207 protein-coding genes and 3 tRNA genes (2 of these 210 cut by a window edge) are annotated in these 224,018 nt (G+C 65.1%); 118 read left to right on the top strand and 92 right to left on the bottom strand.

The window, feature by feature from the left end; genetic code table 11:
- Window positions 1–2,357: the final stretch of a reprolysin-like metallopeptidase gene (locus DLM85_RS14940; RefSeq protein WP_111478909.1), read on the top strand. Its footprint begins 3,322 nt before the window's first position; the window shows 2,357 of its 5,679 coding nt (coding positions 3,323–5,679); its start codon lies off the left edge, out of view; it ends in the stop codon at window positions 2,355–2,357.
- Between the two features lie 314 nt (window positions 2,358–2,671).
- On the opposite strand, the gene DLM85_RS14935 is transcribed toward DLM85_RS14940, so the two are convergent.
- Window positions 2,672–3,865, bottom strand: coding sequence for an endonuclease/exonuclease/phosphatase family protein (locus DLM85_RS14935; RefSeq protein WP_111478908.1), 1,194 nt, complete (start codon window positions 3,863–3,865; stop codon window positions 2,672–2,674).
- A gap of 129 nt (window positions 3,866–3,994) precedes the next feature.
- Window positions 3,995–4,540, bottom strand: a complete 546-nt coding sequence (purE, locus tag DLM85_RS14930) for a 5-(carboxyamino)imidazole ribonucleotide mutase (RefSeq protein ID WP_111478907.1) — start codon at window positions 4,538–4,540, stop codon at window positions 3,995–3,997.
- Window positions 4,541–4,678: 138 nt separating this feature from the next.
- On the opposite strand from purE, the gene DLM85_RS14925 reads away from it, so the two are divergent.
- Both DLM85_RS14925 and hemE read left to right on the top strand, forming a co-directional pair.
- Window positions 4,679–5,296 carry a MarC family protein gene (locus DLM85_RS14925; protein ID WP_111479118.1) on the top strand — a complete coding sequence of 206 codons (618 nt, stop codon included), beginning with the start codon at window positions 4,679–4,681 and terminating at the stop codon, window positions 5,294–5,296.
- A 626-nt stretch (window positions 5,297–5,922) separates the two neighbouring features.
- Entirely contained in the window at window positions 5,923–6,972 is a 1,050-nt protein-coding gene (gene hemE, locus DLM85_RS14915) for a uroporphyrinogen decarboxylase (protein ID WP_111479117.1), read from the top strand.
- A 264-nt stretch (window positions 6,973–7,236) separates the two neighbouring features.
- Here the strand turns inward: hemE and DLM85_RS14910 are convergent, their stop codons facing one another.
- A complete protein-coding gene (locus DLM85_RS14910) occupies window positions 7,237–8,238 on the bottom strand; it encodes a bifunctional heptose 7-phosphate kinase/heptose 1-phosphate adenyltransferase (RefSeq protein ID WP_111478905.1) in 1,002 nt (333 codons plus the stop codon).
- Window positions 8,239–8,505: 267 nt separating this feature from the next.
- On the opposite strand from DLM85_RS14910, the gene DLM85_RS14905 reads away from it, so the two are divergent.
- Window positions 8,506–8,775 carry a hypothetical protein gene (locus DLM85_RS14905; protein WP_111478904.1) on the top strand — a complete coding sequence of 90 codons (270 nt, stop codon included), beginning with the start codon at window positions 8,506–8,508 and terminating at the stop codon, window positions 8,773–8,775.
- A gap of 90 nt (window positions 8,776–8,865) precedes the next feature.
- Here DLM85_RS14905 and DLM85_RS14900 read toward each other — a convergent pair whose 3' ends face one another.
- From DLM85_RS14900 to DLM85_RS14875, 6 genes are all read right to left on the bottom strand, one after another.
- Window positions 8,866–9,420, bottom strand: coding sequence for a YfiT family bacillithiol transferase (locus DLM85_RS14900; RefSeq protein ID WP_111478903.1), 555 nt, complete (start codon window positions 9,418–9,420; stop codon window positions 8,866–8,868).
- Between the two features lie 87 nt (window positions 9,421–9,507).
- Window positions 9,508–10,731 carry a pyridoxal phosphate-dependent aminotransferase gene (locus DLM85_RS14895; RefSeq protein ID WP_111478902.1) on the bottom strand — a complete coding sequence of 408 codons (1,224 nt, stop codon included), beginning with the start codon at window positions 10,729–10,731 and terminating at the stop codon, window positions 9,508–9,510.
- Between the two features lie 190 nt (window positions 10,732–10,921).
- On the bottom strand, window positions 10,922–12,028 hold the full coding sequence (locus DLM85_RS14890; RefSeq protein ID WP_111478901.1) for a lipase family protein: 1,107 nt from the start codon (window positions 12,026–12,028) through the stop codon (window positions 10,922–10,924).
- Window positions 12,029–12,120: 92 nt separating this feature from the next.
- On the bottom strand, window positions 12,121–12,591 hold the full coding sequence (locus DLM85_RS25785; RefSeq protein WP_133257075.1) for a hypothetical protein: 471 nt from the start codon (window positions 12,589–12,591) through the stop codon (window positions 12,121–12,123).
- Between the two features lie 73 nt (window positions 12,592–12,664).
- On the bottom strand, window positions 12,665–14,656 hold the full coding sequence (locus DLM85_RS14880; RefSeq protein ID WP_207891032.1) for a glycosyltransferase family 2 protein: 1,992 nt from the start codon (window positions 14,654–14,656) through the stop codon (window positions 12,665–12,667).
- A gap of 309 nt (window positions 14,657–14,965) precedes the next feature.
- Complete coding sequence (locus DLM85_RS14875) at window positions 14,966–16,165, bottom strand: acetate/propionate family kinase (protein ID WP_111478898.1); 1,200 nt, start codon at window positions 16,163–16,165, stop codon at window positions 14,966–14,968.
- 271 nt (window positions 16,166–16,436) lie between these two features.
- On the opposite strand from DLM85_RS14875, the gene DLM85_RS14870 reads away from it, so the two are divergent.
- Both DLM85_RS14870 and DLM85_RS25085 read left to right on the top strand, forming a co-directional pair.
- On the top strand, window positions 16,437–17,006 hold the full coding sequence (locus DLM85_RS14870; protein ID WP_111478897.1) for a DUF4256 domain-containing protein: 570 nt from the start codon (window positions 16,437–16,439) through the stop codon (window positions 17,004–17,006).
- Between the two features lie 236 nt (window positions 17,007–17,242).
- Window positions 17,243–18,331, top strand: coding sequence for a hypothetical protein (locus DLM85_RS25085; protein ID WP_133257074.1), 1,089 nt, complete (start codon window positions 17,243–17,245; stop codon window positions 18,329–18,331).
- Window positions 18,332–18,557: 226 nt separating this feature from the next.
- Here DLM85_RS25085 and DLM85_RS14865 read toward each other — a convergent pair whose 3' ends face one another.
- Together DLM85_RS14865 and pta are read right to left on the bottom strand one after the other, a co-directional pair.
- Entirely contained in the window at window positions 18,558–19,496 is a 939-nt protein-coding gene (locus tag DLM85_RS14865; RefSeq protein ID WP_111478896.1) for a DUF808 domain-containing protein, read from the bottom strand.
- Window positions 19,497–19,705: 209 nt separating this feature from the next.
- A complete protein-coding gene (gene pta / locus DLM85_RS14860) occupies window positions 19,706–21,799 on the bottom strand; it encodes a phosphate acetyltransferase (RefSeq protein ID WP_111478895.1) in 2,094 nt (697 codons plus the stop codon).
- Between the two features lie 151 nt (window positions 21,800–21,950).
- Here pta and DLM85_RS14855 point away from each other — a divergent pair, with 151 nt between their 5' ends.
- Window positions 21,951–22,298: a hypothetical protein gene (locus DLM85_RS14855; protein WP_133257073.1), complete on the top strand. Its 348-nt coding sequence runs from the start codon at window positions 21,951–21,953 to the stop codon at window positions 22,296–22,298.
- A gap of 175 nt (window positions 22,299–22,473) precedes the next feature.
- Here DLM85_RS14855 and recR read toward each other — a convergent pair whose 3' ends face one another.
- Both recR and DLM85_RS14845 read right to left on the bottom strand, forming a co-directional pair.
- On the bottom strand, window positions 22,474–23,088 hold the full coding sequence (gene recR / locus DLM85_RS14850; protein WP_111478893.1) for a recombination mediator RecR: 615 nt from the start codon (window positions 23,086–23,088) through the stop codon (window positions 22,474–22,476).
- A gap of 137 nt (window positions 23,089–23,225) precedes the next feature.
- Entirely contained in the window at window positions 23,226–23,507 is a 282-nt protein-coding gene (locus tag DLM85_RS14845) for an ATP-dependent Clp protease adaptor ClpS (protein ID WP_111478892.1), read from the bottom strand.
- A gap of 187 nt (window positions 23,508–23,694) precedes the next feature.
- Here DLM85_RS14845 and DLM85_RS14840 point away from each other — a divergent pair, with 187 nt between their 5' ends.
- The 3 genes from DLM85_RS14840 (at window position 23,695) to DLM85_RS14830 (ending at window position 27,499) form a co-directional block, all read left to right on the top strand.
- Entirely contained in the window at window positions 23,695–25,920 is a 2,226-nt protein-coding gene (locus tag DLM85_RS14840; protein WP_111478891.1) for a S9 family peptidase, read from the top strand.
- 198 nt (window positions 25,921–26,118) lie between these two features.
- The gene (locus tag DLM85_RS14835; protein WP_111478890.1) at window positions 26,119–26,670 is read left to right on the top strand and encodes a hypothetical protein; all 552 of its coding nucleotides are present in this window, start codon (window positions 26,119–26,121) and stop codon (window positions 26,668–26,670) included.
- 112 nt (window positions 26,671–26,782) lie between these two features.
- The gene (locus DLM85_RS14830) at window positions 26,783–27,499 is read left to right on the top strand and encodes a hypothetical protein (protein ID WP_133257072.1); all 717 of its coding nucleotides are present in this window, start codon (window positions 26,783–26,785) and stop codon (window positions 27,497–27,499) included.
- Window positions 27,500–27,598: 99 nt separating this feature from the next.
- Here DLM85_RS14830 and DLM85_RS14825 read toward each other — a convergent pair whose 3' ends face one another.
- Both DLM85_RS14825 and DLM85_RS14820 read right to left on the bottom strand, forming a co-directional pair.
- Entirely contained in the window at window positions 27,599–28,264 is a 666-nt protein-coding gene (locus tag DLM85_RS14825; RefSeq protein WP_111479116.1) for a YceI family protein, read from the bottom strand.
- A 51-nt stretch (window positions 28,265–28,315) separates the two neighbouring features.
- Complete coding sequence (locus tag DLM85_RS14820; protein ID WP_111478888.1) at window positions 28,316–28,765, bottom strand: MarR family winged helix-turn-helix transcriptional regulator; 450 nt, start codon at window positions 28,763–28,765, stop codon at window positions 28,316–28,318.
- Window positions 28,766–28,931: 166 nt separating this feature from the next.
- On the opposite strand from DLM85_RS14820, the gene DLM85_RS14815 reads away from it, so the two are divergent.
- On the top strand, window positions 28,932–29,516 hold the full coding sequence (locus tag DLM85_RS14815) for a DUF6799 domain-containing protein (RefSeq protein WP_111478887.1): 585 nt from the start codon (window positions 28,932–28,934) through the stop codon (window positions 29,514–29,516).
- Window positions 29,517–29,749: 233 nt separating this feature from the next.
- Here the strand turns inward: DLM85_RS14815 and DLM85_RS14810 are convergent, their stop codons facing one another.
- Window positions 29,750–30,778: a dipeptide epimerase gene (locus DLM85_RS14810; RefSeq protein ID WP_111478886.1), complete on the bottom strand. Its 1,029-nt coding sequence runs from the start codon at window positions 30,776–30,778 to the stop codon at window positions 29,750–29,752.
- A 159-nt stretch (window positions 30,779–30,937) separates the two neighbouring features.
- Between DLM85_RS14810 and DLM85_RS25780 the strand changes: the two genes are divergently transcribed.
- From DLM85_RS25780 to DLM85_RS14780, 6 genes are all read left to right on the top strand, one after another.
- Entirely contained in the window at window positions 30,938–32,176 is a 1,239-nt protein-coding gene (locus DLM85_RS25780; RefSeq protein ID WP_207891031.1) for a DUF6799 domain-containing protein, read from the top strand.
- 100 nt (window positions 32,177–32,276) lie between these two features.
- Window positions 32,277–33,710 (top strand): dicarboxylate/amino acid:cation symporter, encoded by a 1,434-nt coding sequence (locus tag DLM85_RS14800; RefSeq protein ID WP_111478885.1) that lies wholly within the window; start codon window positions 32,277–32,279, stop codon window positions 33,708–33,710.
- Between the two features lie 243 nt (window positions 33,711–33,953).
- The gene (locus tag DLM85_RS14795; protein WP_111478884.1) at window positions 33,954–34,640 is read left to right on the top strand and encodes a hypothetical protein; all 687 of its coding nucleotides are present in this window, start codon (window positions 33,954–33,956) and stop codon (window positions 34,638–34,640) included.
- 382 nt (window positions 34,641–35,022) lie between these two features.
- Window positions 35,023–35,973 (top strand): T9SS type A sorting domain-containing protein, encoded by a 951-nt coding sequence (locus DLM85_RS14790; protein ID WP_111478883.1) that lies wholly within the window; start codon window positions 35,023–35,025, stop codon window positions 35,971–35,973.
- A 230-nt stretch (window positions 35,974–36,203) separates the two neighbouring features.
- Window positions 36,204–36,824: a hypothetical protein gene (locus DLM85_RS14785; RefSeq protein WP_111478882.1), complete on the top strand. Its 621-nt coding sequence runs from the start codon at window positions 36,204–36,206 to the stop codon at window positions 36,822–36,824.
- 165 nt (window positions 36,825–36,989) lie between these two features.
- On the top strand, window positions 36,990–39,329 hold the full coding sequence (locus tag DLM85_RS14780; RefSeq protein ID WP_111478881.1) for a GAF domain-containing protein: 2,340 nt from the start codon (window positions 36,990–36,992) through the stop codon (window positions 39,327–39,329).
- Between the two features lie 116 nt (window positions 39,330–39,445).
- On the opposite strand, the gene DLM85_RS14775 is transcribed toward DLM85_RS14780, so the two are convergent.
- From DLM85_RS14775 to DLM85_RS14765, 3 genes are all read right to left on the bottom strand, one after another.
- On the bottom strand, window positions 39,446–40,126 hold the full coding sequence (locus tag DLM85_RS14775) for a phosphatase PAP2 family protein (protein ID WP_165822148.1): 681 nt from the start codon (window positions 40,124–40,126) through the stop codon (window positions 39,446–39,448).
- Between the two features lie 232 nt (window positions 40,127–40,358).
- Window positions 40,359–40,440 (bottom strand) — tRNA-Leu (locus DLM85_RS14770).
- 173 nt (window positions 40,441–40,613) lie between these two features.
- Window positions 40,614–41,330, bottom strand: a complete 717-nt coding sequence (locus DLM85_RS14765) for a phosphatase PAP2 family protein (RefSeq protein WP_111478879.1) — start codon at window positions 41,328–41,330, stop codon at window positions 40,614–40,616.
- A gap of 102 nt (window positions 41,331–41,432) precedes the next feature.
- On the opposite strand from DLM85_RS14765, the gene DLM85_RS14760 reads away from it, so the two are divergent.
- The 3 genes from DLM85_RS14760 to DLM85_RS14750 all read left to right on the top strand — a co-directional run bounded on the left by DLM85_RS14760 (window position 41,433) and on the right by DLM85_RS14750 (window position 46,020).
- Window positions 41,433–42,083: a class I SAM-dependent methyltransferase gene (locus DLM85_RS14760; RefSeq protein WP_111478878.1), complete on the top strand. Its 651-nt coding sequence runs from the start codon at window positions 41,433–41,435 to the stop codon at window positions 42,081–42,083.
- 340 nt (window positions 42,084–42,423) lie between these two features.
- A complete protein-coding gene (locus tag DLM85_RS14755; protein WP_111478877.1) occupies window positions 42,424–44,310 on the top strand; it encodes a M61 family metallopeptidase in 1,887 nt (628 codons plus the stop codon).
- A 459-nt stretch (window positions 44,311–44,769) separates the two neighbouring features.
- The gene (locus DLM85_RS14750; protein ID WP_111478876.1) at window positions 44,770–46,020 is read left to right on the top strand and encodes an MFS transporter; all 1,251 of its coding nucleotides are present in this window, start codon (window positions 44,770–44,772) and stop codon (window positions 46,018–46,020) included.
- On the opposite strand, the gene DLM85_RS14745 is transcribed toward DLM85_RS14750, so the two are convergent.
- Together DLM85_RS14745 and DLM85_RS14740 are read right to left on the bottom strand one after the other, a co-directional pair.
- Window positions 45,971–46,630, bottom strand: a complete 660-nt coding sequence (locus tag DLM85_RS14745; protein ID WP_111478875.1) for a hypothetical protein — start codon at window positions 46,628–46,630, stop codon at window positions 45,971–45,973. The two genes, DLM85_RS14750 and DLM85_RS14745, sit on opposite strands and share 50 nt — an antisense overlap.
- Window positions 46,631–46,714: 84 nt before the next feature.
- On the bottom strand, window positions 46,715–47,452 hold the full coding sequence (locus DLM85_RS14740; protein ID WP_111478874.1) for a Bax inhibitor-1/YccA family protein: 738 nt from the start codon (window positions 47,450–47,452) through the stop codon (window positions 46,715–46,717).
- A 126-nt stretch (window positions 47,453–47,578) separates the two neighbouring features.
- Here DLM85_RS14740 and DLM85_RS14735 point away from each other — a divergent pair, with 126 nt between their 5' ends.
- On the top strand, window positions 47,579–48,607 hold the full coding sequence (locus DLM85_RS14735) for an MBL fold metallo-hydrolase (protein ID WP_111478873.1): 1,029 nt from the start codon (window positions 47,579–47,581) through the stop codon (window positions 48,605–48,607).
- 99 nt (window positions 48,608–48,706) lie between these two features.
- Window positions 48,707–49,204 (top strand): YciE/YciF ferroxidase family protein, encoded by a 498-nt coding sequence (locus tag DLM85_RS14730; RefSeq protein ID WP_111478872.1) that lies wholly within the window; start codon window positions 48,707–48,709, stop codon window positions 49,202–49,204.
- Window positions 49,205–49,472: 268 nt separating this feature from the next.
- On the opposite strand, the gene DLM85_RS14725 is transcribed toward DLM85_RS14730, so the two are convergent.
- Window positions 49,473–49,727 (bottom strand): hypothetical protein, encoded by a 255-nt coding sequence (locus tag DLM85_RS14725; RefSeq protein ID WP_111478871.1) that lies wholly within the window; start codon window positions 49,725–49,727, stop codon window positions 49,473–49,475.
- A 163-nt stretch (window positions 49,728–49,890) separates the two neighbouring features.
- Between DLM85_RS14725 and DLM85_RS14715 the strand changes: the two genes are divergently transcribed.
- The 4 genes from DLM85_RS14715 (at window position 49,891) to DLM85_RS14700 (ending at window position 55,027) form a co-directional block, all read left to right on the top strand.
- A complete protein-coding gene (locus DLM85_RS14715; RefSeq protein WP_111478869.1) occupies window positions 49,891–50,952 on the top strand; it encodes an NAD(P)H-dependent flavin oxidoreductase in 1,062 nt (353 codons plus the stop codon).
- Between the two features lie 70 nt (window positions 50,953–51,022).
- A complete protein-coding gene (locus DLM85_RS14710) occupies window positions 51,023–52,525 on the top strand; it encodes a sodium:solute symporter (protein WP_111478868.1) in 1,503 nt (500 codons plus the stop codon).
- 44 nt (window positions 52,526–52,569) lie between these two features.
- Window positions 52,570–53,052, top strand: a complete 483-nt coding sequence (locus DLM85_RS14705; protein WP_133257071.1) for an energy transducer TonB — start codon at window positions 52,570–52,572, stop codon at window positions 53,050–53,052.
- Window positions 53,053–53,194: 142 nt separating this feature from the next.
- Complete coding sequence (locus DLM85_RS14700) at window positions 53,195–55,027, top strand: ABC transporter ATP-binding protein (RefSeq protein WP_111478866.1); 1,833 nt, start codon at window positions 53,195–53,197, stop codon at window positions 55,025–55,027.
- A gap of 91 nt (window positions 55,028–55,118) precedes the next feature.
- On the opposite strand, the gene DLM85_RS14695 is transcribed toward DLM85_RS14700, so the two are convergent.
- Entirely contained in the window at window positions 55,119–56,114 is a 996-nt protein-coding gene (locus tag DLM85_RS14695; protein ID WP_111478865.1) for a T9SS type A sorting domain-containing protein, read from the bottom strand.
- Between the two features lie 398 nt (window positions 56,115–56,512).
- Between DLM85_RS14695 and DLM85_RS14690 the strand changes: the two genes are divergently transcribed.
- Both DLM85_RS14690 and DLM85_RS14685 read left to right on the top strand, forming a co-directional pair.
- Window positions 56,513–56,761 (top strand): hypothetical protein, encoded by a 249-nt coding sequence (locus DLM85_RS14690; protein WP_111478864.1) that lies wholly within the window; start codon window positions 56,513–56,515, stop codon window positions 56,759–56,761.
- Between the two features lie 106 nt (window positions 56,762–56,867).
- The gene (locus DLM85_RS14685; RefSeq protein ID WP_207891030.1) at window positions 56,868–57,938 is read left to right on the top strand and encodes a DUF2911 domain-containing protein; all 1,071 of its coding nucleotides are present in this window, start codon (window positions 56,868–56,870) and stop codon (window positions 57,936–57,938) included.
- Window positions 57,939–58,072: 134 nt separating this feature from the next.
- Here the strand turns inward: DLM85_RS14685 and DLM85_RS14680 are convergent, their stop codons facing one another.
- The 3 genes from DLM85_RS14680 to DLM85_RS14670 all read right to left on the bottom strand — a co-directional run bounded on the left by DLM85_RS14680 (window position 58,073) and on the right by DLM85_RS14670 (window position 63,275).
- Window positions 58,073–59,788, bottom strand: a complete 1,716-nt coding sequence (locus DLM85_RS14680) for a sodium:solute symporter family protein (protein ID WP_111478863.1) — start codon at window positions 59,786–59,788, stop codon at window positions 58,073–58,075.
- Window positions 59,785–59,937, bottom strand: coding sequence for a hypothetical protein (locus DLM85_RS25505; protein ID WP_165822147.1), 153 nt, complete (start codon window positions 59,935–59,937; stop codon window positions 59,785–59,787). Before DLM85_RS25505 ends, DLM85_RS14680 begins: the two co-directional genes overlap by 4 nt.
- A gap of 683 nt (window positions 59,938–60,620) precedes the next feature.
- Entirely contained in the window at window positions 60,621–63,275 is a 2,655-nt protein-coding gene (locus tag DLM85_RS14670; RefSeq protein WP_111478861.1) for a PIG-L family deacetylase, read from the bottom strand.
- 1,043 nt (window positions 63,276–64,318) lie between these two features.
- Between DLM85_RS14670 and DLM85_RS14665 the strand changes: the two genes are divergently transcribed.
- Both DLM85_RS14665 and DLM85_RS14660 read left to right on the top strand, forming a co-directional pair.
- The gene (locus DLM85_RS14665; protein ID WP_111478860.1) at window positions 64,319–65,974 is read left to right on the top strand and encodes a S8 family serine peptidase; all 1,656 of its coding nucleotides are present in this window, start codon (window positions 64,319–64,321) and stop codon (window positions 65,972–65,974) included.
- A 222-nt stretch (window positions 65,975–66,196) separates the two neighbouring features.
- Window positions 66,197–69,154 (top strand): sensor histidine kinase, encoded by a 2,958-nt coding sequence (locus tag DLM85_RS14660; protein ID WP_133257070.1) that lies wholly within the window; start codon window positions 66,197–66,199, stop codon window positions 69,152–69,154.
- 12 nt (window positions 69,155–69,166) lie between these two features.
- Here DLM85_RS14660 and DLM85_RS14655 read toward each other — a convergent pair whose 3' ends face one another.
- Window positions 69,167–69,814, bottom strand: a complete 648-nt coding sequence (locus DLM85_RS14655; protein WP_111478858.1) for a LuxR C-terminal-related transcriptional regulator — start codon at window positions 69,812–69,814, stop codon at window positions 69,167–69,169.
- A 328-nt stretch (window positions 69,815–70,142) separates the two neighbouring features.
- On the opposite strand from DLM85_RS14655, the gene DLM85_RS14650 reads away from it, so the two are divergent.
- From DLM85_RS14650 to DLM85_RS14625, 6 genes are all read left to right on the top strand, one after another.
- Window positions 70,143–70,679, top strand: coding sequence for a hypothetical protein (locus DLM85_RS14650; RefSeq protein ID WP_133257069.1), 537 nt, complete (start codon window positions 70,143–70,145; stop codon window positions 70,677–70,679).
- Between the two features lie 31 nt (window positions 70,680–70,710).
- Complete coding sequence (locus tag DLM85_RS14645) at window positions 70,711–71,289, top strand: hypothetical protein (RefSeq protein ID WP_111478856.1); 579 nt, start codon at window positions 70,711–70,713, stop codon at window positions 71,287–71,289.
- A 196-nt stretch (window positions 71,290–71,485) separates the two neighbouring features.
- On the top strand, window positions 71,486–72,178 hold the full coding sequence (locus tag DLM85_RS14640) for a hypothetical protein (protein WP_111478855.1): 693 nt from the start codon (window positions 71,486–71,488) through the stop codon (window positions 72,176–72,178).
- 45 nt (window positions 72,179–72,223) lie between these two features.
- Entirely contained in the window at window positions 72,224–72,862 is a 639-nt protein-coding gene (locus tag DLM85_RS14635; RefSeq protein ID WP_111478854.1) for a glycoside hydrolase family 25 protein, read from the top strand.
- A 169-nt stretch (window positions 72,863–73,031) separates the two neighbouring features.
- The gene (locus tag DLM85_RS14630) at window positions 73,032–74,885 is read left to right on the top strand and encodes a hypothetical protein (protein ID WP_111478853.1); all 1,854 of its coding nucleotides are present in this window, start codon (window positions 73,032–73,034) and stop codon (window positions 74,883–74,885) included.
- Between the two features lie 147 nt (window positions 74,886–75,032).
- Window positions 75,033–75,992: a YitT family protein gene (locus DLM85_RS14625; RefSeq protein WP_111478852.1), complete on the top strand. Its 960-nt coding sequence runs from the start codon at window positions 75,033–75,035 to the stop codon at window positions 75,990–75,992.
- Between the two features lie 76 nt (window positions 75,993–76,068).
- On the opposite strand, the gene DLM85_RS14620 is transcribed toward DLM85_RS14625, so the two are convergent.
- Window positions 76,069–76,899 (bottom strand): DUF3667 domain-containing protein, encoded by an 831-nt coding sequence (locus tag DLM85_RS14620; protein ID WP_165822146.1) that lies wholly within the window; start codon window positions 76,897–76,899, stop codon window positions 76,069–76,071.
- A gap of 79 nt (window positions 76,900–76,978) precedes the next feature.
- Between DLM85_RS14620 and DLM85_RS14615 the strand changes: the two genes are divergently transcribed.
- The 5 genes from DLM85_RS14615 to DLM85_RS25500 all read left to right on the top strand — a co-directional run bounded on the left by DLM85_RS14615 (window position 76,979) and on the right by DLM85_RS25500 (window position 81,236).
- Window positions 76,979–77,809: an MOSC domain-containing protein gene (locus tag DLM85_RS14615; RefSeq protein WP_111478850.1), complete on the top strand. Its 831-nt coding sequence runs from the start codon at window positions 76,979–76,981 to the stop codon at window positions 77,807–77,809.
- A gap of 75 nt (window positions 77,810–77,884) precedes the next feature.
- A complete protein-coding gene (locus DLM85_RS14610; protein ID WP_111478849.1) occupies window positions 77,885–78,961 on the top strand; it encodes a hypothetical protein in 1,077 nt (358 codons plus the stop codon).
- 4 nt (window positions 78,962–78,965) lie between these two features.
- The gene (locus tag DLM85_RS14605; protein WP_111478848.1) at window positions 78,966–79,433 is read left to right on the top strand and encodes a hypothetical protein; all 468 of its coding nucleotides are present in this window, start codon (window positions 78,966–78,968) and stop codon (window positions 79,431–79,433) included.
- Window positions 79,434–79,608: 175 nt separating this feature from the next.
- Window positions 79,609–80,412 carry a DUF547 domain-containing protein gene (locus DLM85_RS14600; protein ID WP_111478847.1) on the top strand — a complete coding sequence of 268 codons (804 nt, stop codon included), beginning with the start codon at window positions 79,609–79,611 and terminating at the stop codon, window positions 80,410–80,412.
- A 149-nt stretch (window positions 80,413–80,561) separates the two neighbouring features.
- Window positions 80,562–81,236, top strand: coding sequence for a DUF2461 domain-containing protein (locus tag DLM85_RS25500; protein ID WP_165822145.1), 675 nt, complete (start codon window positions 80,562–80,564; stop codon window positions 81,234–81,236).
- Between the two features lie 157 nt (window positions 81,237–81,393).
- On the opposite strand, the gene DLM85_RS14590 is transcribed toward DLM85_RS25500, so the two are convergent.
- Complete coding sequence (locus DLM85_RS14590) at window positions 81,394–82,017, bottom strand: deoxynucleoside kinase (RefSeq protein WP_111478845.1); 624 nt, start codon at window positions 82,015–82,017, stop codon at window positions 81,394–81,396.
- Window positions 82,018–82,129: 112 nt separating this feature from the next.
- On the opposite strand from DLM85_RS14590, the gene DLM85_RS14585 reads away from it, so the two are divergent.
- Window positions 82,130–82,615 (top strand): STAS/SEC14 domain-containing protein, encoded by a 486-nt coding sequence (locus DLM85_RS14585; protein ID WP_111478844.1) that lies wholly within the window; start codon window positions 82,130–82,132, stop codon window positions 82,613–82,615.
- Between the two features lie 153 nt (window positions 82,616–82,768).
- On the opposite strand, the gene DLM85_RS14580 is transcribed toward DLM85_RS14585, so the two are convergent.
- The gene (locus tag DLM85_RS14580) at window positions 82,769–83,470 is read right to left on the bottom strand and encodes a hypothetical protein (RefSeq protein ID WP_165822144.1); all 702 of its coding nucleotides are present in this window, start codon (window positions 83,468–83,470) and stop codon (window positions 82,769–82,771) included.
- Window positions 83,471–83,625: 155 nt separating this feature from the next.
- On the opposite strand from DLM85_RS14580, the gene DLM85_RS14570 reads away from it, so the two are divergent.
- Together DLM85_RS14570 and DLM85_RS14565 are read left to right on the top strand one after the other, a co-directional pair.
- Window positions 83,626–84,147, top strand: coding sequence for a GNAT family N-acetyltransferase (locus tag DLM85_RS14570; RefSeq protein WP_111478841.1), 522 nt, complete (start codon window positions 83,626–83,628; stop codon window positions 84,145–84,147).
- A 110-nt stretch (window positions 84,148–84,257) separates the two neighbouring features.
- Window positions 84,258–84,482 carry a CDGSH iron-sulfur domain-containing protein gene (locus DLM85_RS14565; protein ID WP_111478840.1) on the top strand — a complete coding sequence of 75 codons (225 nt, stop codon included), beginning with the start codon at window positions 84,258–84,260 and terminating at the stop codon, window positions 84,480–84,482.
- Window positions 84,483–84,749: 267 nt separating this feature from the next.
- Here DLM85_RS14565 and DLM85_RS14560 read toward each other — a convergent pair whose 3' ends face one another.
- The 3 genes from DLM85_RS14560 to DLM85_RS14550 all read right to left on the bottom strand — a co-directional run bounded on the left by DLM85_RS14560 (window position 84,750) and on the right by DLM85_RS14550 (window position 89,176).
- On the bottom strand, window positions 84,750–85,010 hold the full coding sequence (locus DLM85_RS14560) for an acyl-CoA-binding protein (protein ID WP_111478839.1): 261 nt from the start codon (window positions 85,008–85,010) through the stop codon (window positions 84,750–84,752).
- A gap of 132 nt (window positions 85,011–85,142) precedes the next feature.
- A complete protein-coding gene (locus DLM85_RS14555; protein WP_111478838.1) occupies window positions 85,143–85,703 on the bottom strand; it encodes a sugar O-acetyltransferase in 561 nt (186 codons plus the stop codon).
- Between the two features lie 119 nt (window positions 85,704–85,822).
- Complete coding sequence (locus tag DLM85_RS14550) at window positions 85,823–89,176, bottom strand: FG-GAP-like repeat-containing protein (RefSeq protein ID WP_111478837.1); 3,354 nt, start codon at window positions 89,174–89,176, stop codon at window positions 85,823–85,825.
- Between the two features lie 277 nt (window positions 89,177–89,453).
- Between DLM85_RS14550 and DLM85_RS14545 the strand changes: the two genes are divergently transcribed.
- Window positions 89,454–89,969: a CinA family protein gene (locus DLM85_RS14545; RefSeq protein WP_111478836.1), complete on the top strand. Its 516-nt coding sequence runs from the start codon at window positions 89,454–89,456 to the stop codon at window positions 89,967–89,969.
- 202 nt (window positions 89,970–90,171) lie between these two features.
- A complete protein-coding gene (locus DLM85_RS14540; RefSeq protein ID WP_133257067.1) occupies window positions 90,172–90,858 on the top strand; it encodes a hypothetical protein in 687 nt (228 codons plus the stop codon).
- A gap of 70 nt (window positions 90,859–90,928) precedes the next feature.
- On the opposite strand, the gene DLM85_RS14535 is transcribed toward DLM85_RS14540, so the two are convergent.
- Window positions 90,929–91,966: a hypothetical protein gene (locus DLM85_RS14535; protein ID WP_111478834.1), complete on the bottom strand. Its 1,038-nt coding sequence runs from the start codon at window positions 91,964–91,966 to the stop codon at window positions 90,929–90,931.
- 240 nt (window positions 91,967–92,206) lie between these two features.
- Between DLM85_RS14535 and DLM85_RS14530 the strand changes: the two genes are divergently transcribed.
- From DLM85_RS14530 to DLM85_RS14520, 3 genes are all read left to right on the top strand, one after another.
- A complete protein-coding gene (locus DLM85_RS14530) occupies window positions 92,207–93,415 on the top strand; it encodes a zinc dependent phospholipase C family protein (protein ID WP_111478833.1) in 1,209 nt (402 codons plus the stop codon).
- A gap of 158 nt (window positions 93,416–93,573) precedes the next feature.
- On the top strand, window positions 93,574–94,476 hold the full coding sequence (locus DLM85_RS14525; protein WP_111478832.1) for a manganese catalase family protein: 903 nt from the start codon (window positions 93,574–93,576) through the stop codon (window positions 94,474–94,476).
- A 108-nt stretch (window positions 94,477–94,584) separates the two neighbouring features.
- A complete protein-coding gene (locus tag DLM85_RS14520; RefSeq protein ID WP_111478831.1) occupies window positions 94,585–95,331 on the top strand; it encodes a peptidylprolyl isomerase in 747 nt (248 codons plus the stop codon).
- Between the two features lie 90 nt (window positions 95,332–95,421).
- On the opposite strand, the gene DLM85_RS14515 is transcribed toward DLM85_RS14520, so the two are convergent.
- Both DLM85_RS14515 and DLM85_RS14510 read right to left on the bottom strand, forming a co-directional pair.
- Entirely contained in the window at window positions 95,422–95,874 is a 453-nt protein-coding gene (locus DLM85_RS14515) for a hypothetical protein (RefSeq protein WP_111478830.1), read from the bottom strand.
- Between the two features lie 144 nt (window positions 95,875–96,018).
- A complete protein-coding gene (locus DLM85_RS14510) occupies window positions 96,019–98,145 on the bottom strand; it encodes a M13 family metallopeptidase (RefSeq protein ID WP_111478829.1) in 2,127 nt (708 codons plus the stop codon).
- Window positions 98,146–98,299: 154 nt separating this feature from the next.
- Here DLM85_RS14510 and DLM85_RS14505 point away from each other — a divergent pair, with 154 nt between their 5' ends.
- Entirely contained in the window at window positions 98,300–98,656 is a 357-nt protein-coding gene (locus DLM85_RS14505) for an MGMT family protein (protein WP_111478828.1), read from the top strand.
- 99 nt (window positions 98,657–98,755) lie between these two features.
- Here the strand turns inward: DLM85_RS14505 and DLM85_RS14500 are convergent, their stop codons facing one another.
- The 6 genes from DLM85_RS14500 to xseA all read right to left on the bottom strand — a co-directional run bounded on the left by DLM85_RS14500 (window position 98,756) and on the right by xseA (window position 103,375).
- Window positions 98,756–99,160 (bottom strand): response regulator, encoded by a 405-nt coding sequence (locus tag DLM85_RS14500; RefSeq protein WP_111478827.1) that lies wholly within the window; start codon window positions 99,158–99,160, stop codon window positions 98,756–98,758.
- A complete protein-coding gene (locus DLM85_RS14495; protein ID WP_111478826.1) occupies window positions 99,157–99,990 on the bottom strand; it encodes a sensor histidine kinase in 834 nt (277 codons plus the stop codon). The genes DLM85_RS14500 and DLM85_RS14495 overlap by 4 nt, the downstream gene beginning before the upstream one ends.
- A 282-nt stretch (window positions 99,991–100,272) precedes the next feature.
- The gene (locus tag DLM85_RS14490; protein ID WP_111478825.1) at window positions 100,273–100,926 is read right to left on the bottom strand and encodes a hypothetical protein; all 654 of its coding nucleotides are present in this window, start codon (window positions 100,924–100,926) and stop codon (window positions 100,273–100,275) included.
- A 68-nt stretch (window positions 100,927–100,994) separates the two neighbouring features.
- Window positions 100,995–101,312, bottom strand: a complete 318-nt coding sequence (locus tag DLM85_RS14485; RefSeq protein WP_111478824.1) for a hypothetical protein — start codon at window positions 101,310–101,312, stop codon at window positions 100,995–100,997.
- 315 nt (window positions 101,313–101,627) lie between these two features.
- Window positions 101,628–101,870 (bottom strand): exodeoxyribonuclease VII small subunit, encoded by a 243-nt coding sequence (xseB, locus tag DLM85_RS14480; RefSeq protein WP_111478823.1) that lies wholly within the window; start codon window positions 101,868–101,870, stop codon window positions 101,628–101,630.
- Window positions 101,871–101,938: 68 nt separating this feature from the next.
- Complete coding sequence (gene xseA, locus DLM85_RS14475) at window positions 101,939–103,375, bottom strand: exodeoxyribonuclease VII large subunit (protein WP_165822143.1); 1,437 nt, start codon at window positions 103,373–103,375, stop codon at window positions 101,939–101,941.
- Between the two features lie 311 nt (window positions 103,376–103,686).
- Here xseA and DLM85_RS14470 point away from each other — a divergent pair, with 311 nt between their 5' ends.
- From DLM85_RS14470 to DLM85_RS14450, 5 genes are all read left to right on the top strand, one after another.
- Window positions 103,687–104,190, top strand: a complete 504-nt coding sequence (locus DLM85_RS14470; RefSeq protein WP_111478821.1) for a YciE/YciF ferroxidase family protein — start codon at window positions 103,687–103,689, stop codon at window positions 104,188–104,190.
- A gap of 204 nt (window positions 104,191–104,394) precedes the next feature.
- On the top strand, window positions 104,395–105,576 hold the full coding sequence (locus tag DLM85_RS14465) for an efflux RND transporter periplasmic adaptor subunit (RefSeq protein WP_111478820.1): 1,182 nt from the start codon (window positions 104,395–104,397) through the stop codon (window positions 105,574–105,576).
- Window positions 105,577–105,620: 44 nt separating this feature from the next.
- A complete protein-coding gene (locus DLM85_RS14460; protein WP_111478819.1) occupies window positions 105,621–106,076 on the top strand; it encodes a GNAT family N-acetyltransferase in 456 nt (151 codons plus the stop codon).
- Between the two features lie 80 nt (window positions 106,077–106,156).
- Window positions 106,157–109,270 carry an efflux RND transporter permease subunit gene (locus DLM85_RS14455; RefSeq protein WP_111478818.1) on the top strand — a complete coding sequence of 1,038 codons (3,114 nt, stop codon included), beginning with the start codon at window positions 106,157–106,159 and terminating at the stop codon, window positions 109,268–109,270.
- A 243-nt stretch (window positions 109,271–109,513) separates the two neighbouring features.
- Window positions 109,514–110,977: a TolC family protein gene (locus tag DLM85_RS14450; protein ID WP_133257066.1), complete on the top strand. Its 1,464-nt coding sequence runs from the start codon at window positions 109,514–109,516 to the stop codon at window positions 110,975–110,977.
- A 92-nt stretch (window positions 110,978–111,069) separates the two neighbouring features.
- Here DLM85_RS14450 and DLM85_RS14445 read toward each other — a convergent pair whose 3' ends face one another.
- The 4 genes from DLM85_RS14445 to DLM85_RS14430 form a co-directional block, all read right to left on the bottom strand.
- Window positions 111,070–111,279 (bottom strand): hypothetical protein, encoded by a 210-nt coding sequence (locus DLM85_RS14445; protein ID WP_111478816.1) that lies wholly within the window; start codon window positions 111,277–111,279, stop codon window positions 111,070–111,072.
- A 402-nt stretch (window positions 111,280–111,681) separates the two neighbouring features.
- Window positions 111,682–111,960, bottom strand: coding sequence for a hypothetical protein (locus DLM85_RS14440; RefSeq protein WP_111478815.1), 279 nt, complete (start codon window positions 111,958–111,960; stop codon window positions 111,682–111,684).
- A gap of 58 nt (window positions 111,961–112,018) precedes the next feature.
- On the bottom strand, window positions 112,019–112,342 hold the full coding sequence (locus DLM85_RS14435) for a hypothetical protein (protein WP_111478814.1): 324 nt from the start codon (window positions 112,340–112,342) through the stop codon (window positions 112,019–112,021).
- Window positions 112,343–112,608: 266 nt separating this feature from the next.
- Complete coding sequence (locus tag DLM85_RS14430; RefSeq protein WP_111478813.1) at window positions 112,609–114,243, bottom strand: hypothetical protein; 1,635 nt, start codon at window positions 114,241–114,243, stop codon at window positions 112,609–112,611.
- 170 nt (window positions 114,244–114,413) lie between these two features.
- Between DLM85_RS14430 and DLM85_RS14425 the strand changes: the two genes are divergently transcribed.
- From DLM85_RS14425 to DLM85_RS14415, 3 genes are all read left to right on the top strand, one after another.
- Complete coding sequence (locus tag DLM85_RS14425) at window positions 114,414–114,821, top strand: hypothetical protein (protein WP_111478812.1); 408 nt, start codon at window positions 114,414–114,416, stop codon at window positions 114,819–114,821.
- A gap of 63 nt (window positions 114,822–114,884) precedes the next feature.
- On the top strand, window positions 114,885–115,319 hold the full coding sequence (locus DLM85_RS14420; RefSeq protein ID WP_133257065.1) for a hypothetical protein: 435 nt from the start codon (window positions 114,885–114,887) through the stop codon (window positions 115,317–115,319).
- A 419-nt stretch (window positions 115,320–115,738) separates the two neighbouring features.
- Window positions 115,739–117,442 carry a T9SS type A sorting domain-containing protein gene (locus DLM85_RS14415; protein ID WP_111478810.1) on the top strand — a complete coding sequence of 568 codons (1,704 nt, stop codon included), beginning with the start codon at window positions 115,739–115,741 and terminating at the stop codon, window positions 117,440–117,442.
- Between the two features lie 214 nt (window positions 117,443–117,656).
- On the opposite strand, the gene DLM85_RS14410 is transcribed toward DLM85_RS14415, so the two are convergent.
- Window positions 117,657–118,922, bottom strand: coding sequence for a zinc dependent phospholipase C family protein (locus DLM85_RS14410; protein ID WP_111478809.1), 1,266 nt, complete (start codon window positions 118,920–118,922; stop codon window positions 117,657–117,659).
- A 98-nt stretch (window positions 118,923–119,020) separates the two neighbouring features.
- Here DLM85_RS14410 and DLM85_RS14405 point away from each other — a divergent pair, with 98 nt between their 5' ends.
- Window positions 119,021–119,743, top strand: coding sequence for a TVP38/TMEM64 family protein (locus DLM85_RS14405; protein WP_111478808.1), 723 nt, complete (start codon window positions 119,021–119,023; stop codon window positions 119,741–119,743).
- A 256-nt stretch (window positions 119,744–119,999) separates the two neighbouring features.
- Here DLM85_RS14405 and DLM85_RS14400 read toward each other — a convergent pair whose 3' ends face one another.
- Complete coding sequence (locus tag DLM85_RS14400) at window positions 120,000–120,209, bottom strand: heavy-metal-associated domain-containing protein (protein ID WP_111478807.1); 210 nt, start codon at window positions 120,207–120,209, stop codon at window positions 120,000–120,002.
- Between the two features lie 233 nt (window positions 120,210–120,442).
- Between DLM85_RS14400 and DLM85_RS14390 the strand changes: the two genes are divergently transcribed.
- Window positions 120,443–121,861 carry a hypothetical protein gene (locus tag DLM85_RS14390; RefSeq protein WP_165822142.1) on the top strand — a complete coding sequence of 473 codons (1,419 nt, stop codon included), beginning with the start codon at window positions 120,443–120,445 and terminating at the stop codon, window positions 121,859–121,861.
- 238 nt (window positions 121,862–122,099) lie between these two features.
- Here the strand turns inward: DLM85_RS14390 and DLM85_RS14385 are convergent, their stop codons facing one another.
- A complete protein-coding gene (locus DLM85_RS14385) occupies window positions 122,100–122,390 on the bottom strand; it encodes a heavy metal-binding domain-containing protein (RefSeq protein ID WP_111478805.1) in 291 nt (96 codons plus the stop codon).
- A 267-nt stretch (window positions 122,391–122,657) separates the two neighbouring features.
- On the opposite strand from DLM85_RS14385, the gene DLM85_RS14380 reads away from it, so the two are divergent.
- Both DLM85_RS14380 and DLM85_RS14375 read left to right on the top strand, forming a co-directional pair.
- Window positions 122,658–124,952, top strand: a complete 2,295-nt coding sequence (locus DLM85_RS14380) for a heavy metal translocating P-type ATPase (RefSeq protein WP_111478804.1) — start codon at window positions 122,658–122,660, stop codon at window positions 124,950–124,952.
- 57 nt (window positions 124,953–125,009) lie between these two features.
- On the top strand, window positions 125,010–125,390 hold the full coding sequence (locus DLM85_RS14375) for a cupredoxin domain-containing protein (RefSeq protein ID WP_111478803.1): 381 nt from the start codon (window positions 125,010–125,012) through the stop codon (window positions 125,388–125,390).
- Between the two features lie 77 nt (window positions 125,391–125,467).
- Here DLM85_RS14375 and DLM85_RS14370 read toward each other — a convergent pair whose 3' ends face one another.
- From DLM85_RS14370 to DLM85_RS14355, 4 genes are all read right to left on the bottom strand, one after another.
- Window positions 125,468–126,100: a thioredoxin family protein gene (locus tag DLM85_RS14370; protein WP_111478802.1), complete on the bottom strand. Its 633-nt coding sequence runs from the start codon at window positions 126,098–126,100 to the stop codon at window positions 125,468–125,470.
- A gap of 31 nt (window positions 126,101–126,131) precedes the next feature.
- On the bottom strand, window positions 126,132–126,626 hold the full coding sequence (locus DLM85_RS14365; RefSeq protein WP_111478801.1) for a TlpA disulfide reductase family protein: 495 nt from the start codon (window positions 126,624–126,626) through the stop codon (window positions 126,132–126,134).
- A 545-nt stretch (window positions 126,627–127,171) separates the two neighbouring features.
- Entirely contained in the window at window positions 127,172–128,812 is a 1,641-nt protein-coding gene (locus DLM85_RS14360) for a PAS domain-containing protein (RefSeq protein WP_111478800.1), read from the bottom strand.
- A 26-nt stretch (window positions 128,813–128,838) separates the two neighbouring features.
- Window positions 128,839–129,201: a hypothetical protein gene (locus tag DLM85_RS14355; RefSeq protein WP_111478799.1), complete on the bottom strand. Its 363-nt coding sequence runs from the start codon at window positions 129,199–129,201 to the stop codon at window positions 128,839–128,841.
- A 201-nt stretch (window positions 129,202–129,402) separates the two neighbouring features.
- Between DLM85_RS14355 and DLM85_RS14350 the strand changes: the two genes are divergently transcribed.
- Window positions 129,403–130,251: a DNA/RNA non-specific endonuclease gene (locus tag DLM85_RS14350; RefSeq protein ID WP_111478798.1), complete on the top strand. Its 849-nt coding sequence runs from the start codon at window positions 129,403–129,405 to the stop codon at window positions 130,249–130,251.
- Here DLM85_RS14350 and DLM85_RS14345 read toward each other — a convergent pair.
- From DLM85_RS14345 to mltG, 6 genes are all read right to left on the bottom strand, one after another.
- Entirely contained in the window at window positions 130,248–130,583 is a 336-nt protein-coding gene (locus DLM85_RS14345; protein ID WP_111478797.1) for a hypothetical protein, read from the bottom strand. The genes DLM85_RS14350 and DLM85_RS14345 overlap by 4 nt on opposite strands.
- A gap of 316 nt (window positions 130,584–130,899) precedes the next feature.
- Window positions 130,900–130,984, bottom strand: a tRNA-Ser gene (locus DLM85_RS14340).
- Between the two features lie 55 nt (window positions 130,985–131,039).
- A tRNA-Ser gene (locus DLM85_RS14335) sits at window positions 131,040–131,126 on the bottom strand.
- A 134-nt stretch (window positions 131,127–131,260) separates the two neighbouring features.
- Window positions 131,261–132,226: a YihY/virulence factor BrkB family protein gene (locus DLM85_RS14330; protein WP_111478796.1), complete on the bottom strand. Its 966-nt coding sequence runs from the start codon at window positions 132,224–132,226 to the stop codon at window positions 131,261–131,263.
- A 95-nt stretch (window positions 132,227–132,321) separates the two neighbouring features.
- Window positions 132,322–132,732: an acyl-CoA thioesterase gene (locus tag DLM85_RS14325; RefSeq protein WP_111478795.1), complete on the bottom strand. Its 411-nt coding sequence runs from the start codon at window positions 132,730–132,732 to the stop codon at window positions 132,322–132,324.
- Between the two features lie 94 nt (window positions 132,733–132,826).
- A complete protein-coding gene (gene mltG, locus DLM85_RS14320) occupies window positions 132,827–133,900 on the bottom strand; it encodes an endolytic transglycosylase MltG (protein ID WP_111478794.1) in 1,074 nt (357 codons plus the stop codon).
- Window positions 133,901–134,143: 243 nt separating this feature from the next.
- Here mltG and DLM85_RS14315 point away from each other — a divergent pair, with 243 nt between their 5' ends.
- A complete protein-coding gene (locus tag DLM85_RS14315) occupies window positions 134,144–134,773 on the top strand; it encodes an L-threonylcarbamoyladenylate synthase (protein ID WP_111478793.1) in 630 nt (209 codons plus the stop codon).
- Between the two features lie 78 nt (window positions 134,774–134,851).
- Here the strand turns inward: DLM85_RS14315 and DLM85_RS14310 are convergent, their stop codons facing one another.
- Window positions 134,852–135,703 carry a lysophospholipid acyltransferase family protein gene (locus tag DLM85_RS14310; RefSeq protein ID WP_243635967.1) on the bottom strand — a complete coding sequence of 284 codons (852 nt, stop codon included), beginning with the start codon at window positions 135,701–135,703 and terminating at the stop codon, window positions 134,852–134,854.
- Between the two features lie 50 nt (window positions 135,704–135,753).
- On the bottom strand, window positions 135,754–136,650 hold the full coding sequence (locus DLM85_RS14305) for a hypothetical protein (RefSeq protein ID WP_133257064.1): 897 nt from the start codon (window positions 136,648–136,650) through the stop codon (window positions 135,754–135,756).
- A 274-nt stretch (window positions 136,651–136,924) separates the two neighbouring features.
- On the opposite strand from DLM85_RS14305, the gene DLM85_RS14300 reads away from it, so the two are divergent.
- From DLM85_RS14300 to DLM85_RS14290, 3 genes are all read left to right on the top strand, one after another.
- On the top strand, window positions 136,925–137,602 hold the full coding sequence (locus DLM85_RS14300; RefSeq protein ID WP_111478791.1) for a WbqC family protein: 678 nt from the start codon (window positions 136,925–136,927) through the stop codon (window positions 137,600–137,602).
- Between the two features lie 52 nt (window positions 137,603–137,654).
- Entirely contained in the window at window positions 137,655–140,255 is a 2,601-nt protein-coding gene (locus DLM85_RS14295; protein WP_111478790.1) for an ATP-dependent Clp protease ATP-binding subunit, read from the top strand.
- Between the two features lie 87 nt (window positions 140,256–140,342).
- On the top strand, window positions 140,343–140,957 hold the full coding sequence (locus DLM85_RS14290; protein WP_111478789.1) for a Uma2 family endonuclease: 615 nt from the start codon (window positions 140,343–140,345) through the stop codon (window positions 140,955–140,957).
- Window positions 140,958–141,072: 115 nt separating this feature from the next.
- On the opposite strand, the gene DLM85_RS14285 is transcribed toward DLM85_RS14290, so the two are convergent.
- Window positions 141,073–141,561 (bottom strand): DUF2004 domain-containing protein, encoded by a 489-nt coding sequence (locus DLM85_RS14285; RefSeq protein ID WP_207891029.1) that lies wholly within the window; start codon window positions 141,559–141,561, stop codon window positions 141,073–141,075.
- A 164-nt stretch (window positions 141,562–141,725) separates the two neighbouring features.
- On the opposite strand from DLM85_RS14285, the gene DLM85_RS14280 reads away from it, so the two are divergent.
- The 7 genes from DLM85_RS14280 (at window position 141,726) to DLM85_RS14250 (ending at window position 147,966) form a co-directional block, all read left to right on the top strand.
- Window positions 141,726–143,294: an acyl-CoA carboxylase subunit beta gene (locus DLM85_RS14280; protein WP_111478787.1), complete on the top strand. Its 1,569-nt coding sequence runs from the start codon at window positions 141,726–141,728 to the stop codon at window positions 143,292–143,294.
- A 21-nt stretch (window positions 143,295–143,315) separates the two neighbouring features.
- On the top strand, window positions 143,316–143,612 hold the full coding sequence (locus DLM85_RS14275) for a hypothetical protein (protein WP_133257063.1): 297 nt from the start codon (window positions 143,316–143,318) through the stop codon (window positions 143,610–143,612).
- Window positions 143,613–143,699: 87 nt separating this feature from the next.
- Window positions 143,700–143,972 (top strand): hypothetical protein, encoded by a 273-nt coding sequence (locus DLM85_RS14270; RefSeq protein WP_111478785.1) that lies wholly within the window; start codon window positions 143,700–143,702, stop codon window positions 143,970–143,972.
- A gap of 23 nt (window positions 143,973–143,995) precedes the next feature.
- The gene (locus DLM85_RS14265) at window positions 143,996–145,066 is read left to right on the top strand and encodes a M42 family metallopeptidase (protein ID WP_111478784.1); all 1,071 of its coding nucleotides are present in this window, start codon (window positions 143,996–143,998) and stop codon (window positions 145,064–145,066) included.
- A 266-nt stretch (window positions 145,067–145,332) separates the two neighbouring features.
- Window positions 145,333–146,205 carry a glycosyltransferase family protein gene (locus DLM85_RS14260; protein ID WP_111478783.1) on the top strand — a complete coding sequence of 291 codons (873 nt, stop codon included), beginning with the start codon at window positions 145,333–145,335 and terminating at the stop codon, window positions 146,203–146,205.
- 220 nt (window positions 146,206–146,425) lie between these two features.
- Window positions 146,426–146,977: a hypothetical protein gene (locus DLM85_RS25495; protein WP_165822141.1), complete on the top strand. Its 552-nt coding sequence runs from the start codon at window positions 146,426–146,428 to the stop codon at window positions 146,975–146,977.
- Between the two features lie 182 nt (window positions 146,978–147,159).
- Entirely contained in the window at window positions 147,160–147,966 is an 807-nt protein-coding gene (locus DLM85_RS14250; protein WP_243635966.1) for an ABC transporter substrate-binding protein, read from the top strand.
- 98 nt (window positions 147,967–148,064) lie between these two features.
- On the opposite strand, the gene DLM85_RS14245 is transcribed toward DLM85_RS14250, so the two are convergent.
- A complete protein-coding gene (locus DLM85_RS14245) occupies window positions 148,065–149,309 on the bottom strand; it encodes a 3-phosphoshikimate 1-carboxyvinyltransferase (RefSeq protein ID WP_243635965.1) in 1,245 nt (414 codons plus the stop codon).
- 59 nt (window positions 149,310–149,368) lie between these two features.
- Window positions 149,369–150,406: a 3-dehydroquinate synthase gene (gene aroB / locus DLM85_RS14240; RefSeq protein ID WP_111478782.1), complete on the bottom strand. Its 1,038-nt coding sequence runs from the start codon at window positions 150,404–150,406 to the stop codon at window positions 149,369–149,371.
- 151 nt (window positions 150,407–150,557) lie between these two features.
- Here aroB and DLM85_RS14235 point away from each other — a divergent pair, with 151 nt between their 5' ends.
- Complete coding sequence (locus DLM85_RS14235) at window positions 150,558–151,004, top strand: hypothetical protein (RefSeq protein WP_133257062.1); 447 nt, start codon at window positions 150,558–150,560, stop codon at window positions 151,002–151,004.
- Window positions 151,005–151,042: 38 nt separating this feature from the next.
- Window positions 151,043–151,447 carry a hypothetical protein gene (locus tag DLM85_RS14230; RefSeq protein WP_133257061.1) on the top strand — a complete coding sequence of 135 codons (405 nt, stop codon included), beginning with the start codon at window positions 151,043–151,045 and terminating at the stop codon, window positions 151,445–151,447.
- 3 nt (window positions 151,448–151,450) lie between these two features.
- Here DLM85_RS14230 and DLM85_RS14225 read toward each other — a convergent pair whose 3' ends face one another.
- Window positions 151,451–152,533 (bottom strand): bifunctional 3-deoxy-7-phosphoheptulonate synthase/chorismate mutase type II, encoded by a 1,083-nt coding sequence (locus tag DLM85_RS14225; RefSeq protein ID WP_111478779.1) that lies wholly within the window; start codon window positions 152,531–152,533, stop codon window positions 151,451–151,453.
- A 158-nt stretch (window positions 152,534–152,691) separates the two neighbouring features.
- Between DLM85_RS14225 and DLM85_RS14220 the strand changes: the two genes are divergently transcribed.
- The 6 genes from DLM85_RS14220 to lysS all read left to right on the top strand — a co-directional run bounded on the left by DLM85_RS14220 (window position 152,692) and on the right by lysS (window position 161,089).
- Window positions 152,692–153,891, top strand: coding sequence for a proline dehydrogenase family protein (locus tag DLM85_RS14220; protein WP_111478778.1), 1,200 nt, complete (start codon window positions 152,692–152,694; stop codon window positions 153,889–153,891).
- 105 nt (window positions 153,892–153,996) lie between these two features.
- Window positions 153,997–154,380, top strand: coding sequence for a hypothetical protein (locus DLM85_RS14215; protein ID WP_111478777.1), 384 nt, complete (start codon window positions 153,997–153,999; stop codon window positions 154,378–154,380).
- 251 nt (window positions 154,381–154,631) lie between these two features.
- Window positions 154,632–155,474 (top strand): hypothetical protein, encoded by an 843-nt coding sequence (locus DLM85_RS26300; RefSeq protein ID WP_341537768.1) that lies wholly within the window; start codon window positions 154,632–154,634, stop codon window positions 155,472–155,474.
- A 221-nt stretch (window positions 155,475–155,695) separates the two neighbouring features.
- Window positions 155,696–157,834, top strand: coding sequence for a carboxy terminal-processing peptidase (locus DLM85_RS14205; RefSeq protein WP_111478776.1), 2,139 nt, complete (start codon window positions 155,696–155,698; stop codon window positions 157,832–157,834).
- 259 nt (window positions 157,835–158,093) lie between these two features.
- Window positions 158,094–159,143 (top strand): hypothetical protein, encoded by a 1,050-nt coding sequence (locus DLM85_RS14200; RefSeq protein WP_243635963.1) that lies wholly within the window; start codon window positions 158,094–158,096, stop codon window positions 159,141–159,143.
- Between the two features lie 383 nt (window positions 159,144–159,526).
- Window positions 159,527–161,089, top strand: a complete 1,563-nt coding sequence (gene lysS, locus DLM85_RS14195) for a lysine--tRNA ligase (protein WP_111478775.1) — start codon at window positions 159,527–159,529, stop codon at window positions 161,087–161,089.
- Between the two features lie 617 nt (window positions 161,090–161,706).
- On the opposite strand, the gene DLM85_RS25775 is transcribed toward lysS, so the two are convergent.
- Complete coding sequence (locus DLM85_RS25775; protein WP_111478774.1) at window positions 161,707–162,150, bottom strand: YtxH domain-containing protein; 444 nt, start codon at window positions 162,148–162,150, stop codon at window positions 161,707–161,709.
- A gap of 151 nt (window positions 162,151–162,301) precedes the next feature.
- Window positions 162,302–162,736: a YtxH domain-containing protein gene (locus DLM85_RS26295; protein WP_111478773.1), complete on the bottom strand. Its 435-nt coding sequence runs from the start codon at window positions 162,734–162,736 to the stop codon at window positions 162,302–162,304.
- Window positions 162,737–163,003: 267 nt separating this feature from the next.
- On the opposite strand from DLM85_RS26295, the gene DLM85_RS14180 reads away from it, so the two are divergent.
- The 4 genes from DLM85_RS14180 (at window position 163,004) to DLM85_RS14165 (ending at window position 164,893) form a co-directional block, all read left to right on the top strand.
- Entirely contained in the window at window positions 163,004–163,258 is a 255-nt protein-coding gene (locus DLM85_RS14180; protein WP_111478772.1) for a Kazal-type serine protease inhibitor domain-containing protein, read from the top strand.
- A gap of 9 nt (window positions 163,259–163,267) precedes the next feature.
- Window positions 163,268–163,639 (top strand): cupin domain-containing protein, encoded by a 372-nt coding sequence (locus tag DLM85_RS14175; protein ID WP_111478771.1) that lies wholly within the window; start codon window positions 163,268–163,270, stop codon window positions 163,637–163,639.
- A 74-nt stretch (window positions 163,640–163,713) separates the two neighbouring features.
- Window positions 163,714–164,571 (top strand): dienelactone hydrolase family protein, encoded by an 858-nt coding sequence (locus DLM85_RS14170; RefSeq protein WP_111478770.1) that lies wholly within the window; start codon window positions 163,714–163,716, stop codon window positions 164,569–164,571.
- A gap of 40 nt (window positions 164,572–164,611) precedes the next feature.
- Window positions 164,612–164,893 carry a hypothetical protein gene (locus DLM85_RS14165; RefSeq protein ID WP_111478769.1) on the top strand — a complete coding sequence of 94 codons (282 nt, stop codon included), beginning with the start codon at window positions 164,612–164,614 and terminating at the stop codon, window positions 164,891–164,893.
- Window positions 164,894–164,927: 34 nt separating this feature from the next.
- Here the strand turns inward: DLM85_RS14165 and DLM85_RS14160 are convergent, their stop codons facing one another.
- Window positions 164,928–166,490, bottom strand: a complete 1,563-nt coding sequence (locus DLM85_RS14160) for a M28 family metallopeptidase (RefSeq protein ID WP_111478768.1) — start codon at window positions 166,488–166,490, stop codon at window positions 164,928–164,930.
- A 231-nt stretch (window positions 166,491–166,721) separates the two neighbouring features.
- Here DLM85_RS14160 and DLM85_RS14155 point away from each other — a divergent pair, with 231 nt between their 5' ends.
- The 14 genes from DLM85_RS14155 (at window position 166,722) to DLM85_RS14095 (ending at window position 178,487) form a co-directional block, all read left to right on the top strand.
- Entirely contained in the window at window positions 166,722–167,516 is a 795-nt protein-coding gene (locus DLM85_RS14155; protein WP_111478767.1) for an alpha/beta fold hydrolase, read from the top strand.
- A gap of 84 nt (window positions 167,517–167,600) precedes the next feature.
- Window positions 167,601–168,575, top strand: coding sequence for a proline iminopeptidase-family hydrolase (locus DLM85_RS14150; RefSeq protein ID WP_111478766.1), 975 nt, complete (start codon window positions 167,601–167,603; stop codon window positions 168,573–168,575).
- A gap of 29 nt (window positions 168,576–168,604) precedes the next feature.
- Entirely contained in the window at window positions 168,605–168,895 is a 291-nt protein-coding gene (locus DLM85_RS14145) for a putative quinol monooxygenase (protein ID WP_111478765.1), read from the top strand.
- A 17-nt stretch (window positions 168,896–168,912) separates the two neighbouring features.
- Entirely contained in the window at window positions 168,913–169,299 is a 387-nt protein-coding gene (locus tag DLM85_RS14140) for a DUF4274 domain-containing protein (protein WP_111478764.1), read from the top strand.
- 201 nt (window positions 169,300–169,500) lie between these two features.
- The gene (locus tag DLM85_RS14135; RefSeq protein WP_111478763.1) at window positions 169,501–169,995 is read left to right on the top strand and encodes a hypothetical protein; all 495 of its coding nucleotides are present in this window, start codon (window positions 169,501–169,503) and stop codon (window positions 169,993–169,995) included.
- 58 nt (window positions 169,996–170,053) lie between these two features.
- Window positions 170,054–171,865 (top strand): ABC transporter ATP-binding protein, encoded by a 1,812-nt coding sequence (locus tag DLM85_RS14130; protein WP_111478762.1) that lies wholly within the window; start codon window positions 170,054–170,056, stop codon window positions 171,863–171,865.
- 37 nt (window positions 171,866–171,902) lie between these two features.
- On the top strand, window positions 171,903–172,517 hold the full coding sequence (locus DLM85_RS25080; RefSeq protein ID WP_133257059.1) for a hypothetical protein: 615 nt from the start codon (window positions 171,903–171,905) through the stop codon (window positions 172,515–172,517).
- A 36-nt stretch (window positions 172,518–172,553) separates the two neighbouring features.
- Window positions 172,554–172,817: a barstar family protein gene (locus DLM85_RS14125; RefSeq protein ID WP_111478761.1), complete on the top strand. Its 264-nt coding sequence runs from the start codon at window positions 172,554–172,556 to the stop codon at window positions 172,815–172,817.
- Between the two features lie 160 nt (window positions 172,818–172,977).
- Window positions 172,978–174,054 carry an SDR family oxidoreductase gene (locus DLM85_RS14120; protein ID WP_111478760.1) on the top strand — a complete coding sequence of 359 codons (1,077 nt, stop codon included), beginning with the start codon at window positions 172,978–172,980 and terminating at the stop codon, window positions 174,052–174,054.
- A 300-nt stretch (window positions 174,055–174,354) separates the two neighbouring features.
- Window positions 174,355–175,371, top strand: a complete 1,017-nt coding sequence (locus DLM85_RS14115) for a hypothetical protein (RefSeq protein WP_111478759.1) — start codon at window positions 174,355–174,357, stop codon at window positions 175,369–175,371.
- Window positions 175,372–175,460: 89 nt separating this feature from the next.
- On the top strand, window positions 175,461–176,270 hold the full coding sequence (locus DLM85_RS14110) for an SDR family NAD(P)-dependent oxidoreductase (RefSeq protein ID WP_111478758.1): 810 nt from the start codon (window positions 175,461–175,463) through the stop codon (window positions 176,268–176,270).
- A gap of 161 nt (window positions 176,271–176,431) precedes the next feature.
- A complete protein-coding gene (locus DLM85_RS14105; RefSeq protein WP_111478757.1) occupies window positions 176,432–177,163 on the top strand; it encodes a hypothetical protein in 732 nt (243 codons plus the stop codon).
- Between the two features lie 144 nt (window positions 177,164–177,307).
- Complete coding sequence (gene yiaA, locus DLM85_RS14100) at window positions 177,308–177,751, top strand: inner membrane protein YiaA (RefSeq protein WP_111478756.1); 444 nt, start codon at window positions 177,308–177,310, stop codon at window positions 177,749–177,751.
- 58 nt (window positions 177,752–177,809) lie between these two features.
- A complete protein-coding gene (locus DLM85_RS14095) occupies window positions 177,810–178,487 on the top strand; it encodes a hypothetical protein (RefSeq protein WP_111478755.1) in 678 nt (225 codons plus the stop codon).
- A gap of 73 nt (window positions 178,488–178,560) precedes the next feature.
- Here the strand turns inward: DLM85_RS14095 and DLM85_RS14090 are convergent, their stop codons facing one another.
- A complete protein-coding gene (locus DLM85_RS14090; RefSeq protein WP_111478754.1) occupies window positions 178,561–180,705 on the bottom strand; it encodes a carboxy terminal-processing peptidase in 2,145 nt (714 codons plus the stop codon).
- 488 nt (window positions 180,706–181,193) lie between these two features.
- On the opposite strand from DLM85_RS14090, the gene DLM85_RS14085 reads away from it, so the two are divergent.
- The 6 genes from DLM85_RS14085 (at window position 181,194) to DLM85_RS14060 (ending at window position 186,558) form a co-directional block, all read left to right on the top strand.
- Window positions 181,194–181,874 carry a metallophosphoesterase gene (locus DLM85_RS14085; RefSeq protein WP_165822140.1) on the top strand — a complete coding sequence of 227 codons (681 nt, stop codon included), beginning with the start codon at window positions 181,194–181,196 and terminating at the stop codon, window positions 181,872–181,874.
- A gap of 41 nt (window positions 181,875–181,915) precedes the next feature.
- Entirely contained in the window at window positions 181,916–182,263 is a 348-nt protein-coding gene (locus DLM85_RS14080; RefSeq protein ID WP_111478752.1) for an MmcQ/YjbR family DNA-binding protein, read from the top strand.
- Window position 182,264: 1 nt separating this feature from the next.
- On the top strand, window positions 182,265–182,723 hold the full coding sequence (locus DLM85_RS14075; RefSeq protein ID WP_111478751.1) for a hypothetical protein: 459 nt from the start codon (window positions 182,265–182,267) through the stop codon (window positions 182,721–182,723).
- Between the two features lie 131 nt (window positions 182,724–182,854).
- Complete coding sequence (locus tag DLM85_RS14070; RefSeq protein ID WP_111478750.1) at window positions 182,855–183,550, top strand: hypothetical protein; 696 nt, start codon at window positions 182,855–182,857, stop codon at window positions 183,548–183,550.
- Between the two features lie 417 nt (window positions 183,551–183,967).
- Window positions 183,968–184,831 (top strand): carboxypeptidase-like regulatory domain-containing protein, encoded by an 864-nt coding sequence (locus DLM85_RS14065; RefSeq protein ID WP_111478749.1) that lies wholly within the window; start codon window positions 183,968–183,970, stop codon window positions 184,829–184,831.
- Between the two features lie 56 nt (window positions 184,832–184,887).
- Window positions 184,888–186,558: an FAD-binding dehydrogenase gene (locus DLM85_RS14060; protein WP_111478748.1), complete on the top strand. Its 1,671-nt coding sequence runs from the start codon at window positions 184,888–184,890 to the stop codon at window positions 186,556–186,558.
- A 40-nt stretch (window positions 186,559–186,598) separates the two neighbouring features.
- Here the strand turns inward: DLM85_RS14060 and DLM85_RS14055 are convergent, their stop codons facing one another.
- The gene (locus DLM85_RS14055; RefSeq protein WP_111478747.1) at window positions 186,599–188,698 is read right to left on the bottom strand and encodes a tetratricopeptide repeat-containing sensor histidine kinase; all 2,100 of its coding nucleotides are present in this window, start codon (window positions 188,696–188,698) and stop codon (window positions 186,599–186,601) included.
- Between the two features lie 179 nt (window positions 188,699–188,877).
- On the opposite strand from DLM85_RS14055, the gene DLM85_RS14050 reads away from it, so the two are divergent.
- The gene (locus DLM85_RS14050) at window positions 188,878–189,813 is read left to right on the top strand and encodes a D-2-hydroxyacid dehydrogenase (protein WP_111478746.1); all 936 of its coding nucleotides are present in this window, start codon (window positions 188,878–188,880) and stop codon (window positions 189,811–189,813) included.
- A 10-nt stretch (window positions 189,814–189,823) separates the two neighbouring features.
- Here the strand turns inward: DLM85_RS14050 and DLM85_RS14045 are convergent, their stop codons facing one another.
- Window positions 189,824–190,123, bottom strand: a complete 300-nt coding sequence (locus DLM85_RS14045) for an arylamine N-acetyltransferase (RefSeq protein ID WP_111478745.1) — start codon at window positions 190,121–190,123, stop codon at window positions 189,824–189,826.
- A gap of 183 nt (window positions 190,124–190,306) precedes the next feature.
- Here DLM85_RS14045 and DLM85_RS14040 point away from each other — a divergent pair, with 183 nt between their 5' ends.
- On the top strand, window positions 190,307–190,570 hold the full coding sequence (locus DLM85_RS14040) for a Kazal-type serine protease inhibitor family protein (protein ID WP_111478744.1): 264 nt from the start codon (window positions 190,307–190,309) through the stop codon (window positions 190,568–190,570).
- A 161-nt stretch (window positions 190,571–190,731) separates the two neighbouring features.
- Here the strand turns inward: DLM85_RS14040 and DLM85_RS14035 are convergent, their stop codons facing one another.
- From DLM85_RS14035 to DLM85_RS14000, 8 genes are all read right to left on the bottom strand, one after another.
- Entirely contained in the window at window positions 190,732–191,565 is an 834-nt protein-coding gene (locus DLM85_RS14035; RefSeq protein WP_111478743.1) for an enoyl-ACP reductase FabI, read from the bottom strand.
- Between the two features lie 184 nt (window positions 191,566–191,749).
- On the bottom strand, window positions 191,750–192,055 hold the full coding sequence (locus tag DLM85_RS14030; RefSeq protein ID WP_111478742.1) for a GIY-YIG nuclease family protein: 306 nt from the start codon (window positions 192,053–192,055) through the stop codon (window positions 191,750–191,752).
- A 128-nt stretch (window positions 192,056–192,183) separates the two neighbouring features.
- On the bottom strand, window positions 192,184–193,863 hold the full coding sequence (gene recN / locus DLM85_RS14025; RefSeq protein ID WP_111478741.1) for a DNA repair protein RecN: 1,680 nt from the start codon (window positions 193,861–193,863) through the stop codon (window positions 192,184–192,186).
- 344 nt (window positions 193,864–194,207) lie between these two features.
- A complete protein-coding gene (gene porD / locus DLM85_RS14020; protein ID WP_111478740.1) occupies window positions 194,208–195,146 on the bottom strand; it encodes a type IX secretion system protein PorD in 939 nt (312 codons plus the stop codon).
- Window positions 195,136–195,795 (bottom strand): phosphopantothenoylcysteine decarboxylase domain-containing protein, encoded by a 660-nt coding sequence (locus DLM85_RS14015; RefSeq protein ID WP_111478739.1) that lies wholly within the window; start codon window positions 195,793–195,795, stop codon window positions 195,136–195,138. Before DLM85_RS14015 ends, porD begins: the two co-directional genes overlap by 11 nt.
- Before the next feature lie 128 nt (window positions 195,796–195,923).
- Window positions 195,924–196,487, bottom strand: a complete 564-nt coding sequence (locus DLM85_RS14010) for a flavoprotein (RefSeq protein ID WP_111478738.1) — start codon at window positions 196,485–196,487, stop codon at window positions 195,924–195,926.
- A 22-nt stretch (window positions 196,488–196,509) separates the two neighbouring features.
- A complete protein-coding gene (locus DLM85_RS14005; RefSeq protein ID WP_111478737.1) occupies window positions 196,510–196,851 on the bottom strand; it encodes a DNA-directed RNA polymerase subunit omega in 342 nt (113 codons plus the stop codon).
- 110 nt (window positions 196,852–196,961) lie between these two features.
- Entirely contained in the window at window positions 196,962–197,807 is an 846-nt protein-coding gene (locus DLM85_RS14000) for an outer membrane protein assembly factor BamD (protein WP_111478736.1), read from the bottom strand.
- Between the two features lie 401 nt (window positions 197,808–198,208).
- Between DLM85_RS14000 and DLM85_RS13995 the strand changes: the two genes are divergently transcribed.
- On the top strand, window positions 198,209–199,129 hold the full coding sequence (locus tag DLM85_RS13995; RefSeq protein WP_243635962.1) for a DUF5694 domain-containing protein: 921 nt from the start codon (window positions 198,209–198,211) through the stop codon (window positions 199,127–199,129).
- Between the two features lie 70 nt (window positions 199,130–199,199).
- Here the strand turns inward: DLM85_RS13995 and DLM85_RS13990 are convergent, their stop codons facing one another.
- Window positions 199,200–200,921: an OstA-like protein gene (locus DLM85_RS13990; RefSeq protein ID WP_111478735.1), complete on the bottom strand. Its 1,722-nt coding sequence runs from the start codon at window positions 200,919–200,921 to the stop codon at window positions 199,200–199,202.
- Window positions 200,922–200,949: 28 nt separating this feature from the next.
- On the bottom strand, window positions 200,950–201,900 hold the full coding sequence (locus tag DLM85_RS13985) for a glycerophosphodiester phosphodiesterase (protein ID WP_111478734.1): 951 nt from the start codon (window positions 201,898–201,900) through the stop codon (window positions 200,950–200,952).
- Window positions 201,901–202,212: 312 nt separating this feature from the next.
- Here DLM85_RS13985 and tilS point away from each other — a divergent pair, with 312 nt between their 5' ends.
- The 5 genes from tilS (at window position 202,213) to DLM85_RS13960 (ending at window position 207,122) form a co-directional block, all read left to right on the top strand.
- On the top strand, window positions 202,213–203,562 hold the full coding sequence (gene tilS / locus DLM85_RS13980; protein WP_111478733.1) for a tRNA lysidine(34) synthetase TilS: 1,350 nt from the start codon (window positions 202,213–202,215) through the stop codon (window positions 203,560–203,562).
- Between the two features lie 265 nt (window positions 203,563–203,827).
- On the top strand, window positions 203,828–204,304 hold the full coding sequence (locus tag DLM85_RS13975) for a hypothetical protein (RefSeq protein ID WP_111478732.1): 477 nt from the start codon (window positions 203,828–203,830) through the stop codon (window positions 204,302–204,304).
- A 426-nt stretch (window positions 204,305–204,730) separates the two neighbouring features.
- Window positions 204,731–205,675, top strand: coding sequence for a malate dehydrogenase (mdh, locus tag DLM85_RS13970; protein ID WP_111478731.1), 945 nt, complete (start codon window positions 204,731–204,733; stop codon window positions 205,673–205,675).
- A gap of 107 nt (window positions 205,676–205,782) precedes the next feature.
- On the top strand, window positions 205,783–206,415 hold the full coding sequence (locus DLM85_RS13965; protein ID WP_111478730.1) for a macro domain-containing protein: 633 nt from the start codon (window positions 205,783–205,785) through the stop codon (window positions 206,413–206,415).
- A 2-nt stretch (window positions 206,416–206,417) separates the two neighbouring features.
- Window positions 206,418–207,122: a DNA alkylation repair protein gene (locus DLM85_RS13960; RefSeq protein ID WP_111478729.1), complete on the top strand. Its 705-nt coding sequence runs from the start codon at window positions 206,418–206,420 to the stop codon at window positions 207,120–207,122.
- Window positions 207,123–207,179: 57 nt separating this feature from the next.
- On the opposite strand, the gene DLM85_RS13955 is transcribed toward DLM85_RS13960, so the two are convergent.
- The 3 genes from DLM85_RS13955 to mutL all read right to left on the bottom strand — a co-directional run bounded on the left by DLM85_RS13955 (window position 207,180) and on the right by mutL (window position 211,198).
- Window positions 207,180–208,070, bottom strand: coding sequence for a rhomboid family intramembrane serine protease (locus DLM85_RS13955; protein ID WP_111478728.1), 891 nt, complete (start codon window positions 208,068–208,070; stop codon window positions 207,180–207,182).
- A gap of 14 nt (window positions 208,071–208,084) precedes the next feature.
- Window positions 208,085–208,873 (bottom strand): rhomboid family intramembrane serine protease, encoded by a 789-nt coding sequence (locus tag DLM85_RS13950; protein ID WP_111478727.1) that lies wholly within the window; start codon window positions 208,871–208,873, stop codon window positions 208,085–208,087.
- Between the two features lie 234 nt (window positions 208,874–209,107).
- Window positions 209,108–211,198 carry a DNA mismatch repair endonuclease MutL gene (gene mutL / locus DLM85_RS13945; RefSeq protein ID WP_111478726.1) on the bottom strand — a complete coding sequence of 697 codons (2,091 nt, stop codon included), beginning with the start codon at window positions 211,196–211,198 and terminating at the stop codon, window positions 209,108–209,110.
- A 575-nt stretch (window positions 211,199–211,773) separates the two neighbouring features.
- Here mutL and DLM85_RS13940 point away from each other — a divergent pair.
- Window positions 211,774–214,752, top strand: a complete 2,979-nt coding sequence (locus tag DLM85_RS13940) for a serine hydrolase domain-containing protein (protein WP_111478725.1) — start codon at window positions 211,774–211,776, stop codon at window positions 214,750–214,752.
- A gap of 410 nt (window positions 214,753–215,162) precedes the next feature.
- Window positions 215,163–216,302: an N-acetyl-alpha-D-glucosaminyl L-malate synthase BshA gene (bshA, locus tag DLM85_RS13935; protein WP_111478724.1), complete on the top strand. Its 1,140-nt coding sequence runs from the start codon at window positions 215,163–215,165 to the stop codon at window positions 216,300–216,302.
- A gap of 120 nt (window positions 216,303–216,422) precedes the next feature.
- Here bshA and DLM85_RS13930 read toward each other — a convergent pair whose 3' ends face one another.
- A complete protein-coding gene (locus tag DLM85_RS13930) occupies window positions 216,423–216,956 on the bottom strand; it encodes a DUF7935 family protein (RefSeq protein ID WP_111478723.1) in 534 nt (177 codons plus the stop codon).
- Window positions 216,957–217,183: 227 nt separating this feature from the next.
- Here DLM85_RS13930 and DLM85_RS13925 point away from each other — a divergent pair, with 227 nt between their 5' ends.
- Together DLM85_RS13925 and DLM85_RS13920 are read left to right on the top strand one after the other, a co-directional pair.
- On the top strand, window positions 217,184–217,540 hold the full coding sequence (locus tag DLM85_RS13925) for a HesB/IscA family protein (RefSeq protein WP_111478722.1): 357 nt from the start codon (window positions 217,184–217,186) through the stop codon (window positions 217,538–217,540).
- A gap of 208 nt (window positions 217,541–217,748) precedes the next feature.
- Window positions 217,749–218,639: a hypothetical protein gene (locus DLM85_RS13920; protein WP_111478721.1), complete on the top strand. Its 891-nt coding sequence runs from the start codon at window positions 217,749–217,751 to the stop codon at window positions 218,637–218,639.
- Between the two features lie 67 nt (window positions 218,640–218,706).
- Here DLM85_RS13920 and DLM85_RS13915 read toward each other — a convergent pair whose 3' ends face one another.
- From DLM85_RS13915 to DLM85_RS13885, 7 genes are all read right to left on the bottom strand, one after another.
- On the bottom strand, window positions 218,707–219,432 hold the full coding sequence (locus tag DLM85_RS13915; RefSeq protein ID WP_111478720.1) for a YqjF family protein: 726 nt from the start codon (window positions 219,430–219,432) through the stop codon (window positions 218,707–218,709).
- Between the two features lie 28 nt (window positions 219,433–219,460).
- Window positions 219,461–220,081 carry a hypothetical protein gene (locus tag DLM85_RS13910; protein ID WP_111478719.1) on the bottom strand — a complete coding sequence of 207 codons (621 nt, stop codon included), beginning with the start codon at window positions 220,079–220,081 and terminating at the stop codon, window positions 219,461–219,463.
- Between the two features lie 69 nt (window positions 220,082–220,150).
- Entirely contained in the window at window positions 220,151–220,798 is a 648-nt protein-coding gene (locus DLM85_RS13905; protein ID WP_111478718.1) for a hypothetical protein, read from the bottom strand.
- A gap of 5 nt (window positions 220,799–220,803) precedes the next feature.
- The gene (locus tag DLM85_RS13900) at window positions 220,804–221,409 is read right to left on the bottom strand and encodes a hypothetical protein (protein WP_111478717.1); all 606 of its coding nucleotides are present in this window, start codon (window positions 221,407–221,409) and stop codon (window positions 220,804–220,806) included.
- 8 nt (window positions 221,410–221,417) lie between these two features.
- The gene (locus DLM85_RS13895) at window positions 221,418–222,317 is read right to left on the bottom strand and encodes a ChaN family lipoprotein (RefSeq protein ID WP_111478716.1); all 900 of its coding nucleotides are present in this window, start codon (window positions 222,315–222,317) and stop codon (window positions 221,418–221,420) included.
- A 100-nt stretch (window positions 222,318–222,417) separates the two neighbouring features.
- Window positions 222,418–222,915, bottom strand: a complete 498-nt coding sequence (locus DLM85_RS13890; RefSeq protein ID WP_133257058.1) for a hypothetical protein — start codon at window positions 222,913–222,915, stop codon at window positions 222,418–222,420.
- Between the two features lie 96 nt (window positions 222,916–223,011).
- Window positions 223,012–224,018, bottom strand: partial view of an ABC transporter permease gene (locus tag DLM85_RS13885; protein ID WP_111478714.1) — the 3' portion only. 328 nt of this gene lie beyond the right edge of the window; the window shows 1,007 of its 1,335 coding nt (coding positions 329–1,335); its start codon lies beyond the right edge, outside the window; its stop codon occupies window positions 223,012–223,014.

Below are 224,018 nucleotides of genomic sequence, written 5' to 3'. Positions count from 1 at the left end.
TAGGCACTGCTACGGCCGTACCGGGTGGTACCTGGGGGCTGGCCCAGCCCACGGCCCTGGCCAACGGCAGCCACACGGTGAAAGCCCGCGCGGCTGATGCGGCCGGCAACAGCAGCGTCGACAGCAACACCAACACGTTCATCGTCGATACCACGGCGCCGACGGCCACGCTCAGCTCCGCGGCGGGCGCCTCGGGCGGCTCGACGACCACGACGCCCCTGCCCTTCGCGGTAACGTTCAGCGAATCGGTAACGGGCTTTGCGGCCAGCGGCATCTCGGTGACCAACGGCACCGTCACCAGCGGCCCGACCGGTAGCGGCAGCGGTCCGTACACCTTCGCGGTGACGCCCACCACGGCGGGCACGGCCACGACGGTGCAAATCGGGGCCAACGCGGCGCAGGATGCGGCCGGCAACGGCAACGCGGCTTCCGCCTCGTACTCCCTCACCTACCTGGCCCCGGCTACGGCCACCACCTGGACCGGCGCCGCAAACACCGACTGGTACACGGCCGGCAACTGGACGGCCGGCGTGCCCACCGCCTTGCTCGACGCGACCGTGCCCGCCAGCGCCCCGCGGATGCCGCTCATCGGCTCGGGCACGGCCACGGCGCGGGGCCTGAGCCTCAACAGCGGCGCGACGCTAAGCCAGACCGGGGGCACGCTGGACGTGCGCGGCAACCTGACCAACAACGGTACCTTCCAGCCCTCCGGCGGCACCGTGGTGCTGGGCACGACGACGACGGCCAACATCCTGGGCAGCAGCGGCACCCGTTTCTGGAACCTGACGGTGGGGGCCAACGGCGCACAGTCGAGCACCTCGGCCAGCACCGCCGTGCGGGGCCTGCTCACGCTGAACGGCAACTTCGTCACCCAGGGCAACCCGCTCACGCTGGTGTCCGACGCGACGGCCACGGCCATGGTGGTCAACACCGGCAGCAACGTGGTGACGGGCAACCTGACGGTGCAGCGCTACATCGTGCCGGCCCTCAACCCGAACCGCGGCTACCGCCACGTTTCCGCGCCCGTCGGCACGGCCACGGTGAGCAGCCTGACCACCGCCGGCTTCAGCCCGGTGGTGAACCCGGCGTACAACGCCTCGGCCACCCCGGCCACGGTTTCGCCCTTCCCCACCGTGTTCGGCTACGACCAGAGCCGCCTGGCCACGACCAGCAACAACCTGTCGACCTTCGACAAGGGCTGGTACTCGCCCAGCGCCGGGAACGACCCGCTGAGCGTGGGCCAGGGTTACACCGTGAACCTGGCCGCGGACCAGACGCTGAGCTTTACCGGCCCGCAGAACAACGGCACCGTGCCGTTGGCGCTGAGCCGCAACAGCGGCGCCACGGCCGCCAGCGCGGGGCTGCACCTGGTGGGCAACCCCTACCCCTCGCCCCTGGACTGGAGCCTGGTAACGGCGGCCGACCGCCCCAACGTCGACGGCGTCATCTACGTGTTTGCCAGCAACAACCCGGCAAACCCCTACACCGGCTCCTACGGCTTCTACCAAGGCGGCTTCGGCAACATCAGCCCCGTGCTGCCACTGGGCCAGGGCTTCTTCGTGCGGGTGGCGGCGGGCCAGACCGCAGGCACGCTCACCCTTAGGAACAGCCACCGCCCGACCAGCTACTCAAACCCGACCTACCAGCGCACCACCGAAACGCGGCCCGCGGCGCACCTCACGCTCCGGCCCGCCGGCAGCCCCACCGGCGACGACGTGTTCGTGTACTTCGAGCAGGGCGCCACGGATGGCTTCGACGCGCGCTACGACGCCGAGAAACTGCCCAACCCCTCGGGCCTGAACCTTTCCACCAGCCTCTCGGCCACCCAGCGCCTGTGCATCGACGGGCGCCCCCCGCTGGGCACCAGCCCGCTGGTGGTGCCGCTGGCTGTGGGCGTGCCGGCCGTGGGCAGCTACACGCTCAGCGCCGCCGAACTGCTGAACCTGGCCGCGGTGCCCACCTACCTGCGCGACCTGCAGACCGGGGCCCTCATCGACCTCGCCCAGCAGCCCAGCTACTCGTTCACGGTGAGCAACGCCGCGGCCCTGATTACCGGCCGCTTCGAGCTGGTCTTCTCGCCGCAGCGGCCCCTGGCTACGGCCGCCGCCCACACGCTGCAGCTGAGCGTGTGGCCCAACCCCGTGGCCGGCCAGGCGCAGCTGAACCTGACGCTGAGCAAGGCGGCACCCGCCGCCACCGCTACGCTGCGCGACGTGGTGGGCCGTACGGTAGCCACGCAGGCCTTCAGCGGCGCCGGCACCAGCCTGCCCACTGCGGGCCTGGCCAAAGGCACTTACCTGCTGAGCGTGACGGTGCCGGGCCAGGCCACCGTCACCCGCCGCGTGGTGGTGGAATAACCGTCCCGCTTATCCGTGAAAAAGCCCCGTCGGAACGTTCCGATGGGGCTTTTTTTGTAGTCAAAGGTCCCACAGCCATTACATGGTGCCGCGGTCAATCCTGCTTTACCGGCCGGCTACCCCGCAACATACAACGCAGCTCCTCCGTTGCGCCCAGCAGCTGGTATTTGGTGGTCGGCAGAACGAGCTTGGTGCTCGGCAGGTCAGGGTTGTCGCCCGGCAGCAAAGAATTATTGCCCGGCATCAGCGGTTTAGGGGTCGGCAGACGCGGTTTGTTGCGCCGCAACCCGGCTTTGTCAGGCGGCGCCAACGCCTCACAGCCACAACGAACGGTTGGGGCGCACGCGGGTTACGTTGCGCACCGGCTCGGCCTTGGTTTCCTCGCGTTCCTCGGTCACTTCTTCCTGAAAGCCGTCCTTGATTTTTTCCAGGGCCTCGATGTGGTCCGATTCGTCGGCTTCTTCCAGGTTGGCCTCCTGCTCGTGCTTGTCGTGGGGCTCGTAGCTGAGCTTGATGTAGATGGGAAAGTGGTCGGAGCCCACGTAGGGCAGGCGCTGCATGTCGTCGACTTTGAAGTGCGGCGACACGAACACGTGGTCCAGGGGCCAGCGCAGCAGGCGGTAATCGGCGTGGAAGGTGGGCAGCAGGCCGCGGCCCACGCGCGGGTCCATCAGCCCGCTGATGCGCCGGAACAGCTCGGACGTGTGCGACCAGGCCACGTCGTTCATATCGCCGAACACGATGGTGGGCTCGTCCTTGCGGTCGATTTCCTTGCCCACCAGCAGCAGCTCGGCGTCGCGCTTTGTGCTGGTTTTGGCTTCCTGGGGCGCGGGCGGCTTGGGGTGCAGCCCGTACACGCGCAGGCGGGTGCCGTCGGGCATCTGCACGCGGGTGTGGATGCTGGGCACGTCGTCGTCGAGCAAATACTTGATGCGGCAGCCGATCAGCGGCAGGCGCGAGAAGAACAGCAGGCCGTAGGTGTTGTCGAGGGGCTCGTGGCAGGTGTAGGGGTGCGTCTGCTGCAGCGGGCGCAGCTGGTCCAGCCACCACGGGTCGGTTTCGACGGCCATGATGATGTCCGGGTCGGCTTCGCGGATAACCTGCAGGGCCCGGTCCGCGTGCTTGTTGTACTGCAGCACGTTCATCATCAGCAGGCTCACGTGGCCGCGGCTGCCCGCGGTGGCACTGTCGCCCACCTGCTTGCGCACCAGGGGAGTGTAGGGCAGAATGCGCGCGAGCTGGTAGACGATGGCCGCGCCCAGGGCCAGCACGAGGCCGCGCCCCAGCCAGGGGTAGGTCTGCCAGTGCCAGAAGTCGAGCAGCAGGGCGCCGGGCAGCACCACGGCCATCACGCCCACAATCTGCAGGCGCGGGAAGTCAAAGACGCGAATCCACCAGGCCGTGGCCCGGATCAGGGGCAGCAGCGTGGCCAGCAGGCCCGCCACGCCCAGCCCGACCACCAGGCCGGTAAGCAGCTGCGCGAGGGAAACGAAAAGCAAGGTTTGCACGGGCGGGAGGACGGGAGAGAGAAGGAGAATGTGGTGTTGTACTACGTCCCGCCGAGTTGGTTGCACCACGCGGCTGGATTACGTTTTGGCGTCCCGCCGAATTGCACCCTGCTCAGAATCGCCTGCCGGTTATATATCATCCAGTCCCCCCTTGCGCAGCTCATCCACGGTGCGCATCACCTTGTCGCGCAGGGCGGCGCGGTATTTTTCCAGGGCATCGGCGAGGCGGGCGTTGCTCAGGGCCAGCATCTGCACGGCCAGCACGGCCGCATTCGAGGCGTTGTCGAGGGCCACGGTGGCCACGGGTACGCCGGTGGGCATCTGCAGCATGGAGAGGATGGAATCGAGCCCGCCGATGCTGGTGGCCACGTTGATGGGCACCCCAATGACGGGCAGCGTGGTGAAAGCGGCTATCATGCCCGGCAGGTGGGCCGCCCCGCCCCCGCCGGCAATGATGACGCGCAGCCCGCGCTTGCGGGCCGATTCGGCGTAGTCGACGAGGCGGTGCGGGGTGCGGTGCGGCGACACCAGGGTGAGTTCGTAGGGCACCTGGAACTGGCGCAGCATTTCGGCCGCGGCGTTCATCACGCGCAGATCGGACTGCCCGCCCACGAGGATGCCGACGATGGGCGTGGGCGTATCGGGGGTAGTGTCGGCGGGAGGATTGGTCGTCATCGAAGCAAAAACAAGAAACGGGGGAAGCGGCGGGGCGTAGCCCGGCCGGCGGCACCGGGGCCGAGGCTAAACTTACTCAACTTCGGGCCCGCTCGTATGCGCCAGCCGCCTACCTTTAACCGGATTTTTGCCCGCTGCATGGAAATACTGCTCGCCACCTTCACCACCCTGTTTTCCGTCGTGAATCCCTTCGGGGCCATGCCGGTGTTCTTGACGCTGACCGAGCACGAAACCGCCGGCGAGCGGGCCCGCACCGCCCTGCGCGCCTGCACCTACATGGTGGCGGTGCTGGCCGTGTCGTTCTTTGCCGGGCGCTACATCCTCGACTTTTTCGGCATCAGTATCAACCACCTGCGCATTGCGGGCGGCATCCTGCTCATGCGCTCCGCCTTCGATTTGCTCACCCCGGGCGGCAACCGCGCCAAGGTGTCGGAGGCCACGCTGGAGGAAAGCATGCACAAGGACGACATCAGCTTCACCCCGCTGGCCATGCCCATGCTCTCGGGCCCGGGCTCCATGGCCGTGTGCATCGGCCTGTTTACCGAGCGCCTGAGCTACGGCGACATGGGCCTGATCGTGGCCGGCTTCGGGCTGGTGGCCGTGGCCAGCTACATCATCCTGTTCTCCTCGCTGCGCCTCACCCGCTTCCTGGGCCGCCCGGGCATGGCCGCGCTGGCGCGCATCATGGGCTTTATCACCCTGGCCATCGGCGTAAACTTCATCATGACGGCCATCAAGGCGCTGTTTCAGGGGTAGTTTTTGATTCAGCCGGCTTCGTGCATAGCCGCGTCGCTGGTGAGGTAGTATACCCAGTAACCCAGCCACCCAATGTATAAGAGGGCAAAGCAGCCGTTGCTAATGTCGCGCAGCCCGCGCGGCGGAAACCCACTTGCTAGAACGCTTGGCAAGTGCAACATGAGGCCGCCAAACGACAAGATCAGCCCGAAAAAGATAGCATCGTCGTTGAAATAATAACGTCCTATTGCTCCGTAATAATCCTTGTAAGGCGACCTAAAGACCGTCAGCAAGAGCAGGATTGTAGTCGACAACAGGTACTTAAGTGTCCGAAGAACCTTCGTCATAGTATTTGTGCGTTTTATGCGGTGCTATTTCCCGCGCTTACGATGCTGTAATATGGTGCGTCTAGCCGTAACGTGCTTCGCAAGCTGACGCCGTTTTGGCCGAAGGTGGGTACCGGCTACTTCCTGGTAGTTCCATCGGGTGCTGGCCGCAGGCTGAAGGCCTGCTCCGCTTTCGGCACCGGTTACGCCGTCTTCATCGGCTAAACCGGCGCCAGCTCCTGCGTTGAGGAACGAATCAGTGTCGTCAGCGAAACATCACCGCCATCCGTGGTCTATCTTTGCGGCCCGAAACCCACTGCGCTGATGCTGAAGAACGACCTGATCCTGCGTGCCGCCCGCGGCGAACAAACCGAACGTACGCCCGTGTGGCTCATGCGCCAGGCCGGCCGCATCCTGCCCGAGTACCGCGCCCTGCGCGCCCTTCTGAGCGGCTTCAAGGAACTGGTGGAAACGCCCGAGCTGGCCGCCGAAGTCACCATTCAGCCCATCGACGCGCTGGACGTGGACGCGGCCATCATCTTCTCGGACATCCTGGTGGTGCCCGAGGCCATGGGCCTGACCTACGAAATGGTGGAAGCCCGCGGCCCGCTGTTTCCCGAGACGGTAAAGTCGGCCGCCGACGTGGCGCGCCTGCGCGTGGCCGACCCCGAGGAGCACCTGGGCTACGTGCTGGAAGCCCTGCGCGTGACCAAGCGCGCCCTGAACGGCCGCGTGCCGCTGATCGGCTTTGCCGGCGCGCCCTGGACCATCCTGGCCTACATGGTGGAAGGTCACGGTTCCAAGACGTTCAGCAAGGCCCGCCGGATGCTGTTTCAGGAGCCGGAGCTGGCCCACGCCCTGCTGCGCAAAATCACCGATACCACCATTGCCTACCTGCGCGCCCAGGTGGAAGCCGGGGCCAACATGCTGCAGGTGTTCGACTCCTGGGCCGGCATTCTGAATCCGCAGCACTACCACACGTTCTCGGCCAGCTACATCGCCGAAATCTGCGCCGCCATGCCCGCCGACGTGCCCGTGACGGTGTTTGCCAAGGGCGCCTACTTCGCCCACGAGGACTTCGCCCGGCTGCCCTGCCGCACCATCGGGCTCGACTGGAACGAGGACCCGCGCAAGGTGCGCCCCTTGGTCGGCGACAAGACGCTGCAGGGCAACCTGGACCCCTGCGCCCTGTACGGCTCGCCGGACCAGGTACGCGCCGCCACCATCGAGATGCTGGAGCGGTTCGGGCCGCAGCGCCACATTGCCAACCTCGGCCACGGCGTGTACCCCGACACCGACCCGGACCGCGTGCGCGTGTTCATCGACACGGTGAAGGAGCACAGCCTGCGCATGCGCCAGGACGTGGGATAAGTTCGACTGCCCCGGCAGCCCGTCATCCTGGCGCAGGAACCGCCGGCCGACGTAGGCAAGGCCCTCCCTCCCATCCTGCACCAACGCAGAAGCGCAGCCACCAACGCCCAATCGTCCGGGCCTGGTGGCTGCGCTTTTATTGTTCTGCCGAGCTAGCGGCGGCCCATTGGCGTCAGCGGCGGTGCGGAGTTTGCGAAAAGAATACGTCGACCGGCGGTTCCTGCGCCGGGATGACGGGCTTTTTTGCCGCTGCTTTTGCGGCTGCTACAGCACCCCAGCCGCTTCAGCTTCCTGCAGCAGCTGCGTCTTCTCGATGGGCACTACGCCGAGCTGCTCGCAGACCAGGCCGCCGCCGAGGTTGGCCAGGGCCGCCATGCTGGCCGGGGCCACGCCCAGGGCCACGCACAGCGCGGCAATGCTGATAACCGTGTCGCCGGCGCCGGATACGTCGGAAATGGCGCGCACGTGGGCGGGCAGGTAGACGGGGCCCTGCCCGGCGTCGCAGAACACGCCGCGCTCCGAGAGGGTCACCAGCACCATGTCGGGCTGCAGGTGGGCGCGCAGGGCCTGCACGGCGCGCTCCAGGCCGGCGGTGTCGGCGTCGGCGAAGTCGACTTTCAGGCCTTCGCGCAGCTCTTTCAGGTTGGGCTTGAACAGGGTGCAGCCGCGGTAGGCCAGGAAGTTGCGCTTCTTGGGGTCGACCACCGTGGGCACGCCCTGGGCCCGGGCCAGCTCGATGAAGCGGGCAATGCGCTCGGCGCCCAGCACACCCTTGTCGTAGTCCTCGAAGATGACCACGTCGGCGCGGCCCAGCAGCTGGGCGTAGGCCTCGGCGAGGGCCGCGTCCTCGGTGGCCGAGAGGTCGGTTTCCACTTCCGCGTCGATGCGCAGCAGCTGCTGGTCGTGGGCCAGGATGCGCTGCTTAACGGTGGTGGGGCGCTCGGCGCTGCGCACCAGGCCGTCGGCCGGGAGCTGCCGCTCGTGCAGCAGTTGCAGCAGCTGGTCGCCGCCCGCGTCGTCGCCGATGACGGCGCAGAGCAGCGGCCGGGCGCCCAGGGCCTGCACGTTCAGGGCCACGTTGGCGGCTCCGCCGAGGCGCTGCTCGGTGCGCGTCACGTTCACCACCGGCACCGGGGCCTCGGGCGAGAGGCGGGTGGCCCGGCCCCACACGTAGGCGTCCACCATCACGTCGCCCACGATGAGCACGGTCAGGTCGTTGAAGGCAGCAAAGAGGTCGGGGAGCGTGGCGGGCGAGGCAGCGGGCATCGGGGGCAATGGCAAATGAGGCCGCAAAGATAGACCGTGGACGGCAACGGATATGCCAACGAATGAAACCCGGCCGCCAGCCCGCACCCCCTCGCGTTTCGGAGCGGGCGCTACGCAGCGCCGGACCGCGGCGGCAGTAAAGACGCCGGCTGCTGGCATATCGACCGAAAGAACCGTACCTTCCCGGGCACGAATTTCCGTGCAGCCAAGTTGAGGGTAGAGAGGCACGCCACGACTTATCCTGACGCCTCCTTATCCGCTTTTTTCATGGACGAAGACCTCAAAACCAGCCTTGCCAACAACGCCAAGGCGTGGCTGGCCCTGTCACTCTCTATTTCCGACGCAGAAAAAGTGGCTTTCGACAAGATTCACGACGATTTTCTCTCCACTTACGGCCCGCAGTTCATGGTGAAAGTATACCGCAATATGGTGGACCGCATCCTGCGCCATAGCTCCAACGAAGAGCGGGAAAAGGTCATGGGCGCTTTCAAGGATGCCATGGACCAGGCCATCGACGGGCACCACGGCACGCACTAACCGCGCTGCCACTCGTAGAAAACGCCGTGCGCCGGCTCCCGAACGGGAGCCGGCGCACGGCGTTTCAGCCCATGCTGCACGGTCACTGACTTAGCGGGCCGCCAGCAGCTGCAGGTGGCCCAGGTGGTGGCGGCCGTGCCAGGCGTACTGCACCAGCGCCTGGTCGAGCGTGTAGACGCGCTCCAGCGTCGGGTGAAAGAAGGTGCGCTGCCAGTCGGCCGCGGTGAGGTGGTGCAGCAGCACCACCCAGCGGGCGTGCAGGTGCTCCAGCAGGCCCAATGACACGGTGACGGGCGTGGCGGCCACATCGGGCAGCGCTACCCAGGCCGTGGGGTTCCAGGCCGGAATGGTGGGATGGTCCTCGGTCAGGGCCAGGTGAAAGCGTAAGTAATTGTTCAGGTGCGCGTCGGCCAGGTGGTGCATGACCTGGCGGCCGTTCCAGCCGCCGGGGCGGTAGGGCTGTTCCAGGCGCACGCCGCCGGCGGCCTTGCCGGCTTCGCGCAGCTGGGCGGGCAGGTCGGCAATCTGCTGGATGTATTCATGGCGCTCAGCGGGCGTCAGCGGGCCCTCGGGCAGCTGCACGCGGCCGATGGGGTAACGCAGGTGCTCGTCGGCGGGGAGCGGAGCAACGGGAATCTGGCTCATGGGCGTAGTAAAAAATGCGCGGCAGTTTAAGCAAAAAGCCGCTTCCGACGGGTAGAAGCGGCTTTTATTGCCGATCAGCAGCCTGGCTTAGCGCAGCCGGGCCAGGCTTTCCTTCACCCGCCGAAAGGCTTCGGCCAGCTTCTCGTCGGCGGTGGCGGTGCTGAAGCGCAGGCACTGCGGCGCCCCGAACGCGGCCCCGTCGACGGCGGCCACGTGCGCGTCGTTGAGCAGGTACATGGCCAGGTCGTTGGCCGTGCCGATGGTGGCGCCGTCGGCAGTGGTCTTGCCGAAGTAGGCCGACACGTCGGGGAAGATGTAGAAGGCGCCGTCGGGCGTGGGCGTTTTGAAGCCGGGAATGTCCTTCACCAGGCCGAGCACCAGGTCGCGGCGGCGGCGGTAGGCGGCCACCATCTCATCGGCCGAACTGCGCCCGCCCTGCAGGGCGGCCAGGCCGGCGCGCTGGGTGATGGAGCAGGTGGCGGAGGTAATCTGGCTCTGCAGTTTCTCGCAGGCGGCGGCAATTTCGGGGCGCGCCGCCAGGTAGCCGATGCGCCAGCCCGTCATGGCGTAGCCCTTGGAAAAGCCGTTGACCGTCACCACCTGGTCTTTCACCGCGGCGAACTGCGCCAGGCTGGCGTGCTCGCCCACGAAGTTGATGTACTCATAAATCTCGTCGGCCACCACCAGCACCTGCGGGTGCCGGGCCAGCACTTCGGCAATGGCTCCCAGCTCCTCGCGCGACCACACGGCCCCGGTGGGGTTGCAGGGCGAGGAGTACATCACCAGCTTGGTGCGCGGCGTGATGGCGGCTTCCAACTGAGCGGCCGTGGCCTTGTAGTCGTTGTCGAGGGTGCCTTCCAGGCGGATGGTCACGCCCTCGGCCAGCTTCACCATTTCCTCGTAGCTCACCCAGAACGGCGAAAAGATGATGACTTCGTCGCCGGGATTCACCAGGGCCAGCACCGCGTTGGCCAGGGCCTGCTTGGCGCCGGTGCCCACCACGATGTTTTCGGGCTTGTAGTCGAGGTTGTTGTCGCGCTTGAGCTTGTCGCAGATGGCCTGGCGCAGCTCCGGAATGCCGGGCACCGGCGTGTAAAAGGTGAAGCCCTCGTCAATGGCCTGCTTGGCCGCGTCCTTGATGTACTGCGGCGTCTGAAAGTCCGGCTCGCCGAAGCTCAGGCTGATGACGTCGACGCCCTGGGCGGCCAGGGCCCGCGCCTTTTTGGCCATTTCAATAGTTTGCGGAGCTTCGAGGGCGTTGATGCGGTCGGAAATCAGCGCAAGGGCAGGCGTAGCGGCAGCGGTAGACATGGGACTGGGAAGGGTTGAGAGCGGGGTAAGCGGCAAAGGTACGCAGCGCCGGGGCCTCGCGTTAATTCCCAAGGCCGCCAGCCGGAGCCGGGGGCAGCACGCACCGGTTGCGCGCCGCCCGCAAAAAGGCCCGGCACGCGGGTGCCGGGCCTCCGGAGCTACTGTAAACCAATGCTTCGGGGCAGCAGGCTCAGGGCGCCGTCGGGGCTGCCGCGTACACGGCCTTGGCCTTGGTAATGCGGGGCGCCAGCGCGGCCACGATGGCGTCGGTGTTCTGCCAGAAAATGCTGGCGTAGTGCGAGGCCGTGTGCTGGTAGGAAGCCTGCGCAAACCAGTCGTCGAAGGTGTTATCCGTCCAGGCCGCGGCCAGCGGGTAGGGTGCGTAAGTTACCGCGGTGGCCACGTAGGGGTCGATGAGGTCGATGTCGGCGTCGGCTTTCAGCGTGTCGGCCACGCCCTGCAGCAGGTCGGCCAGCGTCACATCGAGGTGGGAAATGGCCGTGGCCAGCGGGCTGGGCTGGAACATATTCTCCAGCGACTCCACCGCGGCCACCACCGGGAAGCGCGGGATGATGTCGTTGTTCATCTCGTAGTGGTAAGCCTTGCCGGCCGGGTACTTGCTCTGCAGATCGGTCACGAAGTCCTGGTTGCCGGCTGCCGGCGCGGCAAAGCTGAACACATAAGCGTCGGCCGTGGGGCACTGCTGGGCGAAGTAGGAGGCGTATACGTTGGCCACGTTGCCGCCCAGGCTGTGCCCGGTGATGTACACCGGGTAATTGTTAGCCACGGCGTTGTCCTGCAGGTATTGCAGCGCCGATTGACCGGTGTTGCCGAAGTAGTTGGTGGCCGAGCTGATGTTGTTGAACGCGTCCATGGTGCCGCTGGCAATGTAGGCCTCGCCGCTGCTGACGTAGGGCCATTTGCTCTGCGTGTACACCCGGAAGTCCTCCAGCAGCCAGTTGGCAATGATGCCCCAGTCGATAACCGTGTGCCCGTCGACCACGAAGGGCAGGGAGCCGCGCACGGCCAGGAAGAACTGGTTGTCGGGCGACTGCACGATGTAGGCGTAGTTGTCGTCGTAGGTGTTGGTCGACGACCAGACCACCTTGCAGGTCGGGAAGATGCTCTGCACCGCGGCCTCGATGTTAAGCTGCCCGCTGGCGTTGGGCTCGTTCGGGTTGTCGACGTAGGCTATCATGCAGAAGATAGCCGCGGGCGGCAGCATGGGGTTGGGCGGGGTGATTTGCGGGGCCGCGCTGCTGAGGGCCGAAGCCGGAAAAGCGGGAGAAGTTGCCACGGAGCGAAGGGGTTAAAGCGTTGAGGATAGGCCAAATGTCCGCCTCCGCGCGCGTCCGCAACAGGGTAATTCTACGTGCTTTCGGGCAGCAGCTAAAGCTGGTCGCGCAGATACAGGAACTTGCCCCGCTTGTCTTGTAGGTCAAACCCCGTCCGCGTGTGGGTGCTCAAGTACCTACCATCCCCATAATTGCGGTAATTCGTATCGATGATAAGCACCAAGTCACTGCTATCGGGTGCGTAATCAGCGTACCACGCCCCGATAATGCGCAGCTTGCTAAGCGTGTCAATTGCCGTCAGCATACGCTTATAGCGCATCTCCCCCAGGTACTCGCTGGGGTTGCACTGTGCGGCGCTATCGTAGCGGCCGTCGAAGGCGCAATTCCGAAAGGCTAGGTAAGGAACTCGGAAATAGCCCAGCCTGATGTCCGGAGCCTTGGCATGGATAGTTGCGTCACAGGCCAGCAAGGTGTCGCGGGCCTGCCCAATGCTGGCGAGCTGGGTGTCGGTATATGGTATAGTGTCCGTTGGCCCGGCCGATCTAAGCCCGCAAGCGGTCAACACTGTGCAGATTACAATGGGTAGATACCTCATCCTAAAGAATTGTATAACGCAGGCATTACCGCCATCCTAGCCCCTACTCCCGCCCCAGCCCGCGCAGGTTTTGCAGCACCAGGCGCAGGTCGTCGGCGGGGGTGTAGTCGCGGGCGTAGAGCAGCTCCAGGCGGCGGCGGGTGGCCTCGGTGAGCGGCAGCGCGCCCTCGGGCTCGGCGTGGTCGGCGGGCGAGAGGACGGCGCGGGCCTGGCCCTTGCGCGGGGCGGAGTAGCGCAGGCCCACCCAGGTGCGGCGCCCGGCCAGCACGCGCAGCACGTTGCGCAGGTAGCCGCCGGCCTGGCGCTGCAGGCCTAGCAGCAGCGGGGCGCCCAGCAGCAGGCCCAGGCTGAGCAGCACGTCGACCAGGCGCTTGGCGCGGCGCTGCTGGGGCTTGTAGAGGTTCAGCTCGATGTCGAGGGCGTAGTAGTCGCCGGGCGAATCCTTCGAGGAGGAGCCGATGATGTACTGGCTGTCCTCGGGCAGAATCTTGAAAGCCACGTTCGGGTGCGTTTGCTGCAGCTGCACCATGCGGCCCATGATCTGGCCCGCCGAGAGGTCCTTGCCGCAGAAAATCAGCTCGTCCAGCGCGTAGATGCGCAGCACCTCGTCGAGCTGACGCAGGGAGCCGAGCAGGTCCTCGGGCGCGTCGGCGGCGGCCGCGTCGGCGGTGGGGCTCACGAAGCCGATGATGCGGGCCTGCACGCTGGCGGCTTCGAGCAGGTGGCGCACCCGGCGGCTTTCGGCCTCCGAACCCACAATGGCAATGTTTTTCTGCCGCCGCTCCGAAATGCGCAGGTCGCGGTACTGGATGAAGTGCTGCACCAGCCGCCGGCCCACCATGGCCGCCACCGCCCAGGTGCCGCCGAGCACGATGAGGGCCTTGGAGAAGCGCCAGGCGTCGAGGAAGTTGGAGGCGGCCGAAATAACGACGGTGCCAAAAAACACCCCGCGCACGATGCGCGAAGACTTGGTGGGCTCGTCGTAGGCCCCGCTGAGGTAGCTACTGCCCAGCCACAGCCCGATGTAGGCCGGCACGGCCACCAGCATGTACTGCGACGGGTAGGGCGTGGGCACGTACTTGTGGTTGTCTTCCCAGTACTCTTTCAGAAAGTACATGCCCACGAAGATGATCAGCGCGTCGAGCAGGATGGGCCAGGCCGAGTCCCAGAAGCGCCGCGCAATGGCCACCCCGGCGCGCAGCCAGATGGCCATGTTGATCAGCAGCGAAAACATGCCCGCCCGCTGCGGCGCGAAGTGCTTGCGGGCGAAAATGACCATGGCGCGGTAGAACACGAACACGTAGTTCACCGACGTGCGCTTGGTGCTTTCGCCCTTGTAGTGGATGATGCGGGTGCCGGGGTAGTAGTAGTTCTTCCAGCCGCCCCGCGTGAGCCGGTACGAGAGGTCGATGTCCTCGCCGTACATGAAATAATCCTCGTCGAGCAGCCCGACCTGGTCCAGCGCCTGCTTGCGCATCAGCATGAAGGCCCCGCTGAGCACTTCGATCTGGTGGGTCTGGTCCTTGTCGAGGAAGCCGAGGTGGTAGCGGCCGAAGCGCCGGGACTTCGGAAACACGGCCGCCAGTCCGAATACCTTGTAGAAGGCCACCCAGGGCGTGGGCAGGCCGCGCTTGCTCTCGGGCAGAAACTTGCCCTGCCCGTCGAGCATCTTCACGCCCAGGCCCCCGCAGTCGGGGTGCGCGTCCATAAACTCGCAGCAGCGCAGGAAGGTGTCTTCCTCCACCACCGTATCGGGGTTGAGCAGCAGCTGGTATTCGCCTTTGGCCACGCGCAGGGCCTGGTTGTTGGCCCTGGAGAAGCCCGGGTTGTCCTTGTTTTCGATGAGGATGACCTCAGGGAAGCGCTGCCGCACCATGCTCACCGAGCGGTCCACCGAGTTGTTGTCGACCACGAACACCTCCACCGGCTGCCCGAGCTTGTCCACCGCGCGCCGCACCGACAGCAGCGTCTGCTCCAGAAAGTAGCAGACGTTGTAGTTGACAATGACGACGGAAAGCTTGACGGGGGCGGGCACGGGCGGGTGAGGCGGGCAACGGGCCGCGAAAGTTACGCAGAGTTGCGGCTTGTCGGGTTCAGGCAGCCGGGAGTCAAGCAGCGGCTCACCGGCCGTCATTGCGAGCGAAGCGAAGCAATCCTTGTTCTCGCGGCACGACGGTTCAACTGGCAGCGCCCGAAACTGGCAACTGCAGGTTCGGGCGCCGCTGTTTTCAGGCGGTGCAGATTTCGGTTTGTATGTATTGGGGCGGCGGTGCTACTGGAGGAAGGATTGCTTCGCTTCGCTCGCAATGACGGCCGACAAACCGGCTTTTGACTTCCTACAACCCTACCCCAGCAGCGTGGCGCACTGCCGGGCTATTTCCAGTTCCTCGTTGGTCGGCACCACCAGCACCTTCACTGCCGCGCCCGCCGGACTGATTTCGCGCAGCTCCCGGCTGCGGACGGTGTTGCGCGCTTCGTCGACCTGCACGCCCAGGAATTCCAGCCCGGCGCAGGCCAGGCGGCGCACAGCGGCATCATTCTCCCCTACGCCAGCCGTGAAGACCACCGCGTCGAGGCCGCCGAGCACGGCGGCGTAGGCCCCGAGGTATTTCTTGATGCGGTAGGCGTATAGGGCCAGGGCCAGGGTGGCTTCCGGGTCGCCGGCGGCTACGGCGGCGCCCACGTCGCGCATGTCGCTGTGGCCGGTGAGGCCGAGCATGCCGCTCTGCTTGTTGAGCAGGGCGCTGACCTCGTCTACCGAGTAGCCGAGCTGGCCGGTGAGGTAGAAGATGACCGACGGGTCCAGGTCGCCGGAGCGGGTGCCCATCACCAGGCCGCTGAGCGGACCGAAGCCCATGCTGGTATCGAGGCAGCGGCCGGCATGCACGGCGGCCATGCTGCAGCCGTTGCCCAGGTGCACGGTGACGAGCCGGGCATCCGGCTTGTGCAGATACGCGGCGACCTGCCCGGCCACGTACTGGTGGCTGGTGCCGTGAAAGCCGTAGACGCGGATGCCCTGCTCGTGGTAGAGCGCGGCGGGCAGGGCGTAGCGGAAGGCGTACTCGGGCAGGGTCTGGTGGAAAGCGGTGTCGAACACAGCCACCTGCCGGGCCGCGGGAAACAGCTCTTCGCAGACTTCGATGCCGAGGTAGTTGGCCGGGTTGTGCAGCGGCGCCAGGGCAAACAGCGCCTTGATTTCGGCCTTCACCGCCGCATCAATGAGCGTGGTGGCCGCGAATTTCTCCCCGCCGTGCACCACCCGGTGCCCGATGACGCCAATATCGGCCGGTTCCTGAATGACGCCGGTTCCGGCCGCCGTCAGCAGGCCCACTACCTCGCGCAGGCCGGCGGCGTGGTCGGGCAGCGCCAGGGTGCGCTGCTGCCGCTGCGGCTCCGCGTCGGCCCCGAACACGGTGTGGGTGATGACGGAATCGGGCAGGCCGAGGCGCTCCACGAGGCCCGCGCAGACGGGCTGCTCGGCGGGCCAGCGGAAGAGCTGGTACTTGATGGACGAGCTGCCGGAGTTGACGACGAAGATGTTCATGAAATAGAGCTTGCGGCGCGGGGCCCGGCGGCGGGCAGGTGCGCGGGGAGGCAGTAGTTACGCGGCAAAGTACGCCAGGGTCGTCGGCTGGCCGCGCGGCCCCGGTTGCGGCCTGGTAGTATGGCCGCCTCTCCACTACCTTGCGCGACCTGCCGCCCGGGCATTGCCGGCCCGGGCAAGTATGGTAACATCCGGCCGGGCGACCGGGCCGCAATGGCGGCGGCAACGCCCATCGGCCGCCTACCCCCACCGCTGCAAACAGCTCTACACCATGGCCCAGGGCAACAAGAAAGAACTATCGGCGGCGCAGCGGGAGGAGCTGCTCCGCGTACTGCGGGCCCGTTTCGCGCAGAATCCGGCCCGCCACCCGGACCTGGCCTGGGGCCCCGTTCAGGCCCGGCTGGAAGCGAATCCCGCCAAGCTCTGGGCGCTGGATGAAATGGAAATAACCGGCGGCGAACCGGACGTAGTCGGCCAAGATGACGCGACGGGCGAGTACGTTTTCGTGGACTGCGCGGCCGAAAGCCCCAAAGGCCGCCGCAGCCTGTGCTACGACCTAGAAGGCTGGGAAGCAAGAAAGGAACACCGGCCCGCACACAACGCCGTCGACATGGCCGCGGCCATGGGCATCGAGTTGCTGACCGAGCAGCAGTACCGGGAGCTGCAGCAGCTCGGCACCTTCGACGCCAAAACGTCCAGCTGGCTGCAGACGCCCGCCGCCATCCGCCAGCTCGGCGGCGCGCTCTTCGCCGATTACCGCTACGGCACCGTCTTCGTGTACCACAACAGCGCCCCCTCCTACTACGCCGCCCGGGGTTTCCGCGGCGCGCTCCGGGTGTGAGGCGGGGCGGAACCGTGCTGTCGCAAGCGCTGAATTCCGTCGGATGGCTGGCGGGGCAACGCCGGAGACGAAGGCTGAACCGGAGTCTTGGATGGCAGCATAGCTAGTTAAACAGCAGTGGCTTATCGCGGGGCAGCCAGAGTCAGCCCCCGGCATATATCTTCGCTCTAAACATATTTTATTTAAGATTTTGCATGACTACTTTTACAAAGGATTCCCATCAACCCATAGCCCCCATGAAGAAGATACTGATTGTACTATTGGCAGTATGTTGTACATCTCTTCAATCATGTGATGATGATGACAACAAGCAGGTGGAAGTTGCTGATACTAATATTGAGGGGCTTTTCTTGGGCGTGGTAGGGTTCAATAATGACGTTTATGTAACTGGCATCAGCAACAATATAACGGCAACCAATACTGCCATAGACAAATTAGAAAACAATGTAGACCAAACTGCATTATGCTACGGAATTAGCAAAGGCATCGAGCAGTTGACGCAATTTAATTCCAGTCAAGCGCTGGACCAGGCATTTATCGTGGCATTTACTGATGGCTACGACAACTATTCCGGAAGATATTTTCCTTCCGTAGGCCAAGGAGCCGTTGTCACGCATACTCAAACGCTTTTGAGAAATGCTTCAATCTCCGGAAAGCCAATCAAAACTTATACGATTGGCCTCGCTGGAGCTGGCACACTTGTGGACAGCGACTTAAATTCTTTGGCTGTAAATGGCCAGTATTTAAGAGCTACTTCAAGCACATTACAAAATACTTTCCAGTCAATAGCCAAATCATTAATATCAACTGCCTCCAATATTTCCATTCTCACATCCAACACTGCCATCAACGCTAATGACCCTAAATACCTTCAAATAACTTTTAACACCTACGCAGATCCGGCCTTCAATGGCGCCATGACCCCTTACACTATATATGCGCAATTTATTAATCCGGGAGGTACTGCACCCGGATTCAGAGTTACCAGTCCAAAAGTAAACCATATAAGCTTTATTGGTGACACTGGAGCATTGATTACTGGTTCGATACAAGGGTCTAAGTACGTTGTACCGCTTGCAAATTTATCTATCAACTCACCGAGCAGCGGACAGAACCTGTTTATAAAGGATGTTGTTGTTGCCAATAAATTTGGAACGAGGCCCTACACCGTAGATGTGGAAGACTCTGAGGCCAAAAAGGCTATTGACAAAAATGTAGCCGTGGTGCTGGTTTTGGACTGCAGCACATCTTTAGGAACAGACTTCACACCCATGAAGAGATATTCAAAAGAATTCATACAAACGCTTGTTGACAGCAAAAAATAGCCCCGCTTATCAACAACGATATCAGTTATTGGCAGACTATCTTCACATAATATAACACAGTATTTGATTCAAATAAAATCAAAGCTGTGCTGCACTTATCACAAATTCTCTAACGGGTGCCATGCGCACTTCAGTTTGCGTCCGGCTAACCGATGCCGTTTGGGCGGACGCGGGCTGAAGCGCGCATGGCACCTACACTCGTGAGCCCGCTGGCCAGCCCGGGGTGTTACGCTGCCTGGGCCTTGCTTTTGCCCGGCCACAGCTTCTTCCCCAATCCCACGACTTTCTCGACCACAAAGCCCACCGCCAGCCCGAAAATGGCGCAGGCCAGGGCTTTGGCCAGCCAGGCCAGGACCGGCACGTCGGCCAGGGCGAGTTCCAGCTCGTGTAGCCAATGGGCGGTAAGAGGAATGCCGTGGGCGATGATTTCGGCCCCTACCCAGAGCATGGCGGCCGTGCCGACGTAGCTCAGAATCCGCAGAAAATGCGGCATGAACTTGACGATACCGCGGCCCACTTTCTGGGTAGCCGGGTTCTTGTTTTCCTGGGCCAGGTGCATGCCGATGTCGTCCATCTTCACAATCAGGCCCACGAAGCCGTACACCCCCACGGTAATGACCACCGCCACGGCCAGCATAACCATGATTTGGTTGACGATGGGCTGGCCGGTTACCTGGCTGTAGGCAATGGCCATGATTTCGGCCGACAGGATAATATCCGTGCGCACGGCCCCGGCCACCCGCTGCTGCTCCAGCTCCTCCGGCGTAATGGTTGCCAGCGCCTCGCTTTCGGCCGGTGCCTCGGGGTGCTTGCTGAACATCGAGTGGACTTTTTCATAGCCCTCGAAGCACAAATACGCCCCGCCCATCATCAGGATGGGCGTAATGGCCCAGGGGGCGAAGTAGCCGAGCAGCAGGGCCGCCGGACTCAGGATCAGCAGCTTGTTGATCAGGGACTTCTTGGCAATCTGGAAGATGATGGATAGCTCCCGGCTGGGGTCCAGGCCCACCACGTACTTGGGCGTCACGGCCGTATCGTCGATGACAATGCCGGACACCTTGCCGGTGGTTTTGGCCACCTGCGCGGGCACGTCGTCGAGGCTGGCGGCACTGACTTTCACCAGCGCTGAAATATCATCCAGTAAAGCAAAAAATCCGGAGGCCATAAGGGGTATTTAGGTGGAGCTTCAGCAAGAGGACCGGCGGCCGGCAGTTGTTCCGGGCGCCTGGCGGCGGGAAACACTGCGCGTACCGACTGCCACCGCAACACACGGCGCTGCGCCCTGCCTATACGGCGCCCGTAATCAAGCGGCCGGCCGCAGCCCCACGGCGAAGCTGCCGCGCCGCCCTCCCGCGCCCGCCCAACGCCCCGGCTCTACGCCTGCTGGCTCTGAATGGCGGTGATAACCACCGTGTTGAACACGTCGTCGACGGTGCAGCCGCGGCTCAGGTCGTTGACGGGTTTGTTCAGGCCCTGCAGCACCGGGCCGATGGCCAGGGCCCCGGTTTCGCGCTGCACGGCTTTATAGGTGTTGTTGCCGGTATTCAGATCGGGGAAGATGAGTACGCTGGCCTGCCCGGCCACGGCCGAATCGGGCAGCTTCTGCCGGCCCACGATGGGGTCGACGGCGGCGTCGTACTGAATGGGGCCTTCCACCGGCAAGTCGGGGCGGAGCTGGCGCACCAGCTCGGTGGCGCGGCGCACCTTGTCGACCTCGGCGCCCTCGCCCGACGTGCCCGAGGAGTACGAGAGCATGGCCACCCGCGGCGCCACCCCGAAGCGCTGGGCACTTTCGGCCGAGGAAATGGCAATTTCGGCCAGCTGCTCGGCCGTGGGGTTGGGATTCACGGCGCAGTCGCCGAACACGGCTACGCGGTCGGGCAGGCACATGAAGAACACCGACGACACCAGCGAGATGCCCGGCTTGGTTTTGATGAACTGCAGGGCCGGCCGGATGGTGTGCTGGGTGGTGTGCACCGCCCCCGACACCATGCCGTCGGCGTGGCCCTTCTGCACCATCATCGAGCCGAAGTACGACACGTCGCGCATCAGGTCGCGGGCCATGTCCTCGTTGACGCCCTTGCTTTTGCGCAGCTCGTAGAAGGTCTGCACGTAGTCCTCGTAGTACTCCGAATGCACCGGGTCGATGACGCGTAGATGGCCCAGCGGCAGGTTCAGGCCCAGGCGCTTGGCCGAAGCGGCCACTTCCGCGGGGTTGCCGAGGATGGTCAAATCCACCACGTCCTGCTGCAAGAGCTGGGCGGCGGCGCGCAGAATCCGGTCGTCGTTGCCCTCGGGCAGCACGATGTGGCGGCGCTGCTGCTTGGCCCACTGCAGCAGCCGATACTGAAACATGTGCGGCGTGATGCCCTCCGACTGGTAGGTGGCCAGCTGCCGGTCCAGGGCCGGCACGTCGACGTAGCGCTCAAATGTGCGGATGGCCAGCTGCACCTTCTTGGGGTTGTCGGCCGAGAGGCGCGACTTGACGGCCGCCAGCCGGGCGCTGGTTTCGAAGGTGCCCGTCTTGACGGCCAGAATGGGCATCACCCCTTGCAGGCCGCGCAGCAGGCGCAAAATCGGCTCTTCGGGCTGCCAGCCGGCCGTCAGCACCACGCCGGCCACCTTGGGGTAGCTGGCCGACATATTGGCCTGCACCGCGCAGATGACGATGTCGCCCCGGTCGCCGGGCGTGACGATGGCCACGTTGGGCTTGAGGTAGTTCAGAAAGTTGGGCACCTGCATGGCCCCGGTCACGAAGTTGTCGACCTGGTTGCCGAGCAGCTCCTCGCCGAAGAGCAGCGTGCCGCCCAGCGCCTCGTGCAGCTCCCGCATAGTGGGGTTCAGCAAAGCCTTGTCCTCGGGAATTACCGACAGCCCGACCTCGGCCGGCAGCTGAGCGCGCAACAGCTGCTGCACGTCGGCCACCTGGGCGGGCGGCACCTTGTTGGCCACCACCGTGAGCACCGGCACCTCGCGCGCCTCGAAGCCGCGCAGGGCCGTGAGCGTGCTGCTGATGATCTGGGCCGTGGTTTTGGCCTCGCCCGACACCACCAGCAACACCGGTTCGCCCAGGTTTTTGGCAATGGTCACGTTCAGCTCAAACTCGAAGGCGGTGCCGTGGCCCACGAAGTCGGTGCCCTCCACCACGATAAAGTCGTGCTGCTCCTCCAGCTGCTTGTAGCGGCGAATGATGGTGTCGAGCATTTCGCCCTGCCCCTCGGTTTCGATCAGGCGCAGCACCTCCGGGCCGGTGTAGGCGAAGGTGTCCTCGTAGGCTGTGGGCAGCTGAAAGTAGCGCAGCACGGTGTCGATGTGCGGGTCGCGCCGGCCTTCCCCGCCCGCGCTGATGACGGGCTTGAAGTAGCCCACGCGCTGGGCCTTGCTGAGCAGCATGTTCACCAGGCCCAGCGTGATGAGAGACTTGCCGCTGTAGGGCTCGGCGGAAGCAATAAAGACGGTTTTGGTCATGCCGGGAGTGGTTCGAAGGGCGTTAGCAGAACAACCGCGGAGGGCGGGTTTCGGCTTTAACTACGGAAGATTTAGCGTGCTTGCCGACTGCAGCTGAACGCCGGAGCCATCTTTCGCGCCGCAAAAGTCTCTTATCTTCACGGGTAGCTCCATGACAAACGTCACGTTGACAGCGGAAGTCATTTTTCACCCAGAGCCGTGGCTGCGCTTTCCCATCCGCCAGCCGCTACGCCTGTCGTTGTGGCCGGCCGCCAAAGCCCATTCGGTCCCCGCCGAATTTCAGATTCAGGAGCCTGTGCAGGCCGGCACGGCCTACGTGCTCCAGATTGAAACCCTGCTGGCGCCTGTCCTGGAAGACCTGATGCAGCCCGGCGCGGCCATCTTGTTTGGCACCCCGCCCACGCGAATTGCCGGCGAAGGGCGCATTCTGAGCATCGAGCCCAAAGTGCCTGGCCCGGCCGTGTGGGTGTCGCCCAAAACGCTGAACGGCCCCATTTGAGCAGACGGGACTCAAGACGCACTACCCCAAAAACCGCCCCGCCCGAAACTGCGCAATGACAGTTTCGGGCGGGGCGGTTTTGGGGTCAGCTCGTTGGCCAGCCCTGATTGGCTACGCCATCCGGCGGTTGCTTCGCTTCACTCGCAATGCCTACAGAGTGCGGCCGTTGCTGGGGCTAGCGCGCCTGCCGCTGGCGCTCCACGATGGAGCGGCCCAGAGTAATTTCGTCGGCGTACTCCAGCTCGCCGCCCACCGGGATGCCGCGGGCAATGCTGCTGATGTGCACCTCGGGCGTTTCGCGCAGGCGGCGGGTGAGGTAGAAAGCGGTGGTATCGCCCTCCATCGTGGGGCTGATGGCCAGGATGATTTCCTTCACCTCCGAGCCCTCGGTTTGCACGCGCGTCAGCAGGGAGTCGATGTGCAGGTCGGCCGGGCCGATACCCTCGATGGGCGAGATGACGCCGCCGAGCACGTGGTACACGCCCTGGTACTGCCCGGTGTTTTCGATGGCAATAACGTCGCGGATGTCCGACACGACGCAGACGGTGCTGTGGTCGCGCAGCTTGTTGGCGCAGATGCCGCATTCCTCCGTGTCGGAGATGTTGTGGCAGCTCTGGCAGTAGCGAATGTCGAAGCGCATCTTGGCCAGTGCCTCGGCCAGGGAGCTGGTGGTATCGGTATCGGCCTTGAGCAGGTGCAGGGCCAGGCGCAGGGCCGTTTTGCGGCCGATGCCCGGCAGCTTGGCCAGCTCGCCCACGGCGTTTTCGATGAGTTTGGAGGGAAATTCCATTCAGTCTATACAGATGTCATCCTGAGCAAAACCAAGGACCTTACGCCGTCGAAACAGCATACGTCAGATAACAATTATCTGGCGTGATAAGGTCCTTCGCTACGCTCAGGATGACCGAAGTTTTCGTCGAAAAAACGCTACACCACGTCGGCCGAAATGCCGCGGTCGTGGATGGCGGTGCACAGGGGCTCCAGCTCCTCGTAGGTGCCCATTTTGACGGCGCACTGCCCCTTGTAGTGGATCAGCAGGGTGCACTGCTCGGCTTGCATGGGCTCGTGCTGGCACACGTCGATGAGCGTCTGGATGACGTGGTCAAAGGTGTTGATGTCGTCGTTGTAGACGACAAGGTCGCGCAGGTCGGTGGTTTCCTCCAGCAGCAGAACGTCCTCGTCGTGTGCAATCTGCGGGTTGGTATTCATGGTGGTAAAGGTAAGAATTCGGGCGCTAGGTTGGTGTCTCGCAAAAAGCACCCCTTAACAGCGGCCGCGGCCGGATAGTTGCCCGCGCCCCCGGGAATTTGTAGCGGGGCGGGTCTGTTGATTCCGCCGTAAATTCCCGGCCCAAACCGCCTGCCTTCCCCTCCCCTTCCCCCCTTTGCTTTTGTCTATGTCCCTGACGTTCCGGCGCCTCGCGCTGCCCGCCCTGCTGCTGACCCTGACTGCGACCCCCACCGCCCTGCGCGCCCAGCAGCAGCTGCTTTCCGTGGAAGACGCCTTCCGCAACCCGGCCCTGCAGCCCGCCAACCTCAAGCAGCTGACCTGGATTCCGGGCTCGAAAGACGAATTCAGCTACGTGCGCACCGAGAACGGGCAGGACGAGCTGGTGCGCGGCCGCGCCGCCGGCGGGCCCCTGCAGCCGGTGGTGAGCATGGCCAACCTCTACCAAGCCCTGCAGGCCGCGGGCGCCCCCACCCTGAAAGCCAATGCGTTTCCGCAGGTGCAGTGGACCGGCCCCGACGCCTTTCTGGTAACGATGCCCAGCCGGGAGGTATTCCGCTACGCGGTGACCGAGGGCAAGGCCACGAAGCTGCTGGGCTACCAGGCCGGCGCCGACAACGTGGACTTCGACCCGACGAAAACCCGCGTGGCCTACACCAAGGAGCAAAATCTGTACGTGAGCGTGCCGGGCAAGGAAAACGTGGCCGTGACCTCGGAAGCCAACCCGGCCATTGTGAACGGGCAGGCGGCGCACCGCTCGGAATTCGGCATCACCAAGGGCACGTTCTGGAGCCCCCGGGGTGCAAAGCTGGCCTACTACCGCATGGACCAGACCATGGTGACGGACTACCCGCTGGTGTCGGTGGCGCCGACGCCCGCCCAGGCCGAGCCCATCAAGTACCCCATGGCCGGCGACAAAAGCCACGAAGTAACCGTGGGCGTGTACGACGTGGCTTCGGGCAAGACGGTGTTTTTGCAGACCGGCGAGCCGAAGGAACAGTACCTGACCAACATCAGCTGGAGCCCGGACGAGAAGAGCATCTACGTGGCCGTGCTCAACCGCGACCAGAACCACATGTGGCTGCGCCAGTACGACGCCGCGACGGGCGCGCTGGTCAAGACCCTGTTCGAGGAAACCGATACCGAGTTCGTGGAGCCGCTGCACCAGTTGAGCTTCGTGCCCGGCCACGCCGACCAGTTCGTGTACCAGAGCGAGCGGGACGGCTACAACCACCTGTATCTGTATAATACTTCGGGCAAGCTGCTGCGCCAGCTCACCAGCGGCCCCTGGCTGGTCACGGACCTGCTGGGCTTCGATGAGAAGGGTAAAACCGTCTACTACGCCAGCAACCAGGACGGCACCATTCAGCGCGGCCTGTACGCGGTGAGCCTGGGCGGCGGCAAGCCGAAAAAGCTGACCGCGGCGGCCGGCACCCACGCGGGCGTGCTCAGCCCCTCAGGCGAGGCCCTGCTCGACAGCTACAGCAGCCTGAGCACGCCGCGCACCATTTCGGTGGTGGGCACCAAGGATGGCAAAATGCGTCAGCAGCTGCTCAACGCGCCCAACCCCATCAGCAGCTACCGCCTGGGCCAGACCAAGCTGCAGATCCTCAAGGCCGCCGACGGGCAGACCGACCTGTACGCCCGCATCATCACCCCGCCCGGCTTCGACCCGAGCAAGAAGTACCCGGCCGTTATCTACGTCTACGGCGGCCCGCACGTGCAGCTCGTCACCGACAGCTGGCTGGGCGGTGGCAACCTGTGGATGCAGATGATGGCCGAAAAGGGCTACGTGGTGTTTACCGTCGACTCGCGCGGCTCCGGCAACCGCGGGCTGCCCTTCGAGCAGGCCACCTTCCGCCAGCTCGGCACCCAGGAGCTGGCCGACCAGCTCAAGGGCGTGGACTACCTCAAAAGCCTGCCCTACGTGGACGCCCAGCGCATCGGGGTGCACGGCTGGAGCTACGGCGGCTTCATGACCACCACCATGCTCACCCGCGCCCCCGAGGGCACCTTCAAAGTCGGCGTCGCCGGCGGGCCGGTTATCGACTGGCGCATGTACGAGGTGATGTACACGGAGCGCTACATGGACACCCCGCAGCAAAACCCCGAGGGCTACCAGAAGGCCAACCTGCTCGGCTACGTGCAGAACCTGAAGGCCCCGCTGCTGATGATTCACGGCACCGTCGACGACGTGGTGGTGTGGCAGCACAGCCTCGACTACCTCAAGAATGCCGTGGATAAGGGCGTGCAGCTCGACTATTTCGTGTACCCGGGCCACCCGCACAACGTGGGCGGCAAAGACCGCGTGCACCTCTACACCAAGATTACCAACTACCTCGATCAGTACCTGAAGCCCGAAGCGCCGGCCGCCGGCGCCAGCAACGGGCAGTAGGGGCCTCCCCCCCCGGCCCCCTCTCCCAAAGAGAGGGGGAGCCAGCCATCAGCAACGATTTCGTTCAACGACGCGGGGCTGCTCCGCTCGCGCTGCGCAGCCCCGCCCGTTCTTTTTTCCTTTCAGCACAAACGCCTGCGCCGCCTCAGCTCCCCGTCTCCCCTTGGAGAGGGGGCCGGGGGTGAGGCCCTTTCGAATATGCCCGCTCCCTCCGCCGATTTCAAGCGCGCCCTGCGCCAGCTCACCGACAAGGAAAAGGAAGACCTGCTGCTCAAAGCCGTGCGCCGCGACGCGGAGCTCTACGACCTGGTGCGCTACGAAATTCTGCCCGACGTGGACCTGCGCACGGTGCAGGACGAGCACGCCGAGCGCATTGCCGAGCTGCTGCAGAAAGCCAACGGCCGGGTGATGAGCCGCGCCCTGGCCCGCGCCCTGGGCAAAGCCGCCAAGGAAGTGGCCCGCGCCAAGCGCATCACCAAGGACAAGCGCCTGGAAGTCGAGTTGAACATGTACGTGCTGCGCCTGGTGCTCGACGAGTACCAGAGCTACTTCGACGGCTACTTCCACCTGTTCTACGTGGCCACGGTGCGCTTCGTGCTGCGCACGGCCAAGCTCATTCCGAAGCTGCACGAGGACCTCTGGCTGGAATACCAGGACGAGTTCAACGACGTGCTGCGCACCCTGCGCGCCCACGACAAGCACCGGCAGCTGCGCTACCCGCTGCCCACCGAGCTGGAGCTGCCCGCCTAGGCAGCTCTTTTTTTGCCCCGGGCGCTGGTTGGTTTACTGATGGGCGGCGGTATCTTTGAAAGTTCAATGTTTGTTCATTCCTCTTTCATCCCCACCGTTTAACCGCTTCTTTATGCGTTTGACCGCTACGCACTTGGCCGCTGGCACCCTGGCACTGGCTCTCAGCAGCTGCGCCGGTAGCTACCACCAGATTCGCCCGGCCAACTTCACCCGCTACCAATCCATGGGCCCGGCCGGCACCCCGGTCGAGTTCAGCTACCAGTTCAGCGCCCTGCAGATGGCCGGCGGCAACCGCAAGTACATCAAGAAGGAACGCAAGCGCGGCTACCAGACCGTGGTCGTGCGCGTGAAAAACAACACCGCGGCCGACCTCAACTTCTCGCGCGACTTGGAGCTGTTCTTCGGCGACCGGCCCACCATGCCGGTGCCCGCCATTCAGGCCGCCAACGACCTGAAGCAGGGCGTGGCCATCTACGTGCTCTACTTCCTCGGCATCGGCCAGATCGGGGGCACCACCGACCCCTACACCGGCCAGACCACCGGCGGCACCCTCTTTCCCTGGGGCCCGCTGGTGGGCGCCGGCAACATGATCGGGGCGGCCAGCGCCAACTCCAACATGCGCAAGGAATTCGTCACCAACGAAATGACCAACAAGGTGATTCGCCCCGGCGAAACGGTGTACGGCATCATCAGCCTGCGCGAGATGAACGTGGCCCCGCTGCGCCTGCAGCTGCGCGCCGCCGCCGCCGCTGCCCCGGCGCCCACCGCCGCGCCGGCCGCTCCCGCCCCGGCGGCCCCGGCTACCGCCCCCGCCTCGGACGGCCGCTAAGCCAGCCGCCCAAAAGCAGCAAACGGCCCCTTCACCGCAGTGGTAAAGGGGCCGTTTGCTGCTTTTGGTCCGGTTAGGAACAAAGGACGTCAGCTACCGCTATTGCTTGGCAATGACGTTGAAGTTCAGCGTGAAGTTGTCTTCGATGGCTTTGTCGGCGGCGGCGCCGAACAGGGTCGAGCCGTACTTCACGTCGTACTTGGTGCGGTCGATGGTTGCCACGCCCACGGCCGAGGCCACGCCGTCTTTCACGCCCACTTTGGCCGGGAAGGTCACGGGGTTGGTCTTGCCCTTGATGGTGAGGTTACCGGTTACCTGGGCGTTGTTGCCGACGGCATCCGTGACGGGCTTGATGCTGGTGATGACGAAGGTGGCCGTCGGGTTTTTGTCCACAGCGAAGAAGTCGTCGTTCTTCAGGTGGCCCACCAGCTTGCCGTTCCACTCGGCGTCCTTCAGGTCGTCCACCTTGATGGAGTTCATGTCGAAGGTGAAGGTGCCGCCCACAATCTGGTTGCCTTTCACCAGTACCGAGCCGTCTTTCACGGCTACCGAGCCGTTGTGCTGGCCGCCTACTTTCTTGCCCACCCAGCCGAGGGTGCTCAGCTGGGGCTGCACGGCGTAGGAGTTGCTGTTTTTGGCAGCTTTGGCCGCTTTGGCGGGCGTAGCGGCTTTGGCGCTAACGGCGGCAGTGGCTTTTTGCTGGGCCTGAGCCGGAGCAGCAAACAGGGCACCGGCAACGAGCAGAGGCAGGATGATTTTTTTCATGGTCTTCAAACGGTGAGAGAGTCTGGGGTTGGGTTAACTGAAAAGTAGCCGTCAGTCGCGGATTTTATCGAGCAGGTCGCTCAGCTGAGCGGCTTCTTCGTCGGTGAGGTTGTGCAGGCCCTGGCTTTGGCCGTCGGCCAGGCTTTCGGTCTGGCGCAGCAGCTCCAGGCCGGCTTCGGTGATGCGGATATCCACGGCGCGGCGGTTGCTGGGACAGATCTGCCGCGTGACCAGCTGCTTAGCCTCCAGCTTGTCCACGATGCGCGAGGCGTTGCTGGTTTTGTCCAGCATCCGCTCGATGAGCAGGTTCACGGTGGCCGGCTTGGGGTGCTGCCCGCGCAGGATGCGCAGCACGTTGTACTGGGGCAGCGTCAGGCCGTGGGGCTTGAAGGCCGCGGCCAGGCGCTGCTGCAGCCAGCCCGCCGTAAACACCACGTTCAAGTGGGCTTTCTGGTAGACGTTTTTAAAGGCGCGCTGCTGGATTTCGTCTTCGAGCTTCATGGCAGAACCGAATGGCGTTGCAAATATATGTACATACATTATATGTCGCAACATTGGTTCCCAACTTTTTTTGAAAAAGCCCGGTGGCCTACCCGCGCCCGGCTTCCTGCGTATGCAGAGGCGCGCTTTACCAACAACCACACCACAATTTCCCAACCGCCCCGCCATGAAACCGTTTGCCCCCGCCTTGGTTTTGCTCACCGCCCTGCTGGCGGCCCCCACCGCCCACGCCCAGTCGCCGAAAACCCCGCCCGCTGACCGCGTAGACCTGCAGAACGGCGACCAGTTTGTGATGCAGAACGGGGCCGTGGTGCGCCGCCGCAACGGCCAGACCAGCGGCCTGAGCCAGAACGTGCGCCTGCCCAACGGCACCAAGGTGAACGTGAAGAGCGGCATCGTGGAGCTGCCCACCGGCAAGATGATTACCCTGAAGGAAGGCGACTACGTGGCGGCCGACGGCGGCGTGATGTTTGCCACGCCGCAGAGCGCGGCCGCCTCGCGCGGCGAAACGGCCTCGCCCGACGCCAAGTTCGGCGAGGTGGTGGACCGCAGCCCCGCCCCCACCGCCGCCGCCGACGTGGATGCCCGCCTCGGCGGCCTGAACCGCCGCGTGGAGCTGATGGCCCAGAAGATTCAGCTGCTGAATCAGAAAATCAGCCTGCTCAGCCAGGGAAACCCCAAAGCCCCCGACACCAGCCAGCTCGACGGCCAGATCAAAGCCCTGGACGAGCAGCTGCGGGCGGTGAAGTAAAAGGCCAAAGTCCCGCAGAACGTCATTCCGAGCGCCGAGGAAGCTCGCGTGTTTAACCGGCTGTGAGTAAACTTCTCGTTGAACGGGAAGCATGCTATCCGGCATCAGCACGCGAGCTGCTTCGCCTGGCTCGGAATGAGGTTCGGGTTTAGTCGTTCAGCGAAGCACGCGAGAGTCCTCGGCTGCGCTCGGAATGACGTTCTACCAGTTACAAGATTCCCCAGCGGTTAGCATCAATCCAGCACCGGCACCTGCGGCTGCGGCATCAGCCGGCCGCCTTCCTCGTGCACCACGCCGAACGGCTCGTCGCGCACGATGAGCAGGCCGTCCAGGTCGCAGATTTCGCAGAGGCCGCTGACCTGCAGGGCCGACCAGATGCCCAGCGAGGTTTCGACCATGCAGCCGACCATGGTGCGCAGGCCGTGGGCCCGGGCTTCGTTGAGCAGACGAATGCCGTTGAGGTAGCCGCCGGCCTTCATCAGCTTCATGTTCAGCACGTGAAACTGCCGGGCAATGTCGTGGAAGTCGGCCGCGTCGGTCACCGATTCGTCGGCAATGAGCGGCCAGGGGCTGCGCGGGCGCAGGTAGCGGTAGTCGGCGGCGCAGGCGGCCGGCAGGGGCTGCTCCAGCAGCTGTACGCTGAGGCCGGGCAGCTGCTGCACCTGCTCCATGAAACCCAGCAGCGCGTCGGCGTCGGTCCAGGCCTCGTTGCCGTCGACGAGCACCGGGCGGCCGGGCAGCAGCCGGGCTACTTCGGCCAGCAGGTCCACGCCCAGCTCCTGATTCACTTTCACCTTCAGCAGCGGAAAGCGGGCCAGGCCGTGCCGCTCGATAAACCCGGCCACCTCCCCGGGCGCCATAATGGGCAGGGTGAAAGCGGTGCCCACGGCCGGCAGCGGCGCGGGCACGCCCAGCAGCTGCGGCACCGACTGCCCCCGCCGCTGCGCCAGGTAGTGTACGTAGGCCGACTCGAGGGCGAAGCGCAGCGCGTGGGCCGGCTGCCGGGCTTCGAGCAGGGCGGTGAGGTCCGTCAGGTCCTGCACCTGGGCCAGCCCGGCCTGCTGCAGCGCCTCGAACTCCGTCAGCAGCCCGGCCGGCGACTCGCCGTAGCGCACGTTGGGAGCGGCTTCGCCCCAGCCGGACGTGCCCCCCGCGTCGCCCACGCGCACGAGCAGGTTGGTTTTGGCGTCGGAGGCGTTGCGGGAAATTTTCCAGGTGAAGCGGAGCGGCAACTCCAGCGGGCGGATTGACCAGTGCAGCATGAACGGGGGAACGTAAGGCGGCCGAAGATGGGCAGAAATTCGCTCCGGACAGTGGCGACGGACTTTGGGCCAGAAAATCAGTCGGTTGGTATAAATTCTATTTTATAGAATAATATTTACAATTACCTTGCATCACTGTTCCAAATCCTCCTATTGCACATGAAAAACTTCTTACTTCTCTGCCTACTCTGGGTGCTGCTCTTGCCCGGTCGGCTGCTGGCCCAATCGACCGGGGCAGCGGGGTTCACCTCCTGGTTTGCGGTGAAAGACAACGCCTTGGTGGTACAGACCAACACCAAAACCACGCCGCTGACCAAGAGCGTGGTGCTCATCAACGGCACCCGCCTCGATTACCAGTCGCGCACGGCTATGCTGCCCGGCGGCCAGAAAGTGGTGCTGCGCGAAGGCGACACCGTGACGCTGTACGGCGAAGTGCACCAAGCCAAGGAAACGCCCACGGCCACGGCGGCCCCGGTGACGCCCGCACCGGCGCCCGCACCCGCTCCGGCGGCCCCGGCTACGGCCGTGGCCTCGACGGCGCCGATGCCGGCCGCTCCGGCCGTTAAGCCCGCCCCCGTCAATGCGACGCCGGCCAGCTTTACCTTCCGGCCCGCGGCGCCGGTCAATGGCAAGCTGCGCGGCGTGGTGGAGCTGGGTGCCAGCGGCTTCAACTCCTTTATCGTGCGCATCGACGCCGACAAAAACTGGAAGCTGGAGAAGTCGGAGTTCGGCAACAGCCTGGTGATGGAAAACCTGGCCACCGAGGACGACATCCGCAAGGGCCTCAAAACCTACATCGGCAAGATGCTGGACTACGGCGTGGGCGGCCGCGACATTCACTTCGTGGTCAGCTCCGGCGCCGTGGCGGCCGCGGGCACCCAGAAAATCATCAAGGCGCTGCGGGCCATGAACTACGTGGTGCTGACCGTGACGCCGGAGCGCGAAGCCGCCCTGGGCCTGCGCGCCGCCCTGCCCGCCGCCTACGCCGACAAGGCTTTCCTGGTCGACATGGGCTCGGGCAACACCAAGCTCGCCTGGCTGGAAACCGGCATGGTGCAGACGGCCGACACCTACGGCTCGAAGTACTACCAGAAAAACGCCGACCCGGCCGCCGTGGCCGCCGACGTGCAGAGCAAGGCGGCCCAGGTGCCGGCCGAGGAGCGCGCCACCTGCTTTATCATCGGCGGGGTGCCCTACGAGCTGGCCAAGCCCCACCGCCAGGGCACGGAGCGCTACACCGTGCTGCAAGCCCCGGCCGCCTATGCCGCGCTGGAGGGCGCCAAGGCCCAGGCCGGCGTCAACATCTACCAGGCGCTGGCCAAAGCCACCGGCTGCCAGCAGTTCGTGTTCGACTGGGACGCCAACTTCACCATCGGCTACTTGCTCACGCTGCCCTAGCCCGCGTTTTTCGCCGCCGTTGGGCTCTGCCCCAATCGGCTATCTTTGCCGGACGCTGCCCCCTTCCCACCGGGCAGCGTCCGTCCTTTTTACCTGCTTTATGAAGCTTACCCGTTTTGCCGTGCCGGCCCTGGCCCTGTTGCTCGTGGCCGCGCTGCTGACTGCCCTCTCCCACTACGGCGTGCTGGCCCTGCCGCCCGCGGTGCCGCTGGCCGCGCGCTGGCTGGCCTTGCTCGCCATGGTCGTCTGGGCCGTGCAGCGCCGCTCCCTCACCTTCTGGATTGTGGTGAGCATGCTCGTCGGGGCCGAAGCCGGGGCCGATTTCCCGCAGGGCGCGCAGAACCTGAAAGTGCTGTCCGACGTGTTCCTGCGCCTGGTCAAGACCATCATTGCCCCGCTGGTATTCGCCACGCTGGTGGTGGGCATTGCCGGCCACGCCGACCTGAAAAAGGTGGGCCGCATGGGCGTCAAGGCCTTGGTGTACTTTGAAATCGTCACCACGTTTGCCCTCTTCATCGGGCTGGCCGCCATCAACCTCACGCAGGCCGGCCGCCTCGACCCGGCGGTGCTGGCCGCTGCCCGCGCCGGCAACACCACCAACGACGCCATTGCCACCGCGCCCAAGCAGTCGGCGGCCGACATCATCACCCACATCTTCCCCGAAAACATTGCCAAATCGGTGGCCGAGGGACAGGTGCTGCAGGTGGTGGTTTTCGCCATCATCTTCGCCATCGGCCTGGCCATGGTGCCTGAAAAGCACCGCCGGCCCATGCTGGAGTGGTCGGAAAGCCTGTCGGAGGTGATGTTCAAGTTCACCAACGTGGTCATGTTCTTCGCCCCGCTGGGCGTGGGCGGCGCCATTGCCTACACCGTGGGCAAGATGGGCTTCGCCCCGCTGCTGAACGCGCTGCAGCTGCTGCTCACGCTCTACGGCGCGCTCATTGCCTTCCTCGTGCTGATTCTGCTGCCGGTGGCGCTCATTGCCCGCATTCCGCTCAAGCGCTTCGTGCAGGCCATTGCCGAGCCGGTGAGCATTGCCTTTGCCACCACGTCCTCGGAGGCGGCGCTGCCCCGGGCCATGGAGGCGATGGAAAGCATCGGGGTGCCGCGCCGGGTGGTGGCCTTCGTAATGCCCACGGGCTACTCCTTCAACCTCGACGGCACCACGCTCTACCTTTCGCTGGCGGCCATTTTCGTGGCCCAGGCCGCGGGCGTGCCCCTGAGCTTCGGCGAACAGCTGGTGATGGTATTCACCCTGATGCTCACTTCCAAGGGCGTGGCCGGCGTGCCCCGCGCCTCCCTGGTAATTCTGCTGGCCACGGTGGCCTCGTTCAACCTGCCGCCCTGGCCGGTGTTCATCATCCTGGGCATCGACGCGCTGATGGACATGGCCCGCACGGCCGTCAACGTTATCGGCAACTGCCTGGCCTCGGCCGTCATTGCCCGCTGGGAAGGCGAGTTTGTCGACAACTACCACGGCCATCCGGTCGACGAGCTGTTCGAGGAAACCCAGCCCGCTGGTCAGCTGCACTAGCGCCCCGGCAAACCCGTTTCAGGTGCCAACGCCCGGACCGACTGAGTCGGTCCGGGCGTTGGTCGTTTTGGTGGCTTCGTGTCGCCCTCCACCATCCGCCGATGCACGAATACCAAAATCGTGAAATTTTTTCTATTTAAAACATACAATTTATTATAAACTAAATTACATTTGCTTCTACCTGATCCTCCGCTCCGGATTACCCACCTTGGTTTTTTTGCCGCCGCCTAGCCTTGCCCCGCCATGACGCTTCCATTCCGCTTTGCGCTTGCCCTTGCCACGCTAACGCTGTTGCTGCCCGGCTGCAAATCTGCCGACCGGGTGATGTTTCAACCCTCGCCGGCCGCCCTGACGGAGCGGCTGCCTTCGCTGGAAATTGCCGTCGAGAACGGGCCGCTGGACACCTCTGCCGGCGCCCTGCCCGACGACCCGCAGCGGTTGTTTGAGCGGGAAGTGCGCATGAACCTGAGCGACCCGGAGGACACGCTGCGCTTCGGCACGGCGCAGCTGCAGGTGGTGGATTGCAGCACCAAGCGCACCGGCCGGGTGCTGCAGGGCCTGCAGATGCTCACCTTCATGCTGCCCTCGCTGCTGGGCGTGCCGCTGGAGTGGTACGAAACCGACCTGAAGGCCGCCGTGCAGATTGTCAGTGCCCAGGGCGACACCCTGGCCACCTACACCGGCCGCGGCCAGTCGCGCGTGCGGGTGGCGGTGTACCACGGCTACTCCCAGACCCAGGCCCACCGCGTGGCCGACCTGGCCGCCCTGCGCGAGGCGCTGGCCCAGATCAAGCTGCAGCTCGACAACGACTCGGGCCGCCTGCGCGGAGCCCTGCTCACGGCCGGCCCGCTGCGGCGCGGGTCGGGCCAGTCGACCGGCAGCCTGCCCGTGCCCGCCGCCGACGCGCAGGCCCGCACCGCGGCCCGCTAAGCCCGCACCGCCCAACCTTACCTTTTCTGCCTCGCTCCCGCCCCTCCTACCGCTGCCCTGCGTGCAGCCTGCCTTGTCCCCAACGCCACCGTCGCCCGGCGCCCTGTTGGGCGCCGGGCCCGTTTCGGGCCGGGCCGCCCCGTTACTTTCCGGTGGCCGCAGCCTCTGCGCCGCGCAGTCGTTACCCCGTTGTGGTCGGGGCCGATTCCGGCTGCGGATCAGCATACTGGCCGTGCGGTGCTGGGCCCGGTGCCGGGGCAGTACCAACCCGGTGAACCATTTCTGAGTGGCGAATAAATTTTCCGCGCTGCCGTTAAACTCCCTCCCGGCCCCGGCCTCTATGTGAGCAGAAAACGGCAATCATTTTTTCCCTCGCATAAGCATGAAAACTTCTTCCTGGTTGAAGGCTCTGGCCTTCGCGGCGGCCATTCTCCCCGCTTCCACCACCGTTAGCCTGGCGCAGGCAGGCACCAGTGAGCAGCTGAAGCGCGCCGGTTTCGCCCATCAAGGCCCCGGTCGTCATCAGGGCAACGGCGAAGTGCGGGCCTACGTCGAGCAGAATGTGCTGCCGGTGGTGCGCGAGCAGCGCCAGAAGCTGGAGGCCCAGCTCTCGGCGGCCGACCGAGCCCAGCTCAGCACCTACCGCGCCCAGCTGAAGGCCCTGCGCGAGCAAGGCAAGGCGCTGCATCAGGCGCTGCGCCCGGCCGACGGCGCCACGCCCGGCCAGCGCCCGGCCCCCACCGAGGCCCAGCGCCAGCAGCTGCAGCAGCTGCACGCCGAGCAGCGCACCATCATGCAGAGCGTGGGCCAGCTGGCGACCAAGTACGAAGCGCAGCTCAAGCAAATCAAAGCCGACGTGCAGCCCCAGCGCGAGAAGTGGGAAGCCGACATCACGGCGCTGGTGCAGAAAAACCTCACGCCCGAGCAGCAGCAGCACCTGGTGCAGCGCAAAGAAGCCGGCAAGGAGCACGGCGGCCGGCGCGGCCACCACGGCGGCATGAAGCTGAAGTTCTTCGGGCCCACCCGTTTTCTGCTGATGGACCCGAACGCGCCGGCCGCGGCCGAAACCGCCACGCGCGGCGCCCAGGCCGCCATGTACCCCAACCCCGCCACTACCACCCAGCGCCTCGACTACGAGGTGAAAAAGGACGGCAACGTGAAGGTGGAGCTGCTGGACGAGCGCGGCAAAACCCTGCGCACCGTGTTCGACGGCAAGCAGGAAAAGGGCAGCCACTCGCTCGACGTGAACCTGGCCGACCTCAACCGCGGCACTTACTACTACAAAATCACCGGCAAGGGCGGCACCGAAACCCGCCGCTTCGTGAAGGAATAAAAGGCCTCGGATGCAGCCGGATTCGATGGATTCCGCGGGTTTCGGGAATGATTAAGCGGGTGGTGCCACGGCTGGGAGCCGTGGCACCACTTTTTTTAAGCCTCCGATCCGGCCGCGGGCCGACGGCTTTGCGGCCGGAGTACCCCTATTTTTACGGCCCGTTCGTTACGCTTCGGTGTCGCCTGCCGCGTGGCGGGCCCGCCGGGCGGGCGGCAACCCGCGTCTTCCTCATGAAATTCCTTTCCTCCGTGCTGCTTCGGTCCGTGCTGTTTTCGCTGCTGGGCGCCGCTTTGTTTGCCGGCTGCTGCGGCTCGGTGGCCTGCAACTGCCAGAACTACCGCGCCGACGCGCTGCTGTTTAACTTCAAGCCCGGCAGCTTCACCGCCGCCCAGATCGATACGGTGCTGCTGGTGCGCTCCGTGTACCCGCGCGACTCCGTCATCCGCACCGGCACCGGCTCCACGGCCACCGTCACGTATGCCAAGGGCGACACGGCCACCATCGTGCGCGAGCGGACTACGGTGTTCACCAACCCCATCGTGCTCGACAACGCCGAGCCGTTTGCCACCGTCAACGGCCGCAAGCTCGGCGACTCCACCGCCGCCAAGTCGTACCGCTACACCATCCTCGTGCGCGAGCCGGCGCGCCGCGGCCCGGTGCTGGCGCGCTACTACATCGGGCGCGTGCAGCTGCGCGGGCAGTACGAGGCCGATGGCTGCTGCAGCTGCTACCGCAATGAAGACAAGCAATTCACCCTTAGCTCGTTCGCCAACGGCTCCCGGCGCGACACGCTCGTCGATGCGCACGTAGCCCCCGGCGCCGAGCCGCGGGTGACCATCCTGCGCCGCTAAGCGGGAGCGGGCCTACCCGGGCTATTGCGGGCCGGGCGCTGCCTTCCCGAGGTTAAGCCGGCGTTATGCCGCTGCCGGTGCCGCCGCGGGCCACGTCCGCCGGGCGGGCGGCTGCGTATATGGCGGTAGCCGCGCCGATGCTGCCCCGGCCGCTTTCCTTTCCGTATGCCCCGCCCCTCCGACGTTGTTCCGGCGCCCGCCGCTTCTGCCTTTTTCTTCCAGACCACGCTGAGCCTGGAGCCCATCATTGCGTGGTGGCAGGCCCGCACCGACGACCCCAACCCCGGCGTGTCCTTGCTGGCCCGCGGCATTCTGCGCGAGGTGGAGCTGGCCCCCGAGCTGCGCGGCCCCCTCACCGACCCGGCCGTGCTCAACGCCCACCAGCCCCTGGTGCAGGCCCTGATGGTGGCCGTGTTTCCGCCCGCCTCCTTCGACAAAGACATCAGCGGCGCCATTCCGCCCTTTCAGCGCTTCAGCTTCTACCACACGCCGCGCTTCGCGGAGGTGCTGCTGGCCCCCGACAAGCGCGTGAAGCAGCCGCTCAACATCGACGCGGCTACCATGGAGCGCCACATGGTGCACATGGTCTACGCCCAGATTCTGGAAAAGCTCTACGGCGAGGATTTGCCCGACCACTACGGCAGCATCATCTTCACCGTGCCCGACTACAGCATTGGCCTCTACCGCCACTACAGCGTGGCCTTCAACTCCGCGTTTCTGGACGTGAAAGTGGTGGGCGACAAGCCCGAGCTGAGCCCCGAGGACCTGGAGCAGCTGCGCCGCAACCCCTACGACGTGGCCCTGTGGCGCCAGCTGCTGCCGCCCGAAAACTTCGCCCTCGAAGGCTTCAACATCCTGAACCTGAGCGACGTCACCAATCAGGAAATTCTCTCGGAGCTGAAGTACGACCTGCTGGAGCGCGACGTGCTGCAGGCCTCCGACCGACTGGAGCAGATTCAGGAAAAGCTGCGCGTGCTCTTCGGGCGGCCCTTCCTGCAGCTCGGTATTGCGGCCTACGACGAGAAGAAAAAGGCCTTCGTGGACTTCGGGCGCAAGATCAACCACTCGTTCCTGATGAAGCAGCTGCAGCGCCAGGACGCCAACTCCGGCTTCCGGCGCATCTACGCCCAGGTGACGCAGGAGCGCCGCCCGCTGGTGCTCGAAGACGTGGCCACGGCCGACATTCCGGAGGATCTGCGCGAGCAGCTCACCAGCATCGGCATCCGCTCGGCCATCCTGGCGCTGCTGCCCTACGGCGACGACGCGGTGGGCCTGCTGGAGCTGGGTTCGCCCAACCCCGGCGACCTGGACGAGTTTGCGCTGGACAAAGTGACGGCCTTTCTGCCGCTCTTCGCGGTGGCGGTGAAGCGCAACGCCGAGGAAATCCAGACCCGCGTGCAGGCCATCGTCAAGGAGAAGTTCACCGCCATCCACCCCAGCATGGAGTGGCGCTTCACCGACGCGGCCCTGAACCTGCTCGAAAAGCTCGAGGACGGCAACAAAAACGCCGAAATGGAGCCCATCGTGTTCCAGGACGTGTACCCGCTCTACGGCTCGTCGGACGTGCGTGGCAGCAGCACAGCCCGCAACGAGGCCATTCAGGGCGACCTGATCGAGCACCTCACGCTGGCCAACCGCGTGCTCAAGAAAGCCACCGAGTTTCAGGCCCTGCCTATCCTGGACGAGCTGAAATTCTACGTGACCAAGAACCTGAAGCGGCTGCGCCAGGGCATTTTGTCGGGCGACGAGGTGAGCATTCTGGAGTCCATCAAGAGCGAGGTCGAGCCGCTGTTTGAGTACCTGGCCCAGCACACGCCCGAGCTGCGGCCGGTCATCAGCGAATATTGGTCGAACATCGACCCCGAGCTGGGCATTCTGTACAAGCGCCGCAAGGCCTTTGAGCAGAGCATCACCCAAATCAACGACGCGGTGAGCGACTACCTCGACGAAGAGGACCGCCGTGCCCAGCAGATGTTTCCGCACTACTTCCAGCGCTTCAAAACCGACGGCGTGGAGTACAACATCTACGTGGGCGCCTCGCTGGTGCACGACAAAACCTTCGACCTCATCTTCCTGAAGAACCTGCGCCTGTGGCAACTGCTGGTGAGCTGCGAAATCACCCGCCTCACCCACCGCCTCAAGGCCACGCTGCCCGTCCCGCTGGATACCACCCAGCTGGTGCTTATCCACTCGCAGGCCCTGAGCATCCGCTTCCGCATGGACGAGCGGCAGTTCGACGTGGACGGGGCCTACAACATCCGCTACGAAATCATCAAGAAGCGCGTGGACAAGGCCACCGTGGCCGGCACCGGCGAGCGGCTCACTCAGCCCGGCCACATTGCACTGGTGTACGCCCAGGCCCGCGAAGCCGCCGAGTACCGCGAATACGTGGACTACCTGCAGGACCGTGGCCTGCTCGAACCCGGCCAGGAAGAGCTGGAACTGGAGGAATTGCAGGGCGTGAAGGGCCTGCAGGCCATTCGGGTGAAGGTGAAGCTGGACTAGGAGCTAGGAGCTAGGAGCTAGGAGCTAGGAGCTAGGAGCTAGGAGCTAGGAGCGTATGGCTTCGTGGTTCCCGGGTTACGGATTCGCACAACATTCTAGCTCCTTGCTCCCAGCTTCTAGCTTCTGACGTCTTGCCCCATGCGGCGCAGGCGGCGGCGCACGGCGGCCTGCACCAGCACCACCCAAGCCACGCCCGCCGCGAAGCCGGCCAGCACGTCGGTGGCGTAGTGCACGTGGAGGTAGATGCGCGTGAGGCCGATAAACAGCGCCCAAATGACCAGCAGCACGGCCCAGAACGGGTGCCGGCCGTGGCGCCAGAGCTGCCAGGCCAGCATGCCGTACAGGGCCAGTCCAATCATGGAGTGGCCGCTGGGAAAGCTCAGCCCGGGCTGATAGATCAAGGCCGTGAGGGGGCGGACGCGCCCGAAGAAGTGCTTCAGCAGCTGGTTGAGCAGGGCCGAGCCGGCAATGGCCGCGAAGATTTCCACGGCCTCGCGGCGCCGCTTCAGGCCCCACCACAGCAGGGCGGGCAGTGCCACGGCCGCCACGACAAACCAGCGCGCCGAGCCGAAAAACGTAACCCGCAGAGCCCACTGCGTGAGGCCCGGCGTGGCGGCGCGCAGCCGGTCCATCAGGTCGAAGGCGGCCTGATCGAATTGCTCGGGGCCGGCCACGAATACCAGGCGCGTGAGGTACAGGAAGACGAGAAAGGAACCGACGAAGGCACCGCCCAATACCAGCACTTCGGCCGTGAGCTGACCGGTAAGACGGAGCAGAAATTGGGCAAGGCGGTTCATAGGCGGCTTTGACTTACGGCAAAACCCGCCCGACGATGCAAGGGGCCGCATGGCGCCACGGCTTTCGGAGTCATGGCGCCATTACGCTTAAGCTGCCAGTGGCCTCCCACGCCTGCCTTGCGCATACGGTGCGGGGTAAACGCAGTGGTGCCACGACTTTCGGAGTCGTGGCACCACTGCAAAACGCGTAAAAAAGCGAAAACCGGCCCTTTCGGAACCGGTTTTCGGCTTGTGCGGTCGGAGAGACTCGAACTCTCACACCTTTCGGAACTGCCGCCTGAAGACAGCGCGTCTACCAATTTCGCCACAACCGCAGCTTTTAAAAATTCACCGTTGTTGGTAGCTCAGCGGCGAATTGTGATACAAAAGTAGAGGCACTGCGGGCAGTTGTCAAGCACCAGCGCAAAGATTTTTCATTCAAAGCCGCTTCTGCGCTGACTATCAGCGAAAAAATTTTCACTAACAAAACACGCTTGCACTATTTCGGCTACTCCACGGGCAGCACACTGTCGGTGGTGGCGGTGCGCACGCGGCGCTTGATGGCGTGCTCCAGGCGGTTGAGCAGCGGAATGGCAATCAGCAGCCACAGCGTGCCGGCCGCGAAGCCCGCCAGCACGTCGGAGGCGTAGTGCACGCGCAGGTACACGCGGGTCAGGCCGATGAGCAGGATGAGCGCGGTGATGAGCAGGGTGAGCAGCCAGCGCAGGGAACGGTTGGCGACGTGGCGCCAGGTGAGGTAGATGAGCAGGCCGTAGAACGAGGCCGAAATCATGGCGTGGCCACTGGGAAAGCTCAGGCCCGAGGCCGAGGTAAGCGGCAGCAGCGGGCGCGGGCGGTGGTAGAAGTTCTTGAGCAGCAGGTTCAGGGTGATGCTGCCCAGGGCCACCACTGGCACTTTCAGCGAGTACCAGCGGTGCTGCCGGATGACGAGGAAGTAGCCGATAACCGACAGCGCGGCCACGATGATGAAGTTGCGCGAGGCCAGAAAGGTGATAAAGTCGACCCAGCGGCGGTTGGCCTCGCCCAGGAACGCGTGCGACCAGGTGAAGGCGCTTTCGTCGAAGCTCAGCTGCCCGTCGCCGAGCACCTGCCGGCCCAGCAGCAGGAACAGCACCACCCCGGCGGTGCCCACGGCCAGGATCAGGGCAAATTCGGTGGCAAACAGGGCGAGGCCGGCGAGCAGGCGGCGGAGCGTGGTGGTCATGCGCAGCGAAAAGCGGTGACGGGTAGCTGAAACAACGCAAAGCCGCCCCGGAAAGATACTCCGGCGCCCCGGGCCGCGTATGTTCGGGCAGCTTTGCGCCCCATGCCTACGTCCGTTCCCGATTTCGATTCCGTCGCTGCTTTCTACGACCCGCTGGCCCGGCTGGTGTTCGGGCCCACGCTGCTGCGGGCCCAGCGCGCGGCCCTGCAGGCGGGCCTGCCCGCGGCTGGGGCCGCGCCGCGGGTGCTCTTCATCGGCGGCGGCACGGGGCGGGTGCTGCCCGAGCTGCTGGCCGCCCGCCCCGACGCGCAGGTGCTGTACCTGGAAGCCTCGGCCCGGATGCTGCGGCAGGCAGCAGAACTGCTGCAGCGCCGGCCCGAAGCGGCGGGGCAGGTGAGCTTCCGCCACGGCACCGAAGCGGCCCTGCTGCCCGCCGAGCAGTTCGACGTCATCGTCGCGTTTTTCCTCTTCGACCTGTTTCCGCCGGCCGAGCTGGCCGCCCTGCTGGCCCGCCTGCACTGCCACGCGCACGGCGGTACCCGCTGGCTGGTGGCCGATTTTGCCCCGCCCCGGCGCGGCTGGCAGCGCGGGCTGCAGTGGCTGATGTACCGCTTTTTCGGGCTGACCTCGGGCGTGCGCGGCCGGCAGCTGCCGGACATAGCCGGCGCCCTCGGGCAGCTGGGGCTACGGCCGGTGTGGGAGCAGCACTGGGCCGATGGGCTGGTGCAGGCCGGGGTGTGGGCGCGGTCGTAGTACCGCTCAAAGCGGTACTACGACTATCGTTGAACGGCCCGCATGACTATCGTTGAACGGCCCGTTTGGCACCGGGCACCCGGCAGCGGCGGGCAATCCGGCGGCGCTACGCCTGTGGTCGAACCACCAGCGCGGCGGCCGGCTACGTCGCCCTCCCGGCCCGTGGTTCGACGATAAGGCAACGCCCGGCCGGATGTGCCGGGCAACGTGGCCCGGCAACAATAGTGGTCCTACGACTTTGGCGGCGTAGGGACCACGCCGGACTGCAACGACCCGGCCGGTTTCGGTGTCTGCTGGCGGGCGCGTACTTTCGGGCCCTTTCCCCGCTGATTTTTCCCGTATGCCTTCTTCTTCCGCCGCCCGGCTGCTGCTGGGCCTGGGCCTGCTGGCCGCGCCGCTGACCGTTTCGGCCCAGCAGACTGCCGCGCCCGTCCAGTACCGCATCACGTTCCCCAACGCCGTGCACCACGAGGCGCAGGTGGTGGCCGAGTTCCGCCAGGTGCCCGCGGGCCAGCCGCTGCACGTGCGCATGGCCCGCTCCTCGCCCGGCCGCTACGCCCTGCACGAATTTGCCAAGAACGTGTACGACGTGAAGGCCACCGATGCCCAGGGCCGCCCGCTGCCCCTCACCCACCCCGACCCCTACGGCTGGGACGTGACGCCCGGCCCCGACGGCACCGTGCGCCTGAGCTACACGCTCTACGGCGACCGGACCGACGGCACCTACGCCGGCATCGACGCGCAGCACGCCCACCTGAACATCCCGGCCACCTTCGCCTACGCCCGCGGGCTGGAGCAGCGGCCCATTCGGGTAACGTTTGAGCAGCTGCCGGCCGAGTGGAAAGTGGCCACCCAGCTGCTGCCGGTGCAGCTCAACGGGGCGGCGGTGCCGGGCCAGTACGAGGCACCGCACCTGCAGTATTTCATGGATTCGCCCACCTCGCTGGGGGCCCAGCAGGTGCGCAGCTGGCAGGAAGCCGGCCAGCAGATCGAGCTGCAGGTGCTGCACCGGGGCTCGGAAGCCGACCTGGACCGCTACGCCGAGCTGACCAAGAAAGTGGTGACGGAGGCCCGGGCGGTGTTCGGCGAGCTGCCCAGCTACGACTTCGGCCGCTACACCTTCGTGGCCAACTACCTGCCCCAGGCCAGCGGCGACGGGATGGAGCACCGCAACTCCACCTCCGTCACCAGCCCGCGCCCCATCAGCGGCCCCTCGGCCCTCGACAACCTGGGCACCGTGTCGCACGAGTTTTTCCACAGCTGGAACGTGGAGCGCCTGCGCCCGCGCGACCTGGAGCCCTTCGACTTCGAGCGGGCCAACATGAGCGACATGCTCTGGTTTGCGGAGGGCTTCACGCAGTACTACGGCGAGCTGGTAATGCGCCGCTCCGGCGCCTACGCCACCGACCAGCAGTACTGCGAGGAGGCGCTGACGGGCCTGGTCAACGCCATGGAGGCGCCCGGGGCCAGGCGCTACGGGGCCATCTACATGAGCCAGCAGGCGCCGTTCGTGGACGCGGCCAAGTCCATCGACCCCTCGAACCGGGCCAACACCTACCAGTCGTACTACCCCCTGGGCGGGGCCAACGCCCTGGCCCTGGACCTGACCCTGCGCCAGCGCTACCGCACCACCCTCGACCAGTACATGCGCCTGGTGTGGCAGCAGCACGGCCAGCCGCAGCAGAACTACGCCCCGGGTCGGCCCTACACCGTGCCCGATCTGCAGCGCCTGCTCGGCCAGGTGAGCGGCGACACGGCCTTTGCCGGGCAGTTTTTTCGCCAGCACATTTACTCGGCCGCCGCGCCCCACGACTACGCCAAGCTGCTGGCGCCGGCCGGCCTGCTGGTGCGCCCGGTGCGGCCCACGGAGGCCAGCCTCGGCCTGCCCGGGCAGCTTGGCTTCAATAACGGCCGCTTCGTCATCACCTTCAACACCCAGACGGGCACCCCGCTCTACCAGGCCGGCCTCGACCGCGACGACGAAATTCTGCGCTTCGACGGCAAGGAGCTGAAAAAGGAAGCCGATCTGGCCAAGGCGCTGAAAAAGCACAAGGTGGGCGACACGGCGGCGCTGGAAATCCGCTCGCGCGGGCAGGTGCGCACCGTGCAGGTGCCGCTTACGGCCTCATCGGTGCTGGAAGTGCTGACGCTGGAAAAAGCCGGGCAGCAGCCCACGGCCGAGCAGCTGGCCTTCCGCACGGCCTGGCTGGGCACGCAGGTGAAGTAAGGGCCGCCCGCCGCCTTCCGGCACAGGTGCCAGTGGTTTGCCCCGCGGGCGACAAGGCCCTGGCACCTGTGCCGGGCCCCTTGCGCGCGGGCGGAACCCATCGGGCCCCTGTGCCGGCCTCCTTCCGCGCGGGCGGAACCCTTTGGGCACCTGTGCCAGATGCTTGCCGCCCGCGCGGAAGGGCCCTGGCACCTGTGCCGGTGGCTGCAATTGGTGCCGCGGGCTGAGCGCAACCGGTTGGGGCAGCTTGCCCCGCAAGCGAAAGGGGACTGCAACCGGTTGTAATCCCCTTCCGCTCGCGGGCAAAGGCATTGCAACCGGTTGCAACAGGCTTCCGCGCGTGGGCAGGGGCACCGCAACCGGTTGTAACCGCCTTCCGCTCCCGGGGCGAGGCACTGCAACCGGTTGCGGTGCCCGGCCGACCGGCTTTTGCGTACTTACCGCCTCACCCGCCGCCCCATGCCCCCACCCGACCGCCGCCTCTGGCTGCTGTACGCCATCATCCTGCTCGACGTGATAGTGGGCGCGGCCACCGGGCCCATCGTGCCGGAGTTTGTGCGGGGGCTGCCGCGGCCGCAGCTGTGGCTGGCGCTGGGCACCGGGCTGTTTCTGGGGGTGCAGCTGGTGGCCGCGCCGCTGCTGGGCAAGCTCTCCGACGGCTACGGGCGCCGGCCCATCCTCATCGTGTCGGCCATCGGCACCTTGCTGGCCAATGGGCTGCTGCTGCCGGTGCGGGCGGGGCTGTACTTCGTCAACCGCCTCAGCGACGGGCTCACCAACGGCATGTACGCCACCGTGCGCTCGGCCATTACCGACTTGTCGCCGCCCGAGCGGCTGTTTCGCAACCTCGGCATCGAGGGCGCCATCATCTCGCTGGGCTTCGTGCTCGGGCCCATGGCCGGCGGCCTGCTGCTGATGCTGTACGACTTCACCCCGCCGCAACAGGCCCGCGCCGTGGTGGGGCTGGCCGTGGTGCTGGCCGCGCTCAACATCGGCCTGAGCCTGCTCATGCGCGAAACCCACGCCCAGCGCACCGGCCTGAGCCGCCGGGAGCTGCGCCGCACCGTGGCCGAGGCGCTGAACGTGCCCCAGCTCTGGCGGCGCCTGCAGGCCAAGGGCCGGGAACACCCCGGCCTGCTGCCGCTGGTGCTGACGCAGGTGCTCTTTACGCTCAGCATCGGCTACTACTCCTACTTCGTGCCCTACGCCAGCCTGGGCGCGCTGCGCATGGATGCCCGCGCCCTTTCGCTGTTTTTCATCTTCTTCGGCACGCTCAGCATTGCCATCAACTACGGCTTCTTCACCTTCCTGGCCGATGGCCTCGACCAGCGCCGCGCCATCCGCTGGCTGGCCTTGTGCGGCGTGCCGGTGCTCGTGACCTACGGCCTGGTGGGCAGCTCGCGCACCGCCCTGTTCGCCACCGTCGCCGTCGACTGCCTCACCCTCTCGCTCATCCCCGGCCTGCTCGACGGGCTCATCGCCCAGCACATCTCCGAGCAGGACCGCGGCGAGGTGTTCGGGCTGAACCAGGCCGTGCAGGGCGTGGCCAGCATCGCCTCCACCGTGGTGTACGGGGCCCTGTCGGTGCTGGATCTGCGGCTGCCGTGGGCGTGGTTTGCCTTGTGCCTGGCGGGCGTGGCGGTGGTGGCGTGGCGCGCCGTTAGTAGCGCCCGAAGTACAGCCGCAGCGCCACCCACGCCACCAAACTGACCACGCCCAGCGCCACGATGCGCAGCCCGTGCACCCGCTCCTGGGCCGAAAAAGCGGGCACCAGCTGGCCGTTGGTGAGGCGGCGCTGGTGCGAATAGAGGTGCCAGCCGATGGCCAGCCCCAGCAGCCCGCCCAGCAGGGCCGACACGTAGCCCAGCCACACCCAGGCGGGCTGCTTCTCGGGCGGCTTGTTCAGCTCCACGTGGCGGCGCTGCTCCAGCAGCTGCACGGTGTCGGGGCTCACGGGCTGGCCCCGCTCGCGCAGCAGGCGCTGGGCCAGCGCCACGTCGAAGCGGCTCCACTCGTCGGGGTGCACCAGCAGGTCCATCAGCTCCGCGTTGCTGAAGCTGAAGAGGTAATGCTCGGGGCCGGTGGCGGCCACCAGCTGGGCGTTGGCTTCGTCCTGCAGGGCATCGGCGCGGGCGAAGTCGGCGGGCAGCAGCTTCACCAGGAAGCTCCGGTCGTGCTCGTTGAAGGCAAAGGCCGGCTCCACGGTGGCGCGGTCTTCCTGCAGGCGGTAAGATATGTCGTGCTGCTGCAGCAGGGCCAGCAGCTCCTCGGCGGCGGCCAGGGTGGGATATTTCTGGTAGGTCTGAAAATCGGCTTCCATCGGGCGGGTAAGGGGCTGAACGCAACGAAGCGCGCCGCGGACAAGCCCGCCGGCGCGCTTCGACTAACGGAGGCAGGTGCAGGATTACTTGCGGCGGCCGAAGAAGCGCAGCAGGTAGAGGAACAGGTTCACGAAATCGAGGTAGAGCGTGAGGGCGCCCCACACGGCGGCCTTGCGGTCCACTTCCTCGTCTTCGAGGCCCACGAAGGCCAGCTCCTTGATTTTCTGGGTGTCGTAGGCGGTCAGGCCCACGAAGATGAACACGCCCAGCATAGAGGTAATCCAGTAGAGCATGCTGTTTTGCAGGAACAGGTTGACCACCGTGGCGATGATGACGCCGATAAGGGCCATCAGCAGCAGGTTGCCCCAGCGCGAGAGGTCGGTGCGCGTGAAGTAGCCGTAGGCGCTCATCACCCCGAAGGTGCCGGCCGTCACGAAGAAGGTGGAGGCAATGCTGTCGGCGGTGTACACCATGAAGATGATGCCGAGCGTGAGGCCGTTGATGACGGAGTAGGCCGCGAAGGCGCCGATGGCCTGGCTGGCCGACATGTTCATGAGCCGCGCGCCGAGGTAGCCGACGATGAACAGCTCCAGCAGCAGCAGCCCCCAGAACACCAGGCGGTTGCCGACGACCATTTCCTGCAGCTCGGGCGAAGCGCCCACCACCATGGCCACGCCGCCGGTAATGGCCAGCGCCCCGGTCATCCAGCCGTAGACCTGGGTCAGAAAGCGGGTCTGGATGGCGGCGGCTTCTTCGGCCGACAGCACGATTTGACGGGGCTGAGGCTCGTGGGCCTCCTCGTTAGGGGTAAAGTTTTCCATGAACGAAACGGTGGTGATAGAAAAGGAAACGGAAACGGCGGATCAAAACCGGGGGTAAAATAGTTGTTTGCCGCCGCAAAACCAGCCGCCGCCGGCCTACCTTTCGCGCCGATTCCGCTTCGCCTTATGCCCACTTCCCGCCGCGTCCGCAACGAGCAGCTGCCGACCATCCGCCCCCACTACCCCGGCAACCTGCTCATCGGCCGCGCGTTTGCCAACGCCGACGAGCGGCTCTACGAGCCGGCTTTTTCCGACGTCTTTCGCTGGAAGGTGCTGAGCAAAAACCCGCAGGCCGAGGCCAAAAAGCGCGACACCTGGGCCCCGGCGGTGCAGCCCTGCGCCGAGGTGCTGCGCCAGCGCCCCGAGGGCACGCTCCTCTGGCTGGGCCACGCCTCGTTCTGGCTGCGCTGGGGCGGCCGCACCTTCCTCTTCGACCCGGTGCTCTTCGATCTGCCCTTCATCAAGCGCCGCCACCCGCTGCCCTGCGCCCCCACCGACCTCACCGGCATCGACTACCTGCTGCTCAGCCACGGCCACCGCGACCATCTCGACGACGACTCCATCCGCCTGCTGGCCCGGCAAAACCCGCAGCTGCAGGTGCTCGGCCCGCTGCGGGTGGCGCAGTTGCTGAAGCGCACCGCCGGCCTGCTGCCGCCCACCCAGGAAGCGGGCTGGTGGCAGCAGTTTGACCTCGGCCCGAACGCGCCCATCGAGGTGTTTTACCTGCCCGCCGCCCACTGGCACCGCCGCGGCGTGGGCGACCTGAACACCGTGCTCTGGGGCTCGTTTCTGCTGCGCGAGAAAGAATCGGGCCGCACGCTCTACTTCGGCGGCGACTCGGCCGACGGCCCGCACTTCGCGCAGATCGAAGAGCAGTTCGGCCCCCTCGACGTGGTCTTGCTGCCCATCGGAGCCTACAAGCCGGCGTTTATGATGCAGCGCAGCCACCTGAACCCCAACGAGGCGGCCAAAGTCAGCAACCAGCTGCGCGCCGGGCACTTCATCCCGATGCACTACGGCACCTTCGATTTGTCGGACGAGCCCGCCGCCGAGCCGCTGCGCACCGTGGAGCAGGTGGCCGCCGAGGGCATGCTCAACGCCCGGCTGCACCCGCTTGCCGTGGGCGAGCCGCTCGATCTGACGGCTCTGGAGTAGGCCGAACGGGCAGCTCGTCCTTAACACCCCGCCACTTGGCGCGTAACCTGCGGCGGCGGCCGGATGTCCTGGCCGCCGCTCACTTCAACGCGTTACGCCATGCTATTTGACAAGCTCGAAACCCTGGATGATTTGCTGCTGATCTGCCTTAAGGACCTCTACAGCGCCGAACAACAATTGGTGGCGGCCCTGCCCCAAATGGCCGAGTCGGCCAAGGACGGGCGCCTGCGCCGCGGCTTCGAGCGGCACCTGCGCGAAACCGAAGAGCAAGTGAAGCGCCTGGAGCGCATCGGCAACGACCTGGACCTGAACCTGACGGGCGAAACCTGCGTGGCCATGGAAGGCCTGATCAAGGAGGGCCAGAAGCTGATGTCGGAAAACGCCACCGAGGAAGTAATGGACGCGGCCCTGATCGGGGCTTCGCAGAAAATCGAGCACTACGAAATAGCCTGCTACGGTACCGCCGCCCACTACGCCGAGCGCCTGGGCTACGCCGATGCGGCCGAGCTGCTGCGCAAGACGCTGGAGGAAGAGCAGTTCACCGACACCAAGCTCAACGAGCTGGCCAAGAACTACCTGAACAAAAAGGCCGAGTAGCTGAGCAGCGGCCATACTGGTAGTCACGGCGAGCGAAGCGCGGCACCCGCAGGAAGGCGTAGCCAATCGTTTCTCCAGGAGCACCGCCAACGCACTGCCTACGAACGAAAACAGCCCCGCCCAAATCTGCCGGTGCCAGGTTGGGGCGGGGCTGTTTTCGTCCGACTGGATTTTTGAGTTCTGCCAGCTGGGCCGTTTCTGTTACTAGCGGCAAGATTGCCTCGTCGTGCCTCCTTGCAATGACTGCGGGCTGAACCGCCGGCTTGCCCTAGCGGATCTTGCCCTGCAAATCCCAGTGGCTGTGCTTTACCTCCAACGTGTCGGGCACGCGCTTGATGGTGCGGGTATACCGTTCGCCGGCAATGGCGCCGTCGGGGCGGCGCCGGCCGAAGAAAAGAATGACCGGTTCGCCGTGCTCGTTGGTGAGGAAGGTGATGTCGTAGCCCTTGAACACGTCGTCGACGCGGGTTTTGGGCTCGTACTTTTTGCTGAGCTTTTTATCGAGGTCGGGGTGCAGGGGCATGGGGAAAAGCAGCTGGGTTCTACCTGCCAGTACGCGCGCCCCGGCCGGCGGTTCCGGCCGAGCTTGGTGCTGCCGGCTGCCCTGGGCGGCCAACTGCGCAGCGTGGCCCAACCTTTTGCCGCCGCGCCGCTTTACCTTATCGGCTACCTGATTCCGCACCTCTATGGCTGACCTGCTCGAGCGCCTGGGCATTGCGCATCCCATCATTCAGGCCCCGATGGCCGGCGTGTCGACCCCGGCTTTGGCGGCGGCCGTGGCGGAAGCCGGGGCGCTGGGCTCCGTGGCAGCGGGCTCGGCTCCGGCCGCCGCACTGGCGCAGCAGATAGCGGAAGTACGAGCCCGCACGGCGCGGCCCTTCAACGTCAACCTCTTCTGCCATCAGCAGCCCGCGCCCGATCCGGCCGGCGACGCCGCCTGGCTGGCCTACCTGCAGCCCCTCTTCGCCCAATTCGGCGCGGCGCCGCCGGCGACGCTCGCGGCGCCCTACCCCAGCTTCGGGACCAACGAGGAGCTGCTGTGCCTGCTGCTCGACGTGCGCCCGCCGGTCGTCAGCTTCCACTTCGGCCTGCCACCGGCCGGGGCGCTGGCCGCCCTGCGCGCCACCGGTGCCACGCTGCTGGCCTCGGCCACCTCCCTGGCCGAAGCCCGGCAGGCCGCGGCGGCCGGCCTCGACGCCGTGGTGGCCCAGGGCCTGGAAGCGGGCGGGCACCGCGGCATATTCTACCCCGAGCCGGGCGACGCCGGCCTGGGCACGCTGCCCCTGACGCGCCTGCTGGTGCGCGAGCTGCGCGTGCCGGTGGTGGCGGCGGGCGGCATCATGGACGGCGCCGGCATTGCGGCCGTGCGCCGGCTGGGCGCGGCGGCGGCCCAGCTCGGCACCGCCTTCGTGGCCTGTCCCGAGTCGGCGGCCGATGCGGCGTACCGGGCGCGGCTGCTGAGCCCGGACCAGCCGCCCACGGTTATCAGCAGCGTGATTTCCGGGCGGCCGGCGCGGGGCTTCCGCACCCGCCTGGTGCAGGCAGTCGACACCCCGGGGCGGCCGGCCGTAGCGGCGTACCCGCGCGCCTACGAGGCCGCCCGCGCCCTGATTGCCGCCGCCCAGGCCCGGGGCGAAGCCGACTTCGGGGTGCAGTGGGCCGGGCAGGGCGCGCCGCTGGCCCGGGCCCTGCCAGCGGCCGAGCTGGTGCGTGTCCTGGCGGCCGAGCTACAGTCGGCGGGCGGCTGAGGCGGGGCACGGCCGGGGTGCCCGCCGCGGGGGTGGCATTGCGTATCTTTGCCGCCTACTTTTCCCGCCTATGTCGCCTACCCTGGTCCTGAGCCTGATTGCCGGCTACTTCGTCATTCTCATCGTCATTGCCTTTCTGACCTCGCGCAAGGCCACCAGCGCCTCGTTTTTCGTGGCCAACCGCAACGCGCCGTGGTACATGGTGGCCTTCGCCATGATTGGCACCTCGCTCTCGGGCGTGAGCTTTATTTCGGTGCCGGGCATGGTGCACGCCCAGGCCTGGAGCTACATGGCCGTGGTCATGGGCTATTTGGTGGGCTACCTGGTCATCGGCACGGTGCTGCTGCCGCTGTACTACAAGCTCAACCTGGTCAGCATCTACACTTACCTGGAAAAGCGCTTCGGCTTCTGGAGCTACAAGACCGGGGCGGCGCTGTTTTTGATTTCCCGGGCCATCGGGGCCGCGCTGCGCCTCTACGTGGTGGCGGGCGTGCTGCAGTTTGCCGTGTTCGATCAGCTGGGCGTGCCCTTCGCCGTGACGGTGGCCGTGAGCATTCTGCTCATCTACCTCTATACCTTCCGCGGCGGCCTGAGCACCATTCTCTGGACCGACACCTTCCAGACGCTGGCCATGCTCACCTGCGTGGCCGTGAGCGTGTATCTGATTTCCGACGAGCTGAATCTGAGCTTCGGGCAGGTGGTCAGCACCATCAAGAACTCGGAAATGTCGCGGGTGTTCTTCTGGGAGTGGACGGACTCGCGCAAGTTCTGGACGCAGTTTGTGTCGGGCATTTTCATCACCATCGTGATGACCGGGCTGGACCAGGACCTGATGCAGAAAAACCTGAGCTGCCGCTCGCTGAAGGACGCGCAGAAGAACATGTTCTGGTTTGCCCTTATCCTGGTGCCGGTCAACATGCTGTTTCTCTCGCTGGGCGTGCTGCTCTACCAATACGCCGCCGCCAAGGGCATTCAGCTGCCCGTGGGGCCCACCGGCAAGATTATCGGCGACGACGTGTTTCCGATGCTGGCCACCGGGCACTTCACCCTGTTTGCGGGCATCATCTTCATCCTGGGCATCATCGCCGTCACTTACTCCTCCGCCGACTCGGCCCTGACGGCGCTGACCACCTCCTTCTGCGTCGACTTCCTCAGCATCAGCAAGTACTCGGAGGAGCGGCAGACCACGCTGCGCCACCGCACCCACCTGATGTTCACGGTGGTGCTGGTGGCCATCATCCTGGTGTTTCGGGCTCTGAACAATCAAAGCCTTATCACGGCCGTGTTCAAGGCCGCGGGCTACACCTACGGCCCGATGCTGGGCCTGTTCGCCTTCGGCATCTTCACCCGGCGCCAGCTGCTGGATAAGTACGTGCCCTACATGTGCGCCTGGCCGCCGCTGTTCTGCTACCTGCTCAACGCCAACTCCAAGCAGTGGCTGGGCGGCTACGAGTTCGGCTTCGAGATTCTGCTGGTCAACGGGCTGCTCACGTTCTGCTCGCTGCTGGCCATTTCGCGCCCGGCCGAAGTGGCGGCGGCGGTGAACCCCGCTGCCCCCGAATTGGTTAGCTAAGCCGTACCTTTGCCCGCTGGTTTTACCCCAATCCGCTCCTGCCCGTGAAATATCACTTGCTCTTCGTTCTGCTGCTGGCTACTTGCGGCTCGGCCGCCGTGGCCCAGCGCCGCCCGCCGAACGTGCGCGGCCCGGTGGTGATGCGCGCCGACCAGATGCGCCCGCAGCTCAAGCCCGGCGCCGACCGCCCCGACGTGGCCCCGGCCTACCCCGGCGGCCAGCCGGCGCTAAGCCAGTTTATTCAGGAAAACGTGAAAACCCCGCAGGCCCTGCTCGACCAGCAGAAGTCGGGCGTGGTGTTTACCAGCTTCACCGTGGGCGAGGACGGCCGCCTGACGAACGTTAAGGTCGACAAAGGCTACTCCGCCGAGTGCGACGCCGAAGCCCTGCGGGTGCTCGGCCTGATGCCGGCCTGGAAGCCGGCCACCCGCAAGGGCAAGCCCGTAGCCGTCGACGTGGCCCTGCCCGTGCCCATTGGCCACTCCGGCGAGCTAATTGTGGAGAAGGGTAAAGTAAAATTCGAATAACAGCGACGTATAGGTGAGATGGTGAACTAGTGAAATGGTGAGGTTGAGGTTCTGACAGCGCGGGAAATGCGCAGTTTGAACGACACTCACTATTTCACCATCTCACTATTTCACCAGCTAAAAGATGGCAGCCAGAAGCGGAATGAATACCAGCGGCCAGGTGGGGGCCGACGTACCCAAGGTTAAGCTCACCAAAGAAAGCTTCCAGCGCGGGCTGCGGATTTTCCGCTTCGTGCTGCCCTACAAGGCGCCGTTTATTGCCGGCCTGCTGCTGCTGCTGCTGAGCAGCGTTTCCACGATGGTGATGCCCAAGATGCTGGGCTACCTCGTCAACATTGCCAACCACCAGACGGCCACGCTGCCGGCTTACCTGCCCAAAACCATCACCGGCATTGCATTGGTGCTCTTCGGGGTAGTGCTGCTGCAGGGCGTGTTTTCCTTCGGGCGCATCTTCTTTTTCTCGCGCGTAAGCGAGTTTTCGGTGCGCGACATCCGCCGCACGCTCTACCAAAAGCTCGTCACCCTGCCGATTCCGTTCTTCGAGCAGCGCCGGGTGGGCGAAATCACCTCCCGCCTGACCTCCGACGTGGCCAACATTCAGGACACGTTTACGCTCACGCTGGCCGAGTTCATGCGCCAGATTCTGACCTTGCTGGCCGGCGTGGCTTTTATCATGTGGGAGTCGTGGCGGCTGTCGCTGTTTATGCTGGCCACGTTTCCGCCGCTGGTGCTGCTGGCCTTCCTGTTCGGGCGCAGCATCCGCAAGCTCTCCAAGCAAACCCAGGACGAGCTGGCCAAGACCAACGTCATCGTGGAGGAAACCATGCAGGGCATCAACTCGGTGAAGGCCTTTACCAGTGAGCAGCACGAGGTGCAGCGCTACGGCCTCGGCCTCGGCCGCACCGTGGACGCGGCCCTGAAAGCCAGCCTGTTCCGCGGTGGTTTCGTATCGTTTATCATCGTGGCCATCTTCGGCGGCATCTTTCTGGTGCTCTGGCGCGGCGCCACCTACGTGGAGCTGCCCGCTTCCGACCCGCGCCACCTGCCCATGGGCGACCTGGTATCGTTTATCCTCTACACCATGTTCATCGGCGCCTCGGTGGCCGGGCTGGGCGAGATGTACGGCAAGATTCAGAGCAGCCTCGGCGCCTCGGAGCGCATCCTGGAAATCCTGGACGAAGAATCGGAGCCGGTGCACCAGCCGCGGCCGGCCGGCACCGCGCCGCTCAAGGTCCGCGGCGACATCGAGTACCAGCACGTGCAGTTCCGCTACCCCACCCGCCCCGATCTGACGGTGCTCAAGGACATCAGCTTCCACATCGAGGCGGGCGAGAAGGTAGCGCTGGTCGGGCCCTCGGGCGCGGGCAAGAGCACCATCGTGCAGCTGCTGATGCTGCTCTACCCGCTCAGCGGCGGCCACATCCGCGTGGATGGCCGCGACATCAACGACCTGGATCTGACGGAGCTGCGCCAGCACATCGGCATTGTGCCGCAGGAGACGCTGCTGTTCGGCGGCACCATCCGCGAGAATATTCTTTACGGCCGCCCCGGCGCCCCCGAGGCCGACATCATCGACGCGGCCCGGCGGGCCAATGCCTGGCAGTTCATCCAGAGCTTCCCCGAGGGGCTCGAAACGGTGGTGGGTGAGCGGGGCATCAAGCTTTCGGGCGGACAGCGGCAGCGTATTGCCATTGCCCGCGCCATCCTGAAAAACCCGGCCATCCTGCTGCTCGACGAAGCCACCTCGGCCCTCGACTCCGAGAGCGAGAAGCTGGTGCAGCAGGCCATGGACGAGCTGATGCAGAACCGCACCAGCATTATCATCGCCCACCGCCTGAGCACCATCCGCAAAGTCGACAAGATTCTGGTCATCGACGGCGGGCGCATCGTGGAGCAGGGCAGCCACGACGAGCTGAGCCACGACGACAACGGGCTGTACGCCAACCTGCTCAAGCTGCAGTTTGAGCTGACGTAGGCCCGAAACGCGTTTTTTGCTCCCGCCAATAGCCAAAACGGCCCCGCAGCAGCTGCCGCGGGGCCGTTTCCGTTCATCAGGTCAGTACGTACTACTCCTTCACCACCTTGATGGTCTGGCTGCCGATTTCGTTTTGGTAGCGCACCAGGTACACGCCGGCGGGCAGGGCGGTCAGCGCGAAGCTGGCCTGCTGGTTGTGCACGGGCGCGGCTTGCAGCTCGCGGCCGGTCAGGTCGAGCAAGGTGGCGGTGGCTTGCTTGGCGGCCTTGTCTACGCGCAGGGTAATGGTTTCGCGGGCGGGGTTGGGCACGGCCTGCAGCACCACGCCGGCCTTGGGGGCCCGCGAGGACAGCGGCACGTCGAGTACCGTGGCGGCCAGCACGTTGAGCACGCCCGTGGTGGAGGTTTTGTTGAAGCTGATGCTCTGCACCAGCTTGCTCTGATTGGCGGCCGCGATGGGCAGCGTCATCTGGTAGAGGCGCGGGTTGGTCGTCAGGTTTTCGATGCCGCTGGCGGCCGTGCGCCCCACCCGGCCCAGGCCCATCACGACGGGGTTGGCACCGTCGAACCAGTCGAGCACAGTTTGGGAGGTGAACACCTGCGTGGTGCCGTCGGTAAACGTGACCGTGGGCGTGACGGTGCTCGGCGCGGCCCCGGAGGTAACCAGCACGTAGATGGTGTTGGCGGCGCGGGGGCTGGCAAAAGTGAGCGTCCCCGTGCCGGCAGTGCTGGAGCCGGTCAGCGGAATGCGCAGGTCGTTGTTGCCCGTATACGGCGCCAGCTGGTAGGTCACGCCGGTGGTAACGGCACTGGTAATGACGCCGTTGGCCGGCAACGAGCGCGTCGGCGCCGCTCCCGAGGGGTTTACGAAGTTAGGCGCCATCAGCACAAAGGCGGCGCCGTTGCTGCCGTCGAGGTCGTAGGTGGTGGAAGTGGTAGCGGCACCGCTGCCGTTGGCAATAACGTCCTGATTGAAGCCGGTCAGCGAAATCTGGGTGTAGGTGGCCTGCGCCCGGGCAAGCCCCGGCAACCCTAGACCAGCGACAACCAGCGTGGCGGACAGAAGACGGGTAAAGTTTTTATTCATACAGAGTTGGGTGAAGGGAAAAAGCGATGGGCGAAAAGTAAATAAGCTTATCTATATGTCCGAATGCCCGCAACGCAATTCGCTGTTTTTTTTCAAAGGGCCTTGCTCTTTTGGGGCTCATGCAGCTTTTATCAGTGATAAAAATCTTAACCCCCTTTCAATCCACACCCTGTAAGCTGATAAAGCAGCAATAATCCGTCGCTTACCCCTCACTCAAAGTAGCTGCGCTGCTACTACCCTGATGCCGGTCCTGGTTTGGTCGTGACGGGCACTTGCGCGTCAGCTGCCGGCGGGGTAGTTTGGCACCGGCCGCACCAGCTGGTTGGCCCGGTACCACGCCAACCGCTTTTACCTTGCAGCACCCTTTCAGGAGTAGCTCTTCCGGTCGTCGTTCTGCTATGCAAACCCGCCTGCGCGTCACGTTCAACGAAAACTACCTCGACGTGCCCGCGGTGCAGCAGCTGTTTTACGCCGCCATGGATGCGGCGGCGCACTACAGCCGCGGCTACAGCCCTGCCCGCGGCACGGTCACGTTCACCATTTACGGCGGCTACACGCTGGTGTCGCTGCAGCGCTTCTGGCGCCTGCTGCACCACCACGACTCCTTCGCGCGGCTGCTGGTCGACGGGCGCCCCTACGCTGGCTGACAGCGGCTTGGCCGCCGGCGTGACAATTCCTTTAGCACGGACCGGGTGCCATTGGCCGAAAGCCGTACTTTTACCGGTACGTATCAACTCCACGTACCCTTCTCTCATGTTGCTACAAACCCGGATTTCGCGGCTGGCCGGCTCGGCCGTGGCAGGCGTTCTGCTCTTCACCGCTTCGGCCGTTCAGGCCCAGCTCAATACCCCGGCCGCCAGCCCCAAAAGCACCGTGCAGCAGCGCGTAGGCCTCACCGACGTCACCATTACCTACTCGCGCCCCAGCGCCCGGGGCCGCGCCATCTTCGGCGAACTGGTGCCCTTCGGCAAGCGCTGGCGCACGGGTGCCAACCAAACCACCAGCATCAAGTTTTCGGACGATGTGACGGTGGAGGGCAAGAAGATTCCGGCCGGCGAGTACGGCCTCTATACCATTCCCAACAAGGCGGAGTGGCTGCTGGTGTTCAACAAGAACCTCAAGCAGGGCGCCAACGTGGACGGCTTCAAGGACGACGAGGATGTGGCCCGCGTGAGCATCAAGCCCTACAAGCTCGGCACGAAGGTGGAAACGTTCACCATCAACTTCGCCGATATCACCCCGGCCACGGCCAACGTGGACATGCAGTGGGAGCTGACCGGCGCCAAGTTTAAAATTGCGGCCGACGTGGAGCCCAAGGTCATGGCCCAGATCGACGAGAAAGTGGTGAAAAACGCCGCGCCGGCCGCCAACGACCTGGCCGCCGCCGCCCTCTACTACTACGACAACGGCAAGGACCTGAACCAGGCCCTGACCTGGATGCAGAAGGCCAACGCGACGGAGCCCAAGTTCTGGAACGTGCACACCGAGGCCAAGATCAAGCTGAAGCTGAAAGACTACGCCGGGGCCGAGGCCACCGCGGACCAGTCGCGCAAGCTGGCGCTGGAAGCCAAGAACCTCGACTACGTCAAGCTGAACGAGCTGCTGATGCTGGAGGCGAAGAACGGCGGCGTGGCCCCCGGCAAAGACACGAAAGTGAAGGTGAAGACCGACGACAAGAAAACGGAGGTCAAGGTGAAAGCCGACGATAAAAAGGCCGAGGTCAAAGCCAAAACCGAGGACAAGAAAACGGAGGTGAAGGAAAAGGCGCTCTACAAGCCCAAAGCCGACGCCAAGAAAACGGAGGAGCCGGCGAAGAAAAGCTAAGCTCACCCAGCTCCCGAAACGTCAAACGGCCCGCTACTATCCGGTAGCGGGCCGTTTGACGTTTCGGGAGCTGGGGAGGATATCGGTAATGCTGGCCGGCGGCGACACTGGCCGTCCTTGCGAGCGAAGCGCGGCTAGGCGGGCGCCAGGACGCGCTTGGCGGGTTCGGGCCAGAAGCGTTGGAGCAGCTCGGCCAGGAGCATGACGGCGGCGCAGCCCAGCAGGTTGAACCAGAGGTAGGCAATGTCGGTGAGCCAGAAGCAGAGCACGGTGGCCAGTTGGGTGGCGGCGGCGGCCCAGAACACGGCGCGGCCGTGGACGTGCTTCTGGAAAAAGGCCACGGCGAAAATGCCCAGGATGGTGCCGTAGAACAGGGAGCCGAGGATGTTGACGGCCTGGATGAGGTTTTCCATGCGCGCCGCGAACAGGGCAAAGCCGATGCCGAGCACGCCCCAGCCCACCGTGGCCCAGCGCGACACGCGCACCAGCTCCGCCTCAGTCTGATCCTGACGGCGGGTGAAGGGGCGGTAGAGGTCGATGAGGGTGGTGGAGCCGAGGGAGTTCAGGCCGCCGGCGGCTGAGCCCAGCGCGGCGCTGAGCACCACGGCCACCAGCAGCCCGACGAGGCCCCGGGGCAGGTAGCGCAGCACAAACGAGATGAACACGTAGTCGGTGTCCTTCACGTCGGCGGCGGGGGCGGCTTGCTGGACGAGTTGCTGCCAGTCGGTGCGCAGGCCGGCGGCGGAGGCCTGGGTGAGCTGCAGGCGCTGCTGGGCGGCGGCCTGGGCGGGGGCGTCGTGGGCGTGGCGGGCCTGCACGAAGGCGGCGGCGGCCTCCTGCTGGGCCTGCTGAATGGCCTGGTGCTCGGTTTCGAGGCGGCGGGCATCGGCGGCGCGGGGGCCGTGCATCACCCGCTCGTACACGGGGCGGTTGAAGCTCAGCGGGGCGGGCTGGAAGAGGTAGAACACGAACAGCAGCACGCCGATGAGCAGGATACCGAGCTGCATGGGCACTTTCACCAGGCCGTTCATGAGCAGGCCGAGGCGGCTTTGGGTGACGCTCTGCCCCGAGAGGTAGCGCTGCACCTGGCTTTGGTCGGTGCCGAAGTACGAGAGGGCCAGAAACAGGCCGCCGGTCATGCCGGTCCAGAAGTTGTAGCGGTCGGTCCAGCTGAAATGGAAGTCGACCAGGTTGAGCTTGCCGAGGCGGCCGGCCACGTGCAGGGCATCGGAGAAGCCGACTTCGGCGGGCAGATAATGCACCAGCAGGTAGCCGGCCGTGGCCATGCCGGCGAAGATGACGGCCACCTGCCCCTGCTGCGTGACGGTGACGGCCCGGGTGCCGCCGCTGACGGTGTAGGCAATCATGACGGTACCGAGCAGCAGCACGGTGACGGTGGTGTTCCAGCCCAGAATGGCCGACAGCACCAGCGCGGGGGCGTAGAGCGAGAGGCCGTTGCTGAAGCCGCGCTGCACCAGGAAAAGGCTGGCCGCCAGGGTGCGGGTGCGGCGGTCGAAGCGGCTTTGCAGGTACTCGTAGGCGGTGTAGACGCGCAGGCGGTGGTAGATGGGCACGGCCACGACGGCAATCAGCACCATGGCCAGGGGCAGGCCGAAGTAGAACTGAATGAAGCGCATGCCGTCGGCGTAGGCCTGGCCGGGGGTGCTGAGGAAGGTGACGGCCGAGGCCTGGGTGGCAATGATGCTCAGGCCCACGCCCCACCAGCGCGTCTGGCGGCCGCCGAGCAGGTAGCCGTCGAGGGAGTGGCCGGCGCGACGGGTGCGCCAGGTGCCGTAGCCGATGATGAAGAGCAGGGCGCCGGTGAGCACGGCCCAGTCGAGGGCACTCATGCGGCGAAATAGCGGGTGAAGGCCACCATCAGGGCTATTTCAGCGGCCAATGCGGCCAGCACCAGCGCGTACCAGGCCCGCCAGCTGGGCAGCAGCGGGGGCTGGGCGTCGTCGTGGGCGTCGGCGGGGGCTGGGGCGGGCTGGGGCATGATGGGCGGATCAGGAGCGGGGAAGGGACGCGGGCGGCCGGGCGCAGGTTGCGGCCGGGCAGCTGAGTCAGCCGGCAATATCGTGCCAGATGGTGGGAACGTGCGGTAAGGCGGTAGGGACTGTCGGCGAGATGGTGGGGACTGTCGGTGAGGCGGTGGGGACGTGCGGCGAGGTGGTGGGAGCTATCGGCGAGGCGGTGGGGACGTGCGGCGAGGCGGTGGGAAGGGTCGGCGAGGTGGTGGGCACGTGCGGAATGATGGTGGGAGCTATCGGCGAGGCGGTGGAAGAGCGCGGAAGGGTGGTGGGAGCTATCGGCGAGGTAGTGGGGGCGTGCGGAATGATGGTGGCGGGGAATGTCATTGGGTAGCGACGCCTGGGCCGCGTGGGCGTCAGCAACGACGGTCAACCACCCCAGCCAAGCCTGCGGCTTGGCGTCCCCTCCTCATCTGAGGAGGGGAGCTTGTCGTTCTTCCTTTCGCCCAATTCCCTATCGACTCTTACACGCCTATCCTCTTACACGCCTCCCCTAAGCCGTGTGGACAGTAAGCCAAAAGAACGTCATGCTGAGCTTGTCGAAGCATCTCTACCGCACTTTTCAACGAAGCGGTAGAGATGCTTCGACAGGCTCAGCATGACGGCCTGGGAAGCACAGAACACCATTTTTGGTTACTGTCCACAGATCCTAATTGGCCTTGCCCAGCTCGATCATGTTGGTGATGAGGCGGTAGGCGCCGGGGACGCCGGCGGGCAGCTCGCGGAAGAACGAGAGGCCGGTGTAGATGTAGTGGCCCTTGCCGTACTCAGTGACGAGGATGGCCGATTCCTTTGGCTTCTCGCCGGGGTCCTGGCTGCTGATGACGGTCTGGTATTTCGGGTCCCAGGAGCTGGGGTAGTAGAGGCCCTGTTCCTGCTGCCAGCCTTCGAAGTCCTTGGGGGTAATCTTGTTGGGGGTGCTCATGAGCGGGTGCTGGGGCCGGGTGATGGTGACCGGGGCGTCTTCCACCGTCACGCGGTCAGTCGACAGCTGCAGGGGGTAGGGGCCGATTTCGGGCAGCACGGTGCCGCGGTTGACGGTGTACTGCACCACCAGGTTGCCGCCCTTTTCCACGTATTCGAGCAACTCCTTCTGCTGGTACTTCAGCCGCTCGATGGTGTTGTAGGCGCGCACACCGAGCAGGACGGCGTCAAAGCGCTTAAGCTTGTCGGCGGTGAGGTCCTCGGGCTTGAGCAGGGTGACGCGGTAGCCGAGCTGGCGCAGGGCGTCGGGCACCTCGTCGCCGGCGCCCATGAGGTAGCCGATTTCGTCGCGGCGGCGCTTCACGTCGAGGCGCACGAGCGGGGCGGTGGCTTCGGGGAAGAGCGTCTGGGTTGGAATGTGCGGGTAGCTGATCTGCTGGATGCCGCGGGAGTAGGTTTGGCCGTCGAGGGTGGCCACGGCGCGCAGCTGCCCGCTGCTTTCGGGGCTGTTCTTGACGGGCTGCACCAGGAAGGTGAAGGTGCGCTCCTCGTCCTTGTTGGCAATGTCAAAGGCAATGCTGGCGGGCAGCACCTGCCAGCCGGCGGGCACCTGCAGGGCCACCGAGCCTTTGGCGCCAGCACGGCCGGCCTTAAGGGTGACGGGCACCATCTTGGCCTGCTCGTCGGCGAAGACGTAGGCTTTGCCCAGCACGTTGACGGCCACGGGCGGCACGACGGCCAGGGGCTGGTACAGCTCGCCGAGGGCGGGGTCGGTGCGCTTGTACTGGACGGGAGTCATGACCGTAAGCTCCTCTTGCCCTGCCCCAATTTGAAAGGTTGACTTCAAAACTACTGGCGCAGGACTTTCCGGCAGGCCAACCAACATCTGGCCAGCCAGCAGGGTGTTACCAGTTGCGCCAATATAATGCCTGTAATCAGGGTCGGTGCCGCTCGAAAAGAACCCTTCAGGTATTGTATACATACCTACCGTACCTGGCTCTTCGAGCCAATAAGGTTGCGTGGATGTTCGGGGACTTACACGCATTTTCAAGCGAATTGCAACTAGCTGTTCAGGCTGAAGTTTTTTGTTCAGCAGCGTATCGACATATACCCCATTCACCAATTTCTTTTGCTGCCCTCCCCCGTCCATTTGCATATACTTGAGCTGCACAGGTAATGTATTCGTTCTGGCAATGACTTCGGCAGATATAAAACTCGCTCCCCCTTTTTTCTCAGTAATCGAGGGTTCTAAACTATTAGCCGCTACATGAAGCCCTAAGCAGACAGCTATAAGCTCATCTACAGCCTGTCGTTTCTGGGTTAACCAATCCGTGGCTAACACTCCAACTTTGTAATCATTAGGCGGCTGCATCCGTGCGTCAATAGCTCCCCGCACCTTCAGCAGCCCCGCCACGGAAGCCGCCGGGTTGCTCGGGTCGAACTTGCGGATGACCTCATCGAGCAGCTTGCCGACGGCAGCGCCGCCTTTCACGCGGTTCCAAGTGAGGTCCACGCCTTCGAGCGGGTCTTTGCTGGCTTTTTCGCCTTTCACCAGCTGCAGGTACTCTAGCGCTTCGCCGCGCTGGGCGGCCGAGCCGAAGCCCTGGCTGCGGTGCTGGGAGCGGCTGCGGGCGGCAATTTCGCCGTAGCCCTGGCCGAGCAGGGCGTTGTAGCCGCCGGCGTCGAGCTTGAGGTAGCCGTCCATGCTCTCCCCGGGCTTCACGAAGAAGGAGCCGGTGTTCCAGAATAGCCGCTTGGGCTGCCAGGGCTGCACGTACTGGAGCTGCTCGGGGAATCGTTTCGGGTCGCCGGCGGCGTCGAAGGCTTCGGCGGCGAGGATGGCCGAGGCGGTGTGGTGGCCGTGGCCGGCGCGGGCGTCGGGCGGGAAGCGGGTGATGAGCACGTCGGGGCGGCGCTGGCGAATCACCCAGACCATGTCGGCCAGCACCTGCTCCTTGTTCCAGATTTTGAACGTCTCGTCGGCGGTTTTGGAGAAGCCGAAGTCGTTGGCGCGGCCGAAGAACTGCCGGCCGCCGTCGATGCGGCGGGCGGCCAGCAGCTCCTGGGTGCGGATGACGCCCAGCTGCTCGCGCAGCTCCGGGCCGATGAGGTTCTGGCCGCCGTCGCCGCGGGTGCAGCTGAAGTAGCCGGTTTCCACCAGGCGGCCGTTGGCCATGTAGGCAATCAGGCGGGTGTTTTCGTCGTCGGGGTGGGCGGCGATGTAGAGCACCGAGCCGAGGACGTTGAGCTTTTTGAGGCCCAGCAGGATTTCCGAGGAGCTGTAGGTTTTCGGCGCTTGCGCCGAGGCAGTGAATGCGTGACTGAGTGACTGCGAGAGCAGCAGGGCCGGCAGGGCGGCGCGGAAGAAGCGACGGAGCATTCGGAGTAAACTGGACGTGCGGGGCGTAAAGGTAGACCGGCGGAGGGCGAAGATGTTTTTGGCGCAGATAGATCCGCGCCGCTGGCGCGGGTCTGAAGTCACTGGCGCGAGTCTGAAGCGCGCAGCGCGGGACTCGTGTCGCCCCATGGAGGGGAGTCTGCAGACTCCCGGCACCTGCGCCGCCCGGGCGGCGCACAAAGGAGTGAACCACGATAGGTGGTCGGGAGAAGCTTGGCGGGTGGCGCGGTTCCGCCAGGCCGCGGGCCGCGGGCCGCGAGTCGGAGACTCGCCCTCATCCGTGGGCACGAGTCACGCTGCGCTTAAGACTCGCGCCAGGCGGGCGACTCGCGCCAGGCGGACTCACGCCAGAAGCGGCCGGAGCGGCCTGGTTTCGCTGGTTGGCCCATTCGACCACGCCGGGGCTGGCCAGTGCCAGCACGCCGCCCGCCAGCTTCACGCCAAGCTACTGTTTACCAGCCACTCCGTGTTGCTAAAGCCGTGCATCCAGCCGGTAAATGCCACCGCCCCGAGCAGCGCATACACCTATTGGGCCGCCCGCGTACGTAGCGGCGGTGGGCCGGCAGGGAGCTGAGCAAAGCCTGCAGCAGCGCCAGCGCCCCGAAGCTTAGCAGGCACAGGTAAAAGAATATCACCGCTTCAAATACCCGCCCCGAGGCATCGGCCAGGGCAGTAAAACCGGGGGGCGATAACGCCGGAGGAGTGGCGGTCGGGGTGTTGTCGACGGGTGCCTGGGCCTACCACCATCCTACCCCTTCCAGTACGACCAGCTCCACCAGCAACGGCAGCACCAGCCGCCACCCAATACCGGGCAGGGAGTGGGCCCATTCAGCTTGCTTTGCTGCCGGCGGAGCCATGTTAGTCAGGGGTTGCGGGAACGAGTCACACGGCAATATCGGTTAACGGCCATAGACAGAAAACCCGCCCCAGCCGCAACGCCCGCCGCCCGGCTGGTGTCCGTAGCCTATCTTCCGGCCCGCAATTTGTCATTGCCGCCGCCATTTACCCCTGATTTCCCCTTGCCCATGCGCAATTCCTTTCGTCCCTGGCTGACCGTACTCGGCGTGGCTTTGCTGCCCGCCGCCGCCTTCGCGCAGAGCGCCGCCCCGGCCGCCGCGCCCCAGTGGACGCTGCTCGACCCCAAAGCCAACAACGTGATGGGCATCAGTGCCGACCGCGCCTACGCCGAGCTGCTGAAAGGCCGCACTGCCTCGCCGGTGGTGGTGGCCGTCATCGACTCGGGCGTCGACACGGCCCACGTCGACCTGAAGCGCGTGCTCTGGCACAACCCCCGCGAAATTGCCGGCAACGGCAAGGACGACGACAACAACGGCTACGTCGACGACGTGTACGGCTGGAACTTCCTCGGCGGCAAGGACGGCCGCAACGTGGGCACCGACACCTACGAGGAGACGCGCCTGGTGGCCCGCCTGAAGCCGCTCTACGAGGGCAAGACGCGCGCCGCGCTGCCCAAGGACAAGCAGGCCGAATACGACCTGTACCAGCGCGTGAAAAAGGACTACGACAAGAAGCTCAAGGAAGACACCGAAAGCGCGGAGCAGTACGGCCCGATGAGCGAAACCATCGGCAAGAACGTGGACATCGTGAAGCAGGTGCTGGGCGTGCAGCGGCTGGATACGGCCGTGCTGCGCAACCCGCCCACCCAGGATGCCCGCCTGAAAACGGTGGCCGCGCAGTGGTACCAGAGCCTGGTGGCCACCGGCGCGCCCGACATGGAGTCGGTGGTGACGCAGATGCAGGAGGCGGCCGTGTCGGCGCGGAAGCGCGTGGAGTACTCGCTGAACCTGAGCTATAACCCGCGGGCCGACATCGTGCAGGACGACGAAACGAAGGTGGACCAGCGCGGCTACGGCAACCCCGACGTGATGGGCCCCGACCCCATGCACGGCACCCACGTGTCGGGCATCATCGCCGCCGACCGCCGCAACAACGAGGGCGTGCTGGGCGTGGCCGACGCGCCGGTGCGCGTCATGGCCCTCCGGGCCGTGCCCGACGGCGACGAGCACGACAAGGACGTGGCCAACGCCATCCGCTACGCCGTCGACAACGGCGCGACGGTTATCAACATGAGCTTCGGGAAGTACTACTCGCCCCAGCGCAAGGCCGTGGAGGACGCCATCCGCTACGCCGGCCAGAAGGGCGTGCTGCTGGTGCACGCGGCCGGCAACGAGTCGAACAACATCGACGTGATTGACCACTTCCCGGCCGCCATTGCCGAGGGCGCCAAAGCCACCTACCCCAACGTGCTGACGGTGGGCGCCAGCAGCAGCAAGAACGACGCGCAGCTGGCCGCCGACTTCTCCAACTACGGCAAGCGCGTCGACGTTTTTGCCCCGGGCGTGGCCATCTACAACACCCTGCCCGGCAGCAAATACGGCAACGAGAGTGGCACCAGCATGGCCGCCCCCACGGTGGCCGGCGTGGCCGCGGTGCTCAAGTCCTACTTCCCGCAGCTGCAGGCCGCCGAGCTGAAGCGCATCATCATGCAGTCGGCCGAGCCGGTGCACACGCAGGTCGTCAAGCCCGGCGAGGAAAAGAAAAAGGTGGACTTCACCACGCTTTCAAACACCGGCGGGGTGGTCAACCTCTACCGCGCCGTGCAGCTGGCCCAGCAGGCCACGGCCTCGGCCAGCGGCGGCACCTCGGCCGGCGGCAAGTAAGCCAGTCCCGGTTTTGTGCTATTGCAGCCACCAGCGCCCCGCGTTGGTGGCTGTTTTGCGTAAGCCCCGGCCCGCGCGCCGGCCGCCCACCAATGCGGCCAGACCGGCGCGTGAGGGCCCAGATTAACATTGCGTTATCGGCCCCGGCCGGCCCATTTCCTAACGGCCGAGCTGTACCTTGGAGCGATGAATACCCGGGGCTTATGGTTGGGGTTATTGGCGGTGCTGCTCGCCTTGCGCGCCGCGGCGGCGCCGGCGCCGGGCGGCTGGCAGCCCGACGCGGCGCTCAGCAAGCTGATGCTGCGCACCCTGGTTACCACGCCCGAGGGCCTGATGTGGGTGGGCACCGACGACGGCGTGTACCGCTACGACGGCACCGAGCTGGTCCCCCTCAACGCCCTGCGCCGGGCCGGGCCGGCCCTGCCGCCGGTGCCCTGCAACCAGCTGCTGCCCCTGCCCGACGGCAGCCTTTGGGTGGGCACCGAATCGGGGCTGTACCGCTTCGGCCCCGACGGCGGGCTGCGGGCGCTGCCGCTGCCCGCCCCCGACCAGCCCAGCCGCTACATTGCCGGAGTGCAGCTGGCCGCCGACGGCCGGCACGTGTGGGTGTACCAGCGCGAAGTGGGGCTGCGCCGGTATTCGCCGCAGGGACGGCCCGCCGGGCCGCTGCTGCCCTACACCGCCGAAGTCACCGACTGGTTTGCCGCCCCCGACGGCACCCACTGGATGGTGAGCGAAACCCACACCAGCCAGCTCGACTCCACCGGCCGGCTGCGGCGCAACTGGTACCCGAACCCGGCGGAACCCTTGTTTCCGGTGTACGACCCGCGCGGCCGGATCTGGCTGCTCAGCCGGCACGCGGCCTACCGGCTGGACGCCCGCAACCAGCTGCACGAGGCGCTGCGCTGGGCCCCGACTAGCCAGCAGAGCGCCAGCGACCTGCTGCGCAACACCCCCACCGGACCCGTATTGCTGCGCCCTGGCCAGCTGCTGCAGCTTAGCTGGACGGCCGGGCCCGCCCCCCAGCCCCGCCTGCTGTTCAGCCTGGCGCTGCCCGACTGGTCGACCGGGGCCTGGAACGGCCGGCTGCGCGCCGACAACGCCGGGCGCTGGTGGGTGTTCGACTCGGGCACCCGCGGCTGCTGGTTTCGCACCGCCGCGCCCGCCTTCATTCAGCCCCTGCCCGGCCCCGACGGCCAGCCTTACAGCGTGCGCGCCAGCGTGCGGCTGCCCGACGGCCGCCTGCTGGTCAGCAGCTACCAGAAGGGCCTGCTCACCCAGGCCCCCGACTCGCCCCTGGCCCCGCTGCGCCGCTGGCCCGCCGCCGCGCTGCCGGCCGGCAATGCGCCGGTGCTCATGGGCGTGGTGCCCGCGCCCCTCGGGCCCGGCGGCGACTGGCTGGCGGTGGGCGTCTTTCCCTTTCTGCATTTCAACCCGCACTCCGGCCGCATCAACAAGCTCCCCGTCACCGACCAGAGTGCCAATAACGCCGGCATCCTAAGCCTGGCCCGCGACCCGGCCAGCGGGCGGGTGTGGGGCGGCACCCGCGCCGGCCTGTACTGGTACGACGCCGCCGCTGCCACCTACCGCCCCTTCACGCCGGCGGGCGCGCCGGCGCCGCTGGCGGGCCGCTCCATCGAAGACGTGTGCCCCGACGGGCGCGGGCACCTGTGGCTGGCCACGCCCGAGGGCGTGGAACGGCTCACCCTGGCCACCGGCTCCCGCACCAGCTACGGCCCCGGCGCCCCGGCCGGCCGGCGGGCCCCGGTCGACGGCGCGCGCTGCCTGTACCTGGCGCCCGACGGCCGGCTGTGGGTGGGCACCCGCGCCCACGGGCTGGCCGTCATCGAGCCCGACGGGCGGGCGCACCCGGCCCTGACGCTGGGCCAGGGCCTGCCCAACGCATCGGTGGCCACCATCACGCCCAGCCCGGGCGGCTACCTGTGGCTGGGCACCTACCAGGGCCTGGTGCGCTACCACCCGGGCAGCGGGCGGCTGGCCATCTTCACCACGGCCCACGGCCTGGCCTCCGACGAGTGCAACGCCCGCGCCGCCTACATCGACCCGGCCGATGGCTCGCTGCTGATCGGGGGCGTGGCCGGCCTGCACCGCATCTGGCCCGACCGCGCCCCGGCTCCGGCGGCGGCGCGTCCGCACCTGCTGCTGACGCGCCTGACCACCTTCGGCACTGCCGCCAACCACACCCGCTACCTGCTGCCCCCCGACGCGCGACCAGCCCTGCACCTGGCCCCCGACGCGCCGCTCGTCGACCTGCACCTGGCCCTGACCCACGACGCGGACCCCGCCCGGGCCCGCTACGCCTACCGGGTGCGCGGCTGGCTCGGCAACCGGTGGCTGGGCCTGGGCACGACACCGCAGCTGCGCCTGCAGGGGCTGCCGCCGGGCCGCTACACCGTGGACATTCGGGCCGAAACCAGCCAGGGCGTGCCGGCCACCAACCAGCTGAGCCTGCCGCTGACGGTGACGGCCGCCTGGTGGAACCGCCCGCTGACCTGGGTGCTGGCCGGCCTGGCCGCCGTGGCCGCGGTGTACCTCTGGCAGCGCGGCCGCCTGCTGCGCCTGCGCCGCGAAAACGAGCTGCGCGCCCGCCTCGCCGCCGATTTGCACGATGAAGTGGGCGCCCTGCTCACCCGCGTGACCATGCAGGCCGAGCTGCTGCGCGAGCTGGAACTGGCCCCCACCCCGCAGCTGGAAGCCCTGGTCGACGACAGCCGGGCGGCGGCCAGCACCGTACGCGACATCATCTGGAGCGTCGATGCCGGGGCCGATACCCTGGCGGCCCTGGTCGACCGGGTGCAGGACCACCTCGACGCCACGGCCCGGGCTACCGGCCGGGCGCTGTCGCTGGACGACACGGCCCTGCCGCCCACGCTCGACCGGCCGCTGCCGCCGGCGGTGCGCCAGCACGTGTACCTGGTGTTCAAGGAAGCCCTGACCAACGCGCTGAAGTACAGCCAGCCGGGCACGTCCATCGCCGTGGGCCTGAGCGGCGGCGCGCAGCTGGAGCTGACCGTCAGCAGCCAGGGGGCGCCGGCCGCCACGTCGCGGGCGGGCCAGGGGCTGCGCAACATGCGCCACCGGGCCGCGCTGCTGCGGGCGGCACTGGAAGCCGGGCCGGCCCCGGGCGGCTGGAGGGTGCGCCTGCGGGTGCCGCTGTAGCCGCGGGGGCGCTTACAGGTCGCCTTTGGCGGCGCGGCTCAGCAGTTCGGCCCGTGAGTTCACGCGCAGCTTGTCGTAGAGGCGCTTGACGTAGGTGTGTACCGTGTCGGGCGAGAGGGTGAGGCGGGCGGCCACCTGCTTTTCGCTCAGGCCATCGAGCAGGGCCTGCAGCACCTGCTGCTCGCGGGCCGAGAGCAGGGCGGGCTGCTGGCTGGGGGCGGGCTGAAAGTGCTGCAGGGCCTTGCGGGCCACCGAAGGCGAGAGGGCCGCCCCGCCCTGCAGCACGTCGAGCAGGGCCTGCTTGTACTGGGGCAGGCTGGTGGCGTTTTTGATGACGTAGCCCGTGGCCCCGGCCCGCAGCGCCTGGTAAATGCGGTCGGCGTCGTCGTGCATGGTCTGCAGCACCACATCGGCTTCGGGCAGGCGCTTTTTCAGCATGGGCAAGGCCTGGATGCCGCTTTGGCCGGGCAGGCTTACGTCGAGCAAAATGACGCGCGGGGGCAGGCCCAGGGCCAGTTCTTCCCAGAATTCCTCCATCGAGCCCACCACGATGGTGCAGCTAAACTCGGGCTGGCGGCTCAGGTACGTGCGCAGCAACTCGCGCACGCGGGCGTCGTCTTCGACAATGGCCAGGGCGACGGGAAAAGTGGGGAAAGTCATAAACGATGACAAAGGTGCAACTCGACACACCGGCAGCCGCACGGGCGCTGTACCCGGTTCAGGGGACACGGGCCAGCCCCCGTAGAAATACCTGCCCTACCCCGCAAAATTACTCTCCCCTAAACAGGGTACAATTTTTATTTAGCTAATCACCCACGGCGCAGCACCTTTGATCCACCAAGCAGCTGGCCACGGAGCGCGCCCGTAGCCGCCTGGTTGCCCTTCCGCTAATTCCTATTGCAAGGAACACACCGACGACCTTCAACGCAGGTGGCCGCCGCCGAAAAGCCCACAGAGTAGGCACCGTGAAGATTTAAATAGCCCGTACATGAGTTTGCAATTTGACCTGGGAAAGTTTCAGAAGCTGTTCCCCAATGCCCAGGTAAGCTCCAACAAGGTGGAGTACACCATCCAGGATTCGGATTACCGCGTGTACAACCCCACCTGGAACGGCAACAAGACTGAGCTGTCGATGCAAATCGACCACATCCGCAACAACGCCACCGACGACCACGCCAACCTGGTCCTGACCTTCAACCCCGACGGCACCCTGCAGCAGGTGGCCGGCGACTGGGAGGCCGGCGGCGACGGGTTTAAGATTCCGCCGGTGGTGGTGCTGGCCGTGGATAGCGCCGCCGCCGTCATCGTAGCGGGTGCCGCGGTGGCCGCCCCCGAAACGGCGGGCCTCTCGGCCGCGGTGGGCCTGGTCGTTACGGCCGCCGCCGTGGCCTTCGACGTGTACAGCGCGCTCTTCAACTACATCAGCCCCAAGCTGATCAAGCTCAGCGACGACGGCGGCCGCCTCTACACTACGGCCGTGGTGTGCCACGCCGTCAACCGGGCCTGCAGCTGCGTGTCGGCCTAATCATTCCCCACCGTATTATCCTGACAACCCGATGAGTACCATTACCCTCGACTACAATTACTTCCCCCTGATGCTGGAATCGGGGAAAGACCTGAACATCCCGGACTTCAAAACCAGCGACAACGGCAAAGACGCCTGGGAGTACTACGGCAACTTCAAATCCAGCAACTACGACAAGGTGGTGAGCTTCCAGTACCAGAACCAGGTGCCCGGCGACGACGACCCGCTCAACTACCGCGTGTGGTACATGGAAACCTCGGTGGTGGGCGACAACCTGGGCCTGATCGTGTCGTGCAAAATCGACTACGACCGGGGCAACCGCGACGACCACCTTACCCTGATCTGCGGCTTCGACGCGACCGGCAAGCTGGTGCTGGCGCAGGCCGCGGCCCAATTTCACGGCGCCGACGACAAGAACTTCAAGATCAGCCCCGTCATTGCCAACACCGACGGCGTGGGCAACGACGTGAGCGAGGGCCTGTACAACGCCATGCGCGACGTGCAGAAGAAGGTGGACTACGGCGACGACCGCGACAACGCCGGCCGCAAGGGCTTCGCCTACGTGGCCATGATGATCAGCCAGTGCTTTATCAAGTCGGTGCGGGCCTAGCTGCCTGGTGCCGGTAGCCCGGCCCGCCCCCGCCTGGTAGCGGGGGCGGGCCAAGGGTGCGGCGCCCGCCGCCCACTACGCTTAGGAACACACCGACGACCTTCAACGCAGGTGGCCGCCGCCGGCGAGTATTACGAGCTACTGCTACACCCCCGGCAACCTGCTCTCCTACCAGGAAGAATTCATCAATCACCGGATGCGCAAGCTGTTTTACAGCCCGGGCACGGTGCATAGCGACTTCACGTTCAACGGCGTGAACTACAGCCAGGTGTACGGCACGGCCAACGGCAGCTCAACCGCCAGCTACCAGGAAAATTACGTGCACGAAGTGGTCAGCCGCTTTGGCTCCAACTGCTTCGGTCCCGATGGCAACCTGCCCTACCTGGAGTTTGCCTTTTCCGAAACGGGCATTCAGCGCAGCTCCTTTCAGGCGACATCGGCCTTTACCGTCGGCGGGTCGGCGTTTATCAGCAGCCGCGACTACGTGGGCGTGGCCTGGGGGCTGGAAACCAAGGTACAGGCGGGGCTGGGCGTGCTCAACCTGGAGGTGCCGATGGGCAGCGACGAGGGCTTCGCGATGGTGGGCACCGACTGGTCGACGGAGCTGGCGGCCAGCGGCACCGGCTCCAGCGAGTGGGGCATCAACCTGGGCGAGTACCTGAACCCGCTGGGCCCCGGCGAGGCCTACGCGGTGCGGCTGTACCTGCTCAAGCCCAGCCCGCTCTGGGCCCGCGAGCTGAAAAACTTCGGCCGGCTGCCGGCGGGCGCTGCCGTCGACACCACCAACAGCGCCCCCATCCGCATTCTGTTCACGGTGCCTTACATCTCGGCCCCGCTGAAAGCCCGGCTCGAAGCGCTTTTTCCCGGCTCGGCCGACCTTACCAGCTAGCCCGGCCGCGACGGTTCTTGTTCCTTACTTCTCATCGTTTGATTTATGCTCAACGCCGTCGTCGACGTCTCGCACTGGCAGGACAACATCAACTTCAACACCGTGGCCGCGCAGGGCATCGTAGGTATGTTTCACAAGGCTACCCAGGACACGCAGAGCGTGGACGCGCGCTATTCCAGCCGCAAGCCGCTGGCCCAGTCGGTCGGGCTGCTGTGGGGCGCTTACCACTTCGGCACCAACGCCGACGGCGTCGCCCAGGCCAAGCACTTTCTGGCCGTGACGGCGCCCGCAGCCACTGATTTGCTGGTGCTCGACTTCGAGGACAACAGCAGCGGCAGCGGTGGGTGCATGACGGTGAAGCAGGCCGAGGACTTCGTGCAGTACGTGCACCAGCAAACCGGCCGCTACCCCGGCCTGTACTCCACCGACAGCTACCTGACCCAGCTCCAGGCCGACAAAAGCGCCATTCTGACCCAGTGCTGGCTGTGGGTGGCCCGCTACGCCGACGTGCCCTACCCCACGCACCCGGCCGCCTGGCATACCTGGACCATGTGGCAGTACACCGACGGCGTGAACGGCCCCGCTCCGCACAGCGTGGACGGCATCGGGCCCTGCGACCGGGACCAGTTCAACGGCTCCCTGGACGGGCTGCGCCGGCTCTGGAACTGCCCGGTGCCGGTGTAGCCCGGCCGGGCCGCCGGGTCTGCTCCGCTTAGGAAAGTCCCTTGTCACCTGATTAGGGTACAAAGTGCTTTATCCTTCCGGCGGGGGTAAGCGGCTAGATTTGGGGCCAGATTCGACGCGCTACACGCCTATGACCAACATGATACGCCGCCCACAACCTGCTGCCTGGTTGACCGCTGCTCTGCTACTGGGGACTGCCCCGGCCGCCCTGGCTCAGAACATCGGCATCGGCACTACTTCGCCTAATGCCAAAGCCGCGCTGGACATATCAGCTACCGACCGGGGCCTGCTGATTCCGCGCCTGACGCAGGCCCAGCGCACCGCCATTGCCTCGCCACCCCAGGGCCTGATGGTGTACCAGACCGACGGCACCGCCTCGGGCGGCACCCAGACGGGCTTCTGGTACTACGCCGGCAACCCTGCCGCCTGGGTGTACCTGAACCCGGCCACCACGCCCAGCGGTGCGGCCGGCGGCGACCTGACCGGCACCTACCCGAACCCCACGGTAGCGGCCGGCGTCATCAATACCGCTAAGCTGGCCGACGACGCCGTCACCATCGCGAAGCTGGCCGCCACGGGCACGGCCAGCAGCAGCACCTTCCTGCGCGGCGACAACACCTGGGCAGCACCCACCGCTACGCCCAGCGGCGCGGCCGGCGGCGACCTGTCGGGGACTTACCCGAACCCCAGCATTGGTACCGGCGTGGTAAACGCCGCCAAACTAGCCACCGGGGCCGTGACGACCGTTAAGCTGGCCGACGAAGCGGTAACCAACGCGAAACTGGCCGACGACGCCGTGACCAGCCTCAAGCTGGCCGACAATTCCGTGACCACCTCGAAGCTGCCCTCCGGCGCCGTGACGAACGTTAAGCTGGCCGATAACGCCGTGAACAGCGCCAAGCTGGCCGACGATGCCGTGACCATCCCGAAGCTGGCCGCCACGGGCACGGCCAGCAGCAGCACCTTCCTGCGCGGCGACAATACCTGGGCCACTATCCCCAGCAGCAGCGGCTGGAGCCTGACGGGCAACACCCTCGACGGCAACCAGTTCCTGGGCTCGAACAACAACGAGGACCTCATCTTTAAGCGCAACGGCACCGAGGCCTTCCGGGTGTTCAGCAACGGCCGCGTGAATCTGGGCAACAACACGCCCTCCTCGTATTCGGTGCTGCTGGGCTTCAATGCCGGCGTGGCGGTGACGAATGCCACGCAGAACGTTTTCGTGGGGGCCAAAGCCGGGGAAAGCAGCAACGCCGGCTCGAATACGTTCGTGGGCTACCGGGCCGGCCAACAGGCGACGGATGCGGGCAATACTCTGCTGGGCAACGATGCCGGGGTTAACATGACCAGTGGCGGCAACAACGTGTTCGTCGGCAACTCCGCCGGCAGTCAGACCGCGAGCCGGCCCCTGGGCAATGGCAACCTCATTTTTGGGGGCTTTTCCGGCACTAACCTGAACAACAACAGCAACAACAACATCCTCATCGGTGGCAGCGTGCAGGCCAGTCCGGGCTTATACGATGCCTACATCATCGGCAACAGCGCCTCGGTCACCCAGAGCAACTCCTTGGTCCTCGGGGCCTTACCCGGCAACAACGACGCCATCCGGGTGGGTATCGGCGTGTCGGCGCCCAGCAGCAGCCTGCAGGTAAACGGCACCTTTGCCGTGGGCGTGCAGACCGGCTACGGCGGCGGCGGCGGCCCCCTTGGCAGCGCCAACGGCCTGGACCAGGGCATACCCAGCCAGACGGACCTCGGTGCCGGCTACTACGGCCTGGCCCCCAGCAGCACCAGCAACCAGCACTACTTTCTGCCGGCGGCCAGCTCCTGCAAAGGGCGCATCTACTACCTGCGCAACGGCGGCAGCATCGCGGCTAAGCTCTCCAGCAACAGCTCCATCTTCGACGGCACGAACACCATCAGCAGCGGCAACACCTTCGACATGAACACCACGGGCTCGTCCAAGGTCGTCACGGCCATATCCGACGGCACGAACTGGATTATCATCCGCGCCGGCATCTAGGGCGCGGTCATCAGTTGCATACTAACCCGGAAAAGGGCGGTCCGCTGGGCCGCCTTTTTTTTGTGACCACCCGGTTGGGGCCCGCTCATTCCGGTCAAAAACCCATCTTTGGCCGTACCTAGCACCAACACCCAGCCTCGCCGCCGCATGCTCATCCAACAACTCATTATCCGCAACGTCCTCCGCCAGCAACAGGCCGGCGGCCCCACGCCCGGCCCCTCCAACCATGAGTTGTGGCAGCAGGCCCGGCGGCTGCTGCGGCGGCAGCTCGTCAACGCGGGGCTCATGCTGGCCGGCATTTTCTCGGCGGCGCTGGGGCTGAAGGGCTTTCTGCTGCCCAACGACTTTATCGACGGGGGCGTGACGGGCATGTCGCTCCTGACGGCGCACGTAACGGGCTGGCCGCTGTCGGTGCTCATCATCGTCATCAACGCGCCGTTTCTGCTGCTGGCCTATTTTCACCTCGACCGGGTGGTGGCCGTGCGCGCCGGGCTGGCCATTCTCGGCTTGGCCCTGGTGCTCTACTTCGTCACCTTCCCGGTGCTGACCACCGACAAGCTGCTGATTTCCGTCTTCGGCGGATTTTTCCTCGGGGCGGGCATCGGCCTCACCATCCGCGGCGGCGGCGTGCTCGACGGCACCGAAATCCTCTCCGTCTTCGCCAGCCGCAAAAGCCCGCTGAGCGTGGGCGACGTGATTCTGCTCATCAACATCGTCATCTTCCTGGTGGCGGCCTGGATTCTGTCGGTCGAAACCGCCTTGTACTCCATCCTGGCCTATCTATCGGCCTCCAAGACGGTCGATTTCATGATTGACGGCCTGGAGGAGTACACCGGCGTCACCATCATTTCCAAGCGCAGCGAGGCTATCCGGCTGATGATTACCGAGAAGCTGGGCCACGGCGTGACCATCTACGCGGGCCGCACCGGCTACGGCGGCCACGGCCACCAGCAGGAAGGCCTCGACATTGTCTTCACCGCCGTCACCCGCCTGGAGCTGACGCGCCTGCGCACCGAGGTCGAGGCCATCGACCATCAGGCGTTCATCCTGATGCACAGCATCAAGGACACCCGCGGCGGCCTCATCAAGAAGCGGCCGCTGCACTAACGAGGCAGGGCAGGAAGCCCGGGGCACGCCCATCAGCCGGCGCATCGCAGGCTGCCGGGCTTTGCCACGCCCGCGCTCATCCCGGCACCCGAAAATGCATCACGTAGCCCCAGAAAGCCAGCCAGTTGAGGCCGTAATTGATGACCCCGGCCAGCATGCTGACCACCAGAGCGCTGCCCACGGCCCGCGGCCAGCGCAGGCCCAGGCCGCCCCGCCCGATCCAGGTGAGGTAGCCCACGTACACCGTAGCCTGCAGCAGCGCGGTGCTGCTGCCCGGCTCCAGCCCCACCACCAGAAACACGCTCACCAAGGCCAAAATCAGGTAGAGCTGAAACACGCTGCCGACGATGACCAGCAGAAAAAACGACTCGGCGTAGTTGAGCCGGCGGCGGTACACGGCCCAGGCCACCAGCGCGTGCAGGGGCATCAGGGCCAGCCACCACACGTTGAAAAACTTACCGACGGCGTGGAAGTACTGCCCCACCCGCGCCAGCACCGCGGCCGGGGCCCCGTGCGCCTGCATGGCCAGCTGCACCTGCTCCCCGATGCGCTCATAGTAGTGCAGCTGCACGGCCAGCACGGTGGCCACGCCCACGGCCAGCAGCAGAAACTGAAACGGGTTGAAGTAGCGCTTGCGCCGCCCAGCCAGGTAGTCGGCCACTACGCGGGCAGGGCGCGTGAGCACCTGGCCCACAAAGCCGAAAATGCTTTTGTCGGCGTGGGTGAACACGTGCAGGATTTCGTGCAGCACGTGGGCCGTGGACAGGCGGTGCGGGCGCGGCTGCCCGCAGTGCGGGCAGTAGCCGGCCCCGGCCAGCAGCGTGCCGGCACAGTTGAGGCAGGCATCCGGCGCGGGCGCGGCGGGCGTTTCCGGGGCTTCGGCGGGCAGGGGGGCGGCGGGCAGCATAGGCGGGGGCCGCGCTGATCGGCCGCGGCGGCGCAGTTTACCCCCTTTCGCACTCCCGCGCAAGCCGTACCTTCGCCCCATGGCCGATACCCCCGCTCCGCTCACCCTGACCGATTTGTACCTCTACCCCGTCAAGTCGCTCGGCGGCCTGCGCGTGCCCGAGGCTCAGCTGACCACCCGCGGCCTGCGCCACGACCGGCGCTGGCTGGTGGTGGATGAGCGCGGGCAGTTCCTGACGCAGCGCACGCACCCGCAGATGGCGCTGCTCCACCTCGATTACGCCCACAACGGCTTCATTATCCGCCACATTCAGCGCCCCGACCTGCGCCCCCTGCTGGTGCCTTTCGAGGCCGAGCATAAGGGCACGCAGTTCGTTACCATCTGGGACGATATGGTGTTTGCCTTCCGCGGGCTGAAGGAGCACGACGAGTGGCTGACGGAAGCCCTGGGCCTGCCCGTGCGCCTGGTGCACATGCCCGAGGCCGCCCTGCGCGACGCCGACGGCGGCCACGCCCCCGGCCTGGTCAGCTTCGCCGATGCCTACCCCTACCTGCTCATCGGCCAGGCCTCGCTCGACGACCTGAACCAGCGCCTGCCCGCAGCCGTGGCCATGAACCGCTTCCGCCCCAACCTGGTGGTGAGCGGCGCCACGCCCTACGCCGAGGACACCTGGTACGAGTTTCAGCTCGGCGACCTGACCTTCCACGGCATCCGGCCCTGCGCCCGCTGCGTGCTCACCACCACCGACCAGGAAACCGCCCAGCGCGGCCCCGAGCCTCTGCGCACCCTGGCCAGCTACCGCACCAAGGCCAACAAGGTCATGTTCGGCATGAACGTCGTCGGGCCCGCCCGGGGCTTGGTGCGCGTGGGCGAGGCCGCCCGCGTGCTCAGCCACCACCCGCTCACCTAGCGCGCCCCGCGCCCTCCGCCCCGCCCGACGCGGAATCCGCCGATTCACGTTGGCCGCCCGGTATTATCTGGTGTTATGTCCCCGACCACCGCTGCCCCCGCCATTGCCCTTCCCCCGCTGCTGCTGCCGCGCCTCGTGGCGCTGTGGGCGCTCAGCGAAGCCCTGCTCGGCGGGGTGCTGCACGCGCTTCGGCTGCCGGTGACGGGCCTGCTGGTGGGCGGCGCGGCCGTGGTGGTGCTCACGCTGCTGGGCCATTACCGCCGCGGGCCCGGCGCCGTGCTGCGCGCCCTGCTGGTGGTGCTCACCATCAAGGCCCTGCTCAGCCCGCACACCTCCCCCAACGCCTACGTGGCGGTGGCTTTTCAGGGCCTGCTGGGCGAGTTGCTGAGCTGGCCGCGGGCGCTGCCCCGCCTGCGCGGCCTGCTGCTGGGCCTGCTCACCCTGGTGGAGTCGGCCGGGCAGCGGGTGCTCACGCTGTGGCTGCTGGGCGGGCAGGCCCTGCCCGCGGCGTTCAACGATTTTGTGCGCGGCCTGCTCGGGGCGGATGCCGCCCGGCAGCCCAATTACGCCCTCTGGCTGGTGGGCCTCTACTTCGCCGCGCACGCGCTGGTGGGGGCGGCGCTGGGCTGGTGGGCCGGCGGCCTGCCCGCGCGCCTGCCCGGCCTGGTGCAGCGCTACGCCTGGCTGCAGCTCCGCCCCGACCCCGCCGACGAGGACGAAGACGCCCCCGGCGAAGACTCCGCTCCTACGCGCCGCGCCCGGCGCTGGCGCATCAGCCGCCTGCTGCTCGGGCTGTGGGCAGCCTGCCTGCTGCTGTGGCTGGCGGCGGCGCTGGGCTGGGCGCCGGCCGCCGTAGCCAATGAGCACCGCCTGGGCGGCCTGCTGCTGCGCTCAGTGCTGCTCTACGGCGCCTGGGCCCTGCTGCTCGGCCCCTGGCTGACGCAGCGCCTGCATCACTGGCTTACCCGCCCGCGCGGCCGCTGGGCCGCCGACCTGCGCCAGACACTGGCCCTGCTGCCCGCCACCCGACAGCTGGTAGCCCGCTGCTGGCGCCACTCGGCGGGGCACCGCGGCCTGAGCCGGCTGCGCTGGTTTGGGCGCGCCTTGGCCGTCAACGTCTTCCTCCGTCCCGACGCGCGACCGGGCGCCTGATGCCATGCAGATTCACCTGCTCAGCGGCCCCATCCGCAGCGGCAAAACCACCCGCCTGCGCCGCTGGGCCGCCGGCTGCCCCAACGTCGGCGGCCTGCTGATGCCCACCGACGCCCACGGCCAGCGCCACTTCCTCGACCTCGGTAGCGGGCTGCAGTGGCCGGCGGCGGCGCGGCCGGGCCAGTGGCCGGTGCAGCAGGTGGGCCGCTTCCGCTTTTCGCCGACGGCTTTCAATTGGGCCAATGCAGTCCTGCGAGGAGCGGCCACCGAGCCCGCCGTGCAGTGGCTGGTAGTTGATGAAATCGGGCCGCTGGAACTGCGCGGCCTTGGCCTGGCCCCGGCCCTAACGGCCCTGCTGGCGGCGCCCCGGCTACCGGAACACTTGGTGCTGGTGGTGCGGGCCGGCCTGGTTGAAGCGGTTTGGCATCGGTTTCAGCTGGCCCGCTGGTCTTGCGTCCCATTTCGGGAATAACAGGTAGGGCTTATAAATTGAATGAAGGGTATTTAGACGGCAAAGTTTTATCGGCTATTGGCAAAATACCGTTTCAGTTGTACTTTCGCCCCGCATAAGTAGTTGACCTTTATCCCAAAACAGGAAAATCACTGCCTTGCGCAAGTTCTTTTCCTGCTCTGCCCGCACCTAAGCAATGTTCCAAACCCGTTTCGCTTGGTCGCAGCTGCTGCTGTGGCTGGCCCTGCTGGCGGCCACCAGCGCCCGCGCCGACAACAACACCCTGGAGCTGCTGCACCAGCCCTGGGACGATTTGCTGAAACGGAGCGTGCAGGCCGACGGCCGCCTGGGCTACGCCGCCCTGGCCGAGCACGACGACCAGCTGCGCGGCTACCTGCAGGCCCTGCGCCGCACCACGCCCCAGGCCGATTGGTCGCGCCCGGATCAGGCAGCCTTCTGGCTGAACGTATACAACGCCTACACCGTGCAGCTGGCCGTGGCCTACTACCCGGTGCAGCGCCTGAGCGACATCAAAGTAAAAACCGTGGGCGGCTACCGCTCGGTATGGGAGGCCCCCGAGGTCAACGTGGGTGGCAAGCAATACTCGCTCAACCAGATTGAGCGCGAAATTCTGCCCCGGCTGCTGCCCCAGGACCCGCGCCGCTTTCTGGCCCTGCACTGCGCCGCCGCCTCCAGCCCCGGCCTGCTGCCCGAAGCCTACTGCGGCCAGCGCCTCCACCAGCAGCTCGACGCCCAGGCCCGCCGCTTCGTCAACGACCCCGCCCGCAACCAACTCACGGCCGGGGCCGTGCAGGTATCGAGCGTCTTCGACTGGCACGCCGCCGAGTTCGGCGACGCAGCCCGGCTGATTGCCTTCCTCAACCGTTACGCCGCCACGCCGGTAGCCCCCGACGCGACGGTGCAGTACCTACCCTACGACTGGTCGCTCAACGACGCGGCGCCCTCCGGCGTGATGGCCCAGCAGCTGCGGCGCCACTAGCGGCGGCTTTGGTGCGGCTCTTCCGATTTCAGCAAAGGCCCGGCAACGGGCCTTTTTCTGTTGGGGCGGCACTAACCGCGGGCGGCGCTGGTTGTTCTTCACCGGGCCGGCCGGCCCGCTTTCCGTTCTCCCCCACTCCCCTTCCGCCCGTGACGGACCTTGCCCCCGTACTTGAGTTTCTGCGCCAGCTCAAGCAGAACAACAACAAGCCCTGGATGGACGCGCACCGCGCCGACTACCAGCGCGCCCGCAAACGCTACACCACGCTTATCACCGAGCTGCTGCAGCGCGCCCAGCAGTTCGAGCCCGCGCTGCTGGCGCTCAGCCCCGCCGACGTGATGTACCGCATCAACAAAAACGACCGGTTTCACCAGAGCGACGAGCCCTACAAAAACCACATGGGCGCCGGCCTGAAGCGCGACGGCCGCCAGAGCCCCTGGGCCGGCTACTTCGTGGCCCTCGAAGCCGGCGGCGAAACCTACGTGGGTGCCGGCCGCTGGCAGCCCGAGCCCCAGCAGCTGGCCCGCATCCGCCAGGAAATTCACTACAACGCCGATGCCTTCCACGCCCTGCGCCAGTCGCCCGAGCTGCTGCGCGAATTCCCCGGCGGCCTCGACCAGAGCCAGGCCCTGCGCACCGCCCCCAAGGGCTACGACCGCAACGACCCCGACATCGAGTGGCTGCGGCTGAAAAGCTTTTTCGTGTGGCGCTCCTTCTCCGACCAGGAAGTGCTCCGCCCCGATTTTCCCGACCGCGTATTGGCCGCCTGGCAAGCCGCCCAGCCCCTCGTCGGCTTCCTGAACGAGGCCATGCTGGGGGATTGAGGTCTGGCGGTGATAAGCAAGAGGTGCCTCGTAACAAGTGATAGGCTGATGTGCCGCGCCAATCAAAAAGGCCGGCTGCTCTGAGTGAGCAGCCGGCCTTTTTGGTCGCGGGAGACTTATCCATCCTACCCCAAACCTGTCACGTGTCACCTGTCACCTAAAACAAACCGAACAACGTGCCCTGAATCTTTTCGATGATGAGGCCCAGGTCTTCGGGGCGGGTCACGTAGTCGAGCTGGTTCACGTCGATGACGAGCAGCTTCCCCGAGTCGTAGCTGCTGATCCATCGCTCGTAGTGCTCGTTGAGGTTTTTGAGGTACTCGATGCGCATGTGCGTCTCGTAATCGCGGCCGCGCTTCTCGATCTGCTGGATGAGCTTGGGCAGGTCGGCCTTGAGGTAGAGCAGCAGGTCGGGCGGCTCCACCATGCTGATCATCGAATCGAAGAGCGAGCGGTAGTTGTTGAAATCCCGCTCGTTCATCAGCCCCGACTCGTTCAGGTTGGCCGCGAAGATGTGGGCGTCCTCGTAGATGGTTCGGTCCTGAATCACGCCCTTGTTGCCCGCCTGCAGCTGCTTGATGCGCTGCGTCTGGCGGAAGCGGCTGTTGAGGAAGTACACCTGCAGGTGGAAGGCCCAGCGGGGCATGTCGTCGTAGAAATCCTTCAGGTAGGGGTTGTCGTCGACGTCTTCCAGAAACACTTCCCACTGAAAGTGGTGCGCCAGCTTGTGAGCCAGGGTGGTCTTACCGGCGCCGATGTTGCCGACAATGGCGATATGCATGGGTGGAGGGCGAATTCAGAATGAGGCCGACAAAAGTACAGCAAAGCCGCCGCCCGATTGCGCTGTGCGTGGAGGAATTGCGCCGCCGCAAAAAATAAGGTAACTTATATATATGCCGCCATCTGTCCCCTTTCCCCGCACCTGCAAAATCCACTCGCCCGCCGAGCTGGTCTACCACGTCGACGACGACCACGGGCAGCGCGTGGCCGACTTCGGTTTCTTCGACAAGGAGCGCGTGCTCTACGTGCGCTGGCACGGCCACCTCACCGCCGACGAAGTCATTCGGGTGGCCGAAGCCAGCCTGCCCTGGCACGAGCAGCTCCACCCCGTGGGCCTGCTCAACGACAAGCGCGGCACCAGCGGCGACTGGGGCGAGGCCATGACGTGGATTGAGTACGAGTGGATTCCGCGGGCCAAAGCCAGCGGCCTGCAGGCCTTCGCCTACGTCATCAACCCCGACATGATGGTGTCGTTCGAAAACGCGGCCCTGATCGACAAAATCCGGCAGGAAGTGGATCTGCGCACGTTCTACAGCGTGGGCGCGGCCTGGAAATGGCTGCGCCAGCACGCCTTCCGACGCGCTGGCGCAGCCGCTTAGGGTTTCGGCCCTGGTCCGATCAGCCCGTCGTGTCGCGCTTGGCGAGACACCTCGCTCGGGTGCTAACCTTTTCGTTGAACGATTGATTTACTACCAGGCGTCAGCACGCGAGATGTCTCGCCAAGCGCGCCATGACGGGCTGGAAGACGTCCGTTACTTCTCACTAACGGCCTCCTTGGTCTTCTTGGCCTGTTCCAGGGTGCGGAACTCGGCCTGCCAGGAACGGATGCGCAGGCGGTCATCCACGTCGATCAGGTCGCGCACTTTCTCGTAGCGCTGGTTGAGGCGGGTGAGCACCACCGAGGCCTGGGCCCAGTCTTCGGGCGCCCAGTTTTTGCGGTTGGTGCGCACGTAGTCGATGAAGCGGCCGTAGAGGTCGGTCATCTCCGAGGCGCGGGCCGTGGTGAGGTTTACGTTTTCGCCGAGCATGCGCGTCTGGGTCTGCTGGGCGGTTTCGGGCTGGCTGGCCTGCTTTTCCAGGCGCTCCTGCCGGGCTTCCCAGCTTTCGTAGCGGTTTTTCAGGCCGGCGTACTCGCGCTTGCCCGCCGCCGTGAGGCTGTCGAGGCCGCGGTCGATGCGCGTGCTCTGGGTTTCGTATTCTTCCTTGATGCGCGGCAATTCGCGCTTGGTCACCACGTCGGCCTTGTCGAGCCGGTCGTTGATCCACTCGCGGAACACGCCCAGGTCGCGCTCCACGTCGGAAATAACCTGGTCGGTGGTGGTGGAAGCCTTGGAGGGCGTCTTGGCGGGCGTGGAGGTCTTGGTGGGCGTTTTGGCCGGCGTCGTTTGGGCCGTGGCCGCGGTGGCAGCCAGCAGCGCGGCGGCAAAGGCGGCGGAACGCAGGATTCGTTTCATAGCAAGCAACTGTGGGGAAAAAGAGACACGGCCCGGGGCTGGGAGGTGCCGCCCGCAACCGGGCTACGACCCGGCTCTTTAAATTTCGGGCCAAACCCACTTACGGGCCGGAAGAACGTTCGTTATTTTGCGAAATTATATTCCGCCCGCGTCCTATGCCCGATCCGGTAGCCGCTCCCGTCCTCATTCAGCCGGCCACCGCGGCCGATATTCCCGTCATCATCGAGCTGGCCGAAGCCACCTGGGAGCCCACCTACCGCTTCATTATCAGCAAGGAGCAGATCGACTACATGTACCGCGTCATCTACACGCCGGCCTCGCTGGCGCGGCAGATGCAGGACGAAGGCCACCGCTTTCTGCTGGTGTACTACGACGGCCACCCCGCCGGCTACGCCTCCTACAGCGCCCGCGCCACGGAACCCGAGGTGTTCAAGCTGCACAAGCTCTACGTGCTGCCCTCGCACCAGGGCCTGGGCCTGGGCCAGCGCCTGGTGACGGCCGTGGAGGGCGGCGCCCGCATGGCCGGCGGCCAGTGGCTGGAGCTGAACGTAAACCGCCACAACCCGGCCCTCACCTTCTACCAGCGCCTGGGCTTCCAGCAGTACCGCGAGGAAGACATTCCCATCGGCCCCTACTGGATGAACGACTTCGTGATGCGCAAGAAGCTGAACGGTTGACCGGTGACACGTAACTGGTGCCAGGTAACAGGTCAGCTCTTTTAACGTGTCCCGTATCACTTGTTACCTGTCACCCCTAACTTGTCACCTCATTACCTTTTTTGTTCCCCATGCCCACGAAACTCACCGTCAACAACAACGGCTCCCTGCGCGTCGAAGGCGAAGACTTCATCATCGTCGATGCCCAGGGCAACGAGTACGGCCTGCAGGGCCGCACCCTGGTCAGCATCTGCCGCTGCGGCCTCTCCCAAAACAAACCCTTCTGCGACGGTTCGCACAAGGGGCACTTCGAGCACAACGCCGTAGCATTCGATTTGCCGCCCAAAAAGGTGTAAGGCACGCCGCCGGCCGCACCCGCTGTCATTGCGAGGACGACGCAACCGCCGGAAGGCGCAGCCAATCGGTCCTGATCAGTGTACCGACCAACAAAGAAGCACCGCCCGAAACTGTTGTTGCGCAGTTTCGGGCGGTGCTGTTTGCAAGTAGTAAGTATTGGGTCGGCGGTGCTCCTGGAGGACGGATTGACGCCGCTTGATGCGCGGAATGTCGTGCCGCCTCGCAATGACTGCCAGGGCCATCGGCGGTGCTACCGCCCAAGCAGCTTAGCCCTGCTGGAACAGTTGGTTGACCAGGTTCACGTACTCCTGCCGGGCGTCGTCCGGGCCTTTGCCGCTGAGGCCGGCCCAGGCGTCGTACTTGGCAATGGCCTTGAAGTCGAAGCCGCCGGGCCGGTCGCCGCTTACGTCGCCTTCGGTGGCCTGCTTGTAGAGGGCATAAAGCTTGAGCAGCGTCAGGTTGTCGGGCTTTTTGGGGAGTTGCTGGGCGCGGTCGGCCGCATCCTGAAATTCTTGCTGAGTAGCCATGGGAATGGAATGGAGAAAAAGTGAGCGGGCCCGCGCAGCGGCCCCGGGCAGTAAGGTACGGATTGCGGCGAATTTGGTAGGCATGCAGCGTTCTTTTACCACAAATCGTCGGCCTGAGCGGCCCGGCGCCGGCTACTCGGCGGCCGGCAGCTGGCGCAGCACCCGGCAGGGGTTGCCGACGGCCACCACGCCCGCCGGAATGTCGCGCGTGACGACGCTGCCGGCCCCGATGGTGCTGCCGGCCCCGATGGTCACGCCGGGCAGCACGATGACGCCCGCGCCCAGCCACGCGCCCGCCCCGATGGTGATGGGCCGGGCAAACTCCCAGCCCGCCACCCGCGGCCCGGCCTCCGCCGGGTGCCCGGCGGTGCTCAGCACCACGTTCGGGGCGATGAACACGTTGTCGCCGATGGTGACGGGGGCACAGTCGAGCACCGTGAGGTTGTAGTTGGCGTACACGTTGCGGCCCAAGCGCAGGTTGTAGCCGTAGTCGCAGCGCAGCGGGGCTTCGAGGTGGGCGTCGGTTTCGTAGCCGAGCAGCTCGGCCAGCACGGCCCGATCGAGGTCTACGGGCTGCTGGTTGTAGCGGTGGCACAGAGCTTTGGCGTGGCGGCGCTCGGCCACCAGCTGCGGGTCATTGGCCTGGTACAGCTCGCCGGCCAGCATTTTTTCTTTTTCGGAGGAGAAGCTCATCGGGCCCAAGATAAGCCCGCGGCGGTGCTTCGCCCCACCCACCCGGCCCAAACCGCCGGACGCAAAAAGCCCCGCCGAGGTGTCGGCGGGGCTTTTTGCGTCCGGCAGTGAAGACGCGCCTAGTACAGCGTTACGCGGCGGCTGGCGGTGTGCTCACCCACCTGCACCTGCAGCAGGTATACCCCGGCGGCCAGCTTGCGCGCGTCGATGGTGGTGCGGGCGCCGGTGGCGGGCAGGGCTACCGTCTGGGTGCGCACGCGCTGGCCCAGGGCGTTGAAGAGCGTGGCCTCGGCCTGCGTGGCCCCCGCCACGGCGGGCAGCTGCAGCGTGAAGCTGCCGGTGGCGGGGTTGGGGTACACGTCGAGGGCCAGGGCCGACTGCGAGCCGTGCGCCGCCGTGGGGCGGGCGGGCTCGAAGCGCAGCGAGAAGCGGCCGGGCAGGCTCCGGGCGTTGGCCGAGAAGCTGTAGGCAGGCTGCAGGCTCAGGTTCACGTCCTGGCCCGTGGCGGCGTCGTGCAGGTACACGGTGCTGGTGGTCAGGTTCAGCAGGGCGGCGGCGCGCAGGGTGTAGAGGCCGGTTTGGGGCACGCTCACGGTCAGCGGCACTACGGTGCTGGTGGTCAGCAGGGGCAGGCCGTTGATGGCCAGCTCGGTGCCGGCCGCCACGGCGGCCAGGTTCAGGCCGTGGGCGTTGGGCAGCTTCACCGCGTCGTAAGCGGCATCGACCACGGCGGTGGCGCCGGCTTCCTGGTACACGTGCACCTCATCGGCGGGGGTGCCCGGGTCGCCCTGCAGGCTCAGCTGCACCAGCGGGCGGGTTTCGCCGCCGCGGTTAAAGCTTGGCTGGGTAGCGTAGCTGGTCACGCGGGCGGCATTGCTGAAGTTCAGCGTGGCCGCGTTGCTGCCCGGCGTCAGGCGCACGAAGAAGCCCTGGCCAGAGCTGACGAGCGGGTCACCCACGCCGTTGACGTAGCTGCGGTAGCCCCCGCCGTAGCGCGAGGTGCTCTGGAACACGTACATGGCGTTGTCGAGACCCGTCGGGATGGTGACCTGGCTCCAGTTCAGCGGCGCGGGGTAGGGGTTGCCCACCAGGAACAGGCCGCCGCTGGCGCCGCCGTTGCGGGCGAGGGGCAGGCTCACGGTGCCGTTGTTGAGCGTGCCCACGAAGTCCACCTTCTGGTTGCCGGGAATATTCACGGTGTAGCCGCGGGCCACGTCCAGCGCCGTGGTCAGGGCTACGGGCGAAACCCAGCCCTTGTCGAAGGTGGAGTAGGTGGTGGCCGGCGAGGTCAGCACCCGGCTTTCATCGTAGGCGAAGACCGTCGGGAAGGGCGTCACGCCGCCGGGGTTGGTGGCCGAGTTGTAGCTGGCGTTTACCACGGGCGTAAAGCCGGCGGTGGCCAGGTCCGCCACGCTGCTGCCGCTCACCGGAGCGGAGTAGTGCCGGTAGCCCGCCCCCGCGTTCAGCACCCGGCTGATAAAGCGCTGCACCGTCACGTTGCCGCTCGCGCTGCCGGTGCCGTTGACGGCCAGGGCCGTGCCCGTCGAGTCGGAGAGCAGCGTCAGGTTCTGGCCGCCGGTGCTCAGCACGCCCGTGGTCAGGCGCAGCACCTGCGCCACGCTGGTGGCCGTGCTCAGGGTCACGCCGGTGCCGTTGCTCACGGCCAGGTCGCGCACGCGCGGCGGCAGGCCGGCCCCGGTTACCTGGGGAGCGGTGCCGTTGTAGAGGTAGGTGGCGTCGTTGCTGAAGGAGCGGGTGCCCGCCACCTGCACCGCGCCGGTGCTGCCGGTGCTGCTGATGCCGGCCGCGTCGCAGATGCGTAGCTCAGCGCCCGACTGCAGCGTGAAGCTCCCGGCGCCGGTCAGGGGCTGGCAGTTGGTGGCCAGCACGCCCCCGCTCTGCACCGTGAAGGCGCCTGCCACCGACACGGCCCCGGTGAGGGTACCCACGCCGGTGCCGGTAACGGTGACGTTGTTGTAGGAGCCGGCCGGAATGTTGGCGGTGGTGCTCACCGTCAGGTCGGTCAGCGCGCCGTTGCGCAGCACGTTGACGGTGGTGCTGCTGATGTTAGAGCATACAATATCAATGCTGCCGTTGCCGTCCAGGTCGCCCGTCGTCACCACGAAGGGGTTGGTGCTGGCGGCATAGACGGTGGGCGCCCCGAAGCTGGCCGCGCCGTTGTTGCGGCACACTGCCAGGTTGTTGCCGAGGTAATTGCACACCACGATGTCCAGGTCGCCGTCGGCGTCCAGGTCGGCCAGGGCCACGTCGATGGCTTCCGCGCCGCCCGAGGCCACGGTGAACGGGGTGCCGAAGGTGCCGTTGCCCACGCCCAGCGCCACCCCGACTTCCGCGCCGAAGCGGTTGGCCGTGACGAGGTCGGCAATGTTGTCGCCGTTCAGGTCGCCCAGGGCCATACCGAAGGGGGTGAAGCCCAGGTTCACCAAGCCGGTGCCGGAAAAGGAGCCGTCGCCGTTGCCCAGGCGCACGCTCAGGTTATTGGAGTTGGCGTTGGCGGCGATAAAGTCCATCCGGCCGTCCCCGTTCAGGTCGGCGGCGCCCAGGGCGAAGGGGCCGGCGCCCACGTTGGCCACCACCGTGGAGGCGCCGAAGGTGCCGGCGTTGTTCAGGTTCAGCGTGACGGTGTTGCTGCTCACGTTGGCCGTCAGGATGTCCAGGTAAGCGTCGCCGTTGACGTCCACCAGGGCCGACATGCGCGGGTTGACGCCGGCGCCCAGCAGGGTGGCCGCGCCCAGCGTGCCCCCCACGTTGCGGTGAACCGACACCCCGGAGGCATTGAAGCTGGGTATCACCACGTCCAGGTCGCCGTCGTTGTCCACGTCGCCCAGCACAATCTGGCTGGGGCCGGCGTTGGTGATTACGCTGGTCGAGGGCGTGGCCGGAAATACGCCGCCGCCCTGGTTCAGGAAGGTCACCAGGGCGTTGCTGGAGGTGCCCATGACGATGTCCATCAGCCCGTCGCCGTTGATGTCGCCCACGGCCGCGCCCTGGCCCGCAGTGGGTACGGTGAGGCTGGGGGCGGCGGCAAACGTGCCCGAGCCGCTGGCGGCGGCCACGAACGACATCACCTGCCCCTGGGCCAGCGGCTGGTTGCTGGTGTTCTGGGCGGCCGTGGTCAGGGTGGCGTACACGGTTTCGCCGGGCTGAAAGTCGGTGCCCGGGTCAAACGTGACGGTGTTGCCGCTGATGGTGGCCGTGCCGCTGAGCAGGCCGCCGCGGCGGCTGCCGAACACCTTCAGGGCGTTGGCCGAGCCCGCGTTCAGGGCCTGCGAGAGGGTAAACGACACGTTGCTGGAGCGGGGCGCGCTGCGCTGGTTGCGCGCGGGCGCCACGCTGCTGACCGTCGGCTGGGCCAGGGCGGGCAGGGCCAGCAGGCCCAGGCCCGTCAGCAGCCAGGCAGTGCGTTTTAGCTGGCCTAAGCGGCCGGCTCCGGGCGAGGAAAAGTATTCCATGCGTAATAAATGAGAAGAAAAAGGAACAATCTGAAACAGCAGCTGCGCATTGGGTAAAAGACCTTGGCAAAGCTGGCGGAAAAGATACAGCGACTTATAGTATTATCAAGCCCGAGTTGGATATTATATATCGGCTACGCAATTACGGGGGGCCATTATCCTACTAATCACCGAAATGGCGCCGGCCATATGGCGTCGCGGCCGCTGTGGGCGGCAACCAATCGGGCGGCGGGGCAGTAAGCGCAAACGCCGCGCCGTCCCTTTCCCCTACCCCACCATGAAATCAGCCGACGTCGATGCCCTTGTCAAGAAATTTCTCCAGCATAAGCTCACGCTAGCCCTGGCCGAAAGCTGCACCTGCGGCTGGGTAGCGGCCCAGCTGGCCCCGGCCACCGGCGTGAGCGAAGTCCTGCTCGGCTCCGTTGTCACGTACCACGCCGAAGCCAAGCAGCGCCTGCTGGGCGTGAAAAAGAAAACCCTGACCGAATACACCGCCGAAAGCCAGCAGATTGCCAACGAAATGGCGGAAGGCCTGCACAAGCACCTGCCCGCCGACGTGTGCGTGGCCATTACGGGCCTGTTCGGCCCCGGCGCCTCCGAAACGCCCGACAAGCCCGTGGGCACCATCTTCGTCACCATCGTGCTGGAAGGCCACGCCCACGAGTACCGCGAAGTGCTGAAAGGCCCCACCGACAAGCTGCGCGACCTGGCGGCCGACTTTATCTACGTCAAGCTGGGTGAGCTGCTGGAGCGCCGGCAAGCCAGCCCGACCAGCACCGTCAACGGCAGCTAAGCCCGCGCATCGTCGACGGACGGCGGGGCCGCCACGGCGGTGCTTCGGGCGCTGCACACCCCGGCTCTGCCGGCGGATGCGCCGGAAATTTTCGTTGGCTTGAGCAGTGGCCCGGGGCTGCGCCTTCGGGCGGTGGCCCCGGGCCGGCTTTTTTTGCGCCGCGGCAGTAGCAGTGCGTGCCCCTTTTTGCCAACTTCGTGGTATGAAGAACCATTACGTCGCTGCTATCGGGGCCGCTGGATTGGCCGTATTGACTGCTTTCGGGGCCGCAGCCCAAACCGAGCTGCCCAGCCGCCCCGACCCCACGGTTCCGCCCGCCCGGCCGGCCCCGGCGGCCGCTCCCGTAATGGCTCCTTACAAGGCCCCCACCCTGCCCGGGCTGTACTCGACCAATACCCTCGGCATCGAGCTGGGCTGGGGTGCGCCCTACGGCTGGGGCGTGCAGTACGCCTACCTGGTCACGCCGCACCTCGACGTGAATGCCGGGCTGGGCCTGGGCCTCGGCGGTAAAATCGGGGTGGGCGCCCGCTACTACCTGCGCCCCGACCGCCGCGTGACGCCCTATTTCGGGGCCGCCCTGGCCCGCACCGGCCGCATCGAGAACGTGGATATGAGCCTGGTGGTGGGTGCCCGCGAGGAAAAAGCCAACTTCAGCTTCAGGCCCAGCGGGGTGCTGCACCTGCGCGGCGGCTTGCGCTGGCAGCCCGGTACCGTGGGGCTGCTGGGCACCCTCGGCTACGGCGCGCGCATTACCGGCGACCCGGTGGTATTCAACGACACGTACAGTTACGGCACGCCGTCGCAGGAAATGGTCAACTTCGTCCGGGCCCTGAGCGCCGGCGGCCTGGAGGTATCCGTCGGCGTGTTCTTCAACCTGGGCCGCTACTGAGCAGCGAATCCGTGACTCGGCGAACGAGTGAGTCTCACAACGACCATCACTTATCTGCCGAGTCACTCATTCACTGATTGCGCGGGCGGCCCAGCACCAGGCGCAGGTTCAGGCGCACCACGTCGCCAATGGAGTCGCAGCGGTCGAATTCCTGGGTTTGGTGGTGCAGGTTCAGCTCCTTTTTCAGCTGGGCAATCTTGTCGGGCGGCGAGAGTTCCTCCTGGCGCATGCAGTCGACCAGGTCCTTGAGGCGGTACCGCTCGGCGCGGGCGCGGCGGGCCATCAGGGCGCGCTCCTCCACCTGGTACTGCCGGATGGTTTCGGGGGAGAGCAGGCGGCGCACCAGGTCCACCACCGGGCGGTTGTCCTTGAAGTACTGCGGCAGGTACATGGCCTTGTGGCCCTCGTAGCTCTGCTGATCGAAGTCGATGGCGCGCACGCGGTACTGCTCGTCCTCGAAGTCGGGCGTCACGTCGATGACGTAGTTGTAGGAGCGCATGTCGCCGAGCAGGCGGGCAAAGCAGCGCTCATTGAACTTGACGAATTCCTTGGCAATGCGCACCTGGTTGAGGTGGGGCCGGTCGAGGCGGGTCTTGATGAAATCGTCGCCGGGAATACCGGCAATGTGCTCCTCGATGAGCGTGTCGCCGGCCACCAGGAAGTTGATGCTGTTCGGGCTCAGCAGGTGCTCCAGCTCCAGGCCGTACACCCGGGAGGCATCGGCGCGCTTGACGTAGAAGTAGTCGTAGTTGTCGTTGAACTGGTTGACGATGCGCACCCGGAACGGGTTGGAGTTGCCGAAGCGGCAGTAATCGACGCGGTCGGCAATGAGGTGCTCGGTGAAAGACAGGTCGCCGTCGGTTTTCAGGCGGGCGTACACTTCGGTCAGGCCTTGGCTGAGCTCCAGCAGGGTGTGGGGCTCGTACTGCACGGTTTCCCAGAGCGTGTCGTGGCCCTGCCGGTCGAGCAGGGGGAAGGAGCCGGTGTGGCGCAGCAGGTCGGCGTACGTGACGGGCAGGCGGGTTTCGCGGTCGTACTGGTGCAGGTACTGGCGCAGGCCGGGGCCGATGCGGTAGCTGGGCTTTTTCTTGGAAATGTTGTCGTTCATCTTTCTGGTAACAGGTGACAAGCAACACGCGACAGGTTTGAAGTGACAGGGCACAAGAGACACGTGATGGGCCGCGGGCACGGGTTGCTGTTGGCGGGAAGGTAAGGCCCGGCTTACCCGTTTCTGCCCGTTGCGCAACGCCCTAAACCGAATACTTGTTACCTGTTACGTGTCACGTGTTAGCTCTCACCCAAAATTCCCGAACTTTAACCGCCTGACTGCACCTTCGGCTTTCCGCCCATGAAAAAAGCTTTACTTCCTCTCGCGCTGGCGCTGCTCGTGCCGGTAATTTCGCCCGGTTGGGGCTTCTTCGGCCACCGCACCATCACGCAGGTGGCCGTGTACGCGCTGCCGAGCGGCATGCAGAACTTCTACTTCCGGCACATGGCCCAGCTGGTGAAGCTGAGCACCGCCCCGGACGAGCGCCGCGCCGACGACCCGACGGAGGAAACCAAGCACTTCATCGACATGGACCACTACGGCGACAACCCCTTCGGGCTGATGCCGAAAGCCTACGACAAGGCCACGGCCAAGTACACGGCCGATACGCTGAAGAAGTACGGCACCGTGCCCTGGACGGTGCTGGAGGTGAAGGAAAAGCTCACCGAGGCCTTCAAAGAGGGCGACACCACCGCCATCATTGCCCTTTCGGCCGACCTCGACCACTACGTGGCCGACGCCTTCGTGCCGCTGCACACCACCGAAAACTACGACGGGCAGCTCACCAAGCAGCAGGGCATTCACTCGCTGTGGGAATCCAAGCTGCCCGAGCTGTTCATTGCCCAGTACAAGCTGGACTCGGAGAAGGCCGACTACCTGAAGGACCCGCAGGCGGCCATCTGGACGGTGCTGCAGAACTCCTACGGCTTCCTCGGCGCCACTTTCGACATCGAGGCCGAAATCAACAAGAAGTTCAGCACCGAGAAGAAGTACACCTACTCGCACAAGTATGGCAAGACCCGCCGCTCCTACTCCGACGAGTTTGCCAAGGAGTACAACAAGAAGGTGGGCGGCATGGTGGCCTACCGCCTGAAGGGCGCCCCCACGATGGTGGCCTCGTTCTGGTACACGGCCTGGAAAGACGCCGGCAGCCCCGACCTCAACAAGCTCATGCGCCCGGGCAAGCTCAGCAAGGACGAAAAAGAGCAGCTCGACACCCAGCTCAAGGCCTGGAAGGAAAACCAGCTGGTGGACCAGAGCCTGCTGCTGGCTATGCAGAAGCCCGAGGCCGGCCCCACCAACCCGGCCGACGTGGCCGACGAGGCCGCCCCGAAAGCCCCCGCCGCCCCCGCCCCGAAAGCCGACGCCAAACCCGCCGCCGACCAGCCGGCCAAGGTGAAAGTGAAGGAGAAAAAGGAGGACGCGCCCAAGCAGAAGGAAAAAACCAAGGTGAAGAAGGACGAAGGGAAAAAAGAAGAGAAAAAATCCGACGACCCCTTCGGCGACTAGCCCTGACGCCGGCATTTGCCCGTTTTAGCCCCCAACGCCCCCGGTTTCCGGGGGCGTTTTTGCTTTACTCGACTATAACCGATGCCGCCCCCAGGCGTTAGCCTTAGGGCCGCCTTGTATTTCCCGTTGCCTCATCCACAACCGTAACCCCACTACCCATGATTCACCGCATTGATCGGCTGGCCCTGGAGCTGCCCACTCCCAAGAATGCCTCGCCCAACGACGCCGCTGCCATTCAGGAGCTGCTCGGCGGCAAGTACGGCGAGATGTCGACGCTGATGAACTACACTTTTCAGTCATTTAACTTCCGGGGGCGCAAGCGGCTGCGGCCGTTCTACGAACTGGTGGCCAGCATTGCCGCCGAAGAGTACAGCCACATCGAGGCCGTCTCGTACGCCATCAACCTGCTGCTGACCGGCACCACCAAGCGCGACCCGGACCCCGAAAACGGCCCGCTGCACAGCGCCGTGGACGCGCGCAACAGCTACCACTTCCTGAGCAGCAACCAGGCCGCCATGCCCTACGACTCGATGGGCAACCCCTGGACCGGGCAGTACGTGCACAATTCCGGCAACCTGAAGCTGGATTTGCTGCACAACTTCTTTCTCGAATGCGGCGCCCGCGCCAACAAAATCCGGGCGTATTCGATGGTAACTGACCCCACGGCCCGCGAAATGGTGGGCTACCTGCTGGTGCGCGGCGGGGTGCACGTGGTGGCTTACGCCCGCGCCCTCGAATACCTCACCGGCGTGGAAGTGACCAAGCTGGTACCCGTGCCCGACCTGAGCAACAAGATGTTCAAGGAAGCCCGCAAGCACGAGGCCAAGGGGCTCCACCTGAAGCTCTACACGTTCAGCCAGGAAGACTACAAGCAGGCCGGCCTGATCTGGAACGGCCCGCACCCCGAGGACGGACAGCCGCTGGAGTTGATCCAGGGCTCGGTGGAGGGCGTGCCCTACCCCGACCTGGAAGAAGAACCCCAGCTGAACTCGCCCGGCGCCGAGGACTACGACCCGGATATGTTCAAGGACATTGCCAAGAAGCTCGGCATCAAGCTCTGATAGCCTCGGCGGCCGCCACCTGCACCGCCAATCCGCTGCCGGACGGCCGGCTGCCTCGTATGTTTGTCCCCCGGGCCCACCAGTGGGTTCGGGGGATTTTTCTTGCCTATGTCCCGCTCCTTCCCTCCCCTGCTGCCGGCCGCCCTGGGCCTGCTGATGACGGCCGCCTGCAACCAGCAGCCCCCGCCCGCGCAGGAAAAGCCGGCGCCCGCCGCCCCCGTCATTCCCGGCCCCGACCTGGCGGCCATGCGCGACTCCAACGCCGTGCGCCTGCTGACGGCCTACGGCCGGGAACACCCCGAAACGCAGGTGCTCTTCCGCACCTCCCTGGGCGACGTGAAGGTGAAGCTCTACGAAGACACCCCGCTGCACCGGGCCAGCTTTCTGCTGCTCACCAACAAGGGCTACTTCGACCAGACCGTGTTTTACCGCGTCGAGAAGGGCTTCGTGGTGCAGGGCGGCAACTCCGACAAGCGCGAAATCAAGCTGGGCAAATACCACATTCCGCCCGAGTTCCGGCCCGGCCACTTCCACCGCCGCGGCGCCCTGGGCATGGCCCGCTACGACGACGAGAAAAACCCTGGCAAGCTCTCCTCCTCCCACGACTTCTACTTCACTGTGGGCCAGAAATACACGCCGCAGCAGGCCCAGAGCATTGCCGGCCGCAAGCTCACGCCCGCCGAGCTGAAAACCTACGCCACCGAAGGCGGCGCCCCCGCCCTCGACGGCCAGTATACCGTCTTCGGCGAAGTCATCGAAGGCATGGACGTAGTCGAGAAAATCAACCAGGTTCCCGTCGACCCCTACAACTGGCCCGAGAAAGACGTGACCATGAAGGTGGAGGTGGTGAAATAGGTAACAGGTGATGAGGTAACACGTGACAGGTAACAGGTTAAAAAAAACGAAACTGTTACGTGTTACGTGTTACCTCCCTCCACCTGCCCCCTAATCACTCGTTTCCCTGCGCACCTGCACCAGCCGGGAGTGCTGCGGATCGGCGGGCGACTCCTGCCGGAACTCCTGCAGCTCGCGCCGGGTGAAGGCGCGGATGGCTTCCGGGGCGAAGACGTCGGGGCGGCTGGCATCGGCCGCGGGCGAGGCCACGGGCTGGCGGGCCGGGTGCGTGTACACCGTGTCGCCGCCGAGCCGGAACACCTGGTAGAAATAGAACTGCTCGGCCGCGCTGCCCTCGGCCACGAAGCGCACCACCAGCACGTCGCCCACCCGCGGATCGGTCAGGTACTCGGCGGTGCGGTCGGCGGGCGGGGCGGGCACGGCCAGCGGGGCCGATTCGGGTTGGGCCGGCGCGGTGGCCGCCGGCCCGGACTTGGTTTCGGACTGGCAGGCGCCCAGGCCCACCAGCAGCAGGGCCGCCGCAGCGGCAACGGATTTACTCATACACGCAAAGAAAAGGCCCGGCCGACGGGCCGGCGCCGTTTGTACGGGTTCAGCCCCCCGGCAGCCAACAAAAAAGGCGGCCCGCATGGTGCGGGCCGCCTTTTTCAGCCATTTGATCATTCGGCCATTTAGCAATTAAAAACCCTACCACACCTTGGCGCGGTCGGCCTGGGCGCGCATCATTTTCGCGTCGTCCTTGCAGCCGAAGGCCTCGTAAAACTGCGGCATGTTCATCAGCGGGCCGTTGGTGCGGAACTGGGCCGGGCTGTGCGGGTCCGTCATCACCTGCTGGCGCAGGTACTCGGGGCGGGCGTTGGTGCGCCACACCTGCGCCCACGAGAGGAAGAAGCGCTGGTCGGGCGTCAGGCCGTCGTATTTGGGGTAGTTGCCGTCGGGGTACTGCTTTTTCAGCTCCTTGTGCAGGGCCGTGTAGGCAATGTTCAGCCCGCCGAGGTCGGCCAGGTTTTCGCCCATTGTGAGCTTGCCGTTCACGTGCACCGAGTCGAGCGGGGTGAAGGCGTCGTACTGCTTGCCTACCACGGCGGCGCGGGCCTCAAACTTCTCCGCGTCTTCCTTGGTCCACCAGTCCTTGAGGTTGCCCTCGGCGTCGTACTGACGGCCCTGGTCGTCGAAGCCGTGGGTGATTTCGTGGCCGATGACGGCGCCCATGCCGCCGTAGTTGACCGCGTCGTCGGCGTTCGGGTCGAAGAACGGGGGCTGCATGATGCCGGCCGGGAAGACGATTTCGTTCATGGCCGGGTTGTAGTAGGCATTCACCGTGGGCGGCGTCATGCCCCACTCCTTGCGGTCGATGGGCTTGCCGAACTTGCTGGTGTTGTCCTTGTAGCTCCACAGGCGCGTGGCAATGACGTTCTGCAGGTAGGAGTCGCGCGAGATGGTCAGGGCCGAGTAATCCTTCCACTGGTCCGGGTAGCCGATTTTCACCGTGAAGGCGTTGAGCTTCTTCATGGCTTCCTTCTTGGTCGCGTCGCTCATCCAGTCGCTCTGCTGGATATGCTCGCCCATGGCCTCCTTGATGTTCTGCACCATCGTCATGGCCTTGGCCTTGGTGGCCGGGGTGAAGGCCTTGTCGACGTAGAGCTGGCCGAAGGCTTCGCCCAGGGCGCCGTCGGTGGCGCGGTTCATGCGCTTCCAGCGGGGCTGCTGCTTTTTGGCGCCGGTCAGCACCTGCGTGAGCTTAAACGACTCGTCGTTGAAGGCCTGGGGCAGCGCCGAGGTCATCGAGGTGACCAGGTGCCAGCGCAGGTAGGTCTTCAGGTCGGCCAGGGGCTCCTGCTTGAGCATGGTGTTCAGCTCCTGGAAGAAGGCCGGCTGGCCCACAATCACGTCCTTGACCGCCTTCAGCTCGAGGTGCTCCAGGATGTGCTTGGGGTTCAGGTTGGGGTACTTCTGCTGCAGCTGCGCCACCGTCATCTTGTTGTAGTTGGCGTACGGGTCGCGCAGGTCCACCCGGCTCTTGGAGGCCTTGGCCAGGCGCGTTTCCAGGCGCATGATGGTGGCCGCATTCTTCTTGGCCGTGGCGTCGGCGTCGCCGGCCAGCTTGAAGGTGTTCACCAGGTAGGTCTGGTAAGCCGAGCGGATGTTCTTCGAGCGCGGGTCGTCCTTCAGGTAGTAGTCGCGGTCGGGCAGCGAGAGGCCGCCCTGGGAGATATTGACGGCGTACTGCGAGCTGATTTTGTCGTCCTGCCCCACGTAGGTGTTGAAGAACGCCCCGGTCTGCAGCTGCTGGCTGCGCGCAATCTGAATCTGCAGCCCGTCGAGGTTCTTGATGGCGCTGATGCGGTCCAGCTCCGGCTTCAGCGGCGCAATGCCGGCCTTCTCGATGGCCATGGTATCCATGGCCGTGGCGTAGTAGTCGCCCACTTTCTGAGCGTTGGTGCCCTTGGCGGCGCTGCGGTTAGCCGCGGCCTCCTGCAAGATCTGCCGCATCACGGCGTTGTTCTTGTCGGCCAGCTCGTTGAACGAGCCCCAGCGCACCTCGGCGGCCGGAATGGGGTTGTTCTTGTACCAGTTGCCCGAGGCGTACTGGTTGAAGTCCTGGCAGGGCGAGGCCGCCTTGTCGATGTTGCTCACGTTCAGGCCGGTGCCCTGCGGGAAGGTCTCGGCAACTTGGGTCGGCGTAGCGCTGGCAGTAGGCTGCGAAGCGGGGGCGGTGCTGGCCGTGGTGGTCTTGGAGCTGGAGGCGCAGCCTCCCAGCGCCAGGGCGCCCCAGGCCGTAGCGACCAGCGCCGCGCGGTTGCGGTTTTTCATAGGAATGGAGAGAAAAGCGGTGATGATGGTGGGAATTGGGCTGGTAAGGTAGGCACAGCCGCTGATTTTTACCGGCCCGGCGCTCCGTTTCCCTGCTTCAGCCGCGCCCGGCCCGGGGCCGCCCCAAGCCGCCCGCGCTTATCTTCGCCCTGCCATGAAGCAGCCCAACGAGCAGCACCGCAATTTCTTCCACGACGTGTACGAGGTGGTGCGCCTGATTCCGCCCGGCCGCGTCAGCACCTACGGCGCCATTGCCGGCTACCTGGGCAGCCGGCAGGGCGCCCGCACCGTGGGCTGGGCCATGCAGGCCGCCCACGCCCTCAGCGGCCCGGAGTATGTGCCCTGCCACCGCGTCATCAACCGCCTCGGCCTGCTTACCGGCAAGCAGTTCTTCGGCGCGCCCACGGCCATGCAGGACGCACTCGAAGCCGAAGGCGTGCGCGTCGTCGACGACCAGGTGCAGGATTTCCCGCGCCTGTTCTGGGACCCGAGCACGGAGCTGCAGCCCTGAGCCGGCTGCCCCGGAGGGCACGGCCGCTCCCCCCAACGAAAAGCCCGCCCTACCCGGTTGGTACAACCAGGCAGGGCGGGCTCAGGCGGGTCCGGGAAGTTACACCGCGGCCGTCACCTTGCGGCCCACGGCGGCATAAATCAGCCGGCGCATTTCCTCGGGGCTGGCGTTTTTGAGCAGGTAGCCGAAAGCGCCTTCGCTTTTTAGGCTTTCAATCAGCTCGGGCTCGTCGTGCATGGAGATGATGATGACGCGCACCTGCGGGTACTGCACGCGCAGCAGACGGGTGGTCTGCAGCCCGTCGAGGATGGGCATCTGCAGGTCCATCAGAATCACGTCGGGGCGCACGGGCACCGAGTCGAGCCGTTCGAGCAGGTCCTGCCCGTCGCCGGCTTCGAAGAGCACTTCCATCTCGTCAAACCCCGTCAGCAGGGCGCGCAAACCCTTGCGGAACAGGATGTGGTCGTCGGCAATGGCTAGCCGGATCGTGGGAGTTGGACTCATGAGGTAAGCGAAACGGAGAGCGGCGCAGCTGCCGCCGGGGTGGTGTGGAGAGAAGGAAGATAGGCAGCCGGGAAGGAAATCCAAACCCGGGTACCGGCCCCGGGCGCCGACTCGTGGCGGAGCACGCCCCGGAGCACGGCCACCCGGCTGCGCAGGTTGGTCAGGCCCAGCCCGGTGCGGGTATCGGGCGTGGCCATGGCCTCGATGGCGGCGTGGTTGTAGCCCACCCCGTCGTCGGCGTATTCGATGGCGAGGCGGTGGTCGCCGTATTCCAGGCGTACGGTGATTTGGCGGGCCTGGGCGTGCTTGAGGCCGTTGCCGAGCAGCTCCTGCACCACGCGGTACACGGCCAGCTCGTGGTGCGGGGGCAGGCGGCGCGGCTCGCCCAGCTGCTGAATCAGCACGCGGGGGCCGCCCTCGGGCACGGCCCGGCCCAAGGCCTCCACGGCAAAGGCCAGCCCGAATTTCTGGAGCACGGCCGGCAGCAGGTTGCGCGAGATGCGGCGCACCTCGGAAATGGCCTGGTCGAGCATAGCCGTCATTTCCACCGTGGTGGCCGACTCGGGCAGGCCGCTCAGGTGCAGCTTCACGATAGAGAGCATGGTGCCCACGGCGTCGTGCAGGTCGCCGGCAATGCGGCGGCGCTCCTCTTCCTGGGCCAGCAGAGCGGCTTCCAGGGCCTGGGCCTGGGCGTATTCCCGCTCGCGGCGCAGCTCTTCCTGCTGCTGCAGCAGCCGGCGCTGGTAGCGCAGCACAAAGCCCACGATGCCCAGCGCCAGTATCAGCAGTACCGGCGTGACGAGCATCAGGGACATAAGCAGGGAGTTCATTATGGCAGGACCCGGAAAAACCACGAATAACGGGCCTGGCAGCCGCGCTTGCTTGCTGACCTTAAGCGGCCGATAAGCCGACGCGGAAGGTGTTCGGACGCTTCGGGAACTTAAATGTAACGGAAGCCGCCGTCTTTTCCCAGTCGCAATATCCTAGCCGAGCAATAATAAGCCAAATTATCCTGCTATCAATTCAATAATTCCGGCATCCGCCCGCAACGGTCCCGCGGCCGTAGCGCTGAGGCCCGTTTCGCCGCGGGCGTCGCGCAGGCGACCGGGACGCTAGGCAAAAATATTCGAGTCGTAGTTGGTGCTGGATTGCTGGCGCGTTTCGCGCCAGAGGCCGAGCGTCATCAGCACCAGGTTGATGATGTAGGAGCCATCGATAATAACGCTCATAATGGCCGATGCCAGCGTCCCGTTGGCGGGGTGCAGCAGGTAGCTCATCACGGAGCCGGCGTAGTAAACGGCCAGCCCCACGCTGACGATGAACATAAAGTTGTGCCAGGGGCTTTCCGGCCGTATTTCCCGCATCCACTGCTCGAAATAGATCAGGATCATGGCCAGCATCAGCGCGACCTGCACCGCGCGCGCCACCGCGTTGAGGCTATGCAGCCCGGAAATAACGGTGGCATCGGCAACGGCTACCAGGGTGAACAGCAGGCCCACCGGCAACATGGCCTTGCGCACTGGCTTGGCATCGTACACGTGGTAATAGGCCCAGCCCAGCAGCCACGTCTCCACCAGTACCGAGACGTGGTAGAGGTACATATTGGTGTGCAGAAACGTGCGGCTCAGGCGGTCTGCCACGGCTTCCACCGTCCAGAACCCAAAATACCCGACGATAATCCTGGCCGGCAGCGAGAGGGTGCGCCAATACCACAGGCCGATGGCTAAGGGAATGATTACGCCGAAGCTGCTTATGTAATTAAGCACGTGTCGGAACGTAAACAGCCATCCGGGCGTGGGTATTGGCGCATCCATTGGCCAAATTTAGGCTTTTATCATGCGACATGCCCGCACAGCGGGCTGGCGGTGCAGCAAGTGCTGGGGCAGGGCTCCCCTTTGTTGCCCACCTTGGCCTGAATGTCCTTGCCCTCGCTGTCGGCGGCCACCGTTACGAGCGTGAGCTTGTTGTCCGCGTTGAGGGCAAAGTAGAAGCGCAGCCCCTGGGCATTGGGCTGGGCGAGCAGTTCGTTGAGCAGCGTTTTGCCAAAGAATACGCACAGGTTGTTGCTGTAGGACGCTTCGCGGTACTGCGTGGTCATTTCCACGCCTTCCGCCATCGGAATCAGGCTGCCTTCGTCGCCGTTGAACGCCATAGGGTTGTTGGTAAACAGGTGAGAGTAGAAAGGGGTCGGTGCCTGACACAGGCGCCCAAATATATATACATACTTATAAGAGGAATAATATTATTGGTGCTGTAAGCCGGCCTGAAGCGGTGGTATTCTCCTATTCCCTATTCCGCCCACGCCAGCCGACCCACGCCCACCGCCCCTCCGGCCTCGGCGGCGAAGCGGCTGGTGGAGCCGGGCAGAAACAGCCCGCGCGGGGCCGGGGCCACGGGCAAGCCCGGCGCGGCAGGGCGGCCGGAACGTATACCGACGGCCAAGGATCAGCAGCGCACCGGTTGCCGGTCAGGCATCGTTGCCCACGGAGTCGGCGTCCTCCTCGTCCAGCGCGTCGAACACGCGGTCCAGGGTGGCTTCGGCGGTGCGCAGGCGCTGCTTGCAGAAGCGGATCAGCTCGGCGGCACGCTCGGCGCTGGCCGTCAGGTCGTCCACGTCCACGGATTCGGTTTCGAGGCGGCGCAGCAGCACTTCCAGCTCGGCAATGGCGTCGCGGTAGGTGCGGTCGGCGGCGGGTTGTTGGTCAGGCATGTCAGGTAGTAATCGGTATGGGGTAGTCGGTGAGCTGCCGCAGCGGGCAAAAGGGCCGCGTGATGTTCCTAGAACGGCAGGCGCGGGGCGGCGGGGTTGATGACCTGCACCGGCAGCGGGCCGGCGGGCAGTTGCAGCACCAGCACCGTGCCGGCGGGCGTGGCGGGCGTGAGCGGCTGCAGGCTGTCGGCGTGCAGGTAGCCGCGCCGCGCCAGCGGCACGGGGTCGAGGGCAGCGTGGCGGGTGGTAGCGGCCGAAAGGGCCAGGGCGTGGCGGGCGGTGGCGCGCACGGCGGCTAGTTCCAGCTCGTAGCGCCGGCGCAGCAGGGCTTCGCGGCGGCGCTGGTGCTGGCGGCGGCAGCGCCGCAGCAGCTCGCGGCCGAGGTGGCGCAGGTAGCGGCGCTGGCCCTCCACGGCGCGGCGGGCGGCCCGCTGCAGCTGGTGGCGCTGGGCCGTCAGTTGGCGGGCTTCGCGCAGCAGGGCTTCGCGGGGGGCTTCGGTGGCGCGGCGCAGTCGCTGGCGCAGGGCGGCTTGCTCAGCCGCCACGCGGCCCTGACTGGCCTGCACCAGCTGCCGGCCCAGGCGCTCCAGCCCGGCCCCGTACTGGGCCAGCTGCTGCAGCATCAGCTCGTGAATGCGCACGCCGTAGCCATCAAAGGCCGCGTCGAGCCGGGCCAGGCGCTCCACCAGGAAGATGGCCACGGCGGTGGGCGTTTTGAGGGCGGTGTGGGCGGTGAGGTCCACCACGGCCTCGTCGCGGTCGTGGCCGATGCCGGTGAGGACGGGCAGCGGAAAGGCCCCGACGGCGGCGGCCAGGCCGAAGTCGTCGAAGCACAGCAGATCGGTGCGGGAGCCGCCGCCACGGATGATGATGACCGCGTCGAAATCGGCGCGCTGGCGCCGGATCATCTCCAGCGCGGCCAGGATGCTGGCGGGCGCGTCCTGGCCCTGCATCTGGGCCGGAAACAGGGCCACGTCGAAGGCGTAGGGCGCTTCTTCCAGCTGCTGCACGAAGTCCTGCCAGCCGGCCGCCGTGGCCGATGAAACGACGGCCAAGCGCTGCGGGGCCAGCGGCAGCGCGAGGCGCTTGTTGCGCGCCAGCAGGTCGCGCTCCTGCAGCTTGGCAATGGTTTCGAGGCGCTGCCGGGCCAGGTCGCCCACGGTGTAGGAGGCGTCGAGGGCAATGACGTCGACGCTGAGACCGTACTGCTCGTGAAAGCGCACCTGGCAGCGGGCCAGCACGCGCAGCCCGGCGCGCAGGGGCTGGCCGGTCTGCTGCTCGAAGTGCGGGCCGAGCAGCTCGTAGCGGCTGCGCCAGATGGTGGCCCGCACCTGGGTGCGCAGCTCGGTGCCGCCGGGGCCCGGGGCGGGGTCCGTCAGGGTGAGGTAGCAGTGGCCGGCGCCGAAGCGGGGCAGCGTGATTTCGGCAATTTCGGCCGTCACCCAGTAGGCGTCGTCGAAGGCCAGGTGCAGCACGTCGCGCACGCGGCGCAATAGCTCGGCCAAAGGCACGGGCGCCAGCGGGAGCAACGGAGCGGCGGTACGGCGGGGACTACGGGGTGGCATGCAACCTGCAAGGTACGCAACCCCGGCGGCAAGGCCGCAAGGCACCCGAAACGGGCTGCCCTCGCCGCCCGCAAAGCGCAGCGGCGGCCGCATCTTCGATGCACACGACCAGGACCAGAACCGGGCGCTGAAGCTCTACAGTACCGGTTTCAAGCCAGCTCGACCGTTTCAACCCCGGCGCAATGGGGGCCGTAAGCAGAGGGAGTTGCCGCTCAAAGCCTCTTCCTTTCTCACCCCAAACACCCCTTATCATGAGTCTCTTTGCAGGCAAACTCAATACCCTCGACGACCTGTTCGCCGAACAACTGAAAGATTTGTACAGTGCCGAAAATCAACTGGTCAAGGCGCTGCCCGACATGGCCAGCGAAGCCCGCGACCCGCGCCTGAAGCAGGCGTTCCAGCTGCACCTGCAGGAAACCCAGGACCAGGTGTCGCGCCTGGAGCAAATCGGCCGCAGCCTGAGCATCGATTTGGGCGGGCACACCTGCAAGGCCATGCAGGGCCTGGTGGCCGAAGGCAAGCAGACCATCGGCGAAGACGCCACCGACGAGGTGAAGGACGCGGCCCTGATTGCCGCCGCCCAGCGCGTGGAGCACTACGAAATATCGGGCTACGGCACCGCCCGGCACTACGCCGAGCGGCTGGGCCACGCCGAAGCCGCGGCGCTCCTGTCGCAGACGCTGCAGGAAGAACAACTCACTGATACCAAGCTGAATGATTTAGCCAAGGGCTACATCAACCAGCGCGCCATGTAACGCCGTATACTGCCCGGCGCACGGCCGGGCCGCCCTTTCCCCGAAAAAGCCTGCAACGCGCAGGCTTTTTTTGGGTCTACTGGACTTGTCCGTGAACTGGCCGGAAGTTTGCGCGCCGCCGGGCAAACTTTCCAGGGCCGCGCCGCTGTTGTAGCTGGTCTGGCCGGTGCTAAGCCCGGCCGTTTTGTTTTTTATTCTTTCGTCATGCCCCAAACCGAGCCGCTCACCGACTCCCCGAACGTTCACCACCAGACCGAGCCCGACCGGCCCCGCTCCGGCGGCGCCTGGCGCTGGTGGCTGCTGGCCGCGGTGGTGGTGGCGGCGCTGGCCTTCGTGAAGATCAAGTACTTCCCCTCGCAATCGGCCGAAGGCGGCAAGGGCGGCGGTGGTAAAGGGGCTGCCGGCGGCGGCGCGGGTGCCAAGGGCGGCCGGGGCGGCGGTGGGCCGGTACCCGTGCAGGTGTACGTGGTGCAGTCCACCAAGCTCACCGACGCGGTGGCCGCCACCGGCTCGGTACTGGCCGACGAGCAAGTGACCGTACGCAGCGAAATCAACGGGCGCATCACCAGCCTGAACTTCAAGGAGGGCCAGCCGGTGAGCAAGGGGCAGCTGCTGCTGACCATCAACGCCGACGAAATTCAGGCCCAGCTGCAGAAGCTGCGCTACAACATCAAGCTCTACTCCGACCAGGAAAAGCGCCAGCGCACCCTGCTCGAAAAGGAGTACATCAGCGCCCAGGAATACGAGCAGTCGAACAACGCCCTGCTCACGGCCCAGGCCGATTTGCGCCTCTTGCAGGCCCAACTGGCCAAGGCCTACGTGCGGGCGCCGTTCAGCGGCGTGGTGGGGTTGCGCACCCTCTCGGTGGGCGCCTACGTGTCGCCGAATACGCCCGTTACCACCGTCTCGCGGGTGTCGCCGGTGAAGGTGGACTTTGCCGTGCCGGGCCGCTACGCCGCGGCCGTGAAGGTGGGCGACCAGGTGCAGGTGCTCGACGAAGCGTCGAATAAGAAGTACAACGCCAAGGTCTACGCCATCAATCCGCAGATCGACCCGACTTCGCGCACGTTGTCCGTACGGGCCATCTACCCCAACGACAAGCAGGAGCTGCGCCCCGGCGCCTTCGTGCGGGTGAACCTGCAGATCGGGCAGGTGGAGGAGGCCATTCAGATTCCGACCGAGTCGGTGTCGCCGGAAGCCTCGGGCTACATCGTGTATAAGGTGAAGGGCGGCAAGGCCGAGCGGCAGCCGGTGAAGATTGGTATCCGTTCGGAAAGCGTGATTCAGATTACCGACGGGCTGGCCCAGGGCGACACGATTCTGCGCACCGGCATCCTGCAGGTGAAGCCCGGCGACAAGGTGAAGATTCAGAAGAGCAACCCGTAAGTGCCGCTTTTCCCCTACTGGCCCCTATCCGCAACGTCTCCCTGATGAACGCCCTCACTCCCGCTGTCGTTAGCGCAGTCACCTTCCGGCCTGCCTCGCCAGACGATGCCACGGCGCTGGCCGCGCTGGTAGCCTCGGTGGGCTACCCCACAGAGGCCGTGGTGCTCAGCCGCCGCTTGGCCGAACTCACGGCAGCCGGCGACCAGGTGCTAGTGGCGGCGCTGCAGGGACGGGTGGTGGGCTACGCGCATTTGCACCGCATGCCCTTCCTGCACCGCGCCCCCGACGGCCGCGTGGTGACGCTGGCCGTGGCCGAGGAGCTGCGCAGCCAGGGCCTGGGCCGGCTGCTGCTGCAGGCCGCCGAGCAGGTGCTGCGCGGGTGGGGCTGCGGGCGCATCGAAATAACCAGCGGCTTTGCGCGCGAGGCCGCGCACCGTTTTTACCGGCGCGAGGGCTACGAAGAGCAGTCCAAGCGCTTTGTGAAGCTGCTCGGCGGCTGATGTTCAGCCTCGCGCTTTGCTTGCCGAGCTGGCCCCAGCCGCCTCGTTTTTCCCACTAGAACCTACCGCAGATTGCTGCTATGAGTATATCCTCCACCAGTATCGACCGGCCCGTACTGGCCATCGTGATGAGCGTGGTCATCGTGCTGTTCGGCGTGATTGGCTACCGCTACCTCTCGGTGCGCGAGTACCCCAGCGTCGACCCGCCCATCATCACCGTGCAGGGCTCGTACACCGGCGCCTCGGCCGACGTGATTCAGTCGCAGGTGACCGAGCCGCTGGAAGAAGGCATCAACGGCATTGCCGGCATCAAGAACCTGACCTCGACCTCGCGCGACGGTCGGGCCAGCATCACCGTCGAGTTTGACCTGGAGGCCGACCTGGAAACGGCCGCCAACGACGTGCGCGACAAGGTATCGAGTGCCCAGGGCCGCCTGCCGCGCGACATGGATCCGCCCACGGTGACCAAGGCCAACGCCGACTCGCAGCCCATCATGATGGTGTACCTCAGCTCCGACCGGCGCAGCCTGCTGGAGCTGACCGACTACGCCGTGAACGTGCTCAAGGAGCGCATCCAGACGATTCCGGGCGTGTCGGAGGTGCGCATCTTCGGGGAGCGGCGCTACTCCATGCGCCTGTGGCTCGACCCGGTGAAGCTCACCGCCCTGCGCGTGTCGCCGACGGAGGTGCAGCAGGCCCTGACGCGCGAAAACGTGGAGCTGCCCTCTGGCTCGGTGCAGGGCAGCAGCACCCAGCTCACCCTGCGCACCATGGGCCGCCTCACCACCGAGGCCGATTTCAACAACCTCATCCTGCGCCGCGACTCCACCTCGCTGATTCGCCTCTCCGACATAGGCTACGCCGAGCTCTACCCCGAAAACGACCAGACGCTGTTCCGCGTCAACGGCATTCCGCAGGTGGGCGTGGCCGTGATTCCGCAGCCGGGCTCCAACCAGATTGACATTGCCGACGCCTTCAACAAGCGCGTCAAGCAGTTGAGCACCGACCTGCCCAAAGACCTGAAAATCACCCCGGGCTTCGACAACTCGCAGTTTGTGCGCAAGTCCTTGAACGAAGTGAAGCACACCATCTTCGAGGCCTTCGTGCTGGTGGTGGTCATCATCTTTCTCTTTCTGCGCGACTGGCGCAGCACCATCATCCCGATGGTGGCCATTCCGGTGTCCTTGGTGGGTATTTTCTTCGTGATGTACCTGCTCGACTTCTCGGTGAACGTGCTCACCACCTTGGCCATCGTGCTGGCCATCGGTCTGGTGGTCGACGACGCCATCGTGGTGCTCGAAAACATCTACTCGCGCATCGAGGCCGGGGAAGAGCCCATGGAAGCCGCGCACAAGGGCTCGAATGAAATCTTTTTCGCCATCATTTCCACCACGGTGGTGCTGGCGGCGGTGTTTCTGCCGGTGGTGTTTCTGTCGGGCATCACGGGCCGCCTGTTCCGCGAGTTTGGCATCGTGGTGGCCGGCTCGGTGCTGATTTCGGCCTTCGTGTCGCTGACGCTGACGCCGATGATGTCGTCCAGGCTGCTGCGGCGCACCGAGACGCACAACTGGTTTTACCGCAAGACCGAGCCCTTCTTCGAGGCGCTGACCAACGGCTACAAGCACAGCCTGGAGGCGTTTCTGCGCCGCCGCATCTGGGCCTGGCTGATGGTGGCGGCCACCATCGGCGGCATCTTCTTTTTCGTGAAGGCCATTCCCTCGGAGCTGGCCCCGATTGAGGACCGCTCGCGCGTGAACATCAGCGCCACGGCCCCGGAAGGCTCCTCGTTTGAGTTCATGGACAAGTACATGCAGCAGATGCAGCAGGCGGCCATGGACTCGACCGGCGCGGCCATGAGCAGCGTGTTTGCCGTGACGTCGCCCGGCTCGGGTTCGGGGGCCAACTCCGGCATTGCCCGCGTGCTGCTCACCGACCCGGATGAGCGCAACGTCACCCAGCAGCAGCTGGCCGACAAACTCAGCGGCATGGTCAAGAAGTTCTCGGCTGCCCGCGCCTCGGTGTCGCAGGACCAGAGTATCGGCGGCGGGGGCGGTGGGGGCGGCGGCGGCGGCGGGCTGCCGGTGCAGTTCGTGGTGCAAAACCAGGACTTCGAGAAGCTGCGCACCATCGTGCCCCAGTTTCTGGCCGCCGCGCAGGCCGACCCGACCTTCCAGTTTGCCGACGTGAACCTGAAGTTCAACAAGCCCGAGCTGCGCATCATCATCGACCGCGACAAGGCGCAGAGCCTGGGCGTATCGGTGCAGGATATTTCGCAGACGCTGCAGGCCGGCCTCTCGGGGCAGCGCTACGGCTACTTCCTGCGGGAGGGCAAGCAGTACCAGATCATCGGGCAGGTGGCCCGCGAGGACCGCAACCAGCCGCTGGACGTGCGCCTGCTCTCGGTGAAAAACAACCGCGGTGAGCAGGTGCAGCTCGATAACGTGGTGCGCCTGGTGGAAAGCAGCACGCCCCCGCAGCTCTACCGCTTCAACCGCTACAACGCCGCTACCTTCTCGGCTTCCCTGGCCAAGGGCAAGACGGTGGGCGACGGTATTGCCGCCATGCAGGCCATTGCCGACAAGCTGCTCGACGACACCTACTCCACCGAGCTGGCCGGCACCTCGCGCGACTTCCAGGAAAGCTCCTCCTCGCTGGTCTTCGCCTTCGGCCTCGCGCTGCTGCTGATTTACCTCACGCTGGCGGCCCAGTTCGAGAGCTTCAAGGACCCGGCCATCATCATGGTGACGGTGCCGCTGGCCCTGGCCGGGGCCCTGCTGAGTTTGTGGTACTTCAACCAGACCCTGAACATCTTCTCGCAGATTGGCATCATCATGCTCATCGGCCTGGTGACGAAGAACGGCATCCTCATCGTGGAGTTTGCCAATCAGCGGGCCGAGCAGGGCGTGCACTACCTCGAAGCCCTGGTGGAAGCCTCCGCCACCCGCTTCCGTCCCATCCTGATGACTTCGCTGTGCGCCATTCTGGGCATCATGCCCATTGCCATTGCCACCGGCGCCGGCGCGCTGAGCCGCCGCGCCATGGGCATCGGCGTGGTGGGCGGCCTGGTATTTGCCACCGGCCTGACGCTCTACATCGTGCCGGTGATGTATTCGTACTTCGCCACGGCCAAGAAAAAGCACGCCAACCCGAAACCAGAACCCGCCGAGGACACCAGCCAGCACGCGGTGGCGTAACAGACCGACAACGCCCCTCCTCAGATGATGCTGCGCATCAAGCAGCGCGCGGGGATGTTGCGGCTTTAGCCGTACCGGGGGAGGTTGAGGGGCGCCGGATAGTAAGCCAAAAGCCAGCCGCCTTCCCACGTTACCGCGTTTGCTCTGTCGACCAGGCCAACCACCCCTAGCCCCGCCTCAGCTGAAGCCGGGAACTAGCTTTAGCCCTAACTTTTAGCTTCGCTTCTGCAGGCTTCCCCCACAATGCGTTTCCCCTCGCCCATAGCCGCTTCCCGTTCCCTTCTGCCCGTCGTGGCGCTGCTGCTGCCCCTGGCGGCGGCGGCCCAGCAGCCCGGCACCGGCACGCCCAAGACGCCCAAGACGCCCAACCCCGGCAACCAGCTGGCCCAGCCCCAGACGGTGGCGCCCGGCACGCCGTTGTCGCTGGAAGAAGCCATCCGCACCGGGCTGGAAAACAACTACGGCATCCGCATTGCGCGGCGCGACGAGGAAATCGTGCGCAACAACGTGACGCGCGGCAACGCCGGGCAGCTGCCCACCGTCAGCGGCAACCTCTCGCGCACCTTCAACATCAACTACTCCCGCCAGCAGCTCAACAACACCGAGCCGCGCCTGGTGAACGGCGGCCGGGCCAACGGGCTGGCCTTTGGGGTGGGCCTGAACTGGACCATCTTCGACGGGCTGGGCATGTTCATTGCCTACGACCGGCTGCGCACCCTCGACCAGCAGCAGCAGCAGGTCACGCGCGCCACCGTGGAGCAGGCCGTGGCCGACATCACCGACTCGTACTACACGGTGGTGCGCGAGCGGGGCAAGATCCGGGCGTTTGAGGAGGCGCTGAAAGTGGGCCAGGCCCGCATCGACCTGACGCAGGCGCAGGTGGAGGTGGGCGTGACGGCCAAGGTGGAGCTGCTCACGGCCCAGGTCGACTACAACGCCGACCGCGCCCTGCTCATTCAGCAGCAGGAGGCGCTGGCCACGGCCAAAACCAACCTCAACAACCTGCTGGGCCGCGCCCCCGGCACCGACCTGAGCCCGGCCGACTCCATCGTGGTGAACCGCGGCCTGAACAAGGAACAGGTGGTGGCCGGCATCGTGGAGCGCAACCCGGTGCTGCAGCAGGCCCGCCTGGGCGTCGACGTGGCCACGCTGGAGCGCAAGCAGGTGACGGCCACGCGCCTGCCGCAGGTGGACGTGGTGGGCGGCTACAACCTGAACCGCAACATCAACAACGCCGCCTTCATCAACACGCCCCAGGGCTCCTCGCTGGCCACCAACGTCAACCGCGTGTACGGACCCAACTACGGCGTGGTGGCCTCGGTGCCCATTTTCGACGGCTTCAACCGCCGCCGCCTGGAGCAGAACGCCCGCGTGAACATCGAGCGCAGCAAGCTCCAGCTCGACCAGACCCAGCTCGACCTGAACACCCAGGCCGAGCAGGCCTACCTGCAATACCAGAACCGCCTGCAGCTGCTCGATCTGGAGGAAAGCAACATTCAGCTGGCCCGCCAGAACGTGGCCATTACGCTGGAGCGCTACCGCCTGGGGCTGCTGAACCAGCTGTCGTTGCGCGAGGCCCAGCGCAACCTGCTCAACGCCGAAAACCGCCTGCTCGACGCCCGTTTCCTGGCCAAGCAGGCCGAAGTGGTGCTGCGCCAGCTCAGCGGCACTCTGGTGCAGCAGGGCCCGGCCACCGGGGCACAGTAGGGTTGCCACACCCGCCGCCGCCGCCCGCGCCCGACGCCCCTTTGGGCATCCGGCGCGGGCGGCGGCGGCGGGTGTGGGCAGTACCCGGAGAGCTATTTATCCAGCCGGTTGAGCAGGTGAATCACGTTTTCCAGTTGCTCGCGCATCAGCTTGTCGCGAATTTCGGCGGTGGCATACACCAGATACGCCTCGAAGCTCAGCCCGCGCTGCAGCCCCGGGCTGTTGGCCACGATGACCTGGTAGTCGCGGAAATGCTCTTCCAACTTGGTGGAACGGGCAGTCAGTTGCTGGGCAGTGCTCATAGACGAAGAGAGAAAAGCGGGCTCAGAGGAGCGCAACCGGATTGAAAAAGCGAAAACGCCCCCGCCAGCGGAGCCGGGCCGCGCAGGGACAGGCGCTGCAGCACGGCAGCCGGGTCGGGGATGATGGGCGCCGTCGAGAGCAGGCAGCTGGCCTCGCCGACCTGCCAGAGCGTGTACAGCTGCGGTTCGCCGGCCAGGCAGCCGCGGTACTGGTACGCGCGCCCGTCGGTTATGCACCAGCTCAGCAGGTCACCGGCGGCGGCTGGTAGTTGAAACCGGCCGCCTGAAAATTGGCGCGTGTCATGCGAAGCCGGCCGCTTGCCCGGCGGATGGATGCATGTGGAACGCCGCCGGCGCCGCCAGAACGGTCCGCCTCGGTGCTGCTGGTACCGACCCAGCGGCTCAGTTGAGCCAGGTCGAGCACACCATGCGGAAGCGGTGCGGGGCAAAGGAATTATAGTGCGGCGCGGGGGCCGTCAGCCCCAGTAGGTACACCAGCGTGATGCCGCGGTGGGCGTTTTGCACCACGCGCACGGGGTACACCTGGCCCTCTTCGGGCCAGTCGCCCTGGTGGTCGGCGGGTCGGCCGCTGGCGTCGAGGCAGCGGGCGTAATCAAGCACGGGGCTAACCAGCAGGGCCGCCGCCAGGGACAGGTTGGTATCGGGGAGAAAGGGCGACATGGGAATCGGGCTGAGCGTGGGAAAAAGCCCGCGGCGACTTTCGCCGGGAGGAAGCGGCCTAGTGCGGCAGGACGGCGGCGTAGTACTGGGCCAGGCGGCCGGCTATTTCGCCGGGCACCATCGCCTGCTGCAGCACGTACTGCCCGCCTTCGAGCAGGCGCAGGTACACGGTGGCGGGGCCGGCGGCCGGCGGAGTGCTGTAGACCTCCACTTCGGCCAGCAATGGGGTGCGCAGGAAGGCGTTGAAGTGCAGGGAGCGGGAGGCCGTCAGGTATTGGCGCAGGTAAGTGGGATGGTAGGTGCCCAGGCTGCGAAAAACCAGCTGGGCCCGCTCCAGCAGCAGCTCGGCGTCTTCCGCCGGCCAGGCTTCCCGGGCTAGCATCTGCTGCAGATGGCTGCAGGCGTATTTATATGACCAATGACTGCCCATACCTCTTCCGTACTATGCCGCCGGGCGGCGTTGCTCCCCACTTCAGTCCGCAGCTCCGGCGCACTACCGCCGGTCCGTGTTCTTGACCATTACCTGTACGTAGTTGCCGCCGCGGCGGCCGGTTTCTGCCCGGCCGCCGCAAAATAAATGCCCGTGCCCCGCCGCCGGCCAGCAGCGCGCCGGCGGTTTGCCCTGAAATCGGGGCGTTTGCCCCGCCCCTACTGCACCAGCAGCCGCCCGGCGTAGCGGCGGCCCTGCGCGTCGGTGGCGCGCACGGCGTAGAGCCCGGGCGGCAGCCCGCGCACCGACAGCAGCGCCCCGCCTCCCCCGGTGGCTTCGCGGGCCACGCGGCCCAGCGCGTCGAGGAGCAGCACCCGGCTGCCGGCGGGCACGCCGCCGAGCTGCACGACGGCGTGGGCGGGGTTGGGCGCCAGCGTCAGCGGGGCCACGGGCCGGGGGGCCGCGGCGGCCAGGGCAGTGTGCACGTCGAGGCGGGCCACGAAGGCGTCGGGGTTGCCGTCGGGCACGCCGCTGAAGGTGCCGGGCCCGAACGTGTACTCGTCGCCGAAGTAGCCCACCACGCGCACGCTGCCGGCGGCGTCCACGGCCAGGGCGCTGGCGTAGTCGTGGTAAATCCCGCCGCCGCGCTGCAGCCACTGCAGCGCGCCCTGCGGCGAGTAGCAGCACACCAGCGCGTCGTCTTCGCCCAGGCTGGTCACCTGCCGCCCGCCCCAGTTGATGGTGCCGTAGAAGTACGCCGCCCCGTAGAGCCGGCCGCTGGCGTCGGTGGCCAGGCGCATCAGCGTGGCCGGCACGGGCAGGGTTTCGGCCCACTGGGCCTGGCCCTGGGCGTTGTACTGGGCCACGAAGCTGGTGGTGGTATCGGGCACGCCGGTAATGCCGATGCTGCCGAAGGTGGTATTGGCCCGGAACGTGCCGCCGAGGTACAGGTGCCCGGCGGCGTCGGTGGCGGCGGTGTAGAGCTCCTCGTGGCCCGCGTCGCCGGCGCGCAGGGCGCTCAGCCAGTTGCCCTGCAGGTCGTAGCGCACGGCGTACACGTCCTGGCGCTGGGCCGTCAGGCGCTGGGTGTCAGTGGTCAGCCGACCCGTAAACGTGCCCGCGACGTACACGCCCGCCGCCGACACGCACACGGCACCGGGCAACAGGCTGCTGGCCGAGTCGAGCACGGCGGCAATGCGGGCCCACTGCGCCTGGCCCTGCGCGTCGTAGCAGGCCAGGTACAGGCCGCGGCCGGGGTTGCCGCGGCGGTCGGGGGGCAGGGCCAGCGTGGTGCCGCCCAGCGTGATGGTGCCCGTGAAGCCAGCCGCTTCGTAGAGCCGGCCCGCGGCATCGAGGGCCAGGCTGCCGCCCCCGCCGCGGGCCCAGAGCACGGTGCCCTGCGCATCCACCTTGGCCCGGAAGGCGTCGGTGCCCGGCAGCGGCGTCAGGCTGGCGGTGCCCAGCACGACGGGCCCGGAAATGCGCCCGGTGATGTAGGCATTGCCCAGGGCATCGACTTTGATGGTCGAGCCGATTTCGGAGCTGGGGCCGCCCAGGGCCTGGGCCCAGAGCAGCGCGCCGCCGGGGCTGTACTTCACCAGCAGCACGTCGGTGGCCCCGTGGCTGCTGAGCGTGGTGCCCGGACCCAGGGAGATGGTGCCCTGAAAGTCGCCCACGGCGTAGGTGTTGCCGGCCGCGTCCAGGGCCACGTCGGAGAGGTAGGTATCGGGGCCGTCGGCGAGGGGCGCGGCCCACTGCCAGGCGGGCGCGCTCGTTTGGGCTGCGAGGGGCGGCGCAGTAAGCAGCAGGGCGGCCAGCAGGGCGCCGATATGGAGGGTAAAGCGTTGAATCATAGCAGAAGTAACAAGGCGGGCGGGCAGACCGACGGAGCACTCCACCGGGACGGGCCCGCGCAATACGGCCCGGGACAAATGGCGCAAAGCTACGCCCGCTGGCCGCGCTGCCCCAAACGGGGCTCGAAAGGCGGGCCCGCCTTTCGCGCCGGGGTACTAACTTGCTGCGTATGCTCCCGCCCTCCTGCTCCGTTCAGTACCGCCCCGATCTGCAGGTACTCGTGGCCCGCTGGCCCGCCGATGCCCCCTTTGCCCAGCTGCAGGCTGATTTTGAGGCCGTGCTGCAGGAAGCGGCCGCGCACCAGGCCCACAGCTGGCTGCTCGACGTGCGCCGCCGCGAGGAGCTGGCCCCGGAGCTGGCCGAGTGGACCATCCACGACTTTTTTCCGCGCGCCGCCGCGCAGCTCGGTCGGCCGCCGCTGCGCATTGCCGCCCTGGCTTCGCCCGCGCGCATGGCCGTGTACGAGCGCGACGAGTTTCAGCGCCGCACCCTGGCTTACGGGCAGCAGGTCACCCGCCCCTATCATTTGCAGCTGTTCGGCGACGAGGGTGCGGCCATGGAGTGGCTGCGAGGCTGACGGCTGCTTCCTGCTCTCCTCACCGCCATTACCCCAGGCCGGCTGGCCCGGTAAGTTTGCCCCATGAGTAGTTCCTCTGATTTGCCTTCTTTCGACTTCCTCGACCTCTCCTACCGCCCCGACCTGCAGACGCTGGCCGTGCGCTGGCTGCGGGCCGTCACCTTTGCCGAGTTGCAGCAGGGCTTTCGGGCGGCGCTGGCTATGGGCCTGGCCCGGCAGGCCACCCGCTGGCTGGTAGATGTGCGCCGCCGCACCGAGCTGGACGCGGTGCCCTCCCGCTGGGTGGCCGAGCACCTGCTGCCCGAGTCCGCCGCCGCCCTGGCGCCGGCTACGCTGTACGTGGCCTACCTGCTCTCACCCATGCGGGCCCACGAGCTGCGCCGCGACGCGGGCCTACGCGACGCCACCGCCGTAGCCCAGGCCCCCGCGCAGCTCTACCGCCTCGACACCTTTATCGACGAGGGCCCGGCCGTGCAGTGGCTGCTCCGGCAGGGCTGATGCGGCTCAGCTGCAGCCCTGCGTCGGCTGTTGCTACGTACGGATAAGCCAGCGGGCAGCATCTCGCCAAGCAGGCCACAAATCTGCAGCAACGCAGCAACCGGCCACCGGATAGGGATTTTACAAGGTACCCGCAAAAATGCCATCCAATCGAGCCCTCCCAAACATGGCTTATCCGGCTTACATTTAGCCTGCTGATAGCGCGGTCCTGATCGGGCGCCCATTAGCGTTTGCTCCTGCGTGTCATTCGCACGCAACCCTGCCGCTACCGCCAAGCTGCTTTTTTCCAGTAGCGGAGCAACTGAAGTCATTTACACTTGCCCCGCACCGGTTAGCGCACCGGTGCGTCTTACTATCCTGGATTTATTTCATCCCTGCGTCACGGTGACGCAGGTGTTTCTTCCTTTTCCTTAATTCTTATGCTAAACGTTTTAACTCTTGCGCGTTACACTGCCGCGCTAGCCGTCATCATCTTCCTAAGCGCAGGCGTTGCTTTGGCACAGGTGGCGTATTACCCCGCCACCACTCAGGACTACCCAATTTCTTCTCCGCAAGGAGTATCCGGGGTGCTCAACACGGGCTGCGAGGTAGCTTATTATGGTACTGGTGGGGCGCTGTTAAAAGCTATTGTGTGGGATAGTAGCAACGGCAGCTACCTTGGTTGGGACCTGGACGGCACCACTGGTTCATTGCCATTGCTGGCCACGGGCGCCCAGGACCCGGATGTGGTAGTAGACCCTGGTCCCTCCACTACTGGCGTAGGCACCGGCAAAATGTTGGTGACCTACACCGTCAACGGCAACATCTTTTACGAAGTGCGTCAGCTGAACGCCACTGGCACCAGCCTGACCACCATTAAAGGCTCCACGCAGGTAAATACTACCGGCCTAGGCCAGTGCGCCAACCCCAACGTGGACGTCAACAACAACGGCGAGGCCGTCATTGTGTGGGAGCAGAACGGCCTCATCTACGCCCGCACTTTCGCCCTGACGGCCAGCACCAGTACCACCAACCTCGGCGGCGTGTATCAGGTAGTCGGCAACCAGCCAGGCTTCGTTTTCTCGCAGCCGGACGTAGCGTTTAACCGCAACACCAACAACGAATCGAACGACTTGGACGTGGCCTCGTTCGTGTTCGTAGCCACCAATACGGCTACCGCTGCGCAAACCATCCGCATGGTTCAGCCACCTGTTGCTGACCTGCGTTCCGGTGCTACCCTCTTAACCCGGGACATCGACATATACACCGGTTTCGGGCGCCTGAACACGCCGCGCATATCGGCTACGCACAACTATGGCGGCTTCGGGTCTTACGGTTACGAGGTGGTGCTGACCGATTCTAACAGCAGTGACAGCAAAGTTATTGGGCTCAACAACTCCCGCAGCAGCTTGCCGGTACACGATACCTTCGCTGATATGCCTAGGGTAACGGTGCTCAACGAAACAGGCGACGGCATAACCCCATTATATGCCCTGGCCGCTGCTGTAAGCCCGGTGGTGACCTACGCGGGCGACGCCATCCTGGTAGCCTGGACGAATGGCGGGCCCGCCCCCGCCACCCGCTATGGCGACAAGGATGTGCTGCAGTTGCGACTCGACTACAACACCGGCGCGGTGCAGAACTACAACCAGTTCAACGGTGACGGCTACGCCATTGTGAACCAGAATGAAATCGGCAGCCAGTACTTGCCTGCTATAGCCGGCCGCCTGACCGCCACCACGCCCGGCGGCTTATTTGGGACCAACGACGCCCTGTACGCTTTTTTGGATGAAGCCCAGAGCCTCATCGCCTACAAGTCTAGTCCTTATAATAATGTATCACTGCGGCCCGGGGCAGGCGGTGCGCCGGCTAAGCCAGGCGCTGGGCAGGTAGCCACGCGCTTCGCAGCCTATCCCAACCCCTTTAACGGCACGGCCACCCTCGATCTGGCCCTTGGCGCAAACGAACAGGTGCGCAGCCTGCGCGTGTACAACACCACCGGGCAGCTTGTTAGCACCTTGACGCCAGCCAGCGCAGGCTCCATCGTATTCGACGGCGCTGCTGCTGGCCTCAAGCCCGGTTTGTATGTGCTGCAACTCACCACTACCCACGGCAGTCGTAGTCTACGGCTACACTATAGGTAGCCTGCCACAGACACCTTCGGTCGTGCGGGGGCGGGGGCCTTGCCCAGGCCCCCGCCCTAATGCCTCAATACCTTCATCAACCGGGCCCCGGCTGCAGTGGCTGCTCAGCCAGGGCTGAAGCTCCCGGGTGACCACGCCCGCGTGCGGCTTACCCAGCACGACCAACTCGTTTTCGCCCAGGCAACGGATGTGCAGCCGTCCTCTGCCTGGGCGACTACGGCTTCGGCGGCGCCAGCGCCCGCAGCAGCTGCAGCGCGGCCTGGGTTTCCTTCAGGGTTTTCTTCTCCTTTTCCTCCTCGGCCTGCGGGGGCTTGGTGGCCCCGTCGAAGAAGGCCAGGATGTTGGCCTGCACCGGGGCCGTCACGTTCGAGAACTTGTCTTTTTCCAGCTTGCGCACCCACTCGCCGTAGGTTTCGTCGGCCAGGCCGTACTCGCCCACTTTGGTGGGCTTGCCGGTGTCGAAGTCGAAGTTGGGCAGGGCAGCCGGGTGCGCGGCCTGGGCCTGGCGCGTTTCCGTCAGCAGGCGGCAGTAGTCGGTTATCACGTCGGCGAAGCTTTGCTTGAACAACTGCTGGGCCTCGGGCGTGGGCAGCTTGAAGGCGAAGGGCCGCAGCGGCCCGATTTTGGGCAGCACCTTGATAAACTTGGCCATGACGCGGGCCCCGAAGCCGGGCTTGTCGTAGCCGGTGCCGTACTCCTGGCGGAATTTCCGCTCGTTGTGCTGGTAGAGGTAGTCGCGGCGGCGGGCCTGCGGGTCGAGCTTGCGGATGTTGTCGCGCTCGGCGTGCCAGGCGGCGCGGGCGGCGGTGGGAATCAGCTGGCTGACGGCGAAGCGGAAGGTGGCCACGCTCACGTCCAGGTCGAGCACAATCTGCTTGAGCTCCAGGCCGTAGGTTTTCAGAAAAGCGCGCTCCAGCACCTGCTTGCTTACCCGAAAGCCGATGAAGTCGTGGTAGGTATCGGAGCGGTAGCGGCCGGCGGCCAGCTGCACCACGTCGAAGGCAAACTCCAGCTGGGTGTGCTGAATGGGCGCCTCGAAGTACGTCACGACGGGCCCGAACTTGGCGCCCAGTTCGGGGTACACCGAGGGCATGGCGCGGTTGGTGCCCTCGGAGTGGCCCTTGATGTCGGCCGCGTAGTGGGCCATGGCCCCGAGGGCAAAGGCGTACTCGTTGCGGTCCGTGGCTTCGAGCAGCAGGTTGCGCACGAAGTCGCCGGAGCGCACGTAGTGGGTGAGGTCAGTGAAAAGCTTGGAGCCGAGCGGGTAGTAGCCCATGTCCTGCACGATGGCCCCGCCGTAGGCGTAGCTTTTGGCCTCCTTCCACTGCTCGGGGGTGGCGCCGGGGTAGCGCTGCTCCAGCAGCGGGCGCAGGCAGCGGCGCCAGCAGGTATCGACGTTGGCCTGGTGCGTGAGCACGGAATAGGCGGTGGCGGGCAGCGGTGCGGCGAGCAGCCATACCAGCAAAAGGCGGAGCAACATAGGCGGAGCGGGCGGCGGCAGCGGCGCCCTCAGGGGCCCAAACGGCAAACCGCCCCGGGGCGTTGCCGTACTGCCGGGCAGAACCTACGCCTCCCCGCATGAGTACCCGCCCCAAGTCCACGCACCTGCCGCTCTACATTACCCTGGGCATTCTGGGGGCGCTGCTGGCCGCTTACTTTTTCTGGCCCGCCTTTCAGCAGCAGCTGCAGGCCGGCTGGGCGGCGCTGCGCAGCGGCGAGCAGGCGCAGGTGGCCGCCTGGGTGCGCCAGTTCGGCTTCTGGGGGCCGGTGGTGCTGGTGCTGGCCATGGTGGCGCAGATGTTTTTGTTTGTCATCAACAACGCCCTGCTCATCCTGGTGGCCGTGCTGGCCTACGGGCCGTGGTGGGGCTCTTTGCTGGCCTGGGTGGGCGTGCTCACGGCCAGCAGCCTCGGCTACTGGATCGGGCGCAGCCTGGGCGAGGCTTTCATCATCCGGCTGCTGGGCGAGAAGGCCGAGCACAAGGTGGCCGACTTCGTGACGCGCTACGGCGCGGGCGCGGTGGCCCTGGCCCGGCTCACGCCCATCGTCTCAAACGACGCCATCAGCTTCGTGGCGGGGGTGGCCCGCATGGGCTACCTGAAATTTATCAGCGTGACGGCCGTGGCCATTATTCCCCTGATCGGGCTGCTGGCCTACCTCGGGCAGGACAGCGACCGGCTGAAAACCGGGCTGCTGTGGGTGTCGGGCGGCGGGCTGCTGCTGTTTGGCGGCTACATCTGGTGGGACAAAAAGCACCGCCCGCAGGAAGCGGCCCACCGGAAAGAGGTGACCGGTAATTAGGTGACGGGGGATAAGTTGCCCGTTATCCTTCGGCTGGCGTACGGCGCCGCCGCTGCCCATGAAGTGCAGGCGCTTTTTCACTAACTTCAGCAACTACGAAGCGCAGCCACCGCGGCCCGGACGAATGGGCCTTGGTGGCTGCGCCTGTCAGTTGGGGCGTGGTGCGAGGCAGGTCCTTGACTTCGTCGGCCTCCGGTTCGGCGGCGCCGTACGCCGGATGACGTTCTTGTAAGCCACCTTCCTTGCTTAAACCGGCTTACGCTTCCTGAATCTCGAAGCCTTCTTCCGCGACGGCGGCCACCACCTGCCCGGGCGTGAGCGTGTCGGATTGCACGGTCAGGACTTTGGCGGGCGTGGCCGTGTCGACCTGCCAGTGGCCGGGGCCGGCCAGCTCGTTGAGCACGGGCGTGACGGCGCGCACGCAGTTCTGGCAGTTGATGGTGGTGGTAAAACGCAGGGTTTTCATAAAAACAACGGATCAGCTTGAAACCGGCCCAAACGGTGGGCCTCCGGGGTATTGGCAAAGCTAGCGGCGCGGCGCCTCGCGGCCGGTACAGGATTCGTGGGCGCGGCTTACAACTTTTTGCGGCCGTTCGGGCGGGGCCGCGCCGCGCGTTCGGGTGGGCGTGGGTACCTTGCGGATACTTTCGGCGCCGGGTTTCCCGGCCGGCCGCTGTTTTCTCCCCCAATCCCGTGTTGATGTTGCAAAATTGGTGGCGCGCTGCCGCCCTGGCCTCGCTTGCCCTGGCCGGCCCGGTCGGTGCCCGCGCCCAGACCACTCCCCCGCCCTCGTCCGATACCCAGACCGCCCAGGCCTCGCCCACCCCGCAGGCCCCCGCCACGCCCGCCATCGTACCGCTGAAGGAGGGCAAGCTGCCGCTCAACGAGGACGCGAGCCGCTACGTGAAGCTCACGCTGCTCAACCAGGCCTGGCTGCGCTACAACCAGAACAATCCCGGCTCGCGCATCAACGGCCGCAACGAGCCGCGCACCCTCGACGCGGCCATTCGCCGCTTCCGCATCCAGTTCTACGGGCAGCTCACCGACCGCGTGTTCATCTACTCGCAGATTGGTATCAACAACTTCGGCTACCTCTCCGAGCGGAAGCAGTTCTTCTTCCTGCACGACGCGGTGGGCGAGTACGCCGTGGCGAAAAGCAAACTCTCGCTGGGCACCGGCCTGGGCGCCTGGAACGGCCTGTCGCGCTTCACGGCTTCGGCCACCGGCTCCATCATGGGCCTCGACCTGCCGCTGGTGGCCGAAACCACCAACGACGTGAGCGACCAGTTCGGCCGCAAGCTGAGCGTGTACGCCAAGGGCAAGCTCGGCAAGCTGGACTACCGCGTAGCCATCAGCAAGCCGCTCATCGTGCCTCCCAACGCCCCGGCCGTAGGCGTAGCCGCATTTTCCAGCCTGGCGCCCCGGGCCCAGTACCAGGGCTACCTGCAGTGGCAGTTTCTGGACTCGGAAAGCAACCTGACGCCCTACGCCGCGGGCACCTACCTGGGCAAAAAGCGGGTGCTGAACCTCGGCGCCGGCTTTATCGTGCAGCCCCGGGCCATGTGGTACCGCCCGGGCCCGCTCGGCGGCGCCGCCACTGGCCCCGACACGGTGCAGGTGGCCATGAAGCAGTGGGCCGTCGATGCGTACTACGACGCGCCCATCGGGGCGGCCGATAAGGGGCAGGCCCTGAACGCCTACGCCGCCTTCTACCACCTCGACTACGGCCCGAACTACATCCGCAACACGGCCCCGCTGAGCCCCACCAACGGCGTGGCGCCCGGCACCAGCACCATCAACAACGGCGGCAACGGCTGGCCCGCCTACGGCACCGGCAACGTGCTGTACGGGCAGCTGGGCTACAAGCTGCCCGACAACCTGCTGGGCTCGACCACCTTCATGCCCTACGTGAGCCTGGAGCACGCCCGCTACCAGCGCCTCAATGACCCGATGAACTACTACGACGTGGGCGTAAACTGGCTGCTGCTGGGGCACACCTCCAAGCTCACCGTGGCCTACCAGAACCGCCCCATCTTCACCCCCGACGGCAGCGGCAAGTACAACCGCACCAGCGACCGGGGCGCCGTGGTGGCCCAGTACCAGGTGTCGTTCAACTAACCGCGCCGCGCCCCTGCTCGCCCCGGGTAACTCAGCAAACCGGCCCGAACGCACAGCGGCCCGGTACCTGCGCAGGTACCGGGCCGCTGTGCGTTCGGGCCGGGCTTCTATCAGGTGGCCACGCGGGCGGGCCTGCAGAAGGGTTTGGTTGGCCTGGGGCATGGTCGGGCGGGCTCAGGTGAGCGGCAGCAAGCCACCGGCCCCGTTTGCCCCGCCCCGACCGGTGCAGGATGCTGGCCTAGCCCTTCTTTTCCAGGTCCATTTCGCACACCGGGCACTTGCCGGGCTTGGTGCTGGTGCTGCCCTCGCAGTTCATGGGACACACGTAGGTGGTGGTGCCGGTGTTGGTCTGGTCGCCGGTGCCGCCTTCGGTTTCGGGGCGGGCCACCTCGTCGGTGGGCTGCTGGATTTTGGCCGAATCGGCGGTGGCGGCGGTGGGGGCCGCGGGCGTTTCGGCTTCGTTGGTGGGCTTGCTGTTGCAGGCGGTAAGCAGGCTGGCCGCAACCAGCAGGGTGAAGAGCTTGTTCATATGGGCAGATACAATGCGGCGGGCCGGTTGATTCCCGCGTGGGCAAAGGTAGGGCCCGGCAGCCCGGCGGCCCAGCCCCGCCGAATTGCGTACGGCCGCACCCCGAATTCTGCACCCGCGCGCCCCGCCGGGCCAAATCCCGTACGCGGCCGGGCCTGATTTCGTACCGCCGCCGGCCGGCCCCGGGCCGTACTTTGTACCCTCTGCCGTACCGCCGCATCGACGCTTTCCTTGCCCGCCCTCCCGGGCCGGTTTCCCTTCTGCTTTATGGAACCGCACACCTCCGCTCTGCCCACCCAAACCGCCACCCTCGACATCGAGGGCATGACCTGCGCCTCCTGCGCCCGGTTCGTGGAAAAGGCCCTCACCCGCACGCCCGGGGTGCAGCGCGCCGTGGTGAACCTGGCCACCGAAAAGGCCACCGTCGACTACGCGCCCGCGCAGATTGACCGCGCCGGCCTCGCGGCGGCCGTGGTGGACGCGGGCTACGCGGTGGCCGCCCCGCCCGCCCCCACCGCGTCGGCGGCGGAGCGCACGGCCGAGCTGGATGAGCAGAAAGCCGCCGCCTACGCCCGCCTGAAGCGCCGCTTCCGGGTAGCGCTGGGCCTCACGCTCGTCATCATGCCCGCCTCCATGCTGCTGATGCTGCCGGCCGTGATGCGGCACGTGCCCATGACGGCGGCCAACTATGCCCTGCTGCTGCTCACCGTGCCGGTGCTGCTCTACAGCGGGCGGGAGTTCTACACCTCGGCTTGGAACGCCTTCCGCCACCGCACCGCCAACATGGATACGCTGGTGGCCGTGGGCACCGGCGCGGCCTTTCTCTACAGCCTGGCCGCCACCGTGGCGCCGGGCCTGTTCGCGGCCCGGGGCCTCGCCGCCGAGGTTTACTACGACACCACCGCCACCATCATCACGCTCATTCTGCTGGGCAAGGTGCTGGAGCAACGGGCCAAAGCGCGCACCTCGGCCGCTATCCGCCAGCTTATCGGCCTGCAGGCCCGCACCGCCCGCCTGCTCCGCCCCGACGGCTCCGCCGCCGACGTGCCCATCGAGCAGGTGCAGCCCGGCGACGTGGTGCTGGTGCGCCCCGGCGAGAAAGTCGCCACCGACGGCGTGGTGCTCGAGGGCCACTCCGCCGTCGACGAGAGCATGCTGACGGGCGAGAGTCTGCCGGTGGAAAAGCGGGCCGGGGCCGCGGTGTACGGCGCCACGCTCAACAAAACCGGAGCCTTCCGCTTCCGCGTCACGCAGGTGGGCGCCGATACCATGCTGGCCCACATCATCCGGCTGGTAGAGGACGCACAGGGCTCCCGCGCCCCCATTCAGCGCTTGGCCGACAAGGTCAGCGCCATCTTCGTGCCCACGGTGGTAGTCATTGCCCTCGTCACCTTCGTGCTCTGGTTTGACCTGGCGCCGGTGGCAAGCCGCCTGCCGCTGGCCCTGACGCATTTCGTGGCCGTGCTCATCATTGCCTGCCCCTGCGCGCTGGGCCTGGCCACTCCCACGGCCATCATGGTGGGCACCGGCAAGGGCGCCGAGTACGGCGTGCTGGTGCGCAATGCCGAAGCCCTGGAAAAAGCCCACCAGGTCACCACCGTGCTGCTCGACAAAACCGGCACCCTCACCCGCGGGGAGCCCGGCGTGACGGCCTACGTGCCCACCGCCGACGTAGCCGACCCGGCCGCGCTGCTCCGGCAGCTGGCGGCCGTGGAGCGCCAGTCGGAGCACCCGCTGGCCGAGGCCGTGGTGCGCTACGCCGCTACGTCAGCCGTCGAGGCGCCGCTGCCGGCCGTGGCCGATTTTCGGGCTTACGAGGGCCGCGGGGCCGGCGCCACGGTGGCCGGTGCGCAGGTGCTCATCGGCAATCGGCGGCTGCTGCAGGAGCACGGCATCGAGCTGAGCCCCGAGCTGAGCCGGCAGGCCGAGCAGTTGCTGGCCGAAGCCAACACGGTGCTCTACGCCGCCGTCGATGGGCGGGCGGTGGCGCTGCTGGCCGTGGCCGATACGCTGCGCGAGTCGTCGGCGGCGGCGGTGCGGCGGCTGCAGCAGCTGGGGCTGGAGGTGGTGATGATGACCGGCGACAACCAGCCCACGGCCGCCCGCGTGGCCGCGCAGGTGGGCATCCGGCGCTTTTTTGCCGAGGTACTGCCTGCGGATAAGGCCGCCAAGGTGCAGGAGCTGCAGGCCGAGGGCCGGGTGGTGGCCATGGTCGGCGACGGCATCAACGACGCGCCCGCGCTGGCCCGCGCCGACCTGGGCCTGGCCATCGGCTCGGGTACCGACGTGGCCATGGAAGCCGCCGGCATCACCCTGATGCGCTCCGATCTGCAGGGCGTGGTCACGGCCATCGAGTTGTCGCGGCGCACCATTGGCATCATCCGGCAGAACTTGTTTTTCGCCTTCGTCTACAACACCCTAGGCATTCCGGTAGCGGCCGGGCTGCTCTACCCCGTCTTCGGGCTCACGCTTTCGCCCATGCTGGCCGCCGCCGCCATGGCCCTCAGCTCGGTTTCGGTGCTCACCAACTCGCTGCGGCTGCGCGGCTTCCGGCCGCGCTAAGCCGGAGTTGCTCGTCGCTGCTCGTTTAAAAACCGCCCGAAACGCTCGCCCTATCCTATGGACTTCCTCGAAATCATCGTCACCGCCGGCGGGCTGATTCTGGCCGCGCTGGTCGTCTGGTACTTCTTCTTTTCCGCTCCCGCCGCCGCCGTCAGGGCCGTTTCCACGGCGGGCGGCGCGCAGCAGGTGGCGGTGACGGTGAAAGGCGGCTACTCGCCGGCCGTCATCGAGGTGCAGCTCGGCCGGCCGGTGCAGCTGAATTTTTACCGCGACGAAGACGCCGACTGCTCCGAGGAAGTCGTTTTCCCCGATTTCAACCTGCGCCGCGCGCTGCCGGCTTTCCAGACCACCCGCATCGAGCTACTGCCCCGGCAGCCCGGCCGCTTCGAGTTTACCTGCGGCATGGGCATGCTGCGCGGCAGCCTGGTGGTGAAATAAGCCGCCGGGGCGCAAAAAAGCGGGGCCGACGAACTACTGCTTCGTCGGCCCCGCTTTGCGTTTCAGGATGAAGGCCGTTACGCCTTCTTCTTCCACTTGATGGTGCAGCCGATGGCCTTGGTCGAGCTGGTCTGCACGGCCTGGCCGGCCAGCAGCTGGCTCATGGCGTCTTCCACGTAGCGCTGGGTGGCGGCGTTGGCGTCCTCGGTGTTGTTGTCGATGGCCCCGATGTAGGCCACCTTGAAGTCCTGGCCGGTGCGCTGCAGCACGTACACGTGCGGGGTGCGGGTAGCGCCGAAGGCGCGAGCCACGTTCTGCGTCTCGTCCAGCAGGTACGGGAAGGCGTACTGCTTGTCCTTGGCGCGCTTCTGCATGTCGGCGTAGGAGTCGCCGGGGGCCACCTGCGGGTCGTTGGGGTTGATGGCCAGCACCGGGTAGCCCTGGGCGGCGTACTTCTGGTTCAGGGCCATGATGCGGTCCTCGTAGGCCTTGGCGTAGGGGCAGGTGTTGCAGGTAAACACCACGATGTAGCCCTTGGCGGCCGCGTTGCCGGCCAGCGACACCATTTTGCCGTCGACGTTCTTGAGCTTGAAGTCCGCGGCTTTGTCGCCGACCTGGTAGCCGTCCTCAGCCGGGGCGAAACGGAACGCGGTGCCGACGGTGAGGGCCACGGCCAGCAGCGCAAACAGAACGGAAAGAGACTTTTTCATGCGTTGCGAGGAAAAAGAAGTGACAGAAAAATTACGGCGCCTGCACGGCCAGCACGGCCTTTTCCAGCGCGGCCAGGGTGAGCGGCTGCTCGAAGCGCTGCCGCCGCTGCCGCGCATTATTCAGCACCAGCGTGAAGGGCAGCGCCCCCGACCACTGCCGGTCGATGGCATCAATGTACGCGTTTTGGTCCGTCTCATTCAGCAGCCACACCCGCGACTTCAGCCCCTGTTTCTGCACGAAGGGCCGCACTTTGGCGTCGAGCTTGGAGGGAAAATCCAGGCTCACCAGCAGCACCTGCACCTTCTGGCGGGCATACTTGGCGCGCAGCTGCTCGAAGTGCGGCAGCTCCTCGATGCAGGGCTTGCACCAGGTGGCCCAGAAGTTCACCACGTAGGTGGTATCGGTGGGGCGCTGCAGCAGCTGTTGCAGGGCGGGCAGCTTCACCACGCGCACCTGCTGGGCCCGCGCGGCGGGGGCCGCAGCCAGCAGCAGAAGCAGCGCAGGGAGCCGAAGAAACTTATTCATACGGAGCAAACCGGCCCGGGCCGGCAGGGTTCATTGCACTACTGACACCACCAGCCGCGCCGGGGCTGCAAGCCGCCTCATTCGCCGCGCCACCGAAGCTTGGCGCGGGTGCGCAGCCGGTACTTTTCCACGGCGTGCCGCTCGATGTGGGCCAGCGCTTACTCCTCCGAGTTGGTGCAGATTCAGGTCGCGGGCCGGGATGGTGTGGTGCCGGGCCATGCCCAGCCGGCTCAGGGCCGCGCCCAGCGCCGGGCCTGCTCGTAGAAGGACGAGCCCGCCGCCACACCCGAGCCGAAGACCCGCACGGCCTGACGAAGTGCCGGGTGCCGATGCCGCGAAAAACCTCCCGCAGCACCACCAGCGGAAACGTCAACTCGTTAGGCAAGCACGCGGGGCCTGCCGGAAACTGGCGCTCCTGCCGGCGCGCCGCGGCCGTGTCCGGCGGGGTCAGTCATGGCGGAGCGGACGGCGGAGAGCAGCAAACTACAAAACGAGGCCGGCGCCCCAGAAGGCGCCGGCCCGTTACCCGCACTGATGGTCGGTGCTTACGACCGATCCAGCTGCTGCTTCAGTTCCTGCACCTGGTGCTCCAAGTCCAGCGTGCGGAAGGTCACTTTCGCTTCCAGGTCGGAGTAGGCGCGCTCGATGCGCTCCTGCAGCTCCTTCTGCTCGGTAATGTCGGTGTTGGTGCCAAACCAGTGGACCACCTTGCCCGTCTCGTCGCGGATGGGCTGGGCTCGGGAGAGAAACCAGCGAAACTCGCCCGTTCTGCTGCGGATCGGGAACGTATCCTCCCAGGTTTCGCCGGCCTGCACGCTCGCCCAGAACTTGGCCGAAGCGGCCTCCAGGTGCGCCGGGTGGTGCACCTGCGCCCAGCCCTGGCGCTGCATCTGCTCGGGGGTGGTGCCGGTGTAGTCGTACCAGCGCTTGTTGTACCAGTACAGGTGGCCGGTTTCGTCGGCCATCCACGCCAGCTGCGGAATGTTGTCGGCCATGCTGGTAAACTGCGCTTCCCGCTCGCGCAGCGCCTCCTGGGCCTTGCGCTGCACGCTCACGTCCTGCATGGCCCCGATCATGCGCACGGGCTTACCCTCCGCGTTGTGGGCCACGTGGCCGCGGTCGTGCACGTGGGCGTACGAGCCGTCGGCGCGGCGGTAGCAGTACTCGTCGTGCCAGGCCGTGCCGCCGCCGTCGATGACGGCGTGGATGCTGTCGACCACGCGCTGCGCGTCGTCGGGGTGAATGTGGTCGTACCACCACTTGGCGGTGTTTTCCACCTGCGCCGCGGTGTAGCCCAGCACGCGGTGCACCGAGTCGTTCCACGTCACCGCGTTGGTTTCCAGGTTCCAGTCCCAGATGGCGTCGTTGGTAGCCACCGAGGCCAGCTCGTAGCGTTCCTCGCTGTAGCGCAGCGCCTCTTCGGTGGCTTTCTGCTCGTGGATGTCGGTGCAGGTGCCAAACCACTGCACAATCTGGCCCTGCTCGTCGCGAATGGGCTTGGCGAGGCCCAGAAACCAGCGGTACTGCCCGTCCTGTGCCTTGAAGCGGTATTCAATTTCGTAGTCCTCGCCGGTGGCCAGCGAGTGGCCCCACACCTGCCGGGCCCGGGCCTGGTCGTCGGGGTGCAGCAGGTCGTTCCACATCTTGGTGCCCTGGCTCTGCTCCACGGTGTAGCCCGTGTAGTCGATCCAGCGCTGGTTAAAGAACGTGTGGTAGCCGGTCGGGTCGGTCAGCCACACCATCTGCGGGATAAACTCCACCACGAAGCGGTACTCGTCGTCGCGACGCTTGGCCTGGCTGATGTCGCTGATGGTACCGATAAAGCGCACGGCCTGGGTGCGGCTCGCGTCGAAATAGGCGCGGCCGGTGGCGCGCAGCCAGCGCACCAGTCCGTCGGGGGCCACGGTGCGGTACTCGATGTCGTACTCGCCCGAGCCGCGCGGGTCCAGAGCCTGCTGCACCACGGCGTCGGTGCGGGCGCGGTCGTCGGGGTGCAGGCCGGCCAGGAAGCGCGCGTAATCCACGTCGTCCGTCACCGGCAGCCCAAACAGCTCCTTGCAGCGAGCCGACCATTGCAGCTCACCGGTGAGGGGGTTGAAGTCCCAGGTGCCTACGCCGGCGGCCTCAACGGCGGCCTGCAGGCGCTCATAGCTGGTCGGTAGGGTTGGGTTGTCGGGCGTCAACATGGGCGGTAAGGTAGAAACGGGCACACTCAGGGCTGGGTCAGGAGCACTTCCATACCCGAGAGGAAATAGAGGTTGAGTTGGCTGGTGAGGCCGTCGGTCGAGCGGCGCAGGCGGGTAATCAGGGCGCGGGTGCGTTCCTCGGCCAGCTGAATCTCCAGGTAAGGTCGCTGCAGCAGCGCGTCGCGCTGCACCGACCACTGCCCGTCCTGGGCCGGCGCATCGGGGGCCTGCACCTGCAGGTGGCCGGGCTCCAGCCGCAGCCGGGTGGCCTGGGCCAGCGCGCTGCCGGGGTCCGTGCGGTTGAGCACCCGATCGGCGACGTGCCAGGCGCCGGTCAGGAAATCATCCGGCAGCTGTTGCAGGTTGACGTCGAAAAGCTGATCGGACATGCGCAAACGGTGGACAGCGGAGTGAATAGGCTGGCAAAGATACCGGCGGGCGGCTCAGAAAGTTTCAGAATGGGACGTTTCTTCTCCGTACATCTACGGAATGCAGCCGAAAAAACCCGTAGCGGGCACTCCCGGCCGCCCACAGCCCGGTTGCCTTCGGGTGCGTTTGCCGACCTTTGCCCCACACCGCTCCCCTCCCCCATGCCTATTGCCTTTCCTCGTTTCGTAGCCGCGGGCCTGCCGCTGCTGCTGCTCGGCGCCTGCGCCGACGACCAGCCCGCGCCCGCCCCGGCGTTTGGCGAGCAGCTGACCCTGGGCAACCCCAGCGGGGCCACCGCCGACGCCGCCAACCCGCGCAACTACCTGCTCGACAAACCCCAGTACGCCCTCAGCTACCACCGCGACCGGGGCATTCCGAACTGGGTGAGTTGGCACCTGAGCGCCGACTGGCTGGGCACCGCCGCCCGGCAGGACGACTTCCGGGCCGACGCCGCGCTGCCTGCCGGCTGGCACCAGCCCTCGGCCAGCAGCTACCAGGGCTCGGGCTTCGACCGCGGCCACCATTGCCCCTCGGCCGACCGCACCAAATCGGTGGCCGACAACTCGGCCACCTTCCTGATGACCAACATGGCCCCGCAGGCGCCCAACAACAACCAGCGTACCTGGGCCGCGCTGGAGGAATACTGCCGCACGCTCGTCGGGCAGGGCCATGAGCTGTACGTCGTGTGCGGCTCCTACGGCGCGGGCGGCACCGGCTCGGCCGGCTACGCCACCGCCACCGACCAGGGCCGCGTGACCGTGCCCGCCCGCTTCTGGAAAGTGGTGGTGGTGCTCCCCAATGGCAGTAACGACGCCGCCCGCGTGGAGGCCGGCACCCGCGTCATTGCCATCGACGCGCCCAATGACAACGGCCTGAGCCCCAGCTGGGGCTCGTACCGCACCTCCGTCGACGCCATCGAAGCCGCTACCGGCCTCGACCTGCTCTCGGCCGTGAAACCCAGCGTGCAGGCCAGCCTGGAGGCCCGCACCGATACCGGCCCCACGAGCTAGCGCACCGGCAGCGGGCGCACTTCGCCCGTGAGCTTGTCGATTTCGAAGGCGGCGCGGTTAGGCATGCGCCGGGCCCAGTCGGTGCGCGGCACCAGGGCCTGCCACAGCGCATCGACCTCCACGAAACGAGCCGAATCGACCACGTACAGGCTGGCGTTGGGCTGCTGCTGCAGGTAGCGGGCCAGCACGGCGCGGGCCTCAGCTTCGGTAGCGGCGCTGGTGGCCGGCGGGGCAGGCGCGTTCTGCACCACCGGCGGCTGTTCGGTGGCGGGCGTCTGCTGGCAGCCGACGAGCAGGCCGGCGGCCAGGGGGAGCATCAGAAGGTTTTTCATCGGGTAGACAAGACGGCGGGGCGCCGCATTGTTTACCCTTGCATCCCCGTCGGGGTTTAGCGGCCCCGCCTGCGGGCGGGCGGCCCACCGATGCATGTAGCACACCGGAACCAGCCCGGGTACCGATAGGAGCCTGCTGGGCTGTTCGGGCCACCTCCCCGGGTCAGTCAGACCTGGCCGGCGAGGGCCGCCGAGCAGGCCGCCCGGCACCAGGCAGCCTCCCCGATTGCGAATTGTTCGTTGCGCGGCCGCCCAAGCCCCGACGGCTTACAAACAGAAAGCCCGTTTCTGTGAAAAAGAAACGGGCTTTTTGGTGCAGAGGAGGAGGGATTCGAACCCCCGGAGGTGTTACCCTCAACGGTTTTCAAGACCGCCGCAATCGACCACTCTGCCACTCCTCTGTGGCGGGTATTCACAAAAAAAGGCTTTTTCGGTGACCCGGAAAAGCCTTTTTTGCAGAGAGGGGGGGATTCGAACCCCCGATACCCTTGCAGGTATAACGGATTTCGAATCCGTCGCATTCGACCACTCTGCCACCTCTCTGTAGCCCAAATCGAGTGGTTTGGGATGGCAAAAGTAGAAGGCTGGCTCAGCTGATGCAAGCGCCCCGCCCAACTTTTTTTCGCATCGTGGCGCCGGCACCGCGCAGCCCTTTGGCTTTCAGGCCACTATTTTTTTCAGGATTTGGCAGCCCCGGCTTCTTCCGGCCGCATTTTGCCGCGCCCGGTTACGGCGTCCACGCTCACGTTCACTTCGAAGCCCAGAATCAGCGTCATGCACACGAAGTCCAGCCACACCATGAAGCCCACGAGCGTGCCGATGGAGCCGTAGAAGTGGTTGTAGCTGTCGAAGATCTTGATGTAGAGCACGAACAGCAAGGACACCAGCAGAATGAGAATGGTGGCCACCACGGCCCCGGCCGAGAGAAACGGCCACCGGTCCTGCACGGCCGGCACGTAGTAGTAAATCAGGCAGGTGACGAACAGAAACAGCCCGATGACGGAGCCGTAGCGCAGCACCGTTATCATCAGCTCGGTCAGGCGCTCGGGCACGATTTCGTAGTACACCAGCGCGTCGATGATGTAGGTGCCGAAGAACAGGCTGGCCACGGCCACCAGCAGGGCCAGGGACAGCACCACCGTCAGTACGGTGGCAATGAGGCGCTTGTGCAGGTAGCTGCGCCGCTTGAAGATGCCGTGCTTTTTGTCGAAGGCGTCGAGCAGGGCCATGATGCCGTTGGAGCTGAGCACCAGGGCCGTGGCAAAACCAAACGAGAGCAGCCCGCCGTGCGGAATGTTGACGATGTCCTCGATGGTGTCGCGGGTGGCGGCGTACATTTCCCGGGGCATGATGTCGCCCAGGAACTGCAGGATATCGATGTTCAGGCCCGGCACCGGGATGTACGGAATGAGCGTGAACAGGAAGATGATGGTGGGAAACACGGCCACCGTGAAGTTGAAGGCCATGTAGGCGCTGCGCTTGGTCAGGGAGTCGAAGCGCAGTTCGTAGAGCACCCGGTCGACCACGTCGTAAGCCGAGGCCCCGCCGCGCAGCCGAAAGCCAGCCAGCCACTGGATAAAGCGGCGGTAGGTGCGGCGGCGGCGCAGAATCAGCGCCTTGCGGTAACGGTCGGGCAGGTCCATGGGAACGAGTTATCAGTTGCGGGTTGTCAGTTGTCAGGTAGCAACGTCAGCACGAACTAACAACTCGCTACCGGCAGCTGACAACTCAAATACTGTCAACTAAAATACGGCCGGATGCTGTCGAGCACGTGGCCGGGAATGGCGGTGGGCCGGCCGGTGGCCCCGTTCACGAACACCATCAGCGTCGAGCCCTCGGTGAGCAGGTCGTTGGCCTCGTTGTAGATTTCGTACTCGAAGAGTACCCGGGAGCCCTGCGGCATTTCGCGCAGCATCATGCGCACGCGCAGCAGGTCGTCGTAGCGCGCGGGGCGCTTAAACTTGATGCGCAGCTCCCCTACCGGCATGCCCACGCCCTCGGCCTCCATTTCCTTGTAGCTGATGCCGAGCTGGCGGAAGGCTTCGGTGCGGGCCACTTCAAAGTACGCGGCGAAGTTGCCGTGGTACACGTAGCCCATCTGGTCGGTTTCGGCGTAGCGGACGCGGATGTGGACGTCGGATTGGTACATTCGTTTTTCGTTGTTTGTTATTCGTTTTTCGCTGTGGTTCCGCCCTTCGACCTGTGCGCCGAACAACAAAAAACGAGCAACGAAAAACGAAAAGCTATTTCATGATTCCGCTGCGGTTCAGGGCGGCCTGGTAGCGGCGGGCGTTCAGGATATGCTCCCGCTCGGTGCTGGCAAAGGCATGGTAGCCGCTGAAGTCTTCGCGGGCGCAGAAGTAGTAGTAGTTGTGCTGCTCGGGGTTGAGCACCGCGTCGATGCTGGCAATGCTGGGCAGGTTGATGGGACCGGGCGGCAGGCCGGCGTACTTGTAGGTGTTGTAGGGCGAGTCTTTGGCGAGGTGTACGTTGAGCACCCGGCGGATGCCGAAGTCGCCGTTGGCGTACACCACGGTGGGGTCGGCCTGCAGCTTCTGGTTGCGCTTGAGGCGGTTCAGGTACACGCCGGCCACGCGGGGACGCTCGTCGGGGTGCTGCTGCTGCTCGGCCTCCACGATGCTGGCCAGGGTACTCACTTCGGCGCGGCTCAGGCCCTGGGCCTTGGCCTTGGCGTCGCGGGCGGGCGTCCAGAACTTCTCGTACTCCTCCTTCATGCGGCTGAGCACCTTCCGGGGGGCGGTGGTGTAGTACAGCTCGTAGGTGTTGGGGATGAACATCGTCAGCAGCTGGGTGGTGTCCTTGAAGCCCAGCGTCTGCGCGTAGTCGTTGCTGCGGAGCAACGAGTCAAACTCCTGGGGGCGGGCGGCAAAGCTCTGGCTGAGCTTGCGGGCCAGATCCTGGCGCAGGCGGATGTTCTGGAAGGTGAGCTTCACCGGCGCCTGAATGCCGCGGCGCAGGTCATTGATGAGCTGGCGGTTGGTGTAGCCGTCCTTCAGCTCGTAGCGGCCGGGCTTCACCAGCCGGTCGTACTTCATCAGGCGGGCCACGAAATGCAGGCTGAGCTTGTCGATGATGGCACCCGAACGGTCGATGCTGTCGAGCACGGCCTTGGCCGACTGCCCGGGGCGCACCACCACGTAGGTCGGGCGGCCGTGGGTGTCCACGTTCGGCGTGAAGATGATCTGGTAGGCGTAGTAGGAAAAAGTGACCAGCAGGATGCCGAAAATGCCCAGCGGGTAGGCAAAGCGGTTGCGGCGGCGGGTGGCGCGGGCGCGGTACTCGTCAGGAGTTGGCATAAAATGGGGCGAATGACAAACAAACGAGCGGATTGCGGGCTTTACCAGGACGGCTCGTCCGGTCAAAAATACGACCGCGGCAATGATTGAATGAGGGAATGACTGAATGATTGATTTCAAACCGATAATCACTCTTCAGTCATTCCCTCCTCAATCATTGACAACTCCGTGACCCGCTTGCGCGTCATAGCAGGATTGTGTAACTAAGCCGCCCTTTCGTCTCACCTAGTCCGCTGACCTCCTATGGCCGCTACCCTGCTGCGCATTCACCCCGACAATCCGCCCCAGAACAAGATTCAGCAAGCCGTGGACGTGCTGCGGCAAGGTGGCATCATCATCTACCCCACCGACACGATTTACGGCCTGGGCTGCGACATCACCAACCAGCGGGCCGTCGAGAAGCTCTGCCGCATCCGCGGCCTGAAGCCCGAAAAGGCCAATCTGTCCTTTATCTGCTCCGACCTCTCCCACATCAGCGACTACGCCCACGGCATCAGCACGCCGGTGTACAAGCTGCTGAAGAAGGCCCTGCCCGGGCCCTTCACCTTTATCTTCGAGGCCAGCGCCAAGGCCCCCAAGTACGGCGGGGTGAAGCGCAAAACCGTCGGCATCCGCGTGCCCGACAACGCTATCAGCCTGGCCCTGGTACGCGAGTTGGGCAACCCCATCGTCAGCACCTCCATTCACGACGACGACACGCTCATTGAGTACAGCACCGACCCGGAGCTGATTTTCGAGAAATACCGCCCGCTGGTAGACCTGGTCATCGACGGCGGCTACGGCAACAACGTGGCCAGCACCGTCATCGACTGCACCACCGAGGACTTCGAAGTCATCCGCCAGGGCGCCGGCGACATCGAGCAGTACTTGTAGCAAGGGTAAGAGGGTGTGCGGGTAGGAGTTTAAGAGTTATCAGAACGACAACTCTTAAACTCCTACCCGCACACCCTCTTACCCTCTCTTGTGCTTCCACCGCCGGTGCGACCAGAGGTAGTCGGCGGGCTGGGCACGGATGTCGCGCTCCACGCGGCGGGCAAACTCTTCGGTGACGACGTGGGCCTGCTTGTCGAGCGGGGTCTGGCCGTCGTGCAGCTCCTCCACCACGATTTCGTAGTAGCCGCGACGCTGGCGCACGATGTTCACGTAGAGCACCGGGCAGCCAAACTGGGCCGCCAGCTTATCGGCGCCGGTGTAGAAGGGCGTGTCCTGGTGCAGGAAATCGGTCCAGTAGGTTTGTTCCAGGCCGCCGGGGCTTTGATCGGAGAGCATGGAGAGGCTGCGGGGCTGCCCGCGTAGGCGCAGCATGTCGCGCAGCGTGTCGCGCATGGGGATGAGCCGGGCGCCGGTGTGGGTGCGCAGCCGCAGCATGAAGTCCTCGAAAAACGGGTTGTGCAGGGGCTTGTACACCCCGTCGGCCTTGCCGGGGAAGTACACCGCCCCGGCCGGCAGAATCCACTCCCAGTTGCCGATGTGCGAGCCCAGCGCCAGCACCGTGCGCCCGGCCGCGAAATGCCGCTCAAACAGCTCCAGGTTGCGAATCTGCACGCGCCGCCGCATCTCGGCCGGACTGATGGCCGCCAGCTTCAGAATCTCCACGATGACGTCGGCGAAGTGGCGGTAGAAGCCGCGCTGCAGCCGCCGGATTTCGGCCTCTGGTTTCTCCGGAAACGAGTTGCGCAGGTTTTCCAGCACCACCCGCTGCCGGTAGTTCAGCACAAAGCGCATCAGCAGGTACAGCCCGTCGGCCAGGCGGTGCAGCACGGGTAGCGGCAGTCGGGCCAGCCCCAGCAGCAGCCACTGCAAGGGCAGGTAATACCAGGAAAAAGGCCGTGCGGACGGTTTCGCAGCAGTATTCATCGGGGCAAAGATGCACCCGCCGGCGCGTACTCCTGCCGGGTGCGCACAAACTGCCCGGTGCGCGAGGCCAGCACCTTCTTGCCGCTGCGCACCTCCACCGTCAACGCGTAAGTGCCGTCGGTTTCCACGCCCAGCTGGCTGAGCCCGCCCAGCGGCAGCTCGCCCGCCACCGTCGTCGGCCGCCCGGCTTTGGCCTGGCCCAGCGGCGCGTCGGCATCGGCCGCGAAGCCTTCGCCCGACTCCACGTGGTAGTGCAGCGTCAGCGGCTGCCCGGCCGGCGCGTTGTACAGCTCCAGGTAGAAGTAGAGCTGGTCGGCGCCGCGGCCGTAGTTGCCGGCCGGCGTGCGCACCAGCGAATAGCCGCCGCGCGTGAAGTTGTTCTGCTCGGTGGTTTTGCCGGCGGCTTTGGCCAGAAACACGATGTCGCTGAGCACCGGCGCGGCAGCCGGCAAATCCAGCGCCAGGGGCTCCTCCGCTTTGAAAGTGCCAGCCGTTTTGCGGTACATGTCCTTCAGCTCGGCCTTGATGGTGTACTGCCCGCCGCGCAACGTCAGGCGCCGCAAAAAGCTCTGCGGGTTCTTGATGCCAATGGTGGTGTCGCTGATGACCGGCGGCTTGAGCGTTATCGTCTCCGAATGCACTGCCCGCCCATCGGCCCCCAGCACCTGCAGGGCCACGGTGGCGCCGGCCTGGTAGGTGTCGCGGGTACGCTTGATGTACGTCAGCCCGTTGCCCGGTACGGTCACGTACAGTTCCACTTCGTAGCTGTTGCCGGCCGTCAGCGGGCGGAACCGGGCCACGTCGAGCAGCAGCGTGGGCGTGGCGGCGGAAACTGACAGAACTGTCAGTAGTAAAAGCACTAGGGGCAAGAGGAAGCGCGGACGTATGGGCATAGGAAAGCAGTGGAGCGGAAAGGTACTGCGCCTACAACGCAAAAACGCCGCCGAAGTGCCCGCGTGGTCCTACGACTCCAACCGAAGATCCGCGTAGCTAAAGTCGTAGGACCACTATCGTTGCTGACGTTGCCCAAGCCTGCGGCCCTTTCTCACTTCAATCGGCTGAGTCATGCTCCGCCATTTCCCCACCTTTGCCGCTCGTTCAACGATAGTGGTCCTACGACTGTAGAGTCGTACGACCACTTCCTGCCTTTGCCCAAAGCCTGCCACAATGTCCACCGTCCTCTTCGAGCTGCCCTACTGCCCGCCGGCGGCTTTCTTCGCCCAGCTGCTGACGGCCGACCGCCTGCTGCTGGAGCGCCACGAGCACTACCACAAGCAAACCTACCGCAACCGCTGCCTGGTGCTGACGGCCCAGGGCGTGCAGCCGCTCACCGTGCCCGTCGTCGATGGCAACCGCTCCGAGAAGGTGAGCATCGACGCGCTGGAAATTGATTACCGGCAGAACTGGGTGCATCGGCACTGGCGCACCCTGCAGACGGCCTACGGCAACAGCTCTTTTTTCGAATACTACGCCGACTATTTCCACGACATCTTCGTAAGCAAGCCCGACCGGCTCTTTGAGCTAAACCTGGCCCTGCTGCAGCTGCTTCTGCGCTGCCTGCGGTTGCCGTTGGCGGTGGAGTTTACGGGCGAGTGGCGCCCCAGCTACCCGCCCGGAATCGTGCTGGATCGGCGAGACTGGCTAAGCCCCAAATCCCTGCCTGACACAGCGTCAGGTGCGGGGCTGCGCCAGCCCTACCGCCAGTGCTTTGGCGCGGGGTTTGTACCCGGCCTGAGCGTGCTGGACCTGCTATTCGCAGTGGGTCCGGCGGCCGGCCAACTGCTGCTGCCGGCCCCCCTGACCGGCGGCGAACCTTATGCCCCTAGTGCCGGTTTAAGTATTTGATGTCCGGTGCCACTTATTTGCGCGTATCCGGATTCTTTCTCACCTTATCTGCATGGAAGCGAAATTCTCAAATAGAGTCAAGGAGGTCATCTCCCTGAGTCGGGAGGAAGCCATCCGACTTGGCCATGACTATATAGGCACCGAGCACCTGTTGCTAGGCATGATTCGGGAGGGCGAAGGCACGGCCATTGCTCTGTTGAAGAAGCTCGGCGTCTCCGTCGAGGAGCTGAAATACGCCCTCGAGCAAGCCACTCGTAACACTGCCACCCAGGGTATCAGTATAACGGGCAGCATCCCGCTGACGAAGCAGACGGAAAAAGTCCTGAAGATTACGTACCTCGAAGCCAAAATCTTCAAGAGCGAAATCATCGGCACCGAACACCTGCTGCTCTCGATTCTGCGCGATGAAGACAACATTTCTTCCCAAATCCTGAGCAAGTTCAACGTGAACTACGAATCCGTACGCGACTCGCTGGATTACCACGGCACTGGTAATACCAACCAAAACCCCACCTCGGGCCCCTCAGACACCGACGACGACGACAACGACAAGTTGTTTGGCTCGTCGAAAGGCGCCGGCTCCGCCGCTTCCAAGAAGCCCGGCGAAAAGTCGCGCACCCCGGTGCTCGATAACTTCGGCCGCGACCTGACCAAGCTGGCCGAGGACGACAAGCTTGACCCCATCGTGGGCCGCGAAAAGGAAATTGAGCGCGTCGCTCAGATCCTCTCGCGCCGCAAAAAGAACAACCCGATTCTCATTGGGGAGCCCGGCGTGGGTAAAACGGCCATTGCCGAAGGCCTCGCCCTGCGTATCGTGCAGAAGAAGGTGTCGCGCGTGCTCTTCAACAAGCGCGTCGTGACCCTGGACCTCGCCTCGCTGGTAGCCGGCACCAAGTACCGCGGCCAGTTCGAGGAGCGCATGAAGGCCGTGATGAACGAGCTGGAGAAGTCGCCCGACGTGATTCTGTTCATCGACGAGCTGCACACCATCGTGGGCGCCGGTGGCGCTTCCGGTTCGCTCGACGCCTCGAACATGTTCAAGCCGGCCCTGGCCCGCGGTGAAATTCAATGCATCGGTGCTACCACGCTGGACGAGTACCGCCAGTACATCGAGAAGGATGGCGCCCTGGCCCGTCGTTTCCAGATGGTGATGGTGGACCCCACCACGCCGGAGGAAACCATCGAAATCCTGCACAACATCAAGGACAAGTATCAGGACCACCACCATGTGGTGTACACCGATAAGGCCATTGAGGCGTGCGTGAAGCTGTCGGACCGCTACATGTCGGACCGCTTCCTGCCGGACAAGGCCATCGATATCCTCGATGAGGCCGGCGCCCGCGTCCACATCAACAACATCGTGGTGCCCGAGGACATCGTGAAGCTCGAAGAGCAGATCGAGAACATCAAGGGCGAGAAAAACGCGGTGGTGAAGTCGCAGAAGTACGAGGAAGCTGCCCGCCTGCGCGACACGGAGAAGAAGCTGATTGAGCAACTCGACCAGGCCAAAAAGAACTGGGAAGAGGAGACCAAGAAGAAGCGCTACACCGTGAAGGAGGAAAACGTGGCCGAGGTTATTGCCATGATGACTGGCATCCCGGTAAGCCGCGTGGCCCAGAACGAAAGCGCCAAGCTGCTCAACATGGGTGAGGAGCTGAAGGGCAAGGTAATCGGTCAGGACAAGGCCATTGCCCAGCTCGTGAAGGCCATCCAGCGCACCCGCGTGGGTTTGAAAGACCCGAAGAAGCCCATCGGCTCGTTCGTGTTCCTCGGCCCGACGGGCGTGGGTAAGACGGAGCTGGCCAAGGTGCTGGCTACCTACCTCTTCGACAAGGAAGATTCGCTGGTGCGCATCGACATGTCGGAGTACATGGAGAAATTCAGCGTATCGCGCCTGGTGGGCGCGCCTCCCGGCTACGTGGGCTACGAAGAGGGCGGCCAGCTGACGGAGAAAATCCGCCGCAAGCCGTACTCGGTTATCCTGCTCGACGAAATCGAAAAGGCTCACCCGGACGTGTACAACCTGCTGCTGCAGGTGCTCGACGACGGCATTCTGACCGACGGCCTGGGCCGCAAGGTGGACTTCCGCAACACCATCATCATCATGACCTCGAACATCGGGGCGCGTGATCTGGCCGACTTCGGCGTGGGCATCGGCTTCGGCACGAAGGCCCGCACGGAAGGCGTGGACGACCTGATGAAGGGTACCATTGCCAGCGCGTTGCGCAAGACCTTCGCGCCGGAGTTCCTGAACCGCCTGGACGACGTAATCGTGTTCAACGGCCTGCAGAAGGAGGATATCTTCAAGATCATCGACATCTCCCTCGCCAAGCTGCGCCAGCGCGTACAGGCCCTGGGCTACCGCATCGAGCTGACCGAAGCCGCGAAGACCTTCGTGGCCGAGAAAGGCTACGATCCGAAGTACGGCGCGCGTCCGCTGAACCGGGCCATCCAGAAGTACATCGAAGACCCGATTGCGGAGGAAATCCTGAAGGCTCAGCTGACTCAGGGCGACGTTATCGAAGCCGACTTCGAGGAAGGCAAGGAGGAACTGACCTTCAGCTCGCGCAAGAGCGACGAGGCCTCTACCCTCGCCAGCGACGAGCGGCCGGCCGAAACGCCGGAGTCGCCGGAAGGCAAGACGGGCGAATAAGTAGCCCGGAGTAAATGAAGAGCGGCCGGTTCCTGTGAGGGAGCCGGCCGTTTTTGTATTTACCTTTGATTAAGAGCCAAAAACGTTATGGAATCACCTCGCAAGCGCCGTTACACCGAGGAGGAATACGCGGCTATGGAGTACGCCTCCGAGTTCAAGCACGAATTCGTGGACGGGCAGATTTACCCGTGGGGGCGCCCGGACATGCTGGGCATGTACGACGTGCAGGCCATGTCGGGGGCGTCGTTGGCGCACAATATGATTGCAGGTAACGTCTTCGGGTTGTTCCAGAACGCCCTGCGCGGCAAAGGCTGCCGGACCTTCGGCAGCGACATGCGGGTATATGTTCCGCTTACCGGCACGTACTTATATCCTGACGCGTTGGTGGTGTGCGGCAAGCCGGAAATCCAACAGAATGGCAAGTTGGACTTGTTGACCAATCCGGTTGTCATTATTGAGGTGCTTTCGGATTCCACGGCTGATTATGACCGCAGCGGCAAGTTCATGCGCTACCGCAGCATCAAATCAGTGCGGGACTATCTGCTGGTTGATTCGCGCAGCCTGCGGGTGGAACTGTACTCTCGCACTGAAACCGGGCAGTGGACGCTGACGGAAATTCTGGATGCGCAGGGCGTGGTGACGCTGCCGAGCACTGGGGTGACGCTGACGGTGGCGGAGCTGTACGAGGATGTGGAGTTGTGATTAGCTGCGCTAGAAGACAAGAAGGACAAGTAAGTAGCCTGGAATGCATGAAGAACGGCCGGTTCCTGCGAGGGAGCCGGCCGTTTTTTTGTGTTGCGGCAAAGTGTTTACACAGTCAACTTTCTATAGCAAGTGAAACACTACTGTCTTTGCGTAGCTTAACCGCTAGCACATCGTCAGTTAAATCTTCATCGATTGTATAATCAAATACTGCGAACATATCATCTTCTTTCTCCGGATAAAATACCACTCTTAGCAAGCTCATAATTGACAGTAGTTTTTCTCTTTTAGTTATTCTCTTGCCAACATTCTCGATTAATTCAGCAATATCGTCCTTGTCTTGATTTCCTATCTGGAGGTCGATATACTCTCTTGTCGCGCCTTTCTGCGCGAAATCATGTTGCAGTAATGTCCGAATATCTTTTTCATGATTTTGCAAAGCAGCAACATAGTCATCGACCCTTCGAATATCACTTTCATCGATGGTTTTGAATGCTTTCGAAATTGTCATAGACACTTCGACTTGCTTTCCATTCACTTCAAACGCTGTTTCATACCATTCATCAAGCTTTCCGAAATCAACTTCACCGAAGTATGTGGTCAAATATTTAGTCATTGCTTATCCTTTCTGTAGAATCACCAATCCAAAATAACGACTCAAAACCCAGCTTCTTGCTGCCCCGCCAAAACCCGTTCGGCTTTTTTGAGCCTGTGGGTTACCTTTGGCCTCCCTTCCCAACTGACCTTCCGCATCCCCTCTCCCACCCTATGTCCGATCCGCACGCCGACCCGAAGCTGAGCAAACTCGAAGTACTGGAACAGAAAAACGCCGAGGCCCTGCTGGGCGGTGGCCAGGCCCGCATCGACGCCCAACACAAGAAGGGCAAGCTGACGGCCCGCGAACGGCTGGACCTCTTGATGGACCCCGGCTCCTTCGAGGAAATCGGCAAGTTTGTGATGCACCGCTCCAAGGACTTCGGCCTCGACAAGGAATACTACCTCGGCGACGGCGTGGTGACGGGCTACGGCACGATTAACGGCCGGCTGACCTACGTTTTCTCGCAGGATTTCACGGTGCTGGGCGGCTCGTTGAGCGAAACCCACGCCGAGAAAATCGTGAAGATCATGGACCTGGCCATGAAAAATGGCGCCCCGGTTATCGGCCTGAACGACTCGGGCGGGGCCCGCATTCAGGAGGGCGTGGTGAGCCTGGGCGGCTACGCCGACATCTTCTACAAGAATACCCTGGCCTCGGGCGTGGTGCCGCAGCTGTCGGCCATCATGGGGCCGTGCGCGGGCGGGGCGGTGTACTCGCCGGCCATTACCGACTTCATCCTGATGGTGGAGGACACGAGCTACATGTTTGTGACCGGCCCGAACGTGGTGAAGACGGTGACCCACGAAACCGTGACCAGCGAGGAGTTGGGCGGCGCCAGCACCCACAGCACCAAGAGCGGCGTGACGCACTTCACCGCGCCCAACGAGGTGGCCATCATTCAGCAGCTCAAGCAGCTGCTGAGCTACATGCCGCAGAACTGCGAGGACACCGCCCCGGTGTACCCCTACGACGCTCAGGGCGACGAGCTGCGGACGGAGCTGGACCAGATCATCCCCGACAACCCCAACCAGCCCTACGACATCCGCGAGGTTATCAGCGGCATTATCGATGCGGACTCCTTCATGGAGGTGCACCAGAACTTCGCCGAGAACATCGTGGTGGGCTTCGCGCGGCTGGGCGGGCGCAGCATCGGCATCGTGGGCAACCAGCCGGCGGTGCTGGCCGGCGTCTTGGACATCAACGCCTCGACCAAGGCGGCCCGCTTCGTGCGCTTCTGCGACTCGTTCAACATTCCGCTGCTGGTGCTCGAGGACGTGCCCGGCTTTTTGCCCGGCACCGACCAGGAGTGGCGCGGCATTATCACCAACGGCGCCAAGCTGCTTTACGCCTTTTGCGAAGCCACCGTGCCGCGCATCACCGTCATTACCCGCAAAGCCTACGGCGGGGCTTACGACGTGATGAACTCGAAGCACATCGGGGCGGACATGAACTACGCCTGGCCCACGGCCGAAATTGCGGTGATGGGCGCCAAGGGCGCGGCCGAAATCATCTTCAAGCGCGAAATAGCCGCCGCCGACGACCCCGAAGCCAAACTGCAGGAGAAGGTCGACGAGTACCAGCGCAAGTTTGCCACGCCCTACCGGGCGGCCCACCGCGGCTTCGTGGATGAGGTGATTCTGCCTTCGCAGACGCGGCAGAAGCTGATCCGCGCTTTCAAGATGCTCGAAAACAAGGTGGACCAGCTGCCGCGCAAAAAGCACGGCAATATTCCCCTGTAGCCCAACCGCCCGATGGCGCCGGTGGCTCCCACGCTGTTTTTCCTGTTTGCCGGCTTGCTAGCCTTTGCCCTCGGCTTGGCCTTCCGGTATACGCCGCTCGTTCCGGCCTTTGCCCGTGCGGTCGGCCTTGCGGATAAACGTTCCAGGTCCATCATGGCGGCGGCCTACGGCTTTGCTTTGGCAGCGACCATTCTCAATGGACTGGGAGCCGTTGTCAGCCTGTGGGATTGGCAAATGGCGCTTTGGCTGGTGGTCATTGCGGTAAATATTCTGGCAATTGTCTTTGTCGTTCGCCTGGTAAAAGACTTTACTTCCTGAGGTATTTACCACAAGGCCCGAAAACAAAGTAGACCCGCAGCCGCGTAAAAAGCACGGGAATATTCCCCTGTAACTTCCCCGCGCCGCATGAACTGGCAGTTGGCCCAAAGTATCGTAGGCGGATTAGGCGTCCTGCTGATTGTTATCGGGGTGCTGCTGCGGTTTAAGGTCGGGCGCTGGTTTCTGGGGGCGCTGCTGGTCGTTATTACGCTGGCGTCCCTGTTTAGCGGCGACTGGTCGGACCCCGGCTCCGGCCTCGACTCCGACCCTATCAAAGCCAGCCGTTGGCTGTTGCTTATTGGTGGCAGCGGTATATTGATTGCCTTACTTATCCCGTCTCTTCACCCGCGGGTGAACTAACCTAACCGCCCTTTTCCCAACCCATGCGCCAGGAAAGCTTCGCGTTTCTCGAAAAATACCTGAATACCCATTCCCCCACCGGCTTCGAAAAGGAAGGCCAGAAGGTGTGGCTGGAATACATCAAGCCCTACATCGACGAGTACTTCGTGGATACTTACGGTACCGTGGTCGGCGTCGTGAACCCCGGGGCGAAGTACAAAGTGGTCATCGAGGCCCACGCCGACGAAATCAGCTGGTTCGTGAACTACATCACGAAGGAGGGCTACCTCTACCTGCGCCGCAACGGCGGCTCCGATGCGCTGATTGCCCCGTCGAAGCGGGTGCTGATCCACACCAAGAACGGGCCGGTGCGGGCCGTGTTTGGCTGGCCGGCCATCCACGTGCGCAAGGTGGAGCAGGACAAGGCCCCGACCATCGAAACTATTTTCCTGGACTGCGGCGCCTCCTCGCAGAAGGAAGTGGAGGAAATGGGCATCCACGTGGGCTCGGTCGTCACCTTCGAGGACGAGCTGATGGAGCTGAACGGCAAGTACCTGGTGGGCCGGGCCTTGGACAACCGCATCGGCGGCTTCATGATTGCCGAAGTGGCCCGCCGCCTCAAGGAAGAGGGCAACACGCTGCCCTTCGGCCTCTACATCGTGAATGCGGTGCAGGAGGAAATCGGGCTGCGCGGGGCCGAAATGATTGCCCACCGCATCATGCCCGACGTGGCCATCGTGACGGACGTGACCCACGACACCCAGTCGCCGATGTACGAGAAGAAGACCTCCGGCGACCTGCACTGCGGCAAAGGTCCGGTCATCACCTACGGCCCGGCGGTGCAGAACAACCTGCGCGACCTGATCATCGAGGCGGCCCAGGAAAAGGAAATTCCCTTCCAGCGCGCCGCCGCCACCCGCGCCACCGGCACCGATACCGACGCCTTTGCTTACGCCGGCGCCGGCGTGGCCTCGGCCCTGATTTCCTTGCCGCTGAAGTACATGCACACCACCGTCGAAACCGTCAGCCACGACGACGTGCAGAACGTCATCAACCTGATCTACGAGTCCTTGCTGCGCATTGAGGACGGGCACGACTTCCGGTATTTCAAGTAGACCACGGATTCGACGGATTTTGCGGATTACGCGGATTTCGTGAACGATTGGCGTCCTTCTTTTCTCAACGCCACGGCTCCTCGCCGTGGCGTTGGTATTTTTGCCCTCCTGGGCCCGTCGACCGACAGCTTGGAGTTTCTTTCACCTACTGATATCCGGCCGCTGTTGGTAATCGTCCACGAAATCCGTGCAACCCGTCAAATCCGCACGAATCCGTGATTGAATCGTCCACAAAATCCGTGTAATCCGAAAAATCCGTCGAAACCGTGGTCATTTCAGGCTTCACCATCATCCGCAACGCGGTCATCAACGACTACCCCATCGTGGAGGCCATCCGCTCCATCCTGCCGGTGGTCGATGAGATGGTGGTGAGCGTGGGCGACAGCGACGACGACACCGAGGGGCTGATCCGCAGCATCGATTCGCCCAAGATTCGCATCGTGCACTCCACCTGGGACCCGGCCCTGCGCAAGGGCGGCGCGGTGCTGGCGGCCGAGACGGACAAGGCCTTCCAGCAGATCCGGCCCGACGCCGACTGGGCCTTCTACATCCAGGCCGACGAAGTGGTGCACGAGCAGTACCATCACGCCATTCGCAAGGCCTGCAAAGAGCACCTGCACAACCCGGAAGTGGACGGGCTGCTGTTCGACTACACCCACTTCTATGGCACCTACGACTACGTGGGCGACAGTCGGCGCTGGTACCGGCGGGAGGTGCGCATCGTGCGCCCTGACAAGGCCATCCGCTCCTACCGCGACGCGCAGGGCTTCCGGCGCGAGGGCGAGAAGCTGCGCGTGAAGCCCGCTCACGCCAGCGTGTACCACTACGGCTGGGTGAAAAGCCCCCAGCAGATGCTCACCAAAATCAAAAACCTCGACTCGCTCTGGGACGAGGGCCGCGCGCCCGAGCAGCACCCGCTGGCCGCGGCCGAAGCCTTCAACTTCGACGACTACGACTCCCTGCGGCGCTTCGAGGGCACCCACCCGGCGGTGATGCAAGCGCGGGTAGAGCGGCAGAACTGGCAGGTCGACATCGACGTGACGCGCAAGCACTTCAAGCTGAAAAACCGCGTGCTGCACTGGATTGAGCAGCTGACGGGTAAGCGCCTGTTTGAGTACCGCAACTACCGCTTGGTATAGCCCATCCGGTACCGGCGGCAGATCAAGCCACGGTTCAGGCAAACAGCGCGGCGGGCGGCCTGACGGCCTGAGAACCGGCCCTCCGCCGGCGACATCTCCTTGTTAATCATGCACTTTGCTGCAACCGCAAAGAAAATCATTCGTAAATTACTTTGAAACTCAAAGTTCTTTACTTCCTTTGCATTGTCACTGCACCGCGTTAGCACAAACCTCCAACGTCATGAACCTCTCCAAAAGCCTCACCCGCGTCTCGCTCATCACCGCTACCCTGCTGCTGGTCCCGCTGGTGGCCATGCAGTTCACGGCCGAAGTCAACTGGAGCCCGCTCGATTTCATTGTGATGGGCGCTTTGCTGTTCAGCGTCGGGCTGGCGCTGGAGCTGGTGGCCAGCCGGCGGGGCCCGGTGGTGTACCGGCTGGCGGCCGCCGGGGCCGTGCTGACGACGCTGCTGCTGGTGTGGTCCAACCTGGCCGTGGGCTTTATCGGCAGCGGCCCGAACGCGGCCAACCTGCTCTGCGGGGCCGTGCCCCTGCTGGCGCTGGGCGGGGCTTTGATGGGGCGCTTTCAGGCCCGCAGCATGGCTTACGCCACGGGAGCCGCAGCCCTGCTGCAGCTGCTGGTTCCGGTCGTGGCGCTCCTCGTTTCGCACATCGAGGTAAAACCCCAGGAATGGGGCATCAGCGTGGTGTTTGCCGCCTTCTGGCTGGGCTCGGCCTGGCTGTTTCAGCGCGCCGACACTTCCAACGGCTCCCTGAACCAGCGCCTCGCGTAGCAGCCGAGCGGCTACCTGCTTGATGCCCCCGGCCGGCGCGGCAGAAGCTCCTGCTTCTGCCGCGCCGGCCGGGTCGTTGTTGGCGCCCGGCCAACGCACCGGCTTCGGCCCGGCAGCGGGGCCTGCGGGTCGGTGCCCCGCTGCCGGGCCGAAGCCGTATCTTGCCGCCCTACCCCGAACCCGTGCTCAAGCTGCCGCCCGTCTTTCCGCCCCTCACCGTCACGGACCAAATGAACCGGCGCGTGGCCGTGCCGTTTCCGCCGCGGCGCATCGTGTCGTTGGTGCCCTCGCAGACGGAGCTGCTCTTCGACCTGGGCCTGGCGGCGCGGGTGGTGGGCGTGACCAAGTTCTGCCTGCATCCGGCCGAAGCGCGCCAGCAGGCGGCCGTCGTGGGCGGCACCAAGAACTTTCACTTCGACCGGATTGCCGCGCTGAAGCCCGACCTCATCATCGGCAACAAGGAGGAAAACTACCGGGAAGGCATCGAGCAGCTGGCGGCGCAGTACCCGGTGTGGATGAGCGACATCGTGACCTTGGACGACGCGCTGGACATGATGCGCCGCGTGGGCCTGATTACGGGCACCAAAACGCGCGCGGAGCAGCTCACCGCCGAAATCAGCGCGTCGTTTGCAGCTCTGCCGGCGGCCCCGGAGCTGCAATCGGCCGCGTACTTCATCTGGCGGCAGCCCTACATGGTAGCCGCGGCGGGCACGTTTATCCACGAGATGCTGCCGCGGGCCGGCTTCCGCAACGTATTCGCGGACCACACGCGCTACCCCGAAATCAGCCCGGAACAGCTGGCCGCAGCCAATCCGGCGGTGATTCTGCTGTCCTCCGAGCCCTACCCGTTTCAGCCGAAGCACGTGGCCGAATTTCAGGCCATCTGCCCGCAGGCCCGAGTGCTGGTGGTCGACGGGGAGCTGTTCAGCTGGTACGGCAGCCGTTTGCGGCAGTCGGCGGCGTACTTCCGGGGGTTGGGCACGGAGTAGCGCCGGCTTCAGCCCGCGTCCGGCCGGTAGTCATTTCACTCGTCCTGCCGGTTCCGCTCAACGACCACCGCTCAGGCGGACGCGGGCCAAAGGCCACGCTACAGCTCGAACCCGGCCTGCCGCAGCTCTTCCCAGAAAAACGGGTAGGACTTGCGCACCACGGCCGGCGTTTCCACGGTCACGTCGCCGCGCAGGGCCAGCGGAGCAAAGGCCATGGCCATGCGGTGGTCGTGGTAGGTGTGCACGGTCTGGCCGCCCACGTGCAGGTTCGGGGCCGAGGCCTGGAATATGTCGCGGCCGGCGGGGGCCAGCACGGCGCCGAACTTGGCTAGCTCGCGCTGCAGGGCTGTGATACGGTCGGTTTCCTTGATGCGCAGGCTTTCGAGGCCGGTCATGTCGACCACCACGCCGGTGGCGGCGGCGGTGACGGCAATGGTCTGGGCCAGGTCGGGGCAGTCGGTGAAGTTCATGGCCACGCGGGCAGCGCGTTCTTCGGCGGGGCGCTGGTACAGCATCACGCCGTCGGCCACGAACTCGGTGCGCACGCCCAGCGGCTCCATCAGGCGGGCAATGGCCTGGTCGCCCTGCCAGGAGTGGCGGCGCAGGCCGGGCAGGTGCAGCTGCGAGCCTTCGGGCGCCAGGGCCACCAGGCTGTACCAGTAGCTGGCCGCCGACCAGTCGGCTTCCACCGTGTAGTCGGCGGGCTGGTAGGGCCCCGGGGCTACGTGCACCTCCCGCGCCTGCACGTCGACTTCGGCTCCGAAGTGGCGCATCAGCGCGGCCGTCATCAGGATGTAGGGCCGCGAGCCGATGGCGCCGGTGAGCTGCAAATGCAGCCCCGCGGGCAGCAGCGGCCCAATCATCATCAGGGCCGAAATAAACTGGCTGCTGATGTCGCCGCGCACACTCAGCGGGGCGCCGCTGGTGGGCTGCCAGCCCCGCAGGCGCAGCGGCGGGTAGCCCTCCCGGGCCTCGTAGCTGATGTGGGCACCGAGCTGGCGTAGGGCATCCACCAGCACGCCGATGGGGCGCTCCTGCATGCGGGCGGTGCCGGTGAGCAGGGCGCGGCGGTCGGTGGCGGCCAGGTAGGCCGTCAGGAAGCGCATGACGGTGCCGGCGTCTTCGGCGTCGAACTCGGTGGCCGCGGGGTGCGCCAGCAGGCGGCGCATCAGCTGGGTGTCGTTGGCTTCGGAGAGGTTGTGCAGCGTGCCCGCGCCGGCCAGGGCCTGGATGATGAGGGCGCGGTTGCTTTCACTTTTGGAGGCGGGCAGCAGGGCCGTGCCCCGCAGGGGGCCGCCGGACCAGCGCAGCGTGAGCGAATCGGGAAACTGAGGGGACAGCACGTAGGCAACGGGTAGCGCCGCGCGGAGCCGCGCGGGTGATGGATATTGAGCCGGCGAACTTACAACCGGTGGTAGTAGCGCAGGCCGGCGGCCAGCTCGGCCAGGGTCACGGGCTGGTCGTAGGCGCCTTCGCCAATGCCGCGCAGCAGGGTGCAGTTGATGATTTCGCCCTGGTTTTTCTTGTCCTGGCGGGCCAGCTCGGCAATGGCTTCGGTTTCGAGCAGCACAAACTGCACTTTCTCGAACACGGTGAAGAGGAAGGTTTCGATTTTGTCCAGCGCCTCGGCGTCGAGCAGGCCTTTCTGCACCGACAGCCAGGCCTCGCAGATCATGCCCGCCGCCACGGCCTCGCCGTGCAGAATGGCGCGCCCCTGCAGCAGCAGGTAGCTTTCGAGGGCGTGGCCCACGGTGTGGCCGAAGTTGAGCAGCTTGCGCGGCCCGCGCTCCGTGGGATCCTGCCGCACAATGCCCTGCTTCACCGCCACCGACTGCTCCACCACCGGCAGCCAGTCCTCCACGAACAGGCCCTGCTGCCGGCCCTGGTAAAACGCGTCGGCGTCGGCAATCAGCCAGTGCTTCACGATTTCGGCGTAGCCGGCGCGCAGCTCGCGCGGGTCGAGCGTGGCCAGAAACCGCGTATCGATGCACACGGCTTCGGGCAGCTGAAACACGCCGAGGTGGTTTTTGTAGCCGTGGTAGTCCACGCCGGTCTTGCCGCCGATGGCCGCATCGACCTGGGCCAGCAGGGTGGTGGGCACCAGGGCGCAGCGCAGCCCGCGCTTGTAAAGCGCAGCGCAGAAGCCGCCCAGATCGGTCACCACGCCCCCGCCCAGGCACACCAGCACGCTGTGCCGGTCGAAGCCGTGCTCGGTCAGCTCGTCCCACACCCGCTGGCAGGTTTCGAGCGTCTTGTAGTCTTCACCGGCCGGTATTTCGATGAGGCGGTGGCCGGCGGGCAGGTGGGGCTGCAGGGCCGGGTAGCACAGGCGGGCGGTGTTGCCGTCGGCCAGCACGGCTACCTGCGTGGTGCCGGGCCGCGTGAGCAGGGCCGCAAGGGCGGGCAGGGCCGCGGCGCCAAGGTGGAGGTAATCGGTCATGGGGCGCTAAGTTCGGGGTTCGACATGGTTGTACGCGAAACCGGGGCCAACATGCAACCTAACGACTCCCCGCCGCCTCTTCCACTTGCGGCTTTATTCCAGCTCCGGGCCGGTTTTGCAGCCGCGGCTCCTGCTTCACATCGATTGGTTTATGCCTCGTTTCCTCTCCCGCGCTTTTCTGCTGGCCGGGCTGCCGCTGCTAACCGCCTGCGAAACCCTGACCTGCTCCGACGACCCCGTAGAGGATGCGCCCGGGCGCGCCAGCGTGTTTGGCCGCTGGGAGCTGGAAAGCTCAACGGGCGGCATGCTGCCGGCCAGCGCGCCCACCATCCGCGAGGTCATCGAGTTTGCGCCCGACAGCACCGTGCGCATCTACCGCGGCGAACAGCTGACCCAGCAGTACCGCCTGCGCCCGGCCAGCGGCGACTTCTGCACCCAGCTGCGGCCCCTGCGCCTGCTCCGCCTGCAGGCCGCGACACCCGCTGAGTACAGCCCCACCTTCGCCTACCAGCTCCAGGGCCCTTACCTGCTGCTCGACGGCAATATGTGCCTCGACGGAACCTTGAGCCGTTACCGCTGGCTGGAAGCGGCTCAGTAGCCGGCCGCTGCTGTCCTGCTGACATTTCCCCTTAGCCCATGAAACGTACCACTGTCCTGTTGCTCTGCGGCCTTTCACTCGGCGGCTGCAAAGCCGATAAAGACGCCCCCAAGCCCGACGGCCTGGCCGGCTACTGGCAGCTGAGCCGCCTCGAATGCTACTGCCCGCCCGGCACGCCCACGCCCGACGAGGCCATCGAATTAGACGGCAACGGCAACGTGACCGAGTACCAAAACGGGCAAGCCGTGCAGACGGGCACCTACCAGCTCAGCTCCGGTTCGACCGATTGCGCCGCCAACGCGCAGCTGATGACCTTCAGCTGGCTCAGCGCCTCGCCGGCCTCCTATACCCTGGTTGATGGCAAGCTCACCATCGACCAGGGCCTGTGCCGCGACGCGCCGCGCAAGACCTATACCTACGCGCCGCGCCGCACGGGCCAGTAGCCGCTACTCCGGCCGCTGCATGATTTCCGTCTGCTTGCGGATGCTCTCGATGTGAATGAGCTTGTAAAGCTCGGCCACGAACTTGTCGTTCACGCCGAGGCGGGCGGCCCACTCGGGGCGGCTTTTGAAGATGTCGTTCCAGCGGTCCAGCTGCAGAATCTTCACGTTGTTCTGCTTTTTGTACTCGGCCAGCTCCTCCACCAGGGCCATGCGGCGGGCCAGGGCTTCGATGATTTCCTGGTCGGCCACGTCCATTTTCTGGCGCAGCTCCTCGGCTTTGTTGAGGTAGTCGGCGTTGTCGGTGCTGCGGTAGCGGTGCTTCAGCTCGCGCATCATCTCGCCCAGGCGCGCGGGCGTCACCTGCTGGGCCGCGTCGCTCCAGGCGTGGTCGGGGTCGGGGTGGGTTTCCAGCATCAGCCCGTCGTAGTCGAGGTCGAGGGCCTTCTGGGCCACGGGCAGCAGCAGGTCGCGGCGGCCGGTGATGTGGCTCGGGTCGCAAATCAGCGGAATTTCCGGGAAGCGCGTTTTCAGCTCGATGGCAATGCCCCAGGTGGGCGCGTTGCGGTACTTGCTGGGCGCGCCGGTGCTGAAGCCGCGGTGAATGGCGGCCAGGTCCGTGACGCCGGCGCGGTCGAGCCGCTCCAGCGCCCCGGCCCACAGGGCCAGGTCGGGGTTGACGGGGTTTTTCACCATCACCGGCACGCCCGTGCCGCCCAGCGCCTCGGCCAGCTCCTGCACCGCGAAGGGGTTCACCGTGGTGCGTGCCCCGATCCAGACCACGTCGACGCCGTGGGCCAGGGCTTCCTCCACGTGGCGCGGCGTGGCCACTTCCACCGTCACCGCGAGGCCGGTTTCCTGCCGCACGCGCTGCAGCCAGCGCAGCCCCTCCGTGCCGATGCCCTCGAAGGAACCCGGGCGGGTGCGGGGCTTCCAGATGCCGGCCCGGAACAAATCGACGCCCAGGCCCTGCAGACCGCGGGCCGTGGCCATTACCTGTTCTTCGGTTTCGGCCGAGCAGGGGCCGGCAAACAGCAGTGGCTGGCCCTTCTGGGCCAGGCGGCGGGTGAAATAGGTATCGATTTCCATGGAAAGCGGCGGCCGCGGGGCCGGCCGGTCCGGGGCCGAACTCCCCTTGCCGCGTAAGCGTTGTGAGGGCGCCACCGGCGCGTTCTAGCTGCTAAACTACGGCCCTTGGTCCGATGTTTCGTGGCTATCTTCGCGCCCCCACTCTTTCCCCGCCCCGCATGCCCGAGCCCCAGACCCACCCCGCCGTTTCCTTCGACAACACCGCCGTGGCCTTCGCCAGCAAATCCGACGCGGAGCTGCGCCAGATGTACGCCCTGTTCGCTGCCATGAACAACAATGCTCTGGTGAGTTTTGGCGGCGGCGTGATGAAAAAGGCGCTGAGCTGGGGCATTCCGGGTACCAAGGGCATCATCAAGCACACCATTTTCAAGCAGTTCTGCGGCGGCGAAACCATTGCGGAATGCAAGCCCGTCATTGCCGAGCTGGGCAAGTACCACATCGGCACCATCCTCGATTACTCGGTGGAGGGCGAAGGCAGCGAAGGCAGCTTCGACCAGACCCGCGACGAGCTGCTGCGCACCATTGACCTGGCCGCCGGCAACCCGCACATCCCGTTTTCGGTGTTCAAGGTGACGGGCGTGGCCGACAGCGCCCTGCTGGAGAAAGTGCAGGCCGGCCAGTCGCTCACCATCCTGGAGCAGCAGGCCTACGAGCGGGCCCAGCAGCGCATCGACATGCTCTGCCGCCGCGCCCACGACCGGAACGTGCGCATCTTCGTCGACGCCGAGGAAAGCTGGTTTCAGGACACCATCGACGATTTGGCCCGCGACATGATGCGCCGTTACAACCAGCAGCGCCCCATCGTGTGGAACACCTACCAGCTCTACCGCCACGACCGGCTCGAGGCCCTGCAGGCCGACTACGAGCGGGGCGCGCAGGAAGGCTACTTCGTGGGGGCCAAGCTGGTGCGCGGTGCCTACATGGAAAAGGAAGCCCGCGTGGCCCAGCAGCGCGGCTACCCGAACCCCATCAACCCCACCAAGCAGGCCACCGACGACCTTTACGACGAAGCCCTGCGCTTTTCGGTGGTTCACCTCGACCGCCTTGCCATCTGCGCCGGCACCCACAACGAAGCCTCCTCGCGCCTGCTCACCGAGCTGCTGGCCGATGCCGGCCTCGCCCCCGGCGACGAGCGGGTGTGGTTTGCCCAGCTCTACGGCATGAGCGACAACCTGAGCTACAACCTCGCCCACGCCGGCTACAACACCGCGAAGTACGTGCCCTATGGCCCGGTGGAAGCGGTGATGCCCTACCTGCTGCGCCGCGCCGACGAAAACACTGCCATTGCGGGCCAAAGCAGCCGGGAATTCCTCCTGATCAAGCGCGAAATGGAGCGGCGCAAAAATAAAGTGCGCTAACACTCAATGGCATAGTTGTTGGAACGCGGCCCGTGGCGTTGGAATTGTCCTACGCCACGGGCTTTTTTTGTATTTTAACCCCTCTCAACTCCCCTTACCTCCCACATGATAACTCGCGTCCGCCGCTTTCTCATCAACTACTCCCGGAACCAGACCGGCACCGTCAGCTACCTGACAGTGGTCCAAGAAGCGGAACTGGGCCTCAACCTCGACATCTCGCACGAAAAATCGCGCTTGAACGAGCTGCTGGCCGAAATTTCGGAAACCGAATACACCGCCGGCCGCCCTATCCTGAGCTGCCTGGTGAAAGTGGAAGGCTCCAAGGGCCAGGGCGACAACTTTTTCAAGCTCTGTGAGCGGCTGGGCCTGGGTCCCTGGCGCGAGCTAAAGCAAAACCCCGACTTTCTCTCGGGCCTGCGCACCGAATGCCGCGAGTTCTGGCGCGACGAAAAGAACTACGCGCAGTTTTCAGGGGCAATGGTTGAATAACGCACCGGGGGCGTCAACACCGAAGCGGAGCTGCACTGGATGCGGCTCCGCTTTTTTTAATTCCCGCTTCCGGCCCCATCGGGCCAGTTTTCCACCGTGGCAACGGCCAAGCATCCCGCCCTTTTGTGCCACCCAACGCAACCCGGATGGAAAGGCCCGCGTTAAGGTAGCCAAACGAATGTAAGCTCGACCCCTCGATGCAGAATTCGTTGAAACTCCTTCCCTACCATCCAACCAAAACCAAAGCAGAAATGAATAACGACCAGAATCCCGCCAACTCGGGCACCGGTGCAGGTGCCGGCTACGGTACTACCGGCCACACGGGCAGCGGCGCCATGGGCGCCTCGGATATCAATAGCAGCAGCAATGTTTCGTCGACGACTCCGGTAAACCGCGCTGGCATTGACGAAACCAGCTCCAACCCCCACCACGACTTCAGCGCCACCGAAAAAGGCGCCAATCTTGCCGGCACGCCCGGCGCCGTAGTGGGCCGCGGCATCGATGCCGTGCAGAATACCGCCGGCGACGCCGCCCGCGCCGTAACCGGTGAGAGCCAAACGTACGGCGACAACTACCAGTCGTCGAACCGCTACCTGACCTCGACTTTCCGCGACCGTGAATCGGCCGAGCGCGCCTACTCATCGCTCTCGTCGCGCGGCTACACCAAAGACGACGTGAACCTGCTGATGTCGGACGACACCCGCAAGACGCACTTCGGCGATGATGCGCCGGATACCGAACTGGGCAGCAAAGCCATGGAAGGCGCCGGCGTAGGCTCGGCCATCGGTGGCACGGCTGGTGCCGTAATCGGTGCCATTGCCGCCATCGGTACCTCGGTGGCCCTGCCGGGCCTGGGCCTGATCATCGCCGGTCCGCTGGCCGCTGCCCTGGCCGGTGCCGGTGCCGGTGGCCTGACGGGTGGCCTGGTAGGCGCCCTGGTGGGCTCGGGCATTCCCGAAGAGCGGGCTGCCGAATACGAGCACGACATCAAGAACGGCGGCATCGTAATGGGCGTGAAACCCCGCAACGAAGAAGATGCCCGTCACTTCCAGGACGAGTTCCGCCGCAACAACGGCGACCGTATCTACTACTAGCCCCGGGCTAGCATTGACCTCCAGTCAACTTTTTAAGACTGGCTATCAAGACCTCCCCGCAACCGGGGAGGTCTTTTTTGTTTCTATAGCTCGGAAACCATTCCTTGGCACTATTGCCCAGCGAGGCTGGTTTAGCAAGATGAATGGGCCGGTTTTTGACCATACCCATTCGGTGCGGCTTTACGTACATCTCAACACCACTTTTTACCGCGTCCCTGCCCATGTCATTCATCCGCCTGAAAATAGGTCTGTACGCTGCTGTCGTCATGGCAGTGTTCGTGCTGGCTTCCTACAAGCTTTACCGGGGCAACGATGCCCCCGCGCCCGAAAAAGAAGAAGTGCTGATCAAGGCCATGCTGCAGGGCCTGAGCCAGGCGCACTACCAGCCCGAACAGATTGACGACAACTTCTCGAAGCGGGTGTTCGACCTGTACCTGAAGCGCATCGACTACTCGAAGAAATTCCTGTTGCAGTCGGACGTGGCGCAGTTGCGCAAGTACCAGACTGACATTGACGACGAGGTAAAACGCGGCTCGCACGAGTTTCTGGAGCTTTCGACGCAGCTGGTGGGCCAGCGCACCAAAGAGGTGCAGGGCCTGTACCGCGAGCTGCTGAGCAAGCCCATCGACTTCAGCGTGGAAGAGTCGTTTCAGACCGACTTTGACAAGGCCCAGTTCCCGGCCGACAAAGCCGCGCAGCGCGACGAGTGGCGCCGCTACGTGAAATACCACACCATGACGCGCCTGGCCGAAATTCAGGACGAGCAAGCCAAGCGGGACCCGAAAAAGGCCACCGACGCCGCCCTGAGCGCGACGCAGATGGAAGCCGAAGCCCGCAAGCGCGTGCTGAAGTACTTCGACGAGCAGTTCAGCGACATGATGCAGAACGACGCCAATGACCGGCTGGCGTTGTGGGCCAACACCATTGCCAACACCTACGACCCGCACACCGAGTACTTCGCCCCGAAGGACAAGGAGTCGTTTGACATTGCCATGACGGGCCGCTTCGAGGGCATCGGCGCCACGCTGTCGGAAAAAGACGGCCAGATCAAGGTCGCCGACATCATCCCCGGCTCGGCTTCGTACCGCCAGGGCCAGCTGAAAACCGGCGACATTATTCAGCGCGTAGCCCAAGGCCCGGCCGAGCCGGTGACCATTGAAGGCATGCGCCTCGACAAAGCCATCAGCTTTATCCGCGGTGCCAAGGGTACCGAAGTGCGCCTGACGGTGAAAAAGCCCGACGGCAGCACCCAGATCATCCCGATTATCCGCGACGTGGTTATCGTGGAGGAAACCTATGCGCAGTCGGCCGTCATCAACGAAGGCGGCAAGAAAATCGGCTACCTGCGCCTGCCTACCTTCTACGCCAACTTCAACGACGAGAAGGGCGGCCGCAGCTCGGCCGAGGACGTGAAAAAGGAGCTGGAGAAGCTGAAAGCCGAAAACGTACAGGGCATCGTGTTTGACCTGCGCAGCAACGGTGGCGGCTCCCTCACCGACGCGGTGGAAATGGCGGGCCTCTTCATCGACAGCGGCCCCGTGGTGCAGGTACGTTCGGGTCAGGGCTCAGCCCAGGTGCTCAACGACCGTGACCCGCGCGTGCAGTACGACGGCCCGCTGGTGCTGATGGTGAACAAGTACAGCGCCTCGGCTTCGGAAATTCTGGCTGCGGCCATTCAGGACTACAAGCGTGGCGTCATCATGGGCTCGACCAGCACCTACGGCAAAGGCACGGTGCAGCGTATTTTCAACCTCGATGACGCCCTGCCCGCCGAGTTTAACGCCATCAAGCCCTTCGGCTCGCTGAAGCTCACCACGCAGAAGTTCTACCGCATCAACGGGGGTTCGACGCAGTTTAAGGGTGTGGTGCCGGACATCATCCTGCCCGACGCCTACAGCTACCTCGACCAGGGCGAAAAGGATTCGGATTACCCGCTGAAGTGGGACGAAATCAACCCCGCCCGCTACCGTGCCTGGCAGCAGGCCCCGCAGCTCGACAAGCTGAAAGCCGGTAGCTCGGCCCGCGTGGCCGCCAGCCCGAGCTTTAAGCTGGTTACCGATATCGTGGAGCGTATGCGCAAGCGCAAGGACGACACCAGCGTGTCGCTGAAGCTGGCGACTTACCGCGCCGAGCAGGCGCTGGCCAAAGCCGAATCCAAGAAGTACGACGATCTGCAGAAAGCTGCGCCGGCCCTGAGCATCGCACCGCTGGCCACCGACCTGCGCACGGTGCAGTCGGACTCGGTGCAGGTGAACCGCCGCAGCCGCATGTCGAAAAACCTGGTGAAGGATATCAACCTGCGCGAAGCCGTAGCGGTGGTGAAAGACCAGATTGACGCCCCGCAGGTAACCAAGCGCTAAGCGCGGCCGGCCACGAAGTTTAGCAAACGCCCCCGGTGCCTTCGCGGCGCCGGGGGCGTTTTCATTGGAGTGGCGCGCGGCTACTCGTCCTAAACGAATAAGGTGGCAGACGGCAAAGAACCGGCGTCGATTATAAGGCCCAAACAATTTAACAGATTGCCTTATAAACCACTGACTATCAATACTAAATTTTAACGTAAATCATACCAAAAATATTAGCAAATCGGCACCATATCCGGCTAACTTGCGTTGAGCAGATATGATGACGAACAACGAACAACTGACCGACAACGTCCTGCAATTGCCGGTGTCCGACGACGCACAGCTTCAGCATGATGAGGCATGGCGTAAGTCCATCCCGGCGCAGGTGTTCCTGAACTACTTCTTTGCCCTGAGCTACCACATCCGCGAGGCGGATGATGCCACGGGCGGGCTGCAGCATCTACCTTTCTTCCGCGCGCACCAGGCGGAGCTGACCGACGCCGACCGCGCCGCGGTGCAGAAGTGCCTGCACAGCTGCTGGAGCACGGAGTACGCCCTGCGCGCTACGGCTGATCTGGGCGACGACGATTACCTGCGCAACGCCCTGCACTGGACGTTCCCGCAGGCCTATCACGCCATTATGGCCGGGCTACAGGCCTTCCTGCACACGGCCGGCGTACGCAGCAACAATCCCGCTCTGATTCGTCGCGAAGTGGGCCGCTTGGTAGTGCGCAATGCTTACCCGCGCCCGGTGGCGTTCTACGCCGCCGGCTCGTACGGCGACTTCAGCATCCACCGCCTGCCGCTGGCCGGCTACAAGGCCGGGCTGCAGATTGCGGGCAAAGCCATCGACGCGCAGGCCCAGATCGGGCAGTTTCTGCGCACCACCCGCAAGCAGAAGGCCGCGGGTGTGCGGCAGCAGGTGCAGGCCAACCCCAGCACGGCTATCCGCAGTCAGAAAACGGGCCAGCCGCTGGAGAAGTGGACGGCGCAGCACTGGCAGCAGATTACCTGGCGCCTGGGCTACACCACCATCTTCGATTTGCTGGGCCGCCTGCGCATCTCGCAGACCAGCCGCGAGATTGAGCGCTACGTGGAGGCCGACATCGACTTCCGCCTGTTTCACCAGTCGCTGCTCGATATCGTGAGCTACCTCAACGGCATCCACGAAACCTACGTGGCCAAGGCCCTCGGCCTGGAGCGCTACCAGGAGCTGGTACACAACCTGCCCAAGCACCTGCAGCATGGCTTCGTGGAGGAGCGCCTGCGCACCCGCGTAGCTCCGACGCTGACGGAGGGCGAGTCGCAGCTGGGCATGGCCGCCTAAGCTTCGCACTACCTGGTTCTTTACACCACTGCATATACACGTAACCGCTGGTCCATTGGGCCGGCGGTTTTTGTTTTTGCGGGACGGTAACTCCAGCCGTCATCACAAGAAGAGCCAAGCAACCGTTCCTCTAGCAGCACCGACGTCACAACCCGCGCTGCCTGAAACCAGCCTCGTCCAAAACTGCAGACGCTGGTTTCGGGCGGGGCTGGTGCGTTGATCAGTGCAGTGACCAGGACCGATTGCTTGGCTCTGCTCGCAATGACGGCCGGTGCACCCGTTGCTGTCATGCGTACTTCAGTATCATCATTGGCGCTTCGTGGTCTATCTTTGCGGCTTGACTTTCGCGGCCCGCTGTGGGCCTTGTTTTTACGCCTCGTGCCATGCACCACCTTAGCGAACAGGAAATCATTCGCCGCAACAAGCTCGACGAGCTGCAGAAGCTCGGCATCGAGCCCTACCCGTCGGAGCTGTTCGACGTGACCTTCTACGCCCAGGAGATTCACGACAACTATCACCCCGAGCTGAACAACTTCCAGGACGTGAGCCTGGCCGGCCGCCTGATGTCGATTCGCGTGAAGGGCAAGGCCTCGTTTGCCGAGCTGCAGGACGCTTCGGGCCGCATTCAGCTCTACATCAACCGCGACGAAATCTGCCCCGGCGAAGACAAGGAGCTCTACAATACCGTCTTCAAGAAGCTGGTGGACCTCGGCGACTTCGTGGGCGTGAAGGGCCACGTGTTCAAGACCATGGTGGGCGAAACGTCCATTCACGTGACGGGTTTCACGCTGCTGAGCAAGGCCCTGCGCCCGCTGCCGGTGGTGAAGGAGCGCGTGGACGAGGCCACGGGCGAGAAAATCACCTACGACGCCTTCACCGACCCCGAACAGCGCTACCGCCAGCGCTACGTGGACCTGGTGGTGAACCCGCACGTGCGCGACGCTTTCGTGAAGCGCACGCACCTGGTGCAGGCTATGCGCAACTACCTCAACGACAAAGGCTACCTGGAGGTGGAAACGCCCATTCTGCAGCCCTTGTACGGCGGGGCCGCCGCGCGCCCCTTCAAGACGCACCACAACACGCTGGACATGACGCTGTACCTGCGCATTGCCAACGAGCTGTACCTGAAGCGCCTGATCGTGGGCGGCTTCGACGGGGTGTACGAATTCTCGAAGGACTTCCGCAACGAGGGTATGTCGCGGTTCCACAACCCGGAATTCACCCAGATGGAGCTGTACGTAGCCTACAAGGATTACTACTGGATGATGGACCTGGTGGAGGAAATGGTGGAGCGCGTGGCCCTGGCCCTGCACGGCAAAACCGAAGTGCAGGTCGGCCCGAACGTCATCAACTTCCAACGCCCCTGGAAGCGCTTCACCATGGCCGAAGCCATCGAGCACTACACCGGCTTCAACATCGACGGCAAGAGCGAAGACGAGCTGCGCGCCGCCGCCAAGGACCTGAAAGTGGGCTTGGAGCCGAGCATGGGCAAAGCCAAAATCATCGACGAAATCTTCGGGGAGCACGTGGAGCCCAAGCTAATCCAGCCCACGTTCATCACCGACTACCCGGTGGAAATGTCGCCGCTGGCCAAGAAGCACCGCTCGAAGCCGGGCCTGGTGGAGCGTTTTGAGGCTATCTGCAACGGCAAGGAAATCTGCAACGCCTTCTCCGAGCTGAACGACCCCATCGATCAGCGCCAGCGCTTCGAAGACCAGTTGGAGCTGGGCAAGCGCGGCGACACCGAAGCTATGGTGCTCGACGAGGACTTCCTGCGCGCTCTGGAGTACGGCATGCCCCCCACGGCCGGTCTGGGTATCGGCATCGACCGCCTGTCGATGATCATGACCAATTCCAACTCCATTCAGGACGTACTGTTTTTCCCGCAGATGAAGCCGGAGCAGGCCGAGAAGAAAACCGAGAAATCGGAGAAGCCGGTGGAATAAATAGCTAAACGGCTGGTCGTTCTGATGCCAGAACGACCAGCCATCTAAACGTCGAAAGCCCCTCGTGCTAATAAGGTGCACGGGGGGCTTTCTTTTGAAAATCAGTTAACCATTCCAGTCAGTACAAACCAAAGAAATGTGCGATGGACGCGTACGATTTTACTACAGGGTTGTTTTACCAGATCCTTGCAGAAGCTCTACGGTCGGCAATTTTACTTTGGAACGTCTATCCGACTTTCTTTTAAACCGATTATATATTCTTTAACGACAGCGTTACCAGAAGGTTACGCCTTGCCCTATTATTTTTTGAAAGTGCTGCGGGCCCCGCCGCGGGCTGGGCTCCCAAACGTCGAAAGGCCTCGTACCAGTCTAAGCGGGTACGAGGCCTTTCTTTGGAAATTGTCTGTAGCTAATTCAACTGCTTAAAGGCTCTGAAGAAGCTTACCGGAAAAAACCAGGCTGATTTTGCTGATACGGTTGTTTGACCAATCCGTGCAGAAGTTCAACCTGTTGGCAATTTTGCTTCAGAATGTCAAGGCAGTGACTTCTCTAAGTCAATTTCTACCTTCATTAACGGCGGTGTTACCGAAAGGTTACGCGGCCGCTGATTTTTTTCGTTAGCTGCCCACCCCGCTGCCGCCAGTGGTGCCGCCGGTATCGGAGCTGCCGGAGCCCTGCGAGTAGGTAGCGGTGGAAGCAGAATCGGGGCCGTCGACGGTGCCGGCGTTGGCACCGGAGCCGGCTGCTGACTTGCGTCCGCCACCTGCTTTGCTGCCGCTGCTTTTACCGGTGTCGCCCAAGCCGGCCAGGGCGTCCTCGGCGCCGGAGCGGTCCGTGTTGGTGTCGCCTTCGCTGCCGGAGGCCCCGCCCTTGAGGGCGTCGAGCTTGGCCAGACCGTCCTGCAGGAGCTTGCTCAGGTCGTCGCCGAACTTGCCGAGCGACTTGCCCCAGGTTTCGCGGGTAGCCGTGCCGGTTTCGGGAGCCATCAGCAGGCCAGCCACAATGCCGGCGCTGGCACCGGCCAGCAGGGCGAGGATTACTTTGCCGCCGTTGTCTTTCATAAAAAACCAGATGAGTTTGGAAGTGGGGAAGAATGCGCGTGGCCGCCGGGGCCGGTAGTTGCTAACGATAATGTGAAGCGAAGGTTATCACAAAAAACGCCCCGTACCGGGCAGGTACGGGGCGTTTTGGGAAGCAGGAAGCGGCTGCGGCCTACAGGTCGTTGAGCAGCTTCACGATTTCGCGCTTGCCTTTGCCAAGCTTCTCCTGCAAGCGGCCCACCAGCTCGTCGCCCTGGCCTTCGGCGTAGGTCAGGTCTTCGTCGGTGAGTTGGGCGTACTGCTGCTTCAGCTTGCCTTTCGACTGTTCCCAGTCGCCCTTCAGGTTCAGGCTGGAGCCGGCGCCGGTTACGCCCAGGTCTTCCAGTTTCTCCACGAGGCTTTTGAAAGAGCCGTCGAGCTGGGTGCCGAACTTGTTCAGCTGGTCGCCGAGCTGGTCGCCGTATTTGCCGGCGTAGTTTTTCAGGTTGCCGCGGGTGGCGCTGCCTTTATCGGGAGCGATGAGCAGACCGGCTACGATACCAGCGCTGGCGCCGGCCAGCAGGGCCAGCAGGACTTTGCCCGTGTTGTTGTCTTCGTTGTAAGACATGGTGAAGGAGGATGTGGTTGAAAGAAAGGTTCGGGGGTTGATAAACCGCGCTGCCTATATATCCGACAGTCGATTTGACCTGCCTATACGGAAGGCCTACCGTCGGGTTGTAGGCAGCATTGCGAAAAGCAATACCGGCCGGCAACAATATAGTTTTAAAAATATATTAACCCCGTCGGCTCTGCCCTGAGTTCGTGGCATTTACTGCCGGGCACGGCCGCAGACCCGGCTTTCCGCGTATTTTCGGCCGACCAAGCCCTTTCTGCTATGCCTACCCGCCTGCTACTGGCCGCCCCCCTGCTGGCCTTACTGCTGACCGGCGCCTGCCAGCGCACCGCCGCCCCTACCGAAACCGCCGCCGACTGCATCGACCCGAGCAAGATTCGCAAGGACGCTATGTGCACCATGGAGTACAACCCGGTGTGCGGCTGCGACAACAAAACCTACAGCAACCCCTGCCAGGCCACCAACGCCGGCGTGACGAGCTTCACCCAGGGCGCCTGCCCCGGCACCCAAAACTAACCCCTTCGCATGGCTGAGAAACGCTATATCCTGAACCCGGCCCCCTTCGTGGTGCCCACCACCGACGGCAAGCTCATCGAGGAGCACGTGGGGCTGGCCAGCACCGGCACCGGCCAGTACAGCCTGGCGCACATGGTAGCGCCGCCCCAGTGGAGCGAGCCGCCCCAGTGCCCGGAATTCGACGAAATTACCATCGTAGTGCGGGGGCGCAAGCGCTTCGAAATCGACGGGGAAGAGGTGGAGCTGGCCGCCGGGCAGGCGCTGCTCATCAAGGCCGGGGCGCGGGTGCGCTACTCCAATCCCTTCGCGGAGGAGTGCGAGTATTGGTCGGTTTGCGTGCCGGCCTTCAGCCCGGCCACCGTGCACCGCGAAGACGAGTAGCTGCTGGCCCAAGGCCCGGTAAAGGCGCTTATATTCAGGCGCCTTTTTCGTTGTCACTTACCCACCCAGCTTCCGTGGACCAGCGCATCATCAACCTTTTCGACGAATACACCCACCGCCCGCTGACCCGCCAGGAGTTTATGCGGCGGCTGGTGCAGCTCACCGGTAGCCTCGCGCTGGCCACCACCGCCCTGGGCATGCTCGACCCGGGCTACGCCGAGGCCGGCACCGTGCCCGAAGACGACAAGGACCTGGTGACGCAGGACGTGAGCTGGCCGGGCGACGGCACCGCCATGAAGGGCTACCTGGTGCATCCCAAGGGCCGGAAAAAGCGCGGGGCCGTGGTAGTCATCCACGAAAACCGCGGCCTGACGCCCCACATCAAGGACGTGACGCGGCGCGTGGCCAAAGCGGGCTACCTCGCCCTGGGCGTGGATGCGCTGTCGGTGTTCGGGGGCACGCCCACCGACGAGGAGAAGGGCCGGGAGCTGATCGGCAAGCTGGAGGCGCCGCAGAACCTGCGCAACTACCTCAGTGCGCTGGACTACCTCCGCGCCCGCCCCGACGCGAACGGCAAAACCGGCTGCGTGGGCTTTTGCTGGGGCGGGGCCCTGGCCAATCAACTGGCTGCCCACGACCCCAAGCTGAACGCGGCGGTGGCGTACTACGGCCGGCAGCCCGAAGCCGCGGCCGCGGCCACCATCAAGGCCCGCCTGCTGCTGCACTACGCCGGTCTGGATGAGCGCGTGAATGCCGGCATGGCCGCCTGGGAAGAGGCCCTGAAAAAGTACGGGGTGCAGTACGAGCAGTTCGTATACCCCGACGTGCAGCACGCCTTCAACAACGACTCCTCGCCGGCGCGCTACAACGAGGCGGCCGCCAAGCTGGCCTGGGAGCGGACGCTGCGGCTGTTCAGGGAGCAGTTGGGGTAAGTCGGGCTACAACATGATACTGGCACCGTACCTACTTCTATTGCTGTTGCTGCTCCCTCTACTTTGGATATTAACCCTTTACTTGCTTTCGGACTGGCCGCATTTTCGGCGTTTCCTGTGGTTCAACAGGTTGCTTTTGCTGGGTTACGTAGTAGTGCTCCTAGGCACCGAATGGCAGAGCTTCGGCCATGACGAGTACGGCTTGGGCAAACTACTCCTTGCGTTACTGGTGCTGATAGCGCATGTGGTGTCCGGCGTGGTATTCGCCTTCGGATACTACCTGTTGGCTCTATTCCGCGCAAACAACAAGCCCCACCAGTAACCTGGCGGGGCTTGTTGTTGATTTCCGGCACCTTTTACGACTTCGCCTGCGGCTGGGGCAGCGGCTTGCGCGGCAGCTTCTGGTCGCGCATGGCGGCATTATACACGAACGAGGCCACGATGACCGAGGCCTGCTTCAGGTCGTCGGGCTGCAGCCGCTCGTAGGTGTCCATGTTGGTGTGGTGGGTGCGGGTGTTGTAGTCGAGGCCGTCCTGGATGAACTGGAAGCCGGGTAGCCCCACCGCGTCGAAGGCCAGGTGGTCGGTGCCGCCGGTGTTGCGGGGCGTGACGGTGGTGGCGCCGAGGTCGGCGAAGGGCCGCAGCCACTCGGCGAAGATGGGCTGCGCCTGCTCGTTGCCCTGGGCGTAGATGCCGCGGATTTTGCCCGAGCCGTTGTCGAGGTTGAAGTAGGCGGCCAGCTTTTCGTGCTCCGGCAGCAGCTTCATGGTGGCCGGGTCGCCGAAGTGGTTTTTCACGTAGTTGCGCGAGCCGTGCAGGCCCTGCTCCTCCTCGCCCCACAAGGCCACGCGGATGGTGCGGCGCGGCTTCACGTTCAGCGTCTTCAGAATGCGCACGGCTTCCATCATCACGGCGCAGCCGGCGGCGTTGTCGGTGGCGCCGGTGGCGGCGTGCCAGGAGTCGAGGTGGGCGCCGAGCATTACCACTTCGCTTTTCAGCTTCCGGTCGGTGCCGGGAATTTCGGCCACCACGTTGTAGCCCTTCAGGTCCTGGGTCTGGAAACGGGTTTTCGTGTCCATTTCCAGCTCCACCCCAATGCCGGCTTCCACCAGCCGGATCAGCCGCAGCTGGTCTTCGGGCGCCATTTCGATTTCGGGCAGCACGGGCTTGGCGTCGGCGGCGTAGGGGGCGCCGTTGGAGGTGAAGAAGGTACCGTGCGAGCCGCCGCGGGTGCTGAGCACGGCCGCGGCGCCTTCCGCTAGGAACATTTCCGTCATCTTGGTGCGCAGGGCGGCGCGGGCGCGGAAGGCCGTGCGGGCGGCCTCGTCGCCGCCTTCGCGGGCGGGGCGGGGCTCGGCGGGCGCGGTCATCTTCTGTAGCTCCTCATCAGTGTAGCGCTTGGCATCGGCGGCGAAGGTGGTTTTGGGCTCCGAGGCCACTTCCGTCAGCACGATTTTGTCGCGCAGTTGGCCTTTGTACTTGTCGAGGTCGGCCTCGGTGGCGGCTTTCACCAGCACTACCTGCTTTTTCAGCACGCCATTTGTGCCCGGCGTCCAGGCTTTCGGCGCCCCGATCATGGCGTGGTAGTAGGGCGCCGTCATGGCCACGTACGACTTCTCGATGTCCCAGCCGCGGCCGAAGTCGCCCCAGGGTTCAATTTTCGCGTTCGACAGGCCCCACAGCGCCAGCTGCTTCTGCGTCCACTCGTTGGCGCGCTTCAGGCCCTCGGAGTTGGCGAGGCGCGGCCCGCACACGTCGGTAAGGTAAAACGCGGTTTCCATGACTTTGGAGCGGTTCATTCCTTCGTCGCGGATTTTGGCCAGGGTGGCCTGGTCGAGTTTTTCGGCGGCCTGCTGGGCCAGTGCAGGGGCCGGGGCGCTGAGGCCGTAGGCAAGGGCCAGGTAGAACAGTTTTTGCATGGGGGCAGCGAATAGAGTTTCGGCAGTGTGAGGGCCGAAGAAACGCGAAAGGGACGAGGTTTCCGCGGCAGCGTTGCGCCAAAGTAGCCTCTCCCGATTTGGGGCGGGAAGCCGGATGGTGGGCAGTGCAGCAGCACCGGCCCGTTGATACTTTCCCAATATGAAATTGGCTTGCATCAACCACCAAAGCTTCCTAATATCATAGGCAAGATCCGTCAACCGCTACTGGCCATGAGTGTTCTGAAACGCAACAACGTGCACGTAGCCGGCCGGGGGCAGCGCACCCTGCTGTTTGTCAACGGCTTCGGCTGCGACCAGACGATCTGGCGCTACATCCTGCCGGCGCTGGCCGAGCAGTACCGCCTGGTGCTCTTCGACCACGTGGGGGCGGGCCTCTCCGATGCCCGGGCCTACGACCCGGCCAAGTACGCCTCGCTGCACGGCTACGCGCAGGACGTGCTCGACGTGTGCGCCGAGCTGGCCCTGACCGACGTCACGCTGGTAGGCCACTCCGTCGGGGCCATGATCGGGGCGCTGGCGGCCATTCGGGAACCGGAGCGGTTTCAGCGCCTGCTGCTGCTCTGCCCCTCGCCCTGCTACCTCAACGAAGCCGACTACCACGGCGGCTTCGACCGGGCCGATATCGAAAACATGCTCGGCTTCATGGAGCGCGACTTCGTGGAGTGGGCCGATACGTTTGCCCCGCTTATCATGGGCAACCCCGACCGCCCCACCCTCTCGGCCGAGCTGATCCACAGCTTCTGCCAGAACGACCCGGCCATTGCCAAGCAGTTTGCCCGCGTCACCTTCCTCTCCGACAACCGCCCCGACCTGGCCCGGCTGCACACGCCCTGCCTGCTGGTGCAGTGCGCCGAAGACCTGATTGCCCCGCTGGAAGTGGGCGACTACCTGCGCAAGGCCCTCCCCGCTGCGACGCTGGTGACGCTGCCGGTGAGCGGGCACTGCCCGCACGTGAGTGCCCCGCGCGAGACGCTGGCAGCCATGGAAGCCTACATGGCGGCATAGCGCCTCCCTCTGCTTCACCGGCAGAATTTGCGCATCTTCGGGCCGATCTTAGGTATTCTCCGGCCCTTTCCCACTTATCATCCCGTGCTGTTTCGCTGGCTGCTCTCCGCTTCGCTGCTGTTCTGTTCCCTGTTGGCCGCCGCCCAGTCGCCGGCGCCCGATAGCTCCTACCAGGCCAAGATGCGCGCCCCGGGCGTGCAGATGATTACCATCGACGGCAAGTACAAAGTCTGGACGCAGAAGGTGGGCGCAGGCAAGATCAAGCTGCTGGTGCTGCACGGCGGCCCCGGCAACACCCACGAGTACTTCGAGAACTTTCCCGAGCACCTGGCCGCGGAGGGCGTGGAGCTGTACTACTACGACCAGCTCAACTCCTTCCACTCCGACAAAACCGACGACAAGAGCGTCTGGACCATTCCGCGCTTCGTGGAAGAGATAGAGCAGGTGCGCCAGGGCCTGGGCCTCGACCATTTTTACCTGCTGGGCCACTCCTGGGGCGGCATGCTGGCCCTGGAGTACGCGGCCAAGTATCCGCAGCACCTGAAAGGGCTGATTACCTCCAACATCGGCTACAAGGCCACCGTGTTCAACCAGCACCGCTATGGGTTGTACATCGACATCATTCGCCGCCACCAGGCCAAGGAGGGCAAAACCGTGGCCGGGCTCGACACGATGGGGCTGCGGAACCTGACGACGTACATCACGCCGGCGGTGCAGACGGAGTTTCGGCAGCTGCACATGATGCGCCTGAAGCCGGAGCCGCCCGTGTTTACCCGCAGCCAGGCGCACGTCATCCGCAAGTACGCGGGCGTGATGCTGCCCACCATGGTTTCCTGGGACTTCAGCAGCCGCCTGGCCAGCATTCAGCCGCCCACGCTGGTCATCGGCTCGCAGTACGACTACGTGCCCGTGGCCGACATTGCCTACATGCAGCGCCACATTCCGCGCTGCCAGCAGTACATCTGCCCGGCCGGCTCGCACTACGCCATGTGGGACGACCCGCAGCACTACTTCCCGGCCCTGATCAAGTTTCTGCGCAAGACGGAGCGGAAAAGCTAACTTCCGGGCGCACCCTTTCCCTCCGCGCCATGACCGTCGAATACATCCGCTACCGCATCAGCGCCGAGCAGCAGCCGGCCTTTCTCGCAGCCATCCGCGCCGCCAACGAAATGCTGGACGCCGCGCCCGAGTGCCTGCGCTACGAGCTGACGCACTGCGAGGAAGACCCTGCGCGGTTTGTCTGGCGCATCGAGTGGATGTCGGTGGAGCGGCACCTGCAGGGCTTCCGCAAGAGTGCGGAGTTCCCGGCGTTTTTTCAGCTGGTGAAGCCGTTTTACGAGGGCATCGAGGAGATGCAGCACTACGCGGTAGTGGAGTAGGCCACCAACAGCTATGTATGTATTTCCTATCGAAGAGCCGGACTGATTTTATTCAAACGCATTTTATCGGCACTGCGGCCAAGGGCATGATTCCTGATTTGGCCCGGTTTCAGCAACTCCGCTCGGCAGCGGAACTACACTACCTGGCGGATGCCTACAATTGGGACGACGGAGTAACCGTGCTCGACTGGGTAATCAACAGCCCAACGTGCGACTATGGCACGGCGCTGCTGATTTTCTGGCGCGCTCAGCCCGATTTCTACACCGAATTTGCCAATGAGCAGGAGGCGGATGAGGAAGGCTTTTTTTCAGTTGCTGCAGACCATCATTTGCAAATGGGAAGCCGGCTTTTACCAAAACCGCCGTATTGCATACAACCCGGCTGCAGATACGGAGGACATTGAATACGAGCGGCCCAATGCGAAGTGGCCTATTCCCGCAGCGTTCAGGTTAGCTAATTCAGGGCAAGTTATGGTGGCACAGGAAGCGGTGGCGAAATGGCTTGCTGCCACGATGCACTGGCTGAAGAACTGGCGCCGTCGGCGCAAGCGTAGAAACTGAACCGCCCGGTAGTTCGCTCTTGATTTCGTCATTTTGGTGTTGCCATGCATTTCTCCTCCACGGCCGAATACTACGCCTGTGTTGACGCGCATTTTGGGCTGGGCGGCCCGGGCGTCGGCCTGGACTTTAGCCGTACCGGGTCGTTACGCTCACGCGAAGTCGCCGCCGTTGCGTTGGAAGAGCCCGTTGTGCTGCCCCCATCCCACTTCTCCCCGCTTTTTCCGCAAGCGGCGCTGTTTATCGAGGAAATTCTGTTGGCGAAGCGCCTTCTACACTCGGCCAATTGGCTGCGCGTCAACTACGACGATGATGCCCTCAACTCCTGGGTCGGCATAGGCTCGTTGAGTTTCCGGCAGAACTGGCAACTGTTTATCCTCGCTTCGCTGAGCACCACCCGCGCCGCCGAAGCTGGTGACACCGCAATGGTGCTGTTCGATTCCTACTTTGACTGGGCCGTGCACCTGGAGCTTTCCCAGCAGGATGCCACGCTTGCCGTGGAGGTGTATCAGCGGGATTATCCAGCTGCCGTAGCCCAATAAATAACCCCGCCCCCACCCCGCTCGTCTAACCGGCTACCACCTACTGCGTAGCCGTTCCATGAGCCTTTGGGAAATTATTCAGCGCCTGCTGCCGTACGTGCGCCCCTACCGCGGGCTCATCATTGCCACCCTGCTGCTCACGCTGGTGGGCTCGTTGGCGGCGCAGGTGAATCCCTTCGTGCTGCGCTACACGGTGGATACGGTGCAGCGGCTGCTGGGCCAGAACGCCACGCTGGCCCAGGGCATGCCCCTGCTGCTGGCGGTGAGCGGGCTGCTGCTGGGCAAGGAAATCATCAACACCCTGATTCAGTTCGGGCAGAAGTTCTACGGCGAGAAAATCCGCATCAACGTGTCGAGCAACCTGATGCACGACGCGGTGGAGCGGGTGGTGAACTACCAGCTCGGCTTCTACGCCGACACCGGCAACCAGACCGGCAAGCTCCAAACGCGCATCGACCGGGGCGTGGAAAGCCTGATGAAGCTGGTGCAGAATTTCTTTATTGACATTCTGCCGCTGTTCGCCAATTCCATCGTGGCCCTGGTGGTCATGTTTATGGCCAACGTGTACGTGGGGCTGGTGGCCGTGGCGGTACTGCCGGTGTACTTCTGGCTCAGCTACCGACAGGCCGACAAGCTCAACGGCACCCGCCGGGCCCTGCGCGGCCTGCGCGAGGCCCGCAGCCAGGGCCTGGTGAACCTCATCGACTCGGCCGTGGTCATCAAGAGCTTCGTGCGCGAGGACTACGAGGCCCGCAAGCAAAACCAGCAGCAGGACGCGCTGCAGGAAGCCCAGCTGCAGACGCGCAAAACCAACTTCCTCTACGACGGCCTCAAAACTTTCACCGAGCAGATCGGGGTGGTGCTCATCATCATCCTGACGGCCTACCTGGTGCTCGACCGGCAGATCAGCATCGGGGCCATCATGTTCCACATCCTGCTGTTCAACAACGTGTCGGCCCCGATCCGGCAGCTGCACCGCATCTACGACGAGATGAACGACGCGCTGACCTACTCCGAGGGCTTCTTCGACATTCTGGATGCCCGCGACGCCCGGGAGCCCACCGGCCCGCTGCAGCCGGAGCACCTCACCGGCACCTTCGACATCTGCAACGTGGACTTCACCTACCCCAGCGGCACCCAGGCCCTGCACGACGTGTGCCTGCGCATCGAAGCGGGCAAAACCACCGCGCTGGTCGGGCTGAGCGGAGCCGGCAAGAGCACCATCATCAATTTGCTCTGCAAGTTCTACGAGCCCCAGCGCGGACAGATGCTGCTCGACGGCCAGCCCCTGGCCGACTACGACACCCACGCCCTGCGCCAGCAAATCGGGCTGGTGCTGCAGAAAAACCACATTTTCAAGGGCACCATCGAGGAAAACATCCGCTACGGGCTGATGGACGCCACGCTGGAGCAGATTCAGCATGCGGCCCGGCAGGCGTATTTGCACGAGCAGATCATGGACCTGCCCAAGGGCTACCAGTCCGACGCTCAGCAGCTCTCGGGCGGGCAGCAGCAGCGCATTGCCATTGCCCGGCTGTTCCTCAAGAACCCACCCATCATCTTCCTCGACGAGCCCACCGCCTCCCTCGACGCCATTGCCACCGAGCAAATCAAAAACTCGCTCGACGCCATCAAAAAGGGCCGCACCGTGGTCATCATCTCCCACAGCCTGGCCCAGATTGTCGACTCCGACGTCATCTACGTGATGAAGCAGGGCCACATGGTGGAAAGCGGCACCCACGAGCAGCTCTACGACCTGCGCGGCACCTACCGCGAGATATTCGACGCCTCGGCCCGCAGCCTCAACATCGAGAAACTGGCCCGGGTGCTGGTGGACGATGGGGATGAGGTGGAGGATACGGCGGCGTGAGATGTGGAAATCCTGGCCAGGCTGCATCCATCTTTACATGAGAAGTATTTTCTGCGTCGCCTTTATCCTATGCACCATTTACAACTGCATTGGACAGCGCATTATTTCACCAGCAGTTATTTCTCCTACCTCTACTTACGTCAAAGGCAACAACTTTGAAGGGGCTATTTTTTCCAGCGAGTATAATCCTGACCTGGGTGTATTTGATATAACCCGATCCTTCAGACAATATCAGGCCGGCATTTCCCATCGGTTTACGCCATCATTTTCCCAAGCAGAGTTAGCAGAACGCATCCTGCAGAAGAATTTACGCCACCATAACCGCAAAACTGCATATCAGGGAAGAGGCTATGGTCCGGTCATCCATAGGCGACTGAAAAAGTATCAGCGTCAGTATTTAGGTTACACCTCAAGCGACAACGAGCAGATAATATTCATAAATGCTAGCTGGGAGCGGCACACGCTGATTGACAGATTGCAGGATTTGTATCCACGCGATGAAACCTGGAAATCTGATTATAAGCTTGTACTGGACGGGGGCAGCTATTATTGGTGCATTGAGGTCAATTTAACCACAGGCAAGCTTGCAGGCCTTGGCGTCAATGGCATAGCCTCTTTTCGGCCAGGCTTGCGCGAGTCTGGCGAAGTATAATTTCATGATGATCTGCTTCTTTCTCAACTGCTGCCTATGACCCTCGACCTGACCGGCATTACCAGCAAAGCCGCCATTCACCAATTGTTCAAGGAGCAGTTGGGCTTTGAAGACTGGTACGGCCCAAGCTGGGACGCTTTCTGGGATTCTATCGTGGCCATCGTGGAAATGCCGGAGCAGCTTACCCTGACCAACTGGGAGGAGTTTGCCCGCTGCTGCCCGCGCGACATGCAGATTCTGCGACAGGTAATGCAGGACTACGCCGTGGAAATGGCTCCGAAGCGTATTGTACTGGCCTGATATGCCGGGCAATCCGCAGGCGGCGGCCCGCGGCGTATCGGCCTCCGACGGCCCGTTGAGCGGCGTTCGGTAGACCACCCACCGGCAACCATTCCCCGTTTCAGCTGTTCCCAAAGCTTCTACCGCGCAATTCCGTGCCGGTACAGCCTCAAACAGCATCATGATTTCTGACTCCAATACCATTGCCCTGGTCGTGGGCGCAAGCGGCATCATCGGCAGCAACCTGGCCCAGGAGCTGCTGCATGGCGGCTGGACGACCTACGGCTTGGCCCGCAACCCCGGCACCGACGTGGCTGGCCTGCGCCCGGTAGCGGCCGACTTGCTCGACCCGGCCGGCCTGGCAGCGGCCTTGGCCGAGGTGCAGCCGACCCACGTGTTTATCACCAGCTGGCTGCGCCAGGACACGGAAGCGGAGAACATCCGCGTCAACGCCGGCATGGTGCGCAACCTGCTCGCGGCCCTGTCGCCGAAGGGCACGGTGCGGCACGTGGCGCTGGTGACCGGCCTGAAGCACTACCTCGGGCCCTTCGATGCCTACGCCAAAAGCGGCACGCTGCCCCTCACGCCGCTTCGCGAGGAACAGCCCCGCCTGCCGCTCCCCAACTTCTACTACGCCCAGGAAGACGAGGTGTACGCCGCCGCCCGCGACGGGTTTACGTGGAGCGTGCACCGCCCGCACACCGTCATCGGCAAGGCCGTGGGCAACCAGATGAACATGGGCACCACGCTGGCCGTGTACGCTACCATCTGCCGCGAAACGGGGCGCAAGTTCCAGTTTCCCGGCTCCGCAGCCCAGTGGAACGGCCTTTCCGACGTGACCGACGCCCGCGTGCTGGCCCAGCAGCTGGTGTGGGCCGCCACCACCGACGCCGCCCGCAACGAAGCCTTCAACATCGTGAACGGGGACGTGTTCCGCTGGAGCTGGCTGTGGCCCCGCCTGGCCGCGTGGTTTGGCGTGGAGGCGGCGGGCTTCGACGGCACCGTGCGCCCCCTGGAAGCCGAGCTGGCCCACGACGCCGCCCTGTGGCGCGAAATTGCCGAGCGCCACGGCTTGGCCGAGCCCGACCTGAACCGCCTGGCCTCGCCCTGGCACACCGACCTGGACCTGGGGCGGCCGCTGGAGGTGATGACCGACATGACGAAGAGCCGGAAGCGGGGCTTCCTGGTGTACCAGTCCACGGAGGACTCGTTTTTCGACCTGTTCGAGCAGCTGCGCGCCGACCGCCTGATTCCGTAGCCGACTGCTCGGCTGCCCGTGCGCCGCTCCTGATTGCTCCTGCGCGAGCCGTCAGGAGCGGCGTTCATTTTTAGCCGGTCCCACGTCTTACCGCCCAGAAAGCACCCCAGCGGGCCGGTCTGATGCCATGCCAGCCGGGGCCGAGCAACCACGGCCGGCTACGCAGATGCCGCCCTCGCATGGCCGGCGGGGCGGTTGGACTAGGCAAGGACCGTTGCCGCACCCGACAACGCCCTTCCCTGCCCATCTTTGCGTTGCTCCGCCCCTCGTCGCGGACGTGTTACCCAGCCATTTTCCCGCATGTCGCCTCTCCAGCGTCTCCTTCTTCTCCTCCTGCTGAGCCTGCCCGCTACCCTGGCCAGCGCCCAGAAGATTCCGTTTGCCATCCGTACGCTGCCCCTGCCCCAGGAAATTGCCGACAAAAACAACCAGTTTTCGGGGCTGTGCATCCGCAACGAGCAAGTGCTGCTGCTTGGGGAGAGCCGCCTGCAGGAGGGGGCCGAGGCCAAAATCTACGGCATCCACCTGGGCAGCGTGAGCGAGCTGCTGGCCGGCAAGGCGAAGGAGTTGGACTACAAAAAATACGCTATCCGGGGCCTGGAGCGCGTGCGCGCCCGCATCGATAGTCTGGGCCAGATCTACGAGGGCCTGGAGGGCCTCACCTTCATCGGCGACGTGGCCTACATCTCCATCGAAACCACCACGCCCTCGCCCTACTGCTACCTGATCCGGGGCACGATAAACGACGAGGACGCCTACCTCACGCTTGACCCGGGCTTCCTGGTGCCGCTGCCCAAGCCCGCCCTGCTCGACGGCACCCACGTCCACAACGCCGGCTTCGAGTCCCTGGTCAGCCACCACCAGCGCGTACTGGCCCTGTTCGAGTACAATTACTTCGGCCACGACAACTACGCCTTCGAGCTGCCCACCACCGCCCCCACGCCCGACGTGCCGCGCTACGTGCCCGTCGACCGTCTGCCCTTCCGCGTGACGGACCTGACGCCCGTCGGCGAGGGCCGCTTCACGGCCATCAACTACTTCTACAAGGGCGACGACGACGCCGTGTACCGCCCCGCCGCCGGGGATGCCAACGCCCGCTTCGTGCAGGAAGGCAGCGGCTACAAAAACTACTGCCGCCTCATCAGCGTGCGCTACAAGGGCGGCAAGCTGAGCTGGAAGCCGCTGCTGGAGCTGCCCGCCGAGTACATGACCTACAACTGGGAAGGCCTGGCAGCTTACAAGGACGGTTACTTCCTGATCAACGACAAGTACGGCCCCTCCAACCAGTCGACGCTGGTGTATTTGCAGAAGAAGTAGCGGCGGCCCGCGCCTGCCAAGCCCGACCGTAACCGCTGCGGGAATCGGTGCGTTAGGTTTTATCCACAACCAAACGTCCTTATTCCATCATGGCAACTACCCAAACGGCCCTTATCACCGGCGGTACCAGCGGCATCGGCCGCGAGCTGGCCAACTGCTTCGCGCAGGACCGGCACAACCTCATTCTGGTCGCCCGCAACGAGCAGGAGCTGGCCCGGACGGCCCAGGAAATCCAGCAGCAGTACGGCGTGCAGGTCACCACCATTGCCAAGGACCTGTTCCGGCGCGAGGCCCCGTTCGAGCTCTACGACGAGGTCAAGGGCCGGGGCCTGCAGGTCGACATCCTGGTGAACGACGCCGGGCAGGGCCAGTACGGCACCTTCGACACCACCGACATTCAGCGCGAGCTGGACATCATTCAGCTCAACTGCGGGGCCTACGTGGCCCTGACCAAGCTCTACCTGCAGGAAATGCTGGCCCGCCACGAGGGCAAGATTCTGCTGGTGGGCAGCATTGCCGGGCAGCTCCCCGGTCCGCTGCAGGCCGTGTACCACGCCACCAAGGCCTTCGTCAACTCCTTCGCCACGTCCATTCAGGAGGAAAACAAGGACAGCAAGGTCACCATCACCAACCTGCTGCCCGGCCTGACCGACACCGACTTCTTCAACAAAGCCGACATGACGCGCGCCGAAAACGTGGCCGAGAAGAAAGGCATGATGCCGCCCGCCGACGTGGCCAAGGACGGCTACCAGGCCCTGATGGCCGGCCAGAACCGCGTCATCTCGGGCCTGATGAACAAGGTGCAGGTAACGGCCAGCAACGTGATTCCCGACGAGCTGGTGGCGGCCAAGGTGCACAACGAGAGCAAGCCCGTCGACGGCGACGAAAGCGCCCGGTAAGCGGCCCTCAGCTCCCGCCTAAAAGCCTGCCCGTTTCGTACGGGCGGGCTTTTTTTAGTGCCTTTCTGTTTGGGAGCCCGCCCGCCGCCCAACCGGCTGCTGGAGCGCGGGCAGTATTATATTTACGGCCTCCATTGCTGCCGTACTCATAGCTACCCCCAATGCGCTTACTCCCTTCCCTCGCCGTGGCCGCCGCCCTGCTGCTGGCCAACTGCTCCGGCGGCACGAACGACGATTTCAGCCCCCGCGCAATCCTGTACGACGCCACGGGCCGCTACCACGCCGGGCCCACCATCTACGCCTCCAGTCCCATCCTGATCCTCACCCAGAACGGGGTCATCAACGACAAGCCCCGGGTGGACCGCTTTCTGGCGCGGCGGCCCTGGGCGGCCGGGTACTTCTCGCACACCGATGTGCCCGTCGGCAACGCCACCCTCACGCTGACGTTCCGCGGCGCCAACCAGGCCACCATCACCACCGGCACCCCCACCGCCGTCGACAGCTTCCGCACCGAAATAACCGAGCGGGAGCCTGACTACTTGGTGCTCAGGCAGCTGGACACGGCCCGCGTGATGAAGCCCATTACCACCGGCTGCATGACGCGCGTCAACCAGCTGGCCGAGGCGGTGCTCCAGACCCGCCACGACCAGACCTGCCAGGCCATGTCGCCGGTGACGGGCTACTCGCAGTACTGCCAGGTGCGCCGCGTGCGCGTGCTCAAGGCCCGGAAGAAGGACCTTACCATTCCGCTGGTCAGCTGCCTGGTGCAGTCGGGCAGCTGCCAGTCGGCTTACACCGGCGAGTGGAACCTGCTCAACGAATCGGTGCAAAGCCTGCTCGGCGCCGGCGACACGGTGGTGGTACAGGAGCGCGAAATTCAGCTGCTGCGCTAGCCCGCCGGCCGCCCTCTAAGGCGCCGCGCCAAAAGTCAGATACAGCGGGCTTTTGGCGCGGCGTTGGCGTGTGCAGACCAGTATATTAGCCGTCGTTAATGTCAACTGGCGGCCACCTTCGCGTGGCCGCCGCAAGCACCCGCCATGAACCAACAACCTTCAACCGCCTTCGTGGGCGCCTCCTGGGCGGCCTTGCTCATTGGCATGCTGGCCTACAACATCGGCCTGTGGAACGCGCAGATGGCCCTGAACGAAAAGGGCTACTATTTCGCCGTGCTCATGTACGGGCTGTTCGCCGCCATTTCGGTGCAGAAGAGCGTGCGCGACCGGCTGGAGGGCATCCCGGTCACCAACCTGTACTACGCCATCAGCTGGTTTTCCACGGTGCTGTGCGTGCTGCTGCTGGTCGTGGGCCTGTGGCACGCCACGCTCACGCTCAGCGAAAAGGGCTTCTACGCCATGGCTTTCACGCTGAGCCTGTTTGCCGCCATTGCCGTGCAGAAAAACACCCGCGACAACCACCGCCCCGGCGACGACAAGGAGCCGCGCCGCGTGGAGGAACGCCCGCGGGTGGAGCAGGAAGCTTAAGCCGGCCGCGCGTTTTTAGCCGACGAACAAGTTACTGCAGCTTATTCCCTCTATTCTGTTGCTCCCGCTGCTGGCCCTGACGAGCCCGCCGCCCGCCCGGCATCAGCCCGTTTATCCCTACGAAGCCGCTATCATTCAGGACGCTGACGCGTACACCAATGTGCGGACAGACGCGAACGGCCGGGCGGCCATCAATGCCACCGTGCGGGCGGGCGAAGTTTTCCTGTACGACACGGAAGCCTACATTCAGCAGCGGGAATGGATCAGCGTAAACGTCCCGCGCGGCCGGTTCTGCCCCGAGGTTCAGCCTCTGGGCTACATGCACCGCAGTCGTATCCGGCCCGTATCCAGCCTGCCGGCCTGCCGCCCGCCGGAGATGGTGTATAAGTGCACCCTCGTTCCCTTTCGCCGGCAGGCTCACCGCATCAAGTACGGTCCGGCCCCCGGCAGCCCTTGGGTGGAAACCATCGACGGCCTGCGGCCCTGGGGCGTCGACGGCACGATGCCGCGCACGGAAACCAGCCGGCTGCAGGTGGTCGTTGCCGGCCAGCCGGTGGCCATACCGGCTTCCCTGTATCGTAACCTGTACAATGGCTCCGCGGAGTTCAACGCGTACAAAAACGGCTCCACCTACTTCGTGGTGCAGTTCAACAGCGACGGGGCCGGCAGCTACGGGCTGGTGTGGGTGCTGAAGCCAACCGGCCTTGTGCAGCGGGTGCTGACCGATGATTGTTAGTCGTACCTCTTAATGCCAAACGCCCCGCCGCGAAGCTTCGCGACGGGGCGTTTTCAGTTGGCAGTAGCGGCGGTTACAGCTCGTCCTGAATCACGGCTACGGCTTCGCGCAGCGTCAGGTCCTTGCGCAGCGGGGCAATGAAGCGCTGGGCGCGGCCATTCTGCACGCTGTCGGCGGCGGCGGCGGCCAGGGCCGTCACGTTCAGGGCCGTGGTCTGCTGCTGAATGGTTTTGAACTTCTCGTTCAGGGCGCGGCCTTCCTTCTGCTGGGCGCGGTAGCTGGCCAGGTTCAAGGACTCGCGGGTTTCCTCGCGGCGCTTGGCCATGCCCTGCACCGCGTCGGTGAGCAGGCGGAACGAGGGGTTGGCGGCCACGCGGGCGTTGCTGGCGGCCTTGAGCTTGGCCACGGGCGGGGCACTAACCCAGGGCTGGTACTTGGCCGGCGTGATTTCGTCCCAGGGCAGCGGGTAGTCGGTGTCCTGCTCGCCGTCGGCCAGGGTGCTGTAGGCGTCGGGCACCATGATGTCGGGCGTGACGCCCTTGAACTGGGTGCTGGAGCCCGTCACGCGGTAGTATTTCTGAATGGTCATCTTCAGCGAGCCGAAGGGCTTGTAGGCCGCCAGCTCGGGGTTCATCATGTCGTCGAGTTCGAACACGCGCTGCACCGTGCCCTTGCCGTAGGTCAGGTTGCCCATGATGACGCCGCGCTGGTAGTCCTGAATGGCCCCGGCCAGGATTTCGGAGGCCGAGGCACTGTAGCGGTTCACCAGCACCACCAGCGGGCCCTCGTACTGGGTTTTGCTGTCCGGGTCGCTCACCACTTCGGCGGCGCGCTGCCGGCTTTTCACCTGCACCATGGGCCCGCCGGGCACGAACAGGCCCGCCATTTCGGCCGCGTCGTACAAAGAGCCGCCGCCGTTGAAGCGCAAATCGAGCACCACGCCCTGCACGTTCTGGGCCTTGAGCTTGTCCAGCTCCTGGCGCACGTCCTGGGCCGAGTTGCGGCCGCCGTTGCGGTTGAAGTCGGCGTAGAAGCTGGGCAGCAGGATGTAGCCGATTTTCTTGCCGCCCTCGTTGATGACGGCCGACTGCGCGTAGGTTTCCTCGATGACCACGATGTCGCGGATAATGGGAATGACCTTGACGCTGCCGTCGGGCTTTTTCACCGTCAGGCGCACCTCCGTGCCTTTCTTGCCCCGGATCATCTGCACCACCTTATCCAGGCGCATGCCCTCCACGGCCACCGGCTCGGCGGCGCCCTGGGCCACGCGCTGCACCACGTCGCCGGCCTTCAGCTCGCCCTGGCGGTGCGAGGCCGAGCCCGGCACGATGTAGGTGACCAGGATCTGGCCGTCCTTTTCCCCCATCTGGGCGCCGGTGCCTTCGAGGCGCCCGGTCACGGCAATGTCGAAGTTGGTTTTGTCCTTGGGCGCGAAGTACTCCGAGTGCGGGTCGAAGGTGTTGGCAATGGTGTTGGCAAACGCGGTCAGGCGGTCGGCCTCGTCGGTCTGCAGCAGGTCGTTGAAGTACTCGTCGTAGTACTTGAGCACCTGCTTGCGGGCGTCGGCCTCCAGCTGGGCGGCGGTGCGCACCGGGGCCGAGAGGGTAGCGTCGGAGGGCTTGGCGCCGGCGGCGGCCAGGGCCTTGGTCTGCTGCCGCTCCTGCTCGTCCAGCAGCTCCGAGAGGCGCGTCATGGTCTGGTACTTGAGCAGGCGGCGCCACAGCTCGCGGCGGCCGGCCTCGTCGGCGGGGTAGCTGAGCTTGTCGGTGTCGGTTTCGAAGGTTTCCTGGGCCGTGAAGTCGAAGGGCTGGGCCAGCAGCTCGCGGTAGATGGCCTGGGCCTCGCGCTGGCGCTGGTTGATGAGCTTGGTGCTGAGGTCCAGAAACTCGCTCTTGCCCTGCTTCACCTCGTTGTCGATGCCGGTTTCGTAGCGCTGCAGCTGCTTGATGTCGCTCTGCAGCAGGAATTTCTTGCCCGCGTCGAGGCGCTTGAGGTAGAGCGCGTACACGCGGCGCGAGAAGGCGTCGTCGATTTGCTCGGGCTGCACGTGGGCCACCGTCATGCCCTGGGCCACGGTGCCGAGCAGCACCTGCTTTTTCTGGGGCGGCACGCCGTCGGCCGGGGCCGCCGCGTGCGGGGTGAAGGAGCCGGGAATGGCCAGCAGAAAGCCCGGCAGCAGCACCGAGAAGAAACCGAGGGAAGAGCGGAAAGGCGCCATACGGTGGGCGGGGAAAAGCGGAAACGAGGATGCGGGCGGGAGAACCGTAAGTGTGCGCGGGCCGGGGCAAACCGGCCGGCCCGGAGTGGCGCAACTTAGCTCCAATATAACTTACTTCATCTAGACACGCGTTGCCGGGGCGGGTTGCACTCCTCGCATGATCATGTTATAGGCGCTGGGTCGGTTTCATTTGTCCTGAGGGCCGCAGTGCGTCTGTAAGCTCTGGCTACCTTCCCTTTCCATGATTCTGCTGCAAGGCATGCTGGCGGCGTCCATTGTCTTTCTCTGGGTTGTCGGCAGTGGTTTTTGAGTGGTGGGCTTACCGCTGCTACTGCTTTCCTTCGTAGCCGATGCCCCCAACGCCTGCTACAACCGCCGCGTATGGCCCGGGTTGTCGCACCGCGGGACGACGCGCGCCGACTTGCTGCTGTGCGCGTTCTTCCTTACCGGGTGCCTACCGCAGACCTGATCAACTGACTGCTTCTCCCATGGAAACCTACGTCCTCGGCGACATGCACGGCGCGGCCCGCGCCCTGGCGCAGGTGCTGGAGCGCAGCCCTTTCCGCCCGGGCCTCGACCGGCTCATCCAGCTCGGCGACGTGGCCGACGGCTGGCCCGAAACGCCGCGCTGCGTGGAGCTGCTGCTGGCCATTCCGAACAGCATCTGGCTGACCGGCAACCACGACTGGTGGACGGCTGCGTGGCTGGCCACCAAGCCCGCCGCCGCAGATGTCAGCCCGAGTTGGCTGAGCCAGGGCGGCCGCGCTACCTACGACGCCTACCGCACCGGCCCGCCCGAGCACCTTGACCGGCACCTCCAGGCGTTTTTTGGCCGGCAGAAACCCTACCACGAAGACGAGCGGGGCAACCTCTACGTGCACGCCGGCTACGACCCCGCCGTGCCCATAGCCGCGCAGGACTCGTTCGATTTGTTCTGGACGCGCGACTTGTGGCAGCAGCACCAGCGCGCCGCGGCCTACCACGAGTGCTTTATCGGCCACACGCCCACCTGGCCCGCCCACTCCGCGCCCGCGCAGCGCCAGAACGTGTGGAACCTCGACCAGGGCGCGGGCTACGGCGGCCGTCTGACCATGCTCAACGTGCGCACCAAGGAGTACGTGCAGAGCGACCCGGTGCCCGAGCTGTACCCCGGCATTCAGGGCCGGTAGCGCGGCCCGCCGGTTGTAGCTTTGGGCTTACGCCTGTGCCCATGACCATCGAAGACCTGCAAACCCTCTGCCGCCAGCTGCCCGGCGTGACCGAAGACATCAAGTGGGACCATCACCTGTGCTTCAACGTGGGCGGCAAGATGTTCCTTATCACCTCCCCCGACGAGGTGCCGCCCACGGCCTCGTTCAAGGCCACGCCCGAGCAGTTCGAGCAGCTGATCGGGCAGCCCGGGTTTGCCCCGGCCTCGCACCTGGCCCGCTACCACTGGGTGCACCTCGACGACGTAGCCCGCCTGAACCCGGCGCGCTGGGCGCAGCTTATCCGCGAATCGTACCGGCTGGTGGTGGAAAAGCTGCCCCTGAAGGTGCGCCGGCAGCTCAGCGCCTAAGATGCGGCTGCTCCGGCTTCTGGGCGTCGTCGCGCTAGGGTTTGGGCAGGCGGTGCTGGCCCTGCTGCACTACCTCGTGTCGTACACCTTCGACGAGGCCGCCGGGCTTTCCCGCCCCGAGCCCAGCGAGCGGGCGTTGTTGGCGCTGCACGGCCTGAACGCGGCGTACCTGTTTGTCGTCGCGCTGGGGCTGCTGCGGCCACGCCCGAAGGGCCTGCCCCGCCCCGGCTGGGCGGTGCGCAGCAGTACGGTGTTGCTGCTGGTGGCCAACCTGGCCTACGCGGTTTTTCACCTTTATCTGTTTTATCAGCTGGTGCACGAGCCAGCCGGCGGGCACCGGCGCCGCGTGCTGCTCACCATCGGCGGGCAATGGCTGCTGACGCTACCGGTGCTGGCGCTGCTGACCGCGGCGCTGTACAGGCAGCGGCGGACCGCGCGGAGGCGCGGCCCCGAGGCCTAAAAATCCGGGCTGGCACTAGTATAAATACCGCGCTGGCACGGGTACCCCCGCGTGGGCCGGGCTGGTACCTTGCAGCTGCTTGGGCCCGCCATTGGCGGGGCCCTTTTGTTCACCGGTTAAGGTTACTGCGCATGCCTGCTTACCAGATCTATTTCGATAACTTCTTCGCGACGCTGCCTATTTCCCGCGTCAACTTCAAGGCCCTGGGCACGGCGGTGTGCACGGCCCTGCGCGAGGCCGAACTGCCGTCCGTCTTCGCCCCGCACCTCACGGAGCTGGCCGCCGCCCTCGATGCCTTCGACGTGAACCTGACCGAGGCCGGCGGGGCCACCGCGGGCAGCACCGAGGCCTTCCGGGCGGCCCGCAAAGACTGGCTGGCCTTCGTCGACGACACGATGAAGGACTACGTGACGCCGCGCCTGCGCAAACTGCCCGTGTACGCCGACTTTCGGCAGTACCAGAAGAGTCATCTGGCCCGGCTCGATCAGGCCAGCCTCTTGCAGCAGTCGAAAAATCTGCTGGCCCTCTACGAAACCCACCACGCGGCCCTGCACTACCCCGCCCTGCCCGCCGACGCCCGCGCCGTGTACCAGCAGCTCACCCAGGCCGACAACGCCCGCACCATCGCCGAGGCCGTCATCGACGCGGCCCGCGTGTCCATTTCGGGCGACTGGCTGCGGCTGGCCCGCGCCCTGCGCCGCGTGAAGGCCCAGCTGGAGCTGCACTTCGACGAGCCCGCCGCCGTGTACCGCTTTTTCGACTTCGGCAAGGTGCGCAAGTACAGCCGCAAGGCCCCCGCACCGGTGGCCAGCGCCTCGGCCGCCTGATCCGAAGCCCCGATGCAGTTGTGCGCAGCGGCCCACGAGTACTCGCGGGCCGCTGTTGCATTAGCAGAAATCCGCTCCGCCTACTCACGAGGGGCTGCTACGGATGGCGGAATCCCTCCTGAGTACTCGTGAAGGGGCTTGCTGGATTGATTGGGCCGGTACGAGTACTCAGGAGGGATTCCGCTGGCTGAGTATATGGCTCATGAGTACTCGTGACGCTCAACTACGGCGCACAAAGAGCTTCATGAGTAGCCGGGAGGCGCAGCAGTAGAGCGTGCGGTCTGGCAGGTCTGCTCGCGAAGCGTTTTGGGCGCCAAGGCAGTGCGCTATTCACCTTGCCGACCGTTTTCGGGAGGAGCGGCGTGTGTAATTGCGTGGTTGGTAGCATCCAATAGCCGAACCTTACTGGCTATTTCCATGCAGCTGCTTACTGTCTTATGCCTCAGCTTACTGCTGAGTATGCCACTACTAGCGCAACGCACCATCGTCGGGCGGGTCACGGACCGTTTTACTGGTGAAGGAATACCCGGCGTTACGGTGATGCAGAGCCGCAGTGACAACGCTACCAGCACTGCTGCCGACGGCACGTTCTTATTCAAGTGCATACCCGCTGACAGTACGAGCGTTTCGTTGAGTTTTTCATCTATCGGCTACATGACCGTTGAGCAGCTGGTAGTTGCTGCTGATTCAGTCCGTATAGCTCTTAGCGGCGGCACACGGTGCAACCTAGCTCCCGATGCAATTATTGAGCTGGTCAGCGGATTGCGTCACACGCCGTTTGGCGGACGGCTCCAAGCGTATGGCTACCGATTTTCGCTGCCGTTGCGGGCTACTATTGGCTACCAGACTGATTTTCGGCGCAATTTCCAACAGCACCTCCAACTTGAATGGCTCGGTCTGCACGTTAGTCACCTAGGTACTTTCAATATAGGCATCCGTCAGCAAGCCGTGCGCAATACTCCTCAGCGGCTCCAATTCAGAAGCCATAGCCTAACGGTGGAGGCCGGTTTCTACCACCGTCTACCCGTATTGCTGCTGGGCGTCGGACGTGCCCGGATCATCGATGAACGGAGCACGGGTTTCGGTTATGAAGGTGGTATCCGGCATTATTTTCAACCTTTCCGTCTCACGTTGCAGCTTACTGCTACGCGGTGGCCGGGCTACTGGCAATGGCAAGGCGAAATCAGTCGCAACATCCAGCGGCTGCGCGTTGCGCTGCTGCTTAACGCGCTGGACCAATACGCGCAGCTAAGCGCCAGCCTGGGCTACTCGCTTTACTGAAGCGTCGGTGCAGCGAAGTCCGTAAGTTGGCGGCCCCACTTCTACCGCGCATTCCCATGACTTCCCCTACTTCCCCCGCCGAAGCCGACGTGCTCATCATCGGGGCCGGGCTGGCGGGCCTGGTGGCCGCCTGCGAGCTGACCGACGCCGGCCGCCGCGTGCTGCTGCTCGACCAGGAGCCCGAGCAAAACCTCGGCGGGCAGGCCTTCTGGTCGTTCGGCGGCCTGCTGCTGGTCGATTCGCCCGAGCAGCGCCGCCTCGGCATCCGCGACTCCTACGAACTGGCCTGGCAGGACTGGTTGGGCACCGCCGGCTTCGACCGCGAAGAGGACCATTGGCCGCGGCGCTGGGCCGAGGCCTACGTGCAGTTTGCGGCCGGCGAAAAGCGTAGCTGGCTGCGCCGGCGCGGCATCCGCTTCTTTCCGGTGGTGGGTTGGGCTGAGCGCGGCGGCTACGGCGCCCTGGGCCCCGGCAACTCGGTGCCGCGCTTCCACGTGACCTGGGGCACCGGCCCGGCCGTGGTGGCGCCCTTCGTGGAGCGCGTGCGCGACGCGGCCCGGCGCGGCCTGCTCACGTTCAAGTTTCGGCATCGCGTGAGCGAGCTGCTGGTGCAGGGCGGCGCGGTGGTGGGCGCCGGCGGCGAAGTGCTGGCCCCCAGCGAAGCGGAGCGCGGGCAGCCTACCTCGCGCGAGGTGGTGGGCGACTTCACATTCCGGGCCCAGGCGGTTATCGTCACGGCCGGGGGCATCGGGGCCAACCACGAGCTGGTGCGCCAGAACTGGCCCGCCCGCCTCGGCGAGCCGCCCCGCCGCCTGCTCTCGGGCGTGCCCGCGCACGTCGACGGGCGCATGCTCGGCATCACCGAGCGGGCCGGCGGGCGCATCATCAACCCCGACCGGATGTGGCACTACACCGAGGGCATAGCGAACTGGGCACCGATCTGGCCGCAACACGGCATCCGCATCCTGCCCGGACCGTCCTCCTTGTGGCTCGATGCGCGGGGCCGCCGCCTGCCCGGCCCGCTCTACCCCGGCTTCGACACGCTGGGTACCCTGCAGCACCTGATGCACACCGGCTACGACTACTCGTGGTTTGTGCTGACGCAGAAGATTATCCGCAAGGAATTTGCCCTTTCGGGCTCGGAGCAGAACCCCGACCTGACCAACAAAAGCGTGCTGCAGACCTTCGGGCGGGTGCGCGGCGGGGTGCCCGGGCCGGTGGCTTCCTTCATGCAGCACGGCGCCGATTTTGTGGTCCGCGAATCGTTGCCGGCACTGGTCGAGGGCATGAACGCGCTGGCAGGCGGCGAGCCGCTGATTGAGCTGGCCGCGCTGGAGCGGGAAATCCGCGCCCGCGACGCGCAACTAACCAACCCGTTCGGCAAAGACGGGCAGATTACGGCCATTCGCGGGGCCCGCGCCTACCTCGGCGACCGGCTCATTCGCACCGCCCCGCCCCACCGCCTGCTCGACCCCGCGGCGGGCCCGCTCATTGCCGTGCGCCTGAACATTCTGACGCGCAAAACCCTCGGCGGCCTGCAGACCGACCTGAGCAGCCGCGTGCTCGGGGCCGACGGGCAGCCGGTGCCGGGCCTCTACGCCGCCGGTGAAGTGGCGGGCTTCGGCGGCGGGGGCATGCACGGCTACCGGGCGCTGGAAGGCACGTTTCTGGGCGGCTGCATCTTCTCGGGCCGCGCGGCCGGCCGGGCCGCGGCCGGCGCCAGCTGAGTGCGGGCGGGGCGGCCGCGCGGGTTACGCCCCGCCTTTTTTATGCCGACAGCGGCGCCAGGGCGGGCACCGGCAGCGTCACCACCAGCTCGGTGAAGGCGCCGGGCTCGGTGTGAAGCGTGAGCATGCCGCCGAGGCTGTGCACAATGTCGCGGCTCAGGGCCAGGCCCAGGCCGGGGCCTTCGTCGGCGGGCTTGGTGCTGAAAAACCGCTCGAACACGTGTGGCTGCGCCTCGGCCGGAATGCCCAGGCCGTTATCGCGCACGCAGATGCGCACCTGCTGCGGGCCGGTGCGCTCGGTGGTCAGCATCACCTGCGGCACGTATTCCGCGGCGTCGTCGGTGGCGGCGTCGGTTTGCTGGCGGCGCTCCTGCACGGCGTAGAAGGCGTTGGCAAAGAGGCTGATGAGCACGCGGCCCAGGTCGTGGCGCACCACTTCCACGGTGCCCACGGCCGGATCGAGGCGGGGCAGCAGGGCCGCGTGGAAGTTGCGCTGCTTGGCGCGCATGTCGTGGTAGGTCAGGCGCAGGTAGTCCTCGGCCAGGGCGTTGAGGTCGGTGGGCTGGCGGGCGGCGGGCTGCGAGCCACCGTACTCCACCATGCCCCGCACGATGCTGCCCGCCCGCTGGCTGTGCTGGCTGATTTTGGCCTGGTGCCGCGCCAGCGTCAGCAGCATCTCGTCGAGCAGCTCTAGGTCGGCGGGCTGCAGCTCCTCGCCCTTCACCAGCTCCAGCCGCAGCTCCTGGCACAGCTGCTCGCTCACGCCGGCCAGGTTGTGAATGGCCTGCGCGGGCTGCTGAATCTCGTGGGCCACGCCGGCCATCAGCTCGCCCAGCGAAGCCATTTTTTCGCGTAGCACCAGCTGTTGCTGGGCGGTACGCAGCTCCTGCAGCATTTCAGCCAGCCGGTCGCGCTGGGTGGTCAGTTCCTGGCTCTGGTGGGTTACCTGGGCGTTGAGGCGCTGCAGCTCGGCGTTGGCCAGGCGCTGGCGGCGGTTGTAGTATCCCAGGCCGAGCACCAGCAGCGCCAGCACGCCCAGGCCGCCCCACAGGGCGTAGTTGCGCAGGCGGGCGGCGTACTCCACGCGCTCATCCTCCAGCTGCTGCAGGCGCTGCTGCTCGGCAAAGCCGATGGCGTCGAGCTGCTTGATGCGCTGGGGGTTGTAGAGGCTGTCCTCGGCCGTTTGCCGGATCAGCAGGTATTTCAGCGTGCTGTCGCGCTGGCGGCGGGCCGCAAACACATCGGCCAGCAGGCGGCTGGTGCGCACCACGCCCACCACGTAGGGCAGCGTCTGGCCCGTTTGCAGGGCGCGGCGGGCGTAGAAGATGCTCGAATCGGTCTGCCCCCGCTCGTGGTACAGCTCGGCCAAGTACTGGTAGGCCCGGCAGGCGCTGCGCCGGTCATTTTCGGGCAGGGCGACGCGGGCGCTGCGGTGATAGTAGTTGATGGCCAGACTGATGCGTCCTTTGGCGGCTTCCAACAGGCCCAGTTCGCGCAGCACGTAGGGCAGCGGGTTGCCCCAATAGCTCTGGGCAATGGTGCGCGAGCGGGTGGTCAGGGCGTAGGCCTGGTTCAGGAAATACGCGGCCGAGTCGAGCTGCCGGCGGCCCACGTAGGTCGAGCCCAGGTTGGTGAGCACGCTCACCAGCTGCGAGTCGTCGAGGTGGGGGCTGTGGTCGTAGATGGCCTTGGCGCGGAAGTAGTAGGCCAGCGCGGGGCGGTGGTCGTCGAGGGCCTGATAGAGCAGGCCGGCCTGATTGAGGGTGCGGGCCGTGCCGTCGGCGTCGCGGGCGGCCTGGTGCAGGTCCAGGGCCCGCAGGTCGGTGCGCAGGGCCTGAGGCAGGTTGCCGCGCTCGGCCTGCAGCAAAGCCAGCCGCGAGAGGCAGCGCCCTTCGCCCTTGGCGTAGCCGATGCGCCGGGCCAGCTCCAGGCCCTGGCTGGCGTAGTGCTGCACCGAGTCGTAGCGCGAGTAGCGGAAGGTGGCGCTCAGGTCGGCCAGCAGCAGCACGCGGGTGGTATCGGCCGTGGCACGGGCCAGGGCGCGGCGCAGGGCGGGCGTTTGCGGGCTCTGGGCGCGGCCCGAAAGTATCAGACCGAACACAAACAGAAACCCAGGCAACAGCGCACGGCAAGACTTCATGCCTGAAAATTAGGCAATAACAAGCATTCTATATAAGCCCTTGTGCGGCAGGCGGTAGCCCCGCAGCCCTTACCCATGCTCCCCTCTCCCGGCCACGCCCGACGGCGCACGGCCGGCTTCTGCCGTAAACAGCCCTGCCCCGGCCGTTCCGGTCCCTGGTTTCCTCTTTTCCTTCCGCTATGCGCCTGTTCGTTTATTCCGCCCTCAGCGCCGCCGCCCGCGCCTACCTGCGGCAGCAGCTACCGCCGGCTACCGAAGTCACGTTTCGCACCGAGCTGTCCGCCGCCGAGCAGGGCGCCGCTTTCCAGGCGGCCGATCTGCTGATGGGCAACCCGCCGCCGGCCTGGCTGAGCCCGGAGCCGCCGCCCGGCCTGCGCTTCTGGCAAATCGACTCGGCCGGCTTCGACCAGTACGCCGGGCTGCAGGTGCCGTTTCCGGTGGCCAACGTCGGCGACTTTTTCGCCTGGCCCTGCGCCGAAACCATCGTGGCCGGCATTCTGGCGCACTACCGCCGCCTCAACGAGCTGGCCGTGCTGCAACACCAGCACACCTGGGTGGGCGCGCCGCTGCGCCGGCAGCTGCAGTTGCTGCGCGGGCAGCGCGTCATCGTCCTCGGCGCCGGGGCCATCGGGCTGGCGGTGCGGGAGCAGCTCGGCGGTTTCCGCTGCCAGGTGCGCCTGCTGGCCCGCACCGATGCGCGGGCCCAGCTGCATTCCAAAGACGAGCTGCGGGCCGCCTTGCCCGACACTGACCTGGTAATAAACTGCCTGCCCGGCAGCGCCCGGGGCTTTTTCTCGGCTGACCTCATTCATGCCATGCGCCCCGGCAGCGTGTACGCCAGCGTGGGCCGCGGCACCACCACCGACGAGCCCGCGCTGATCCGGGCCCTGCAGGAGGGCCGGCTCGGCGGCGCCGTGCTCGACGTGACGGCCCAGGAGCCGCTGCCGCCCGAACACCCGCTCTGGGCCCTGCCGCAGGTGCTGCTCACCCAGCACACCGCTGGCGGCCAGCCCCGCGAAGACGAAGGCAAGGTGGATATCCTGCTCGGCAACCTGGCGCGGCTGCAGCGCGGCGAGCAGCCGGAAAACCTGGTGGAGCTGCGCCGGGGCTACTGACACGGCGGGGCTACTGCGCCGCCAGCCGCGGCCGCAGCTGCTCGGCCGCCGTCAGCTCGATGTCGAATTCGGCGGCCCGCACCGGCCGGTACTCGGCTTCGTCGGCCACGCGGTAGGTCTGCGCGCCACCGGGCCGGATGAGCTTGACGAAAATGGCTGCTACCTCGCCGCTGATGGGCTGGCCGGGGGGGATGTCGAGGTTTTCGAACGGCATAGCACGGGCGTGGGCCGCGTGCACGGCCCGCCGGGTGGCTTCACTTGCTGCGGCCGGCAGGCCGAGGCACTCCAGGTGCTCGGGCAGGGAAATCATCGGGAATAACAAGCAGCTTCCGGGTGCCGGGCAACCCGGGCCGGGTGAGGGCGAAGCTACTTTTCATTGCCGCCTGCGCCAACCGCGCAATTGGGCAAGGCTGCTCGGGCAGCACTTGTTTCCGTGTTTTTTCCTACTACCTTACTCGCGTCATATTGTTCACCCAACCAACCAAAACGCTCTATGAAAACGCTCAAGACCCTTACCCTGCTCTCCCTGCTGGCGCTGGCTACGGCCTGCGGCAAGCAGGAAGCGCTGCCATCGGCCAAGCTGGCAGCCACCGCCACCAGCGAGGTGAAAGCGGGCCCCGGCTACGAGTGCCTGGACGTGTACGACCCCGTTTGCGGCAGCAACGGCGTCACCTACAGCAACGCCTGCTACGCCCGGCGGGCCGGCGTGACCAGCTACACCCGCGGCGCCTGCGACGGCAGCGGCGGCCCCATCTAGGCCCGCTTCCTCTCCCCTATTGCAACTTCCACGACGCCCGGCCTTGCGGCCGGGCGTTTTTCATAGCCGCCCCCGTAGCATTGGCACGGATGGCGCACCCAAAAGAGGAAGCCCGACCATCGGGTCGGGCTTCGTTGCAAGACAAGAAGGACAAGCCCGGCTTACGCCTCGCTGCCGGCGCTGGCCTGCGTAATGGCCTCCACGATGCCCTCGGAGATGCCCGTGGTGCTGAAGCCGCCGTCGTGCATCAGGTTCTGCATGGTCACGAAGCGCGTCAGGTCCGAAAACAACGACACGCAGTAGTCGGCGCAGGCTTCGGCCGGGGCGTTGCCCAGCGGCGACATGCGCTCGGCGTACTCGTAGAAGGCATTGAAGCCGCTGATGCCGGCGCCGGCCGTGGTTTTGGTCGGCGACTGCGACACGGTGTTCACGCGCACCTTCTTCAGGTGGCCCAGGCGCTGGCCGTAGCTGCGGGCAATGCTTTCGAGCACGGCCTTGGCCTGCGACATGTCGGTGTAGTCGAGGAAGGCGCGCTGGGCGGCGATGTACGACAGGGCTACCACCGAGCCCCACTCGTTGAGCGCGTCCTGCTTTTCGGCCACGTGCAGCATCTTGTGAAACGACAGGGCCGAAATGTCCAGGGTCTTCTGGAACCAGTCGTAGTTCAGCTCGCCGTAGCCCTTGCCCTTGCGGATGTTGGGGCTCATGCCAATGCTGTGCAGCACGAAGTCAATCTTGCCGCCGAGCTGCTCCACGGCGCCGCTGAACACTTTCTCCAGGTCTTCTACCACCGTCGCGTCGGCCGCGATGATCGGGGCGTTGCACTCCTCCGACAGCTTGTTGATTTCGCCCATGCGCATGGCCAGCGGGGCATTGCTCAGCACAAACGTGGCGCCTTCTTCGTGGCAGCGCTGCGCCACTTTCCAGGCAATGGATTGCTCGTTGAGGGCGCCGAAGATGATGCCGCGCTTGCCGGCAAGGAGGTTGTTGGCCATAAAAACGGAGTTGAGTCGAAGTCGGGAAAAAGGAACGGGCAAAAATAGGGGTTCGAACTAGATTGTCGCTGCGCGACAAATGTCATGTCGAGCGAAGCGAGACATCTGGGTGCAAGTCGTTGAACGAAATTAACCCAGATGTCTCGTCACTTGCTTGATGCGCAACATATTCGACATAACAACGTCAGAACCCGCCAACCTCCTGGTTCAGCTCCCGCCATTCCGGGTTTTGCGCCGTAACCAGCGCGTCTTTCTTGGTGCGGCTCCAGCCCTTCAACTCCTTTTCCCGCGCAATAGCCTGCTGCACATTGGCAAACAATTCCCAATGCACCAGCAGATGGCACCAGTAGCGGCCCGCGAAGGTATGCGGTCTGCCAGCATTGTTCAGGTGCTCATCCAGCCGACGCACCAAACCATTGGTGACGCCGATGTACAGTACCGTCTTCTTCGGATTCGTCACGATGTAAACGCAATAGTTGAGGTATTTCATAGCTGATAATCTAACGGTTACGGTCGTATTGAGCGAAGCGAGACATCTGGGTAAAGACTTTCAACGACCTGCACCCAGATGTCTCGCTTCGCTCGACATGACCAACGTTTTCAACGTTCATCCATACGTCACGCCGCTACCAGGTCACTTTCGCCGCGCAGGGCCAGCAGCTCGCGGGCGCTCTGCACCGCGTTTTCGCTCACGCGGGCGCCCGAAATCATCTGGGCAATTTCGCGGATGCGCTCCTCCTCCGTCAGGCGGCGGATGCGGCTGATGGTACGGTCGGGGCGGTCTTCCTTGTACACGTAGAAGTGCGCGTCGCCGGCGGCGGCCATCTGCGGCAGGTGCGAAATGGCCACCAGCTGGTGCTTTTTGGCCATCTGCTGCATCATGCGGCCCACTTTCACCGCTATTTCTCCGCTGATGCCCGTGTCGATTTCGTCGAATACGATGGTGGGCAGGGCGGTCTTGTCGGCCAGCAGGTACTTCACGCACAGCATCAGGCGCGAAAATTCCCCGCCCGAGGCGGCCTTGCTCAGGGTCTGCGGCTGGGCGCCGCGGTTGGCCGTGAAGAGCAGGCTGATAACGTCGGTGCCGGAGGTGGCGGGCTGGCCGGTGCTGTGCTGCACCAGCAGGCGGGCGTTGGGCATGCCCAGGTCGAAGAGCAGCCCGGCCAGCTCCTTTTCGAACTGCGGGAAAGCCCGCCGCCGCTGCTCCGAGAGGTGGGCGGCGCGCTTGTTCACGGTGGCCAGGGCGCCTTCCGCGTCGCGGCGCAGGCGGCTGATTTCCTTGTCCAGGTTCAGCACCGAGCCCACTTTCTGGCGCAGCTCCTCGCGTACCAGCAGCAGGGCGGCCAGGTCGCGCACCTGGTGCTTGCGCTGCAGGTTGTAGAGCAAGGTCAGGCGCTGCTGAATTTCGTCGAGGCGCAAGGGGTCGGCTTCGGTGCGCTGCTGGGCCTGCTCGGCCTCGTCGGCCACGTCGCGCAGCTCGATCAGGCAGCTGTCGAGGCGCTCCTTGAGCTGCCGGGCGCCCTCGGAGTAGGCCGCAATCTGGCCCAGCACGATGCTGGTTTCCTTGAGCGAGGCGGTGGCGCAGTACTCCCCGTCCGCAAGGCTTTGCAGGGCGTAGCCGAGCTTGAGCTTGATTTCCTCGGCGTGCTCCAGCTCCTTCAGTTCCTGCTCCAGCACCTCCTGGTCTTCGCCGTCGAGGCGGGCTTCCTCCAGCTCGTTGAGCAGAAAGCTGTGGTAGTCCAGCTCCTTGTTGGCCTGCACCACCTGGTCTTCCAGGGTTTTGAGGTCGGCGGCCAGCTTGCGGTACTGGCGGAAAGCCGCGCCGTACTGGGTGCGCGTGGGCACCAGGCCGGCGTAGAGGTCGATGAGGTTGAGCTGGAACACCGGGTCGCCGAGCAGCAGCGTGTCGTGCTGGGAGTGGATGTCCATCAGGTTTGCCCCGATCTTGCGAAGCGTCTCCACCGTCACCGGCGTGTCGTTGACGAAGGCGCGGGACTTGCCCGTCGGGGCTATTTCGCGGCGCAGGATGCACTGCGCGTCGTAGTCCAGGTCCTCGGCCTCGAAGATGTCCTGCAGCTGGTAGCCCGAAATGTCGAACTGCCCCTCAATCACGCACTTTCGGGCCGTGTTGAAGAGCAGCTTGGAGTCGGCCCGGTTGCCGAGCAGCAGCCCGATGGCGCCGAGCATAATGGACTTGCCGGCGCCGGTTTCGCCCGTGATAATGTTGAGCTGCGCTGAGGGCCGAAGCTCCAGGGACTCAATCAGGGCGTAGTTCTGAATACGAAGGTCAACCAGCATAAAAAGCTTTGGTTGCGTGATACTTGGACAAGCAGCCGTATCCGCACGCCAGGGGCTGGCGGCGAAAAGGGCGGTCTGCAAACCTACTAAATGAGTTAGCACCCGCGCAAGCCCGCCCCCCAATCGACTTAGCAGCTTGCTAAGCAAAACCGCATTCCAGCGCCCTGCTGCACCAATAAATTTTTCCGTTCGGGCACTTTTTTCACTCAACGGCTCTTCGCCCGCCCCGCGGGCTGCCAGCGGCCCGGGCGGCTAAAAACAATGGTGCCACAACTCCGGGAGTCGTGGCACCACAAGAACGTCAAGCGGCGGCGAAAGCCGCGCAATTCGCAGGAATCCGGGCGTTATTTCGGCTGCAGAATGGCCTGGTACTTGGCCGAGCTGGTCGGGTCAACCTCCTGCAGCAGGGCCACTACGCTCTGCTTGAGCTCGGGCGAGGTGCTGCTGCGGTAGAGGTTGGCAATTTCGTCGGCCTTGGTTTCGAAAAAGGCCTTGATGAGCGTGGAGCCGGGCCGGCGTTCGGCCGACTCCTTGACGCCCTGCAGAGCAATGAAAATGGAGGTGCGGGCGTCCTCGGGCTTCTGAATGAAGATATCGAGGCCCTGGCGGTAGTAGGAGTACGAGGCCGAGCGCAACGACTGGAGCTGCGGGTCCTGCAGGCCCGAGAGCAGCCAGTAGCGGCTGCGCTGGTCACGCTTGCCGTTGTCCTTCCAGCCCTCGTCGCCGTCCTGGTTTTGCGAGGCGGCCGTCTGCAGGATGTTGCGGGCGCGGTCGAAGGTGCGCGAGCCGCCCAGCGGGGCGAAGCTGTCCTGGTCCATGCCGATGATGGTCAGGGCGTAGAAGCTCAGCAACGAGGAGAGGTTGTTGACGTAGCTGTTCTCGGAAAAGTCGAGCGGCTGGCCGGGCAGGTAGGTAAACTTCCACGACTCGGCGTAGCTCATCAGCGTGGTTTCGTAGCTGGTGCCGTACACGGGGCGGCGGCTGAACACGCGGGCCGTGGCAATGTACTGCCCGTTCGATGGAATGCTGGTGATGCCGATGTACACGCTGCACTTGATGCGTTCCTCGGGCTTGTACACGTCGTTGGTCCAGCGCCGGTTGTTGAGGAACTGCGTCACGTCGTTTTTCATCGAGTTCAGCAGCTGCGGATCGGTGATGGTCACGTTTTCGGCCTTCACCGTCACTTCGGTCAGCAGCTCCTGGGCGGCCGCGCGGCGGGCGGGCAGGACCAGCAGCGCGGTGAGCAGCAGGCTGAGGCAGAAGGCGGAGTAGTTACGCACCATGGGGCTGGAGGCGGGCAAGAATGGCAGAAACAATGTCGCGGGCCACGTCGGCTTTGGGCTTCAACTCAAAGGTAGTCACGCCGGAGGCTTCCACGAGGGTAATCTTGTTGGTATCGTGGCGGAAGCCGGCCCCGGCGTCGCGCAGGGAGTTCAGCACCACCAGGTCGAAGCCCTTGCGCCGCAGCTTGCGCTGGGCGTTCGGGAGTTCGTCCTGCGTCTCCAACGCAAAACCCACCGAAAATTGTTCAGGCCGCTTGGTCTGGCCCAGCGTGGCGGCAATGTCCACGTTCTTCACCAGCTCGATGGTCAGCGTTTCGTCCGAGCCATCGTCGCGCTTCTTGATTTTCTCGGCGGCCACGGTGCGCGGGCGGTAGTCGGCCACGGCGGCGGCAAACACCCACACGTCGGCCCGCGGGGCCACGGCGGCGGCGGCCTCGTACATCTGCTGGGCCGTTTGCACCGGCACCACCGTCACCAGCGAGTGATTGATGGTCTGATTGGTAGGCCCGCTCACCAGCGTCACGCGCCAGCCCTGGGCGGCAAACTCGGCCGCCAGCGCGTAGCCCATCTTGCCGGTGGAGTGGTTGCCGATAAAGCGCACCGGGTCGATGGGCTCGTAGGTGGGGCCGGCGGTGAGCAGGACGTGCATGGCAGAACGATAAAATCAGGGCGTCATGTCGAGCGAAGCCGAAACATCTCGCTCGATAGTAAAATCACTTATCAGATTCCTACCCGGCGTCAGCACGCCAGATGCTTCGGCTTCACTCGACAGGACGTTCAACGAGGCTGTTGCTGGTCGGCAAAAAACGCCGCCAGCTCCCGCACGATATCCTCGGGCTCCAGCATGCGGCCGGGGCCCGTCAGGCCGCTGGCCAGCTCGCCGGCGGGCGAGTCGAGCACGCGCACGCCGTCCTGGCGCAGCTGCTGCAGGTTGCGCTGGGTGGCCGGGTGCTGGTACATGTCCAGGTCCATGGCCGGGGCTACCAGCGTGGGGCAGCGGGCCGAGAGGTACACGGCGGTGAGCAGGTTGGGGCACAGACCCTGGGCCAGGTTGGCCAGGGTATTGGCTGAGGCCGGGGCAATGAGCAGCGCGTCGGCCCAGAGGCCCAGGTCGACGTGGTTGTGCCACACGCCGCCGGCTTCATCCTTGATGAAGCCCTGGAGCACGGGGCGTTTGGCGAGGGTGGCCAGGGTCAGGGGCGTCACAAAAGCCGAAGCCGAGGGCGTCAGGATAACCTGCACCTCGGCTTCGGCTTTGATGAGCAGCCGCACCAGGGCGGCCGCCTTGTAGGCGGCAATGCTGCCGCTTACGCCCAGTACAATGCGGCGTCCGGCCAGCATGGCAGCGTCGGGCTAAGAAAAATTACTCGGCTTTGTCGGCCGTGGGCTCCTCCAGCTCGGGGGTCGAGAAGGTCACTTTGCCTTCCAGAAACTCTTCGATGGCCAGGTTCGTGGGCTTGGGCAGCCGCTCGTAGTGCTTGCTGATTTCGATCTGCTCCCGGTTCTCAAACACCTCCTCGAGGTTGTCGACGGTGGTGGCAAACTCCGACAGCTTGCCGTTCAGCTCTTCCTTGAGCTTCACCGAAATTTGGTTGGCGCGCTTCGAAATGATGGCAATCGACTCGTACACGTTGCCGGTTTCCTTCACGAAATCCGACAGGTTGCGCGTAACGATGGAAGCAGGAACGTTGCTCGGTACTTTCATGGCTTAAAGGGTCAAATTGTACAATGGCTAAATGGTTGAATTGTCAAACGGTTGATTGCTAAGCCAGAACGACCAGCCAGTTAACCATCCGACAAGTTAGCCATTCAAATTCAGTTCGTGGCGGCGGCGGCGTTGGGGGCGCCGGTCGGAGCCGGGTGGTCTTTCAGGAATTTCTGCGCCGCGTCGTAGTACGTTTCGGCCTGCTTCAGGCTTTTGCTCTGCGGAAAGGTGTCGACGAAGTTCTGGTAAATGGCCACGGCCTCCAGGTACCGGTCGCGCTGCTTTTCCTCCACCGACTCGCGGGCCAGCTCGTACTGCGACACGATGCGCAGGTAGGCCGCTTCCTCGCTGTACACCGAAGCCGGGTACTGCTGCTGGAAGGTCTGCAGGGCCACCACAGCCGACTGGTAGTAGCGCAGCGAGTAGTAGAGCTTAGCGCCTTCGAAGGCCTTCACCTCCATCTTCTTCTGCAGCTCGTTCGACATGCTCTCGGCTTCCGAACGGAACTTGCTCTCGGGGTGGCGGTTCAGGAAGTCCTGAATGGCGGCAATGGCCTGCACCGTGTTGGTCTGGTCCAGCTCGTACTCGGGCGAGTCCTTAAACAGCGACTTGGCGTGCATGAACTCGGCCTCTTCCACCAGGGGCGAGGCGCCGTAGGTGGTGGCAAACTGGTCGAAGTAGTAGGCCGCGAGGGTGTAGTTGCGCTGGCGGAAGTTGGTGTGGGCGAAGTAGAATTCGGCCTTTTCCGCCTCGGGGCGGCCCTTCAACAGCGGAATCAGCGGCTCCAGCAGGGTGCCGGCCCGGTAGTAGTCGTGCTTGTTCTCGTAGTAGTCGATGGCCGCGTTGTACTTCTTGGTGACATCGGTGCTCTTGAGCAGCTTCTGGTAGGGGCTGCACGCACCCAACGACAGGGTGCAGACAAGCAGGGCAACGATGCGGAGACGGAATGCGGGCATAAGGGGGGCAAAGGTAAGGATTTGGCGCGGGCGGCGCAAAGCCGCTCATCGTCAGAGAGGCCGGGGCCGGTGGAAAGGTTGCGCCCGTACCCGGGCCGGTAACGCGGCCGCGGGCTATTTGGTGCGCCCGGCCGCCGCCGAAGCCGCAACAAAGTAACGCGCCCCGGGCCAACCCCGCGGCGGCGGCGCGGGTAGCGGCGGCGGCGGGCCAGCCACCGGCCGGTTGGTTATTTCTGGCCCCGCTCCGGCGCAGGGCCCACGCGCAACCTTCTGCCAGTCTTCTATAAATCAGACCATAAACCACCACAACCAGTCCATACCTCTCCCCTGCCAGCACCTGTCTGCCCTGCCCGAATTTGGCAGCGGCCTGTATCTTTCCCCGCTTTTATTCCTGCTTGAGTATGATTTTTTCCGATGGCTTCCGCACGGCCCAACGCGCCGTGTTCTTGTGTTACCTGCTCTTGGTCGGCGCCACCCAGGCCAGCCGGGCGCAATCCGGTGGGCGCACCGCCATTATGGTGGTGGGGTTCGACCACCTGGCCCAGCTCTACAACAAGCAGCCCCAATCCGACGTGCTCGGCGTTAAAAAGCAAGCTGAGGTGGCCAAGCTGCGGCAGCAGCTCAGCCGCTTCCGGCCCGATGCCATTATGGTGGAGGCGGAGCCGGCGGAGCAGGGGCGGCTCGACAGCCTGTTTGCGCGCTACCAGGCCGGGCAGCTTGACCTGGCCGCCCTCCCCGACGGGCGCAGCGAGCGGTACCAGGTCGGGTTTGCCCTGGCCAAGGAGCTGGGGCTGCCCGGCGTGCGGGCCGTGGACTACTACGCGGCCACCACGCAGTCCCTACTGCAGTCGGGTACCAACTACGACGCCTTCGCCCGCGACCTGCGCCTGATGCAGACGACCTCCCGGCCGCTGAAAGCCCTGGTGCAGCACGACAGCCTCTCGGTGTACGACTACATTGCCCTGGCCAACCAGCCGGCCCTGGTCAACCTGATACACCGCGCCATCTTCAATACGCCGGCAATGGTGACGGACGGCGCCTTTTCCCCGCAGGGGAAGAATACCGTCGACTTGGGCCCGGTGGATACGGCCTATATCGGGGCTCACTACATCAGCCTGTTCTACAACCGGAACCTGAAAATCTACTCCAACATCCTGCGGGCCCAGCAGCAAAGCCAGGCTAAGCGCGTGCTGGTCATCTTCGGCGTGGCCCACGTGGGCGTGCTGCAGGAGCTGCTGGCCGCCAATCCGGCTTACGAGGTAACGCCAGCCGCCGCTTACCTGAAAACCAAGCAGAAGCACCGGCTCAAGGCGCTTCGTTGAGCTGCCAGCTGCGGAGCCGTCGGCACGTATTGCGGCGGGTCAGCGGGGCTGATTCCGCGCCGGCCACCGGCTACTTTTTCGCCGCGCCGGCCACCGGCCTGGCGGCAGGTTTGGGCGCGGGCTTGGTTGGCACCGTTTTTTTCGGCGCGGCCTTCTTCGGGGCGGGTCTGGTGGTTTTGCCCTTGGCTTTCACCGGCTTCTTCTTCGGCTTGGCCTTGGCCACCGGCGCGAAGTGCTTGCCCAATACCTGCCGGCGCGTGGGCTTCTGCCCGATCAGCCACTGAAAGCCCTTGAGCTTCTCGTCCTCGGGCTTGAACTCGTGGGGCGGAATGAAGCTCGCGTCGGGCTCGTTGAGGAAGCTGATGGTCTGCAGCTTGTTGTTGGCGAAGCGCATAACCATGTTGGCCGACACGGCCTTGTTCAGCCCGGTGGTGGCCGTGTCATTTTCCAGGGCGTAGTAGAGGCTTTCGGCGTTGCCGAGCACGTTCACCTTGCGCAGCTTGCTGTCGACGAAGTAGGCCACCATGTTGCGGCCCTTCACCTGGTTGAAGTTCAGCAAGGTGTCCTGTCCGATAATGAACGAGTTGGCGTAAAGCCGCATCTGGTCAATCTTCTGGCGCCGCAGCCGGATTTCCATCGAGTCGGCGGTGAGCTGGTTTTGCTTGCTCCAAAGCACCGGATTCACGTTCAGGTAGATGACCGAGTCGCGGCGGTTGTAGGTCAGGGAGTCGCAGCGGCCCTGCAGGTCGCCGCGCCAGATGCGCACCTTGCGGTAGGCGTACACGATGCCCGGGTCGTTTTCCGACTTGCTTTCCACGTTCACCAGCGTGTCGGCGGCCAGAAACATCGTGTCGCGGTCGGTGATGTTGCGCATCACCGGCGAGCCGTACACCTTGGCCCGGCCGGTGCCGCGCCAGTAGCGGCCCACGTCGCCGCGGATGACCACGTTGTCCTTCTTGGCCGTCATCGACACGTTGCCGGTGGCCACGCCGTACTGCCGGGTCTCGTCGTACACCAGCTTGTCGCCGCCAAGCAGGTAGTTGGGCGTCTCGATCTTGGCGTTGCGCTGGAAGTCCGATACCCGCGTGCGGGTGTTGTAGGTGCCCTTTTCGGCGTAGATGTTGCCCTGCTTGCCCACGATGCGCGTCGGGCCGAAGAAGTAGGCCACCTTCGACTGCGTGTTGTACTGCAGCGTGTCGTTGGTGATGGTGTAGTCGCGGGTCACCAGCTTCACGTTGGTGCGGAAGCTGAACACCTGCGTCTCCGTGTTGTAGTAGCCGCGCTGCGAGTCCAGCGTGTTTTCGGGGTCGGTGAGGTGGCCGCCGGTGCTATAGAAGGCCGTTTTGCGGTTCAGGTCGTAGTCCAGCGTCTGGGTGGTCAGCGTCATGCGCGGGTCGCGCATCACCACGTTGCCGGTCATGCGGGCCGTGCGGGTGTCGCCGTTGTAGGTGCCCCGGTCGCCGGTGATGGTGATGGTGTCGTTCTGCACCACGCGCACGTTGCTGAAGGCCTCGATGGCGTTGCGGTCGACGTACTGGTAGGCCGAGTCGCAGAACAGCAGCGCGTCGTCCTGCTTGAAGCTGACGTTGCCGATGATTTTGCGGATCTGCTGGCCGTTGAACGAGCCGCCCACCAGCTCGCGGGCCCCGGGCAGCAGCTCCACCTTCGAGCCTTTGGGGGTGGGCTGGCCTTTGGGGGCGGGGCGCGCCGGCTGGGCACCCGGGCGCTGGGCCCACGCCAGCGGCGCGGTCAGCAGCAGAAAGAAGAAACAGACGAGTAGTCGGAGGCGCATGCGGCGCAAAAGTACGGAACCCGCAGGCCTAACGCAGCGGTCCGTCTTTTGGTGCGCCCGCGTGCACCTGCGTTACCGCTTCGGCCGGGCGGCCGCGCCGGCCCAGTAGGCTCAGCAGCTGGGGCACGTTGTCGACCTCGATGCCGTCGGGGCGGCAGCCGAGCAGGCGCTGAATGGCCTTCTTGGAGCGCCCGCCGAACACCACCACCTGCAGCCCCCGGGCGTGGGCCCGGGCCACGCGCTCCGGCGTGATGACATATTTCGACAGCACCACGGCTTCCACCTGCGCCGCCACGGCCTGCTGCAGCCGCTCCTCAAACCGGTCGGTGATTTCCAGGCCCAGGGCGGCCCCGGGCAGCTCCCGCCGCAATTGGCGCAGCGAAGGCTCGTGCTGGGTGAGGATGAGCAGGCGCTCGGGCGGCACCTGGTGGCGGCGCAGCACCCGCCCGATGGCGCGCACCAGCGCGGGGGAGCGGGCGTAGGGCTGGGCAAAGTTGGCGTCGTCGTGCTCGTGCAGGTCGAGGTGCAGGTAGGGGAAGCCGGGGCGCCCGGCCAGCTCGGTCAGCAGCTCGTCGAGGGTGGCCACGCGCTCGTGCTGCAGCCAGTCGTAGGGCCAGCCGCCGGTGTATTTCAGCCGGGTCAGCTCGGCGGCGGTGTGCTGACTGATGTAGCCCTGGGCGCGGGTGCGGTTGGTCAGGTCCTCGTCGTGGAAGAGCATGGGCACGCTGTCCCGGCTGAGCTGCAGGTCGATTTCGACGCCGTCGGCCCCGCGGCTCAGGGCCTGCCGGATGCCGCCCAGGCTGCTCGGCGGCAGGGCGTTGAAGGGGCTGATCGGGGTGAAAAAGCCCGAGCCGGCGTGGCCGATAACCTGCGGCCCGCGGCGGACGCCCAGCCCGGGGCCGGGCGCGGCCGGGCGGGCGCAGGCGGCCAGGGCCAGCAGCACCAGCAGGCAACACCCTCGGAGTATGGTTTTGTGCATCGCCCCCACTGCGTTAAAAGGCCCTCAACCGCAGCAAACGTCGCTGCTCGGCTTGTAATACTGCCTACGGCGGCTGCAGGTTTGGGCCGCGAGGTTTCCGACGGGAAAGCCGCGGGGCAGGACTGGCGCCGCTGTAGTCGCGCAGCGGCCTAACCGGTGCCCAACATCAGCCGGCGTGCAGCGCCCGAACGGCGCAGTTCCGACCCGCAAGTTGAAAACCCGCTTTATTATCGGCACCGGTTACGCGCCGGGCGGCGCCAAACCGGCGCCAGCTCCGCCTACCTTTGCGCAATCTTTTTGCGCCTCCCCGCTATGCTCCCCGACCTCGTCCGCCGCTTTATCCTCGATCATCAACTCTTCGACCCCGCCACCGACCCGGTGCTCGTCGCCGTCAGCGGCGGGCTCGATTCGGTGGTGCTGCTCGACGTGCTGCACCAGCTGGGCGTGTCGGCAGCGGTGGCGCACTGCCACTTCGGGCTGCGCGGCGAGGAGTCGGACGCCGACGAGGAGTTCGTGCGCAAGCTGGCCAAGAAGTACGCGGTGCCCTACTTCGCCGAGTTTTTCGACACCAAGGGCTTTGCCGAGCAGGAAGGGCTGTCGACGCAGATGGCGGCCCGGGTGCTGCGCTACCAGTGGTTTGAGCAGGTACGCCGCACCCAGGGCTTGGCCTACATTGCCACCGCCCACCACCAGCGCGACGCGGCCGAAACCATGCTGCTCAACCTCACCCACGGCACCGGCCTCTCGGGCCTGCACGGCATTCCGGTGCGCCAGGGCCGGGTGGTGCGCCCGCTGCTGGGCGCGGCCAAGGACGATTTGTACGACTACGTGGTGGAAAAGCACCTCGTCTGGCGCGAAGACTCCTCGAACGACAGCACCCTCTACCAGCGCAACCGCCTGCGCCACGACGTGCTGCCGGTGCTGCGCGAGCTGAACCCGGCCCTCGACCAGACCCTGCAGCACACCGCCGAGCGGGTGCGCGGCGCCGAGCTGCTGGTGCAGCATTTGGTGGACCAGACCGCCCACCAGGCCCGCCGCGACGAGGCCGACGCCACCTACCTCAACATCGCCGTGCTGCAGGCCACGCCCGCCACGGCCGTGATGCTGCACGAGCTGCTGCGCCCCTTCCACTTCTCGTGGCCCGTCACCAAGGACATCGTCGAGTCGTTCCGGGCCGTGTCGGGCAAGCAGTTCGACTCGCCCACGCACCGGCTGGTGAAGGACCGCGACCAGCTGGTCATCACCGCCAAGAACCTGAGCGGCTTCGGCACTTACCAGTGGCCGGAGGGACAGGCGGAGCTGACCGTGGACGGGCTGCGCCTGACGGCCAAGGAGCACGCCGCCGAGGGCTTCCAGGTGCCCAAAGCCAAAGATGTGGCGGCGCTGGACCTCGACAAGCTCAAGTTCCCGCTCACGCTGCGGCGCTGGCGCGAGGGCGACTGGTTTATGCCCATCGGCCTGAAGGGCAAAAAGAAAATCAGCGACTTCCTCATCGACCAGAAAGTGCCGCTGAACCTCAAGGACCAGGTGCTGCTGCTCACCGCCGCCGACGGCAAGGTGGTGTGGGTGGTGGGCATGCGCCCCGACGACCGGTTCAAAGTAACCGAGGAAACCCAGCGGGTGCTGCTGATCCGGCGGCAGCTGGCAACCAAAGCGGGCTAGACCGGCTCTTCCTAACGGTCATCCTGAGCAGCGCGAAGGACCTTCTCACGCCTGAACGACACCAACGTTCAACGGGGAGAGGGTCCTTTGCTTTGTTCAGGATGAAAGACGCCCAGTCGCAGTTGGTCGGAAAACGCCAGAACGGCCCTGCTGAGCTGGCCGAAACCGGCCTTTCCACGAGTTTCAACCGGCTTTGCAGACGCAGCCCAGCCCCCCAACTGCCCGAGCCACTTCTACACGTAACGCCTTAATTTACCTCGATGCTATGCTGAAATACACGCGCCCAGTAGGCGGCTTGCTGGGCGGCCTGCTGCTAACCGGCTGCGGCTGGTCGGGCATGTTCGATAAGTGCGAGGGCGACAACGGCAGCGGCCGCATTGCCTCCTTCGAGCTGGTGAATGCCGGCGGCGCCCCCATTGCGCTGACGCCGCCCCGCTTCCACCCCGATACCCTCCGGCTGTACTACCTCGGCCCGGCCGGCCGCGTGGCGCAGCCGTTCAGCCTCGAGCTTCCGGTTATCCGCCGCGCCGCGCCGCCGGTGTACGGCGCCGACCTGGAGGACACCTATCTGCTGTACCTCAGCCGCGCCGACCAGGACACGATTACGTTCCGCTACCGGCTGTTCGAAGACGATTGCCACAACCCCGACCTGGACGGCATCCGCATCTTCTTCAACGGCCGGGACGTGTTCAACGGCCCCCGCGGCGTGAACATCGGCACGCTGCAGCTGCCGAAGCGCTAGCGCCTCCGACCACGTGGCCGCGCCCGGCCCGCGGGTTGTCGGCCCTGCGCGCCGCATTGCAAGGCATGGCCGCCGCGTTGGGCGCCGCACCTGCCGCGTTGCGACGGGCAACCTGGGCCTTGCGCGCCGTGCCGGTGCCGTTGTGAGGCCTGCGGACCGCGTTGTCAGTCGTGCGCGGCACCTTGCGGGGCGTATCGTCGGCGTTGGGCGCCATGCCCGCTCCGTTGTCGGGGCCATCCGGCCGTTGTCACGCGAACCGAGCCTTGTCACCCGAACCGCCCGTTGTCACGGGGCGGCTCCCGAATCGGCTTTCCCAGTGCCCAGCCGCGCCCCGGCGGTAAAAACTCCCCGTTAAGCACCACCCTCTAACCCCTGGTGCTTACCTTGCAGGCCAGAACCCCATCACTAATTCCCAACGACCACCCCATGAAAGTAACCGTAGTAGGGGCCGGTAACGTGGGCGCCACTTGCGCCGACGTACTCGCCACCCGCGAAATTGCCAACGAAGTAGTCCTGGTTGACATCAAGGAAGGCATTGCCGAAGGCAAAGCCCTCGACATCTGGCAGAAGGCTCCCATCATCGGCTACGACACGCGCACGGTGGGCGTCACCAACGACTACTCCCGCACCGCCGGCTCCGACGTGGTGGTTATCACCTCGGGCCTGCCCCGCAAGCCCGGCATGAGCCGCGACGACCTTATCGCCACCAACGCCGGCATCGTGAAATCGGTGACCGAGAACGTGGTGAAACACTCGCCCAACGCCATCATCATCGTCGTGTCGAACCCGCTCGACGTGATGACCTACCAGGCGCACCTCACTTCGGGCCTGGACCGCACCAAGGTGTTCGGCATGGCCGGCATCCTCGACACGGCCCGCTACCGCGCCTTCCTGGCCGAGGCCCTGAACGTGAGCCCCAAGGACATCCAGGCCGTGCTGATGGGCGGCCACGGCGACACCATGGTGCCGCTGCCCCGCTACACCACCGTGGGCGGCATCCCCGTCACCGAGCTGATTGGCAAGGCTGAGCTGGACGCCATCGTGCAGCGCACCGCCGTGGGCGGCGGCGAGCTGGTGAAGCTGATGGGCACCTCGGCCTGGTACGCCCCCGGCGCCGCCGCGGCCCAGATGGTGGAAGCCATCGTGCGCGACCAGCGCCGCGTGTTCCCGGTGTGCGTGGAGCTGAAAGGCGAGTACGGCATCGACGGCGTGTACCTGGGCGCCCCGGTTATCCTGGGCAAAAACGGCATTGAGCGCATCATCGAGCTGCAGCTGAATGACGAGGAGAAGGCCCTGCTGGAAACCTCGCGCGGCCACGTGAAAGAGGTGATGGACGCGCTGGACAAGATGGGCCAGCCCGCCAACGCTTAATTCGCGTTAGCAACTGCCTTCGCCGGGCCGCTCCGCATCGTGCGGGGCGGCCCGGTTTGTTTTTGGCGTAAGCTGAAAGCCAGTACCTTGCCGCCGAAACCCATTTCATGCACTTAACCTTAATCGACACCAACCCCGAGGTGGTGGCCGCCTGGCAACGCGTGTTTGCCGATGTGCCGCAGGTCACTGTTCGCCACGCCTCCATCTTCGAGCACCCGGCCGACGCCCTGGTCAGCCCCGCCAACAGCTTCGGCTTCATGAACGGCGGCATCGACTTCGCCATTTCCAAGCACCTGGGCTGGCACCTCGAAAAAGACCTGCAGCGCGTCATCCGCGAGAAATACTACGGGGAGCTGCTGGTGGGCCAGGCCGAAATCATCGAAACCGGCAGCGCCTTGTTTCCCTACCTGATTTCGGCCCCCACCATGCGCACGCCCATGACCATCACGCGCGGACCGAACGTGTACCTGGCCACCAAAGCCATCCTGCTGCTGCTGCGCCACGGCCGCCTGCGCACCGGGGAGCTGGTGGCTGATAAGGTGCAAACGGTAGCCATTCCGGGCCTGGGTACCGGCGTGGGGCAGGTGGCCCCGCTGGTGTGCGCCCGGCAGATGCGCCTGGCCTGGGAAGACGTGACGCGGGAGCAGCACGCCACCAAGCAGGGCTGGGAAGAGCTGCGCTCCAACTACGCCTACTTCTACACCCACGACCCGCAGCACATTACCTACGACATTCCCTAGCCATGCCCGCTGCTGCCGACCTGCTGGCCCGCATCCACGCCCTGGCCGACCCCGAGCGGGCCGTACTGGTGGCCCGCTTCTTCAAAACCGGCCCCGGCCAGTACGGCGAGGGGGACCAGTTCCTCGGCCTGCCCATGCCCCGGCAGCGGGAATTGGCCCGGGAATTCCGGCAGCTCTCCATCGACGAGGTGGAAGCGCAGCTGGTGCGCAGTCCCTGGCACGACTGCCGCTCCATCGGCCTCATCATCTGGACGCTGCAGTTTGCCAAGGCCGGCCCGGCCGGGCAGCAGGAAATCTATGAGCGCTACCTCGCCAACCGCCGCTACGTCAACAACTGGGACCTGGTGGACGTGACCTGCCCGGCCATCGTGGGCGGCTATTTGCTGAAGCGCGACCGAAGCCCGCTCTACGAGCTGGCCGCCGAAGACCACCTCTGGAGCCAGCGCATGAGCATCGTGAGCACGCTGGCCTTCATCCGCAAGGGCCAGTTTGCCGATACCTTCACCCTGGCCGAGCAGCTCCTCCCCCACCGCCACGATTTGATTCATAAGGCCGTGGGCTGGATGCTGCGCGAAGTGGGCAAGCGCAACGAGGAGGCGCTGGAGGAGTTTCTGGCCGACCACGCCCGGCACATGCCGCGCACCATGCTGCGCTACGCCATCGAGAAGTTTGCCCCGGCTCAGCGCCAGGCCTACCTGCAGAAATGAACAACGCCCCGCTGGCGCAAGGCCGGCGGGGCGTTTTCAACTAAAACCTGCGCCTGCTTACTGCTGGCTAGCCTTGAAGAGCTTCTGCTTTTCCTCCTTCGAGAGGCTTTCGTAGCCGGAGCGCGAAATCTTCTCCAGAATCCGGTCGATTTCCTCCTGAGCGGGCTGGGCCAGCGGGCCCCGCTTGCTGCCGGCTGGCGCCGCCTGCGGGCTGCGGTGCGACACGCGCAGCCGCGGCCGCCCGTGCAGCAGGGCGCTGATCCATTCGCCCGCGGCCACCACGGGGCGGCCCAGGTCGCGGCCGCGCTGCAACTGGCGGATGTAAACGAAGCCGAGCAGGGCGCCGCCCAAGTGGGCAATCTGCCCGCCGGGGTTGGCACCGTTGATGCCGGCAATGGAAATCAGCACCACGGCCGCCGCTATGTACTTGATGCGCACCGGCCCGATCAGGAACAGGCTGAAGGTATAATCGGGCAGCAGCGTGGCCGCCGCGACGATGGCCGCCGTGACGGCCGCCGAGGCGCCCACCATCGGGATGCCCAGGTGCACCTGCAGGCGGGGCAGCAGGTTGTAGCTGAGCACGAACAGCAGGGCTCCGGCCAGGGCCCCGAGGATGTAGATGCTCACCAGGCGCCGGTCGCCGAGGTACTCGCGCACCAGCATGCCGAACCAGTACAGGTTCAGCATGTTGAAGAGAATGTGCAGGAATTGCTGGTGGGTGAAGGCGTAAGTCAGCAGCGTCCAGGGGTGGCGCAGCAGACCGGGCAGATCCGAGGGCAGGGCCAGCTGCCGCATCAGCACCTCGTAGGCGACGCCGGCGCCGGTGAACGTCAGGATGGCTTCCACCACCAGCAGCACCACAAACACCAGCACGTTGATGACCAGCAGCTGGTTCAGGGCGTTGTCGCGGCGGCTGAAGGTGGCCTGGATATCGGCGAAAATGCTCATGGGGGCGGGTGGACTTAGTAGAAGCGCGAGCTGTTTCGCTCCCAGAATTTCAACAGCAGGAACCCGAACAACATTCCGCCGAGGTGGGCAAAGTGGGCCACCGTGTCGCCGGGGGCGCGCTGGATGCCGCCGTATAGCTCGTACAGCCCGTAGAGGGCGACGAAGTACTTGGCTTTGATGGGGAACGGGAAAAAGAGCAGCATCAGCTCGGTATTGGGGAAAAGATAGGCAAAAGCCAATAGAATCCCGAACAGCGCGCCCGAGGCCCCGACCATGGGCACGTTGTTGGAGCCGTCGTAGATTTCATCGACGGTCCGCACGGCCCCTTGCACCAGCTGGGTGTTGCCAGGGTCCTGGCGCAAGGCATTGGCCACCAGCTCGTAGCCGTTGGCCTGGGGGTAGTAGTCGCGGAAAAAGTCGCTGTAGCCCACCGCCGTCGGCCGCTCCACGAAGGCGTTGCGGTCGGCGCGCATCTGGGTCAGCTCGTACTGCCGGATGCCGGAGTAAAGCACGCCCGCCCCGACGCCGCAGATCAGCCAGAACGCCAAAAACCGCTGCGGCCCCCAGCGCATTTCCAGCATGGGCCCGAAGGAGAACAGACCAAACATGTTGCCGAGCAGGTGGCCCATGCCGGCGTGCATAAACATGTACGTCAGGTGCTGGGTGGGCAGAAACAGCGGCGACGTCCAGGGGTAGAGGGCCAACAGCCGCGCCACGTTGCTCATCGCGCCCGTTGCGTCCAGCAGCAGCAGGGCCACGTTGATGAGCAGCAGGTTGCGCACCATCGGAGTGACATTGAACATAGATTTCGGGTTAAGCGGATTTCGTGGATTGCGCCGGATCAGCCGGGCAGGTTAGGCGGCCGGTCACGTCTGCAGCGGCTTGGTTACGGCTTGCGAGGAAAACAGTCGGCCCCAGGCGCCGTGGGCAAGGCCCAGGCTTCCCGTCACAGCAAACGCTACCGTGTACGCGGCAGCGAAGGTAAACGCCGCCCGCGAATCAGCCGGTGTCCGCGCCCCGGTCGCGCACTTTGCCGCTCAGCGGAAGAAGGCCTGCAGCTGATCCAGCTCCAGCATCACCAGGGTGCGCTGGCCGTCGGGGGTGTAGCCGGGCGTCTGGCAGGCGAAGAGGCGGTCGACCAGCGCCGTCATTTCCAGTTCGCTGAGGCGGGCGGGCACGCCGGCGGCTACGCGCCGGGCCAGGGTGCGGGCCAGCTGCTCGCGGCGGTCGAGGCGGGCACGGCCACCGGGCACCCGAAACTGCTCCAGCAGGCCCTCCAGCAGCTCTTTTTCGTTGCTGCGGTGCGGCACGTCGGCGGGCAGGCCCTGCACTACGATGGTGTTCGGGCCGAACTCCTCGAAGTGGAAGCCCAGCGCGTGCAGCTCGGCGCTGACTTCGCGCAGCACCGCAAAATCGGCGGGCGTAAACGACACGGTGCGCGGAAACAGCAGCGTCTGGGCCGGGCTGGTTTCCTGCTCGCTGCTGCGCTGGTACTGCTCGTAGAGAATCCGCTCCCGGGCCGCCACCTGGTCGATGAGCATCAGCCCCGACTTCACCGGCACCAGCACGTACTGCTGCACCTGCACGGCGCGCCGGCCCGGCACGGCGGCCTCGGCCCCGGCCGACGCGGCGGAGCCCGCGTGGGTAAGCGGCAACTCCGGCGCGGGCGCCGGGGCCGTGGCCACCGGGGGCGGCGTGGGCAGGGCCGGTACCGCCGCCGCCCCGGTTATGCCGCCCAGGTCAATTTCGAAGCCGGCCGTAGCGGCGGGCAGCTCCGGCAGCGCGGGCAGCGGCTCGGGCCGGGCGTCGGGGGCTTCGGCTTCGAGGTCGTCGAGGGCGCCGGGCTGGCTGAGCGTGCGGTAGAAATCCTCCAGGGCGCGGCGGGCCTGCTCGGTGGGGCGCGGCGTGAGGGGCTTTTCGTCGGCCGGCAGGCGGCTGGATTCGCCGGTGCGCGGGGGGCGGACGGGCGTGGCGGCGGCGGCCATGGCGGCGGCCAGAGCCCCGCCTTCGCGGCCGCGGTCGAAGTCGGCGGTGCGGCTGCTGTTGGGGTCGTCGTCGAAGTCGGAGCGGGCGCTGGTGCGCAGGCCGGCCAGCGGGGCGAAGTTCACGTCGCTTTCAAAATCCAGCGAAGGCGCCATGTTGTGCAGCCCCAGCGCCTGCTTCACGGCGGCGCGCATGATGGCGTACACGGTTTTCTCGTCCTCGAACTTGATTTCCGTCTTCGTCGGGTGCACGTTGATGTCGATGGTCTTCGGGTCCAGCTCCAGGAACAGCACGTAGAACGGGTGCGTCTCCTTGGGCAGCAGGCCCTCGTAGGCGGCCAGCACGGCGTGGTTGAGGTAGGCCGAGCGGATAAAGCGGCCGTTGACGAAGAAAAACTGGTCGCCGCGGCTTTTCTTGGCCGACGCGGGCTTGCCGATGTAGCCCTTCACCGAAATGAACGGCGTGACTTCCTCCACCAAGGCCAGCTGTTCCTTGTAGGAGTTGCCGAGCAGCTGTACCACCCGCTGGCTGAGCTTGCCGGCGGGCAGGTTGAATACCTCCAAATCGTTCTGGTACAGCGAGAAGCTCACGTTCGACTTCGACAAAGCCACGTGCTGAAACTCGTCGAGGATGTGGCGCATTTCCACCGCGTTGCTCTTGAGGAAGTTGCGGCGGGCCGGCACGTTGTAGAACAGGTTCTTGACGCTGATGCTGGTGCCGTCGGGGGCGGCGGTGGGCTGCTGGCGCACCACCTGCGAGCCTTCCACCAGCAGCTGCGTGCCGGTGTCCTGCTGGCGCAGCTTGGTGCGGATTTCCACCTGGGCCACGGCCGCAATGCTGGCCAGCGCCTCGCCGCGGAAGCCGAGGGTGCGAATCCGGAACAGGTCCTCGGTCGTGCGGATTTTGCTGGTGGCGTGGCGCTCCAGGCTCATGCGCGCGTCGGTGGCCGACATGCCCGAGCCGTTGTCGACGACCTGCACCAGCTGCTTGCCGGCATCCTTCACAATCAGCTGAATCTGGGTGGCGCCCGCGTCGACGGCGTTTTCCAGCAGCTCCTTCACCACCGACGCCGGGCGTTGGACGACCTCGCCGGCGGCAATCTGGTTGGCGAGGTATTCGGGCAGCAGTTGAATAATATCGGCCATAGCAGCACACGAACCACCGGGGAGGCGGCGTTTGTTTTCAAGCCCCGCAAAGGTACGGCAGCCGGCCGGGCCTTGCTGCTATATAGGCGCCGGATGCCGGTCTTCAGGCTGCGCAAACATTGAACGTCAAGTCGAGCGCAGCCGAGACATCTCACTGGCTGGTATTCTGCTCGTCGAATGCGAAGGCACTACCAGACGCCAGCACGCGAGATGTCTCGACAAGCTCGACCTGACGTTCGGGATGCAGCAGCCTGCCCGCTACATAGCACTTTGCCTATAACCAGCTTCGAACATTTCCGGAACCTGCCCGCGGGCGGAACCCGTACACGGCGCCGACTGTAGTTGGAATGAGCTTGGCGCCAATCCTGCGCGCGAAATAATGCGTAAGTTTGTGGTCAGCTTTTGCTTGCGGGCTGTTGCCCGTGGCTGAGCCGGCTGCCGTCTTACGGGCTTCGGCCGGTTATTTCCGCCCCGCGTGTCAGCGCCCTTCCCCGTGGCTTCGGCCCCGCCGAAGGGCGTCGGCGCAGAAAGCGGACCTGACCAACTTCACCATACGCGACACGACTCAGAGGCCAATGGGCAAGGATATTCGGATTGGACTGGTACTGCTGATAGTGGCCATTACGGGTCTGATCGTTTCATCGTCGGCGCCCTCGAAGGACGGCCTGCGCCCGGCCACCGTGGCCGAGCAGCACTGGGTCGACTCGGTGTTCAACTCCCTCTCGCCGGACCACCGGCTGGGGCAGCTGTTCATGGTGGCCGCGTACTCCAACAAGACGCAGAAGCACGTCAACTACACCGAGTTTCTCGTCCGCGAGTACAACATCGGCGGGCTGATGTTCTTGCAGGGCGGTCCGCGCCGGCAGGCCATCCTGACCAACCGCTACCAAGCGGCAGCCCGCACGCCGCTGCTGGTGGCCATGGACGCCGAGTGGGGCCTGAACATGCGCCTCGACTCCTCGATGCACTTCGCCAAGCAGATGACGCTGGGCGCCATGGACGACCCGCAGCTGGTGTACCAGATGGGCCGCGAAATTGCCCTGAAGCTGCGCACCCTGGGCGTGCAGGTCAGCTTTTCGCCGGTGATGGACGTCAACTCCAACCCCAACAACCCGGTTATCGGCAACCGCTCGTTTGGCGAGAACAAGGAGCAGGTTACCAAGTTCGGCCTCAACTACATCCGCGGTCTGCAGGACCACGGCGTGGTGGCCGTGGCCAAGCACTTCCCCGGCCACGGCGACACCGATATCGACTCGCACATTGCCCTGCCGGTTATCAACACCGACATGGCCCGGCTCACCAACGTGGACCTGTACCCCTTCCAGAAGTCCTTCGAGGCCGGGGTGATGGGTGTGATGGTGGGCCACCTCTACATGCCGCTGTTCGACACGGTGCGCACGCAGTCGGCCACCATCTCGCGCAACCTGGTGACCGGGCTGCTGAAGGAGAAGATGGACTACCGCGGCCTCGTGTTTACCGATGCGCTCAACATGAAGAGCGTGTCGAACCTCTACAAGCCCGGGGAGTTGGACGCGCTGGCGCTGCTGGCCGGCAACGACGTGCTGCTGTTTTCGGAGGACGTGCCCATGGCCATCCAGAAAATCAAGCAGCTCATTGCCGACAACAAGATTGCGCAGGAAGACATCGACTACCGGGTGCGCAAGATTCTGCGCGCCAAGTACTGGGCGGGCCTGAACCACCTCAAGCCCGTGGACGTGCCCAACCTGATGACCAACCTGAACCGCCCGCTAAGCCGGGTGGTGCAGCAGAGCATCTACGAGCACGCCACCACCATCGTGCGCAACGAGGACGACCTGTTGCCCTTCGCCCACCTCGACACGCTCAAGCTAGCCGCCATTACCATCGGCGCGCCCAACGACAACGAGTTTGCGGGCACCATGCAGCGCTACATGCCCTGCTCCACCTACGCCGTGACGAACCGCTACGCGCCCGACTCGACCTTCGAGCGGCTGCTGACCAAGCTCGACGGCTACAACACGGTGGTGGTGAGCCTGCACAACATGAACAACACCCCCGCCCACAACTACGGTATCGGCGACGGGGCGCTGAAGTTCATCAAGCAGCTGCAGGCCAATACCCGCCTGAAAACCGTGGTGGTGGTGATGGGCAATGCCTACGCCCTGAAGTACGTGGAGGACGCCCGCACCCTGGTGTGCGGCTACGAAGACAACTACGCCTCCCAGGCCGTGGTGCCGCAGGTGCTCTTCGGCGCGCTGCCCGCCAAGGGCCGCTTGCCCATTACCGTGTCGGAGAAGATGGTAGCCGGCACCGGCCTGCCCACGCCCGACTTCCGCCGCCTGCGCTACGCCACGCCCGAAGCTGTGGGCATGGACTCCAAGGTGCTGGCCCAGATCGACAACATTGCCACCGAGGCCATTGCCTACGCGGCCACGCCCGGCTGCCAGGTGCTGGTGGCCAAGGACGGCGCCGTGATTTTCGACAAGAGCTACGGCTACGCCACCTACGACAAGTCGCAGCCGATAACGGACGAGACGATTTACGACCTGGCGTCGGTATCGAAGGTGGCGGGCACTCTGCAGGCCATCATGTGGCTGAAGGACGAGGGCAAAATCAACCTCGACAGCAAGGTATCGGACTACCTGACCGACCTGAAGGGTACCAACAAGAAGGACATGACGGTGCGCGACGTGCTGCTGCACCAGGCCGGCCTGAAAGCGGGTATCCCGACCTGGGAGCGGACGGTGACGCGCACCGGCGGCCTGAAGCCCACCTTCTACGCCAGCACCCAGACCGGTGACTTCCAGCGCGAGGTTATCCCCGGCACCTACGTGGCCCGCACCGCCGAAGACTCGGTGTGGACGTGGATCAAGCGCAGCAGCCTGCTGCCTAAGACCAAGAGCGGCTACCCCACCGAGTACTCCGACCTGAGCTTCATCATCCTGAAGCGCCTGGCGGAAAAGACGCTGAACCAGCCGCTGGAAGCCTTTCTGCAGCAGAATTTCTACGCGCCGCTGGGGCTGAACACGATGACTTACAACCCGCTGCAGCGGTTCCCGAAGTCGTGCATCGCGCCCACCGAGAATGACACCTACTTCCGTCACGCGCAGCTGCAGGGCACCGTGCACGACCAGGCGGCGGCGCTGATGGGCGGCATTGCCGGCCACGCCGGGCTGTTTTCGAACGCCAACGACCTGGCCATCCTGATGCAGATGAACCTGCAGAACGGCCGCTACGGCGGGCGGCGCTTCTTCACCACGCCGGTGGTGGCCGAGTTTGCCCGCCAGCAGAGCGCCACCAACCGCCGCGGCCTCGGCTGGGACCACGGCGACCCGAGCAAGCCCGAGGGCCCGACCAGCAACCTCTCGCCGGCCGCCACCTTCGGCCACACCGGCTTCACCGGCACCTGCGTGTGGATGGACCCGGACAACAAGATCCTGTACGTGTTCCTTTCGAACCGCGTGTACCCGGATGCCGGCAACAACAAGCTGCGCCAGTACAACATCCGCACGCGCATCCACGACGTTATCTACAAGGCCATCCAGACCGACGCCCAGGCGAAAAACCAGGAATAGCGCCCAAGCCCTTGGGTTGACTTGAGGGGAAGCATTTCTATGTGGTGTGGAACAAGCAACCCCTTGACCGACGCCCCGTCCCTGACCCGGACGGGGCGTTCTTTGTTGACCGCGGATGGCAGTGACGGTTTGCTGATGACGCTGATTCGTTCTGACCGCTGCGGGCGGACTTCGCCCAGCATTTGCTCTTGTCATTCGACGGATGATAGCTGAGGATTGACCAGAACCGGCATTAAACGTATCATAGGTATCCGTCCAGCATCACCGCCAGCTGGTTCCAGAAAGAATCAGCGTCATCAGCAAACCATCACTGCCATCCGCGGTCTTTTTTGCGGCTTTCCCCAACTTGCCGCCCCTTGTCCGGTTTAGCTGCAAATCTCCCTCTCTCCTCTCCCAGCCGCCCCACCCGTATGAACATCGGTATTGTCTGTTACCCCACCTTCGGCGGCTCGGGCGTCGTGGCTACTGAACTGGGCAAAGCCCTGGCCGAAAAAGGCCACCGCGTCCACTTCATCACCTACAGCCAGCCGGTGCGGCTCAGCTTCGTCAACGAAAACCTCTTCTACCACGAGGTGTTCGTGCCCTCCTACCCGCTGTTCCAGTTTCCGCCCTACGAGCTGGCGCTGGCCTCCAAGATGGTCGACATCGTGCAGAACGAGAAGCTCGACGTGCTGCACGTGCACTACGCTATTCCGCACGCCTCGGCGGCCTACATGGCCAAGCAGATTCTGCGCACCAAGGGCATCAACATCCCGGTCATCACCACCCTGCACGGCACCGACATCACGCTGGTGGGCAAGGACGCCTCGTTTGAGCCGGTCGTTACGTTCAGCATCAACCAGTCGGACGCCGTCACGTCGGTGTCGGCCGATTTGAAAAAAGAAACCTACGAGTACTTCGCCGTCGAGAAGGACATCGAAGTCATTCCGAACTTCATCAACCTGGAGCGGTTCAAGAAGCAGCCCAAGGAGCATTTCCGGGCCGCCATTGCCCCGGACGGCGAGAAACTGCTCATTCACACCAGCAACTTCCGCTCCGTCAAGCGCGTCGACGACGTGGTGCACATCTTCGACGGGGTGCGCAAGCAGATGCCGGCCAAGCTGCTGCTCGTCGGCGACGGGCCCGACCGCCCGCGCATCGAGAAGCTGTGCCGGGAGCTGGGCCTGCTCAGTCACGACGTGCGCTTCCTGGGCAAGCTGGAGGCCGTGGAGGAAGTCTTGAGCGTGTCGGACCTGTTTCTGATGCCTTCCGAGAAGGAAAGCTTCGGCCTGGCGGCGCTGGAGGCCATGTCCTGCGAGGTGCCGGTTATCAGCACCAACGCCGGCGGCATTCCGGAGCTGAACGTGGACGGCGTGACTGGCTTCGTGAGCAACGTGGGCGACGTGGCCGACATGGTTCAAAAGGCGCTTTACGTGCTCGACGATGCCCACCTGCCCGGCTTTAAAGCCGCTGCCCGCGCCCGCGCCGAGGAATTTGCCGTCGAAAACATCGTGCCTCGCTACGAGGCCTGCTACCAGCGGGCCATTGAGGCGGTAATGGCGGGGGTGTAAGCTTCGTTTTTCGCCTCCCCTCTACTCATTACCAAACAAGCGCGGCCCGGTCGATACGTCGACCGGGCCGCGCTTGTACAGGCAGATTTTTGCTCGAAAAACGAGCAACGAAAAACGCATTTAAAACAGCCCCACGGCCTCGCGCTTCACGGCGTCGATGGCGGCGGTGGTCGGGTCGGCTTCGTCGGTGAGCAGGGCTTCGAGCACGCGCTTGGCCAGCTCGGTGCCGCGGGCCTGCTGCTGATTGGGCAGGCTCTGGTAGGCCTTGTTGATGAGCGTGACGATGCTTTCCTTGGCCTGGCGCACCTGGCCCCAGGCTTCGGGGCTCATGTAGAGCTGCTGGGAAAGGTTGTGCTCGTACTCGGCCCGGATTTCCTGGAGGAGCAGGCGGTGGTACTCGGGCGCGGTCTGGCCAGCGGAGCTCAGGCGGACGAGCAGGTTGTTGGGCGTGATGCGCTCCAGCAGCAGGATAATCCGCTCGTAGGCCTGCAGGCGCAGCGGCAAGGTGGTTTTGGAGCTTTCCAGGCGCAGCTCGATCAGGCGGCGCTGCTGCTCTTTTTCCAGGTGCTGCCGGATGAGGTAGTAGACGGTGCCGGCCACGATAAGGGCGGGCAGGGTGATTTTGAGTAGGTCGATGAGCAGGGCAGAATCCATGCGGGGGCTGAAGGCGCGCCACCACCGGCAGCGCGCGGGTATAAAACAAAAGTGGCTGGAACGGGTAATACACCCAGCCCACAGCGGCCGGCAAAGATATACGTGAACCGGACGCGCCGGGCTACTGTTACGCGAATGATACGGCGAATGGCGACCGGGCAGTATCTTTGTCGTCCGGGCCGCCAAGCCCTTCCTTTCGGAGTCTCTACGCAACCTCTTTTTCAACTATGGCAACTGCCACGGCTTCCACCAAATTGGCCCCCATCGCACTTACGCCCCGTGCCCTGGAGGAAGTAAGAAATATCCTGCGCGAGAAGAACGTGCCGACCGAATACGGCCTGCGCGTGGGCGTGCAGGGCGGCGGCTGCTCGGGCCTGAGCTACCTGCTCGGCTTCGACAAGGCCAAGGACCAGGACGAAACCTTCGACCTCGACGGCGTGAAGCTGATCATGGACAAAAAGCACGCGATGTACGTGATGGGCATGGAAGTCGATTTCCAGGACGGCCTGAACGCCCGCGGCTTCATCTTCAACAACCCCCAGGCCAAGAGCACCTGCGGCTGCGGCTCGTCGTTCTCGGCCTAGCCCCGGCCCGGTTTTCAGCCTGAAAGAAGCCCCGGTAACTTCCGAGTTACCGGGGCTTCTTGCGTCCGGGCGGTTTCCGGCGGGTAAGCGGGCAGGCCTACCGCAGTGGAGCACTTCGCGCCGATTACCGTTCTTGCGCCCCACGCGGGCCGCGGCCAAGTCCGTCCACCTCGCCGGGCCTTGCGTCTCTGGTTTATATTTTCCGCCAATGCTGCTCTATACTTACTGGGCTCGTGAGGTCCTGCAGTACGCTGCGCCCGATGGCCGTGAGTACCACCTGATTGCCTACGCCGGCAGCGACGACAGCCCGGCAGCCGCCCGGCAGGCCGCGCAGAAGCAGCTGCAGCAGCGACGCCAGCGGCTGGAGCAGGGCGCCACGCTCAGCCGCTACCCCTCCGGCACGGCCCCCTTGCGCGAGCCGCTGGTGCAGCGCATCGATGATGGGTTGGGCGGACCGTTGCTGGGAGCCGTTACGCGTAACCGCTACGGCAGCCGGGTGCTGAATGCGGCGCGCGTGATGTTTCTGGACGTGGATCGGGCCGATCTGTGGCGCCGCCTGCCGCGGCCGGCCAGCATGTCCCCGGTATTGCGGTTTTTCCGGCGGCTGTTCGGCATTGCGGCGCCGCCGGCCCCGCCCGCGCTGCTGCCCGACGAGTACCTGCTGGAGCGGCTGCGCGCCTGGCTGCTTCAGCATCCTGACTGGAGCTTCCGCCTGTACCGCACCCGGGCCGGATTCCGGCTGCTGGTCACCCACGCACCGCTAGAACCCAACGGCAGCTTGGCGCAGGCTGTTTTCCGCTTTCTACCGGTGGACCCTACCTACGCGCGGCTCTGCCAGAACCAGGACTGCTACCGGGCCCGCCTCGACCCCAAGCCCTGGCGTATCGGCCTGGCCCGCCCGGCGCACCCGTTTCCGTTCGATACCCCGGCGCAGGCCGCCGAGCAGGCTCGCTGGGAGGAAACGCTTGCAGCGCGGCGGCAGCAGTATTCGGTGTGCGAGCTGGTGGGCAGCTACGGCAGCGGCTATGTGTGTGCGGAGGCCCGGCCCATCCTGACGCTGCACGACGAGGCCTGTCTGGGCGGCAAGCCGCTGGCATAGCGTAACCGACGCCCAAAGTCAACCCTGTCCCGCGCGGCTGCGCAAAGAACCGGAGCAGATGGGCCGCTTACCCGCTGATTCGTTCCCCGCCCATCACCTTCACCGCCGAGCCATCGGCCATGAATACGGAGCGGGGCGGCTGGCTGAGCGGCTCCACGAAGGCCGGGCCGTAGAGCCGGGCCACGCTGCACTGCATCTGGTAGCCGAGCACCTGGTGGGCGTTCCAGCGCGGGTGCACCACCTCGTACTGTCCGGTCCGCCGCTCGCCCAGCCGCGTGTAGCCCCAGTAATGCTCGGTGATGAACTCGGCTTCGCTGCCCTCGGCAATGGGCGCGTTGGCCTTTTCCACGGTGGCGCGCAGCTCGTTCCACTGCCCGCCCACCTGCCAGCCGTAGTCGATTTCAAGTTGGTCCTCCCCCGCCGGCCGCCAGTGGTGGCGCATGGGCAGGGCCAGGTACTTCTCGCCGTAGAAGGTGTTGGCCACGGCCGCAATCATGGCCCGCGGCACGATTTCCCGGATGAACACCACTCCGCGTCGCCAGCCGTGCTCGGGGTGACGGTGGCGCACGTAGAAGCGCAGGTTCACCTCCTCGAAGTGCCGGTGCCAGGGCACGCTGAAGCCCCGCACCCGCGTATGCTCGAACATGAAGCCCACCATGCTCACGTAGTGGGTGCCCTGCCAGTCGTCCAGCTCGGTGCCGAAGGGTAGATACGGCCGGAGGATGGCGGGGTCCACGGCGTAGTTGGCCATGAGCAGGTTGCGCCATTCGGCTGTGAGGAAAGTGGTAGGCATGGGCAGCGGTTAGACTACAAGACGACGACTACCGATACTGATGCTTATCGGTGAAGGGCAGCATGAAGGCCGGCAAAGTAAAAGAAACGATGCGGTAACCTTTCGGCGTTTTGGTGGCCGAAGCGACCTGCGTATAGCTCCCATCAAGCGCTTGGTTGTTGTGAGCCAGCTGTCTGGCAGCCTCAAAACGCTGGCCCGCCACAAGCCGCACCAACACCTGCCGCGAACAGTCGCTCATCGGGGGCTGACAGGGCACCAGAAATGGTTGGTATTGCACCGTGCGCGTAGCCGGGCGTTTGGTAACGTCATACTCCAGCGTAAAAGCCACGGTGTCGACGCTGTTCCACACCATTCCCGAGTAGGGCGCATACCCTCCCGTGATTTCACTGGGCGTTTCCGTCAGAATATGGATGGTGTCCGCCTCGTTGAAGCTACGTCCGGTTTGGCGTTGATGAGCCGTAAACAGTTCGCTCAACAGAGTCAGCTCAGCCTGCTGCGCCCGGCGCGGAGTAGGCGTCGTCCGGCGCAGCACCCGTTTATAATCGGGTAAAAACTGCTGCGCCTGAGCTGGCATACTCAGGCTGAGCACCACCACTGTTACGAATTGAATGCCACTCCCCACGAAGCTTAACCATTTGCTGTAAACCATAGGCACCTTATGCCACCGCCAATGGGTCGCTATTGACCACAACTCAAGCCCAACGGCGGTGGAACAGGGCTATTTACCGAAGCTGTACGGATAGCCGATTTCCTGCAGCTCCGCGGCCAGCTGCTCCAAATCTTCCTGTTCCAGCTCCGGGTTGAGGCGCTGCACCACGTCGCGGGTCAGCGCCTCGCCCTGGTATACGCGGGCCACGTCGGCTACGTCGAGGAGCGGGCGGCCGGTATCTTCCACGAAATACTCGTTGGCCCACTCGACGTAGGATTCGGGGCGCGCGTCGAGCAGGTAGAGCATTTCCTCCGAGCCGTCGTCGGCGCCCTTGTCGATGGCGCCCGTCTGCCAGCCCTGCGCGGGCGTGTACCACAGGCAGAACGTGGTGCCGATGGACGATACCGGTTCGCCGAACACGAATTCCTCGAAGGCGGCGGGCAGGCCCTGCGTCACCTCGGCCTTGTTGGGCTGGGCGTAGGTATCCACGTAGCCGTTGATGCAGCAGCCCTCGGGCCGAAACAGGATGAGCATTTCGTCGCCTTCGCCGGTGTTGAGCTGGAATACGGCTTCGTTTTCACCCCAGGCCGGGTCGTAGGAGTGGTAGCGGTACTCCCAGTCGGGCGAGTTGATGGCGTCGAGCACGGCCATGGCCCGGCAGATCGGCTGCAGGGCGGCGGGCTCGGGAAGGGCGGCGAGGTTTTTCGTGGAAATCATGGCAGTTATTTTCGGGGTTTCTCGCCCCTTATAAATCCAAAGGCAGGTAAAGTAAAGGCCGTTATCTGATAGCCTTTCGGGGTTCTGACTGCTGAAACCACCTGACTACTGCTTCCATCGAACACGGGGTAGTCCGCTGCTAGGTGCTGCGCCTGTGCAAACTGCCGCCGCGACACCAACGCCACCAGCGAGTCCAAGCTAACATCGGCGTACGGGTCATAGGATGGCGCGGGCGCTAAAAACGGCTCATACTTGATGGCGGTCCGGCCATACGGCGGCATCCCTGCGTACTCCAGTCGGAACGCAATAGTATCCGAGCCATTCCAGATCATGCCAGCCCGCGGCGCATAGCCTTGGCCTACCTCCACCGGCGTCAGCGTCAGCAGGTGCAACGTGTCGGCAACATCGAGGCGGCGCCCAGTCTGTTGCTGATGCGTAGCAAATAGTATTTTCAGCAGCTCTAGTTCCGCTCGTTGCGCCCGCCTAGCCCAAGTCTTGTGCGGTCGGTGCTTACTTCTGAAGCGTTGGTAATCCTCCAGAAATTTTTGAGCCTGGGCTGGTTGAGAAATGCCCCACATACTCAGCAAGATTAAGCCAATTAGCTTTTTCATCTACCCGCCTAATACGTCTTGGTCATGTCCTCCGGCACTACCAGCACAAAGTCGGCCTTCTTTAGGTTCTCTTTGTCCAGCCTGCCAAGCTGCGCCTGCGTGACGGTGCTGATGGTGAGGACGCGCAGTTGGGGCTCGGCCAGGCGCAGGTACCACCCGATGCCGTCGTGGTTGTCGGAGTGGTAGGCACCGTTGACGTGCAGCAGCAGCTGGCCGGGCTGCCGGCTCTGGCGGATGAAGTGGGCCATGGTGGCGTCCTTGAGGGCCTGGGCCTGGATAATATTCTGCACCCCGGCCGCGTGCGCGGCGTCGCCGCCGAACATTTTGGCCATGCCCTGGTAGCCCAGCAGCGCATAGTCCACTTTGATGGGCAGCGGGGCCAGCCAGGCTTTTTCGGCGGTGGGCAGCGCGTCCAGCGCCGTGAGGCTGCCCTTGGCAACCTGCTGGGCGTAGCGGCGCGGCACGTTGGTGCCCACCACGCGCAGCTTCTGCTGCCGGGCCAGCTCCAGTAGGGGTTGGTAGTCGGTCTTGTAGTTGGGCCAGGGGCGGCTCTGCTCCTCGAAGGTCTTGGCGTCCAGCTCGCCCACGTTGTACTGCTCCACCAGGGGCTGCACGTCGCGCTCAAACATTTCCAGGCCAAGCACCAGCTGCCCGGCTTTGCGCTCGGCCAGCTCCCGGGCCAGCTGCAGCTCCAGCCAGTGCGCAATCGGGTCGTTGTGCTGCTCGCCGAAGAGCACCACCTCGGCCGCCGCCAGCGCCTTGGCCATCTTGCCGAAGCTGACGGGCTTGCCCTCGGCGGTGAAGAGGCGGTAGGCGGGCCGTGCGTCGTCGGGCGGCGCGGCGGGAGCGGTGGCCAGAGCGGGCATGGCAGTTAGCAGGGCAACAAGGACGGCAAGCAGGGTACGCATGGGCCAAAGATAGGTCCCCAGTCCGGCCCGGCGGCCCGAAACGGCGACGAGGCCGAACGTCTGGTCCGGCCTCGTCGCGTCAGCGGGTTACGGGAAGTGCTTAATCGTCCCAGTCGCCGCCGGAGCCGCCCACGCCGCCCACCAGCACCAGGTAAGGCGTGGCCGCCGAGCAGCTGATGGTGCGCGCGGAGGTACGATCCAGCTTCACTTCGTCGATTTTGAGGCCGTTGGCCCGGATTTCGGCTTTTAGGTAGCTGTTGGCCCCGAGCTGGGTGGCCGCATTCTGGCAGGTCACGTTGCGCAGGGCCAGGGTCACTTCCAGCGCGTCGTAGGCGCCGTACTCGCCCAGCTCGTAGGTCGTGTCGACGCGCGTGGCGTAGGCGTCGCGGCCGCTGGGCCCGGGCTTGGGGTCGGTGAGGGTGTTGCGCACCGTGGCGTAGCTCATTTCGGCGCCCAGCCCGGTGAGGTTTTCGCCCGTCACGTGCACCTGCACCTTGTAGCGCAGCTTGCCCTTGAGCGGGTCATCATCCTTGCCGCAACCGGCCAGCAGGACGAGCGTCAGCAGCAACAGCAGCGGAAATCGAAACGAGCATATCATGTTAGCGAAGGTAGCGGTTGTCGTAGCCGATCCAGCATACAAAAAAAGGCTGCGCCTGACTTCAGGCGCAGCCTTTTTCAGCTTAGCAACCCAAGCTTAGCCTTTGTAGAACAGCCACTTCGACAGCTCGCCGTAGGTGACTTTCTTGCCGTACATCAGGATGCCCACGCGGTAGATGCGGCCGGCAATCCAGATGGCGCCTATGAAGCCCGCAATCAGCAGCGCCATCGAGAGCAGCAGCTGCCAGGTGGGCACCCCGCCGAAGGGCAGGCGCATCATCATGGCAATGGGCGAAGTCAGCGGGAAGATGGACATCCAGAACGCCACCTGCCCGTTGGGGTTGGTGGTCAGGATGGCCTGCGACACCACGAACGTCAGCACCAACGGCATGGTGACGGGCATCATAAACTGCTGGGTGTCGGTTTCGCTGTCGACGGCCGAGCCGATGGCCCCGAACAAGGCGCCGTAGAACAGGTAGCCGCCGAGGAAGTAGAACAGGAAGCAACCCACCAGCAGCGGCACGTTCAGGTCGGCGCTTTTCAGGGCCTGGGTGAACTTGGCGGCCACGTTTTCCTTTTTGGCGGCTTCGTCCTTACCGGTCGTCGGGCGCATCACGGCGGTGGTGCGGGCGGCGCGGTCCTCGGCAATCTTATCGGGGCTGATGGAGCCGGCCATAACCGAGCTGATGCCCATCGAGAGGATAACCCACAGGGCCAGCTGCGTGAAGCCCACGCCGGCAATGCCGAGCACCTTGCCCATCATCAGCTGGAAGGGCTTGACCGAGGAAATGACCACTTCCACGATGCGGTTGGTCTTTTCCTCCATCACGCCGCGCATGATCTGCACGCCGTAGATGAAGATGAAGATGTAGATCAGGAAGCCGAACACGTAGGCCACCACCGTGCTGATGCCGGTGCTCGAGCTTTTCTCGCCGTCGTCGCTCAAGCTCACCGTCTGCAGGTCCACGTCGACTTTCATGTTGTCGAGCAGGGCGCGGTCGATGCCGGCTTTTTGCATGCGCTGGCTTTCAATGGCGTTGTTGACGGCCCGGTTGATGTCGTTTTCCAAGGACATGCCCAGGCCCTTGCGCGAGAAGACCTGGA

Source organism: Hymenobacter edaphi (genome assembly GCF_003258365.1).
GTDB lineage: Bacteria > Bacteroidota > Bacteroidia > Cytophagales > Hymenobacteraceae > Solirubrum > Solirubrum edaphi.
Note: the sequence above shows the minus strand (reverse complement) of the source record. Positions and strands in the feature narration are given on the sequence as shown.

What these genes read in the sequence shown, in the direction of transcription:
- DLM85_RS26300 (WP_341537768.1), top strand. Translation starts at nt 154,632, where the DNA reads ATGAATAACGACCAGAATCCCGCCAACTCGGGCACCGGTGCAGGTGCC.
- DLM85_RS14085 (WP_165822140.1), top strand. Translation starts at nt 181,194, where the DNA reads ATGGAAACCTACGTCCTCGGCGACATGCACGGCGCGGCCCGCGCCCTG.
- DLM85_RS14080 (WP_111478752.1), top strand. Translation starts at nt 181,916, where the DNA reads ATGACCATCGAAGACCTGCAAACCCTCTGCCGCCAGCTGCCCGGCGTG.
- DLM85_RS14865 (WP_111478896.1), bottom strand. Translation starts at nt 19,496, where the DNA reads ATGGCCTCCGGATTTTTTGCTTTACTGGATGATATTTCAGCGCTGGTG.
- tilS (WP_111478733.1), top strand. Translation starts at nt 202,213, where the DNA reads ATGCTCCCCGACCTCGTCCGCCGCTTTATCCTCGATCATCAACTCTTC.
- DLM85_RS25775 (WP_111478774.1), bottom strand. Translation starts at nt 162,150, where the DNA reads ATGAAAGACAACGGCGGCAAAGTAATCCTCGCCCTGCTGGCCGGTGCC.
- DLM85_RS14800 (WP_111478885.1), top strand. Translation starts at nt 32,277, where the DNA reads ATGAAGCTTACCCGTTTTGCCGTGCCGGCCCTGGCCCTGTTGCTCGTG.
- DLM85_RS14215 (WP_111478777.1), top strand. Translation starts at nt 153,997, where the DNA reads ATGATAACTCGCGTCCGCCGCTTTCTCATCAACTACTCCCGGAACCAG.
- DLM85_RS14015 (WP_111478739.1), bottom strand. Translation starts at nt 195,795, where the DNA reads ATGCACGTCCTGCTCACCGCCGGCCCCACCTACGAGCCCATCGACCCG.
- DLM85_RS14500 (WP_111478827.1), bottom strand. Translation starts at nt 99,160, where the DNA reads ATGAGTCCAACTCCCACGATCCGGCTAGCCATTGCCGACGACCACATC.
- DLM85_RS14120 (WP_111478760.1), top strand. Translation starts at nt 172,978, where the DNA reads ATGATTTCTGACTCCAATACCATTGCCCTGGTCGTGGGCGCAAGCGGC.
- DLM85_RS14520 (WP_111478831.1), top strand. Translation starts at nt 94,585, where the DNA reads ATGTCCCGCTCCTTCCCTCCCCTGCTGCCGGCCGCCCTGGGCCTGCTG.
- DLM85_RS14385 (WP_111478805.1), bottom strand. Translation starts at nt 122,390, where the DNA reads ATGAACAAGCTCTTCACCCTGCTGGTTGCGGCCAGCCTGCTTACCGCC.
- DLM85_RS14305 (WP_133257064.1), bottom strand. Translation starts at nt 136,650, where the DNA reads ATGCCCATACGTCCGCGCTTCCTCTTGCCCCTAGTGCTTTTACTACTG.
- DLM85_RS14105 (WP_111478757.1), top strand. Translation starts at nt 176,432, where the DNA reads ATGCGCTTACTCCCTTCCCTCGCCGTGGCCGCCGCCCTGCTGCTGGCC.
- DLM85_RS14780 (WP_111478881.1), top strand. Translation starts at nt 36,990, where the DNA reads ATGCCCCGCCCCTCCGACGTTGTTCCGGCGCCCGCCGCTTCTGCCTTT.
- DLM85_RS14160 (WP_111478768.1), bottom strand. Translation starts at nt 166,490, where the DNA reads ATGCAAAAACTGTTCTACCTGGCCCTTGCCTACGGCCTCAGCGCCCCG.
- DLM85_RS14360 (WP_111478800.1), bottom strand. Translation starts at nt 128,812, where the DNA reads ATGTTGACGCCCGACAACCCAACCCTACCGACCAGCTATGAGCGCCTG.
- DLM85_RS14810 (WP_111478886.1), bottom strand. Translation starts at nt 30,778, where the DNA reads ATGCTGCACTGGTCAATCCGCCCGCTGGAGTTGCCGCTCCGCTTCACC.
- DLM85_RS14115 (WP_111478759.1), top strand. Translation starts at nt 174,355, where the DNA reads ATGTCGCCTCTCCAGCGTCTCCTTCTTCTCCTCCTGCTGAGCCTGCCC.
- DLM85_RS14425 (WP_111478812.1), top strand. Translation starts at nt 114,414, where the DNA reads ATGCTCCCGCCCTCCTGCTCCGTTCAGTACCGCCCCGATCTGCAGGTA.
- DLM85_RS14435 (WP_111478814.1), bottom strand. Translation starts at nt 112,342, where the DNA reads ATGCTAGCCCGGGAAGCCTGGCCGGCGGAAGACGCCGAGCTGCTGCTG.
- DLM85_RS14900 (WP_111478903.1), bottom strand. Translation starts at nt 9,420, where the DNA reads ATGAGCCAGATTCCCGTTGCTCCGCTCCCCGCCGACGAGCACCTGCGT.
- DLM85_RS14145 (WP_111478765.1), top strand. Translation starts at nt 168,605, where the DNA reads ATGACCGTCGAATACATCCGCTACCGCATCAGCGCCGAGCAGCAGCCG.
- DLM85_RS14415 (WP_111478810.1), top strand. Translation starts at nt 115,739, where the DNA reads ATGCTAAACGTTTTAACTCTTGCGCGTTACACTGCCGCGCTAGCCGTC.
- mdh (WP_111478731.1), top strand. Translation starts at nt 204,731, where the DNA reads ATGAAAGTAACCGTAGTAGGGGCCGGTAACGTGGGCGCCACTTGCGCC.
- DLM85_RS14440 (WP_111478815.1), bottom strand. Translation starts at nt 111,960, where the DNA reads ATGTCGCCCTTTCTCCCCGATACCAACCTGTCCCTGGCGGCGGCCCTG.
- DLM85_RS14615 (WP_111478850.1), top strand. Translation starts at nt 76,979, where the DNA reads ATGGCCGATACCCCCGCTCCGCTCACCCTGACCGATTTGTACCTCTAC.
- DLM85_RS14525 (WP_111478832.1), top strand. Translation starts at nt 93,574, where the DNA reads ATGATTCACCGCATTGATCGGCTGGCCCTGGAGCTGCCCACTCCCAAG.
- DLM85_RS14710 (WP_111478868.1), top strand. Translation starts at nt 51,023, where the DNA reads ATGTCGCCTACCCTGGTCCTGAGCCTGATTGCCGGCTACTTCGTCATT.
- DLM85_RS14135 (WP_111478763.1), top strand. Translation starts at nt 169,501, where the DNA reads ATGCATTTCTCCTCCACGGCCGAATACTACGCCTGTGTTGACGCGCAT.
- porD (WP_111478740.1), bottom strand. Translation starts at nt 195,146, where the DNA reads ATGGTGCGTAACTACTCCGCCTTCTGCCTCAGCCTGCTGCTCACCGCG.
- DLM85_RS14725 (WP_111478871.1), bottom strand. Translation starts at nt 49,727, where the DNA reads ATGCCCCTGCACCCCGACCTCGATAAAAAGCTCAGCAAAAAGTACGAG.
- DLM85_RS14585 (WP_111478844.1), top strand. Translation starts at nt 82,130, where the DNA reads ATGCCGCCATCTGTCCCCTTTCCCCGCACCTGCAAAATCCACTCGCCC.
- aroB (WP_111478782.1), bottom strand. Translation starts at nt 150,406, where the DNA reads ATGACCGATTACCTCCACCTTGGCGCCGCGGCCCTGCCCGCCCTTGCG.
- xseB (WP_111478823.1), bottom strand. Translation starts at nt 101,870, where the DNA reads ATGCCTGACCAACAACCCGCCGCCGACCGCACCTACCGCGACGCCATT.
- DLM85_RS13915 (WP_111478720.1), bottom strand. Translation starts at nt 219,432, where the DNA reads ATGCCTACCACTTTCCTCACAGCCGAATGGCGCAACCTGCTCATGGCC.
- DLM85_RS14570 (WP_111478841.1), top strand. Translation starts at nt 83,626, where the DNA reads ATGCCCGATCCGGTAGCCGCTCCCGTCCTCATTCAGCCGGCCACCGCG.
- DLM85_RS13910 (WP_111478719.1), bottom strand. Translation starts at nt 220,081, where the DNA reads ATGGTTTACAGCAAATGGTTAAGCTTCGTGGGGAGTGGCATTCAATTC.
- yiaA (WP_111478756.1), top strand. Translation starts at nt 177,308, where the DNA reads ATGAACCAACAACCTTCAACCGCCTTCGTGGGCGCCTCCTGGGCGGCC.
- DLM85_RS14455 (WP_111478818.1), top strand. Translation starts at nt 106,157, where the DNA reads ATGAGTATATCCTCCACCAGTATCGACCGGCCCGTACTGGCCATCGTG.
- recN (WP_111478741.1), bottom strand. Translation starts at nt 193,863, where the DNA reads ATGCTGGTTGACCTTCGTATTCAGAACTACGCCCTGATTGAGTCCCTG.
- DLM85_RS14610 (WP_111478849.1), top strand. Translation starts at nt 77,885, where the DNA reads ATGTCCCCGACCACCGCTGCCCCCGCCATTGCCCTTCCCCCGCTGCTG.
- DLM85_RS14220 (WP_111478778.1), top strand. Translation starts at nt 152,692, where the DNA reads ATGCCCGAGCCCCAGACCCACCCCGCCGTTTCCTTCGACAACACCGCC.
- DLM85_RS13895 (WP_111478716.1), bottom strand. Translation starts at nt 222,317, where the DNA reads ATGCGTACCCTGCTTGCCGTCCTTGTTGCCCTGCTAACTGCCATGCCC.
- DLM85_RS14465 (WP_111478820.1), top strand. Translation starts at nt 104,395, where the DNA reads ATGCCCCAAACCGAGCCGCTCACCGACTCCCCGAACGTTCACCACCAG.
- DLM85_RS14745 (WP_111478875.1), bottom strand. Translation starts at nt 46,630, where the DNA reads ATGGAAGCCGATTTTCAGACCTACCAGAAATATCCCACCCTGGCCGCC.
- DLM85_RS14450 (WP_133257066.1), top strand. Translation starts at nt 109,514, where the DNA reads ATGCGTTTCCCCTCGCCCATAGCCGCTTCCCGTTCCCTTCTGCCCGTC.
- DLM85_RS14485 (WP_111478824.1), bottom strand. Translation starts at nt 101,312, where the DNA reads ATGGCGTTCAACGGCGACGAAGGCAGCCTGATTCCGATGGCGGAAGGC.
- DLM85_RS13925 (WP_111478722.1), top strand. Translation starts at nt 217,184, where the DNA reads ATGGCAACTGCCACGGCTTCCACCAAATTGGCCCCCATCGCACTTACG.
- DLM85_RS13890 (WP_133257058.1), bottom strand. Translation starts at nt 222,915, where the DNA reads ATGATATGCTCGTTTCGATTTCCGCTGCTGTTGCTGCTGACGCTCGTC.
- DLM85_RS14685 (WP_207891030.1), top strand. Translation starts at nt 56,868, where the DNA reads ATGTTGCTACAAACCCGGATTTCGCGGCTGGCCGGCTCGGCCGTGGCA.
- bshA (WP_111478724.1), top strand. Translation starts at nt 215,163, where the DNA reads ATGAACATCGGTATTGTCTGTTACCCCACCTTCGGCGGCTCGGGCGTC.
- DLM85_RS14390 (WP_165822142.1), top strand. Translation starts at nt 120,443, where the DNA reads ATGTTGCAAAATTGGTGGCGCGCTGCCGCCCTGGCCTCGCTTGCCCTG.
- recR (WP_111478893.1), bottom strand. Translation starts at nt 23,088, where the DNA reads ATGGAATTTCCCTCCAAACTCATCGAAAACGCCGTGGGCGAGCTGGCC.
- DLM85_RS14355 (WP_111478799.1), bottom strand. Translation starts at nt 129,201, where the DNA reads ATGTCCGATCAGCTTTTCGACGTCAACCTGCAACAGCTGCCGGATGAT.
- DLM85_RS14735 (WP_111478873.1), top strand. Translation starts at nt 47,579, where the DNA reads ATGCCCACTTCCCGCCGCGTCCGCAACGAGCAGCTGCCGACCATCCGC.
- DLM85_RS14300 (WP_111478791.1), top strand. Translation starts at nt 136,925, where the DNA reads ATGTCCACCGTCCTCTTCGAGCTGCCCTACTGCCCGCCGGCGGCTTTC.
- DLM85_RS14680 (WP_111478863.1), bottom strand. Translation starts at nt 59,788, where the DNA reads ATGAGTGCCCTCGACTGGGCCGTGCTCACCGGCGCCCTGCTCTTCATC.
- DLM85_RS14510 (WP_111478829.1), bottom strand. Translation starts at nt 98,145, where the DNA reads ATGAAAAACCGCAACCGCGCGGCGCTGGTCGCTACGGCCTGGGGCGCC.
- pta (WP_111478895.1), bottom strand. Translation starts at nt 21,799, where the DNA reads ATGACCAAAACCGTCTTTATTGCTTCCGCCGAGCCCTACAGCGGCAAG.
- DLM85_RS14535 (WP_111478834.1), bottom strand. Translation starts at nt 91,966, where the DNA reads ATGAACGACAACATTTCCAAGAAAAAGCCCAGCTACCGCATCGGCCCC.
- DLM85_RS14750 (WP_111478876.1), top strand. Translation starts at nt 44,770, where the DNA reads ATGCCCCCACCCGACCGCCGCCTCTGGCTGCTGTACGCCATCATCCTG.
- DLM85_RS14030 (WP_111478742.1), bottom strand. Translation starts at nt 192,055, where the DNA reads ATGAAATACCTCAACTATTGCGTTTACATCGTGACGAATCCGAAGAAG.
- DLM85_RS14555 (WP_111478838.1), bottom strand. Translation starts at nt 85,703, where the DNA reads ATGAGCTTCTCCTCCGAAAAAGAAAAAATGCTGGCCGGCGAGCTGTAC.
- DLM85_RS25080 (WP_133257059.1), top strand. Translation starts at nt 171,903, where the DNA reads ATGAGAAGTATTTTCTGCGTCGCCTTTATCCTATGCACCATTTACAAC.
- DLM85_RS13955 (WP_111478728.1), bottom strand. Translation starts at nt 208,070, where the DNA reads ATGAGCATTTTCGCCGATATCCAGGCCACCTTCAGCCGCCGCGACAAC.
- DLM85_RS13920 (WP_111478721.1), top strand. Translation starts at nt 217,749, where the DNA reads ATGCTGCTCTATACTTACTGGGCTCGTGAGGTCCTGCAGTACGCTGCG.
- DLM85_RS14625 (WP_111478852.1), top strand. Translation starts at nt 75,033, where the DNA reads ATGCTCATCCAACAACTCATTATCCGCAACGTCCTCCGCCAGCAACAG.
- DLM85_RS13900 (WP_111478717.1), bottom strand. Translation starts at nt 221,409, where the DNA reads ATGAAAAAGCTAATTGGCTTAATCTTGCTGAGTATGTGGGGCATTTCT.
- mltG (WP_111478794.1), bottom strand. Translation starts at nt 133,900, where the DNA reads ATGCCAACTCCTGACGAGTACCGCGCCCGCGCCACCCGCCGCCGCAAC.
- DLM85_RS25505 (WP_165822147.1), bottom strand. Translation starts at nt 59,937, where the DNA reads ATGCCCCAGCCCGCCCCAGCCCCCGCCGACGCCCACGACGACGCCCAG.
- lysS (WP_111478775.1), top strand. Translation starts at nt 159,527, where the DNA reads ATGCACCACCTTAGCGAACAGGAAATCATTCGCCGCAACAAGCTCGAC.
- DLM85_RS14515 (WP_111478830.1), bottom strand. Translation starts at nt 95,874, where the DNA reads ATGAGTAAATCCGTTGCCGCTGCGGCGGCCCTGCTGCTGGTGGGCCTG.
- DLM85_RS14755 (WP_111478877.1), top strand. Translation starts at nt 42,424, where the DNA reads ATGCCTTCTTCTTCCGCCGCCCGGCTGCTGCTGGGCCTGGGCCTGCTG.
- DLM85_RS14270 (WP_111478785.1), top strand. Translation starts at nt 143,700, where the DNA reads ATGAACTGGCAGTTGGCCCAAAGTATCGTAGGCGGATTAGGCGTCCTG.
- mutL (WP_111478726.1), bottom strand. Translation starts at nt 211,198, where the DNA reads ATGGCCGATATTATTCAACTGCTGCCCGAATACCTCGCCAACCAGATT.
- DLM85_RS14815 (WP_111478887.1), top strand. Translation starts at nt 28,932, where the DNA reads ATGAAACCGTTTGCCCCCGCCTTGGTTTTGCTCACCGCCCTGCTGGCG.
- DLM85_RS13985 (WP_111478734.1), bottom strand. Translation starts at nt 201,900, where the DNA reads ATGCACAAAACCATACTCCGAGGGTGTTGCCTGCTGGTGCTGCTGGCC.
- DLM85_RS13965 (WP_111478730.1), top strand. Translation starts at nt 205,783, where the DNA reads ATGCACTTAACCTTAATCGACACCAACCCCGAGGTGGTGGCCGCCTGG.
- DLM85_RS14400 (WP_111478807.1), bottom strand. Translation starts at nt 120,209, where the DNA reads ATGAAAACCCTGCGTTTTACCACCACCATCAACTGCCAGAACTGCGTG.
- DLM85_RS14845 (WP_111478892.1), bottom strand. Translation starts at nt 23,507, where the DNA reads ATGAATACCAACCCGCAGATTGCACACGACGAGGACGTTCTGCTGCTG.
- DLM85_RS14155 (WP_111478767.1), top strand. Translation starts at nt 166,722, where the DNA reads ATGAGTGTTCTGAAACGCAACAACGTGCACGTAGCCGGCCGGGGGCAG.
- DLM85_RS14225 (WP_111478779.1), bottom strand. Translation starts at nt 152,533, where the DNA reads ATGGAAATCGATACCTATTTCACCCGCCGCCTGGCCCAGAAGGGCCAG.
- DLM85_RS14820 (WP_111478888.1), bottom strand. Translation starts at nt 28,765, where the DNA reads ATGAAGCTCGAAGACGAAATCCAGCAGCGCGCCTTTAAAAACGTCTAC.
- DLM85_RS14110 (WP_111478758.1), top strand. Translation starts at nt 175,461, where the DNA reads ATGGCAACTACCCAAACGGCCCTTATCACCGGCGGTACCAGCGGCATC.
- DLM85_RS14665 (WP_111478860.1), top strand. Translation starts at nt 64,319, where the DNA reads ATGCGCAATTCCTTTCGTCCCTGGCTGACCGTACTCGGCGTGGCTTTG.
- DLM85_RS14010 (WP_111478738.1), bottom strand. Translation starts at nt 196,487, where the DNA reads ATGCTGGCCGGACGCCGCATTGTACTGGGCGTAAGCGGCAGCATTGCC.
- DLM85_RS14740 (WP_111478874.1), bottom strand. Translation starts at nt 47,452, where the DNA reads ATGGAAAACTTTACCCCTAACGAGGAGGCCCACGAGCCTCAGCCCCGT.
- DLM85_RS14140 (WP_111478764.1), top strand. Translation starts at nt 168,913, where the DNA reads ATGTATTTCCTATCGAAGAGCCGGACTGATTTTATTCAAACGCATTTT.
- DLM85_RS14645 (WP_111478856.1), top strand. Translation starts at nt 70,711, where the DNA reads ATGAGTACCATTACCCTCGACTACAATTACTTCCCCCTGATGCTGGAA.
- DLM85_RS14125 (WP_111478761.1), top strand. Translation starts at nt 172,554, where the DNA reads ATGACCCTCGACCTGACCGGCATTACCAGCAAAGCCGCCATTCACCAA.
- DLM85_RS14540 (WP_133257067.1), top strand. Translation starts at nt 90,172, where the DNA reads ATGAAGAACCATTACGTCGCTGCTATCGGGGCCGCTGGATTGGCCGTA.
- DLM85_RS14870 (WP_111478897.1), top strand. Translation starts at nt 16,437, where the DNA reads ATGGCCCAGGGCAACAAGAAAGAACTATCGGCGGCGCAGCGGGAGGAG.
- DLM85_RS13905 (WP_111478718.1), bottom strand. Translation starts at nt 220,798, where the DNA reads ATGATTTCCACGAAAAACCTCGCCGCCCTTCCCGAGCCCGCCGCCCTG.
- DLM85_RS14045 (WP_111478745.1), bottom strand. Translation starts at nt 190,123, where the DNA reads ATGATTTCCCTGCCCGAGCACCTGGAGTGCCTCGGCCTGCCGGCCGCA.
- DLM85_RS14365 (WP_111478801.1), bottom strand. Translation starts at nt 126,626, where the DNA reads ATGAATAAGTTTCTTCGGCTCCCTGCGCTGCTTCTGCTGCTGGCTGCG.
- DLM85_RS14830 (WP_133257072.1), top strand. Translation starts at nt 26,783, where the DNA reads ATGCGTTTGACCGCTACGCACTTGGCCGCTGGCACCCTGGCACTGGCT.
- DLM85_RS14715 (WP_111478869.1), top strand. Translation starts at nt 49,891, where the DNA reads ATGGCTGACCTGCTCGAGCGCCTGGGCATTGCGCATCCCATCATTCAG.
- DLM85_RS14655 (WP_111478858.1), bottom strand. Translation starts at nt 69,814, where the DNA reads ATGACTTTCCCCACTTTTCCCGTCGCCCTGGCCATTGTCGAAGACGAC.
- DLM85_RS25085 (WP_133257074.1), top strand. Translation starts at nt 17,243, where the DNA reads ATGAAGAAGATACTGATTGTACTATTGGCAGTATGTTGTACATCTCTT.
- DLM85_RS14910 (WP_111478905.1), bottom strand. Translation starts at nt 8,238, where the DNA reads ATGCCCGCTGCCTCGCCCGCCACGCTCCCCGACCTCTTTGCTGCCTTC.
- DLM85_RS14835 (WP_111478890.1), top strand. Translation starts at nt 26,119, where the DNA reads ATGCCCGCTCCCTCCGCCGATTTCAAGCGCGCCCTGCGCCAGCTCACC.
- DLM85_RS14600 (WP_111478847.1), top strand. Translation starts at nt 79,609, where the DNA reads ATGTTCCAAACCCGTTTCGCTTGGTCGCAGCTGCTGCTGTGGCTGGCC.
- DLM85_RS14065 (WP_111478749.1), top strand. Translation starts at nt 183,968, where the DNA reads ATGCAGCTGCTTACTGTCTTATGCCTCAGCTTACTGCTGAGTATGCCA.
- DLM85_RS14695 (WP_111478865.1), bottom strand. Translation starts at nt 56,114, where the DNA reads ATGAATAAAAACTTTACCCGTCTTCTGTCCGCCACGCTGGTTGTCGCT.
- DLM85_RS13930 (WP_111478723.1), bottom strand. Translation starts at nt 216,956, where the DNA reads ATGGATTCTGCCCTGCTCATCGACCTACTCAAAATCACCCTGCCCGCC.
- DLM85_RS14230 (WP_133257061.1), top strand. Translation starts at nt 151,043, where the DNA reads ATGAAACGTACCACTGTCCTGTTGCTCTGCGGCCTTTCACTCGGCGGC.
- DLM85_RS13990 (WP_111478735.1), bottom strand. Translation starts at nt 200,921, where the DNA reads ATGCGCCTCCGACTACTCGTCTGTTTCTTCTTTCTGCTGCTGACCGCG.
- purE (WP_111478907.1), bottom strand. Translation starts at nt 4,540, where the DNA reads ATGACGACCAATCCTCCCGCCGACACTACCCCCGATACGCCCACGCCC.
- DLM85_RS14505 (WP_111478828.1), top strand. Translation starts at nt 98,300, where the DNA reads ATGAAGCAGCCCAACGAGCAGCACCGCAATTTCTTCCACGACGTGTAC.
- DLM85_RS14265 (WP_111478784.1), top strand. Translation starts at nt 143,996, where the DNA reads ATGCGCCAGGAAAGCTTCGCGTTTCTCGAAAAATACCTGAATACCCAT.
- DLM85_RS14605 (WP_111478848.1), top strand. Translation starts at nt 78,966, where the DNA reads ATGCAGATTCACCTGCTCAGCGGCCCCATCCGCAGCGGCAAAACCACC.
- DLM85_RS14070 (WP_111478750.1), top strand. Translation starts at nt 182,855, where the DNA reads ATGCCTGCTTACCAGATCTATTTCGATAACTTCTTCGCGACGCTGCCT.
- DLM85_RS14180 (WP_111478772.1), top strand. Translation starts at nt 163,004, where the DNA reads ATGCCTACCCGCCTGCTACTGGCCGCCCCCCTGCTGGCCTTACTGCTG.
- DLM85_RS14445 (WP_111478816.1), bottom strand. Translation starts at nt 111,279, where the DNA reads ATGAGCACTGCCCAGCAACTGACTGCCCGTTCCACCAAGTTGGAAGAG.
- DLM85_RS25780 (WP_207891031.1), top strand. Translation starts at nt 30,938, where the DNA reads ATGAAAAACTTCTTACTTCTCTGCCTACTCTGGGTGCTGCTCTTGCCC.
- DLM85_RS14855 (WP_133257073.1), top strand. Translation starts at nt 21,951, where the DNA reads ATGACAAACGTCACGTTGACAGCGGAAGTCATTTTTCACCCAGAGCCG.
- DLM85_RS13950 (WP_111478727.1), bottom strand. Translation starts at nt 208,873, where the DNA reads ATGTTCAATGTCACTCCGATGGTGCGCAACCTGCTGCTCATCAACGTG.
- DLM85_RS14280 (WP_111478787.1), top strand. Translation starts at nt 141,726, where the DNA reads ATGTCCGATCCGCACGCCGACCCGAAGCTGAGCAAACTCGAAGTACTG.
- DLM85_RS13995 (WP_243635962.1), top strand. Translation starts at nt 198,209, where the DNA reads ATGATTTTTTCCGATGGCTTCCGCACGGCCCAACGCGCCGTGTTCTTG.
- DLM85_RS14765 (WP_111478879.1), bottom strand. Translation starts at nt 41,330, where the DNA reads ATGACCACCACGCTCCGCCGCCTGCTCGCCGGCCTCGCCCTGTTTGCC.
- DLM85_RS14295 (WP_111478790.1), top strand. Translation starts at nt 137,655, where the DNA reads ATGGAAGCGAAATTCTCAAATAGAGTCAAGGAGGTCATCTCCCTGAGT.
- DLM85_RS14370 (WP_111478802.1), bottom strand. Translation starts at nt 126,100, where the DNA reads ATGAAAAAGTCTCTTTCCGTTCTGTTTGCGCTGCTGGCCGTGGCCCTC.
- DLM85_RS14565 (WP_111478840.1), top strand. Translation starts at nt 84,258, where the DNA reads ATGCCCACGAAACTCACCGTCAACAACAACGGCTCCCTGCGCGTCGAA.
- DLM85_RS14670 (WP_111478861.1), bottom strand. Translation starts at nt 63,275, where the DNA reads ATGCTCCGTCGCTTCTTCCGCGCCGCCCTGCCGGCCCTGCTGCTCTCG.
- DLM85_RS14175 (WP_111478771.1), top strand. Translation starts at nt 163,268, where the DNA reads ATGGCTGAGAAACGCTATATCCTGAACCCGGCCCCCTTCGTGGTGCCC.
- DLM85_RS14325 (WP_111478795.1), bottom strand. Translation starts at nt 132,732, where the DNA reads ATGTACCAATCCGACGTCCACATCCGCGTCCGCTACGCCGAAACCGAC.
- DLM85_RS14775 (WP_165822148.1), bottom strand. Translation starts at nt 40,126, where the DNA reads ATGAACCGCCTTGCCCAATTTCTGCTCCGTCTTACCGGTCAGCTCACG.
- DLM85_RS14090 (WP_111478754.1), bottom strand. Translation starts at nt 180,705, where the DNA reads ATGGCGCCTTTCCGCTCTTCCCTCGGTTTCTTCTCGGTGCTGCTGCCG.
- DLM85_RS14840 (WP_111478891.1), top strand. Translation starts at nt 23,695, where the DNA reads ATGTCCCTGACGTTCCGGCGCCTCGCGCTGCCCGCCCTGCTGCTGACC.
- DLM85_RS14330 (WP_111478796.1), bottom strand. Translation starts at nt 132,226, where the DNA reads ATGGACCTGCCCGACCGTTACCGCAAGGCGCTGATTCTGCGCCGCCGC.
- DLM85_RS14530 (WP_111478833.1), top strand. Translation starts at nt 92,207, where the DNA reads ATGAAAAAAGCTTTACTTCCTCTCGCGCTGGCGCTGCTCGTGCCGGTA.
- DLM85_RS14760 (WP_111478878.1), top strand. Translation starts at nt 41,433, where the DNA reads ATGCCTACGTCCGTTCCCGATTTCGATTCCGTCGCTGCTTTCTACGAC.
- DLM85_RS14545 (WP_111478836.1), top strand. Translation starts at nt 89,454, where the DNA reads ATGAAATCAGCCGACGTCGATGCCCTTGTCAAGAAATTTCTCCAGCAT.
- DLM85_RS14075 (WP_111478751.1), top strand. Translation starts at nt 182,265, where the DNA reads ATGCGGCTGCTCCGGCTTCTGGGCGTCGTCGCGCTAGGGTTTGGGCAG.
- DLM85_RS14650 (WP_133257069.1), top strand. Translation starts at nt 70,143, where the DNA reads ATGAGTTTGCAATTTGACCTGGGAAAGTTTCAGAAGCTGTTCCCCAAT.
- DLM85_RS14905 (WP_111478904.1), top strand. Translation starts at nt 8,506, where the DNA reads ATGGACGAAGACCTCAAAACCAGCCTTGCCAACAACGCCAAGGCGTGG.
- DLM85_RS25495 (WP_165822141.1), top strand. Translation starts at nt 146,426, where the DNA reads ATGAACCTCTCCAAAAGCCTCACCCGCGTCTCGCTCATCACCGCTACC.
- DLM85_RS14925 (WP_111479118.1), top strand. Translation starts at nt 4,679, where the DNA reads ATGGAAATACTGCTCGCCACCTTCACCACCCTGTTTTCCGTCGTGAAT.
- DLM85_RS14635 (WP_111478854.1), top strand. Translation starts at nt 72,224, where the DNA reads ATGCTCAACGCCGTCGTCGACGTCTCGCACTGGCAGGACAACATCAAC.
- DLM85_RS14410 (WP_111478809.1), bottom strand. Translation starts at nt 118,922, where the DNA reads ATGTTGCTCCGCCTTTTGCTGGTATGGCTGCTCGCCGCACCGCTGCCC.
- DLM85_RS14730 (WP_111478872.1), top strand. Translation starts at nt 48,707, where the DNA reads ATGCTATTTGACAAGCTCGAAACCCTGGATGATTTGCTGCTGATCTGC.
- DLM85_RS14350 (WP_111478798.1), top strand. Translation starts at nt 129,403, where the DNA reads ATGCCTATTGCCTTTCCTCGTTTCGTAGCCGCGGGCCTGCCGCTGCTG.
- DLM85_RS14315 (WP_111478793.1), top strand. Translation starts at nt 134,144, where the DNA reads ATGGCCGCTACCCTGCTGCGCATTCACCCCGACAATCCGCCCCAGAAC.
- DLM85_RS14875 (WP_111478898.1), bottom strand. Translation starts at nt 16,165, where the DNA reads ATGAACATCTTCGTCGTCAACTCCGGCAGCTCGTCCATCAAGTACCAG.
- DLM85_RS14130 (WP_111478762.1), top strand. Translation starts at nt 170,054, where the DNA reads ATGAGCCTTTGGGAAATTATTCAGCGCCTGCTGCCGTACGTGCGCCCC.
- DLM85_RS14345 (WP_111478797.1), bottom strand. Translation starts at nt 130,583, where the DNA reads ATGAAAAACCTTCTGATGCTCCCCCTGGCCGCCGGCCTGCTCGTCGGC.
- DLM85_RS14700 (WP_111478866.1), top strand. Translation starts at nt 53,195, where the DNA reads ATGAATACCAGCGGCCAGGTGGGGGCCGACGTACCCAAGGTTAAGCTC.
- DLM85_RS14375 (WP_111478803.1), top strand. Translation starts at nt 125,010, where the DNA reads ATGGACTTCCTCGAAATCATCGTCACCGCCGGCGGGCTGATTCTGGCC.
- DLM85_RS14785 (WP_111478882.1), top strand. Translation starts at nt 36,204, where the DNA reads ATGAAATTCCTTTCCTCCGTGCTGCTTCGGTCCGTGCTGTTTTCGCTG.
- DLM85_RS14050 (WP_111478746.1), top strand. Translation starts at nt 188,878, where the DNA reads ATGCGCCTGTTCGTTTATTCCGCCCTCAGCGCCGCCGCCCGCGCCTAC.
- DLM85_RS14235 (WP_133257062.1), top strand. Translation starts at nt 150,558, where the DNA reads ATGCCTCGTTTCCTCTCCCGCGCTTTTCTGCTGGCCGGGCTGCCGCTG.
- DLM85_RS14055 (WP_111478747.1), bottom strand. Translation starts at nt 188,698, where the DNA reads ATGAAGTCTTGCCGTGCGCTGTTGCCTGGGTTTCTGTTTGTGTTCGGT.
- DLM85_RS14640 (WP_111478855.1), top strand. Translation starts at nt 71,486, where the DNA reads ATGCGCAAGCTGTTTTACAGCCCGGGCACGGTGCATAGCGACTTCACG.
- DLM85_RS14040 (WP_111478744.1), top strand. Translation starts at nt 190,307, where the DNA reads ATGAAAACGCTCAAGACCCTTACCCTGCTCTCCCTGCTGGCGCTGGCT.
- DLM85_RS14430 (WP_111478813.1), bottom strand. Translation starts at nt 114,243, where the DNA reads ATGATTCAACGCTTTACCCTCCATATCGGCGCCCTGCTGGCCGCCCTG.
- DLM85_RS14005 (WP_111478737.1), bottom strand. Translation starts at nt 196,851, where the DNA reads ATGAAAGTACCGAGCAACGTTCCTGCTTCCATCGTTACGCGCAACCTG.
- DLM85_RS14580 (WP_165822144.1), bottom strand. Translation starts at nt 83,470, where the DNA reads ATGAAACGAATCCTGCGTTCCGCCGCCTTTGCCGCCGCGCTGCTGGCT.
- DLM85_RS14790 (WP_111478883.1), top strand. Translation starts at nt 35,023, where the DNA reads ATGAAAACTTCTTCCTGGTTGAAGGCTCTGGCCTTCGCGGCGGCCATT.
- DLM85_RS14060 (WP_111478748.1), top strand. Translation starts at nt 184,888, where the DNA reads ATGACTTCCCCTACTTCCCCCGCCGAAGCCGACGTGCTCATCATCGGG.
- DLM85_RS14560 (WP_111478839.1), bottom strand. Translation starts at nt 85,010, where the DNA reads ATGGCTACTCAGCAAGAATTTCAGGATGCGGCCGACCGCGCCCAGCAA.
- DLM85_RS14380 (WP_111478804.1), top strand. Translation starts at nt 122,658, where the DNA reads ATGGAACCGCACACCTCCGCTCTGCCCACCCAAACCGCCACCCTCGAC.
- DLM85_RS14405 (WP_111478808.1), top strand. Translation starts at nt 119,021, where the DNA reads ATGAGTACCCGCCCCAAGTCCACGCACCTGCCGCTCTACATTACCCTG.
- DLM85_RS14200 (WP_243635963.1), top strand. Translation starts at nt 158,094, where the DNA reads ATGATGACGAACAACGAACAACTGACCGACAACGTCCTGCAATTGCCG.
- DLM85_RS14420 (WP_133257065.1), top strand. Translation starts at nt 114,885, where the DNA reads ATGAGTAGTTCCTCTGATTTGCCTTCTTTCGACTTCCTCGACCTCTCC.
- DLM85_RS13960 (WP_111478729.1), top strand. Translation starts at nt 206,418, where the DNA reads ATGCCCGCTGCTGCCGACCTGCTGGCCCGCATCCACGCCCTGGCCGAC.
- DLM85_RS14460 (WP_111478819.1), top strand. Translation starts at nt 105,621, where the DNA reads ATGAACGCCCTCACTCCCGCTGTCGTTAGCGCAGTCACCTTCCGGCCT.
- DLM85_RS14795 (WP_111478884.1), top strand. Translation starts at nt 33,954, where the DNA reads ATGACGCTTCCATTCCGCTTTGCGCTTGCCCTTGCCACGCTAACGCTG.
- DLM85_RS14495 (WP_111478826.1), bottom strand. Translation starts at nt 99,990, where the DNA reads ATGAACTCCCTGCTTATGTCCCTGATGCTCGTCACGCCGGTACTGCTG.
- DLM85_RS14590 (WP_111478845.1), bottom strand. Translation starts at nt 82,017, where the DNA reads ATGCATATCGCCATTGTCGGCAACATCGGCGCCGGTAAGACCACCCTG.
- DLM85_RS14470 (WP_111478821.1), top strand. Translation starts at nt 103,687, where the DNA reads ATGAGTCTCTTTGCAGGCAAACTCAATACCCTCGACGACCTGTTCGCC.
- DLM85_RS14290 (WP_111478789.1), top strand. Translation starts at nt 140,343, where the DNA reads ATGGAATCACCTCGCAAGCGCCGTTACACCGAGGAGGAATACGCGGCT.
- DLM85_RS14690 (WP_111478864.1), top strand. Translation starts at nt 56,513, where the DNA reads ATGCAAACCCGCCTGCGCGTCACGTTCAACGAAAACTACCTCGACGTG.
- DLM85_RS14205 (WP_111478776.1), top strand. Translation starts at nt 155,696, where the DNA reads ATGTCATTCATCCGCCTGAAAATAGGTCTGTACGCTGCTGTCGTCATG.
- DLM85_RS13940 (WP_111478725.1), top strand. Translation starts at nt 211,774, where the DNA reads ATGGGCAAGGATATTCGGATTGGACTGGTACTGCTGATAGTGGCCATT.
- DLM85_RS14825 (WP_111479116.1), bottom strand. Translation starts at nt 28,264, where the DNA reads ATGAAAAAAATCATCCTGCCTCTGCTCGTTGCCGGTGCCCTGTTTGCT.
- DLM85_RS14895 (WP_111478902.1), bottom strand. Translation starts at nt 10,731, where the DNA reads ATGTCTACCGCTGCCGCTACGCCTGCCCTTGCGCTGATTTCCGACCGC.
- DLM85_RS14550 (WP_111478837.1), bottom strand. Translation starts at nt 89,176, where the DNA reads ATGGAATACTTTTCCTCGCCCGGAGCCGGCCGCTTAGGCCAGCTAAAA.
- DLM85_RS14000 (WP_111478736.1), bottom strand. Translation starts at nt 197,807, where the DNA reads ATGCCCGCATTCCGTCTCCGCATCGTTGCCCTGCTTGTCTGCACCCTG.
- DLM85_RS26295 (WP_111478773.1), bottom strand. Translation starts at nt 162,736, where the DNA reads ATGTCTTACAACGAAGACAACAACACGGGCAAAGTCCTGCTGGCCCTG.
- DLM85_RS13975 (WP_111478732.1), top strand. Translation starts at nt 203,828, where the DNA reads ATGCTGAAATACACGCGCCCAGTAGGCGGCTTGCTGGGCGGCCTGCTG.
- DLM85_RS14620 (WP_165822146.1), bottom strand. Translation starts at nt 76,899, where the DNA reads ATGCTGCCCGCCGCCCCCCTGCCCGCCGAAGCCCCGGAAACGCCCGCC.
- DLM85_RS14035 (WP_111478743.1), bottom strand. Translation starts at nt 191,565, where the DNA reads ATGGCCAACAACCTCCTTGCCGGCAAGCGCGGCATCATCTTCGGCGCC.